208 protein-coding genes and 3 tRNA genes (2 of these 211 cut by a window edge) are annotated in these 227,983 nt (G+C 65.8%); 133 read left to right on the top strand and 78 right to left on the bottom strand.

Annotated elements, in window-relative coordinates; all coding sequences use genetic code 11:
* The 8 genes from BMZ02_RS07095 to BMZ02_RS07060 form a co-directional block, all read right to left on the bottom strand.
* A protein-coding gene (locus BMZ02_RS07095; protein ID WP_091641353.1) for a formamidase crosses the window boundary here: on the bottom strand, positions 1-73 show its 5' end (the start). Its footprint begins 929 nt before the window's first position; only the first 73 of its 1,002 coding nucleotides appear in the window; it begins with the start codon at positions 71-73; the stop codon falls past the left edge of the window.
* Between the two features lie 40 nt (positions 74-113).
* Positions 114-470 (bottom strand): cupin domain-containing protein, encoded by a 357-nt coding sequence (locus tag BMZ02_RS07090; RefSeq protein WP_091641351.1) that lies wholly within the window; start codon positions 468-470, stop codon positions 114-116.
* Positions 460-1,146, bottom strand: coding sequence for a cysteine hydrolase family protein (locus tag BMZ02_RS07085; protein WP_091641348.1), 687 nt, complete (start codon positions 1,144-1,146; stop codon positions 460-462). Before BMZ02_RS07085 ends, BMZ02_RS07090 begins: the two co-directional genes overlap by 11 nt.
* Entirely contained in the window at positions 1,146-2,711 is a 1,566-nt protein-coding gene (locus BMZ02_RS07080) for an ABC transporter ATP-binding protein (protein WP_091641929.1), read from the bottom strand. Before BMZ02_RS07080 ends, BMZ02_RS07085 begins: the two co-directional genes overlap by 1 nt.
* A gap of 75 nt (positions 2,712-2,786) precedes the next feature.
* Entirely contained in the window at positions 2,787-3,467 is a 681-nt protein-coding gene (biuH, locus tag BMZ02_RS07075; RefSeq protein ID WP_091641346.1) for a biuret amidohydrolase, read from the bottom strand.
* Between the two features lie 31 nt (positions 3,468-3,498).
* On the bottom strand, positions 3,499-4,464 hold the full coding sequence (locus tag BMZ02_RS07070; protein WP_091641343.1) for an ABC transporter permease: 966 nt from the start codon (positions 4,462-4,464) through the stop codon (positions 3,499-3,501).
* Complete coding sequence (locus BMZ02_RS07065) at positions 4,464-5,528, bottom strand: ABC transporter permease (protein ID WP_091641340.1); 1,065 nt, start codon at positions 5,526-5,528, stop codon at positions 4,464-4,466. The genes BMZ02_RS07070 and BMZ02_RS07065 overlap by 1 nt, the downstream gene beginning before the upstream one ends.
* Before the next feature lie 23 nt (positions 5,529-5,551).
* Positions 5,552-6,667 (bottom strand): BMP family ABC transporter substrate-binding protein, encoded by a 1,116-nt coding sequence (locus BMZ02_RS07060; RefSeq protein WP_091641337.1) that lies wholly within the window; start codon positions 6,665-6,667, stop codon positions 5,552-5,554.
* A 392-nt stretch (positions 6,668-7,059) separates the two neighbouring features.
* Here BMZ02_RS07060 and BMZ02_RS07055 point away from each other — a divergent pair, with 392 nt between their 5' ends.
* From BMZ02_RS07055 to BMZ02_RS19385, 7 genes are all read left to right on the top strand, one after another.
* On the top strand, positions 7,060-9,228 hold the full coding sequence (locus tag BMZ02_RS07055) for a TonB-dependent siderophore receptor (protein ID WP_091641335.1): 2,169 nt from the start codon (positions 7,060-7,062) through the stop codon (positions 9,226-9,228).
* A gap of 165 nt (positions 9,229-9,393) precedes the next feature.
* Positions 9,394-10,980 carry an ABC transporter substrate-binding protein gene (locus BMZ02_RS07050; RefSeq protein WP_091641332.1) on the top strand — a complete coding sequence of 529 codons (1,587 nt, stop codon included), beginning with the start codon at positions 9,394-9,396 and terminating at the stop codon, positions 10,978-10,980.
* Positions 10,977-11,915: an ABC transporter permease gene (locus BMZ02_RS07045; RefSeq protein ID WP_091641330.1), complete on the top strand. Its 939-nt coding sequence runs from the start codon at positions 10,977-10,979 to the stop codon at positions 11,913-11,915. Before BMZ02_RS07050 ends, BMZ02_RS07045 begins: the two co-directional genes overlap by 4 nt.
* Positions 11,912-12,709, top strand: coding sequence for an ABC transporter permease (locus BMZ02_RS07040; RefSeq protein WP_171909842.1), 798 nt, complete (start codon positions 11,912-11,914; stop codon positions 12,707-12,709). Before BMZ02_RS07045 ends, BMZ02_RS07040 begins: the two co-directional genes overlap by 4 nt.
* The gene (locus BMZ02_RS07035; RefSeq protein WP_091641327.1) at positions 12,709-14,112 is read left to right on the top strand and encodes an ABC transporter ATP-binding protein; all 1,404 of its coding nucleotides are present in this window, start codon (positions 12,709-12,711) and stop codon (positions 14,110-14,112) included. Before BMZ02_RS07040 ends, BMZ02_RS07035 begins: the two co-directional genes overlap by 1 nt.
* An 85-nt stretch (positions 14,113-14,197) precedes the next feature.
* The gene (locus BMZ02_RS19280) at positions 14,198-14,899 is read left to right on the top strand and encodes a methyl-accepting chemotaxis protein (RefSeq protein WP_091641324.1); all 702 of its coding nucleotides are present in this window, start codon (positions 14,198-14,200) and stop codon (positions 14,897-14,899) included.
* Positions 14,900-15,364: 465 nt separating this feature from the next.
* Complete coding sequence (locus BMZ02_RS19385; RefSeq protein ID WP_091641322.1) at positions 15,365-15,622, top strand: helix-turn-helix domain-containing protein; 258 nt, start codon at positions 15,365-15,367, stop codon at positions 15,620-15,622.
* A 189-nt stretch (positions 15,623-15,811) separates the two neighbouring features.
* On the opposite strand, the gene BMZ02_RS18780 is transcribed toward BMZ02_RS19385, so the two are convergent.
* From BMZ02_RS18780 to BMZ02_RS19120, 3 genes are all read right to left on the bottom strand, one after another.
* Positions 15,812-16,684: a GIY-YIG nuclease family protein gene (locus tag BMZ02_RS18780; protein ID WP_139209166.1), complete on the bottom strand. Its 873-nt coding sequence runs from the start codon at positions 16,682-16,684 to the stop codon at positions 15,812-15,814.
* A 309-nt stretch (positions 16,685-16,993) separates the two neighbouring features.
* Positions 16,994-17,539, bottom strand: coding sequence for a tyrosine-type recombinase/integrase (locus BMZ02_RS18775; protein ID WP_281244311.1), 546 nt, complete (start codon positions 17,537-17,539; stop codon positions 16,994-16,996).
* The gene (locus BMZ02_RS19120; protein ID WP_216110734.1) at positions 17,496-17,963 is read right to left on the bottom strand and encodes a site-specific integrase; all 468 of its coding nucleotides are present in this window, start codon (positions 17,961-17,963) and stop codon (positions 17,496-17,498) included. Before BMZ02_RS19120 ends, BMZ02_RS18775 begins: the two co-directional genes overlap by 44 nt.
* Positions 17,964-18,196: 233 nt before the next feature.
* Between BMZ02_RS19120 and BMZ02_RS07010 the strand changes: the two genes are divergently transcribed.
* The 12 genes from BMZ02_RS07010 to BMZ02_RS06970 all read left to right on the top strand — a co-directional run bounded on the left by BMZ02_RS07010 (position 18,197) and on the right by BMZ02_RS06970 (position 27,860).
* Positions 18,197-19,171, top strand: a complete 975-nt coding sequence (locus BMZ02_RS07010) for a DUF2971 domain-containing protein (protein ID WP_091641317.1) — start codon at positions 18,197-18,199, stop codon at positions 19,169-19,171.
* A gap of 132 nt (positions 19,172-19,303) precedes the next feature.
* Positions 19,304-20,527: a hypothetical protein gene (locus tag BMZ02_RS07005; protein ID WP_216110732.1), complete on the top strand. Its 1,224-nt coding sequence runs from the start codon at positions 19,304-19,306 to the stop codon at positions 20,525-20,527.
* Between the two features lie 123 nt (positions 20,528-20,650).
* The gene (locus BMZ02_RS18770; protein ID WP_139209165.1) at positions 20,651-21,472 is read left to right on the top strand and encodes a DUF7946 domain-containing protein; all 822 of its coding nucleotides are present in this window, start codon (positions 20,651-20,653) and stop codon (positions 21,470-21,472) included.
* A gap of 93 nt (positions 21,473-21,565) precedes the next feature.
* Positions 21,566-22,486 (top strand): hypothetical protein, encoded by a 921-nt coding sequence (locus BMZ02_RS06995; protein ID WP_139209164.1) that lies wholly within the window; start codon positions 21,566-21,568, stop codon positions 22,484-22,486.
* Positions 22,487-22,615: 129 nt separating this feature from the next.
* Positions 22,616-23,311, top strand: coding sequence for a hypothetical protein (locus BMZ02_RS18765; RefSeq protein ID WP_139209163.1), 696 nt, complete (start codon positions 22,616-22,618; stop codon positions 23,309-23,311).
* Positions 23,312-23,454: 143 nt separating this feature from the next.
* Positions 23,455-23,856 (top strand): DUF3010 family protein, encoded by a 402-nt coding sequence (locus BMZ02_RS06990; protein ID WP_091641309.1) that lies wholly within the window; start codon positions 23,455-23,457, stop codon positions 23,854-23,856.
* Between the two features lie 5 nt (positions 23,857-23,861).
* Positions 23,862-24,926: a protein kinase domain-containing protein gene (locus BMZ02_RS19380; protein WP_091641307.1), complete on the top strand. Its 1,065-nt coding sequence runs from the start codon at positions 23,862-23,864 to the stop codon at positions 24,924-24,926.
* 109 nt (positions 24,927-25,035) lie between these two features.
* Entirely contained in the window at positions 25,036-25,344 is a 309-nt protein-coding gene (locus tag BMZ02_RS18760) for a hypothetical protein (protein ID WP_139209162.1), read from the top strand.
* Positions 25,345-25,389: 45 nt separating this feature from the next.
* Positions 25,390-25,641: a hypothetical protein gene (locus tag BMZ02_RS06980; RefSeq protein WP_139209161.1), complete on the top strand. Its 252-nt coding sequence runs from the start codon at positions 25,390-25,392 to the stop codon at positions 25,639-25,641.
* Positions 25,642-25,719: 78 nt separating this feature from the next.
* On the top strand, positions 25,720-26,394 hold the full coding sequence (locus BMZ02_RS18755) for a hypothetical protein (protein WP_139209160.1): 675 nt from the start codon (positions 25,720-25,722) through the stop codon (positions 26,392-26,394).
* Positions 26,395-26,613: 219 nt separating this feature from the next.
* Entirely contained in the window at positions 26,614-26,970 is a 357-nt protein-coding gene (locus BMZ02_RS06975) for a hypothetical protein (protein WP_091641302.1), read from the top strand.
* 230 nt (positions 26,971-27,200) lie between these two features.
* Positions 27,201-27,860: an SOS response-associated peptidase gene (locus BMZ02_RS06970; protein ID WP_091641299.1), complete on the top strand. Its 660-nt coding sequence runs from the start codon at positions 27,201-27,203 to the stop codon at positions 27,858-27,860.
* A gap of 153 nt (positions 27,861-28,013) precedes the next feature.
* Here BMZ02_RS06970 and BMZ02_RS06965 read toward each other — a convergent pair whose 3' ends face one another.
* The 4 genes from BMZ02_RS06965 to ispB all read right to left on the bottom strand — a co-directional run bounded on the left by BMZ02_RS06965 (position 28,014) and on the right by ispB (position 31,770).
* Positions 28,014-28,697 carry a hypothetical protein gene (locus tag BMZ02_RS06965; protein ID WP_091641297.1) on the bottom strand — a complete coding sequence of 228 codons (684 nt, stop codon included), beginning with the start codon at positions 28,695-28,697 and terminating at the stop codon, positions 28,014-28,016.
* A gap of 664 nt (positions 28,698-29,361) precedes the next feature.
* Positions 29,362-30,549, bottom strand: a complete 1,188-nt coding sequence (locus tag BMZ02_RS06960; protein ID WP_091641295.1) for a tyrosine-type recombinase/integrase — start codon at positions 30,547-30,549, stop codon at positions 29,362-29,364.
* A gap of 156 nt (positions 30,550-30,705) precedes the next feature.
* Positions 30,706-30,782, bottom strand: a tRNA-Pro gene (locus tag BMZ02_RS06955).
* 19 nt (positions 30,783-30,801) lie between these two features.
* The gene (ispB, locus tag BMZ02_RS06950) at positions 30,802-31,770 is read right to left on the bottom strand and encodes an octaprenyl diphosphate synthase (RefSeq protein WP_091641292.1); all 969 of its coding nucleotides are present in this window, start codon (positions 31,768-31,770) and stop codon (positions 30,802-30,804) included.
* A 214-nt stretch (positions 31,771-31,984) separates the two neighbouring features.
* Between ispB and rplU the strand changes: the two genes are divergently transcribed.
* From rplU to proB, 4 genes are all read left to right on the top strand, one after another.
* Positions 31,985-32,299 (top strand): 50S ribosomal protein L21, encoded by a 315-nt coding sequence (gene rplU, locus BMZ02_RS06945; RefSeq protein WP_091641289.1) that lies wholly within the window; start codon positions 31,985-31,987, stop codon positions 32,297-32,299.
* A gap of 16 nt (positions 32,300-32,315) precedes the next feature.
* Positions 32,316-32,573, top strand: a complete 258-nt coding sequence (gene rpmA / locus BMZ02_RS06940; protein ID WP_091641286.1) for a 50S ribosomal protein L27 — start codon at positions 32,316-32,318, stop codon at positions 32,571-32,573.
* A 119-nt stretch (positions 32,574-32,692) separates the two neighbouring features.
* A complete protein-coding gene (gene cgtA / locus BMZ02_RS06935) occupies positions 32,693-33,730 on the top strand; it encodes an Obg family GTPase CgtA (RefSeq protein ID WP_091641284.1) in 1,038 nt (345 codons plus the stop codon).
* Positions 33,727-34,851, top strand: a complete 1,125-nt coding sequence (proB, locus tag BMZ02_RS06930; protein ID WP_091641281.1) for a glutamate 5-kinase — start codon at positions 33,727-33,729, stop codon at positions 34,849-34,851. The genes cgtA and proB overlap by 4 nt, the downstream gene beginning before the upstream one ends.
* A 69-nt stretch (positions 34,852-34,920) precedes the next feature.
* Here proB and rpsT read toward each other — a convergent pair whose 3' ends face one another.
* Positions 34,921-35,184 carry a 30S ribosomal protein S20 gene (rpsT, locus tag BMZ02_RS06925; protein ID WP_091641279.1) on the bottom strand — a complete coding sequence of 88 codons (264 nt, stop codon included), beginning with the start codon at positions 35,182-35,184 and terminating at the stop codon, positions 34,921-34,923.
* 182 nt (positions 35,185-35,366) lie between these two features.
* On the opposite strand from rpsT, the gene murJ reads away from it, so the two are divergent.
* The 5 genes from murJ to ispH all read left to right on the top strand — a co-directional run bounded on the left by murJ (position 35,367) and on the right by ispH (position 42,515).
* Positions 35,367-36,962, top strand: coding sequence for a murein biosynthesis integral membrane protein MurJ (gene murJ / locus BMZ02_RS06920; RefSeq protein ID WP_091641276.1), 1,596 nt, complete (start codon positions 35,367-35,369; stop codon positions 36,960-36,962).
* 43 nt (positions 36,963-37,005) lie between these two features.
* Positions 37,006-37,962, top strand: coding sequence for a bifunctional riboflavin kinase/FAD synthetase (gene ribF / locus BMZ02_RS06915; RefSeq protein WP_091641273.1), 957 nt, complete (start codon positions 37,006-37,008; stop codon positions 37,960-37,962).
* 74 nt (positions 37,963-38,036) lie between these two features.
* Positions 38,037-40,874 (top strand): isoleucine--tRNA ligase, encoded by a 2,838-nt coding sequence (gene ileS, locus BMZ02_RS06910; protein WP_091641271.1) that lies wholly within the window; start codon positions 38,037-38,039, stop codon positions 40,872-40,874.
* Positions 40,875-40,876: 2 nt separating this feature from the next.
* Positions 40,877-41,359: a signal peptidase II gene (lspA, locus tag BMZ02_RS06905; protein ID WP_171909841.1), complete on the top strand. Its 483-nt coding sequence runs from the start codon at positions 40,877-40,879 to the stop codon at positions 41,357-41,359.
* A gap of 187 nt (positions 41,360-41,546) precedes the next feature.
* Positions 41,547-42,515, top strand: coding sequence for a 4-hydroxy-3-methylbut-2-enyl diphosphate reductase (gene ispH / locus BMZ02_RS06900; RefSeq protein WP_091641268.1), 969 nt, complete (start codon positions 41,547-41,549; stop codon positions 42,513-42,515).
* Positions 42,516-42,655: 140 nt separating this feature from the next.
* Here ispH and BMZ02_RS06895 read toward each other — a convergent pair whose 3' ends face one another.
* The 7 genes from BMZ02_RS06895 to BMZ02_RS06865 all read right to left on the bottom strand — a co-directional run bounded on the left by BMZ02_RS06895 (position 42,656) and on the right by BMZ02_RS06865 (position 49,861).
* Positions 42,656-43,207: a GspH/FimT family pseudopilin gene (locus BMZ02_RS06895; RefSeq protein ID WP_091641919.1), complete on the bottom strand. Its 552-nt coding sequence runs from the start codon at positions 43,205-43,207 to the stop codon at positions 42,656-42,658.
* An 87-nt stretch (positions 43,208-43,294) separates the two neighbouring features.
* Positions 43,295-43,699 carry a type IV pilin protein gene (locus tag BMZ02_RS06890; RefSeq protein ID WP_091641266.1) on the bottom strand — a complete coding sequence of 135 codons (405 nt, stop codon included), beginning with the start codon at positions 43,697-43,699 and terminating at the stop codon, positions 43,295-43,297.
* Between the two features lie 46 nt (positions 43,700-43,745).
* Positions 43,746-47,300 (bottom strand): pilus assembly protein, encoded by a 3,555-nt coding sequence (locus BMZ02_RS06885; protein ID WP_245753968.1) that lies wholly within the window; start codon positions 47,298-47,300, stop codon positions 43,746-43,748.
* Positions 47,301-47,392: 92 nt separating this feature from the next.
* Positions 47,393-47,896, bottom strand: coding sequence for a pilus assembly PilX family protein (locus BMZ02_RS06880; protein WP_245753967.1), 504 nt, complete (start codon positions 47,894-47,896; stop codon positions 47,393-47,395).
* On the bottom strand, positions 47,893-48,927 hold the full coding sequence (locus BMZ02_RS06875; RefSeq protein WP_091641916.1) for a PilW family protein: 1,035 nt from the start codon (positions 48,925-48,927) through the stop codon (positions 47,893-47,895). The genes BMZ02_RS06880 and BMZ02_RS06875 overlap by 4 nt, the downstream gene beginning before the upstream one ends.
* The gene (pilV, locus tag BMZ02_RS06870; RefSeq protein ID WP_245753966.1) at positions 48,924-49,397 is read right to left on the bottom strand and encodes a type IV pilus modification protein PilV; all 474 of its coding nucleotides are present in this window, start codon (positions 49,395-49,397) and stop codon (positions 48,924-48,926) included. The genes BMZ02_RS06875 and pilV overlap by 4 nt, the downstream gene beginning before the upstream one ends.
* Complete coding sequence (locus tag BMZ02_RS06865; protein WP_091641914.1) at positions 49,397-49,861, bottom strand: GspH/FimT family pseudopilin; 465 nt, start codon at positions 49,859-49,861, stop codon at positions 49,397-49,399. The genes pilV and BMZ02_RS06865 overlap by 1 nt, the downstream gene beginning before the upstream one ends.
* A 183-nt stretch (positions 49,862-50,044) precedes the next feature.
* On the opposite strand from BMZ02_RS06865, the gene BMZ02_RS06860 reads away from it, so the two are divergent.
* The 3 genes from BMZ02_RS06860 to nadA all read left to right on the top strand — a co-directional run bounded on the left by BMZ02_RS06860 (position 50,045) and on the right by nadA (position 52,900).
* Positions 50,045-50,983 (top strand): universal stress protein, encoded by a 939-nt coding sequence (locus BMZ02_RS06860; RefSeq protein ID WP_091641258.1) that lies wholly within the window; start codon positions 50,045-50,047, stop codon positions 50,981-50,983.
* A gap of 162 nt (positions 50,984-51,145) precedes the next feature.
* Entirely contained in the window at positions 51,146-51,787 is a 642-nt protein-coding gene (locus tag BMZ02_RS06855) for an NUDIX hydrolase (protein WP_091641256.1), read from the top strand.
* A 30-nt stretch (positions 51,788-51,817) separates the two neighbouring features.
* On the top strand, positions 51,818-52,900 hold the full coding sequence (nadA, locus tag BMZ02_RS06850; protein ID WP_091641254.1) for a quinolinate synthase NadA: 1,083 nt from the start codon (positions 51,818-51,820) through the stop codon (positions 52,898-52,900).
* Positions 52,901-53,073: 173 nt separating this feature from the next.
* Here the strand turns inward: nadA and BMZ02_RS18965 are convergent, their stop codons facing one another.
* Both BMZ02_RS18965 and BMZ02_RS18960 read right to left on the bottom strand, forming a co-directional pair.
* The gene (locus tag BMZ02_RS18965; RefSeq protein ID WP_171909840.1) at positions 53,074-53,328 is read right to left on the bottom strand and encodes a hypothetical protein; all 255 of its coding nucleotides are present in this window, start codon (positions 53,326-53,328) and stop codon (positions 53,074-53,076) included.
* A gap of 90 nt (positions 53,329-53,418) precedes the next feature.
* Positions 53,419-53,670: a hypothetical protein gene (locus BMZ02_RS18960; protein WP_171909839.1), complete on the bottom strand. Its 252-nt coding sequence runs from the start codon at positions 53,668-53,670 to the stop codon at positions 53,419-53,421.
* 306 nt (positions 53,671-53,976) lie between these two features.
* On the opposite strand from BMZ02_RS18960, the gene BMZ02_RS06840 reads away from it, so the two are divergent.
* From BMZ02_RS06840 to BMZ02_RS06830, 3 genes are all read left to right on the top strand, one after another.
* Positions 53,977-55,038 carry an SAM-dependent methyltransferase gene (locus BMZ02_RS06840; protein WP_091641252.1) on the top strand — a complete coding sequence of 354 codons (1,062 nt, stop codon included), beginning with the start codon at positions 53,977-53,979 and terminating at the stop codon, positions 55,036-55,038.
* The gene (locus tag BMZ02_RS06835) at positions 55,035-55,835 is read left to right on the top strand and encodes a DUF1295 domain-containing protein (RefSeq protein WP_091641249.1); all 801 of its coding nucleotides are present in this window, start codon (positions 55,035-55,037) and stop codon (positions 55,833-55,835) included. The genes BMZ02_RS06840 and BMZ02_RS06835 overlap by 4 nt, the downstream gene beginning before the upstream one ends.
* 123 nt (positions 55,836-55,958) lie before the next feature.
* Positions 55,959-56,690, top strand: coding sequence for a phosphoadenylyl-sulfate reductase (locus BMZ02_RS06830; RefSeq protein ID WP_091641246.1), 732 nt, complete (start codon positions 55,959-55,961; stop codon positions 56,688-56,690).
* Positions 56,691-56,699: 9 nt separating this feature from the next.
* On the opposite strand, the gene BMZ02_RS06825 is transcribed toward BMZ02_RS06830, so the two are convergent.
* Complete coding sequence (locus tag BMZ02_RS06825; RefSeq protein WP_091641244.1) at positions 56,700-57,191, bottom strand: LEA/WHy family protein; 492 nt, start codon at positions 57,189-57,191, stop codon at positions 56,700-56,702.
* A gap of 125 nt (positions 57,192-57,316) precedes the next feature.
* On the opposite strand from BMZ02_RS06825, the gene BMZ02_RS06820 reads away from it, so the two are divergent.
* From BMZ02_RS06820 to lnt, 3 genes are all read left to right on the top strand, one after another.
* Positions 57,317-58,270, top strand: coding sequence for an ATP-binding cassette domain-containing protein (locus BMZ02_RS06820; protein ID WP_091641241.1), 954 nt, complete (start codon positions 57,317-57,319; stop codon positions 58,268-58,270).
* Positions 58,271-58,286: 16 nt separating this feature from the next.
* Complete coding sequence (locus tag BMZ02_RS06815) at positions 58,287-59,084, top strand: ABC transporter permease (RefSeq protein ID WP_091641238.1); 798 nt, start codon at positions 58,287-58,289, stop codon at positions 59,082-59,084.
* A gap of 82 nt (positions 59,085-59,166) precedes the next feature.
* Entirely contained in the window at positions 59,167-60,684 is a 1,518-nt protein-coding gene (gene lnt / locus BMZ02_RS06810) for an apolipoprotein N-acyltransferase (RefSeq protein ID WP_091641235.1), read from the top strand.
* A gap of 5 nt (positions 60,685-60,689) precedes the next feature.
* Here lnt and BMZ02_RS06805 read toward each other — a convergent pair whose 3' ends face one another.
* Entirely contained in the window at positions 60,690-61,976 is a 1,287-nt protein-coding gene (locus tag BMZ02_RS06805; RefSeq protein ID WP_091641232.1) for an HlyC/CorC family transporter, read from the bottom strand.
* Between the two features lie 42 nt (positions 61,977-62,018).
* A complete protein-coding gene (locus BMZ02_RS06800) occupies positions 62,019-62,828 on the bottom strand; it encodes a cytochrome C assembly family protein (RefSeq protein ID WP_216110731.1) in 810 nt (269 codons plus the stop codon).
* A gap of 192 nt (positions 62,829-63,020) precedes the next feature.
* On the opposite strand from BMZ02_RS06800, the gene ffh reads away from it, so the two are divergent.
* A complete protein-coding gene (gene ffh / locus BMZ02_RS06795) occupies positions 63,021-64,436 on the top strand; it encodes a signal recognition particle protein (protein ID WP_091641230.1) in 1,416 nt (471 codons plus the stop codon).
* A 176-nt stretch (positions 64,437-64,612) separates the two neighbouring features.
* On the opposite strand, the gene BMZ02_RS06790 is transcribed toward ffh, so the two are convergent.
* The gene (locus BMZ02_RS06790; RefSeq protein WP_091641227.1) at positions 64,613-65,935 is read right to left on the bottom strand and encodes a DUF3422 family protein; all 1,323 of its coding nucleotides are present in this window, start codon (positions 65,933-65,935) and stop codon (positions 64,613-64,615) included.
* Positions 65,936-65,998: 63 nt separating this feature from the next.
* Complete coding sequence (locus BMZ02_RS06785; RefSeq protein ID WP_216110730.1) at positions 65,999-66,787, bottom strand: sulfite exporter TauE/SafE family protein; 789 nt, start codon at positions 66,785-66,787, stop codon at positions 65,999-66,001.
* 106 nt (positions 66,788-66,893) lie between these two features.
* Between BMZ02_RS06785 and BMZ02_RS06780 the strand changes: the two genes are divergently transcribed.
* From BMZ02_RS06780 to BMZ02_RS06750, 7 genes are all read left to right on the top strand, one after another.
* A complete protein-coding gene (locus BMZ02_RS06780; RefSeq protein ID WP_091641225.1) occupies positions 66,894-67,451 on the top strand; it encodes an NUDIX hydrolase in 558 nt (185 codons plus the stop codon).
* A 33-nt stretch (positions 67,452-67,484) separates the two neighbouring features.
* Positions 67,485-68,051 (top strand): RDD family protein, encoded by a 567-nt coding sequence (locus tag BMZ02_RS06775; protein WP_091641222.1) that lies wholly within the window; start codon positions 67,485-67,487, stop codon positions 68,049-68,051.
* A gap of 13 nt (positions 68,052-68,064) precedes the next feature.
* Positions 68,065-68,616 (top strand): PH domain-containing protein, encoded by a 552-nt coding sequence (locus BMZ02_RS06770; protein WP_091641220.1) that lies wholly within the window; start codon positions 68,065-68,067, stop codon positions 68,614-68,616.
* Positions 68,609-70,114 carry a PH domain-containing protein gene (locus tag BMZ02_RS06765; RefSeq protein ID WP_171909838.1) on the top strand — a complete coding sequence of 502 codons (1,506 nt, stop codon included), beginning with the start codon at positions 68,609-68,611 and terminating at the stop codon, positions 70,112-70,114. Before BMZ02_RS06770 ends, BMZ02_RS06765 begins: the two co-directional genes overlap by 8 nt.
* Positions 70,115-70,177: 63 nt before the next feature.
* A complete protein-coding gene (locus BMZ02_RS06760; protein ID WP_091641215.1) occupies positions 70,178-71,611 on the top strand; it encodes a protein adenylyltransferase SelO family protein in 1,434 nt (477 codons plus the stop codon).
* A gap of 14 nt (positions 71,612-71,625) precedes the next feature.
* Complete coding sequence (locus BMZ02_RS06755; RefSeq protein WP_091641210.1) at positions 71,626-72,453, top strand: alpha/beta fold hydrolase; 828 nt, start codon at positions 71,626-71,628, stop codon at positions 72,451-72,453.
* A 38-nt stretch (positions 72,454-72,491) separates the two neighbouring features.
* Positions 72,492-73,592 carry a PAS domain-containing sensor histidine kinase gene (locus BMZ02_RS06750; RefSeq protein WP_091641208.1) on the top strand — a complete coding sequence of 367 codons (1,101 nt, stop codon included), beginning with the start codon at positions 72,492-72,494 and terminating at the stop codon, positions 73,590-73,592.
* Here the strand turns inward: BMZ02_RS06750 and BMZ02_RS06745 are convergent.
* From BMZ02_RS06745 to BMZ02_RS06730, 4 genes are all read right to left on the bottom strand, one after another.
* Positions 73,577-74,746, bottom strand: a complete 1,170-nt coding sequence (locus BMZ02_RS06745) for an MFS transporter (protein ID WP_091641906.1) — start codon at positions 74,744-74,746, stop codon at positions 73,577-73,579. The genes BMZ02_RS06750 and BMZ02_RS06745 overlap by 16 nt on opposite strands.
* A 35-nt stretch (positions 74,747-74,781) precedes the next feature.
* Positions 74,782-76,476 carry a methyl-accepting chemotaxis protein gene (locus BMZ02_RS06740; protein ID WP_091641205.1) on the bottom strand — a complete coding sequence of 565 codons (1,695 nt, stop codon included), beginning with the start codon at positions 76,474-76,476 and terminating at the stop codon, positions 74,782-74,784.
* 115 nt (positions 76,477-76,591) lie between these two features.
* Positions 76,592-77,827: an MFS transporter gene (locus BMZ02_RS06735; RefSeq protein ID WP_091641203.1), complete on the bottom strand. Its 1,236-nt coding sequence runs from the start codon at positions 77,825-77,827 to the stop codon at positions 76,592-76,594.
* A complete protein-coding gene (locus BMZ02_RS06730) occupies positions 77,784-78,905 on the bottom strand; it encodes a PQQ-dependent sugar dehydrogenase (RefSeq protein WP_091641200.1) in 1,122 nt (373 codons plus the stop codon). Before BMZ02_RS06730 ends, BMZ02_RS06735 begins: the two co-directional genes overlap by 44 nt.
* A 74-nt stretch (positions 78,906-78,979) precedes the next feature.
* Here BMZ02_RS06730 and BMZ02_RS06725 point away from each other — a divergent pair, with 74 nt between their 5' ends.
* The 9 genes from BMZ02_RS06725 to rssA all read left to right on the top strand — a co-directional run bounded on the left by BMZ02_RS06725 (position 78,980) and on the right by rssA (position 88,792).
* Positions 78,980-79,420: a hypothetical protein gene (locus BMZ02_RS06725; RefSeq protein ID WP_139209158.1), complete on the top strand. Its 441-nt coding sequence runs from the start codon at positions 78,980-78,982 to the stop codon at positions 79,418-79,420.
* Positions 79,421-79,480: 60 nt separating this feature from the next.
* Positions 79,481-80,212, top strand: a complete 732-nt coding sequence (locus BMZ02_RS06720) for a LytTR family DNA-binding domain-containing protein (RefSeq protein ID WP_091641195.1) — start codon at positions 79,481-79,483, stop codon at positions 80,210-80,212.
* A gap of 174 nt (positions 80,213-80,386) precedes the next feature.
* The gene (locus BMZ02_RS06715; protein ID WP_091641192.1) at positions 80,387-81,256 is read left to right on the top strand and encodes an FAD binding domain-containing protein; all 870 of its coding nucleotides are present in this window, start codon (positions 80,387-80,389) and stop codon (positions 81,254-81,256) included.
* A gap of 2 nt (positions 81,257-81,258) precedes the next feature.
* A complete protein-coding gene (locus BMZ02_RS06710; protein ID WP_091641190.1) occupies positions 81,259-81,753 on the top strand; it encodes a (2Fe-2S)-binding protein in 495 nt (164 codons plus the stop codon).
* Positions 81,754-81,795: 42 nt separating this feature from the next.
* Complete coding sequence (locus BMZ02_RS06705; protein WP_091641188.1) at positions 81,796-84,882, top strand: aerobic carbon-monoxide dehydrogenase large subunit; 3,087 nt, start codon at positions 81,796-81,798, stop codon at positions 84,880-84,882.
* A 10-nt stretch (positions 84,883-84,892) separates the two neighbouring features.
* Positions 84,893-85,771: an AAA family ATPase gene (locus BMZ02_RS06700; protein ID WP_091641185.1), complete on the top strand. Its 879-nt coding sequence runs from the start codon at positions 84,893-84,895 to the stop codon at positions 85,769-85,771.
* The gene (locus BMZ02_RS06695; protein ID WP_091641183.1) at positions 85,768-86,916 is read left to right on the top strand and encodes a vWA domain-containing protein; all 1,149 of its coding nucleotides are present in this window, start codon (positions 85,768-85,770) and stop codon (positions 86,914-86,916) included. Before BMZ02_RS06700 ends, BMZ02_RS06695 begins: the two co-directional genes overlap by 4 nt.
* Positions 86,917-86,925: 9 nt before the next feature.
* Positions 86,926-87,768 (top strand): XdhC family protein, encoded by an 843-nt coding sequence (locus tag BMZ02_RS06690; protein WP_091641180.1) that lies wholly within the window; start codon positions 86,926-86,928, stop codon positions 87,766-87,768.
* Positions 87,769-87,856: 88 nt separating this feature from the next.
* A complete protein-coding gene (rssA, locus tag BMZ02_RS06685) occupies positions 87,857-88,792 on the top strand; it encodes a patatin-like phospholipase RssA (protein WP_245753965.1) in 936 nt (311 codons plus the stop codon).
* A 479-nt stretch (positions 88,793-89,271) separates the two neighbouring features.
* On the opposite strand, the gene BMZ02_RS06680 is transcribed toward rssA, so the two are convergent.
* The 5 genes from BMZ02_RS06680 to BMZ02_RS06660 form a co-directional block, all read right to left on the bottom strand.
* Positions 89,272-90,036 (bottom strand): class II aldolase/adducin family protein, encoded by a 765-nt coding sequence (locus BMZ02_RS06680; protein ID WP_216110728.1) that lies wholly within the window; start codon positions 90,034-90,036, stop codon positions 89,272-89,274.
* A gap of 28 nt (positions 90,037-90,064) precedes the next feature.
* Positions 90,065-91,870, bottom strand: coding sequence for an acyl-CoA dehydrogenase (locus BMZ02_RS06675; RefSeq protein WP_091641175.1), 1,806 nt, complete (start codon positions 91,868-91,870; stop codon positions 90,065-90,067).
* Positions 91,871-92,114: 244 nt separating this feature from the next.
* Positions 92,115-93,266, bottom strand: a complete 1,152-nt coding sequence (locus BMZ02_RS06670) for an acyl-CoA dehydrogenase family protein (RefSeq protein ID WP_091641172.1) — start codon at positions 93,264-93,266, stop codon at positions 92,115-92,117.
* Between the two features lie 30 nt (positions 93,267-93,296).
* On the bottom strand, positions 93,297-94,493 hold the full coding sequence (locus BMZ02_RS06665; RefSeq protein WP_091641169.1) for an acyl-CoA dehydrogenase family protein: 1,197 nt from the start codon (positions 94,491-94,493) through the stop codon (positions 93,297-93,299).
* Between the two features lie 86 nt (positions 94,494-94,579).
* Complete coding sequence (locus BMZ02_RS06660) at positions 94,580-95,761, bottom strand: acetyl-CoA C-acyltransferase (protein ID WP_091641166.1); 1,182 nt, start codon at positions 95,759-95,761, stop codon at positions 94,580-94,582.
* Between the two features lie 227 nt (positions 95,762-95,988).
* On the opposite strand from BMZ02_RS06660, the gene BMZ02_RS06655 reads away from it, so the two are divergent.
* Positions 95,989-96,447 (top strand): MaoC family dehydratase, encoded by a 459-nt coding sequence (locus tag BMZ02_RS06655; protein ID WP_091641163.1) that lies wholly within the window; start codon positions 95,989-95,991, stop codon positions 96,445-96,447.
* A gap of 32 nt (positions 96,448-96,479) precedes the next feature.
* Here BMZ02_RS06655 and surE read toward each other — a convergent pair whose 3' ends face one another.
* A complete protein-coding gene (surE, locus tag BMZ02_RS06650) occupies positions 96,480-97,268 on the bottom strand; it encodes a 5'/3'-nucleotidase SurE (RefSeq protein ID WP_091641160.1) in 789 nt (262 codons plus the stop codon).
* A 145-nt stretch (positions 97,269-97,413) separates the two neighbouring features.
* Between surE and BMZ02_RS06645 the strand changes: the two genes are divergently transcribed.
* From BMZ02_RS06645 to BMZ02_RS06620, 6 genes are all read left to right on the top strand, one after another.
* Positions 97,414-98,172 carry an SDR family NAD(P)-dependent oxidoreductase gene (locus BMZ02_RS06645; RefSeq protein WP_091641158.1) on the top strand — a complete coding sequence of 253 codons (759 nt, stop codon included), beginning with the start codon at positions 97,414-97,416 and terminating at the stop codon, positions 98,170-98,172.
* 55 nt (positions 98,173-98,227) lie between these two features.
* Positions 98,228-99,298 (top strand): phosphotransferase family protein, encoded by a 1,071-nt coding sequence (locus BMZ02_RS06640; protein ID WP_091641155.1) that lies wholly within the window; start codon positions 98,228-98,230, stop codon positions 99,296-99,298.
* Positions 99,299-99,660: 362 nt separating this feature from the next.
* Complete coding sequence (locus BMZ02_RS06635; RefSeq protein ID WP_245753964.1) at positions 99,661-101,148, top strand: zinc-regulated TonB-dependent outer membrane receptor; 1,488 nt, start codon at positions 99,661-99,663, stop codon at positions 101,146-101,148.
* Between the two features lie 16 nt (positions 101,149-101,164).
* On the top strand, positions 101,165-102,064 hold the full coding sequence (locus BMZ02_RS06630; protein WP_091641153.1) for a metal ABC transporter substrate-binding protein: 900 nt from the start codon (positions 101,165-101,167) through the stop codon (positions 102,062-102,064).
* A 53-nt stretch (positions 102,065-102,117) separates the two neighbouring features.
* On the top strand, positions 102,118-102,627 hold the full coding sequence (locus BMZ02_RS06625; protein ID WP_245753963.1) for an ATP-binding cassette domain-containing protein: 510 nt from the start codon (positions 102,118-102,120) through the stop codon (positions 102,625-102,627).
* Entirely contained in the window at positions 102,627-103,418 is a 792-nt protein-coding gene (locus BMZ02_RS06620) for a metal ABC transporter permease (protein ID WP_091641147.1), read from the top strand. The genes BMZ02_RS06625 and BMZ02_RS06620 overlap by 1 nt, the downstream gene beginning before the upstream one ends.
* Before the next feature lie 15 nt (positions 103,419-103,433).
* Here the strand turns inward: BMZ02_RS06620 and BMZ02_RS06615 are convergent, their stop codons facing one another.
* The 5 genes from BMZ02_RS06615 to BMZ02_RS06595 all read right to left on the bottom strand — a co-directional run bounded on the left by BMZ02_RS06615 (position 103,434) and on the right by BMZ02_RS06595 (position 109,506).
* Positions 103,434-106,004, bottom strand: coding sequence for a fused MFS/spermidine synthase (locus BMZ02_RS06615; protein WP_091641144.1), 2,571 nt, complete (start codon positions 106,002-106,004; stop codon positions 103,434-103,436).
* Between the two features lie 98 nt (positions 106,005-106,102).
* Positions 106,103-106,348, bottom strand: coding sequence for a DUF1244 domain-containing protein (locus tag BMZ02_RS06610; protein WP_091641898.1), 246 nt, complete (start codon positions 106,346-106,348; stop codon positions 106,103-106,105).
* A 60-nt stretch (positions 106,349-106,408) separates the two neighbouring features.
* The gene (locus BMZ02_RS06605) at positions 106,409-107,395 is read right to left on the bottom strand and encodes a PA2778 family cysteine peptidase (protein WP_139209157.1); all 987 of its coding nucleotides are present in this window, start codon (positions 107,393-107,395) and stop codon (positions 106,409-106,411) included.
* A gap of 4 nt (positions 107,396-107,399) precedes the next feature.
* Positions 107,400-108,869 (bottom strand): TolC family outer membrane protein, encoded by a 1,470-nt coding sequence (locus tag BMZ02_RS06600; RefSeq protein WP_171909837.1) that lies wholly within the window; start codon positions 108,867-108,869, stop codon positions 107,400-107,402.
* Positions 108,870-108,999: 130 nt separating this feature from the next.
* The gene (locus tag BMZ02_RS06595; protein ID WP_091641137.1) at positions 109,000-109,506 is read right to left on the bottom strand and encodes a Fur family transcriptional regulator; all 507 of its coding nucleotides are present in this window, start codon (positions 109,504-109,506) and stop codon (positions 109,000-109,002) included.
* 378 nt (positions 109,507-109,884) lie between these two features.
* Here BMZ02_RS06595 and BMZ02_RS06590 point away from each other — a divergent pair, with 378 nt between their 5' ends.
* The 7 genes from BMZ02_RS06590 (at position 109,885) to BMZ02_RS06560 (ending at position 118,360) form a co-directional block, all read left to right on the top strand.
* Entirely contained in the window at positions 109,885-110,634 is a 750-nt protein-coding gene (locus BMZ02_RS06590; RefSeq protein ID WP_091641135.1) for an electron transfer flavoprotein subunit beta/FixA family protein, read from the top strand.
* Positions 110,635-111,567, top strand: a complete 933-nt coding sequence (locus BMZ02_RS06585) for an electron transfer flavoprotein subunit alpha/FixB family protein (RefSeq protein ID WP_091641132.1) — start codon at positions 110,635-110,637, stop codon at positions 111,565-111,567.
* 172 nt (positions 111,568-111,739) lie between these two features.
* Positions 111,740-112,960 (top strand): CaiB/BaiF CoA transferase family protein, encoded by a 1,221-nt coding sequence (locus BMZ02_RS06580; RefSeq protein ID WP_091641129.1) that lies wholly within the window; start codon positions 111,740-111,742, stop codon positions 112,958-112,960.
* 86 nt (positions 112,961-113,046) lie between these two features.
* The gene (locus tag BMZ02_RS06575; protein WP_216110726.1) at positions 113,047-113,793 is read left to right on the top strand and encodes an enoyl-CoA hydratase/isomerase family protein; all 747 of its coding nucleotides are present in this window, start codon (positions 113,047-113,049) and stop codon (positions 113,791-113,793) included.
* A gap of 90 nt (positions 113,794-113,883) precedes the next feature.
* Positions 113,884-115,527, top strand: coding sequence for a GMC family oxidoreductase (locus tag BMZ02_RS06570; RefSeq protein WP_091641126.1), 1,644 nt, complete (start codon positions 113,884-113,886; stop codon positions 115,525-115,527).
* 13 nt (positions 115,528-115,540) lie between these two features.
* Positions 115,541-116,998: a coniferyl aldehyde dehydrogenase gene (locus BMZ02_RS06565; protein ID WP_091641123.1), complete on the top strand. Its 1,458-nt coding sequence runs from the start codon at positions 115,541-115,543 to the stop codon at positions 116,996-116,998.
* Positions 116,999-117,172: 174 nt separating this feature from the next.
* Complete coding sequence (locus BMZ02_RS06560; protein ID WP_216110725.1) at positions 117,173-118,360, top strand: amidase; 1,188 nt, start codon at positions 117,173-117,175, stop codon at positions 118,358-118,360.
* On the opposite strand, the gene BMZ02_RS06555 is transcribed toward BMZ02_RS06560, so the two are convergent.
* The 3 genes from BMZ02_RS06555 to BMZ02_RS06545 are packed head-to-tail and all read right to left on the bottom strand — an operon-like array spanning position 118,357 to position 121,243.
* Positions 118,357-119,631 carry a TRAP transporter large permease gene (locus BMZ02_RS06555; RefSeq protein ID WP_091641121.1) on the bottom strand — a complete coding sequence of 425 codons (1,275 nt, stop codon included), beginning with the start codon at positions 119,629-119,631 and terminating at the stop codon, positions 118,357-118,359. The genes BMZ02_RS06560 and BMZ02_RS06555 overlap by 4 nt on opposite strands.
* A gap of 4 nt (positions 119,632-119,635) precedes the next feature.
* A complete protein-coding gene (locus BMZ02_RS06550) occupies positions 119,636-120,229 on the bottom strand; it encodes a TRAP transporter small permease (RefSeq protein WP_091641119.1) in 594 nt (197 codons plus the stop codon).
* A 3-nt stretch (positions 120,230-120,232) separates the two neighbouring features.
* Entirely contained in the window at positions 120,233-121,243 is a 1,011-nt protein-coding gene (locus BMZ02_RS06545; protein WP_216110724.1) for a TRAP transporter substrate-binding protein, read from the bottom strand.
* Between the two features lie 467 nt (positions 121,244-121,710).
* Between BMZ02_RS06545 and purU the strand changes: the two genes are divergently transcribed.
* Genes purU through BMZ02_RS06495 form a run of 10 tightly spaced genes read left to right on the top strand, consistent with a single transcriptional unit; the run spans position 121,711 to position 132,439 of the window.
* Positions 121,711-122,568, top strand: a complete 858-nt coding sequence (gene purU, locus BMZ02_RS06540; protein ID WP_091641118.1) for a formyltetrahydrofolate deformylase — start codon at positions 121,711-121,713, stop codon at positions 122,566-122,568.
* A gap of 9 nt (positions 122,569-122,577) precedes the next feature.
* Positions 122,578-123,819 (top strand): FAD-dependent oxidoreductase, encoded by a 1,242-nt coding sequence (locus tag BMZ02_RS06535; protein WP_091641115.1) that lies wholly within the window; start codon positions 122,578-122,580, stop codon positions 123,817-123,819.
* 2 nt (positions 123,820-123,821) lie between these two features.
* Complete coding sequence (locus BMZ02_RS06530) at positions 123,822-124,094, top strand: sarcosine oxidase subunit delta (protein ID WP_091641113.1); 273 nt, start codon at positions 123,822-123,824, stop codon at positions 124,092-124,094.
* Positions 124,075-126,978, top strand: coding sequence for a 2Fe-2S iron-sulfur cluster-binding protein (locus BMZ02_RS06525; RefSeq protein ID WP_091641111.1), 2,904 nt, complete (start codon positions 124,075-124,077; stop codon positions 126,976-126,978). The genes BMZ02_RS06530 and BMZ02_RS06525 overlap by 20 nt, the downstream gene beginning before the upstream one ends.
* Positions 126,975-127,457 (top strand): hypothetical protein, encoded by a 483-nt coding sequence (locus BMZ02_RS06520; protein WP_091641109.1) that lies wholly within the window; start codon positions 126,975-126,977, stop codon positions 127,455-127,457. Before BMZ02_RS06525 ends, BMZ02_RS06520 begins: the two co-directional genes overlap by 4 nt.
* A 25-nt stretch (positions 127,458-127,482) precedes the next feature.
* On the top strand, positions 127,483-128,817 hold the full coding sequence (gene glnT / locus BMZ02_RS06515; protein WP_091641105.1) for a type III glutamate--ammonia ligase: 1,335 nt from the start codon (positions 127,483-127,485) through the stop codon (positions 128,815-128,817).
* A 33-nt stretch (positions 128,818-128,850) separates the two neighbouring features.
* Entirely contained in the window at positions 128,851-129,777 is a 927-nt protein-coding gene (locus BMZ02_RS06510; RefSeq protein ID WP_091641102.1) for a class II glutamine amidotransferase, read from the top strand.
* A complete protein-coding gene (locus BMZ02_RS06505) occupies positions 129,774-130,457 on the top strand; it encodes a GltB/FmdC/FwdC-like GXGXG domain-containing protein (protein WP_091641100.1) in 684 nt (227 codons plus the stop codon). Before BMZ02_RS06510 ends, BMZ02_RS06505 begins: the two co-directional genes overlap by 4 nt.
* Before the next feature lie 10 nt (positions 130,458-130,467).
* Entirely contained in the window at positions 130,468-131,796 is a 1,329-nt protein-coding gene (locus BMZ02_RS06500) for an FMN-binding glutamate synthase family protein (protein ID WP_091641097.1), read from the top strand.
* A gap of 4 nt (positions 131,797-131,800) precedes the next feature.
* Positions 131,801-132,439, top strand: coding sequence for a helix-turn-helix domain-containing protein (locus BMZ02_RS06495; RefSeq protein ID WP_245753962.1), 639 nt, complete (start codon positions 131,801-131,803; stop codon positions 132,437-132,439).
* A gap of 24 nt (positions 132,440-132,463) precedes the next feature.
* On the opposite strand, the gene BMZ02_RS06490 is transcribed toward BMZ02_RS06495, so the two are convergent.
* The gene (locus BMZ02_RS06490; RefSeq protein ID WP_216110723.1) at positions 132,464-133,198 is read right to left on the bottom strand and encodes a UDP-2,3-diacylglucosamine diphosphatase; all 735 of its coding nucleotides are present in this window, start codon (positions 133,196-133,198) and stop codon (positions 132,464-132,466) included.
* A 131-nt stretch (positions 133,199-133,329) separates the two neighbouring features.
* On the opposite strand from BMZ02_RS06490, the gene gltX reads away from it, so the two are divergent.
* The 3 genes from gltX to BMZ02_RS06475 all read left to right on the top strand — a co-directional run bounded on the left by gltX (position 133,330) and on the right by BMZ02_RS06475 (position 137,485).
* Positions 133,330-134,778 carry a glutamate--tRNA ligase gene (gltX, locus tag BMZ02_RS06485; RefSeq protein ID WP_091641094.1) on the top strand — a complete coding sequence of 483 codons (1,449 nt, stop codon included), beginning with the start codon at positions 133,330-133,332 and terminating at the stop codon, positions 134,776-134,778.
* A 20-nt stretch (positions 134,779-134,798) separates the two neighbouring features.
* Positions 134,799-136,196 carry a cysteine--tRNA ligase gene (gene cysS / locus BMZ02_RS06480; protein ID WP_091641091.1) on the top strand — a complete coding sequence of 466 codons (1,398 nt, stop codon included), beginning with the start codon at positions 134,799-134,801 and terminating at the stop codon, positions 136,194-136,196.
* A 74-nt stretch (positions 136,197-136,270) separates the two neighbouring features.
* On the top strand, positions 136,271-137,485 hold the full coding sequence (locus tag BMZ02_RS06475) for a cation:proton antiporter (RefSeq protein WP_091641088.1): 1,215 nt from the start codon (positions 136,271-136,273) through the stop codon (positions 137,483-137,485).
* Here the strand turns inward: BMZ02_RS06475 and BMZ02_RS06470 are convergent.
* From BMZ02_RS06470 to lexA, 7 genes are all read right to left on the bottom strand, one after another.
* The gene (locus BMZ02_RS06470; RefSeq protein WP_091641086.1) at positions 137,482-140,547 is read right to left on the bottom strand and encodes an error-prone DNA polymerase; all 3,066 of its coding nucleotides are present in this window, start codon (positions 140,545-140,547) and stop codon (positions 137,482-137,484) included. The two genes, BMZ02_RS06475 and BMZ02_RS06470, sit on opposite strands and share 4 nt — an antisense overlap.
* Positions 140,548-140,880: 333 nt before the next feature.
* Entirely contained in the window at positions 140,881-141,612 is a 732-nt protein-coding gene (locus BMZ02_RS06465) for an amino acid ABC transporter ATP-binding protein (protein WP_091641083.1), read from the bottom strand.
* On the bottom strand, positions 141,609-142,265 hold the full coding sequence (locus BMZ02_RS06460) for an ABC transporter permease subunit (RefSeq protein ID WP_091641081.1): 657 nt from the start codon (positions 142,263-142,265) through the stop codon (positions 141,609-141,611). The genes BMZ02_RS06465 and BMZ02_RS06460 overlap by 4 nt, the downstream gene beginning before the upstream one ends.
* 72 nt (positions 142,266-142,337) lie before the next feature.
* A complete protein-coding gene (locus BMZ02_RS06455; RefSeq protein ID WP_091641078.1) occupies positions 142,338-143,084 on the bottom strand; it encodes a glutamine ABC transporter substrate-binding protein in 747 nt (248 codons plus the stop codon).
* A 94-nt stretch (positions 143,085-143,178) separates the two neighbouring features.
* The gene (locus tag BMZ02_RS06450) at positions 143,179-144,600 is read right to left on the bottom strand and encodes a Y-family DNA polymerase (protein ID WP_091641075.1); all 1,422 of its coding nucleotides are present in this window, start codon (positions 144,598-144,600) and stop codon (positions 143,179-143,181) included.
* A 63-nt stretch (positions 144,601-144,663) separates the two neighbouring features.
* A complete protein-coding gene (gene imuA, locus BMZ02_RS06445; RefSeq protein WP_139209156.1) occupies positions 144,664-145,464 on the bottom strand; it encodes a translesion DNA synthesis-associated protein ImuA in 801 nt (266 codons plus the stop codon).
* 69 nt (positions 145,465-145,533) lie between these two features.
* Positions 145,534-146,154, bottom strand: coding sequence for a transcriptional repressor LexA (gene lexA / locus BMZ02_RS06440; protein WP_091641073.1), 621 nt, complete (start codon positions 146,152-146,154; stop codon positions 145,534-145,536).
* A 164-nt stretch (positions 146,155-146,318) separates the two neighbouring features.
* Here lexA and relA point away from each other — a divergent pair, with 164 nt between their 5' ends.
* The 4 genes from relA to greA all read left to right on the top strand — a co-directional run bounded on the left by relA (position 146,319) and on the right by greA (position 153,685).
* Complete coding sequence (relA, locus tag BMZ02_RS06435; RefSeq protein WP_091641070.1) at positions 146,319-148,547, top strand: GTP diphosphokinase; 2,229 nt, start codon at positions 146,319-146,321, stop codon at positions 148,545-148,547.
* 225 nt (positions 148,548-148,772) lie between these two features.
* On the top strand, positions 148,773-149,918 hold the full coding sequence (gene carA, locus BMZ02_RS06430; protein WP_091641067.1) for a glutamine-hydrolyzing carbamoyl-phosphate synthase small subunit: 1,146 nt from the start codon (positions 148,773-148,775) through the stop codon (positions 149,916-149,918).
* 66 nt (positions 149,919-149,984) lie between these two features.
* Positions 149,985-153,209, top strand: coding sequence for a carbamoyl-phosphate synthase large subunit (gene carB, locus BMZ02_RS06425; RefSeq protein ID WP_091641065.1), 3,225 nt, complete (start codon positions 149,985-149,987; stop codon positions 153,207-153,209).
* On the top strand, positions 153,206-153,685 hold the full coding sequence (gene greA / locus BMZ02_RS06420; protein WP_091641062.1) for a transcription elongation factor GreA: 480 nt from the start codon (positions 153,206-153,208) through the stop codon (positions 153,683-153,685). Before carB ends, greA begins: the two co-directional genes overlap by 4 nt.
* Positions 153,686-153,861: 176 nt before the next feature.
* Here greA and yhbY read toward each other — a convergent pair whose 3' ends face one another.
* Positions 153,862-154,164, bottom strand: coding sequence for a ribosome assembly RNA-binding protein YhbY (gene yhbY, locus BMZ02_RS06415; protein ID WP_091641060.1), 303 nt, complete (start codon positions 154,162-154,164; stop codon positions 153,862-153,864).
* On the opposite strand from yhbY, the gene BMZ02_RS06410 reads away from it, so the two are divergent.
* The 38 genes from BMZ02_RS06410 to BMZ02_RS06225 all read left to right on the top strand — a co-directional run bounded on the left by BMZ02_RS06410 (position 154,163) and on the right by BMZ02_RS06225 (position 191,053).
* Positions 154,163-154,453 (top strand): hypothetical protein, encoded by a 291-nt coding sequence (locus tag BMZ02_RS06410; protein WP_139209155.1) that lies wholly within the window; start codon positions 154,163-154,165, stop codon positions 154,451-154,453. The two genes, yhbY and BMZ02_RS06410, sit on opposite strands and share 2 nt — an antisense overlap.
* Positions 154,440-155,060: a 23S rRNA (uridine(2552)-2'-O)-methyltransferase RlmE gene (gene rlmE, locus BMZ02_RS06405; RefSeq protein ID WP_091641054.1), complete on the top strand. Its 621-nt coding sequence runs from the start codon at positions 154,440-154,442 to the stop codon at positions 155,058-155,060. Before BMZ02_RS06410 ends, rlmE begins: the two co-directional genes overlap by 14 nt.
* Before the next feature lie 110 nt (positions 155,061-155,170).
* Entirely contained in the window at positions 155,171-157,099 is a 1,929-nt protein-coding gene (ftsH, locus tag BMZ02_RS06400) for an ATP-dependent zinc metalloprotease FtsH (protein ID WP_216110746.1), read from the top strand.
* 19 nt (positions 157,100-157,118) lie between these two features.
* Complete coding sequence (folP, locus tag BMZ02_RS06395; protein ID WP_091641048.1) at positions 157,119-157,979, top strand: dihydropteroate synthase; 861 nt, start codon at positions 157,119-157,121, stop codon at positions 157,977-157,979.
* Between the two features lie 55 nt (positions 157,980-158,034).
* Complete coding sequence (gene glmM, locus BMZ02_RS06390) at positions 158,035-159,372, top strand: phosphoglucosamine mutase (protein ID WP_091641880.1); 1,338 nt, start codon at positions 158,035-158,037, stop codon at positions 159,370-159,372.
* 69 nt (positions 159,373-159,441) lie between these two features.
* Positions 159,442-160,191, top strand: a complete 750-nt coding sequence (gene tpiA / locus BMZ02_RS06385) for a triose-phosphate isomerase (RefSeq protein WP_091641045.1) — start codon at positions 159,442-159,444, stop codon at positions 160,189-160,191.
* Between the two features lie 28 nt (positions 160,192-160,219).
* On the top strand, positions 160,220-160,597 hold the full coding sequence (secG, locus tag BMZ02_RS06380) for a preprotein translocase subunit SecG (protein ID WP_091641043.1): 378 nt from the start codon (positions 160,220-160,222) through the stop codon (positions 160,595-160,597).
* Positions 160,598-160,704: 107 nt separating this feature from the next.
* Positions 160,705-160,789 (top strand) — tRNA-Leu (locus tag BMZ02_RS06375).
* Positions 160,790-160,970: 181 nt separating this feature from the next.
* Entirely contained in the window at positions 160,971-161,327 is a 357-nt protein-coding gene (locus BMZ02_RS06370; RefSeq protein ID WP_091641040.1) for an NADH-quinone oxidoreductase subunit A, read from the top strand.
* Positions 161,318-161,794, top strand: coding sequence for a NuoB/complex I 20 kDa subunit family protein (locus BMZ02_RS06365; protein ID WP_091641038.1), 477 nt, complete (start codon positions 161,318-161,320; stop codon positions 161,792-161,794). Before BMZ02_RS06370 ends, BMZ02_RS06365 begins: the two co-directional genes overlap by 10 nt.
* A gap of 19 nt (positions 161,795-161,813) precedes the next feature.
* A complete protein-coding gene (locus BMZ02_RS06360) occupies positions 161,814-162,545 on the top strand; it encodes an NADH-quinone oxidoreductase subunit C (RefSeq protein ID WP_091641036.1) in 732 nt (243 codons plus the stop codon).
* Complete coding sequence (locus BMZ02_RS06355) at positions 162,538-163,791, top strand: NADH-quinone oxidoreductase subunit D (protein WP_091641034.1); 1,254 nt, start codon at positions 162,538-162,540, stop codon at positions 163,789-163,791. Before BMZ02_RS06360 ends, BMZ02_RS06355 begins: the two co-directional genes overlap by 8 nt.
* Positions 163,788-164,291, top strand: coding sequence for an NADH-quinone oxidoreductase subunit NuoE family protein (locus BMZ02_RS06350; protein WP_091641032.1), 504 nt, complete (start codon positions 163,788-163,790; stop codon positions 164,289-164,291). Before BMZ02_RS06355 ends, BMZ02_RS06350 begins: the two co-directional genes overlap by 4 nt.
* Before the next feature lie 3 nt (positions 164,292-164,294).
* Positions 164,295-165,587 carry an NADH-quinone oxidoreductase subunit NuoF gene (gene nuoF, locus BMZ02_RS06345; protein ID WP_091641030.1) on the top strand — a complete coding sequence of 431 codons (1,293 nt, stop codon included), beginning with the start codon at positions 164,295-164,297 and terminating at the stop codon, positions 165,585-165,587.
* On the top strand, positions 165,584-167,989 hold the full coding sequence (gene nuoG, locus BMZ02_RS06340; protein WP_091641027.1) for an NADH-quinone oxidoreductase subunit NuoG: 2,406 nt from the start codon (positions 165,584-165,586) through the stop codon (positions 167,987-167,989). Before nuoF ends, nuoG begins: the two co-directional genes overlap by 4 nt.
* A gap of 120 nt (positions 167,990-168,109) precedes the next feature.
* Positions 168,110-169,132: an NADH-quinone oxidoreductase subunit NuoH gene (gene nuoH, locus BMZ02_RS06335; protein WP_091641025.1), complete on the top strand. Its 1,023-nt coding sequence runs from the start codon at positions 168,110-168,112 to the stop codon at positions 169,130-169,132.
* Between the two features lie 12 nt (positions 169,133-169,144).
* A complete protein-coding gene (gene nuoI, locus BMZ02_RS06330; RefSeq protein ID WP_091641022.1) occupies positions 169,145-169,633 on the top strand; it encodes an NADH-quinone oxidoreductase subunit NuoI in 489 nt (162 codons plus the stop codon).
* A 55-nt stretch (positions 169,634-169,688) separates the two neighbouring features.
* Complete coding sequence (locus BMZ02_RS06325) at positions 169,689-170,321, top strand: NADH-quinone oxidoreductase subunit J (protein ID WP_091641878.1); 633 nt, start codon at positions 169,689-169,691, stop codon at positions 170,319-170,321.
* A 4-nt stretch (positions 170,322-170,325) separates the two neighbouring features.
* A complete protein-coding gene (nuoK, locus tag BMZ02_RS06320) occupies positions 170,326-170,631 on the top strand; it encodes an NADH-quinone oxidoreductase subunit NuoK (RefSeq protein WP_091641019.1) in 306 nt (101 codons plus the stop codon).
* A gap of 3 nt (positions 170,632-170,634) precedes the next feature.
* Positions 170,635-172,623 (top strand): NADH-quinone oxidoreductase subunit L, encoded by a 1,989-nt coding sequence (gene nuoL, locus BMZ02_RS06315; protein WP_091641018.1) that lies wholly within the window; start codon positions 170,635-170,637, stop codon positions 172,621-172,623.
* 72 nt (positions 172,624-172,695) lie between these two features.
* Entirely contained in the window at positions 172,696-174,210 is a 1,515-nt protein-coding gene (locus tag BMZ02_RS06310; protein WP_245753961.1) for an NADH-quinone oxidoreductase subunit M, read from the top strand.
* A 65-nt stretch (positions 174,211-174,275) separates the two neighbouring features.
* Complete coding sequence (gene nuoN / locus BMZ02_RS06305) at positions 174,276-175,718, top strand: NADH-quinone oxidoreductase subunit NuoN (RefSeq protein ID WP_091641016.1); 1,443 nt, start codon at positions 174,276-174,278, stop codon at positions 175,716-175,718.
* A gap of 6 nt (positions 175,719-175,724) precedes the next feature.
* Positions 175,725-176,045 (top strand): DUF2818 family protein, encoded by a 321-nt coding sequence (locus BMZ02_RS06300; RefSeq protein ID WP_091641014.1) that lies wholly within the window; start codon positions 175,725-175,727, stop codon positions 176,043-176,045.
* 105 nt (positions 176,046-176,150) lie between these two features.
* Positions 176,151-176,227, top strand: a tRNA-Met gene (locus BMZ02_RS06295).
* Positions 176,228-176,450: 223 nt separating this feature from the next.
* Entirely contained in the window at positions 176,451-176,723 is a 273-nt protein-coding gene (locus BMZ02_RS06290) for a DUF2845 domain-containing protein (protein WP_091641011.1), read from the top strand.
* 28 nt (positions 176,724-176,751) lie between these two features.
* Entirely contained in the window at positions 176,752-178,032 is a 1,281-nt protein-coding gene (locus BMZ02_RS06285) for an RNA polymerase sigma factor (RefSeq protein ID WP_091641008.1), read from the top strand.
* 85 nt (positions 178,033-178,117) lie between these two features.
* Positions 178,118-179,083: an aldo/keto reductase gene (locus BMZ02_RS06280; RefSeq protein WP_091641006.1), complete on the top strand. Its 966-nt coding sequence runs from the start codon at positions 178,118-178,120 to the stop codon at positions 179,081-179,083.
* Positions 179,084-179,086: 3 nt separating this feature from the next.
* On the top strand, positions 179,087-179,734 hold the full coding sequence (locus BMZ02_RS06275; protein ID WP_091641003.1) for a DUF6064 family protein: 648 nt from the start codon (positions 179,087-179,089) through the stop codon (positions 179,732-179,734).
* Positions 179,735-179,858: 124 nt separating this feature from the next.
* Positions 179,859-180,530, top strand: a complete 672-nt coding sequence (gene modB / locus BMZ02_RS06270) for a molybdate ABC transporter permease subunit (protein WP_091641000.1) — start codon at positions 179,859-179,861, stop codon at positions 180,528-180,530.
* Positions 180,520-181,647 carry an ABC transporter ATP-binding protein gene (locus BMZ02_RS06265; protein WP_091640997.1) on the top strand — a complete coding sequence of 376 codons (1,128 nt, stop codon included), beginning with the start codon at positions 180,520-180,522 and terminating at the stop codon, positions 181,645-181,647. The genes modB and BMZ02_RS06265 overlap by 11 nt, the downstream gene beginning before the upstream one ends.
* A gap of 278 nt (positions 181,648-181,925) precedes the next feature.
* Positions 181,926-182,381, top strand: coding sequence for a ribosome maturation factor RimP (gene rimP, locus BMZ02_RS06260; protein ID WP_091640994.1), 456 nt, complete (start codon positions 181,926-181,928; stop codon positions 182,379-182,381).
* A 45-nt stretch (positions 182,382-182,426) separates the two neighbouring features.
* On the top strand, positions 182,427-183,929 hold the full coding sequence (gene nusA / locus BMZ02_RS06255; RefSeq protein WP_091640991.1) for a transcription termination factor NusA: 1,503 nt from the start codon (positions 182,427-182,429) through the stop codon (positions 183,927-183,929).
* An 85-nt stretch (positions 183,930-184,014) separates the two neighbouring features.
* A complete protein-coding gene (gene infB / locus BMZ02_RS06250) occupies positions 184,015-186,681 on the top strand; it encodes a translation initiation factor IF-2 (RefSeq protein WP_091640989.1) in 2,667 nt (888 codons plus the stop codon).
* Positions 186,682-186,743: 62 nt separating this feature from the next.
* Positions 186,744-187,121 (top strand): 30S ribosome-binding factor RbfA, encoded by a 378-nt coding sequence (gene rbfA, locus BMZ02_RS06245; protein WP_091640986.1) that lies wholly within the window; start codon positions 186,744-186,746, stop codon positions 187,119-187,121.
* Between the two features lie 8 nt (positions 187,122-187,129).
* Entirely contained in the window at positions 187,130-188,038 is a 909-nt protein-coding gene (gene truB / locus BMZ02_RS06240; protein ID WP_091640985.1) for a tRNA pseudouridine(55) synthase TruB, read from the top strand.
* Positions 188,039-188,137: 99 nt separating this feature from the next.
* Positions 188,138-188,407, top strand: a complete 270-nt coding sequence (gene rpsO, locus BMZ02_RS06235; RefSeq protein WP_091640982.1) for a 30S ribosomal protein S15 — start codon at positions 188,138-188,140, stop codon at positions 188,405-188,407.
* 40 nt (positions 188,408-188,447) lie between these two features.
* Positions 188,448-190,544, top strand: a complete 2,097-nt coding sequence (pnp, locus tag BMZ02_RS06230; protein ID WP_091640979.1) for a polyribonucleotide nucleotidyltransferase — start codon at positions 188,448-188,450, stop codon at positions 190,542-190,544.
* Between the two features lie 296 nt (positions 190,545-190,840).
* Positions 190,841-191,053 (top strand): cold-shock protein, encoded by a 213-nt coding sequence (locus BMZ02_RS06225; RefSeq protein ID WP_091640976.1) that lies wholly within the window; start codon positions 190,841-190,843, stop codon positions 191,051-191,053.
* A 66-nt stretch (positions 191,054-191,119) separates the two neighbouring features.
* Here the strand turns inward: BMZ02_RS06225 and BMZ02_RS06220 are convergent, their stop codons facing one another.
* The 4 genes from BMZ02_RS06220 to BMZ02_RS06205 are packed head-to-tail and all read right to left on the bottom strand — an operon-like array spanning position 191,120 to position 195,505.
* Positions 191,120-192,145, bottom strand: a complete 1,026-nt coding sequence (locus BMZ02_RS06220; RefSeq protein WP_091640974.1) for a hydrolase — start codon at positions 192,143-192,145, stop codon at positions 191,120-191,122.
* Positions 192,146-192,149: 4 nt separating this feature from the next.
* Positions 192,150-194,894, bottom strand: a complete 2,745-nt coding sequence (locus BMZ02_RS06215) for a sensor histidine kinase (RefSeq protein WP_091640971.1) — start codon at positions 194,892-194,894, stop codon at positions 192,150-192,152.
* Between the two features lie 9 nt (positions 194,895-194,903).
* The gene (locus BMZ02_RS06210; RefSeq protein ID WP_091640969.1) at positions 194,904-195,128 is read right to left on the bottom strand and encodes a hypothetical protein; all 225 of its coding nucleotides are present in this window, start codon (positions 195,126-195,128) and stop codon (positions 194,904-194,906) included.
* 2 nt (positions 195,129-195,130) lie between these two features.
* The gene (locus BMZ02_RS06205; RefSeq protein ID WP_091640966.1) at positions 195,131-195,505 is read right to left on the bottom strand and encodes a response regulator transcription factor; all 375 of its coding nucleotides are present in this window, start codon (positions 195,503-195,505) and stop codon (positions 195,131-195,133) included.
* Positions 195,506-195,660: 155 nt separating this feature from the next.
* Here BMZ02_RS06205 and BMZ02_RS18745 point away from each other — a divergent pair, with 155 nt between their 5' ends.
* Positions 195,661-195,837 (top strand): hypothetical protein, encoded by a 177-nt coding sequence (locus BMZ02_RS18745; protein WP_171909809.1) that lies wholly within the window; start codon positions 195,661-195,663, stop codon positions 195,835-195,837.
* A gap of 155 nt (positions 195,838-195,992) precedes the next feature.
* On the opposite strand, the gene BMZ02_RS06200 is transcribed toward BMZ02_RS18745, so the two are convergent.
* From BMZ02_RS06200 to BMZ02_RS06170, 7 genes are all read right to left on the bottom strand, one after another.
* Positions 195,993-197,189: an acyl-CoA dehydrogenase family protein gene (locus tag BMZ02_RS06200; RefSeq protein WP_091640963.1), complete on the bottom strand. Its 1,197-nt coding sequence runs from the start codon at positions 197,187-197,189 to the stop codon at positions 195,993-195,995.
* A gap of 73 nt (positions 197,190-197,262) precedes the next feature.
* Positions 197,263-199,281 carry a TRAP transporter permease gene (locus BMZ02_RS06195; RefSeq protein ID WP_091640961.1) on the bottom strand — a complete coding sequence of 673 codons (2,019 nt, stop codon included), beginning with the start codon at positions 199,279-199,281 and terminating at the stop codon, positions 197,263-197,265.
* A 169-nt stretch (positions 199,282-199,450) separates the two neighbouring features.
* Positions 199,451-200,620 (bottom strand): TAXI family TRAP transporter solute-binding subunit, encoded by a 1,170-nt coding sequence (locus tag BMZ02_RS06190; RefSeq protein ID WP_171909836.1) that lies wholly within the window; start codon positions 200,618-200,620, stop codon positions 199,451-199,453.
* A gap of 276 nt (positions 200,621-200,896) precedes the next feature.
* Positions 200,897-202,075: a TAXI family TRAP transporter solute-binding subunit gene (locus tag BMZ02_RS06185; protein WP_171909835.1), complete on the bottom strand. Its 1,179-nt coding sequence runs from the start codon at positions 202,073-202,075 to the stop codon at positions 200,897-200,899.
* A gap of 105 nt (positions 202,076-202,180) precedes the next feature.
* Positions 202,181-203,854 carry a long-chain fatty acid--CoA ligase gene (locus BMZ02_RS06180; RefSeq protein WP_091640955.1) on the bottom strand — a complete coding sequence of 558 codons (1,674 nt, stop codon included), beginning with the start codon at positions 203,852-203,854 and terminating at the stop codon, positions 202,181-202,183.
* A 26-nt stretch (positions 203,855-203,880) separates the two neighbouring features.
* Positions 203,881-204,675, bottom strand: coding sequence for an SDR family NAD(P)-dependent oxidoreductase (locus BMZ02_RS06175; RefSeq protein ID WP_091641872.1), 795 nt, complete (start codon positions 204,673-204,675; stop codon positions 203,881-203,883).
* 55 nt (positions 204,676-204,730) lie between these two features.
* Positions 204,731-205,435 carry a histidine phosphatase family protein gene (locus BMZ02_RS06170; RefSeq protein WP_091640953.1) on the bottom strand — a complete coding sequence of 235 codons (705 nt, stop codon included), beginning with the start codon at positions 205,433-205,435 and terminating at the stop codon, positions 204,731-204,733.
* A 355-nt stretch (positions 205,436-205,790) separates the two neighbouring features.
* Here BMZ02_RS06170 and BMZ02_RS06165 point away from each other — a divergent pair, with 355 nt between their 5' ends.
* Entirely contained in the window at positions 205,791-206,612 is an 822-nt protein-coding gene (locus BMZ02_RS06165) for an IclR family transcriptional regulator (RefSeq protein WP_091640950.1), read from the top strand.
* Between the two features lie 18 nt (positions 206,613-206,630).
* Here the strand turns inward: BMZ02_RS06165 and ispA are convergent, their stop codons facing one another.
* Together ispA and BMZ02_RS06155 are read right to left on the bottom strand one after the other, a co-directional pair.
* Positions 206,631-207,554, bottom strand: a complete 924-nt coding sequence (gene ispA / locus BMZ02_RS06160; RefSeq protein WP_091640947.1) for a (2E,6E)-farnesyl diphosphate synthase — start codon at positions 207,552-207,554, stop codon at positions 206,631-206,633.
* Positions 207,520-207,765, bottom strand: coding sequence for an exodeoxyribonuclease VII small subunit (locus BMZ02_RS06155; protein WP_091640944.1), 246 nt, complete (start codon positions 207,763-207,765; stop codon positions 207,520-207,522). The genes ispA and BMZ02_RS06155 overlap by 35 nt, the downstream gene beginning before the upstream one ends.
* Before the next feature lie 221 nt (positions 207,766-207,986).
* Between BMZ02_RS06155 and parE the strand changes: the two genes are divergently transcribed.
* From parE to htpX, 3 genes are all read left to right on the top strand, one after another.
* Positions 207,987-209,879 (top strand): DNA topoisomerase IV subunit B, encoded by a 1,893-nt coding sequence (parE, locus tag BMZ02_RS06150; protein ID WP_091640942.1) that lies wholly within the window; start codon positions 207,987-207,989, stop codon positions 209,877-209,879.
* A complete protein-coding gene (gene parC / locus BMZ02_RS06145) occupies positions 209,879-212,137 on the top strand; it encodes a DNA topoisomerase IV subunit A (protein WP_091640940.1) in 2,259 nt (752 codons plus the stop codon). Before parE ends, parC begins: the two co-directional genes overlap by 1 nt.
* A 78-nt stretch (positions 212,138-212,215) precedes the next feature.
* Positions 212,216-213,103, top strand: coding sequence for a protease HtpX (htpX, locus tag BMZ02_RS06140; protein ID WP_091640938.1), 888 nt, complete (start codon positions 212,216-212,218; stop codon positions 213,101-213,103).
* Positions 213,104-213,108: 5 nt separating this feature from the next.
* Here htpX and BMZ02_RS06135 read toward each other — a convergent pair whose 3' ends face one another.
* The gene (locus BMZ02_RS06135) at positions 213,109-215,190 is read right to left on the bottom strand and encodes an EAL domain-containing protein (protein ID WP_091640937.1); all 2,082 of its coding nucleotides are present in this window, start codon (positions 215,188-215,190) and stop codon (positions 213,109-213,111) included.
* Between the two features lie 72 nt (positions 215,191-215,262).
* On the bottom strand, positions 215,263-216,291 hold the full coding sequence (epmB, locus tag BMZ02_RS06130; protein WP_091640936.1) for an EF-P beta-lysylation protein EpmB: 1,029 nt from the start codon (positions 216,289-216,291) through the stop codon (positions 215,263-215,265).
* 180 nt (positions 216,292-216,471) lie between these two features.
* Between epmB and efp the strand changes: the two genes are divergently transcribed.
* Positions 216,472-217,041 carry an elongation factor P gene (efp, locus tag BMZ02_RS06125; protein WP_091640935.1) on the top strand — a complete coding sequence of 190 codons (570 nt, stop codon included), beginning with the start codon at positions 216,472-216,474 and terminating at the stop codon, positions 217,039-217,041.
* Between the two features lie 30 nt (positions 217,042-217,071).
* Positions 217,072-218,037: an EF-P lysine aminoacylase EpmA gene (gene epmA, locus BMZ02_RS06120; protein WP_091640930.1), complete on the top strand. Its 966-nt coding sequence runs from the start codon at positions 217,072-217,074 to the stop codon at positions 218,035-218,037.
* A 134-nt stretch (positions 218,038-218,171) separates the two neighbouring features.
* Here the strand turns inward: epmA and BMZ02_RS06115 are convergent, their stop codons facing one another.
* From BMZ02_RS06115 to BMZ02_RS06105, 3 genes are all read right to left on the bottom strand, one after another.
* On the bottom strand, positions 218,172-219,575 hold the full coding sequence (locus BMZ02_RS06115) for a SpoVR family protein (protein WP_245753979.1): 1,404 nt from the start codon (positions 219,573-219,575) through the stop codon (positions 218,172-218,174).
* Positions 219,576-219,614: 39 nt separating this feature from the next.
* Complete coding sequence (locus BMZ02_RS06110) at positions 219,615-220,796, bottom strand: DUF444 family protein (RefSeq protein ID WP_245753960.1); 1,182 nt, start codon at positions 220,794-220,796, stop codon at positions 219,615-219,617.
* Positions 220,797-220,860: 64 nt separating this feature from the next.
* A complete protein-coding gene (locus tag BMZ02_RS06105) occupies positions 220,861-222,789 on the bottom strand; it encodes a PrkA family serine protein kinase (RefSeq protein ID WP_091640928.1) in 1,929 nt (642 codons plus the stop codon).
* Between the two features lie 315 nt (positions 222,790-223,104).
* On the opposite strand from BMZ02_RS06105, the gene ligA reads away from it, so the two are divergent.
* Positions 223,105-225,405 carry an NAD-dependent DNA ligase LigA gene (ligA, locus tag BMZ02_RS06100; protein WP_091641865.1) on the top strand — a complete coding sequence of 767 codons (2,301 nt, stop codon included), beginning with the start codon at positions 223,105-223,107 and terminating at the stop codon, positions 225,403-225,405.
* 33 nt (positions 225,406-225,438) lie between these two features.
* On the opposite strand, the gene BMZ02_RS06095 is transcribed toward ligA, so the two are convergent.
* From BMZ02_RS06095 to BMZ02_RS06085, 3 genes are read right to left on the bottom strand one after another with little or no spacing between them, the layout of a single operon-like run.
* Complete coding sequence (locus BMZ02_RS06095; protein ID WP_091640926.1) at positions 225,439-226,287, bottom strand: peptidylprolyl isomerase; 849 nt, start codon at positions 226,285-226,287, stop codon at positions 225,439-225,441.
* The gene (locus tag BMZ02_RS06090; RefSeq protein WP_091640924.1) at positions 226,284-226,574 is read right to left on the bottom strand and encodes a BolA family protein; all 291 of its coding nucleotides are present in this window, start codon (positions 226,572-226,574) and stop codon (positions 226,284-226,286) included. Before BMZ02_RS06090 ends, BMZ02_RS06095 begins: the two co-directional genes overlap by 4 nt.
* On the bottom strand, positions 226,571-226,870 hold the full coding sequence (locus tag BMZ02_RS06085) for a YciI family protein (RefSeq protein ID WP_091640921.1): 300 nt from the start codon (positions 226,868-226,870) through the stop codon (positions 226,571-226,573). Before BMZ02_RS06085 ends, BMZ02_RS06090 begins: the two co-directional genes overlap by 4 nt.
* Positions 226,871-227,128: 258 nt before the next feature.
* Here BMZ02_RS06085 and BMZ02_RS06080 point away from each other — a divergent pair, with 258 nt between their 5' ends.
* Both BMZ02_RS06080 and BMZ02_RS06075 read left to right on the top strand, forming a co-directional pair.
* Positions 227,129-227,752, top strand: a complete 624-nt coding sequence (locus BMZ02_RS06080) for an L-threonylcarbamoyladenylate synthase (protein WP_091640918.1) — start codon at positions 227,129-227,131, stop codon at positions 227,750-227,752.
* 60 nt (positions 227,753-227,812) lie between these two features.
* Positions 227,813-227,983, top strand: partial view of a tryptophan--tRNA ligase gene (locus tag BMZ02_RS06075; protein ID WP_091640915.1) — the 5' portion only. Its footprint extends 1,047 nt past the window's final position; the window shows 171 of its 1,218 coding nt (coding positions 1-171); the start codon lies at positions 227,813-227,815; the stop codon falls past the right edge of the window.

Genomic DNA, 227,983 nt, shown 5'->3' with positions numbered 1-227,983 from the left:
TGGGCAGTTGCAGTTGGGCGAGGCCGATCACCACGCCACGATCCGATTTGTTCAAACCACCGAGTCCACTCATTTGTTACTCCCGTTGCGGATACGTTTCCGTGGTGCCTGGATCAGTCCGACTCCAGGAATTCCACCTGCTGCGCCCAGATGATCAGGACCAGGCAGCCTGTACGGCTGAGCACGCTGTGACAGCTCCCGGGCGGGTTGACGATGACGCTTCCCGAGGGGTATCGGCCGTACTCGTCTTCCTGCTCGCCGGCCAGAACGATGATGTGTTCCGCGCCGGGGTGACGGTGGGCGGGTACCCGCGCCCCGGGTTCGTAGCGCAGGTAGGCGGCGGCCGGTCCTCCGTCTGGATCCCGGTATAGCCAGGCTGCCACGACGCCTTCGCGCAGGGGCGTCCATTCAATATCTGCGGGCGGGCCCTGCAGCCCATCGGGCAGGGATAGCTGCGTACTAACCGACATCAGTGACTCCTTCGAACGCCGACTCAAGGCGATCCAGTGGTGTTGCCCAGCCGACGATGCCGCCTTGCGCCACGACCATTTCCACGGTGATGCGTTTGAACTCCGGGATGTAACTGCCGGTGCAGTCTTCCAGTAACAAACAGCAGTAGCCGCGGTCGTTGGCCTCGCGGAGCGTGGTCTGAACGCAGACTTCCGTGGTGACACCGGCGACCAGCAGGTGCGTGATCCCGTGTTGCCGCAACCACGCGTCGAGCCCCGTGCCGTAGAAGGCGCCCTTGCCGGGTTTGCTGATGACGTGTTCGTCCTCTCTGGGCTTGAGCTCCGCCACGAAGTCGTTCCCCGGTTCGCCCTCGATGAGTATGCGCCCCATGGGCCCCCGGTCACCGATGCGCAGGCGGGGGGCGCCGCGATCGCGTTTTGCAGCAGGGCAGTCACTCAGGTCCGGCTTATGGGCCTCACGGGTGTGCACGATGGGCAGGCCGGTCCGGCGGGCTGTCGCCAGCAGGCGAGTCACGGGGGCGATCACGGCCTGCAGGGGCTCGACGTCGTTACCCAGGCTTTCACCGAAGCCTCCGGGTTCGACAAAATCGCGCTGCATGTCGATGATCACAACCGCGGTGCTGTGGAGAGGGAGCCGGAACGGGAAGGGACGGGCCTCAACGGTGAGTTCGTGCATCACCGCTGCCCCGCCATGGCCTGGCCGATCCTGGTCATGTCGGCATGTTCGCTGTCGGTCTCGTGGCCGATGCTGCCTTCGAACATCACCAGGATCCGATCAGCGAGCTGGAGCACCTCATCAAGATCTTCGCTGATGAGGAGCACCGCGGTGCCGCCGGCCCGGGCGTCCCGCAAGCGGTCGTGCACCTCCTCGACAGCCTTGAAATCCAGACCGAAGACCGGGTTCGCCGCGATCAGCAGCCGCACGTCCCCGGTCAACTCCCGCGCCAGGACCGCCCGCTGGACGTTACCGCCGGATAACCGGGCAATGGGAGTGTCCGGGCCGGGTGTGCTCACGCTGAAGCGCTGGATCAGCTCGCGGGCGAAGCTGCGCCTTGGCCTGCTACGGAGCCAGCCGAGAAAGCTCTGGGGTGGTCGGTCAAATGTCCGGAATGCCATGTTGTCCGCGACACTCATGCTACCCACGCAGGAGTTGCGCAGTGGCTCCTCGGGCAGGATTGCGATGCCATGCTGCACCATCTGTGTGCGCCGGGCACTGTAGGAAGCGCCGTTGACGGTCATGCGCCCGCCCTCCGGCTCCCGCTGCCCGGCCAGGACCTCCACCAGCTCCTTCTGCCCGTTGCCGGACACGCCCACGATACCGACGATCTCGCCACTGCGAACGCTCAGGGAGACATCCCGAACCGCGGGGACTCCCTCGTCGTCACGGCAGCGCATGGCGTCAATCTCAAGCACTGTTGCTCCGGGCGCGCGGTCGTCCCGTTGCACGCGGGCCGGTGGCTGGCGCTCGCCCACCATGAGCTCCGCCAGGTCCTCCGTTTCCAGTTCGGCGGTCGCGCCGCCACCCACGTAGGCACCGCCGCGCAGTACGCTGACGGACTCCGTGAATGCCTTCACCTCGCGAAGCTTGTGGGTGATCATCAGCACCGTGACGTCGCCCCGTCTGGTCATCTCACGTAGCAGACCCAGGACCTCGTCGGCTTCCTCCGGCGTGAGCACCGAGGTTGGTTCGTCAAGGATCAGGAAGCGGCGCTCCAGGTAGAGCTGGCGCAGGATCTCCACCTTCTGCTTTTCGCCGGCGGCAAGACTCGCCGCCGGCGAGTCCAACGGAATGCGAAAGGGCATGGTTTCCATGAAGGCGTGGAGTTCCTCGGTGGCCCGGCGCCAATTGATGAACTGGGGCGTATTCATCCGGGACATGACCAGGTTCTCCGCAACGGTCATGTGCGGCACCAGTGTGAAGTGCTGGTAGACCATGCCGACTCCCAGGGCCGAGGCCTCGCGGGGGTTGCGCAGTTGGCGCTCGCGATCGTCCACCAGGATGTTCCCGGCATCGGGTTGCTGGTAGCCGACGATGCACTTGACCAGCGTCGACTTGCCGGCGCCGTTTTCGCCCAGGAGGGCGTGGAAGCTCCCTGCGGGCACGCGCATGGAGACCCCGTCCAGGGCGGTGAAGTCTCCGAAGTGCTTGCTGACCCCTATCACCTCGAGGCTGCTGGCGCGCTGCGCTCCCGGGCCGGCGACAGGCGACTGTGCCGGGGCTGCGGATGCTGGGTTGGTCATGGTCGTTGTCTCCACCACGTCGCGGGCAATCGTTTCACGGCCGTGCATCCCCGCACGGCGTTGGCGGGTGATCGTTCAGCAGCCCGCAACCAGGGCTTCGGAATCGCTGACGCTGCCGAATACGCCGCCTTGCATCTTGATCATCTCGATGGCTGCCAAGTGGTTGCTCCGGTCCGTGGCGCCACAGCAGTCCTCGAGGAGCAGGCATTCGTAGCCCCGGTCGTTGGCCTCGCGCATGGTCGTGTGGACACACACGTCCGTCGTGATGCCGGTGAGGATCAGGTTGCGAATGCCCTGCGTGCGCAGGATCAGGTCCAGGTCGGTGGCATAGAACGACCCTTTCCCCGGCTTGTCGATCACCGGCTCGCCCTCCAGGGGGGTCAGTTCGGGGACGATTTCCCAGCCCTCTTCGCCGCGCACGAGAATGCGCCCGGCAGGCCCCGGATCACCAATGCCGGCGCCGATCTGGCGGGACCGCCAGCGCTTGTTCTCCGGCAGGTCGGAGAGATCCCGGCGGTGCCCCTCGCGCGTGTGGATCACCGTGAAACCGCCCTGGCGCATGTGTTCCAGCGTGCGCTGAATGGGCTTCAGCGGCGCCCGGGTCAGCGACAGGTCGTAGCCCATACGGTCCACATAGCCGCCCTTGCCGCAGAAGTCGGTCTGCATGTCGATAATCATCAAGGCCGTGTTGTCCGGCGTCAGCAGGCCGTCAAACGGCCAGCGGTAGGGTGTGGCGTCGATGTAGCACGAGGCCATTGGTTTTTCCTCCATTGCGGTGCGTCACGCCCTAGCGGGCGACACTTAACTCGCCCGGCGCGCCGCGCAGTGTGCGATGTCGCGAGCAGGCCAGGATCATGATTGCCAGGGTGAGCACGTACGGTGTCGCATTGAACAGGTAGTATCCCCAGCTCACCCCGACGGACTGCAGCGCCGGGCCGATCGAGCCGGCAGCACCGAAGAGTAGGGCGGCGAGCATGCAGTAGACCGGGTGCCAGCGGGCGAAGATGACCAGCGCGACGGCCATCAGGCCCTGGCCGCTGGAGAGCCCTTCGCTCCAGCCGCCGGGGTAGTAAAGGGAGAGGAATGCGCCGCCAATCCCGGCCATGGCGCTCCCCACCATGGTCGCGAGGATGCGCACTTGCACCGGCGAGTATCCCGCCGCCCGCGCCGCCTCCTCGTTATCGCCAACCATCCGCACGACCATGCCCCAGCGCGTGTTGCGGAAGAACAGCAGCATGAGAGGGGCAAGGACAATGCCGATGACGAACAGGGCGTTCACGGACAGCGCCGACTGCACCGCAGCATAATCGCTCCAGAATCCCAGGTTCACGGCGGGGAGCCTGGGGCCGGCTGCCTGGATGAAGGGTTTGCCCAGATAGAACGCCAGGCCCAGGCCGAACAGCATGATCGCGATACCGACGGCAATATCATTGACCCGTTTCAGGCTGCACAGCGCCCCGTGGACGAGCCCGAAGACCGCCCCGATACCGGCGGCGGCCGCCACGCCGATCCACGGGTTGCCGGTAATGAGCCCAAAGGCGAATCCCGCAAGAGCCCCCATCACCAATGACCCCTCGAGGCCGAGGTTGATGCGGCCACTGCGCTCGGTCAGGCATTCGCCCAGGGCGACGAACAGAAACGGCGTACTGGCACGGATGGCCCCGGCCAGGATGGCCAGTGGCACCCCCCACCACCCGAGGGCCTGGGCGAGTTCAATGACCTGTTCCTCGACAACTTCGGTTTGCTCGTCCATCAGCTTGTAGCCTCGCGGGTACGGAAGGGGTGGGGCAGGCGCAGGTTCCCCTGGATTGCCTCGCTCGCCAGCACGCAAAGGAAGGCGATGCCCTGGAAGACCTCCAGGGTCGCGTCGGGAAGGTCCATGCGGCGCTGAACCACACCGGTGCTCGCCTCCAGGGCGCCCAACAGTACGGCCACGAAGATGATGGCCAAGGCGTTCTGTCTTGCAATGAACGCCACCAGAATCCCGGTGAATCCGTAACCCACGGCCAGCGAGCTGTTGGCGGCACCGTGCACGGCCGCCACCTCGATGGCGCCGGCTAGCCCGGCGGCTGCGCCACCGAGGCCGCAGGCGCCCACGAGCACCCAGCCCACGTGGATGCCCGAGAGCTTGGCTGCACGCGCATTACCGCCGATCATTCGCATCGCGAATCCGAAGGTGGTGCGGTTGACCACCAACCAGGCAACGATGCAGGCAATTACCGCAAAGCCCAGCCCCCAGTGAATGCCGGTCGTGGGGATGGAGCCCAGCATGTTGGCGGCATCCAGGCTGTGGGTGGATGGGTTGTTGAGGCTTGCGGGGTCCCGGAGTGGCCCCTCCACCAGGTGGTTGAGGACGGCGATCCCGATGTAGGTGAGCAATAGGGTGCTGATGGTCTCGTTGACGCCGCGGTAATGCCGCAGGGCGCCGGCCATGGCGATCCAGATGCCGCCGGCCAGCGCGCCAGCCAGGAGCAGTCCCGCCTGCACGCCGAGAGGGGGCAGGCTTCCCTGTAGCGCCACACCGGCTACGGCAGCTGCCAGTCCACCAAGAACCAGGGCCCCCTCGCCACCGATGACGATCAGGCCCAGCTTCGCGGTCAATGCCACGCACAGCGCCGTGAGCATGATTGGCGCCGAGCGCTGCAACGTGTTTTCCCAGGAGAAGCGGCTGCCGAAGGCGCCTTGATAGATGTTAACGAACACCTCTGCCGGGGAGATGTTCTGCACCAGGAGAAAGAGGCTGAACAGCACGGACGCCGCCAGAAGGGCAAGGACCGGCGGCAGGGCCGCCGATCCAGCCATGAGCAGGCGTTGCATTGGGGAGCGGATCCACATCGCGGTTAGTTCCTTACACCTTCCACGAGCCAGTCCATCCGCTCCAGCCAGGTGTCGCGCTGTTCGTGGGACTCGCCCTCGGCGATGACGGTATTGCCCTGGTTGTCCTTCAGCGGGCCACGGAAGATGACGAACTCGCCGCCCTCCATCTTCTCCTTGATCTCGTCGGCATTACGCCTGGCGCCATCGGTGACCGCCGGGCCATACGGAGAAAGCCGCACGAAGCCTTCGGCCAGACCGCCGCGCAGGAAATGTTCCGGCGTCTCGCCAGCGAGTACGGCCTCGACCATCCGTCGGTAGGGGACTTCCCAGTTCCACTCCGCGCCCGTGAGGTAGCGCTCAGGTGCAAGATCGGCCTGGCTGGCGTGATAGCCACAGAAATACACCCCGCGGCTCTCACACTGCTCGGCGATGACCATGGGACTGTCTACGTGGCATGTGATGACGTCCACGTTCTGATCGGCCAGCCCGTTGGTGGCCTCGGCCTCGCGCGTTGGCAGGTGCCAGTCCCCGGTGTAAAGCACGCGGGTCTGGATTTCCGGGTCCACCGAGCGCGCGCCCATGGTGAAGGCGTTGATATTGCGCAGCACCTGGGGGATCTCCCGGGCCGCGATGAAGCCAAGGCGTTTGCTCCGGGTCATGTGGCCGGCAATCACGCCGTTCAGGTACTGGCATTCATCGATGTAGCCGAAGTAGCTGCCGGCGTTCTCGGGGTCACTTTCCTCCCAGAGCCCGCCACAGTGCCGGAACACCGTGTCCGGGTAGCGCTCGGCGATGCGGGTGACATGTGGGTCGTAGTAGCCGAAGGAGGTGGCAAAAATGAGGTTGACGTCGTCGAGGTTGATCATGCTTTCCATGGTGCGCTCGACGGCGACGTTCTCCGAGACGTTCTCTTCCTGCAGGACCGTTACGCCAGACATGTCCCGGATTGCGCGTGCGCCGCTGGCATGTGACTGGTTGTATCCATAGTCGTCCCGGGAGCCGACATAGATGAAGCCAACCCGCAGATCGCTGGCGTGGGCGAGATTACCCATCCAGACCCCCGGCATGGCCGCAGCCAGGCCAGCTAAACCGGTACCTTGGATGAACCTGCGGCGGGAGATGCCGTTGCTTTCACTCATTTCTAGAACGCTCCTATGAGGCTTTCGGGGCTGGGCGCCCGTTCCTGGACATGACGCGGACTGATCACGGAGCTGCAAGCGGGGTGCCAACTTGTATTCAAGATGGAATTAAAAGTGTAAAAACAGTTATTTGCGTGTTTGCTTATGCCTTCTTGACGACTCCCCGGCCACGATTGGCGCACCAAATTGGTGGGTGGTTTTCCTGGGTGCGCGAAGGTGGTGCAGGCTGGTTCTTCCGGAGGGGCGGGTGTTCATCGGGTCCAGTGAACGAAGCGAATGACCATGGCGATACCGTCCCCGTCCAGCGACGCTGGCACAGGCGAGTGTTATCTTGTACCATTTTCGCCCTGGTTACTGCTTGAACGCATTCTGCCAAGGAAAGGACTCCTCCGATGCAAGACTCCCCGGTCAGCGACCTGGCTGTTGTGTCCGTGTTGTTTGCCTCCCTCGCCCTTGGCGTGGGTTCCTTCGCCTACGCGGACGACGACGCCGAAGGGTCGGAACCCACCCGGCTCACGCCACTGTTGATCGATGCTGCTCCGGACACCGCCGGTTACCGCAGCATGCAGACCACTGGCGCCCTGGGCATGCCGGCGGATACGCGGGATGTCCCCCAGTCCGTCGGCGTCGTGACCCGAGAGACTATCGAGGACACGGGATCCAACCGCGTCTACGACGCGCTCAACTTCATCCCCGGCACATCGGAGCAGAACGATTTCGGGGGGATCTGGGACAGTGTCGCCATCCGGGGGTTCGAGGGAGACGAGAACCGCGGGCCGGTTTTCCTCCGCGACGGCGTGCGCGCCAACCGCGGGTTCAGCTCCCGCCAGGACAGCGCCAGCGTCGAGCGTCTGGAGGTGCTCAAGGGTCCGGCGTCGGCGTTGTTCGGTCGTGGCGATCCGGGCGGTGCCGTGAACATCATCACCAAGCGCCCGGAATTCGAACCCCGCCGGGAAGTGACGGCGTCGGTCAACTCCGAGATGGCCCGCCGGGGTTCGCTGGATGTGACCGGCCCTTTTACCGATAACGTTGCCTATCGCCTGAACGCGGTGGTGGAGCGCGGCGACACGTTTCGCGACCGGGTCGACGAGGAGCGCTACGTCCTCGCCCCCGCACTGACATGGCGGATCAGCCCGAAGACGCAACTGGACTATGACGGTGAGTTCTCCCGCCAGGACCGCCCGTTCGACCGTGGCATTCCCGCCATCGACGGGAGCTTCGGCACTGTGCCCGTCTCCAACTTCTACGGCGAGCCCGATGATGGCACCACCACCACCGACAACGTCGCCAACCGGCTGCGTCTGAACCACGACCTCAACGCCGACTGGTCGACCCAGTTCACGCTCTCCCATCAGTACAGCTCGCTGGACGGGTTTTCCACGGAGCAGTTCTCGCCGGAAGGTGACCAGCTGCCGAGGCAGCGTCGTTTTCGCGACTTCGAAAGCAATGACCTGGTCGGGGTTGCCGAGCTGCGCGGGTGGCTGACCACCGGGGCGATCCAGCACCAGATTCTGGCCGGTGTGGAAGCGTCCCGGTTCGAGCAGGACTACCTGATGCAGCGCTCCAATGTCGATGACGACCCCAACTACATTGACATCCATAACCCGCAGTACGGTCAGACGCCGCCGGAGTTCGATCCCGGTCAGCGCGATGACCGGGAGACAACCGAGAACACGCAGGCGCTGTATCTCCAGAACCAGATGCATCTCACTCCGGAGTTCCGGCTGCTGCTGGGCGGCCGCCTGGACCACTTCGAGCAACGTGTGCGGTTCGACGAGTCCCACCTCGGCGGCAGCGACAACACCCGGCTCAGCCAGACGCAGACCGCCTTCAGCCCCCGGGCCGGGGTGACATGGGATGTGCATGACACCACCACGGTGTTCGCCAGCGCGGCGCGCTCCTTCGACCCGAACAGCCGCGTCACCGAGGACCCCGACGGCGCGTCCGAGACGCTCGACCCGCAGACCAGCACGGCCTTCGAGGTCGGCACCAAGAGCCTGTTCCTCGATGGCCGTCTGGGGCTGGATCTGTCCGTGTTCCGCATCCGCAAGGAGAACGTGCCGAGCACCGCCCCGGAAGAGAGCGAGGTCACCCACGTCAGTGCCGGGGAGGTCGAGAGCCGTGGCTTCGAGGTGGACGTGAACATGACCATCACGGAGCAGTGGCGTGCCTCCATCAGCTACGCCTACACCGATGCCAGGGACCTCGCGGACGGGGAAGACATCCAGAGCGATGTCCGCGTGCGCAACGTGCCACGCCACAAGGGCAGCCTGCTGACGCGCTACGACTGGACGTTCGCGGATGACCAGAGTCTGAGCCTCGTCGGCGGCCTGGTCTATGTCGGTGCGCGCCCCGGTGCCCGGAACGACGAGGACTTCGAATTACCGTCCTACACCACCACACGACTGAGAGGGACCTACCGGCCCATGCCGAACCTGGACCTGACGCTGAACGTTGAAAACCTCTTCGACGAAGAGTACTACCGCAGCTCGTTCTTCGATGCCTGGGTGACGCCCGGTGCCCCGCGCACGGTGACCGTCCAGGCGTCTTACCGATTCTGACCCGGAGCGGGGCGCCACGTCCGTCGACACGGCAGGTGGCGAGCGCGGCCCCTGGTTCCACGGGGCCGTGCGTCTCCTTCCCGGGGGTCCGGCCCATCGGGTAAACAATCACGTTCGACGCTGGCCCGGTCAGGTTGCCGGGATCACCGTCGTGAGATCAGAACCATGCATCAGAATTTGTGCCGTTTGTATTCGTCAGTGCCTTCCCTCCGGACCGCCGCCAGGGTCGGCAGCTGTCTCGCCGTCGCCCTGTTGCTGTCCCTGACCAGCGCTTGTGCACCGAACCAGGACCCGGATGTGCTCACCCTCGGTGGCCCGTTCGAGTTCACCAGTCAGGACCCGGCCCGTGACGGGTTCGTCTACACGCGCATGCAGGTGGCGGAAAGCCTGCTGGAAGTGGATGCCCGGGGGCAGCTGCAGCCCGGCCTCGCCACCGACTGGCAGGTGAGCGACGACGGCCTGCGCTGGACGTTCGAGCTGCGCGAGGACGTGGATTTCCACGACGGCGCGCACATGGATGCCGAAGCGGTCGTCCATGCCCTGCGGATGGCGCTGCGCAAACCCGGTGCCATCAACACGGCTCCCATCGACGATTTCAGCGTGGACGGCCCGTACCGGGTGAGCGTCCATCTCAGCGAGCCGTTCCGGCCCCTTGGCGCCATCATGGCGCACTTCACAAGCGTGATTCTCTCCCCGGATTCCTACACCGACGAGGCCGCCGTCCCATGGATGTACGGGACGGGGCCCTATCAGGTCGCAAGCTTCGACCCGCCGCACCGTATCGAAGTGAGCCGCTTCGATGATTACTGGGGCGAGAACGCCAATATCGGCAGGGCCATCTACCTGACGGGCCACCGTGCGGAGAGCCGGGCCCTGCAGGTCATGGCCGGCCAGACCGACATCATCTACACCCTGGACCCGGCGAGTCTCGACCTGCTGCAACGCCAGGACGATGTGCATGTGCACTCCGACACCATCCCGCGCACCATCCAGATCAAGCTCAATTCCGGTCACCCGTTCATGGCCGAGCGTGATGCCCGCCGTGCCATGAGCCTGGCCGTGGACCGCACCGGCATTGCCGAGCGGGTGATCCGGGTCCCCGGAACGGAGGCCAACCAGCTGGTGCCGGCGTCACTCACCGACTGGCATGTGGATGAGTTGCCCCCGCTGGATCACGACATCGACCACGCCCGCTCGCTGTTGACCGACCTTGGCTGGGAGCCGGGCCCGGATGGCGTTCTGCGCCGCGACGGTGAACGCTTCGAGCTGCGCATGACCACCTATGCCGACCGCCCCGAGCTGATCGTGGTCGCGACCGCCATCCAGGCCCAGTGGCGCACCATCGGCATCGACCTGGAGGTCACGGTCGTCAACTCCAGCGGCATCCCCCGGGAGCACCACGAGGGCACGCTCGAAACCGCCCTGGTTGCCAGGAACTACGGCAATGTCGCCGACCCCCTGGGGGTCTTTCTGGCGGACTACGGCAATGGCGGCAACGGTGAGTGGGGCGCCATGGGCTGGGAGAGCGATGAAGTCCCCCGCTGGCTGCGGCAGATGGTCGCCACCACCGACGACGACGAATACCGGGAGCTGGCGGAACGCACCGCGCGCCTGCTGGTGGAGGAGATGCCCGTCATCCCGGTGGTGTTCTACACCCAGCAGACGGCGCTGTCGGACCGCGTGGAGAACTTCAGTTTCGACCCCTACGAGCGCAACTACCGCATCTCGGAAATGAGCTTCCCGGAACAATGATTTCACTACTACTGAAAAGACTGGGCCAGGCGGCCTTCGTGGTCTGGAGTGTGGGCACGGTGAGTTTCATCCTCATGCGCCTGATGCCCGGTGACGCCGCCTTCCGCATCGCCGCCGGACGCTATGGCTACGACAACGTCGATCTCGCGGCAGCCGAGGCGGTCACCGCCGAGCTGGGGCTGGATCGCTCCGCCTGGATCCTGTACCTGGAATGGTTCTACGACCTGCTGCGCTTCGATCTCGGTCACTCCATGGTGAGTGGCCTGCCCGTGATGCACGAGATCGGCCATTTGCTGGGGTATACCCTGGTGCTGGCCGCTGTGGCGATTGTCATCGCAGCCCTCCTGGCCCTGCCAATCGGTATTTATGCGGCGATCCGGGCCAACAGCTGGTTCGACCGCCTGTCCCTGTTCGGTTCGTCCTTCCTGCGGGCGCAACCGGTGTTCGTGATCGGCCTGGTCCTGATCCTGCTCTTTGCCCTGGAGATGCAGCTGTTCCCGGTGGCCGGGTTTGATGGTCTCAACTACGTGGTGCTGCCCGCCATCAGCCTCGCCCTGGCGCTGGCGGCGGTGTCCAGCCGGGTGATCCGCCACAGCGCATTCGATGTGGTGCAGTCGGCGTTCTTCCGCTTCTCCCGCATCAAGGGCCTCAGCTACCGCCAGAGCTTTGCCCGCCACGGCCTGCGCAATTTCGCCCTGCCGGTCGTGGCCTTCATGGGGATTCAGTTGGTGAGCCTGATTGAAGGGATTGTCATGATCGAGTCGCTGTTTTCCTGGCCCGGGGTCGGCCATGGCCTGGCCCACGCGATCTTTGCCCGGGACGTCCCCATGATCCAGGGGGCCGCCCTCGCCATGGGACTGATCTTCGTGGGGCTGAATCTGCTGGTGGATATCGCCTGCTACCTCATCGATCCGCGCGCGAGGGGCCAGGCATGAAACAGACCCTCATGAATCTCAATCGCGGTCAGAAAGCCGGTGCCGCCATTATTGGCGGGCTGGTGGTATTCGCCCTGCTGGAAGGCCTGCTGCACGGTGCGGACCCAGCCCTGCAGAACCTCGACAACGCCTTCGCCACACCGGGCGTCGATACCCCTCTCGGCACGGATCAGTTCGGCCGCAGCATGCTGGCGCGCATGGGTGCCGCCGTGCGGCTGTCGATGCTGCTCGGCCTGCTGTGCGTGCTGACCTCGGCCACCGTGGGCGTGGCACTGGGCGTCCTCGCCGGCTGGCGGCAGGGCGTGACCGACAAAGTGGTGTCGTTTTTCGTCAACATGCTGCTGGCACTGCCCGGTCTGGTGTTGATCCTGCTGTTCGCCGCCGTGGCGCCGGGGTCCTTGCTGATGCTGTACATCGGCATCTCTCTGGTGCTCTGGGTGGAGTACTTCCGGGTCGTCCGTGCGGTGACCCGCACCGTGGTGAGCTCACCGCAGATGCAGGCCTCCCGGATGCTTGGCTTCGGCTGGTTCTACTGCTTCCGCCGGCATGTCTGGCCGGCCGTGGTGACGCCGGTCCTCACGCTGGCGGCCTTCGGCGCGGCCAACTCCATCCTGGCCCTCGCCGCAGTGGGGTTCGTGGCCGTCGGGCTGCAACCGCCCACGGCCGAGCTCGGACTGATGATGGTGGAGTTGTTCCCCTATTACAGTGATGCCCCCTGGGTACTGGCCCAGCCGCTGATTGCCGTATTCCTGCTGGTGTTCGGCCTCAACCTGCTGGCAGGGAGGAACCGCTGATGGTCCCCGGCATCGAGATTGAGAACCTGTCCGTTTTCGCCGGCGATGACTGCCTGGTGGAGAACCTGTCGTTAACCCTGAATCGCGGCGAAAGGCTGACCATTCTCGGAGAGACCGGAGCCGGCAAGAGCATCCTCGCACAGGCCGTCATGGGCCTGTTGCCGCCCGGAATGACAACGCAGGGGCGGATCCGGATCGATGGCAGGGACCTGCGGGATCTGGATGAGGACACCCTGCACCAGCTCTGGGGGCGCACCATTACGATGCTGCCGCAGGAGCCCTGGCACTCGCTGGATCCACTGATGCGGAGCCAGCAGCAGGTCGCCGAGGTCTACGAATGTGTCCTGGACCAGAGTCGATCCGTGGCGCAGCAAAGTGCACACAGGGATCTCGACGGCGTGGGGCTGGCGAACGACGGCGCCAAGCTTCCCGGCGAGTTATCGGGTGGTATGGCGCAACGACTGGCGTTCTGTGCGGCCACGGCGGGTGGCGCGCGGATCATTCTTGCGGACGAACCCACCAAGGGGCTGGATGCCAGCAAACGGGACTACGTCGCCACACTCCTGACCCGGCAGGCAGACGACGGCGCCGTTCTGACCATCACCCATGACATCGACGTGGCCCGGCAACTGGGCGGCAGGATCATCGTGATGCGGCACGGCCAGGTCGTGGAGGAGGGTAGTGCCGGGCAGCTGCTGGCCGCGGCCCGGGCCGAGTACACCCGGGAGCTGATGGCGGCTTCTCCCGCCTTGTGGGAGTCGGTGGATAAACATGCGGGGCGTCGTCTGCGGCAGCAGACCCCGGTCATCCAGGCCCGGCAGCTGAGCAAGGTGAGAGGCGGAAAGCGACTGTTCCACGAGCTGGATCTGGATGTCTTTCCCGGGGAGGTGATCGGCGTTACCGGCGACAGTGGCTGTGGCAAGAGCACCCTGGGCGACATTCTGCTGGGGCTGCTCCCCCCCGACACTGGCACGGTACAGCGTGCCGAGGGCATCCCCGGGCACAAGTACCTCAAGCTCTATCAGGATCCGCCCGCAGCCTTTGCCCCCGGGGTGCCCCTGGGGCGGCTGTTCGATGATCTGATCCAGCTGCATGGGCTGGACGCGGACAGACTGCCGCCGTTATTGGAGCAGATGCGCCTCGCTCCCGAACTGCTCGAGCGCCCGGCCGGTGACGTCTCCGGCGGCGAACTCCAGCGCCTCGCCATTGCGCGTACAATGCTCCTGGAGCCGGTGCTCCTGTTTGCGGACGAGCCGGTTTCCAGGCTCGACCCCATCACGTCGCGCGATATAATCCTGATGCTCGGGGAACTCGCCAGAACACGGAACTACGCCGTTCTGCTGGTCAGCCACGACCCGGTACTGGTTGACCGGGTCTGTCACCGGGTACTCCGGCTCGATTAGGGAACCACAGGGACGATCCCGGTGCCCGGTAAGGGCGCCCGCGATACCGGGGCAGTCTTTAATTTGCCGATCAACAGTAGGGGCAATGCCTGTGGAACATGATCCAGAGCGTGGCAGCGATCACGACACCGCGGCCGACACGGGGCTGGCGTCCGCTTACGAGAGTATTGCGAGCAGGATGCAAGGCTTCCTGTACCGGTGTCGGCACGACGAGCATTACACCATGCTTGTCATGAGCGGGCAGACCCGCCTGCTGACAGGCTATGACGCCGAGCAGCTCATCAACAATCGCGTCGCCTCGTACGTGTCTCTCATCAGCCCGAAAGATGCCGAAGCCGTCGATGATGCCATTGACGTGGCCCTGCAGCAGGGGACGCAGTGGAATGTGGATTACCGGATCGTCGCCTCGGACGGCGTCGAGCGCTGGGTGAACGAGCAGGGCGGCGGTGTCCTGGACGCCGAGGGCCGTGTGGTCTACCTGGAGGGTGTCGTTACCGACATCGGCGACCGGAAGGGGGAGGAGCGGCTACGCCAGCAACAGATGGAAGAGATTGGCGATATCAGCGGCAAGATCATCACCGATACCCAGCAGATCCTGCATACGCTCAAGTCACTGCGCATGCTCAGTCTTAACGCCAGTATCGAAGCGGCGCGTGCCGGAGAGGCCGGCCGTGGGTTCGCAGTGGTTGCCGACCAGGTCAAGGAGCTTGCATCAGAGACCGGCAGCTCCGCGGAGTCCATTACCTCGCGCATGCGCGAGCTCGAGGAGGCCCTCAAGAGGGTGTGACCGCACCGATACCGGGCGTGCGCCCCTACGTCGGGCGCGTTGGCGCCCGGTGGTTTGCCTGCGGAAGGAATTCTCGCTGACACCAAACGAAGAAAACCCGCCCCTGGGCTGGCCTGCAAACGGCCTGCAGTTTCGCCAGTAGGGACGGGTTTCCGGTAACGGCTCTGGTCAACCGTTGGTTTGTATGGTCGGGGTGGCAGGATTTGAACCTACGACCCCTGCCTCCCGAAAGCTATCAAACCATACCGAAAAACAAGCGCTTACACAATAAAGTGTCGGCCAATCAGTTGTTTGCAGTTACCCAACGTTACCGCGCATTACCGCGTATGACAAGTTTTTGCCCATGCAGTACTGCATGAGTACTGCATAAACCTTGGCGTCCCATGAAAGCTGGGAGGGCCGAATACCGGTTCCTGTTGCCGCGGATCCCTTAGAGGGGAGTAGACGGCAAAAAGGACCAAACCAATGCACGAACAGTCACTCCTCACGACGCAAGAGCTGGCGGCCTACCTTGGGCTGAACCCTGGAGCGATCCGGACAAGACTCTGCCGGGGTCAGGACCTTCCTCCCTATATCAAGCTGGGGCGCGAATACCGATGGCGGCCGGCGGACGTCGACGCCTGGCTTGAGAACAGGCTGGAGTATCCGGGCACTCAATCAGCGAAACCACCCAGAGAGAGCAGGAGCCGCGGAGGGCGCCCTCGAAACTCCTCGCTTGGGTGAACTCCGCAAGCGAGGAAGGAGTGGGGCAGCTCGCCGCGAAGGTGAGACGCTCTTACCAAGCGGGCCGCGCCCCGACCGACTTAACCGACAGCTGACATTGGGTTGACACCTAACGTTTCGCATCACCGGCAGAAAAAAGAAGAGCCATGAAGGAGCGACGCTTTTTTGCTGGCAGAGTGCATGCGATTTTCAGAACATGCCGTTTTCTTGGTTCTGAAGTAGGTCTTTGAGGACTTGAGACCCGTCGAGCATCGGTATTGGAGATGTTGCAGCCAATGAGCATTGCGGCAATTTCTTGAGTAGAAATTTGCTTTGCGTCGCAAAGTAGGCGAAGAGCTCGTCCTTCGGCCCGTCTTTATTTTCCGAAAGGAGGTGTACTCTGAATTGCATGACGTCCTCAACCTCGGTAACCGAGCAACAGTTGATGGCAGACCGACCGTTGAGGTCCTCAATATTGAAGCGAAAGTAATGGATCAAATTGTCGGGATTTAATCTTGCCGCAGCCTTTTTCGAAAGACGGAATCGAAAATAGACGCAGTCGTCAATAACGTCGTATTGGTATGGAATCCGAGACTGTCTCCGCAGCAAGATTATGATGAGGCGATTGATCCGGTCGAACTGGGCAGCGGTTCGGGTGACGCCCTCGACCATGGCCTTTGACTTGCGAATAGTTTCCGTATGTTTGCTGCGAAGTTGAGGCGGAGTAGTCGCAAGAATTGGGCGCGGTACACCTTTTTTTAATCCTTCAATATTCGGATTTGATGAAGAATATAGGTCGATTTGCTTAAGCGCGACATCAAGGGCATCAATGGAAAATATTTCTGTTCGTCCGTCGCCTTCTTCATAGAGAACGGCATATTGCGACAACAAGAAGTGAAGACACTTCTCCAGTTCGAATATCAGTCTCGCCGGTGCGCTCAGGTAATAGGACGCCTCGTAGTCAGCCTCTCCCCACCAACGTTTTAACGCTTGGGTTCGGTTATGAATGTCATTAGCCTTGCCAATTTTTATGGCTCGACGTTCCGGGAATATCAGGATATAAAGATTTGTTGTCTCTACCATAGCTGCGTGCTCCAACAGAGAGTAGAAGCGTCGTCAAGGCAATTCAATAACCGTGACGCAGTCATAGCACCCCACTGTGAATGCGGAACTGTGCTTTGTGTTATCGATCTACAGAAGATTAGCGTGGTTAAGGCTATAAAAGCCAATCAATCATTTGGTGGCGCGTCGTTACTCCCTTTGGTCGGGAGAGAAGACGCTGGCGGATGCTGGGCCAATGGCAGCTCAGGGCCAGCTTTGCGACGCGGAGCGGACGGTCGCGCTATGTACATCAATGTCTGTTCTCGGCTGGACGATCGTGCAGCACGAGCTTCAGGAAAGGGGACTGCTGACACCTGCAAACGCCTGACCGACGACATGCGTATAGATCTGCGTTGTCTTGACGTCCTTGTGACCGAGCAATTCTTGGACAGTTCGTATATCCGTGCCCCGCTTGAGGAGTTCCGTCGCGAAACTATGCCGGAAAGTATGGCACCCGGCTGGCTTCGAACAGCCAGAGAGCTTCACGGCCTTGCTAACGGCCTTCTGTACGGCGCTGATGTGGATGTGATGACGAACGATGCTGCCCCACTGGTCTTGGCACAGCGCGTCCGACGGAAAAAGCCACTGCCAATGGACCGACCTGCCAGCGTTGGGATACTTTCGCATCAACGCGTCAGGAAGGCTCACGGGCACCGAGTCCCTATCGCCCTCGGAGGCGTGACGCGCACAAATCCCGGAAACACGGGTTCGCAATGGCTCGAGCAAAGTCGCGGGTAATAGCGTCGTGCGGTCCTTGCCGCCCTTGCCATCGCGCACGGTGATCATGCACTGCTCAAAGTCGAGATCCTTCACCCGGAGCCGCGCCGCCTCGCTCACCCGGAGGCCTGCACCCACCGTACATCAGGGACCTCATTAGATCGTAGGGAGCCTGGAGTTGACCAATGACGGCCATGGCTTCGCCGTGGCTCAATACGGTTGGTAACCGGCGCGGGCGCTGAGCGCGGACAACTTCACCGATATCGCTGAGCGGACTCTCCAGAACCTTCCCATACAGGAAAACCAAGGCGTTCAAAGCCTGGTTCTGGGTCGAGGCGGCAACCCCTCGCTCTACAGCAAGCCAGGTCAGGAACGCCTGTACGTCGGCCTTGCCGAGTTCACGGGGGTGGGACATGTTGTGGAACCGAATGAAATACCGGATCCAGTACCAGTAGGTCTTCTCGGTTCTCGGGCTGTAGCGCCGCGTGCGTATGACATCCCTGACGACATCCCGCAGTCGACGCGGCCGCTCCGGCGTGTTCATTGGTTGGGTGGCCTCCATGCCAACTGGCTATTTGTACAGTATGATTACGGCACGAAAACGCGCCGTCAAGTGATTGGTGGCCCCGCATGCCCTTCCCGCGGTAACCTCCCGAAAGAACAAGCAAAAGCCGCGGGGCCGAAGCCCGTAACGGTGGATATGCCGCCGTCACAGTGATCCAATCACCGTGACGGCGGTCCATTCACTGTTATAGTGTCGACATTCTGGGAGTTTAAATGAGAGAAGATTGGGTCCAAGATCTTCGGAGATACTTCTTTAGCTACCGTCAGAAAGATCTCAACGTAGAGGCTGCGATACAACTGAAAAAACAGCATATTCCCAAAAGTCTCTACAAATACAGATCAGTAAACGAGTATGCCTTAAGCAACCTCAAAGAAGACTCTGCCTGGTGTACGCACGCTGCTAACTTCAATGATCCTTATGACTCGTCCTTGTGTTTTGACTTTAGTAGCGACTATATGGACTCCCTCTTACTACAGTCCATAGAAAATCAGACGAGTGGTGAAGGTGATAATTTCTTCACTGAAGACAATATGAATATCTTGTCGACCTCAGATGATCCACTCAAGGCAATGATAGAGCTAGCCGCCAACCATAAAGGTTCATCTGTAACACCGGACATGGTCGATAAGCTATATGAGGTGTGTAAAGGTTTCACTGATAATAACATCATTGAAATGAACAGAAGGTTCAATGCTGCAATTAAGCAGGGTTATAAGATCTGTTCATTCAGCCAGCGTATGGATTCGATGCTTATGTGGTCCCATTACTCTGCCAACCACACTGGTTTCGCGATTGAATATGATTTTTCTGAGCTGCCTGTTACGGATATCAGGTCAAGGTGCTTATGGCCTGTGCTGTATGATGATGAGCTGTTTGATGCATCCGATTTTTTTATGGAGCAAAGCCGGGCAGGCTCTTTCAACAACCTTTTCGGAATAATATCGGCAATTCACAAGGCAAAAGATTGGAGCTATGAGCACGAATGGAGGCTGATCTTGCCAATGAGTCCCAGTGATCCGCCGATGAACTATTCTGTGCCAGTGCCTAAGGGGGTATACCTAGGATCCAAAATATCCAAAGAAGATGAAGAAAAAATAGTGGATATCGCAAGAACTAAAGGCATCGACGTGCACCGAATGCGGTTGTCACATAATAGATTTCAGATGATACCTGAGATCGTAGGCTGAGTTCGGGGCCATAACAATGCCAGGCACAGCGACGGCTTTTCCGTTGCGGCTTTGCCTCCACTACAAAGCCGCGCGTGCTGGCGGCGTTAGCTGGTTCGATTGCTGAAGTTCATGCTCGCTGGAGGTGAATCATTGGACGAAAAAACTGGAGAAGTACCAGATGACTTCGCCAAATTAAGACGAAAGGTTCTGGATGCGTTGGGTGATATCAAGCCAGCGGGTAAACCTCGATCGGATCATGAGCCGAAGGCACTGATGCTGTCATCTACAACAAGAGGCAGTAAGAGACTCCCTCCTTATTATCTCGTGTACTTCATGTTCGTCGATTTCCTTCAGTTTCCTAGGATGGGGGCGTGGGAAAAAAGCGCGTGGACTGTGCCAATCAGGTACCAGGACAGACTCTACGCAATAGAGCACCAAAAGATGGGGCTTCGAATCTGTGCTCCAAATAGAGATCCTGGTGCTCGCATGAGCGGTCGCCCGAATGAGCAACAGGAAGAAGATTCGGATTTGATAGCGAATAAAATACGGAAAGCTGTAAATTTGGCAGGACCGTATTTTGACTGGCGCGCAAAACAAGAGGCCAAGGGCAACAGGCTTAACGTACTCAACCATAGCAAATGGCTCTTCGAGCGTTACCAATTTTTCAAAGATAAATTTACAGAGAAAAAGGCTGAAGCGGAGAGACAGAGTGCGGAGCTAAGGCAAGAAAAGGATTCCTCTGATCTCCAGTCACTGCTAAGAGCGCTCAATTCAGGTGTTTTGGAGCTCGCTTCTGAAACTGATTGGATAGGTCAGGCTGCCGTCGATGCATTTTTTAGCTGGTCTGAGCATGCGTTTATTCATGTTGCGATACTGAGGGGGCGTATAGAGAACGGATATCAAGTCGCCGATATGGCTACGGCTAACTGGAAAGAGAAATTTCGAGCGGCATTAGATTTAGATGATCCTTGCTTTAAGGATCATTACGATAAGCTCCTGCTGCTGCGGGTACAGATGAGAAACTTCATGGCCCATGGTGCTTTTGGTAAACGTGGGGAAGCATTCTCATTTCACTCGGATGCTGGGGCAGTTCCGGTGCTTTTGGCTGAAACCGGAGCGAATCGTTATTCATTCAGTGGGGCGCCTGCTTTTGATGAGGTGGAGGCAATCAGAAATATTGATTCCTTCTTGGATGATTTTTGGTCAAGTTATTTGTCGCCCGTGAGATCGCATCTTTTTAGCACCGTACCAAGCATACTTACTTTTGTTGCTGATTCTACATACTCAAAAGCTATGCGCTCAGATGAGGCTATGTCAGAACTTGTGGAATACCTCGAGAATCAAATGGATGCAGCAGCAAACATGGATTGGTGAATATTGGATGTTCTCTATTTCGCCAAGAATCAGCTAACAATGGCTGTTGTCGGACGTACCTACGCTGCGCTCCGGAACGCCGCAAAGCCAAGCGTTATTCACGATTGAGCTACGGGAGGAGTTTTGGCAAGTCTTCAAATCAAAGTGAGCTATCATCATGGAACTGCTGAGGAAGGTCGGCTCGACCTTTATGATGCAGGTGTTTCGATTCAAGGGTTTGCTAGAGCTCTCGCAATAAGCACCCATGCTTTAATCAATGATGGCGAGATCCGCAAAAGAGCCAACAAGGCTACGGGGGCGGAGATCTATATCAGCCCGTCCCGGCGCGGCAGCTTCCAAGAAATTATCACAGTTGTTCTAAGCTCCGATGCTACTTCAATAATTGGATATAGTGTGGCTGGGGCTGCTCTTTGGGATCTCGTAAAGTGGACATGGTCAAAAGCAGTCGATATTGACTATAAGCCGGAAACTGCAAGGGTACGAAGGCTAGAAAACCGAAAAGAACCATTTATCGGCGAGATCGAGGAGGCGCTAGAAGTGCCTCTCGAAAAATTTCATCGCCCTGTAAAACAAAATCGCGATGTTGTGATCGCTGTAGGCCGAAATCGAACCCACGACCGAATGCTATTCAACTCCGAGACTCTCGATGCCGTTTCCCTGCAATACGACAATGAAATCATTGCTGGGATTGTTGGCAATGTTACTCGGTATAACATCCTCTCGGGTTTCGGAAGAATGTATGTTGACGAACTTGATAAAACAGTTTCTTTCATGCTGACGGACAACGTTCCAGCCAAGCAAAAGGAGCATCTGACTTGGTCCATGGATCAGGCAAATCGTGACTTAGGGGGGAAGATTAGCTTTGACGCCACGAAGGTCCTGTCTGCCAAAGGAGCGATCAAACGTTATGTCATTGAGGAAATTCGGCGCATTGAAAATGACTAACAATCGCAGGCACAGCGACGGCTTTTCCGTTGCGGCTGCGCCTTCACTACAAAGCCGCGCGTGCTGCGGGCGTTAGGCAAGCAAGGATCGGAAATGGTTTCAGATTCAAATAATGACAAGTGTGAAGTTTGCGCAGACCAGTTGGCCCAAACCATTCCATCAGGTGGATTTGATGGGATCCATCAAAATTGTCCAAGATGCGGTGAGTTCAAGATTTCTGGTACTGCATGTTCACTAATACGCCAACCTCATGGAAAAGAGCGCCGCGCTAAACTGTCGGGCTGGGTTAGAACCCAGAACAGAAATGGCACAGTACCAATGATTACTTCTGACACTTTGCAAAGGATTGCGGACTCGCCTCTTCCGTCAGTTGTTGAAAGAGCCTACGGCATATTGCTTGAGGCAGAGTCGGGTATGAAAGGGCTTGGCGAGAGCTTCAATATTCAAGAGCCGCGTTTCTTGGCTGCAACGTATTCGTCTGATAAGAATGACGTACACTTTCTGCTGAGCATGCTAAAAGATCAACGGCTAGCGGAAGCCAAAACCTTAGCAGGCGGTTGTGAGATTCTCCCAGGGGGCTACATGAGGCTTGAAGAGCTAAAGGGCAAGATGTCAAGCTCTATCAAGGGCTTTGTAGCTATGTCATTTCAACCTGATCTGGACGCAATCTATTCAAATGGCTTTCAGCTTGCTCTTGTTAATTCTGGCTATGAGCCAACGAGAATGGACAAGGTTGAACACATTAACCGGATCGACGATGAAATTATCAACCAAATAAATACTTCAAGATTTCTCGTAGCCGATTTTACAGGACATCGGGGCGGTGTTTATTTCGAGGCCGGTTACGCCATGGGGATTGGTCTCCCAATATTCTGGACATGCAGGAAGGATGAGATGTCCGGTCTTCATTTTGATATCCGTCAGTTCAACTGTATTGACTGGGAGACTGCAGAGGAATTAGCGCAAAGGCTTCAGTCTAGGGTTGAGTCCGTAATTGGCAAGGGGCCAAGATAAACTTATGCCTAACAAATTCTTGCAGTCGGACAATAATGCACTGTCATGTACTTTGCTTGCGCAAAGCCCACGCCAGTGCATTATTGCCGCTGAAGAAAGGCGTTAGGCGTGGAGGAAAGGTTCTATTCTATGGACAATCATGATGTGATGGGAAGGCTTACGACGCCAAGAATGAAGAGTCCTGGTGAGCCCCCCAGAGAAATCGAAATGTCGTCTGATGATGAGGAAATAACAGAGGGCTCGCTGGAGCAGTTAGATCAATCCGGGCTGGATACTGAGGACCTCTTTAAGGTTTTCGATGACTGGCAATCCAAAAAAACATTAACTTCAAAGCGAATATTTGTATCGACATCATCCCTTGTGGCAGCCGCTTCTTGGATAGGGATTGACTATACGAAACTCACCCTGTTTGGCCTCGAGGTCGCTGATGGAGCTCCTGCGCGGTTTCTGATTTTTATTGTTACGGCTATCGTTGTAAGTGGAATATTTTACGAAATTTCTCGGAGAATAGACCTTTCTGTGAGAAGGGCAAGAATCGCACATGTCGATCGGGATTTGAAAGAGCTTAATGAATCGTTTAAAGCGCTCCAAGGTGTAATGGAGAGGAATAATGTCGATTCCATCGTTGATCTGTACTTTGATTTCCGGTCGTCTCTTATAGAAAACTCCAAGCACAATGCGATAGATGTGTTTAGAGCCATTGAATTCTATGACAGCCATTTGACTCGTGCCGGGTACGGATTGCGGATTGTAACAATTGGAGAGCAGGCTGTAATTTACTTGATAGCTCTTTATGCGATTATCGCTCTTATACAAAGTTTATAGCGATTTTCGCCTAACAAAAGCTTCAACACGGATCGGCTTTTCCGCTGATGACCTTGCCCGGATGAATTGGACACGTTCATGCGGCCAGTTACCCAGAGCGTTCGGCAGGTGAGTCCAAGCGGAATATGTATTAGGAGAAAGCTATGGTGGTTCTCGGCGTCGAGTTCTCAGCAAGCGACATGAACTATGTGGCCATCCGCTCGGATGGCAACAGCTACGAAATCATGACCTCAAACCGGATGACGCTCGGCGGAACTCGTGATCGTAATGCACTAGTGGCGTTCCAGGATGCAGTTAAGGCCGTGCTTAATGATGTTGATCCGGATATATTGGCAATCAAAGGGAAGCCGGAGTCCGGAAAAATGCAGGCGGGCGCTGCATCACTCAAGATGGAGGCGATTTTGCTCGCGAACACACCTTGTGCCGCCGATTTCGTGTCCGGGCAGCGCATTAATCAGACGGACGACGAGGCCCCGTCGCTGTACGCCTACCTTCAGCCAGCGCTAAGAGCAGCGATCGCAGCTTTCCGGAGGGAAATCGGCTAGAACTTATGTGCGACTATCCTGAGGAGATCAAAGACGGTCTTGCGGCCCTGGAAACAGACTACCGGGATTTTCAAGAGAACAATCGCGGCGCGAACGGCTTCCTATTCTTCGCAGAGAACAGAATCTCTGGTCGATCCGTGGCTATAAAATTCTATTGCGGCGAACCGGGAGAGCGGCAGCATGATGAGCCAAGGCAGTTGGCTGCTATAAGTTCGCCCAATGTACTGCCAATCCTAGACGCACGGATGGTATCGGATGAGTGGGGGTACTTCGCTACGCCTCGTTGCCTCGGTGGGGACTTGGACGATCTCATTGAGGGCTTTCCAAGTGTACATTGCGCGGTTGACGCCGCAATCGGCATTTGCCGAGGTGTCAGCGCGATACACGCAGAACGGATGGTGCACCGAGACCTGAAGCCGGGGAATATTGTCCTAGACAGAGGAGCTCCGCGAATCGCCGATTTCGGCAGTGTCCGCGCTCTAGACGAGGGGGAAGAGACGACACATGCGTCCGGGCATAGTGTTTTGTATCGCCCGCCGGAGTCGTTCGGCACTGACACTTATGGGAGGGGCGGTGACGTATATCAGATCGGATTGATAACGTACCAGCTGCTCGGGGGCGCGTTGTCATACAATCCGGAGGCCTACCTGAATAGGCGAGAATGGAAGGAATATCAGGAAATTGAGGATCAGGTAGATCGTTCGTTGTACGTCGATGGTGTCATCGAACGGCGCGCATGTGCGGGTAGATTGCTAGACCTTTCGACCTTACCCCCATGGGTTTCCGGTGCCGCCAGACGGTGCTTAAATAAGCTAACCGAGCCGGATCCCAGTAAACGCATCTCTACCGTCTCAGAGGCAGCAGCGAAGCTCACGCAGGTAAGAGCATCAATGCAGGACTGGTGGTGGGATGCAGGGAGTGCCTATGTGACACACGGGCAGACCCGAATCGAAGTTAGACCCGTTGGCGATGGGAGCTATGAAGCATTTCAGATAAAGAATGGAACACCCCGGCGCGTTCGGGGAAAGCGAAAGGGAAGTCTCCAGCAGGTGGTGCAGCAGCTTCGTTGAGCGCTTGCCGAACAAGGCGTTCAAGCCGACCGTGTATAGCGCTGCGCACTTTGCACGGCGGCTTAGCTTCGGCGTTCAATCGCTTTGCAGGTCAAGGGGTAATTTAAGCGTGGGAAAGAAGACTCCAAACCCCACTCCAGATGACGCTACCTGGTTTGATCACCAACAGCTTCTTTTCTGGCTTCAGGCTTGTCTAAGGGATGCTGAGGTATATTTATCGTCGAGCCGGGCCTCCAAGACGGCATTTGATAAAATGTTCTCCGGCGGCTTCAAAGCCATGGCGCAGTACAAGGACGAGCATCAAGAGCACTCTGATCAACAAAGGTTGGATGCATATCATTTTATAGTTGTTACTGGGAAATTGCTCCGGCTGCTGAAAAGAGCACAGCATCTCTTTCCCGCTATTCAGCCGCCTTAAAGCAGAGCTAAGCATCTGCTTTCGGAAGGTAAGGAACTGCGTGACATGATAGAACATTCCCACGGAAATGACGGGTATCTCGCAGGTGGTGGGAATCACCCTGATAGGTTTGTGCGCGATGGTGCGCCAAAGCCAGGCATTACTGCTGACGCCACCTCAACGATTTTTGATGAAAATGGTCACTGGCTGGGGGGTCGACTCTGCGGTGAACGTGTGTTTGAGGAAGTTTCGGACATCTATGAAGAAGCAAAGAAAATCCCTCCGCCTGCTGATGATGGCTGTGGAGAAGCAGATTGAAAAAGGCAATTAAATTCGCTCCCTGCGGTCGCCGGACGCTCGTTCCTCGCGCCGTTTAGTGCGAGTGGTGGGTGAATAATGACCTATTTGCATGCAATCAGTCTGGCCGATTTCCTGCCCTGTAATAATTTTGCAATCGCTGGACGGATTTGGTCACCGAACTATCTAGCTTCTATTGAGCCAGGCTTGGGGGCAGTACATAAGCCTGTTGAAAATTTCTCGATCGAAGACCTTCGCCAAAACGGTTACCAAGGTGGGGCTGTTTCCCCCAGAAGTGCAACGATCTTGATCAAAGCGGCCATGTTGCGACGAAGGCTACACATGGTGGATGGCCACGGGAATGAGATCCTCGTATCTGCACAGGAAAAGCAGAGGATTCTGGAATTGTCGGAAGCAGAATTATCGTTGGAGCAATTGAGGAGATCTGATTACTCAGACAAAGTTAGTCGACTGTCATGCCTTTGGTTAGCGGATGCAAACGACGAGGGAGCTAAACACATTAAGAGCATGCTTGGAGACCAGGTTTATATGGTCAGCGTTAAAATCTCTAACCAGCTTGCTCTCTCGAAGGTGAACACACACTGGTTTGATGAGTTTATCAGGACGGGTGATATGGACTGCGCACATCGTTATTGGGCCGGGGATGGAGCTCCACATGGAGGCAGGTGGGAGTATCTACTTGATGGGGAAATTGTGATTTCTGACCCAGAGCAGTTGGAATACATTCGAAGTTATGGGAGTAAACTGCCATAAGTCACCCAACAATCGGCTGCACAGCAACCAGTTTTCCGCCGCTTCGCGGCTCCAAACCGGCGCGTGAGTCGGGGGTTGCTGGGAATCAAAGCGGACGCTCGAGGATTCAGGCGTAGCCGGCCGCTTCGGGTCGGCAGTCGGCCGGTCGCTAGTTGCGAGTGCGTTCCAATATCGGTGGCGTGTCATGACGAGGCATCGACCGTAAGGTAAACTCAAGGAATGAACGTTGACCTCGACACGTTAACGGAGGCTGCGTCAGCCGGTGATATTACGACGCTCTCGGCTGGCCTTAGGACGACGGCCAGCGATCTCGCTGCCGCCATCGGCGCAGAGGAGGCGCAGCTGGTCCAGCCTGGGCGTCCAAGCGATCAAGTCACCCAACGGCTGGAGGCCCTGACGCGCATCCTGACAACGACCCAGCCCTGGGCGGGCTCGTGGGGCGATGCGTGGCACTGGTACCGAAACACGCCGATTAGCGCCCTGGGCGGCGTCAGCGCCGCAACTCTCGTGGCCAGCGGTGAGTCGGACCGGGTTGAGCAGTATCTGGCCCACATCGGTGATGGCGGGTATGCTTAAAACAGCATTCCGGTGACAGACCAAGGGGTTCATTATGGAAATGGCGCCCGTATTGCTTGTAGCCTTCATCGTCGCAACGCTCGTCGTCGTCGAGAAGATCGCCGATAAGCAGGCCAGAGAGAGGAAGCGAGCGAAGGCTCGCGATCGGTGAGGCTGGTCCCTCTGCGGGCGGTATCTTGACTGAGGCTTTCACTCCTTCGCTATAACGTCGGCTTTGCAACGAGGTCGGCATGTGTGGCCGCTATTCGAACTATGCCCCTCACTCCCGGGTAACACGCCAATTGCGCATCGACGTAGATGAGGTCGGTGACCAGGGGGCTCGCTATAACATCCCACCAGGCACACAGCAGCCGGTAGCAATGACGGTCGAGGGAAGGCGGGCGCTCACTCAGCTCCTATGGGGGTTCCGGCCGAGCTGGGCTGATGAAGGCAAGCCTGCTCCGATCAATGCCCGGGCAGAGAGCGTCGCACGCAGTTCGTACTTCCGCTCGGCGTTCGCTAATCGTCGCTGTCTGATTCCGTCGAGCGGCTGGTTCGAGTGGCAGAAGACCGAACACGGGAAAGTGCCGTACTTCATCCACACCGCGGACGATGATCTCCTGTGTTACGCGGGCATCTATGAGCCTGCAACCGAGACCAGACCAGCCTCCTTCGCGATCATTACCCATGGAGCGAAGGGCGAACTGGCCTCGGTTCACGACCGCATGCCGCTGGTGTTGGCTCCGTCATGCTGGGATGACTGGCTCGACCCTTCCCTGACGCGTCGTGAGGACATCAAGGCGGCAACGCGTTCCATCGATATCGGCGAACTTGCGATGCACCCCGTCAGCACGCGGGTCAACACACCGAAGAATGACGACGCCTCGCTCGTCCAGGCGATTGCTTCCTGAGAAGGCCGAACCACCGCCAAACCCGATGAGACCGGGATGCTTCATCAAGGAGCGATGGAACGTTGGAACACCCATGTTTCCATCGGGTGTTCCAACGCATCTGGTGTGTTCCATGCCTGTTGCCATCAGCGCTTCATGCTCGATGCATCATCACTATTCGTGACGCATCCGTCGCACCCATCCGGGATACCGAAGTCTGGCGGGAACCGGCCCACGATGGACACGTTTCCAGTCCTTTCTCGCCAGATCGACAAACTTCTTGGCGTCGTTGCGAATCCCACGAAAGCCAGGAACATGGGCCAACGACCAGGCCAGTTGACGCATGTCCTTACGACGCTGTTCAGGATCAGGCTGTCTGACTGCGTTGTGGATTCGTTCCCGCCAGGCCTGGCGGCGCTCCTGTGTCATACACCAGGTCCAAGCGCCGTCGCGCCGTAGCAGTTCATAGTCGGCCCATTGGTTGGCTTTCAACGGAATCTGTATGCGGCTGTCACGCAAGAGCGCGTCAGCCGGGCTCTCCAGAACAGTCATCGGGTGACCCGGCTCCGCCAGAAGGAGCCACTGTGCGTGGTCGGCATCTTTGGCTGCATGAATCACCAACCATTCCCGAGGCACATCGTGGCGGCGCATTCGTCGCCGCTGCGCCTCATCAGCCGCAGTCCCATAATTGGCCGCGAACTTGGCACGCAGTCGTGGGAGCCGCTCAACTTTGACGGTCCCGCCCACCCACTGGACGTAGCCCCGTGAGACCAAATCCAGCGTGCGCTGCATGAAGCTCGTCTTGTATTCGAGGGGCTGGTCCGGGATCGGGCGTGTTCTTGCGGGCTTTGCTGACATCAAGGATCTCCCTTGTTGTGGGCTTACCCAACAAGGGATCCCCGATAACACCTCCCAGGGATGGTGATGACGACAAATAACAGGATGTTGGCGAGCACGATGCGAGCGAGCCGCATATAAGAGATTCCATGGCGCGCCAAATTCGCGCCTCCACAAGCCCAGGCACAGCGCGTCGAACGACGCGACTGTTGCCGGGGATCCCTTAGAAGGTAGCCGCCCCGGGTTGCCACCCCGGATTCGTTCCGGGGGCGTCCCCCGGAGCTGCTGCCGCGAACAAGTCGCCAACTTGTTTGCGCACCTGCCGTCGCGCAGTGCCCTTAATCGGGCTCGCTGCGTGGCAACGGGCGCTGGAGGGTGAAACTCCCTCCTTCGACCCGATCCAGTGGATCGGAGCCCGTGAGAGCGGGTTGGGCGACGCGGAAACGGGAGCTCGGGCGACCGAGTCAACCCTGCAACTTCGCGAAAGGCGGTATCAGGCCGCCCCGGGGGGTGCACGAGAGTGTATTACCCGTGCCGCACACGTGGGCTTCACGCACGGTCGGAAACGGCCGCGAGTCCCAGAGGAGAAATCTGGATGGGACGGCACTCAGACGGGCAACCGACTGAGGTCGATGCATAGCTCAAGCGTGTAACGGCGTCCGAAGAGGATGCTGTGCGGAGCATGTCACAGCCGTGAGCGTAAGGCTCTGGCCATGGGCGATGACCTGCACTGGGAGTACCACAGCCGCTTTGGAATCTCGGGCGTGGGAAAACCGACCAGGACGGTCGGCGAGGCGCACAGCGTCAGATATCCAGTGGAGTGAGACCAGCGGCGGTGACATGCGCAGTAGCGAGTTGCTAACGCGGGAAGGGCTACGGACTGGCGGGGGTGGCACCCTGCTTGCTCGTGCCTGAGGTCGTGAAACGTCAGATTCGCGAACAGTGCGGGATCGGGCGTCTGGTCTTGGGCCTTGCAGTCGGCATGGTAGGCGTTGCGTGCCCGTATCAGAATGCGGCGCCACGCGTTGCGAATCGCTTCAACGGAGTAGGGGGAGACGTGCTCTCCTGCACTCGCGTCCCTTAGCCGGGCGAGCGTCTCGGATGCCCGCCTGGTGAGTAGAATCTCGCGATCGTGTCCGTTCTTTGTGTCCTTTAGAAGGGCGTAGCCTTCGTCCTCGAACACGTGACGCCATTCCAGACGTGTAATCTCGCTGCGGCGCATCCCCGTCTCGATCGCGAGGATCAGGATAGCCTCCATGGACGTGTTGCGAGCGGGGTGGTTGTGATAGCCCGGTTGCCGTTCAGGGAGAGCGGCTTGCAGGAGGTAGGCTTCTTCAGGGCCGCGGAGTCGGCGATCGCGGGCATCATTGGACTTTGGCTTACGAATCCGCTTGACCGGGTTTTCTCTCAGGTCGTACCCCCAGTCCTGGATGGCCGCTTCGATGACGCGGCTGAAGAGCCCGAGCTCCTTCTTCACCGTGCTGGGTTTAACCACATCCAGGCGGTCGTCGCGCCAGTCCGAGAGCTGGCCCCGATGAAGTTCAGCGAGCGGCACGTTGCGCATCGGGTGACGGCGAATCCACCGCTCCAGTCGGCCCGTATCAGACTCACCTCCCTTAAGGGTGGGGCAGATGTCGGTGATGTAGCGGCGACAGGCATCCGCCAGCGTGAACGCGCCGGCGTCCTGCGGGTTGGCCTTAAGCTGCCGGCGGATCTCGCCTTCATGGTCCCGAAGCCAGACCTTGGCCTCGCGCCGGGTGTCGAAGGTCTGTGTGTGATTGTAACGTTTGCTGTCGTGGGGGTTCTTGACCCGGATCTGGATCTGGTAGACGGCCCGGCCGTCCGGTCCTTTGCGCTTGATGATGGTTCCCATGGAACCCTCCCATATACAGGTGAATACAGAAGGGAAGGGATCCTCGATAACACCAAACGCAAAAAACCCTTCACCTCCCGGTCCTGCAAACGTCCTGCATAGGTCCGCGAAGCGAAGGGTTTTCGGCCAACGACGTCGGGAAGTCGTTGATTTGTATGGTCGGGGTGGCAGGATTTGAACCTACGACCCCTGCCTCCCGAAGGCAGTGCTCTACCAGACTGAGCTACACCCCGATAATGCAATTCCGGCGCGTCAGTAGTCGCGCTCCACGCTGAATTTGGCCAGTGACTCCATCGACGTCCGGTAGGGCGACTCGGGCAGGCACCCAAGACTGGCGATGGCTTTTTCCACTGCCTGTTCAGCGAGGGCGCGAGTATAGGTGATCGCGCCGGTCGTTTCAATCGCTTCGAGAATCGCGTCGATATCGTCGCGGCCGCCCTGCTCGATCGCCTTGCGGATGGTGGCGGCCTGTTCCGGTGAACCCTGGCGCATGGCGTGGATGAGCGGCATGGTCGGCTTGCCTTCCGCCAGGTCGTCACCCACGTTCTTGCCGGTCGCGGCGGCGTCGCCGGTATAGTCCAGGGCGTCGTCCACGAGCTGGAATGCGGTGCCGAGCTGGCGACCGTATTCGGCCAGGCCCTGGCACACCGGCTCGGGCTGATCGGCGAGCACGCCACCCAGTTGTGCGGCCGCTTCGAACAGTGTCGCCGTCTTGCAGTAGATCACCCGGAGGTAGTTCTCTTCCGTGGTGTCGGGCTCGTTGACGTTGAGCAGCTGCATCACCTCGCCCTCGGCGATGGTGTTGGTGGTGCGCGCCATGATCTCCATCACCGGCATGCGGCCGACGCTCACCATCATCTCGAACGCGCGCGAGTAGAGGAAGTCGCCGACCAGCACGCTGGCCTGGTTGCCCCAGAGTTCGTTGGCGGTGGCCTTGCCCCGGCGCCTGGAGGAGGAGTCCACCACATCGTCATGGAGCAGCGTGGCGGTGTGGATGAACTCCACCACCGCCGCCAGCTCTCGGTGGGCCTCACCTTCATAACCGCACGCGCGCGCGGCCAGGAGCACCTGAAGCGGGCGCAGGCGTTTGCCGCCGCTGTTGATGATGTAGGCGCCGAGCTGGTTGATCAGGACCACATCCGACCGCAACCGGTCCTGAATGAGCCGGTCCACCGCCGACATGTCCTCCGCCATCAGCGCGCGGATATCATCTATGGTCATGGGGGTCTGCGGGTGAGCTGCGTGGGCCATCCGGCGAGCCGGTCTCCGAGGGTCGCCCGACAGGCGACGTGTTAGCGGAGCCTTACACTAGGTGCGGCCCCTTGGGGTGTCAAGTGACGGTTCAGTTTGACCTTGGTCGGTACAGGCGCTATTATCTCGCGCCTTCTCACCGCATCTATGTAACGCGAATTCAGCGACGGAGAGTTAACGGACCATGTACGCCGTGATCAAAACCGGAGGCAAGCAGTACCGCGTCTCCGAAGGGGACATCCTGCGCGTCGAAAAGCTTGACGCCGAGCAGGGGGCATCCATCGAGTTCGACCAGGTGCTTCTCGTTTCCGACGGAAATGACGTGAAGATCGGTACCCCGGTTCTGGACGGCAGCAAGGTCAAGGCCGAAGTGACCGACGCCGGCAAGGGTGACAAGGTGCGGATCGTCAAATTCAAGCGCCGCCAGAACTACCGGCGCATGAAAGGGCATCGTCAGCCCTACACCGAAGTCAAGATTACCGGTATTTCCGCAGGCTGATTTCCAGGAGCAGCAAATGGCACATAAAAAGGCAGGCGGTAGCACGCGCAACGGCCGCGATTCCGAGTCGAAGCGCCTTGGCGTGAAGCGGTTTGGTGGCCAGGAAGTCGTGCCGGGTAACATCCTGGTTCGTCAGCGCGGCACCCATTTCCACGCGGGTGAAGGCGTGGGCGTTGGCCGCGATCACACCCTGTTCGCGAAAGCGGGCGGCAAGGTGGTGTTCGAGCGCAAGGGTCCGCGGAACCGCAAGTTCGTGAGCGTTCGCAGCCACTGATTGCGATCACAATGCGACGCTCCGGAAAAACCCCGTCTTCGCACGGGGTTTTTTGTTGTCGGGTATTCCCCGTTTGCGTTCATAATGCGGCAGTTGGTCAAGGCTGAGCGACGTCTCCCATGAAATTCCTCGATGAAGTCACCATCCATGTGGCCGCCGGCAATGGCGGTGATGGCTCTGCCAGTTTCCGGCGGGAGAAATTCGTGCCCTTCGGCGGCCCCGATGGCGGTGATGGTGGCGCGGGCGGCAGCGTGTGGCTGGAGGCCAACGAAGGGCTGAACACCCTGGCCGATTTCCGGCATCAGAAGCGCTTCCGTGCCGAACGCGGCGAGAACGGCATGGGCAGCCAGCGAACCGGGCGCAGTGGTCAGGATGTGACCATCCCGGTGCCCATCGGCACGGTCATCCGCGTGCGCGAGACCGGCGAGCAGCTGGGCGACCTCACCGAGCACGGCCAGCGCCTGCTGGTGGCGAAAGGGGGGCGTGGCGGCCTCGGCAACCTGCATTTCAAGAGCTCCACCAATCGCGCGCCGGAACAGACCACGTCCGGCAAACCCGGCGAGGACCGCCACCTGGAGCTTGAGCTGCAGGTGCTGGCCGATGTTGGCCTGCTGGGGATGCCGAACGCGGGCAAGTCCACGTTCATCCGCGCGGTGTCGGCCGCGAAACCCCGCGTCGCCGATTACCCGTTCACCACCCTGCACCCGAACCTGGGCGTGGTCAGCGTCGGTCCGGACCAGAGCTTCGTTATCGCGGATATCCCCGGGCTGATCCGTGGTGCGTCCGAAGGGGCGGGGCTGGGGGTGCGGTTTCTCAAGCATCTCAGTCGCACCCGGCTGCTCCTGCACCTCGTCGATGCCGCGCCGATGGACCCCCAACAGGACCCCATCGACGATGCTGTCGGCGTGGCGGAGGAGCTGGCGCGGTTCAGCCCGGAGCTGGCGCGCACGGAGCGGTGGCTGGTGCTGAACAAGCTGGATCTGCTGCCCGAGGACGAGCGCGAGGCGTGGAAGCAGGAGCTGGTCGAGGCCATGGGCTGGGACGGGCCGGTGTATGCGATCTCCGGCCTCACGGGAGACGGAACGCGCGCCCTGTGCATGGATGTCATGGCACGCCTGGAGCGGATGCGCGAGGACGCAGATGAGGCCGGCGCATGAGTGAGCGACAGGATGGAGAGGCCACCCGGAAATGGGTGGTGAAGGTCGGTAGCGCACTGGTGACCAACGATGGCCGGGGGCTGGACGGGACCCGGATTGCGGGCTGGGTGGACGAGCTGGTGGCGCTGCAGAAGGCCGGCATCCAGGTCACCCTGGTGTCGTCCGGTGCCGTGGCCGAAGGGATGCAGCGTCTGGGCTGGATGGCTCGGCCGCGGGAGCTCTACAAGCTTCAGGCCGCCGCTGCCGTGGGCCAGATGGGGCTGGTGCACACCTACGAGGCGGAGTTCCAGAAGTACGGTCTGCACACCGCGCAGGTGCTGCTCACCCACGACGACCTCAGCGACCGGCAGCGCTATCTCAACGCACGCACCACCCTCCGTACGCTGCTGGAGCTTGGCGTGGTGCCGGTGGTGAACGAGAACGACACGGTCGCCACGGACGAGTTCCGGTTCAGTGACAACGACACCCTGGCCGCGCTGGTGGCCAACCTGGTTGAAGCCGAGCAGCTCGTCATCCTCACCGACCAGGATGGCCTGTTCGAGAGCGACCCCCGGGAGAACCCCGACGCGCAGCTCATCGCCGAGGGCGACGCCGGCGACCCGGAGCTGGAACGGCTCTGTGGTGGTGGCGCAGGCCAGTACGGCCGTGGTGGCATGCTGAGCAAGGTGCGCGCCGCCGCACGCGCGGCACGCTCCGGTGCAGCGACGGTGATCGCCTCCGGGCGTGAAGCAGGGGTGCTGGCGCGTGTGCGCCAGGGTGAGCCCGTGGGCACGTATCTGCGTCCGGCGCGGGAGCCGCTGGGGGCGCGCAAGCAGTGGCTGGCCAGCCAGATGACGGCCAAGGGGCGCCTGTGGCTGGATTCCGGCGCCGTGCGCGTCCTGCGCGAGTCCGGGAGCAGCCTGCTGCCGGTGGGGGTGACCGCTGTTGACGGGCGGTTCTCACGCGGCGAGATCGTGGCCTGCCTGTCCCCCGAGGGGCGGGAGGTGGCGAGAGGGTTGGTGAACTACGACACCAATGAAGCGCGGCGCATCAAGGGCGCACCGAGCGCGCAGATCGAGGAGCTGCTTGGCTACGTGGATGAACCGGAGCTCATCCATCGCGACAACCTGGTGCTGACGTAGCCGGACTGCACACACAAATACCGCCGAACCCCGAGGGGAACGGCGGCATCTGCAGCGTACGGAACAGGCTCAGCCCAGGGCGCGGATGTGCGCGTTCAGGCGGCTCTTGTGCCGTGCGGCCTTGTTCTTGTGGATGATGCCCTTGTTGGCCATCCGGTCGATCAGCGGCACGGCAGCCTGATAGGCGTCCTGCGCCTTCTGCTTGTCACCGGCCTTGATGGCCTTGATGACACTCTTGATCTTCGTGCGCATCATGGAGCGACGCGACTTGTTATGCAGACGCCGGGCGTCGTTCTGGATGGCACGTTTCCGTGCTTGCGGCGAGTTAGCCAAGGTTTAAGCTCCTGACGATCTTCATCAAGTTCCGGAAAGGGCACGTAATATGCGGATTTCGGGGCGCTCTGTCAACCGGATTTCGCGCGCCTCCATGTCCGCGGGCGGGGCTGCTATGATCGCGGGCTTTCGGCAGGGATCAACCCGGCCGCGGTGAAAGGAGGCATTGGCTTGACGAAGGCATGGATCACCAGTCGGCTCCGCCGGCGGGAGCGCGACGCGGGGAGGGCGTCGTGAGCCTGTTCCGCTCCACTGCCGTGTTCGGTGGCCTGACCATGGTCTCCCGCGTGCTGGGCCTGGCCCGGGACGTGGTGATTGCCAACGTGTTCGGCTCCAGCGCGGCCACCGACGCGTTCTTTGTCGCCTTCAAGATTCCCAACTTCATGCGCCGGCTGTTCGCCGAGGGCGCCTTCTCCCAGGCATTCGTGCCGGTGCTCTCGGAGTACCGCACTCAGCAGGACCAGGCAGCCGTGCGTGCGCTCGTGGGCCGTGCCTCCGGCACGCTGCTGCTGATTCTGCTGGTGCTCACCATCGCCGCGGTGCTCGCTTCGGATTACCTGGTGATGCTGTTCGCGCCCGGGTTCATGGATGATCCGGAGACGTTCGGCATGGCCGCCGACATGCTGCGGATCACGTTCCCCTATCTGTTGTTCATCTCCCTGGTGGCGTGTGCCCAGGGGGTGCTGAACACTTACGGCCGCTTCGGTCCGCCCGCATTCGCGCCGGTGCTGCTGAACCTGGTGCTCATCGCCAGCGCCTGGTGGTGGACGGCGTGGTTCGACGAACCCATCAAGGCGCTGGCCTGGGGCGTGTTCATTGCCGGCATTCTGCAGTTGCTGCTGATGCTGCCGTTCCTCCGTGCCGTGGGCATGCTGACGTTGCCGCGACCGAACTGGCGCGATTCCGGGGTGCGGCGGATCATGCGCCTCATGCTGCCGGCACTGTTCGGCTCCTCGGTGGCGCAGATCAACCTGCTGGTGGACACCATTCTCGCGTCGTTCCTGATTACCGGGAGCGTCAGTTGGCTGTACTACTCGGACCGGCTCATGGAGTTCCCGCTGGGCGTGTTCGGCGTCGCCCTGGGCACGGTCATCCTCCCGCGGCTGTCCAGCGAGCACGCCGCACGCTCGCCGGAGCAGTTCTCCCGGACCCTGGACTGGGCCCTGCGCTGGGGCGTACTCATCGCCACCCCGGCCACGGTAGGGCTGGCGGTGATGGCCGGCCCGATCCTGGCGACGCTGTTCCAGCACGGTGCGTTCACCGCCGCCGATACGCGTGCGGCGACGCTCAGCGTCATGGCCTACGCCATCGGGCTGCACGGGTTCATTCTCGTCAAGGTGCTCTCGCCGGGGTTCTTCGCCCGTCAGGACATGACCACGCCGGTGAAGTACGCCGCCGTCAGCATGGTCTGTAATATGGTGCTCAGCATTACGGCGGTCATGCTGCTCATGGATACCGAAGTGGGGCACGCGGCCCTGGCGCTCGCCACGGGCATCGCCGCCAGCCTCAATGCGGGCATGCTGTTCACGGGGCTGCGCCGGCGCGGGGTGTACCGGCCGGGCGCCGGCTGGGGGCGGCTGCTGCTGCAGGTGGGGCTGGCGTCTGCGATCATGGGCGGCGTGCTCCTGTTCGGCATGGCCGACCTGCAGGCGTGGATCGATGGCACCCTGCTGGAGCGGATCGGCGCACTGTTCGGCTGGTTGCTCCTCGGTATGGCGCTGTATGGTGCGAGCCTGCTGCTGCTGGGGCTGCGGCCGCGGACCCTGCGGGAACCCTGAAAACGAAGAACACCGCCGGCGCGCGTGACGGAACGGGAATGGTATGGAACTGATTCGCGGGCAGTACAATCTCAAGCCGCACCACCGGGGCTGCGTGGCGACCATCGGTAATTTCGACGGCGTGCACCTGGGGCATCAGTGCATTCTCAAGCGGCTGCGCGAAGCCGGAGACCGCCTCGGCCTGCCGACGCTGGCCATGAGTTTCGAGCCCCACCCGCTGGAAGTCTTCCGCCCGGAGGAGGCGCCTGCCCGGATCACGCCCCTGCGCGACAAGGCGTGCGCACTGGAGACCGCCGGGGTGGATCGCTTTCTCTGCCTGCCGTTCCGGCCGTCCCTGTCGGGCATGGCGCCGGAGACGTTCATCGAGGATCTGCTCCTGCGGCGCCTGGGCGTGCAGTTCCTGATCGTGGGTGACGATTTCCGGTTCGGGCATCGCCGTGCCGGCGATTTCGCCACCCTGGAGGCGGCCAGCCACGCGCACGGTTTCGAGCTGGAGCGCACACCGACGTTCGAGATCGACGGTGCCCGTGCCAGCAGCACACGGGTGCGCGAGGCTCTGGAGCGGGGCGATCTGGTGCTGGCCGAGCGGCTGCTTGGTCATCCGTATCAGCTCTCCGGGCGCGTGGTGAACGGGGACCGCATCGGCCGCGAGCTGGGCTTCCCCACGGCCAACATCCGGCTGCGCCGGCGGCCGACCATGGACGCCATCCTGGTGGCGGATATCGACATCGGCGACGGCGCCGGCCCGCGCCCCGGGATCGCCAGCATGGGCACGCGGCCCACGGTGAACGGCACCCGGGCGCTGCTGGAAGTCTACCTGCTGGATTTCAGCGGCGACCTCTACGGCCGGCATCTCACCGTGACCTTCCGCCACTGGTTGCGCGGCCAGGAGCGTTACGATTCCCTGGACGCCCTGCGGGAGCAGATCGCGCGGGATGTGGATGATGCCCGCGCCTGGTATCACGCACACGGTGTACGCCGTTCTGCGACGGATGCCTGAATCGTCCGCGCGCGCGATCTGATAAACTTCCCTGTTTGGCGGAATTTGCTGGATAGAGTGGAGCGAGTGGACCGGTGAGCGACTACAAACACACCCTGAACCTGCCGAAGACCGACTTCCCCATGCGCGGGAATCTGGCCAAGCGTGAGCCGGAGACCCTGCAGCGCTGGGCGGACATGGATCTCTACGGCACCATCCGCCGCGAGCGGGCAGGGCGCGAGACGTTCATCCTGCACGACGGCCCCCCGTACGCGAACGGGGACATCCACATCGGCCACGCCGTCAACAAGATCATCAAGGACATCATCGTCAAGAGCCGCACCATGGACGGCTACGACGCGCCCTACGTGCCGGGCTGGGACTGCCACGGCCTGCCCATCGAGCTCAAGGTGGAGCAGGACGTGGGCAAGGCGGGGCAGGATGTCTCCCTGCGCGAGTTTCGTGACGCCTGCCGCGCCTTTGCCATGCGGCAGGTGGAGGGGCAGCGCCGCGATTTCAAACGCCTCGGCGTGCTCGGCGACTGGGATCGCCCCTACCTGACCATGGCGTATGGCACCGAGGCCAACATCCTGCGGGCGCTGGGCCGCATCATGGGCGAAGGCCACATGGATCGCGGCTTCAAGCCGGTGCACTGGTGTGCCGACTGCGGCTCCGCCCTGGCGGAGGCCGAGGTGGAATATCATGACCACACCTCGCCGGCCATTGACGTGCGCTTCACCGTGGCGGACATCGAGGACTTCGCCGCCCGCGTCGGCATCGACGCCGGGCTGCTGGGCGGCCTGCGGGTGTCCATCCCGATCTGGACCACCACGCCCTGGACGCTGCCCGCCAACCGCGCCGTGGCGCTGCACCCGGAGCTGGACTACCGGCTGGTGCTGGTCGAGCGCGAGGGCGAGCGGGAAGCCCTGCTGCTGGTGGATGGCCTCGACGAGGCCGCCCTGGGCCGCTACGGCATGACCGAGGTGGACGAGCTTGCCCGGTTGCCGGGTGCGCCGCTGGAGCGCGTCACCCTGAATCATCCGTTCCTGGAGCTGCAGGTGCCCGTGGTGCTTGGCGAACACGTCACCACGGATGCCGGCACCGGTGCCGTCCATACCGCCCCCGGTCACGGTCAGGAGGACTACGTGGTCGGCCAGGCCTACGGCCTTGATGTGGTCAATCCGGTGGGTGACGATGGCCGCTTCCTGCCCGACACCCCGCATGTGGCGGGGGAGTTCGCCTTCGACGCCAACAGCAGCCTGGTCAGCCTCCTGCAGGAGCGCGGCGCGCTGCTGGCGCATCAGCGCTACCAGCACAGCTACCCCTGCTGCTGGCGCCACAAGACCCCGATTCTGTTCCGGGCAACGCCCCAGTGGTTCATCAACCTGGAGCAGGCGGGTCTGCGCACCAACGCCCTGGGCGCCATCAGCCAGGTGCGCTGGATGCCGGCATGGGGCCAGAGCCGTATCGACGGCATGGTGCGCAACCGGCCGGACTGGTGCATCTCCCGGCAGCGCAACTGGGGCGTGCCCATCGCCCTGTTCGTGGACAAGCGCACCGGTGAGCCCCATCCGGAGACGCCGCGTCTGCTGGAAGAAGTGGCGACCCGCATGGAAGCCGACGGCATCGACGCCTGGTACGACCTGGATCCCGCCGATCTGCTCGGCGCCGAGGCGGATCAGTACGAAAAGGTCCGCGACATCCTCGACGTCTGGTTCGACTCCGGCGTGACCCATGCCACCGTGCTGGAGTCGGACGAGCGCCTGCGCGTGCCGGCGGATCTGTACCTGGAAGGCTCGGATCAGCACCGGGGCTGGTTCCAGTCGTCCCTGCTCACCTCCGTGGCCATGCGCGGCCATGCGCCCTATCGCAGCGTGCTCACCCACGGCTTCACCGTGGACGCCGACGGCCGCAAGATGTCCAAGTCCCTGGGTAACGTCATTGCTCCCCAGGAGGTGATGAACAAGCTCGGGGCCGACGTGCTGCGGCTGTGGGTCGCCTCGTCCGACTACAGTGGTGAGCTGGCTGTCTCCGACGACATCCTCAAGCGCACGGCCGATGCCTACCGCCGCATCCGCAACACCGCGCGCTTCCTGCTCGGCAATCTGGCCGGGTTCGACCCGGCGACCGACATGGTCAGCCCGGAGCGCATGCTGCCCTTCGACCGCTGGGCCGTGGATCGTGCCCTGCAGGCGCAGGACGACATCGTGCGCTGCTATGACCAGTACGAGTTCCACCGCATCTACCACCGCATCCACAACTTCTGTGCGGTGGACATGGGCAGCCTGTACCTGGACGTGACCAAGGACCGGCAGTACACCACGCCGGCGGACAGCCTGGCACGGCGCTCCTGCCAGACGGCCATGTACCACATCGCCGAGGCGCTGGTGCGCTGGATCACGCCCATTCTCAGCTTCACCGCCGACGAGATCTGGCAGCATCTGCCCGGCGAGCGCGGCGCCACGGTCTTCACCGCCGAGTGGTATCAGGGCCTGTTCGAGCTGAGCGGCGAGGACGGGTTCGACCGCGCATTCTGGAGCGGCGTCACCGAGGTTCGCGAGGCGGTGGCCCGGGAGCTGGAAGCCCTGCGTGCGGATAACCACATCGGCGCCTCCCTGGATGCCGAAGTGGATCTCTACTGCGAGCCGGAGTTGCTGGCACAGCTGCAGCGCCTGGGTGACGAGCTGCGCTTCCTGCTCATCACGTCGGAGGCGCGTCTGCACCCGGCGTCGGACATGCCCGGCAAGGCCGCGCGCGCCGAGCTGGAGCAGGGCGGCACCCTGGGCATCGTCGCGGTGCGCTCGGGCCACGAGAAGTGCACCCGCTGCTGGCACCGCCGGCATGACGTTGGTGCCTACGCCGCCCATCCCGAGCTGTGCGGGCGGTGCGTGGCCAACGTCGATGCCGACGGCGAAACCCGCAACGTGGCCTGACCATGCGCCGGTTCGTGCCCCTGTGGCTCCTGGTGGCAGGCTCGGTGGTGGTGCTCGACCAGGCCACCAAGCTGCTGGCGGACGCCTGGCTGGATTACCTCCAGCCGGTGGCGCTGCTGCCGGTGCTCAATCTCACCCTCAGCTACAACCCCGGGGCGGCGTTCAGCCTCCTCGGTGATGCCGGCGGCTGGCAGCGGTGGCTGTTCACCGGGTTTGCGCTGGTGGTCAGCGTGGCGCTGGTCATCTGGCTGCGCCGGTTACCGCCGTGGGATCGCTGGCAGACCTGGGGGCTGGCACTGATCCTGGGCGGCGCCGTGGGTAACGTGATCGATCGCATCGCCTACGGCCACGTGATCGATTTCATCCACGTCTACTGGCGTGACTGGCACTACCCCATCTTCAACGTGGCGGACTCCGCCATCACCGTCGGTGTGGTCCTGATTCTGATCCACGCCTTCTTCCTGGACGACCGTAAGCAGCCGTAGGGTGGACCTTCAGGTCCACCGTGACCGCACACACGACGATGGTGGACCTGAAGGTCCACCCTACGGGTCCTGCGGGTCCTGCGCATGCGCCAACGGCCGGCCGCTCGCACGCCCCGGAATTCCTTTTGTCCCGATCCGCCGCACCCACTACAATGGCGCCTCGAAGCGCTTTTCTGGAATGACTGCCATGCCCCGTATCCTGCTCGCCAACCCCCGCGGCTTCTGTGCCGGTGTCGACCGCGCCATCATTATCGTGGAGCGGGCGCTGGAGAACTTCGGCGCGCCCATCTACGTGCGTCATGAAGTGGTACACAACAAGCGCGTGGTGGACGGCCTGCGTAGCAAGGGCGCGGTGTTCGTGGACGAGGTCCATGAGATCCCGGATGGTGCCACGGTGATTTTCAGCGCCCATGGTGTCTCCCAGGCCGTGCGGGACGAAGCGGCCGAGCGCGGTCTGCGTGTGTTCGATGCCACGTGCCCGCTGGTGACCAAGGTCCACCTGGAAGTGGAGAAGCACGCGCGGGAGGGCCGCGAAGTGGTGCTCATCGGCCACGACGGCCACCCCGAGGTGGAAGGCACCATGGGGCAGTATGTGGGTGACCGCTCCGACGAGGGCGGCATCTACCTGGTGGAGAAAACGGAGGACGTGGCCACTCTGGAGGTGAAGAACGCCGCCGATCTGGCCTTCGTCAGCCAGACCACGCTGTCCACCGACGATACGGCAGAGATCATCGAAGCGCTGCAGGCGCGATTCCCCGCAATCCAGGGCCCGCGCAAGGACGATATCTGCTACGCCACCCAGAACCGCCAGGACGCCGTGAAGGAGCTCGCGCAGCAATCCGACATGCTCATCGTCGTCGGCGCCCGCAACTCATCCAACTCCACCCGCCTGCGGGAGCTGGGCGAGCGCATGGGCATCCCTGCCTACCAGATTGACTCGGCCGAGGATCTGCGTGAAGAGTGGGTCCGCGGTCACGAGCACATTGGCCTGACAGCAGGGGCGTCGGCGCCGGAAGAGCTGGTGACCGAAGTGCTGGATCGCCTCCAGGAATGGGGCGTGGAAAAGCCCCGGGAACTCGCCGGCCGCGAAGAGCAGGTCGTCTTTTCCCTTCCGCGTGACCTTGTCCGCGCAGGCAAGGAACGCGCCGCCACCTAGCCAGCCCGCACCCCGATGCCCGTAGGGTGGACCTTCAGGTCCACCATCGCAGCCTCCAGACCAAGCCGCCAGCCGTAGGGTGGACCTTCAGGTCCACCAAAGAAGCCCCCAGACCAGACCGACAACCGTCGGGTGCCCCGTCAGCACGCGTTGTTCTCTCCGTCTCGGGCCACCCGCATCCTCCCCGAAAATGCCAGCACCATCCCCCGCAGGACTTCTCCTTCGGCATTGCATGCCGTGAATGTCCCGTTGGATGCACGCGCATCCCCAAGGGGAGAGAAGCGCACCGTGTCACTCACGAACTGGTTGGTGGTGATGTACGCGCCGGTATCAAGCCCAGGACTGATCGACAGAACACGGCCGCCGTGGTCGCACCGACCATCGGTTTCGGCGTTGCAATCCCGCCTATTGGCGGGGTCTTCGAACACGATCCACCCCTCGCTCCACCGCTCACCTGCCAGGCAGGCCGAGCCGTCGGTGCTGCGGCAGGCAGTCACCTGCATCCCGTTTCGTATCGCGTACTCGCGAGCCTGATGCAGCCCGGTGCGAAGGTCGTTCAGACTGGCCTCGCTTCGCTCGTGTTCAATGAGACCGGTGAACGAAGGGATGGCAACACCGAATAGTATTGCCGCGACGGCCAATACGATCAGGAGTTCCACCAAAGTGAAACCCGAGTGAGATTGCCGTTCCATGGCAATTGCGCTCCAGAGGTGATGTCCTCGCGGGCGTACGTTATGTGCGTCAGTCTCGATGTTCTGCAGAGCCCCGGTATTGCGGCCCTACCAGCAATTACTTGTATTCCCGTCCACTGCGCCCCGCTGGCCGGTGTGGGTTAGCGTAAGTGCGCCGCAGTCATCATTGACTTGCGCCCCATCGGGTTGGGCCCGCAGCTCGAACGTATTGGGCCCCTCGTTCTCATCCACGCTTTGCAAGGAGTAGAAGTCGGTACTGTAGTCAGCAGGGTCGATGCAAAGGCCATCCCCATCCATGTAGGACTGCGTCTGCGTGTAGCAGCGTTCCAGGCTTTGCGCAGCCTGCATGAGCGCACTGTGGGCGTCCGCACGTCGCGTGTTCTCCACATGATTCTGGTACGCCGGGTAGCCGATGGTCGCGAGTATGCCAACGATGGCGACCACAACCATCAGTTCAATCAGGCTGAAACCTCTGGTAGGCGTCCGTGTCATTTCTATTCACCGTTTTTTCTAATGGGCTTGCGCGGAATGGGGCACGTCAGCGGATCTGGCGCCACGTTCTCCACGAGTATCCGGACCGCTCTTCATCCGGCATGTCGTCCCAGATTTCTCCGTCAGAGCCGGCTGGAATCTTATACTCCCGACCCTGATCGGGGTCGTCCGGGGCCGGCTCCATCACGCGAGGCTGAGAAGGAATTCCCACCGGCGACCGGATGCCACTCGTTGGCAGGCTCCCTTCGCTGGTGTCCGCGAAGCTTTCTTCGCCGAATCCGTCGCCACTTAGATCCCACGGGGAGCGCTCAAGCCTTTCGCCGGTGAATGCGTTGAATTCCATGATCCATCCGGTACCGCCGCCGGGCTGACAGGGGTCCTCATCGGCAGTGGGTATCAAGGTCGAAAAGACGACCCGGTCACCTCCGCGGACCAAGGCTCCCTCGGTTACGCGCTCTCCTTCAAAGCCTTCGTTCGGGGAGACCAGATCCATTACCCAGCCGCGTTCGCCTTCAAGCGTATTGTCGGTGGTCGCCCGCAGTTCGAAGCCGAAGTCGTCACCTTCCCAGAAAATTTCCTGTTCCAGGAGTTGGTCCCTGGAGGGCAGGGCCGCCTGATCATTATCGCGGATACCGTACAGACTCTGGATATATGACTGGTCGACGTTATCGTCTCCGACCGCAAAGAACTGACCAGTGCCGAAGAAGATGCCGAGTTCGCCGCCGGACCCTCGGGCAAGTGCCGGCCGCGCGGTAATCGGCTGTCGACCCTCTTCGCCAGCGGGCACGTCCGTCTGGAAGAGTGGATCCTCATTGAGAAAGCCTGGTGCATCCCAGCTCCCAGGGTTCTGATCAGTAAGATCCAGGCGCCACAGATTGCCCTGAAGATCACCGGCATAGACCCGGTCTGCCCGGAAGTCGCCGTTCATGTCCGCGGTTACGGGGCTGAACATGCCGTTGTCGTCCGTGTTGCTCTCACCCTCCGGTATCCATGTGTTCAAGAGTTCACCGGAGACCGTGTCCAATATCAGGAAACCAGCCCGGCCGTCCTCGCTACCCGGCCCGTTCGGTATGATCGTGATCCAGTCTCCACTGGGCGCTTTGGCGAGTACGGGATCACCGATTACCGCTCCAAGAAGGTCTGAGTGGCTGTCGTCGATTTCCCAAAGCACCTCCCGGGAGTCGATATCGACGGCCATCACTCCGGAGCCACCGCGACCCTGGGCGACGACAGCGATACGGCGCCACGAGCCCCTGTCGTACACATGGCCCAACTGCGGGGAGCCATCGAGTACGTATTCTCGCGAGTGGTCCGGATCGGTCAGGTTCGTCAGCTTGCTATAGACACTGTTGGGCACGACGCTGAACAGCTCCGTGCCGCCTTGCGACGAGCAGGGGATGCCGTTGGATGCTCCATTGCTGTCGCAGGGCAGGCGACCGTCGAATGCGTGTAGTTTTCCGTCGTTGGCCGCGACCAGGACCTTGGGAGAGGTGTCCTGCCAGGATTGCCGGGCTTCTGCGTACGAGTCGCCGCCGCTGTCGAGTTGTGAATACCCGAAGTTCTCGCTGTGGACGAACAGCGGCTCCGAGTGAACAATATCGCCAAGCAGGTTGATGCGGGAACGCAGATCGTCGGCGCCGACGCCTTCGTTCGAGGAATCTCCGCGCAGCCATGCCACACGGTCCGGACCACGGTCGTCGTTGGCGTCGAGATAGGCTTGCTGCGGTTCGCCAAGGTTGTCGTAATCGAACGTAGTCGTGGTGCCTTGGGTCCAGGGGTCGTCGCCGTCCGCCTCTTCGTCTGGAACCCAGGTCAGAATCTCCCGGGCTGGAGCGGACGGGAGTTGTGACTCCGCATCCCAGGCAGGAGAGTCAGATACAAGGTCGGCGTCCTCGCCCGTTTCTTCCGATTGGGGATTGGAGACTCTGAACGCCTGTAATTCGCCAGACCAGTCGCTGGCGTCGAAGCCGGCCTGAAAGATCGCAGCTCCCGCCTGGAGGCTTGTCGTGTTGGCTGCCACGGCGCCAGCACTGCCCTGAGCTTCTTGGACAACCTGAGAAAAAATCTGGTTCATCGCTGCATCCAGACCTTCTTCACTGGTCGCGTCAAAGGCCGAGCCTGTTCCGCCGGCTTCAGCCAGAATGTCCAGTGGATTCGACTCGTCGGTAACCGCACTCAGACCGGGAGGAAGGGCAAAGCCTACAATGTAGGTGGATACCCCCTCGCCGAATTCCTCCTCCGTGTCTTCGTAGAACGAGCGGATAGCTTCTTCAGCTTCCTCAAGAGCGAGATCGAAATCATCGCCACGTTCCGTTCCGTCGGCGCTTACCGAGGGCAGCCCATCCGTCACCCAGATTGCGGCGTTGACGTCGCAGCTTTCAGGAATATCAGGCGTGCCCTGGGGTAAAGGGTTTCCCTGTGCGCTGCCGAAGTTCTGCCTTTCACCAAGGAAGTAATCGCGCGCCGTGCGCATGGTGCCCTGAAGCGGGGTCAGCCCGGAGGCGATCAGGGGCCATTCTGGATCCACCATGGGGTTGCCGGAGCCATCCCAGTCGTGCCGTTGCGGTTGAAGTTTGGTGCGAATCTGGTCCCAATGATCAGTGTCCACGGAACCATCTGCATTGGTTCCTCCGATGGGGACGTGCAGATAGCCGAGACCTGGGGATGTCGTGGAGCGCCACTCCAACTGATTCATCTGCAGGAATGCTGCGCGTTGACCCCAGGAGTCGATGTTTCTCTGGCGCTGGCTGTCCACCAGAAATACCTGAAACGACCCCGCTTCGTTTCCAAGCCACAGGCTGCTGTCGGTATCAAACTGTCCGTCGCCGGGATTCCATGTCTGCAGCGATTCGTACGCTGTCATGTTGTCGAAGTCGGCCCCACCCGGGTTGTTGCGCCAGTAGAATTCCGTACGGTCAAACTCCGGTACGCCGGCGGCGCCATCAGCGCCCGTGTTCCAGAGGTATCCCGGGACGCCATCGTTGAAAAAGATCCAGAGGTTATCATCGGTCGGATGAGGGACGCGGAACCGTTTGGTATCCGAGTCCCAGGAACCATCGAAGTCTTCGTCCCAATCGCCTCCGAGCTCATCGTCCTGGCTGAAGCGGACGTCGATTGCGCGTTCCACCAAGCGCCATCGGACAGTACCGCCGTCGTTGAAATCGTCGCGGGTGTTGCTAGCCGGTGCCTGCTGGTAGGACAGCAGCCCCAAGTCTATGAGGCCCTGATAGCGGTCGACCAGGTCAAGGCCAACGCGTTTGACGATGCTGGCCTTGCTGCCCGGGTTTCGGGCGCCGGCCGGGCAGTGGTCTGCATCGGGGTCCCGGTCGAAGTCAATGTCGGGTTCCAGGTCGGGGCCTGGCTGGCAGGCCGGGTCATCCCGGTCCATCGCCAGGCGCCCGTCAGGTCCTTCTTGCATGCTCTCCGAGGTGTCTGGAATCAGGAGGATGTTAGGTGGTTTGCCAGGACCGGTCATGAACAGCGGTTTTTGGGCAATCTCTGCGTGCGCCAGCGACGTACTGCCGAGGCTCATCACTGCAGCCGTTGCTGCAAGCCTGCTGAGCTTAAGCGCAGAGTCCGTGCTGCTGAAATCCCTGGACATTTTCGATCCCCTCATCCTGATCTGATGACCACCCGGTCGCGTTTGCATGTGTCGATGGCCTGCGAAGGTGCGACTGAGTCTGCAGGGCCTGGTTATCTGCGGAACTCGGTCTGGAGTACCACAACCGCTTCGGTGGAACCGCCGACCGCGCGCGCCGTCACCCGGTAGCGGCGATCATCCCCGAGTGGCCGGCCTTCCAGATCTGCTTCAGGTGGAAATTCTTCGATGACATATTGGGCAGGCGCCGCTAGTTGGAAATTACCCGATGCTTCCGGAGTGTATTCGAAGCCCTGATCCAGCCGATCCTCCCAGCTGTCGGAGGTTGGGTCCTGAAGAGCCATGCTCCGACTGAATTCCCGCTCCGCTTCACGCAATGCGCCTTCGGCGGCCTGAAACGCCATGTCACGATCCCGCAGGTTGCCGGCCATTCGCTCCTCGAGCGTGGTGCCCCGCATGGCGAATACGCCGATCAGCGTCATCACCGCCAGGAGCACGAGCGATACCACCAGTACGGCGCCTCGTTGGGCATTCCAGCGCGGCTGGGACATGCGCGGAGCCGGGTTCTTGCGAGGCGCTTTCGGTAAACGCGATGTCATGGCAGGCGATTCCTCAGCGAGACGGTCGAAACTGCGAGTTGACGAATCCGTCGATCGTTGAATTGCAGCGTTTCCTGGCCGAGCATGTCGTACGTGGTACCGCGGGCCTCTGAGAGCACTTCTTCGCTGCGTACGAGAACCGCAACGCGAATACTCAGAACGGCCTCCCAGTCATTCACGTCGCCCGCCTCCTCGTAACGATCCACCTGACCGTCATTGGAGGTGTCGATGCCATAGGCGAACGTCATCGCTTCGATGTTTTCAACGATCTCCAAGGCGTCCCCACTGCTGCGTCGCATGTAGAGTGAGGGGGTCCCCTGGCCGTTCGTGCCGATATAGAAAGCCCTCTTCGCGAACCGGGCGACTTGGGATTCTTCGTTGTAGTTGTTGTCGATCTCGTTCCAGTTGTGTGGGTCGTTTTCCTGGGCGTGATTGATGTTGATGGTGCCGCTCGCCTCGCCCGCCGTGGTGTTGATGACCCGAAACACGTCCGCGGTCTCGCAATCCGTCACCATGACGAGGTCCCCCTGGTCGATCTCCGAGGGGTTCCCCGAGATATCGAAGTTACCGCCCTGGAAGCTCTCGTCTGCAGCGTTCGTGGAAACCCCTTCAGCGTGCATCAGCCGGAGTGCAGGCGTGCCTGCTACGAGGTTACCCGGCTCGTCACTGCCCCACAGATCGGCGGCGCTGTCGACCCCGTGAACAGCGCGGGCCAAGTCCAGTGATCCCCCGTTCACGGGGAGCATGCCTGCGTTGGATGCACGCAGGCGCACATCCAGTTCGCTTACCGTTTGCTGGCCGGTACACAGCGAGTGTCCGCCCATGCGTATGTTGCGGGTCAGGACTTCCATTGCGAAGCGGGCGTTCTCCTGCACTCGGGACAGGCCTTCCTGAGCACGGTTGGTTGCGGTGGTACCAAGATAGATCTGCACAACCCCGGCCATCAGGATCAAACCGATCAACATCGCCACCATCAGCTCGATCAGCGACACGCCTTTGGTCCGGGACTTTCTCAGGAAATTGCCCTTCATAGGTGTGTCACCGTGGTAAAGCTCTGTAAACGCTGATCGTCGCCTTCGTCCAGGCGTGTGTTGACCCAGCGTATGGTGATTTCAGCGCGACCGTTCCCGTCGACGTTGACGGATGCTCCGCACGCCTGCTCGCCGCCGTCCTCGCCGCAGCCGGTCTCACGCGTTCCCGGGATAACCGACTCCATTTGACGCAGCCATTCCGCGCGATCAAAGTCCGTCAGTGAATCTCCGCTGAAATCGTCGCTGCTGTTGGAAAAGGCCACCGAGTAGCGATTGTCCAGAGCGTCATCACGGTTGGCCCGCATCCGGTCGAACATGTCGTGAGCCAGGAACGTCGCCTGAGACACTTGAGCGGCGGACTGATTGCTCTGCAGACTCGCGGTTTGCAGGCCGGCCAGCCCCAGCAGGCCGATGGAGAGTACAAGGAGGGCGATAAGCACCTCGAGCAGGCTGTAGCCTTGTTGGCGCATTAGCATGGTCCTCTCTCTGACCGGATGCTGCCGCCGGCAGTGATCGTGATCGTCCTCTGCATGTCCCCGAAACAATCGTCCAGTGGAGTAATGTTGAAGGTGATGCGGTCTGCGTCGAAGCCGCGTGAACCGTCGCCGAGGAAATTCACTTCCTCGGCGTCACCTGTAATGTTGACCGAATCGGAGCCATCAAAAACCCGGAGAGGTTCACCGGAGTCATCTAGCATCACGCGGAAGCCGTTTCCCCACTCTGAACCGACAGGCTCAACGGTAACTTCGGCGTTCTGACGCACGGCCTCGCTCCGCGCCGTTGAAAGGGCAGTCACCAATTCATTGGTCTGGGTTGAGATCTGACTGCTCTGCATCAGGTACTGGAAACCGGGGATGCCCACGGTCAGCAGCACGCCCATGACAGCGATGGCCACCATCAGCTCGATCAGTGTGAATCCCTTCTCCTTATGCATGGCCCTATCTATATCCGGTGGTTGCGCGCGTGCCTACCCGGCCGGCGACGGGCTGCCGTTTACGGCAGACGAGCGGTTACGCGGTGGCTCCCTCGGGAATCAGCACCATACTTAATCTGCATCAATTCGCCGCGGTGAGAGGCTGGTCACACTACGGCGTATTCACTGCGGAGGAGGACGACAATGACTGAATCGATCAAGACCATCCTGGTGCCCGTTGACGGCTCCCGTCACGCAGCGGCAGGCGCCCGGTATGCCGACCGCCTGGCACGCGCCCTCGGCGCCAGTGTCGAGCTGTTGCACGCCTTCCCGGAATCACCCCGCGCGCTCATGGAGCGGCTTGGCAATACGGTGGAGCAGGCAGTGGTCTCGCGCATGACCGAGGACGCCTTCGAGGCCATGCGCGCGGACAGTGCGTCGCGCGCCTTCAGTCGCGCCCGCAGCCTGTTGCCGGATGATGCCGTGGCCATGACCGAGCGGACCCTCGCGGGGGACCCTGCAAATGCCGTGGCCACGCACGCCCGGGCCAGCGATGCCCCGATGATCGTCATGGGACGCCGCGGGCTCGGCCGGGTGCGCGAGTTTCTGCTCGGCAGCGTCAGCGAAGGGGTGCTGTACAACGCCACCTGTCCGGTGACCGTGGTGAGCGACGAGGATGACGTCGCCGGCCGCGTGCTGGTGGTGCCGGTGGACGGGTCCGACCCCTCCATGGCAGCGGTGCGGCATGCAGCCATGCTGGCCGGGAGCACGGGCGCGGCCATCCACCTGCTGCACGTGTTCCCCAGTTCGCCGCGGGAGATTCCCGGAGTGGGCGGGAGCATGGCCGAGATGGCGGGCATTGGCCCATTCTCCGAGCACAGCTTCAGCAAGCTGGCGGATGAATCGGCGGCCAAGGCGTTCGCCCAGGCGCGCGAGCGCATCGGCACCGCCGGCATCGAGGTTGTGGACGTCCGCCGCGGTGGTGACCCGGCCACGGCCATCAACGCCTACAGTCGCGAAGTGGGCGAGGGCGAGGTCATCATTGGCGCCCGCGGCCTCAGCCGGCTGGAGAACTTCCTCATGGGTAGCGTCAGCCGGCGCGTCGTGCACGGTGCGCACTGCCCGGTCACGATCGTTCACTGATCGGTGTAACGGTCTGCGGCGGTTTCCGGACGCCGTCGCAGACCGTATCCCCCGCCTTTACCATCTTCGGCCGCATCATTGCCTGATTGACATAGTGTAGGAAAGACACTAACGTCGTCCGACGGTGTAACACTGGAGTCATCAGCGGTGGCGGACGGGACGATGACAGGCCTGGCGACGGACGTGGTGGTCTTTACCATCCGCGATCAGTGCCTGCGCGTGCTGCTCGTGCGCCGCAGCGGCGAGCCGTTTGCCGGTCGCTGGGCGCTACCGGGTGGCATGGTTCCCGCCGATGAAGCGCTCGATGACTGCGCCAACAGGATGCTCGGTGAGAAGACGGGTGTGCGGGGCGTCTACCTGGAGCAGCTCTACAGCTTTGGTGCGCCCCGTCGGGATCCGCGCGGCAGGGTGGTGTCCGTGTCCTACTACGCGCTGGTCCCCCCGGAGCGGATCGCCCCGTTTGCCGATGGTGACGATCAGCTCGCGTGGATGCCCGCCGGAGCGTTGCCGGAGCTGGCCTTCGACCATCGGGACATCGTCGAGCTGGCCCATCGTCGGCTGGCGGCGAAACTGGATTACTCCAACATTGCCCTGCAGTTCATGGGCGAGCGGTTCACCTTGAGCGAGCTCCAGTCGGTTTACGAGACCATCCTCGGCGAACCCCTGGACAAGCGGAACTTTCGCAAACGGGTCAGGAACCTGCCGTGTATCGAGGATACCGGCGAGTGGTTCCGCGCCGGCAAGCACCGGCCGGCCCGGCTGTTCCGCGTCACCCGGTCGGACCGGGTGGAAATCATCAAGTAGGCAGCGGCCTGCGGGTCGGAGGTTGATGGCATGAGCAAGGTACAGTCGGTCGAGGCGGAGGCAGCACCGGTCCGGTTTTTCCGGGAGCAGCCGTTTACGGCCAGTGAACAGCTGGGCGCAGGCGAGCGCGAGCGGCTGATGGGCCGGATTCGCGAGCAGCTGCGCGCTCAGGACGCCGTGCTGGTGGCGCACTACTACACGGCGCCGGACCTGCAGATCCTGGCGGACGAGACCGGCGGCATCGTCTCCGACTCCCTGGAAATGGCCCGTTTCGGCTATGAGCATCCGGGGCGGACCGTAGTCGTGGCCGGCGTGCGCTTCATGGGCGAGACCGCCAAGATCCTGAGCCCGGAGAAACGGGTGCTGATGCCGGATCTCGAGGCGACGTGTTCGCTGGACCTGGGCTGTCCGCCGGACGAGTTCGCCGCATTCTGTGACCAGCACCCCGACCGCACCGTGGTGGTTTACGCCAACACCAGCGCGGCTGTGAAGGCGCGCGCGGACTGGGTGGTGACCTCCAGCATCGCCGTGGACGTCATCCGGCATCTGCACGAGCGGGGCGAGAAGATCCTGTGGGCGCCGGACAAGCACCTCGGTGGTTACGTGCAACAGCAGACCGGCGCGGACATGGTGTTCTGGGACGGCGCCTGCATCGTCCACGAGGAGTTCAAGGCCATCGAGCTGGACAAAGTGCGTGCGGAGCATCCCGATGCCCGCATCCTCGTCCATCCCGAGTCGCCGGCGGGTGTGGTGGCCCAAGCTGACGTGGTCGGCTCCACCTCCCAGTTGCTCAAGGCCGTTCAGACCATGGATGCGCAGACCTTCGTGGTGGCCACCGACGCGGGGATTTTTCACAAGATGCGGGAGGCAGCACCCGACAAAACGCTGCTGGAGGCGCCCACGGCGGGGCGCAGTGCCACCTGCAGCAGTTGTGCGCACTGTCCGTGGATGGCCATGAATGGCCTGCGCAGCCTGGCCGGCACCCTGGAAACCGGCGCCAACGAGATTCACGTGGACCCGGGCGTGGCGGAACAGGCGCTGGTATCGCTGGGCCGCATGCTCGAGTTCGGACGCAGCCGCCAGCGGACCGTGGAGGGGGCGGGCGACGCCTGATCGGTTGGGCGAGGTGTCCCCCGAAACGGTGGTGGACCTGAAGGTCCACCCTGCATGAACCTCCGCCGTCGGGGCTCGCCGTAGGGTGGACCTTCAGGTCCACCAGTAAACAACCAAAAAAAAACCACCGGCCGGAGCCGGTGGTTCTGTTACTTCACTGGGAGACGGGACGATTACCAGTCGTCGTCGCCGTCATCTTCTTCCCAGTCGTCCCACTCGTCTTCCTCTTCCTCTTCGGTGTCCCAGTCATCGTCCCAGTCGTCTTCGGCGTCGTCATCCTCGAAGTCGATGGTCTCGGACTGGCCCTGGTCCGCATCGTAGTCGGAGTCGGTCTCGAAGTCGCCAGCCTGGGCGAAGCCGCCGAGACCAAGACCCAGTGCGGCCAGAAGAATCAGCATGTAGTTGCGAAGTTTGGCGATAGCAGACATAGGATCCTCCTTCGTCTTGCCTTGGAGCCCCCCGGTGTCCGGGGCGGCGTCAGAAAAATCGATCTCGGGTGGAATGCGCGGCGCGATCAATTACCAGTCGTCACCGTCGTCTTCCCACTCATCATCCCACTCGTCTTCCTCTTCCTCTTCGGTGTCCCAGTCGTCGTCCCAGTCGTCTTCGGCGTCGTCATCCTCGAAGTCGATGGTCTCGGACTGATCCTGGTCCGCGTCATAGTCGGAGTCCGTCTCGAAGTCTCCAGCCTGCGCGAAACCACCAAGGCCAAGGCCCAGGGCGGCCAGCAGGATCAGCATGTAGTTGCGGAGTTTCGTGAGCGCGGTCATTTAAGACCTCCTTTCCGTTTGCGAATGACATGATGTGATGTCTTGCGCCCAGACTCTTGCAGGGTGCGTGCCAGGATTTTAATTAACAGGAAAAACAGCAAGATATAAAAATCTGACCATTTCCTGTACAGCGTGAAGGGTGTGCGCTCATGTCACATGCGCCCGACCCGCACGCTTTTTGTGACGCGCTTCTCACAAGTTCCGGGTGTCCTGTCGGGGAGTGGCGACGGAATTGCGATGTATTGTCGATGTACAAGTGCTGTACACTTCAATCAATCGATAACCGCCGTTGCAGGAAATGACGTCATGGAACAATTGATCGGGCTTGTGGAGCGTGGGGTCGTACCGGATTCGCTCGTGCGCGCGGGGATCCGCCGACTGTTGGCGGAGCGGTTGAAGAGCGAGGAAGAAGGTGGCTGCGAAGACCGCCGCGAGCGCATGCACGCGTTGCTGGAGTCGATGGCCTCCAGTCCGGTGGCTCTGGCGACCGATACCGCGAACGAACAGCACTACGAGCTGCCGGCCGGGTTCTTCCAGGCCGTGCTCGGGCCGCACCTGAAGTACTCCTGCTGTCTCTGGACAGAGCAGACGCAGACCCTGGCGGACGCCGAGGCCGCCATGCTCGCACTGACGTGTGAGCGGGCCGGCCTGGAGGACGGGCACGATGTGCTGGAGCTCGGCTGCGGCTGGGGCGCGCTGTCGCTCTGGATGGCGGAGCATTACCCGCGGAGTACCATCACCGCCGTCTCCAATTCGGCGTCCCAGCGCAAGTTCATTGAGGCGCGACGGGACGAGCGGGGATTGCGCAACCTCACGGTGATCACTGCCGACATGAACGACTTCGACACAGAGCGCGGGCGCTTCGACCGGGTGGTGTCGCTGGAGATGTTCGAGCACATGCGCAACTGGCAGGAGCTGCTGCGCCGTGTGCACGGGTGGCTGCGCCCGGGCGGACGCCTGTTCTTCCACGTGTTCTGCCATCGCGACCTCGCCTATGTCTTCGAGACCAGCGGCCCGAAGGACTGGATGGGGCAGTACTTCTTCACCGACGGTCTGATGCCCTCGGCGCCGATGCCCCTGTACCTGCAGGAGCATCTGCGGCTGCGGCGTCACTGGCAGGTGAGTGGCCGCCACTACGAGGCCACCTGCAACGCCTGGCTGGCGCGCATGGACGACGCCGACGTGAAGGTCCGCGCGGTGTTCGCGGAGACGTACGGCGATGACGCGGTTGACCAGTGGATCAACCGGTGGCGCGTGTTCTTCATGGCGTGTGCGGAACTGTTCGGATACCGCCAGGGGAACGAGTGGTTCGTCTCGCACTACCTGATGGAACGTCCGGCGCAGCCCGGCGAGGAGGCGTCGTCATGAGCACCGGGGCAGCCATATTGCTGGGGCTGGTTGCAGCGCTCGGGCTGATGCTGCTGGTATGGCTCGCCAGCCTCCAGCGCCGGGATGCCAGCCTGGTGGACCGGTTCTGGGGGGCGGGATTCGTTCTGCTGGCGTGGGTGTACTGGTTCTCCGCCGGCCTGCCGGCGGCGGGCCTCGTCATGGTGCTGCCGGTCACGCTGTGGGGGCTGCGCCTGTCCGCGTATCTGAGTTGGCGCAACTGGGGCCATGGCGAGGACTACCGTTACCGCGAGATGCGCGACAAGCACGGCAGCCGCTTCCCGTGGGTCAGCCTGTGGACGGTCTTCATGCTGCAGGGCGTACTGATGTGGCTGATCGCCATGCCGTTGGTCCACGGCGCAAGAGTGCCGGGAGGGGATGCCCTGATTGCGCCCTTGGCCGTGCTGGGGCTCGCGGTGTGGGCGTTCGGATTCGTCTGGGAGAGTCTTGCCGATGCCCAGCTCGCCCGCTTCAAGGCCGAGCCCGAGAACCGGGGCCGGGTCATGGACCGTGGCGTCTGGCGATACAGCCGCCACCCCAACTACTTCGGCGAGATCGTGCTGTGGTGGGGTTTCTTCCTGATCGCCGCGGCAGCCGGCGGTTGGTGGACTGCCGTGAGTGCGGCCTTGATGACGTTCCTCCTGATACGCGTCTCGGGCGTGACGCTGCTGGAGAAAAAGCTCAACGAGACGCGCCCGGAGTACCGGGACTACGTGGCCCGCACCAACGCACTCCTGCCAGGGCCCCCGCGGCGGGCAGGTGAGCCTCCGGCCGCCTGACAGGGCAGGTGGCTTTCATATGCGGTTGTGGCATGTAGATAGGTATTTTCATTCTTTTTCTGCCTGAGTGGCTGGCGGTATCGTGTTCAGCGTTCACCGGGAATTCACCCAACGGGAAGAACCATGAGCAATAGCCAAGCCACAGTTGCACCGCTGCCCGAAGGCCAGGATATCGACCTGGCTGGCGTGAATGCCGAGCTGGAGACAGCCAGCGCGGAGGAGCGCGTGCGGTGGGGGTTGCAGCAGTTCGGGCAGCGCATCGTGCTGTCCTCGAGCTTCGGCGCCCAGGCGGCCGTCTCCCTGCACATGGTCACGCAGCAGCGCCCGGATATTCCGGTGATTCTTGTTGATACCGGGTACCTGTTCCCCGAGACCTACCGCTTCGTCGACGAACTGGTGGAGCGGCTGGATCTCAACCTTCGCGTATACCGTTCCGAGCTCAGCCCGGCCTGGCAGGAGGCCCGCTACGGGCGTCTGTGGGAGCAGGGCATTGACGGTATCGAGCGCTATAACCGTATGAACAAGGTCGAGCCCATGCAGCGGGCCCTGCGGGAGCTGCGGGCGGAAGCCTGGTTCGCCGGGCTGCGTCGGCAGCAGGCCAGCAGCCGCGAGGGGCTGGACGTGGTGACGGAGCAGAACGGCCGCTTCAAGGTCCACCCGATCATCGACTGGACCGATCGCGACGTCTACCGCTACCTCACCGCCAACGACCTGCCGTACCACCCGCTGTGGCACGAAGGGTACGTCTCCATCGGTGACGTGCACACCACGCGTCGCCTGGATGACGGCATGACCGAGGAAGAGACGCGCTTTTTCGGCCTCAAGCGTGAGTGCGGCCTCCACGAGGACGTCTGAGCGCGGCCCTCAGTCCAGCAGCAGGCGGACCGAACCCGTCTGCTCGAAATCCCGGCTTCCCCTGAAGAAACGGCCGTACTCCACCGAGCCGGTGATGGCGTAGTCAAAGTTCCGCTGCCCGCCATGTACCATGCGGATCAGTTCCGGCAGGCTGCTGAGAAGCTGTGAGCGGGCCTCGATCTCCACCATGGTGGTCTCGTTCCCCGCCACCGTGAACGCCTTGTCCGACGACCCGTCCGCGAAATCCAGATCGGCCACCTGCAGGTCATAGCGGATGGCGCGCACGGGCAACGATTGGCTGTTCGGGTTGTCGACTGCAAGGGTGAGCATGAACCGCTGCTGGGTCATTCCCAGCTCCAGCACCTCGATGCGCTCCAGCCGGAACTCCGGGTCTTCCAGTTCCGGCTGGAACAGGCTGCAGCCGGACAGGGTGACCAGGGTTGCCAGCAGCCAGGCCAGCAGTGGCCGTCTGGCAGCTGTCATCCAGCGGGCGTGTAACATTGGCGGATCCTCTGGCGGGCATCATGGGCATGTCAGTCACGCTGACGGATGGCGAAAGCTTACGCCAGTGCGCAGGACTCTGGCGAGCCGTCTCCAAAGGGCAACGAACCTCCGGGAAAGGTGGCATGAACCGGGCGCAGAACACCATCATCGCAGGAACGGAAACCGCGTCGCCGGTCGTGCGGGCGCGGCGGTTGTGCAAGCGCTATGGCGACACCGAGGTCGTTCGTGGCGTGGATCTGGACGTGCGGCCGGGTGAGTGTTTCGGTCTGCTCGGGCCGAATGGCGCGGGCAAGACCACCACGCTGCGCATGATGCTCGGGCAGACCCCACCGACCAGTGGCGAGTTGCATGTGCTGGGGTACCCCGTGCCCGAGCAGGCGCGCACGGCCCGGAACCGCATCGGTGTCGTGCCGCAGATGGATAACCTGGACCCGGATTTCACCGTCCGGGAGAACCTGCTCACCTACGCCAGCTATTTCGGTCTCAACGGGGCCGCCCTCGGCGAGCGCGTGGATCAGTTACTGACGTTCGCCAATCTCGACGGGCGCACCCGCGAGCAGATCCAGGCCCTCTCCGGCGGCATGAAGCGCCGCCTGAGCCTTGCCCGCGCGCTCATCAACGAGCCGGACCTGGTGGTGCTGGACGAGCCCAGCACCGGGTTGGATCCCCAGGCGCGGCAGCATATCTGGCAGCGGCTCAATACGCTGGTGGAACAGGGACGCACGCTCATTCTCACAACGCACTACATGGAAGAGGCGGAGCGCCTGTGCGACCGCCTCGCCATTATCGACCACGGCACCATCATCGCCTGCGATTCGCCCCGCAACCTGGTGGCCGCCCACATCGAGCCCCATGTCATCGAGCTGCGCGGCCACGATATCGGCGACTGGCAGACGCGCGGTAGCGCACTGGCCGCGCGCGCCGAGCGCGTGGGGGACACGCTGCTGCTCTACACCCGCGATCCCGAACCCCTGCTGCAGGCCCTGGGCAGTAACCCCGACCAGCGCTACTGGCACCGGCCGGCCGGGCTGGAGGACGTCTTCCTGAAACTCACCGGCCGCGAGTTGCGGGATTGATGGAGTCCGACCACCCATGAACGATGCCCCGGCCACCGCCTCGTCCGCCGTACCCGCCATCTCCACCCGTTTCCTCGCGGTGTGGCGGCGGAATCTCCGCGTCTGGCGCAAGCTGATGCTGCCGTCCATCTTCGGCAACTTCGGTGAGCCGCTGCTCTACCTGCTGGCGCTGGGCTATGGTTTCGGGCGGCTGGTGGGCGACATCGGCGAGCTGCCCTACATGGTGTTCCTGGCGTCGGGCATCATCTGCTCCAGCGCCATGAACACGGCCAGTTTCGAGGCGCTGTACTCCGCCTACACGCGCATGACCGTGCAGCGCACCTGGGGCGCCATGCTCGATGCGCCCCTGACGGTGGACGACGTCGCCCTGGGCGAGATCAGCTGGGCGGCCACCAAGGCATTGATCAGCTCCAGTGCCATTCTGGTGGTGGCGGCGCTGCTCGGGCTGGTGGGCGGCTGGCAGGCCATTCTGGTGCTGCCTGTCATCCTTCTCACCGGTTTCTGCTTCGGCGCCTGCGCCATGGTGATCACCGCCGTCTCGCGCAGTTACGACTTCTTTCTCTACTACTTCACGCTGGTGATGACCCCCATGCTGCTGTTGAGCGGGGTGTTCTTCCCGCTGGATCAGCTGCCGCCGCTGGTGGCGCAGGGGGCGTTCCTGCTGCCCCTGGCCCACGCCGTGGAGATCGTCCGGCCGCTGATGCTGGGTGGCTGGCCGAGCAGTGTGGTGCTCCACCTTGCCGTGCTGGCCGGCTACGCGCTGGTGGCCTTCTGGGCGGCCACGCTGATTCTGCGCCGGCGGCTGATGAGCTGACCGTCTCCGGGAGACAGCTTGCAAAACGGGTGCATACGAAAGACAGTGTGCGGCGCCGCTACAACAGTTGGAAACGGACCCCATGACTGAAACCGATACCGCTGCGCCGCCCCGGCACCGCTGGCCCGGCCTGACCCTGGCGTTGATCGCGGGGGCGCTCAGCCCGGTCGCCTATGCACCCGTCGGCTGGTGGCCGCTGGCGTTCGTCTCACTCGCCGTGCTGTTCTACCTGGTGTCCGGTCCGGAGCGCGGCTGGGGGCGGATCGCCTATGTTTGGGGGGTGGCGTGGTTCACGGCCGGGGCCTTCTGGATCTACCACAGCATCATGTTCTACGGCGGCGGGTTCTGGGCGGCAGTCATCTTCTGTGCCGTCCTCGGCCTGCTGTTCGGTCTGATCCCGCTGTTCACCGTGTGGCTGTGGCGGCAGGTGCGCCCGGCGAGCGATGCCATCGCGTTGCTGATCGCCATGCCGCTGGTGTGGGTGCTGGTGGAGTGGGTCCGCAGCTGGCTGCTCACCGGCACCACCTGGCTGCAGCTCGGCTACAGTCAGACGGACACCTGGCTGAACGGTTTCGCACCCGTTGCCGGCTCGCTCGGCATCAGCCTGCTGGTGGCCGTGGGTGCCGGGGCGCTGGCGTGGGCCGCCCGTAACCCCGTGCAGCTGCGCACGTTCCCGGTGGCACTGGGGTTCGTGCTCGTCTTCGTGGCCGGGCTGGGGCTGCGGCAGGTGGACTGGACCGATCCGGCGGGGGAGCCGCTCGACGCGGCGCTGCTGCAGGGGAATATCCCCCAGGACGTGAAATGGGACCCGGACTACCGGGATCTCACCATGTCCCGCTACCTGAATCTCACCGCCGATCACTGGGGCAGCGATCTGGTGATCTGGCCGGAGACGGCCGTGCCCATGTATCAGCACCAGGCCAGCCGCGAGTATCTGGCGCCCCTGGCGGACGAGGCCGGTGAGCGCGGCACGGACGTGCTGCTGGGCATTCCCACCTACGACCCCGACTCCGGCCATGTCTACAACAGCGTCATGGCCCTGGGCAGTGACATCGGCTTCTACCACAAGCGCCATCTCGTGCCCTTCGGTGAATACGTGCCGTTCCGCGATCAGCTCGGGCCGCTGCTGGATGTCTTCGGAGCGCCACTGGGCGATTTCAATGCCGGCCGTTCCGCCGCGCCCATCCGTGCCGCCGGCCAGAATGCCGCCATCTCCATCTGTTACGAGATCACGTTCGCGCCCGTGGTGGCGGCCTCACTGCCGGAAGCCACCTATCTTGTGAACGTCAGCAACGACGCCTGGTTCGGCACCACCATCGGCCCGCACCAGCACCTGCAGAAGGCGCGCATGCGCGCCATCGAGTTCCAGCGGCCGCTGCTGCGCAGCACCAACAACGGCATTACGGTGGCGGTGGACGAGCGTGGCCGGATCACCGATCGTGCACCGCAGTTCCAGCCGGCGGCGTTGACCGCCACCTTCCAGCCCCGCGCCGGCAGCACCCCTTACCTGTTGTGGCTTGACTGGCCGCTGGTGGTGCTAAGTGCCGGTGGGTTGGTGCTGTTCGCGGGCTGGCGCTGGCGCAGCGGGCGTCACGCCTGAGGCCGTTACGTCGTCTTGCGTTTCTTCCGGGGGCGCACGGTCTCCGGCTTGATCTCGGCGGTCTTCACCCGGTTCTCCTGGGTCTGGACGATGGTCACGGGAAAGCCGTGGATCAGCATGCTGGTGCCGGGCTCGGGAATGGACTGCAACTGCTCAAGGATCAGGCCGTTCAGCGTTTTCGGGCCGTCGGTGGGGAGGTCCCAGTCCAGGGCGCGATTGAGTTCGCGCACGCTGATGTTGCCCTGGGCCAGGTAGGCCCCGGACTCCAGCGGCCGCAGGTAGCGTGAGTGGGCGGCGGGGTCGGTGGTGAACTCGCCGACGATCTCCTCGAGAATGTCCTCCAGCGCCACCAGCCCCAGGATGTCACCGTACTCGTCCACCACCATGCCGATGCGCCGGCGCTGGCGCTGGAAGTTGACCAGCTGGGTGTGCAGCCGCGTGCCCTCGGGGATGAAGTAGGGCGGTTCCAGCCGCTCCAGCAGCTGTTCCCGGTTCAGGCGCCGCTCCGTGAGATCCGAGACCACCCGGCGCAGGTGCAGAATGCCGTGGACGTCATCGATGCTCTCGTTGAATACCGGCACACGGGTGTGCTGGCTGCTGCTGAGCTGGGCCACGATCTCGTCCCAGTCATCGGTGACGTCGATGCCCACGATCTCGTTGCGCGGGATCATGATGTCCTCGACGGTCGCCTTCTCCAGGTCGAGGATGTTGAGCAGCATCTTCTGGTGCCGGCGCGGAATCATGGCGCCGGCCTCGTTGACCACCGTACGCAGCTCATCCTGGCTGAGATGGTCTTCCTCGGTCTTGCGCGGATCCACGCCCACCAGTCGCAGCAGCCCGTTGGCGACGACATTGACCACCCAGACCAGCGGGTAAAGCACCTTGAGCAGTGCGGTAAGCAGCCATGACGCGGGAAAGGCGACGCGTTCCGGGTGCAGGGCTGCGAGCGTCTTCGGTGCCACTTCGGCGAAGATCAGGATCACCAGGGTGAGCAGCAGCGAGGCGGCACCGATGGCCCCCTCGCCGTAGAGCTGCAGCGCGATGACCGTGGCCAGGGACGCGGCGAGGATGTTGACGAAATTGTTGCCCAGCAGGATGACGCCCAGCACCCGGTCTGGCCGCTCCAGCAGTCGCGAGGCCAGCCGTGCCGAGCGCCGGCCGTGCCGGGCCAGATGGCGCAGCCGGTAGCGGTTCAGGCTCATGAGCGCCGTCTCCGAGCTGGAGAACAGCGCGGAGAGCACGATCAGCAGGGCAAGAATGCCGAACAGCGTGCCCAGGGGGAGGTCACTCACGGATGCCGCCTCGCGGAATGCCGGACCGGTGCCATGACGTCATCACCCGCGGCCGAGAATCAGTTCCAGAACCAGTTTGGTGCCGAAATAGGCGATCAGCAACGCGGCAAAGCCGCTGACGGTCCACCGTATTGCCGTGCGGCCGCGCCAGCCATAGCGCCAGCGTCCGGCGAGCAGCGTGGCAAACAGCAGCCACGCGGCGATGGAGAAGGCGGTCTTGTGCACCAGGTGCTGCGCGAAGATGTCGTCCAGGTACAGGGTGCCGGAGCCCAGGGCGATGCTCAGCAGGATGAACCCGAGCCACAGCATCTGGAACAGCAGCTCCTCCATCTCCCGCAGGGGCGGCAGCGCACGCACCAGCCCGCCGGGGTGGCGATGGCGCAGGCGGTGATCCTGCCAGGCGAGCACCAGTGACTGCACCAGGGCAATGCTGAGCACGCTGAAGGCGAGCACCGAGCTGATCACGTGGACTTCCATGCCGGCCGGGAAGGTGGTCATGGGCGCTCCGCCGTCGCCGACGGCCAGATTCACCAGTTGCAGCAGGGCGGCCACGGGCAGGATGAAGATCATCAGGTTCTCCACCGGACGGCGCAGTGCGCCCAGCAGCACGATCAGCGTCATCATGGCCGCAACCAGTGACGCGGCATTGAACAGCCCGAAATCGAGCGCCGCGCCGTCACCCAGCTGTTGCGACAGGGCGGCGCCGTGGGCGAGCACGCCGATCCAGCCCGCGGCGAGGAACGCCGGGCGCCACGGCGCGCGCTCGGCGCCGGATGCCAGCCGCCAGGCAAAGCCGGCGCCGGCGGCCAGGTAAAGCGCGACGGAAAGCAGGGTTGGCAGCATCTGATCCATTGGCGGTGCTGGAGGTCCGTGGCAGGCAGAAAGGTCGGCAGCGGCCAAAGGCCGACCGGTGGATCATCGCACAGATGGTGGGCGCGGCAAAGGCGCCGGGCGACGCCGCAGCGATTGATCGCCGGCGGGTCAGGCGTTACCTTTGCCTGTTGATTTCCCCACTTCACTTACCGCGGGGCGAGAGGCCACGGCATGTTTCAGAACCTGAGCGAGCGCCTCGATGGCGTGATGAAGCACCTGCGCGGGCAGGGGCGGCTCACCGAGGAGAATATCCAGGACAGCCTGCGCGAAGTGCGCATGGCGCTGCTGGAAGCGGACGTTGCGTTGCCCGTGGTGCGGGAGTTCATCCGCGACGTCAAGGAGCGCGCCCTCGGTGAGGAGGTGAAGAAGAGCCTCACGCCGGGTCAGGCCTTCGTCAAGATCGTCAAGGACGAGCTGGTCCGCGTCATGGGCGAGGCCAACGACGCCCTGGATCTCAACGTCCGGCCGCCGGCCGTGGTGATGGTTGCCGGCCTTCAGGGCGCGGGCAAGACCACCAGCATCGCCAAGCTCGCCCGCTACCTGCGCGAGCGCGAGAAGAAGAAGGTGCTCGTGGTGAGCTGTGACGTCTACCGTCCGGCGGCCATCGACCAGCTGGAGACCCTGGCGGCGGAAGTGGAGGTGGAGTTCTTCCCCTCCAATAGCGGCCAGAAGCCGAAGGACATCGGCAAGGCGGCCCTGGAGCATGCCCGCAAGCAGTTCCACGACGTGGTGCTGGTGGATACCGCCGGTCGCCTCCACGTGGACGAGGCCATGATGGACGAGGTGGGTGAGCTGCACCGGGTGATCGAGCCGGCGGAGACGCTGTTCGTCGTCGACAGCATGACCGGCCAGGACGCGGTGAACACCGCCAAGGCCTTCAGCGACGCGCTGCCGCTCACCGGCGTCATTCTTACCAAGACCGATGGCGACGCCCGCGGCGGCGCGGCGCTGTCCATCCGCCACATCACCGGCAAGCCCATCAAGTTCCTGGGCACGGGCGAGAAGACCAAGGCGCTGGAGCCGTTCCACCCCGACCGCGTGGCCTCCCGCATTCTCGGCATGGGTGACATGCTCAGCCTGGTGGAAGAGGTGGAGCAGGGCGTCGACAAGGCCCAGGCTGACAAGCTTGCGAAGAAGCTCAAGAAGGGCAAGGGCTTTGATCTGGAAGACTTCCGCGACCAGATGTCGCAGCTCGGCAAGATGGGTGGCATCGGCAGCCTGATGGAGAAAATGCCGGGCATGGGCGGCATGGCGGACAAGGTGCAGGGTCAGGTGGGTGACAAGGACGTGAACCGCCTGGTTGCCATCATCAACTCCATGACCCCGGCCGAGCGCCGCCGGCCCGACATCATCAGTGGCTCCCGCAAGCGCCGCATCGCCACCGGCTCCGGCACCCAGGTGCAGGACGTCAACAAGCTGCTGAAGCAATTCAAGCAGATGCAGAAGATGATGAAGCAGGTGAAGAAAAAGGGCGGCATGCAGCGGATGATGAAACAGCTCGGCGGCGGTGGTGGCGGCGGTTTTCCTCCGGGCGGTGGCATGCCCCCCGGAGGCGGCCTCCCCCCGGGCGGCGGATTCCCCCGCTGACCGAAACCGCCGTGCCGTAGTGGCCTGGTGGACCTTCAGGTCCACCAGGCCCCAGGCAGAAACCGGAGCCTCGCCGTAGGGTGGACCTTCAGGTCCACCAGGCCGCAGGCAGAAACCGGATCCTCACCGTAGGGTGGACCTTCAGGTCCACCATCATGGCACCCGGCCCCGGCGCCTCAGTGCTCCCCCTCCGGCCCCAGCACCTTGCGCCGCAGATAGCGGATCCCCAGAAACGCCGAAACCACCACCACCGGCACCGCCGCGCCCACGGCCAGGTTGACGTTGAAGTCCACGCCGGCGCTGTGCAGGCCGTGGAGCATATAGTAGATCAGCCCGGAGCCGTAGTAGCTCATCACCAGCACCGACAGCCCCTCGACCGTCTGCTGCAGGCGCAGTTGCAGGTCGGTGCGCCGGTTCATGGACGCGAGCAGGTCCCGGTTCTGCCCCTCCAGGGCGATGTCCACGCGCGTGCGCAGCAGGTCCGCCGCCCGGGAGATGCGCCGTGCCAGCCCCTCCTGTCGCTCGACCACCGATTCGCAGGTGCGCATGGCGGGGCGGAACCGCCGTACCATGAACTCGCCGATGGTCTGCAGTTCGCGGATGCGCACCTCCCGCAGGTTCTCGATGCGCCGCTGCACCAGCCCGTCGTAGGCGCGCGAGGCGCTGAGACGGAAGCTGTTGCGCGCCGTGGTCCGTTCCAGGTCGGCGGAGAGCGCGGAGATCTCCTTGAGCAGTGACTGCTCGTTATCCAGGCTGGAACTGCGGGTGATGCGCCGGGTAATGGTCTCCAGCTCCTGCTCCAGCCCCGTCAGCAGGGCAGTGGTCTGGCGTGCCGTGGGAAACCCGAGCAGCGCCATCAGCCGGTAGGTCTCGATCTCCAGCAGGCGCTGGATCAGCCGCCCGGCGCGGCGCGGTGCCAGCCCCCGGTCCTGAACCAGAATGCGGCCGTAACCGTCGCCGTGCAGCCGGAAGTCCGTATACACCCGGGCGGCACCGTCCGCCACCTCGCTGCCCGCCACGTTCTCGGTGTGAAAGATCTCGGCCAGTTCGTGAACCGGCCGATCCGGCGAGTCGGGTCCTTCGAAGGTCAGGTGGACGGCGACGATCAGCTCCCCCGGAATGGTCCGCAACCAGTCACCGGGAACCGCCTCCAGGGCAGGGTTGGTGAACGGGTTTGTAGGGTCGTCGGGGACGCCGCTGGTAAAGAAGGTGTAGGTGGAGAACTCCGTATGCCGTTCCCAGCGCAGCCGGAAGGCGCCCAGGTCCACGCTGTGGTGCGTGGAGTCCGGGTCCGGTGGCGTCTGTTCCAGCGCCTCGCACAGGGTCGTCACGCAGGCCAGGTCCGCATTGCCGTCTTCACTGAGCATGGCCAGATGCGTGCCGCGCAGCGGGCCGCTCAGGCTCTCGAACGGGCGTGCGTGAAGTTCGGCCGCGATCTCCCGGCGCTGCGCGTGCTCCTGGAGGCCGCCGGTGGCCGCCACGTCGGTTTCGTTGCTCATTGTTGTTATCCCCGGGGCTTGGCTCGGCCTCATGGTCCGCCAGCAGGGCCTCATCGGCAAGCCCTACCCGGCGAGCAGGGAGTGGGTGCCCGAGAACAGCAGGCGCAGGGCCAGCACCGTGAGAATGACGTTCAGGATGGTGTGGAATCCGCGGTTGCTGAGCCCGCTCAGGGCGACCCGCCCCAGCACCGTCCCCACGAATCCGGCGGCCAGCATGGCCGCGAGAAACGGCAGGTAGGGGGCGAACGCAAAACCCAGCAGGCCGAACACGCCGATCTTCAGCCCGTGCTGGATCACCATGCACGCGGAGAAGGTGCTCACGTGCACGTGGCGGTCCAGTTGCATGGTGCGCAGCATGGCCGCCACGAAGGGGCCCGTGGCGCCGACGAACAGCGTCACCAGACTGGTGATGGCGCCACCGGCCGCGATCCGCGCCCGCGAGCCACGGCGCAGGGTCGGTTTCGGCCCCCAGCAGGCCCACAGGATGAAGGCGCCGAGTGCCAGCTCCATCCATCCCATGGGCAGGCGGATCAGCACCTGTGACCCCGCCAGGGCGCCGATGACGCCGCCTGCGGTGAACGCCAGCACCATCGGCCAGCGGATGTCCCGCAGTCCCAGGGCCATGCGCCCGGCGTTGGAGCCCGCCTGAATCACGCCGTGCAGGGGGATGACCGCGGTCACCGGCAGGTAGACCGTCATGATCCCCAGCAGCAGGACGCCGCCGCCGGCACCGAAGGCCGCGGTGATGAATGACGTCAGCAGGCTGCTGGCGAGCAGCACGGCCATGCTCCAGCCCGACAGGGCCGCGGGGATCAATTGTGCCCAGAGGTCTGCAAAGAGGTCCGCAATCACGTCCGACTCCTGTTTGACCGGCAGGATAACCGAGAACACCGGGGGGAGGCTTTGGGCCTTCGGGGGCGCTTGTCGCGTCAGGCGCGGACGCATAGACTCGCCTGTCATGAGCACGAGCAACCCGTTCGATCCCGCCAACTTCACCCGCCGCATTCCCGAAGGCGATGACCGTGAGCGCCTGGTGTGCGACGACTGCGGTTTCATCCAGTACGAGAATCCCAAGATCGTCGTGGGGTCGGTGGCGTACTGGGGCGACCGGATTCTGCTCTGTCGTCGCGCCATCGAACCGCGCATCGGGTACTGGACACTGCCCGCCGGTTACCTGGAACTCGGCGAAGACGTGCAGGTGGGGGCGCGCCGTGAGGCCTGGGAGGAAGCGCGCGCACAGATGGAGATCGAGCAGTTGCTGGCCGTCTACACCATCCAGCGGATCAGCCAGGTGCAGCTGATCTACCGGGCCCGGCTGACGTCGCCCGAGGTCTCAGCGGGCCCCGAGTCCCGCGAAGTGGCATTGTTCCACCCCGATGAGATCCCCCGGGACGAGATCGCGTTCCCCACGGTGCACTGGGCGCTGGCGCACTTTCAGGAGACCCGTGACCACACGGCATTCGCCCCCCGCCAGAATCCGGAAGGCGGGACCGGCAACCTCACCGGCGGGCTGTGACCCGCCCTCGCGTACTGCAAAAGGAGTTCATTGATGTACTGTCCCCAGTGTGGAGCCTCCAACGCCGATGACGCCCGCTTCTGCGAAAAGTGTGGTGCGCCACTGGATGCGGGGGAGCGGCGCCTGGTGGCCGAGGAAACGGGTTTCTTCGGTGACGGTCCGGCCGCCGGCATTGCCTACGGCGGCTTCTGGCGCCGCGTCGCCGCGGCCCTGTTGGACATGCTGGTGCTCATCCTGCCGCTCACCGTGCTGCAGATGCTGCTGGCGCCGGGCACGCTGGCGGGAGAGCAGCCGGCCGGCGCCGGGGCGCACTGGTGGACCTGGTGGGATACGTTCAACCTGGTGGTCGGCTGGATGTACTGGGCGGGGATGCACAGCTCCAGCTATCAGGCCACGGTGGGCAAGATGCTCATGGGCATGAAGGTCACGGATCTCGAGGGCGGGCGCATCTCCTTTGCCCGGGCGACCGGCCGGTATTTCGCCGAGATCCTCTCCGGCGTGCTGCTGATGATCGGCTACATCATGGTTGCCTTCACCCGGCGCAAACAGGGGTTGCACGACATGATCGCCGGGACGCTGGTTGTCCGGGTGTCATCGTAGCGGAGGCCGCGCCATGACGTTCCGCAACGACCCCGTGGACGTGGACGCCCTGCCGGCCTTCGAGCGGGTTGCGTTGACGCCGGTCTCGACGCGGTTCGCGCCTTACAGGGTCATTGCGACACTGGGCTTCTGGGGGCCGCTGACGCTGATCGTCCTGCTGACCCCGCTCTGGGCCTCGGTGCCCCTGCCGGCGCATGCGGCCCTGCTCGCGGCGGTGCTGGTGGTGGCTGCGAGCGCCGCGGTACTGTCCGCTCTGGAGGCCCGGCGACGCGCCTTCGCCCTGCGCGAGGAGGACCTCATCCATCAGGCCGGGCTGGTGGTGCAGCGGACTACCGTCCTCCCGGTCTGCCGCATCCAGCATGTGGAGACGGCCAGCGGTCCGCTGGAGCGTGTGTTCGGATTGATGCGGCTCACCTGTTTCACCGCCGGCGGCACCAGTGGCGATCTCGTGCTGGCGGGCCTGCGGCCGGAGACGGCAGAATCGCTGCGCCAGCACCTTCTGGAGCGCATCCGTGCCCGGGATGGCCTCACGACCCCGCCGCCCGAGGATGGCCCTCTTGACTGAGGCGGTGGCGGCGGGCTGGCAGCGCCTCTCGCCCTGGTCCGTGGTCTTTCTGTTCGTCCGCGGAGTGCTGCAGTTCGTGCGCGAGAACGTGCCGGTGCTGCTGGGTGCCGGCGCCGGGGTGGCGGTGATCGAGCGGATCGGTGCCACCGAGGTGGTCCTTGCCCTGGCGGCACTTCTGCTGATCGCCGCGTTGTTGAGTCTGGTGTACTACCGCCGCTTCCGCTTCCGGCTGGATGACGACGTGCTGCTGGTGCAGAAGGGGCTGTTCGAGCGCACCGAGCTCAAGCTCTCCGCAGGCCGGATCCAGCACATCAGCCTGGAGCAGCCGGCGTACATGCGTCCGTTCGATATCGTCCGGTTCAGTGCCGCCACCCCTGGCGGCGTGACCACCGAACTGGAGCTGCCCGGGATCCGGCGCCCGCTGGCGGAGTCGTTGCGGCAGGCTCTGAGCAGCGGCGGCCCGGTGCCGGACGGTGATGGTGCCCCGGCCGGCACGCCGTCAACAGAGGTGGTCTTCCGGCTCGGTGCCCGCGGCCTGACCCTGCACGGGCTGGCCAGCAACTCCGTCTATCTGTTCGCGGCCTTTCTCGCGCCGGTGCTGCAGCCCCTGGAACGGCTGGCACGCCAGCATCTGGACACACTGGGTGATTCCGCCGGGGTGCGGATGGTCGTGGAATCCCCGTGGATTGCCGGGAGCACCATTCTGGTCGGCCTGGTCGCGCTGCTCATGCTGGTGTCGGTGGTGGTGGCGTGGTTGCGTTTCCACGGTTTTACCCTGGTGACCGAGGGCGACCGCTACGTGCAGCGCAGCGGGCTGTTCAATCGCCAGGAGCAGGTCCTCTCCGCGCGCAAGCTGCAGTCCGTCGAGTGGGTGCAGACCGCACTCGGGCGCCTCCTGGGGCGCGGGTATCTGGTCTGCCGGCAGTACGGAGGCCTGCCACGCGCCGCGGACCACGCCGGACAGGGGTTTCTGATTCCCGGGCTCGGTGTCGCCGAGGGGCCGGCGCTGGCGCGGGTGTTCTGGCCGCAGCTTGCCCTGGAAGGCGACTATGCCCGGGTCCACCCCCGCTACCGGCGTGCCATGGCCGTGCGTTTCGCGCTGGTGCTGCTGGCGGTTGTCGGGTTCGTGTCCGCCAGCGCCGGCCAACCGTGGTGGCTGCTGGCCGCACTGGCCGTGCCGCCCCTGGCCTGGACGTTGGGGCACCTGCGCTGGCTGGCCGTGGGCTGGCGCGTGCATGACGACCACGCCTTTATTCGCACGGGGCTGCTTGGGCGGCGCACCTCCGCCTTTCCACTGGGCAACGCCCAGGCCATCCGCTTGCAGCAGAGCTGGTTCCAGCGCCGGTGGGGGGTAGCCACGCTGCAGATTACCCTGGCCAGTGGCCCGGAGCGGATTCCCTGGGTCGACCTTGCCGAGGCCACCGCGCTGGCGAACCGCACGCTGTTGCACGTGGAAGCGCCACCGGGCGACCATGCTCTCCAGTCCGGGCGCGACTGAGCAGGCGCACCGGGCGACCCCGGCCCCAAGCCGGCGTCGCGTGTTCACGCAGGGAGTCCGCCCATGCCCGTATCATCCCACTACACCCCCGACAGCCGGCACGAGCAGCTGGGGCCCGCCTTTTACGATGCCGTGGAGGCGGCGCCGTTTCCGGATCTGCGGCTGCGTTTCCGCAACCAGCACTGGGCCGAGCGTATCGGGCTGGGCGCGCTGGACGAGACGGAGTGGCTGGCGCATTTCGGCCGCTTCGAGCCGTTGCCCGACAATCTCGCGACCCCCCTGGCGCTGCGCTATCACGGCCATCAGTTCCAGACTTACAACCCCGAGCTGGGCGACGGGCGTGGTTTTCTGTTTGCCCAGCTCCGGGACGAGCGGAACCGGTTGCTGGATCTTGGCACCAAGGGCTCCGGGCGCACGCCCTGGTCCCGCGGCGCCGACGGCCGCCTGACCCTGAAGGGCGGGGTGCGGGAGGTCCTGGCAACGGAGATGCTGGAGGCGCTCGGGTGTTACACGTCCAAGAGCCTCAGCCTGATCGAGACCGGCGAGGATCTGCTCCGTCACGACGAACCGTCGCCCACCCGCTCCTCGGTGCTCGTGCGGCTGAGTCACAGCCATGTGCGCATCGGCACGTTCCAGCGGCTGGAGCGCCTGGGCCAGCGCGACGAGCTGCGCCGTCTGGTGGACTACTGCATCGAGACCTACTGGCCCGAGGCCGCCGACGAGCCGGATCCGGTGGCCGGTCTGCTGCGTTGTGTCGTTCGCGCCACGGCGGACATGACCGCCGAGTGGTGGGTCGCCGGTTTCGTTCACGGCGTGCTCAACACCGACAACGTGGTCATCACCGGCGAGAGCTTCGATTACGGGCCGTGGCGCTTTCTGCCCCACCTGGACCCCTATTTCACGGCGGCGTATTTCGATCACATGCGGCTGTATGCCTTCGGTCGTCAGCCCGGCGTCATGGTGTGGAACCTGGAGCAGCTTGCCCGCAGCCTGGCGCCGCTCAGCCAGGCCGCCAAGCTGCAGGGCCGGGTGGGGGCGTTCGAGACCCGTTTCGACGAGGCCGTGGTGACGCGCACGCTCACCCGCCTCGGTCTGCAGACGCCCGAGCCCTGGAGCGAGGCCCGCGCGCTGGTGGGACACTTCTACGAGGCCATGGAGGCGAGCCACATCCCGTTCCAGCGGCCGTTCTTCGACCTGGTCGGCGGTGCTGCCCCGGAGCGCCTGGAAGCCAGTCCGGAGGCGTCCACATACCGCTCCGCGCACTGGTCCGGGGTGATCGATGAGCTGCGGGCCTGTGATCCCCTGCCGGGTGTCGCCACCGTGGGCGAGGCGGCCTACTGGCAGTCTCCGGAGCCCATGGCCATGCGCGTGGACGAGGTGGAGGCGATCTGGAAGGCCATCGCCGATGACGATAACTGGGAACCGTTCACGGACGCCATCGACGCCATGCGTATGATGGCACGCGCGCACAGGGATCTCGGGGTGGCCTGGCGCTGACGCGAGGGAGCCCTATGGATACGGATGAAGTGATCGCGCGGAACAACGTGCGAATTGTCGGTGAGGGCGAGCGGACGCTGATGCTGGCCCACGGGTTCGGTTGTGACCAGACCATCTGGCGGCGTCTCCTGCCGTGGTTCGAGGCGGATCATCGCATCGTACTGTTTGACTACGTGGGCTCCGGCGGCTCCGATGCCGGTGCCTACGACCCGCGCCGCTACGGCCGCATCGACGGCTACGCCCAGGATGTGGTTGAAATCTGCCGGGCGCTGGACCTGCGGGAGGCCGTGCTGGTCGGTCACTCCATCAGCGCCATGATCGGCCTGAGAGCGACCATTCGTGCGCCGGAGCATTTCTCCGGCCTGGTGATGATCGGTGCCTCGCCGCGCTACTGCAACGACCCGCCCGGATTCACCGGCGGGTTTGACCGTGAGGACATCCTCAGCCTGCTGGACATGATGGAGCACAACTTCGCCAGCTGGGCCCGCATGCTGGCGCCCACGGTGATGCAGAACCCGGAGCAGCCCGAACTCACCGACGAGCTGGCGCACTCCCTGGCCGCGAATACGCCGGGGATAGCGCGGGAGTTTGCCGAGGTTGCCTTTCTCTCCGACAACCGTGACCTGCTGCCCCGTGCGACAGTGCCCTCGCTGATCATCCACTGCACGGATGATGCGCTGGCGCGGCCGGAGGTGGGAGAGTATCTGCAACAACACACGCCCGGGAGCACCCTGCGCATGATCGAGGCCAGCGGACATTTCCCGCACGTGAGCGCGCCCGAAGCGACCGCATCGATCCTGCGGGACTATCTCCGTGCGCCACCCTCCCGGAACGGGCGCTGATCGGCCGGCGGCCGACCTCCCTGGCCGAGGTTGATGGAATGGGAACCGACGGACGACTGGATAATGTCCCTTGCGGAATCGCGCATCTGGATGCCGGCGACGTGGTGCTGGGGGCCAATGCCACCCTGGCGCGGATGCTGGGGTGTGACGGGCCTGATCGGTTGATGGGCCAGCGCCTCACCGCGTTCATGGACGCGCCCAGCCGCATCTTTCACCAGACGCACATGCGCCCGCTCCTCAAGCTGCAGGGGAGCGTCAGCGAAGTGTATCTGCGGCTGCTGAGCACCACCGGCGAGCCGGTCCCCGTCATCCTCAACGCCCGCCGGCGCGCCGGGGAAGAGGATGTGGTGGATTACGCCATCCTCGCGGCGCCCATGCGCAGCGACTACGAAAGCGAGCTGGTGCAGGCCCGGCGCGAGGCCGAGGAGGCCGCCCGTGCCAAGGAGCGCTTCCTGTCCACCATGTCCCACGAGTTCCGCACGCCGCTGAACGCCATCATCGGTTTCTCCGATCTGCTGCGTGCCGGCCATGCCGGGGAGATCAACGCCGAGCAGAAGGCCCAGCTGGGCTACATTCACGAGGCGGGGCGTTACCTGAACACCCTGGTGAACGACATCCTGGGCTATACCCGCATGGGCACCACGGAGCTGGCGATCAACCTGACGCGGTTGCCGGTGGCCACGGCACTGGAGCGTGTGGAAGCGCTGGTGGGGCAGGAGTTCGACCGTTGCGGGGTGAATTACCGGCGCGAGGATGGCCCCGCCGGTGTGTGTGTGACTGCGGATCCGGACCGGATCCAGCAGATTCTCATCAACGTCCTCGCCAACGCCGCCAAGTTCACGCCACCGGGCGGCGTCGTCACCGTGCGCTGGGAGGAGCGGGGCCGCCAGGTGCTGATCCACGTTGCCGATACCGGGCCGGGGATTCCCGCAGCCGACCGGGGCCGGATCTTCCAGCCGTTCACACAGCTCGACAACGACGACAATGCCGTGCGCCGCCGCGGTGTCGGCCTGGGCCTGGCCATCAGCCGCGAACTGGCCCAGGCCATGGAGGGAGACCTCACGGTCGTCAGCGAGGAGGGCGACGGGTCCACGTTTACCCTCAGCCTGCCCCTGGCCGCCGGTCAGTCGCCGTCCTGACGTGTCCACAGGGGGCGTGCGGCGAGCAGCCCGAGCAACGGACCCGGCAGCAGCGCAATCAGCAGATAGGCGGGCTCGACCCGGAACTGCAGCCACTCCAGGAGCATCAGGCTGCCGATGCTGATGGAGAAACCGATGCAGTTGGTCAGCGTCAGCGCCGAACCGACAATGTCCACCGGCGCATGGCGGGCGTTCAGGGCGGAGAACTGGGGTGAATCCCCGGCGGCGGTGATGCCCCAGACCACCACGAATACGGCGAACAGCCACGGTGGTGCCGCGAGCATCAGCGGCGACAGGAGGCAGCACAGCGCCGAGGTGCCGAGCTGGGCAATGGCCACCCGGCCACCACCGAACCGCTCCACCAGCAGGCCGCCGGCGGCGCAGCCCAGAGCGCCGACACCGATGAAGACAAAGGCCGCCATGGACAGGGCCTGGCCCTCCAGTCCATAGGCCATGAACCACACGGGAATGAATGCCCAGAGCGCGTACAACTCCCACATGTGGCCGAAATAGCCCATGACCGTGGCGCGAAAGCGGGGAACGCGGAAAGCGCGGAACACGCCGGCAAAGCGGACGGCGCCGCTGCGCTTCAGGTTCGGGCCCTCCGGTACGCTGCGGGCGATCACCCCGGCGACCACCGCCAGGGCCGAGGTGCCAAGGATCACGGCCTGCCAGTCCCAGGTGACGCCAACGGCGCTGATCAGGTGGGCCGAGGCGGTTCCCAGCACCAGTGCGCCGACCAGGAAACCCAGGGCCCGACCGAGCCCGCCGCCGTACCAACCGGCCGCCATCTTCATGCCCACCGGATATACGCCGGCGAGCGAGAAGCCGACGATGAAGCGCGCCACGAGGACGGCGCCGAACTGTTCCGGGGCCAGCAGCACGCTGGCGTTCGCGCCGGCGCCCACGAGCGCCGAGAGGAGAAACACGTTGCCCGGGTGAAATCGGTCGGCAATGGCCAGGAGGGCGAAGCAGAGGGTGCCGGTGATGAAGCCGAGCTGGACCGCCGTGGTGACGATGCCTTCGCCGCCATCCGTGCCCCAGGCCTCCTGCAGATCGCCGATAACGGCGTTGGGCGCAAACCACAGGCTGGTGGCGAGCAGCTGGGCAATAACGATGGCGGGCAGCAGCCACCGGGGTGGTGTTGTATCCATGGGCGATCCGCGTTGGCGCCGCCCGTAGAGCGGCATTACTCCTGGTGCTGTCGCATGACCACGTCGGGGCGGAATCCGCAGATCAGCGCCCCCCAGTGCCGGTCCTGCAGCATGATGGGCAGCGAGAGATCGTTCAAGACCTCTCCCGTATCCCGCAGGTAGGTCTGCAGCAGCAGCGGGTCGGTGTTGCGTGCGCGACGGATTTCCGTGTCGTTGTCGGCGAAGATGCGCTGGTGACGGCTGCGCGGCACGTCGTGCTCCGGGTCGCCGGTGGTCGGCTCCGAGACGTTCGAGTGGTGGATGGCCGCGTAACCGGCGCGGTCGATGATCAGCATATAGGCACCGCCCGGGATTGCATCCCGGCCGGCGTCGATCATGTCCTGAAAGCGGCGGGAAAAGGCCTCGGTATAGGCGGTGGTGTATTTCTTCGGGTTGCCGTCGAACACGCACTGGTAGTCCTGGTCGAACAGGTTGACCCCCTCGGCCAGCATCGCCTCCAGCGTGCGCTGGATGTGATCGCGGTAGGTCGTCGCCGTGTCGAGGATGCTCTCCAGGGTCCCCTCGCCCAGCCGATAGCGGGCCAGCAGCGCCATGCTCCGCTCCGATGCCTCGCGGAGCGTGGCGGAGAACGCGGCGGACTCGCGCATGGATTGGTGCACCTGCTGGCCCAGGTCGCGGATGTCCGTGCTGCGGGCATGGATGTCCTGGTTGGTGACCGTCAGCTCCTCGATGGAGGTGCCGATGGCGATCAGCTCGCCGTGGGCGTTCTCCAGCGCGTCCACCATGCCGGCAAAGGTGTCCGTGGCGCCGCCCACGGCGATTCGGGTCTCTTCCGCGTACTGGCGCATCTGCTCGCTGCCGGCCACGGTCTCCTGCACCTGGGTATCCATCTCCGCGACGATGCCGTCGATCTGGCTGGTGGCCTCGTGCACCTTGCTGGCGAGATCGCGGACTTCCTCGGCGACCACCGCGAAACCGCGGCCCGCCTCGCCCGCCCGGGAGGCCTCGATCGCGGCATTCAGGGCGAGCAGGTTGGTCTGGTTGGAGAAGCCCTGCACCAGGTTCATGATCGAGCGGATCTGTCCGGCGCTGTCCGTGAGCCGGCCCACGGTCTCCGCGAACTGCTCGAAGCGCCGGCTCATCTCCGTGATGCGGTCCGAGGCGTGGCCCAGCTCGTCCCGGGAGCTGCGCACCTGTTCCAGGTTTTCGGCGTTGTTGGCGGACATCACGTTGCTGCGCCCGGAGATGTCCTCCAGCGCCCGGGTGGTCTCTTCGCTGGACTGGAAGATGAGCTGGGAGTAGGACTCCTGATCCTCGGCCCGCTGCTCGGCGCTGCCGGTGGTCTTGCGCAGGCGGGCCGCTTCCACGGCGATATCCAGCGCGCGGTAGCGCAGGTCGCCCAGGGTCTCCCGGAGCTGGGCCACCACCTGCTCACTGGCCGAGTCCACGCCGGCGAGATCGGCGCTGTCCTGCGACAGGTCGCCACTGAGGTCGCCGCCGCTGCCGTGGATGCGGTCCAGCCCCGCGCGCAGCTCGTGTACGGCACGGTCCGCGCGGGTGCCCCAGAGGTGGATGGCTGCGGCCGCGATCAGCACGCCGGCGCCGAGCGTGAGCACCGCGATGACGCCGGTGGGCATCAACCCCATGGCGATACCGCCCAGAGCAAGGGCGTGCAGCAACAGGAGTACTGCGGCAAGGGTGATCAGGCGTGTGCTGAAGGGACCATGCACGGTATCCGTCCTCGTCAGGCCGTCGGGTAGCGTGGCGCGCGTCGGCGGGGTTGGTCACGGCCGACTGCGCGTGTCCCCGGACGTGTCGGCCGGCCACCGGAAAACTTGACCCTGACTAGGGTCGGGACTGCAAGCGCTGCAGCCGCCAGACGGCGATGGCGGTCACTGCCACTGCCGGCAGCATCAGCAGATTCAGCCAGGTCCAGCCGACGTTGTGCAACAGCAGCCCCGACAGCAGCGACCCGACCGCCACCAGGGAGAACACCACCAGGTCGTTGGCGCCCTGGGTCTTGCCCCGTTCCGCCGGCGTGTGGGTCTGGGTCAGCAGCGTGCTGCCGCCGACGAACAGGAAATTCCAGCCGATGCCGAGCAGGATCAGTGCCGTGAGAAAGTGCGTGAAGGTGGCGCCGCTGACGGCGACGACCACCGAGGCCACCAGCACGGCGCAGCCGGTGAGCAGCATGTTGCCCAGGCCGAAGCGGGCGATCAGGTGGCCGGTAATGAACGAGGGGGCAAACATGCCGAGCACGTGCCACTGCATGACCATGGCGGCCTCGCGCATGCCGAAGCCCTCGGCCTGCATGGCCAGGGGCGTGGCGGTCATGACCAGGATCATGATGGCATAGCCAACGGCCGCGGTGATGAGTGCGACCCGGAATGCGGGTTGCCCCGCGATGTCGGCGAAGGAGCGGGTCACGGCGTCCGGGGGTGGTTCGCTGGCCGCGGGCACCCGCAGGAACGCGAGCAGCCCGGAGCCCGCCAGTGCCAGTGCGATGATCACGGCGTAGGGGCCGGCGTTGGGGGCGGCGGCGAACAGGGCGGTTGCCTGGCTGGCGTTCCAGGGCCCGAGAAAGGCGGCGATGACGCCGCCGGCCATGACCAGGGAGATGGCACGGCTGCGGAAGGCGTCGGAGGCGACATCCGCGGCGGCAAACCGGTAGTACATGGCGAAACCCTGGTAGAGCCCGAGCAGCAGGTTGCCGAGACAGAACAGCCAGAAGCTGGAGACGACAATGCCGGCCACGGCGATCGCGCCGCCCAGGCCGCCGCCGCAGATGGCGCCGATGAGAAAGCCCGGCCGGCGGCCGTAGCGTTTCATGAACAGCGAAGCGGGCAGGGTGAAGGCCACCGTGCCCACCATCATGGCGGCCACCGGCAGGGTGGCGAGCGCCGGCGTTGCCGCCAGTTGCTGGCCCACCAGCCCGCCCAGGGTCATGACCGTGATCGACGTGATCAGGAACAGCGCCTGGTTGATGGCGAGAATGGCGACATTGCGTTTCTCGCCCGCCGGCGCTGCCGTAGTCAGTTCACTGGTCTCCGTTTGCTGGTGTGATGCGGATGAGTTCGCCATCGGCGTGGTCCGTGAGCAGATAAATCGCGCCATCCGGGCCGACCCGGACATCGCGCATGCGCCGGTCCAGGTCCTCGAACAGCCGGCTGGTGTCGGTGACCGTCGTGCCGTCGAGCTGAACCCGGATGATGCTGCGTGCCACCAGCCCGGCGATGAGCAGGTCGCCATCCAGCTCCGGGAACGCCTCTCCCCGGTACTGGGCCATGCCGGCGGGCGCGATGGCCGGGGTCCAGACGTACACCGGGTCTTCCATGTCCGGGAGCGAGGTGTGCGGCGTGATGCGCGCACCGGAGTAGTCCACGCCGTGGGTGGCCACGGGCCAGCCGTAGTTGCCGCCGGGGGTGAGCACGTTCAGCTCGTCACCGCCGCGGGGGCCGTGTTCGTGGGCCCAGAGGCGGTCGTTGTCGGCATCGCGGATCACGCCCTGGACGTTGCGGTGGCCGTAGCTGAAGATCTCCGGGCGCGCGTCGGGCGCCTCCGCGAACGGGTTGTCCGCCGGCACGTCGCCATCGTCCGTGAGGCGCAGGATGGTGCCGGTGTGGTTGTCCAGCCGCTGCGCGTCTTCGCGGTAGTCGAAGCCGTCACCGTAGGTGACCAGCAGGGTGCCATCGCCCGGGAACAGCAGGCGACCGCCCAGGTGGACCGGCGTGTCGCGGGTGGGCTCGGCGGTGAAGATGGTCTCGATGTCCGTGAGCCGGTGATCGTCCAGGCGCCCGCGGATGACGCGCAGGGTATTGGCGCTGTCGCTGCCGTGGGCGAAGCTCAGGTAGATCCAGCCGTTGTCGTCCCAGTCGGGGTGGGGCTGCACGTCGAACAGGCCCGCCTGGTTGCGCACGTAGATGTCCGGCAGCCCCGCCACCGGATCGTCATGCAGGGTGCCGTCCTCGATCACGCGCAGGCCGCCTTCGCGCTCGGTGACCAGCATGCGGCCATCCGGCAGAAAGGCCAGTGACCAGGGGTGGCGCAGATCGTCGGCGATGGTCTCGCGCTGATGTTCGGGGCTCGCTGCTGCAACGGATGGCATGATGACAGCCAGAGCGGTTGCGAGCGCGGCGGCCAGTACGCGCTTCGGGGGCATTCGTGCGACCCTGTGGCAATCGGGAATTGACACCATAGCAGCATACTGACGACTCTGTTTACACCATGACTGGAATGAAATCAGCAGTGCGGTACGGAGTGGCATGGATCGGTGCGGTGGCCGTGGCCGCTGTGCTCGGCTCTATCGTCCAGAGCCAGTTCAGCATGGCGGCGATTGTCTCACTGGGTGTCGAGGTGACGCCCGCCCAGTGGCTGGGCGTGACCGTGCGTGACCTGTTCGGCTTCGCGCCGGTCTGGGCCCTGGTGGTGGCGGCGGCACTGCTGCTGGCGTTCCCCGTTGCCGGTCTGCTGGCGCGTCGGGCGCCCGATGCGCGCATGGCATTGTATTTTCTCGCCGGTGGTGTCGGCGTGATGTGTGCCCTGGTGATCATGGCCGCCGTACTGCCGGTGACGCCGGTGGCGGCTGCGCGCAGCCCGTTCGGCATGGCGCTCATGGCGTTGGGCGGCGCCGTGGGCGGTGTGGCTTTCGCCCGCTGGACCGCGGCGCGCGGGTAGGTAGTGGCCATGGCGGCGGTTGCCGGCATGGCCCGTGCGTCCTGACCGAGGTTGCCTGACATGTCCACGTTCGAACACCGGCTGCAGCAGTTCGATCCCGGGGTCATCTGGCTCGACGACAACAACCACGTGGTCGGCATGAACGGTGTTGCCAGCCAGATCCTGGGGGTGGCCGTTGGTGAAGTGCTCGGCCGGGAAGTGCTGCAGCTGCACCCGGAGAAAAGCCGCGAGAAGATCGCCTGGCTGCTCGATTCCGCCCGCCGCACCGACGGCTGTCCCGCCCGGTCGCCGCCGCCCATGACCATGATGATCAACATCCCGGACCGCGTCCTCCTGATCAAGCTGTCGCGGATCTTCGGCACCGGCGGGGAGGCGGTGGGGGCCTGCCTGGTCTTCTTCGACGTGACCGACGAAACCTCCCGGGAGGCGCTGCCGGACGAGGATGTGGAGCGGCGGCAGCTGTTCAAGCTCCCGGTCTACAAGCACAACCGGGTGATGCTGCTGGACCTCGCGGACGTGGTCTACCTGAAGGCGGGCGGCCATTACACCGAAGTGGCCATGGGCGGCGAGCACTACCTGTGCAATCTCTCCCTGGCCGACCTGCAGGGGCGGCTGGACCCCGCCCGCTTCCTGCGTGTGCACCGCAGCTACATGGTCAATCTGGCGCACGCCGTTGCCCTGGAGCGCGAGCAGGAGCAGCACCTGCTGGTCATGCAGGATCCCACCGAGTCGCGCATCCCCGTCAGCCGCAGCAATGCGGCACAGGTGAAGGGGCTGTTCGGCCTCGCCTGACATTCACGCACCCAGACTGCCGTTCATGTCGCCAGGGCCGCCATTGGTGCAGGGGCGCTTGCGGCCCGCCCGTCCGTGTCTTGTACTCGGGAGCAGGGCGGCTGCGGCCGCCGGGAGGAGGCGCCGGGCTCAGGCCCGGCGAGGCTCGAGAACGACACCCCAAGAGGTGCGCGCATGATCCCTGGCAACTTCGAGTACCACTCGGCCAGCGGAGTGGACGAGGCCGTGGCGCTGCTGGCCCGGCATGGTGACAGCGGCAAACTGCTCGCGGGTGGCCACAGTCTGCTCCCCATGATGAAACTGCGGTTTGCCGAGCCCGCCCATCTCATCGATCTGAACGGCATCGCCGAGCTGCGCGGTATCAGCGAGGAGGGCGACTTGCTGGTCATCGGCTCCATGACCTCCGAGAACGCCCTGATCGACTCGGCGATCCTGCAGCAGCGCTGCCCCGTGCTTCCCGAGGTGGCACGGCTCATCGCCGATCCCCAGGTGCGCAATCGCGGCACCATCGGTGGGGACGCCCTGCACGGCGATCCCGGCAACGATCACCCCGCGGTGCTCATGGCGCTGGAGGCGGAGTTCGTGATCCGCAGCGCGGCCGGCGAACGCCGGGAGCCGGCCAACGGCTTCTACCTGGGGCCATACCTGACGGCACTGCGCGACGACGACCTGGTCACCGCCATCCGCGTCCCGGTCCCGGCCGCGGATCACGGCTGGGCCTACGCCAAGTTCAAGCGCAAGACCGGGGATTACGCCACGGCCGCGACGTGCTGCCTGCTGGAGATGGAGGGTGACACCTGCCGGCGCGCGCGGATCACGCTGACCAACGTCGGCCCCACGCCCCTGCGCGCCGAAGACGCGGAAGAGGTGCTGGTGGGTCATACGGTGGACGCTGCCGCCATCGAACGTGCGGCGCAGGCCGCCATGAGCATCTGCGAGCCGGCGGCCGACCTGCGCGGCAGCCCCGAGTACAAGACGCACATGGCCGGCGAGATGACCCGTCGCGCCATCACCACCGCGCTGCGGCGCACCAGGGGGGAGTGAGCATGGGCAAGCACGCCGTCACCGTGACCATCAACGGGCAGTCCACGGATGTGGCCGTGGACAGCCGCGAGCTGCTGATCCACACCCTGCGCGACCGTCTGCGCCTGACCGGCGCGCACATCGGCTGCGAGACCTCCCATTGCGGCGCCTGCACCGTGGATCTGGACGGCGCCTCGGTGAAGTCCTGCACGGTGCTCACCGCGCAGTGCCAGGGCGCCGACATCCGCACGGTGGAGGGCCTGGCCGGTGCCGACGGCCTGCATCCGCTGCAGGAGGCGTTCTTCCAGGAACATGGACTGCAGTGCGGTTTCTGCACGCCGGGCATGCTCATGCGCGCCTACCGCTTCCTGCAGGAGAACCCGAGCCCCACGGCCGAGGAGATCCGCCACGGCATGGCCGGTAACCTCTGCCGCTGCACCGGCTACCAGAACATCATCAACGCGGTGCAGGCGGCGAGCGGCAAGATGAATCAGCCCGAGGCCGAGTCCGCCGAATAGGCGTGCCGCCGGTGGCATTGAATCGAGGAGGAGGCGTGTTCCATGGCGATAACCGCTGACGAGCTGGAGCGTAACGAGCGGCTGGGCGGGGTTGGCTGCCGCCGACGGCGTGCCGAGGATGCACGCTTCATTCAGGGCAAGGGCAACTACGTGGACGACATCCAGCTGCCGGGCATGGTCTACGGCGACTTCGTCCGCAGCCCCCACGCCCACGCCCGCATCAAGGCCATTCACAAGGACAAGGCCCTGGCCATGCCCGGCGTCCACGCCGTGCTCACCGCCGAGGACCTGGCCCCCCTCGGACTGCACTGGATGCCCACCCTGGCCGGCGACAAGCAGATGGTGCTCGCCGACGGCAAGGTCTGCTTCCAGAACCAGGAAGTGGCCATGGTCATCGCCGACGACCGCTACATCGCCGCCGATGCCATCGAGATGGTGGAGGTGGAGTACGAGGAGCTGCCGGCGCTGGTGGACCCGCACCGCGCCATGGACGACGATGCCGTGGTGATCCGCGATGATCTGGAGGGCCAGACCGAGGGCGCCCACAGCAAGCGCATCCACCACAACCACGTGTTCACGTGGGACGTGGGCGATGCCGAGGCCACCGACAGGGTGTTCAGCGAGGCGGCGGTCACCGTCAAGCAGGACATGCTCTACCCGCGGGTGCACCCCTGCCCGCTGGAGACCTGTGGCTGTGTCGCGTCCTTCGACAAGGTCAAGGGCGAGCTCACGGTGCACCTCACTTCCCAGGCGCCGCACGTGGTGCGCACCGTCTTCTCCACGCTCTCCGGCATCCCCGAGAGCAAGGTGCACATCAACGCCCCGGACATCGGCGGCGGGTTCGGCAACAAGGTGGGCGTCTATCCCGGTTACGTGGTGGCCACCGTCGCCTCCATCGTTCTGGGCCGGCCGGTGAAGTGGATCGAGGACCGCATCGAGAACCTCTCCACCACCGCCTTCGCCCGTGACTACCACATGACCGGCGAGCTGGCCGCCACCGAGGATGGCCGGATCCTCGGGCTGCGCGCCTACGTGCTTGCCGACCACGGCGCCTTCGATGCCTGCGCCGACCCGAGCAAGTGGCCAGCCGGCTTTTTCAACATCTGCACCGGCAGTTACGACATCAAGACCGCCTACGCGCGGGTGGACGGCGTCTACACCAACAAGACCCCGGGTGGCGTTGCCTACCGCTGCTCGTTCCGGGTGACGGAGGCGTGCTACTTCATCGAGCGCATGATCGACGTGCTCGCCGTGAAGCTCGGCATGGACAAGGCCGAGATCCGCATGAAGAACTTCATCCAGCCGGAGCAGTTCCCCTACCAGTCGGCGCTGGGCTGGGAGTACGACAGCGGCGACTACCCCACGGCGTTGCAGCAGGTCATGGACGCCTGCGATTACCAGGGCCTGCGCCGGGAGCAGCGCGAGAAGCGTGAGCGCGGCGAGATCATGGGTATCGGCCTGTGCACTTTCACCGAGATCGTCGGCGCCGGGCCCACGCGCAACTGCGACATTCTCGGTGTGGGCATGTTCGACAGCGCCGAGATCCGCGTGCACCCCACGGGCAGCGTCATCGCGCGCATGGGCACCAAGACCCAGGGGCAGGGCCACGAGACCACCTACGGCCAGATCATCGCCAGCGAGATCGGCCTGCCCTCCGAGAACATCATCATCGAAGAGGGCAATACCGACACCGCCCCCTACGGCCTCGGCACCTACGGCTCCCGCAGCACGCCCGTGGCCGGTGCCGCCACGGCGCGCGCCGCGCGCAAGATCCGCGACAAGGCGCAGAAGATCGCCGCCCACCTCATGGAGGTGAGCGAGGACGATCTGGAGTGGACCGGCGAGGGCTTCCGGGTGAAGGGCGTGCCGGATCAGGTCACCGACATGCCGAAGATCGCCTGGGCGGCCTACAACAACGTGCCCGAGGGCATGGAGCCGGGGCTGGAGGCGGTGGACTACTACGACCCGCCCAACATGACCTACCCCTTCGGCGCCTACCTGTGCGTGGTGGACATCGACCGCTACACCGGCGAGACGGCCATCCGCCGCTTCTACGCCCTGGACGACTGCGGCACCCGCATCAACCCCATGATCATCGAGGGGCAGGTGCACGGTGGCCTGTGCGAGGCGTTCGCCGTGGCCATGGGGCAGGAGCTGCCCTACGACGGCGCCGGCAACATCCAGGGCGCGTCGCTCATGGACTACTTCCTGCCCACCATGGTGGAGACGCCTTACTGGGAGCTGGATCACACGGTGACCCCGTCGCCGCACCATCCCATCGGCGCCAAGGGGGTGGGGGAGTCCTCCCACGTGGGCGGCATTCCCTGCTTCTCCAACGCCATCAACGACGCCCTGGAGCAGTTCGGCAGCGGTCATGTGAACATGCCGCACAACGCCTACCGCGTGTGGCAGACCCTGCATGCCCTCAAGCTGGACCAGCGGCCGGAGGCGGCCAACGTGGTGCCGTTCGAACCGAAGCGCCGGCCGCCGACGGGCGATGCCGCCGGTGGCTCCGCCGCGGCCATCAGCTCCCCGGACAAGGGTGGCAGCAGCAAGGGCATGGAGGTCACCCTGGATCGCAACTACCCGCTGGACGTGCCGGCGGATGCCGCCTGGGCGCTGCTGCAGGACGTCAATCAGGTGGCCTCGTGCATGCCCGGTGCCGCCATCGTCGAGCAGACCGGCGAGAACACCTACCTGGGCGAGATGAAACTCCGGGTCGGCCCGGTGACCTCCAGCTTCAAGGGCGACATCGAGGTGCTGGGCATCGACCCGGATCGGCACGAACTGCGTATGGCCGGCCGGGGCGGCGATACCAAGGGCAGCTCCAGCGCCACCATGACCCTCACGGCCCGTATCGAGGACAGGGGGCAGGGCCACTGCGAGCTGGTGGGCAGCACGCGCATCGAGCTCAAGGGCAAGCTCGCCTCCTTCGGCGGGCGCATGCTCGAGAGCGTCTCCGACCGCATGCTGCAGGACTTCGTGGACACCTTCCGCAACCGCGTCGCCGCCCAGGGCGAGGGCGCGGCCGCCGAGGAGGCGCGCCGCCGGCTCGATGAGGGCCCGAAGGAGATGAACGCCCTGGCGATGCTGTGGCAGATGATCAAAGGGCTGTTCGGGCGCAAGTGAGGCGCAGGTGATGCTGGATCCCGCAGCGTACAGGCAGCGTCTCGCCGAGGCCGGTTACGTGGCGGAGCCGGCCCTGGCGGCGACGCTCTCCCTGTCCGACCGTCTCGGCCGGCCGCTGCTGCTGGAGGGGGAGGCCGGCGTCGGCAAGACGGAAGTGGCCAAGGCCCTGGCCGCCGTGCACGACTGCCGCATGATCCGGCTGCAGTGCTACGAGGGGCTGGACGCCCAGACCGCCGTCTACGAGTGGGACTACCAGCGCCAGCTGCTGGCCATCCGGCTGCTGGAGGCCGAGGGCCGCAGCGGCCCCGAGGCCGAGGACGCGATCTTCTCCGAGCGCTACCTGCTGCGCCGGCCGCTGCTGGAGGCCATCAGCCAGCCCGAGCCGCCGGTGCTGCTGGTGGACGAGATCGACCGCGCCGACGAGGAGTTCGAGGCGTTTCTGCTGGAGGTGCTGGCGGAGTTCCAGATCACCATTCCGGAGCTGGGCACCATCACCGCCACCAGCCGGCCGCGGGTGTTGCTCACGTCCAATGCCACCCGCGAACTCTCCGACGCCCTGCGGCGGCGGTGCCTGTACCACTATCTGGACTACCCCACGGCGGAGAAGGAGCAGGCGATTCTGCGTGCACGCCTGCCGGAGGTGGACGACGCACTGGCCCGGCAGGTGGTGCGGTTCGTCCAGTCCCTGCGTCAGCAGGGCCTGCGCAAGGCGCCCGGTGTTGCCGAAACCCTGGACTGGGCGGCGGCGCTGAACGGGCTGGGCGTGGAGCGGCTGGACGCGGACCCGGAGACCCTGCTGGAGACGCTCTCCTGCCTGGTCAAGACCCGCCAGGACCGAGACGCGCTTACCCCCGAACAGGTGAGTGCGCTGGCGGCGGGGGCGCGATGAACACGCCGGCGACCCGGATCACGCCGGTCACGCGGGGCCTCATGGGGCTGACCCGGACCCTGCGCGCCCGGGGCTGGCCGGTGGGCATCGAAGAGCAGCACGATGCCCTGCGCATCGCCGAGACCGTCGGTGTGGATCACCGCGAGCAGCTGCGCGACGCGCTGCGCGCCCTGTACTGCGGGACGCCCGATCAGTGGCGGGAGTTCGATACCCTGTTCAGCGACTACTGGTTTCCGAAGCGCGGCACGCGCACTCGGGCCAGCGGCCCCGGCGGCGGGCTGCAACCGGTGCCGGGGCGGTCCGGGGGCGAGCCGCAGTCGCAGCCGGACAGAGCCGGCGACGACGGCAGCGAAGATGCCGAACCCGGTGGTGCCCGGGAAGGGGCGAGCCGGCGCGAGGGGCTGGGGCGCACCGATTTCCGCCACCTGCACGACCCGGCGGAGCGTCGCGCCCTGGATGCACTCACCGACCGCATGGCGCGGCGCTGGAAATACCGCCTGCGGCGGCGCTGGCGGGTCGTGCGCAAGGGGCGGCATCTCAACCTCCGGCGCACGCTGCGCAACAGTATCGGCCGGGGCGGTGTGCCCGTGGATCCGGTCTGGCAGCGCCCGCGGCGGCAGCCGCCGAATCTCGTTCTGCTGGTGGACGCCAGCCGCTCCATGAACCTCTACAGTTACCGGTTCCTGCGCTTCGCCGCCGGGGCGCTGACGGCATTTCCCGGCTCCGAGGCCTTCGTCTTCCACACGCGGCTGATCCGCGTCACCGACGCCCTTGCCGAGCCCGCCGCCGAGCGCATGGGCGAGAAGCTCGCCCTGGTGGCGTCGGGCTGGAACGGCGGCACCCGGATCGGGGACAGCCTGGCCGCATTCAACCGCCAGTACGGCGGGGGCGTCCGGCGCCGCACCGTGGTGGTCGTGCTCAGCGACGGGCTCGACACCGGCGATATCGACGTGCTCACCGGTGCCCTCGCCGAGCTGCGTCGCCGGGCCGGACGCCTGATCTGGCTCAACCCGCTCATGGGGCGCCAGGGCTACGCCCCGGAGGCGCGGGCCATGAAAGCGGCGCTGCCTTACCTGGACCGGCTTGCGCCGGCGCACACCCTGGAGAGCCTGATGGCGCTGGAGCAGGACCTGGTACGCCTATGAGGGACACCGATGATCAGCAGTGACGACGTCTTCAGCCACCTGCAGCGGTTTCGCACTGAGGGCACCCCCTGCGCCCTGGTCACGGTGGTCCGGACCCTGGCGCCAACCTCCGGCAAACCGGGATCCCGAGCGGTGATCACCATGGCCGGTGCCGTGCACGGCTGGATCGGCGGGGGCTGCGCCAGCGGCGCCGTGCTGCGCGCGGTGAAGGACGCCCTGGCCGACGGCGAGCCGCGCCTGATCCGCGTCTCACCCCCGGGGAGCAGCAGCAAGGGAGAGGATGGCGTGATCGATTTCGACATGCGCTGTGCCAGCCAGGGCACCGTGGACCTGTTCATCGAGCCCATGCTGCCGCCGCCGGTGGTGCGCGTCCACGGCAGCGCGCCAGTGGCCCGGCATGTGGTGGAAATGGCGACCCGCGTCGGGCTGAGTGTCCAGGTGCTGGCGCCGGATACGGACGCCGCCAGTTTCCCGGGTGCCAGGCGGCATGCGGCGGGTCACGACGTCCCGGCCGAATGGCCGTCGGCCCGCTGGTCCGTGGTGGCAACCCAGGGGCAGGGCGACCGGGCGGCGCTGGAGGCGTCCATCGGCACGGGCGTCGAGCGGATCGCGCTGATCGCCAGCCGACGCAAGCGGGACGCCCTGCTGCGGGACATGGAGGAGCGCGGCGCGTCCGCCGAGGCCCTGGCCCGTGTGCACGCACCGGCGGGGGTCAACATCGCCGCCCGCACGCCGGAAGAGATCGCCCTGTCCGTGGTGGCGCAACTGGTGGAATGGCGGCGGAGCGGCGTGGAGGGGGCCGGTGTCGGGCGCGATGCCGGCGCGGACAGCTGCTGCGGGCAGGTGTCGTAAGCGGCTGACGTCGAATCCATTCCCGACGCCGGTGTCACGGCGGTATCATGGCGGGCTCATTCACCAGCAATGCCATGGAATCGCGTTCGTGCCCAGTCCCCGTCCTTCCCGGCCCCGCATCGGTCTCGCCCTCGGCGGCGGCTCCGCCCGGGGCTGGTCGCATATCGGCGTCATCAAGGCGCTGGCCGAAATGGATATCGAGCCCGATCTGGTGGCCGGCACCTCGGTCGGCGCCATTGTCGGGTCCATCTACGGGCTGGACGCCCTGGAGGCGTTCGAAGAGTGGGTGATGCGCCTCAGCCGTCGCGACATCATCGGCTACATGGATCTGGGGTTCTCCAGTGGTGGCTTCTTCGAGGGCAAACGGTTGGTCAAGACCTTCCGCGAGCATTTCGGCGAGGCACGTTTCGAGGATCTGCGCCTGCCCCTGGGCGTGGTGGCAACGGAGCTGGAAACGGGGCTCGAGGTCTGGTTGCGGGACGGCGGGCTGCCGGAGGCGGTGCGCGCTTCCATCTCGCTGCCGGGCATTTTCACACCCGTGCAGCACAACGGGCGCTGGCTGGTGGACGGCGGGCTGGTGAATCCGGTGCCGGTCTCCCTGTGCCGGGCCATGGGCGCGGAGCGCGTGATCGCCGTGAGCCTGAATGGTGACCTGGTGGGGCGGCACATCCGCCGCCCCCGTCAGCCGGAAGTGGAAGAGGAGGCGGTGGATCCCAACTGGATGGACCGCCTCTCCGCCGGCATCCGCGAACACGCGCCCTGGCTGAAGGTTCCGCCCATGCCGCAGTTGCGCGGGGGCGATCCGACACCGGGGCTGCTGCAGGTGACGGCGAACTCCATCAACATCATGCAGGACCGCATCACCCGCAGCCGCATGGCCGGCGATCCGCCGGACATGCTCATCTCGCCGCGGCTGTCCCACATCGGCCTGCTGGAGTTCGACCGGGCCGCCGAGGCCATCGCCGAGGGCGAAGCCGCCGTGCGCCGCATGGCCCCGGCGCTGCAGGACCTGTTCGAGGTGTAGAACGAGGTGAGTTCGTGGATGGTGGATCTGAAGATCCACCCTACGCCCGACACCGCCTCCACGCAGGAATCCCGCAGGCATAGGGTGGACCTTCAGGTCCACCATCCCGGGCACATCACCCCAACCGGCACCGCAACTCGTAGGGTGGACCTTCAGGTCCACCATCCCGGGCACATCACCCCAACCGGCACCGCAGCTCGTAGGGTGGACCTTCAGGTCCACCATCCCGGGCACATCACCCCAACCGGCACCGCAACTCGTAGGGTGGACCTTCAGGTCCACCATCCCGGGCATATCCCCCCAAACCGGCATCGCGGCTCGTAGGGTGGACCTTCAGGTCCACCATCCCGGGCACATCACCCCAACCGGCACCGCAGCTCGTAGGGTGGACCTTCAGGTCCACCATCCCGGGCACATCACCCCAACCGGCACCGCAGCCCGTAGGGTGGACCTTCAGGTCCACCACCACGATCTCCGCCTCACTCCCGGAATCCGGGGTACTGCTCGTCGGCGATACGCAGCAGGCCCGGCCAGGCGAGCTTGGCGGCGCCGCCGAGCATCTGGCCCTGCTCCCGGGTGGTATCGATGGCCTGCTGGTCCGGCAGGTGGTGCGGGCCGTTGCCGGCGCGCACCTGGATCTCGCAGGCGCGGGTGAAGAAGTACAGGTAGATGAACGCCTCCGGCACCGTCTTGCCGGCGGTGAGCACGCCGTGGTTCCAGAGCATCATGATGTTCTTGTCGCCCATGTCCCGGATCAGCCGCTCGCGCTCGTCCAGGTTCAGGGCCACACCCTCGTATTCGTGGAACGCCAGATGCGCCTGGCAGAGCATGGCGGTCTGGCTGAGCGGCTTGAGCCCGCCTTCCTGGGCGGAGACGGCCATGCAGTTTGGCTCGTGCAGGTGCATCACCGCGTGGGCGTCGTCCCGCGCCATGTGCACGGCGCTGTGGATGGTGAAGCCGGCCGGGTTGATCTTGCCTTCGCCATCCTTGTCCACGGCGTTGCCATCCTTGTCCACCTTCACCAGCGACGAGGCGGTGATCTCGTGGAACAGGTAGCCGTAGGGGTTGAGCAGGAAGTGGTGCTCCGGCCCCGGCACACGGCAGGAGAGGTGGGTGAAGATGAGGTCGTCCCAGCCGAAGTGGGCCACCAGCCGGTAGGCTGCGGCGAGCTGGACGCGCACGTCCCACTCGGTGAGCGAGTCGAAATCGGTGTTCAGTGCGGGATCACTGGTTTTCATGTCCATGGTGTTCTCCTCGTCGGGGCCCGCCGGTTCATAGCCAGGCGGGTTCGGTCGTCAGCGGGGTGTCCTCCACCTGGCGGAGCAGATCCGCGTGGTAGTGGACCTTGGGCAGCTCCACGTTGAAGAAGTAGCGGCACGCCGCCAGCTTCCCCTGGTAGAACGCCCGGTCGTCATCCGTGGCGGGTGTTGCGTCTGCCGCGGTGATCCCTTGCCGCAGCCACAGCCAGGCCATGACGATGTGCCCGGTCATCTCCAGATAGTAACTCGCGTTGGCCAGGTAGCGCTCCTGATCGCCGGTCTCCGCCACCGTAGCCAGTGCCTGGGTGGTGTCACACAGGGTGTCCAGGGCGCGCCGCAGGGCATCGGCGTGGCCGGCCATGGCTGCCGGGCCGCTCCGGTCCACGTCGTCCGCGGTGCGGCGCATGGCGTCCACCAGGCAGCGGAATGCGGCGCCGTCCTCCTGGCGCACCTTGCGGCCCAGCAGGTCCTGGGCCTGGATGCCGTGGGTGCCCTCGTGGATCGGGTTCAGGCGGTTGTCGCGGAAGTACTGCTCCACCGGGTACTCGCGGGTGTAGCCGTAGCCGCCCAGGATCTGGATGGCCAGATCGTTGGCCCGCAGGCAGTAGTCCGACGGCCAGGACTTGATGATGGGCGTGAGAATGGCCAGCTGCCGCGCCGCGTCGGCCCGTGCGCTGGCGTCCGGGTGGGTGCGTTCATCGTCCACCAGGGTGGCGCAGTACAGCCCCAGGGCCAGGCCGCCCTCCACGTAGCTCTTCTGCGCCAGCAGCATGCGGCGCACGTCGGCGTGCTCCGCCAGCAGCCGCTGCGGCGTGGTGGGGTCCTTCTCGCCGGGCGCGCGTCCCTGGCGGCGCTCCAGCGCGTAGTCGCGGGAGTGGAGGTAGCCGCCGTAGCCGAGCATGACCGCGCCCAGGCCGACACCGATGCGCGCCTCGTTCATCATGTGGAACATGCACTTCAGGCCGTCGCCGGGGCCACCCACCATGTAGCCGACGCAGTCGCCGCTCTCGCCGAAGTTGAGCATGGTGGAGGTGGTGCCGCGGTAACCCATCTTGTGGATGAGCCCGGCGAGTTTCACGTCGTTGCGCCGGCCCAGGCTGCCGTCGTCGTTGACCAGGTACTTGGGCACGATGAACAGGGAAATGCCTTTCACCCCCGGCGGCGCGTCGGGCAGGCGTGCCAGCACCATGTGCACGATGTTCTCGGAGAGTTCGTGGTCGCCGGCGGAGATCCAGATCTTGTTGCCCTGGATGCGGTAGCTGCCGTCGTCCTGCGGCGTGGCGCGGGTGCGCAGGTCGCCCAGGGAGGAGCCCGCCTGGGGCTCGCTCAGGCACATGGTGCCGAAGAAGCGGCCGCTCAGCATGTGCGGCGTGTAGCGCTCGATCTGCTCGTCGCTGCCATGGGCGAGGATCAGGTTCGTGGCCGCCACGGTCAGGCCGATGTAGGCGAAGGTGCCCACGTTGGCGCCCTTGGCGATGGCGGTGCAGGTCTGCGCGATGGTCGCCGGCAGCTGCATGCCGCCGCGGTCGAAATCCTGGGCGGCGGCGATCAGGCCGGTATCGCAGTACACGTCCAGCGCCTGCTTCACCTCCGGAATGGTGGTCACGGTGTCGCCGTCGAACTCCGGCTCCTGGAGGTCGTTCTTGCGGTTGTGCGGGTAGAGGTGATCCACGGCCACGCGGTGCGCCGTCTCGATGGCGGCGTCGAACGTCTCGCGGTTGTGTTCGGCGTAGCGCTCGCGCTCCGTGAGCCGTTCCACGTCCAGCAGTTCGTAGAGGAGGAAATCCAGGTCACGGCGGTTGACGATGGGGCTGTTCATGGTGGTCTCGCGCAGTGGGGTGGAGTAATCCGTCGGAGCCGTGCGACAGCGGCTTCAGCCGCGAGATGATGGCTCGCCTGTATGGCCGCAGCCGGGCTTCGGTCAGGGGGCGCCGGTCGGGCAATCCGGTCACGGACACGCCACAAGTACTTCCCTGTAGGCTCGTCTCCAGCCGTCCATGGCTGGAGACGGTCCGTGACCGGATCACCCGACCGGCGACCGAGGCATTCGCCCGGGTATGCCCTTACGCCGTCTTCGGCACGTCCATCTGCGCCGAGAACCGGTCCAGGTGCGCGTCGGCGTCCCCGAACTGGTTGTCGATCATGGCGATGCGCTTGGCGAAGTGGGAGAGGTTGTACTCTTCCGTCATGCCAATGCCGCCATGCAGCTGGATGGACTGCTCGGAGACGAAGCGGCCGCCCTTGCCCACCTGGTACTTGGCGGTGGAGACGGCACGGCGCCGTTCGACGGCGTCGCCGCCTTCCAGCTTGGCCGCGGCCTTCATGGTGGCGGAGCGGGCCTGTTCCAGCTCCATGCGCATCTCCACCATGCGGTGCTGCACCGACTGGAAGGCGCCGATGGGCATGCCGAACTGCTTGCGCTGCTTGATGTAGTCCAGGGTCAGGTCGCAGGCCACGGTCATGGCACCCACGGCCTCGGCGCACACGGCAAAGGCGCCGCGGTCCTGGGTGAGCTCGATCAGCTCCGCGGCCTTGCCCTCGGAGCCAATCAGGGCGTCCTCGCCCACCTGTACACCCTTGAGCTCCACTTCGGCGGCGTGCAGGCCGTCGATGGTCGGGTAGCCCTGGACGGAGACGCCGTCGGCGCCGGCGTCCACCAGGAACAGGCTGATGCCGTCGGCATCCGTGGCGTTGCCACTGGTGCGTGCGCTCACCACCAGCTTGTCGGCGCTGTCGCCGTGCATGACCACGGACTTCTGTCCGGTCAGGGTGTAGCCACCGCCGCTGCGCTCGGCGCGGGTGCTCACCTGGGTGTTACTGTAGCGGTTGTCCCGCTCGCCGTGGGCGAAGGCGAGAATCAGCTCGCCGCCCACCAGGGGCTCGAGCACGGCCTCCTTCTGGGCGTCACTGCCGGCATCGGCGATGAGCTGGCCGGCGGTGACCACCGAGGCCACGTAGGGCTCGAGCACCAGGCCCTTGCCGAAGGCTTCCATGACCAGCATGGTCTCGACGGCGCCGCCGCCGAAGCCGCCGATCTCCTCGGGGAAGGGCACACCGAGCAGGCCCAGTTCCGCGATCTGGTTCCACATTTCGCGGGTGAAGCCGCCGGGCGCCTGCATGTACTCGCGGCGCTGTTCGAAGCCGTACTGATCCTGCACCAGGCGCTCCACCGTGTCCTGGAGCATGCGCTGTTCGTCAGTCAGAGAAAAATCCATGGTGTTTGCTCCGTAAACCGTGTGTCCCGCTCAGAGGCCCAGAATCATCTTGGAGACGATGTTCTTCTGGATCTCGTTGGAGCCGCCGAAGATGGTCAGCTTGCGGTTGTTGAAGTACGTGGGCGCCGCGGACAGGCAGTAGTCCGGCGCCACGGCGTCATCGGTGCCTTCGTCGCCCAGCGCTTCGGGCTGGAACGGCAGGGCGTACGGCCCGACGGCCTGGCGGATCAGGTGGTAGATCTCCTGGCGGATCTCCGTGCCCTTGATCTTGAGCATGGACGCTTCCGGCCCGGGGGCCTGACCATGCTGCACGGCGGCGATGACGCGCAGGTCGGTCATCTCCAGGGCGTCCAGCTCCATCTCGATCTGCGCCACGCGGGAGCGGAAGGTGGTGTCCTCGATCAGCGGGCGGCCGTTCTTCTGCTCCTTCGCCGCGATCTCCTTGAGGCGGCGCAGCTCCATCTTGCCGCGGCCCACACCGGCAATGCCGCTGCGCTCGTGGCCGAGCAGGAACTTGGCGTAGGTCCAGCCCTTGTTCTCTTCACCGACCAGGTTGTCCGCGGGCACCTCCACGTTGTCGAAGAAGACTTCGTTGACCTCGTGGCCGCCGTCCAGGGTGATGATGGGGCGCACGGTGATGCCGGGGCTGTTCATGTCGATGAGCAGGAACGAAATGCCTTCCTGCTTCTTCGCCTCGGGATCGGTGCGCACCAGGCAGAAAATCCAGTCGGCGTACTGACCCAGGGTGGTCCAGGTCTTCTGGCCGTTGACGATGTACTTGTCCCCCTTGCGCTCGGCGCGGGTCTTCAGCGAGGCCAGGTCGGAACCGGCACCCGGTTCGGAGTAGCCCTGGCACCACCAGTCGTCGCTGGAGAGAATGCCCGGCAGGAAGCGCTCCTTCTGCTCTTCGCTGCCGAAGTTCATGATCACCGGGGCGACCATGGACAGGCCGAAGGGGATGATCGGCGGCGCGCCCGCCAGGGCGGTTTCCTCGTCGAAGATGGCCTTCTGCACCGGGGTCCAGCCCGGGCCGCCGTGCTTCTTCGGCCAGCCGGGGGCGGCCCAGCCCTTCTCGTAGAGGGTTTTCTGCCAGTTGACCAGGTCGTCCTTGGTCAGGTGCTTGTGGTTGAGCACCTTCTGGCGCACGTTCTCGGGCAGTTTCTCCTTCAGGAAGGCGCGCACTTCCTCGCGGAAAGCCTCTTCCTCGGGGGTGAAATTGATGTCCATGACTGATTGACTCCAGGCAGTTGAGACCCGTCTTTAAAGAAGACCCCCGGCGGCACGGTGCCGCCGGGGGTTGTGGTTTCAGGGGATCAGCAGACTTCGAACAGTCCGGCTGCACCCATGCCGCCACCCACGCACATGGTGACGACCACGTATTTGGCGCCGCGGCGCTTGCCCTCGATCAGCGCGTGACCGGTGCAGCGGGCGCCGGTCATGCCGAACGGGTGGCCGATGGAGATGGAACCACCGTTGACGTTCAGCTTCTCGTCCGGAATGCCGAGCTGATCCTTGGAGTAGAGCACCTGGGAGGCGAAGGCTTCGTTCAGCTCCCACAGGTCGATGTCGTCCATCTTCAGGCCGGTGCGCTCCAGCAGACGGGGCACGGCGTAGATGGGGCCGATGCCCATTTCGTCGGGTTCCAGGCCGGCGATGGCAAAGCCGCGGAAGATGCCCAGGGGTTCGATGTTGCGCTGCTCGGCGAGCTTGCCGTCCATGACCACGCACGCCGACGCGCCGTCGGAGAGCTGGCTGGCGTTACCGGCGGTGACGAACTTGTCCGGGCCCATCACCGGCTCCAGCGACTGCAGCCCTTCCAGGGTGGTGTTGGGGCGGTTGCACTCGTCCTTGCTGACAGTGCGGTTCTCCGTCCACGTCTCGCCGGATTCCTTGTCCTTGAAGCCCTGGACAACGTCCATGGGCACGATCTCGTCGTCGAAGTAGCCCTTCTCCTGGGCGGCGGCGGTGCGCTGCTGGCTGCGCAGGGCGTACTCGTCCTGGTACTCGCGGGAGACGCCGTAGCGCTCCGCGACGATGTCCGCCGTCTCGATCATGGAGAGGTAGATGGCCGGCTTGTTCGCCTTCAGCCACTCGTTGTGCAGGTGGGTCTTGTTCATGTTGGCCTGGGCCAGGGTGATGGACTCCACGCCGCCGGCGGCCATCACCGGCACCTTGTCCACCAGCACCCGCTGGGCGGCCATGGCGATGGTCTGCAGGCCGGAGCTGCAGAACCGGTTCACGGTGGTGCCGCCGGTGGTGATGGGCATGCCGGCGCGCAGGGCAATCTGCCGGGCGATGTTATGGCCCGTGGCCCCCTCGGGAATGCCGCAACCCATGATGAGGTCCTCCACCTCGGCCGGCTCCACACCGGCACGCTCCACGGCGTGCTTGAGCGCGTGGGCGCCGATATCGGCGCCATGGGTCATGTTGAAGGCGCCACGGAAGGACTTTGCCAGGGGCGTGCGGGCGGTGGAGACGATAACGGCGTCGGACATGATGTTCTCCTGATTCGGCTTGCCGTTTGAACGGTGACTGACTACGCGTGGCCGAACGCGCCGGAACGACCGTACGGGAAGCGCGCCAAGCCGTTGTTGTGCATGGCAACATAGGTCCTGGGGGCCGCTTCCCATCAGATGGGTTTCAGTATAGGGTGTTCGCTTTCAGAAGCAAAATTTTTAAAACTGGGTTTCGCAAGGCGGAATCAAAGCAGAGGAGAAAGCCCGTGCTGGTAGTCAACGGTCTCGATGAGCTGAGGGCCCAGAGCGGCAAGGACCTGGGCAGGACCGACTGGGTGACCGTGGATCAGGCGCGTATCAACGCGTTTGCCGAAGCCACCGGTGATCACCAGTGGATCCACGTCGACGAGGCGCGCTGCCGCCGGGAGTCCCCCTACGGCCAGACCATTGCCCACGGTTTTCTCACCATCTCGCTGCTGCCCATGCTGGCCCAGCAGCTGCTGGAGATTCAGGGCGTCAGCGCGCGCATCAACTACGGTCTGAACAAGCTGCGGTTTACCGGCCCCGTGCCCGCGGGCGCGCGCGTGCGCCTGCACCAGGTGATCAAGGACGTCAGTGATCGCGACGACGGCAGCGTTCAGCTCACCGCCGACGTCACCATCGAGGTGGAAGGCCAGGACAAGCCGGCGTGCATCGCCGAGTCCGTGAGCCTCTGTCTGCCCTGATGACGGCGCTGCACAGCCGGCGGACGGCGGCGTCAGCCCGGCCGTTCCGCACCCAGGCGCTCTGCCAGCGCCGCCTCCAGGGTTGCGTCGTTGCGCTCCAGTCGCAGCGGCGAGATGGCGATGCGGTTGTGGCGCAGGGCCTCGATGTCCGTGTCCGCGGCGGTCACCCCCGAGTAGTCGTGCTGGAAGGCGAACCAGTAGTACGGCTTCTCGCGGGTGTCCATGCGCGCCTCGATACGCACCCCGGCAATGGACCCGCGGCCCTGCCGGCACACGGCCCGGCCGCTGACGGCGTCCGGGGCGATGGCGGGGAAGTTCACGTTGAAACACAGCTCCGTGCCCCACGGCCCGGCCGCCAGGTCACGGATCAGGGCCGGTGCGTGACGCAGCGCCGTGCCCCATGGCACCGGCTCCGGGCTGTGGAAGGCCTGACTCAGGGCGATGGCCGGCACGTTCATCACCAGCGCCGTCATGGCGGCGCCGAGGGTGCCGGAGTAGGCCACCGAGTCGCTGACGTTGGCGCCCCGGTTGATACCCGACAGCACCACCGCGGGCGGCGCATCGCGCATCAGGTGCTGGGTGGCCATGAGCACGCAGTCGCTGGGTGTGCCGGAGACGGCGTAGTGCCGGTCGCCCAGGCGCCGGCAGCGGACGGGCTCGTGCAGGGAGACGCTGTGGGAGCTGCCGCTCTGATCCCGCTCCGGCGCCACGATCCAGACCTCCTCGGCCACGTCCCGGGCGATGGTGGTCAGGTGGGCGAGGCCGTCGGCGTCGATGCCGTCGTCGTTGGTCAGCAGGACGCGGGGCAGTTTCGCCGTCATGGGCAGCTCCTCGGTTGGGGGTGGTCGGCGGCACAGTATGCGTGGATGGCGCCGTGCGGGCCAGCCGCCGGCAGTGCATCGACAACAGACAGACACGCCGGGCTGGTGTCGGCCCGTGTTGAATCAGCGAAGGGGAGAAGAAGCGATGATCGATCTCAAAGACAAGGTTGCACTGATTACCGGGTCCAGCCGCGGCATCGGCAAGGCGATTGCCGAGGCCTACGCCGCACACGGCGCGAAGGTGGTGATCTCCAGCCGCAAGGCAGAAGCCTGTGAAGCGGTGGCGAAGGAGCTCACCGACAAGGGTCATGAGGCCATCGCCGTGCCCTGCCATATTGGCATCAAGGAGGAGCTGCAGAAGCTCGTGGACGCGACCATGGAGACGTGGGGGCGCATCGACATCCTGGTGGCCAATGCCGCCACCAACCCCGTCTACGGCCCCATGAGCGAGCTCACCGACGAGGCCTTCGACAAGATCATGAACACCAACGTCAAGAGCACCTGGCAGCTTTGCAACATGGTGCTGCCGCAGATGGCGGAGCGAAAGAACGGTTCGGTGATCCTTCTCTCCAGCATCGCCGCCCTGCGCGGCAATACGGTCATCGGCTGCTACGGCATGTCCAAGGCCGCGGAAGCGTCCCTGGCCCGCAACCTGGCGCTGGAGTGGGGGCCGTCCAACATCCGCATCAACTCCATTGCCCCGGGGCTGGTCAAGACTGATTTCGCCAAGGCATTGTGGGAAGATCCGGAGCGGCTCCAGCGCGTGGAGAACCAGACCCCGCTGCGCCGGATCGGCGAGCCGGAGGACATCGCCGGTGTGGCGCTGTTCCTGGGGTCGCGCATGGGCGCTTACGTGACCGGCCAGACCATTGTCGCCGACGGCGGCGAGACGGTCTCCGCCTGAATCACCGCTCAACCCGCCCGCTCGCCGGGCGCCGATGCATGGGGACGACAACGGAATGAGTGAAGAGACACAACAGCTGGTGGACGTCCTCGACGCCCACCGTTTCGACGAGGCCGGCCTGCACGCCTACCTGCGCGAGCAGCTGCCGGAGGAGTTCGGCGGCGAACTGGCCATCAGGCAGTTCCAGGGCGGGCAGAGCAACCCCACGTTTCTGCTGGAGTCCGGCGGCCGCCGCTACGTGCTGCGCAAGAAGCCGCCGGGCAAGCTGCTGCCCTCCGCCCACCAGGTGGAGCGCGAGTACCAGGTGATGCGCGCCCTGCGCGACACCGACGTGCCCGTGCCGGAGATGTTGCTGCTGTGCGAGGACGACGCCATCATCGGTACGCCCTTCTACGTCATGCGCTTCATCGAAGGGCGGGTCTACAGCCATCCGGCCCTGGAAGAGGTGCCGAAGGCCGAGCGGCGGCCCATCTTCGAGGCCAAGGCCGACGCCATGGCGCGGTTGCACAACGTGGACTACGCGGCCGTGGGCCTGGCCGATTTCGGCAAGCCCGGTAACTTCCTGGGCCGCCAGATCGGCCGCTGGAGCAAGCAGTACGAAGCGTCCAAGACCGGTGACAATCCGTCCATGGACAAGCTCATGGCCTGGCTGCCGGAGAACATCCCGGCGGGCAGCGACGAGACCACCATTGCCCACGGCGACTTCCGCCTGGGCAACCTCATGCTCCACCCGGAGCGCCCCGAGGTGGTGGCCGTGCTGGACTGGGAGCTGTGCACCCTGGGCCACCCGCTGTCGGATCTCGCCTATTGCTGCATCCCCTACCACCTGCCGTCCGGGTTGCCCGGTATCCGCGGTCTGGCGGATCTGGATCTGGGTGAGCTGGGTCTGCCCACGGAGCAGGAGTTCGTGGACATGTACTGCCGGAAGGCGGGCCGTGACAACGGTATCCAGGACTGGCCGTTCTACACCGCCTTCGCCCTGTTCCGGCTGGCGGCCATCCTCCAGGGCGTCTACAAGCGCGCCCTGGACGGCAACGCCGCCAACGCCGACGCCCTCAGCGTGGGCGAAGGGGCCACCATCCTGGCCGATGCCGGGTGGAAAGAGGCGCAACGGCTGCAGGGGTAGGGTTGGTATCGGCGGACCTGAAGGTCCGCCCTACGTCGCCGCGCAGGGGCCGTCGCCGTAGGGTGGATCTTCAGATCCACCAGCCGCCGTCGCACCGCAGGATGGTGGACCTGAAGGTCCACCATCCTGCGCTTACGCCCGCTGAAACCGTGGCCGTAATCGTTGGACCGGACCGTAGGGTAGACCTTCAGGTCTACCAAATCCCTAGCTAAACACCCGAGAAACCCGCCTCAATGTTGCGCAAATGCAACGTAATAATGTTGCATCAAAGAAAGAATGTTATATAATTCCATTTTCCGGCCAATCCCGTGGCCCGGAACTGCATTCCTCCACCACCGAACAACGCGAGCATGAGGGCAATCATGAAGCGAGCATATCTAACCCAGGGCGTTGCCGCCGCGGCGGCACTGCTGCTCGGCTCGGGCGTCGCGATCGCGCAACAGGATCAGCCCGCCGAGGGCGCCACCCAGCAGGACGCCATGGACGCCCAGGGGGGCATGGGCGCCGGCATCGGGCCGGGCTCCAGCGAGCGCATTGGCGCCGGCACCGCCTTCAACCCCTCCATCTCCGTCATTCTCGATGGTGTGTACAAGAACACCTTCAGCGGCGACGCCCACGACCCGGGCGGTTTCGATGGCGGTCACAGCCACAGCCACGGGCATGGCCACGACCACGGCATGGAAGACGGTTTCCAGCTCCGCGAAACGGAGTTCGCCTTCGAGGCCTCGGTGGACCCGTACTTCGACGCCTTCGCCATGCTGGTGATCGAGGGCACGGACACGGTGGACTTGGAAGAGGCGTACATCACCACCACCAGCCTGCCCTGGGGGCTGCAGATCAAGGGCGGCCGGTTCCTCTCCGACATCGGCTACATCAACAGCCAGCACCCCCACGAGTGGGACTTCGTCGACCGGCCGCTGGTGAGCGAACACCTGTTCGGCAATCACGGCATCCAGGAGACCGGCGTGCAGCTGAACTGGCTGCTGCCGACGCGGACCTACCTGAAAGGCGGGGTTGAGGTGCTGCAGGGGAGTACCTCAGGGATTGCAAGCTACCAGGGCGAGTCGTCTGCGCGTGTGGCTACTGTCGATTACGACGGCGGGGACTTTGCTCGGCAGAGAACCGACGAACAGCACCTGCCCTTTGACGATGCGTCCGGGCCCCGGTTGTTCACCGGCTTCCTGAAGTGGGGGCCGGACCTGGGCTATGACCACGCGGCGCAGTTCGGGATCTCGGGGGGGTATTCCAGGTCCTTCCAGGACATGGAAGAGCACAGCGAGGGACTGCGGGTTGATACCTGGGATGGTGATGCTTGGTTTGCTGGCCTGGATGCGGTCTACAAGTATGACGCTGCTGGCTACTTGGGACACGGAGATCTGGTTCTTCAAGGCGAGTACTTCTATCGCAACATTGATCTGGATTATGCCTACTTCAACAGCGATAGGGCGAATAGCGCCTATCAAGACTCCGGTGCCTCTGGGGACTGGGCAAGGAACACGGTCTCGGCAGACGGCACATCCGGCCGTTTCCAGCAGGATGGCGCTTACCTTCAGGCGGTCTACGGCATCGCGCCCCGCTGGCGCACGGGTGTTCGGGCGGAAGCGCTTGGTATTGCCAAGAATACGGCCTGGAACGACCGTGACGAGGGCAATGGTTTCGACGATTTCGACACCAGCTATCGGTACTCCCTGAACACCACGTTCTACCCGTCCCACTTCTCGTACTTCCGCGCACAGTTGAACTATGCGGACTATGCGAGCGAGGACCCGGGCGGTGACCGCCACGACGAGTGGAGCGTCATGCTCCAGTACAACATCAGTATCGGCGCGCACGGCGCCCATCCGTTCTAAGCGAGGGAGCAGAGACATGCTGAAACGCGCACTCATCAGCAGCGCACTCGGCGCGGCCCTGGCTGCCGCGCCCGCGGCGGCGGAGGCCCTGAGCATCGCCGCCACCACCTCCAACATGGGCATGCTCGCCAAGCACGTGGGCGGTGACCACGTGGAGGTGACCACCATGGCGCCGCCGGACCGCGACGCCCACTACCTGGAGGCCCGGCCCTCCATGATGTCCGCCATCCGCCGGGCCGACCTGGTGGTCTCCGTGGGCGCGGAGCTGGAAGAGGGCTGGCTGCCCGCCGCCATCCGCGGCGCCAACAACCCGGGCGTCCGGGCCGGCACCAGCGGCTACTTCGAGGCTGCGGCCCAGGTGGATCTGCTCGGCACAGGTGGCGAGGCCGACCGCTCCCGGGGCGACGTCCACCCGGCCGGCAACCCCCATGTGTACCTGGACCCGATCCGCATGGGTGAGATCGCCAAGACGCTGGCCGCGCGCATGGCGGAGATGGATTCCGCCAACGCGGACACGTACCATGCCAACGCGGAAGCATTCGCCGAGCGTGCGGACGAGTACGTGGACGAGTGGCGGGAGCGCGTCGACGGCGCACCGGGTGTGGTGCTCTACCACGATGACGCCACCTACCTGCTGGATCGCCTGGACGTGGCCGATCTGGGCTTTCTTGAGCCGGTCCCCGGCAACCCGCCCACGGGCTCGCACCTGCGCGCACTGGTCAGTGAACTGGAGGGTAAGGACGGGGTCATCATCCGTTATCCGTATCAGCGCGAGGACCACGTGAACTTCGTGGCGGAGCAGCTTGGCTGGCAGGCCTACGAGCTGATGCCGGGCGTTCAGGTCGACGGCACGGCCGACGACTACTTCGAGCTGATCGGCGACTGGGTCGAGGTGATTGCGTCCCCCATTGAGTAATGACGACACGTCTGCTCACTGCTGAAGGCCTTCGGGCCGGTTACGAGGGGCCCGTGATCGGGCCCCTCGATTTTTTCGTGGGCGCCGGCGAGGTGGTCGGGCTGTCGGGCCCGAACGGCTGCGGCAAGTCCACCATCATGCGCGTGCTCACCGGTGAGGCCACGGTCTTCTCCGGCCGCATCACGCGCAGCGATGGCCTGCGCCTGGCCTACCAGCCCCAGACCGGCTTCGACACCGGCGAGACGCCCCTGCGCGTGCGCGAGGTGCTGCGCCTGATGGACGTGGACGCGGCCACGCTGCCGGAGCGGCTGCGGGCGTTGCTGGATGTCCGCGTGGACCGCCTCAGCGGCGGTCAGCGGCAGTTGCTCATGGTCTGGGCGGCGGTCGGTCATCCCGCCGACCTGTTGCTGCTGGACGAACCCACCAACAACCTCGACCCCGACGGCGAGGCGCTGCTGGCGGAGACACTGGGCACGCTGGGGTCGCAGCGGGGCGCCCTGGTGATCTCCCACGAACAGGACTTCCTGCGGCAGGTGGCCCACCGGCTGGTGGAGGTGGCGTGATGGAGTGGGACCTGCTGATCGACCCGCTGTTCCGCCTGCCGTTCTTCACCGGCCTGGTGTTCGCCGCCGTGCTGCCGGTGCTCGGGCTCTACCTGCGCATGCGCGACGAGTGGCTGGCGGCGCTGGGCTTTGCCCATCTGGGCGGCGCCGGGGGCGTGATCGGCAGCCTGCTGGGAGTGCCGCCGCTGATGGCCGCCCTGGGCGTGGCCGGTGGCGGTGTGGCTGCCCGCGGGCTGGTGCGGCGCACCGGCAACGACCTCTACGCGGTGATGATTCTGGCCGGCTGGGCGGCGATGATCCTGGGGGCGCAGTTCAGTCACCACGCCCGTACCCTGGCGCAGACCCTGGTGGACGGCCAGCTCTACTTCACCAGCACCGAACACCTGCTCACCGGTATCGCCTTCGCCCTGGTGTTCGCGGCGCTGATGCCGTGGCTCTCGCCGCGGCTGCTGCGGGCGCGCCTGTTCCCGGGCCACGATCGCGCCAACGGCCGCAGTGTCGCGCTGCTCGGCCTGGGGTTCAGCATCATGGTCGCCGTCGGGGTGGCGCTGGCCTCCATGGCCATGGGCGTCATGGCCGCGTTCGCGCTGATCTTCGTTCCGCCGTGGGTGGCGTTCGCCCTGGCGCCCGGCTGGCGGGCGGCGGTGGTGCTCTCCGCCGTGGTGGGGGTGCTGGCCTACGTGGCGGCCTTTGCCTTCGCCCTGCTGGCAGATCTGCCGTTCGGCCCCGCCTTTGTCGCCATCGTCGTGGTGCTGGCCCTGCTGCGGCTGCTGGTGCGCCGCACGGGCTAGACCGGCCCGGAGCCCTCAGCGGCCTTCTTCCCAGCTTGAGCGCGTGGTGGGCGCTTCCGGGTCGCCCGGCGGCTGGTCGAAGGGCGTCAGGGCCAGGAACTGCCGTAATTGCGCGCCTGCCAGGTCGTGACGCTCGTTCATGCGCAGCACGTTGTAGAAGTAGTAGTGACGCCCTGCGTCCACGTAGCCGTGGGCGTCGTCCTCCAGCGCGGCCAGGTACGGGTCCTCGGCGGGTGGTACCTGCTCGGCCAGGTTCTGGTAGAGAAAACCCAGGCGCGAGCCGGTCATCCACGTCTCCTCGCCGGCCTGCACCAATCTCTGGCTGCGTGGCGCCTGGTATTCCACCACCGGCCGGTCGTGGGTGTTCAGGGGCGCCTCATCGAACAGCCCGCTCAGGGAGACGTTGCCCGCGTAGAAGCGCAGGTTCACGGCCTGCAGCAGGTCCTCCGGCAGTGCCGGGTTGTCGGCCAGGCTGCGGCCGTGTGCCACCAGGGCGTCGGGATCCACGGTGACACCCGCCTCTGTCCCCACCAGAGCGATGATCGAGCCGTCGGCGAACAGGTCGCCCCGCCACATCACCACCTGCGGGAACACGGCGTCCATGGTGCGGGCGATGGTCCCCAGCTCCTTTTCCGTGAGCTGGTACAGGGGCAGCCACTGCACGAACAGGCCGCCCTCGGCGAGGCGGGCGCGCCCGGTTTCGTAGTGTTCGCGGGTATAGAGGTTGCCGGTTCCCGCCTTCCAGGGGGTGAACAGGTCGCTGATGATGAGGTCGTAGTCGGTGTCGGCGTGGCGCAGACAGTGGTGACCGTCTTCCGCGCGGACCGTGGCCCGGTCGTCGTCGAACAGCCCCTGGTTCCAGGGTGCGAAGTAACGCTCCGCCAGCTCCACCACCTCCGGCAGGAGCTCGCAGACGTCCACGCGCTCCACCGGGAACAGCAGTGACGTGCCTGCCGTAATGCCCGTGCCCATGCCCAGATAGAACACGGAGCGGGGCTCCGGGTGGGTCATCATGGGGATCAGGGTCTGGTTGCGCTCCGACTCCAGCGCGCCGGTGCCGCCCAGGGTGTAGAAATTGTTCACGCGGATCAGGCGGTGCTCGCCGCGCTCGATGACGGCGGCGGTGGCGTGGGTGCCCTCGATCACCTCCAGCAGCCGTTCGTCGGCGTTCAGGGTCGTGGCCGCGGGCCCGGCGGTGCGGAAGGCGATCAGCGCGGCCACGGCCGCGACAATAGGCGTTGCGTAGATCACCCTGTGGGGCCACGGGATCGGCTCACGCAGGATCAGCGGGAGCATCAGCGCCGGGTAGAGTGCCGCCAGCACCAGCAGGCTGCCGCTGACCCCCAGCCAGGGCAGCAGCAGAAAACCGGCGGCCAGCGAGCCGATGATGGCGCCGGTGGTGTTGGCCGCCACCAGCCGGCCCAGGATCTCGCCGGGCTCCGGACGGGCCGCCTCCATCAGCCGCAACAGGTAGGGCAGGGTGATGCCCAGCAGAATGCCCGGCAGCACCATCACCAGCAGTGCCACCACCGAGACCGCACCCAGGTACTCCAGCCACGAGGCGCCGGCGCCCACGTAGGCCAGCCCGCCGGTGACGGCGTGGAACGCCCACGGCGATGCGGCGATGACCGCTCCCGACGCGGCCAGGACCAGCAGCAGGAGCTGGCGTGGTGCCGGTGCGCGCAGGCGCGCCAGGGCGTTGGCGGTCAGGGAGCCCAGGGAGAGTGCAAGCAGAAAGGCCACCAGCACCACCGCATAGGTGTACACGGAGTTCTGCAGCACCTGGGCGAACAGCCGCGTCCACAGCACCTCCACCCCCAGGGTTGCAGCGCCGGAGACGAACGCCACCAGCGCCACCAGGCGCGCGGGCAGGCCTGCGGAGGCAGCTGCAGCGGTATTGCTTCGGGCGTTGCGGGGCTGTTCCGCGGCCGCCTCCTGCGGGCGTGTGCCGGTTGGCGCCAGGACCACCCCCATGGCCAGGCCGATGGCAGCGAGGCCCACGAACAGGTCGAGGCCGATGGCGAGCAGGTAGGCACCGCTGAAGCCGAGCAGTGGCGGCAGCACGAACCCGGCGGCCAGGGCGCCCAGGGCCGAGCCGAAGGTGTTCAGGGCGTACACCGCCGTGCCGGTGGTGGCAAGCCGACCGGTGATGCGCACCAGGTGCTGCCCCATCATGGGCAGCGTGCCGCCCATGAGAAACGCCGGCGGAAACAGGACAATGGCGCCGAGACCGGCGCGCAGCGCGGTGGTGGCCCAGGCGGTATCGCCCGCGGCCGCGTTCAGGGCGGGGTAGATGATGTGGTAGAGGTCGATGAGCACGAAGTGGCCCACGGCGGTGGCGGCCACGCCCAGCTCCAGCAGGCCGAAGACCTTCAGCGGCGAGCGCACCCGTGGCGCCAGCCGACCCCAGAACCAGCCGCCCGCCGCCAGGCCGGCAAAGAAGATGGCGATGGCCAGCGCCGCCGCCTGGGCGGTGTTGCCGAACAGCAGCCCCAGTTCCCGGACCCACAGCACCTGGTAGACCAGGGCAGCGAATCCCGAGAGCAGGAACAGGCCGGCGGTGGCGGCGAGAACAAGGCGTGGCATGAGGCTCGAGCAGGCTGCTGTGTGAGCGCGTTATTTTATATCATTGCAGATCTGACCGCATTCCACCGCCTGGCTCGCGGTGCGCCCCGCAGGTGCGGCTACTTCTGGTACTTCTCCTTCCACTCGCTGTAGGGCATGCCGTAGACGATCTCCTTGGCCTCGTCGTAGTCCATGGCGATGCCACGCTCCTCGGCGGCGGCCTTGTACCACTTGGAGAGGCAGTTGCGGCAGAAGCCGGCCAGATCCATGAGGTCGATGTTCTGCACGTCGGTGCGCTCGCGCAGGTGACTCACCAGGGTGCGGAAGGCGGCGGCTTCCAGTTCGGTGCGGGTCTGTTCGTCGATCTCGGCCATGGTGCTCCTCCCGGTTTGTGCGTGCCCGGGGATTGTAACAACCTCCGGGGCTCAGTCGTCGGCGGCGCTGCATTCCCGGCGAATCGTCTCCCGGGTCTCCCGGAAGGCGTCGGCAAAACGGCTGTCGGCATCGACCGATGCCACGGCGTCGGCGGCAAGCGTGCCGGCTTCGTCACACTTCCCGCGTTCCAGCATCAGCATGGCGAGGTTGTTGCGCAGTACGCCGGCGTGGGATTCCGCCTCGTCCAGTCCGCGTCGTGCGGCGTCTTCGGCCGCGTCCGCGTCGTCCTGGCCGTAGTGGAGGTTCATCAGCGCCACGTGAAAGCCGCCGTGCTCCGGCCAGCGGTCCCGGCCACTTTCGTAGGCCGTGGTGGCGGCATCGGTGCGGCCGCTCTCCTGCAGATCCAGGCCGGCGCGTAGCCAGTTCGCCGGCGCGGCGGTGGCCGGCAGGTGGTCGGGCTCCACCACGACGATGGCCCAGTTGTCGCCCCGGTCCCAGGTCCGGCGGAAGCGGTCAAGGCCGGTGAGCTGCCGCTCGTGTTCGCCGGAGCGCAGGATGTACTCGTGATCCTGCGGGTCGTAACCCACCACCACGGCGTAGTGCCAGACCGGTGCCCAGCCGAGCCCCAGGTTCTGGAACACCAGCACCGGATTGCCGGCGTGCAGCTCCGCCAGGATGGCGTCGTGGTTGCCGCGGATGCGGTAGGGGATACGGTCGCGGGCGCGGGTCTGGGCCTTCATCTCCGTCTGCAGCGTGCCTTCGCGCTCGGGGATGAACAGCTCGGGTTTCAGGTCCCCCGGCGTGGTTTCGTAGCCGCTCCAGACCAGGGTTTCGGCCAGCGCCGCCGGGCCGCACTGGAGCGCTTCCTGGGGGAAGTAGGGCACACCGGTGAGCTCCACGCCCTGCGGGGGGTCGCTGAAGGCGTCATCCGGGTCGATGGCGGTAAAGCTGGCGCAGCCGCCGAGCAGCGCGGTTGCGAGGGCGGCGGCCGCCAGCAGGGGGCGGCCGCCGATGGGCAATGGCACCGGAGCGCTCAAGCGCCTACTCCGTCTGATCGCCATCCGGGAAGTCGTCATTCTCCGGCGTCTCGATCTCCTCCATGTCGGCGAGATCATCCACTTCGTCCTCGGCGCGCTGGGCCAGGAAGAAGTTGACGTCGTCGATGGTAGAGCCGTCGATGGCGGAGCCCACGGCCACCTGCAGCTGCAGGTAGTTGAGCAGATAGTTGTAGCGTGCTTCGGCCAGGTCGCGCTGGGTGGAGAAGCGGTCGCGCTGGACATTGAGCACGTCCAGGGTGGTGCGCAGCCCCACTTCCAGCCCGCGCCGGGTGGAGCGCTCCGTACTCAGGACCGACTGCAGGGCCTGTTCGAAGGCGCTGATCTGGCGCAGGTTGGAGACCAGGTTCAGGTAGGCCGACTCCGCTTCCAGGCTGGCCTGGCGACGGGCGTCGATGGACTCCTCGAAGAAGGCGTCCCGCTCCGCCTGCGCCTCGCGGGCCTGGGAGGTGGGGCCGCCGCCGGCGTAGAGCGGCATGGTCAGGCGGATGCCGACGGTGGTCTGCTCGCTATCGAGTTCTTCGCCCGCGAAATCGGGCCCTGGTCCTGCACCCTGCTGACCGAGTTCGCTCTGAAAGTTCCGCGAGTAATTGGCCACCAGGTCGACTCTGGGATACCGCTGCCCCTGCACCCGCTCCACTTCCGTGCGGGAACGCTGGAACTCGCCCTCGGCCAGGCGCACGTTCAGGTTGTTGCGCTCCGCCCGCTCGGTCCACACTTCAGGTGCATCGGGGGAGGGGGGCTGGGCGGAGAAGTCGTCCCGCAGGCCCGCCAGTTCCCGGGGTGGCTGGCCGATGACGCTGCGCAGGTTCTCCCGCGCCACCTGCAGGTCGTTCTGGGCGCGCAGGCGCTGGGCCTCCACCTGGTCGAAGCGGGCGCGGGCCTCGTCCCGGTCGGTGACGGTGCCGCTGCCCACTTCCAGGGCGCGCTCGGCCCGGCGCAGCTCCGACTGCACCGCTTCCAGCTCCGCCTCGGTGAGGCGCAGGTTGTCCTGGGCCAGCAGCATGTCGAAGTAGGCCTCGCTCACGCGCAGGAGGATGTCCTGCTGGCTGGTGGCGTACTCCAGGCTGGCCTGGTCCTGGAGGATCTCCGCCTGATCCGCCAGGGCGAAGCTCTCGCGGCGGAACAGGGGCTGGGTCAGGGTCACGCCGGCGTTCCAGCTGTGGTAGTCGAAACTGTTCCGGCCCTGATCGCCGATCTCGGCGTTTTCCCAGTTCTGGTTGGCGCCCGCCTCCAGGTTGATCTCCGGCAGGAACAGCGCCCGTGCCTGGGGGCCGAGCTCCTCGCTGGCGCGCAGCCGCGCCTGGGCGGCGCGCAGCCTCGGGTCCTGCTCCACCGCCAGCCGATAGGCTTCGCTGAGGTCCATGCGCTCGTTGGCGGCGAGGTTCTGGCTACCGACGAGAAGGGCGCCACCAAGGCCGGCAGCGACACCAAGCCTCCAGATGAGTGCACGCATTGGGTGGTTACTCTCCATGAACGAAAGGGAACGGCTCGGGGCGCCAATCCGTTATCGGCGTCAACCGTCAACGATAAGCCGGATGACGGTCAGGGGCAAGCCGACCGCGCGGTCAGTGCCGGTGCGGGGTTCAGTCCCCGGTGGTGCGGTGGGCGTCACGGCACGCCGGGCAGAAGCCGTTGATTTCGATGGTCTGGGAGTTGACCTGGAAGCCCAGCTCTTCCGCCTTGCTGGTCAGCACCTGGTAGACGTCGCCGTCATTGAGTTCGGCCACGGCGTTACAGCGCTGGCAGATCAGGAACTGCCCCACGTGCGGGCGGTGGGGGTCACCACAGCCCACGTAGGCATTGAGGCTCTCGATGCGGTGGATCAGCCCTTCTTCCAGCAGGAAATCCAGGGCGCGGTAGACCGTGGGCGGTGCTGCACTGCGACGCTCAGCCCGCAGCATGTCCAGCAGGTCATACGCCTTCATGGGCTCATGCCGCCGCCAGATCAGCTCCAGCACGCGGCGCCGGATGGCGGTCAGCCGGACTCCGTTTTCCGTGCACTGCTGTTCCGCGCGCGCCAGTGCGTCGTCCACGCAGTGGTCGTGGTCGTGATCGGCGTGCTTGAACGGTGTGACGATATTGGTGCCCATGCGGCGTTCCTCGCTTACGACTTGCAACACTATAACATGTGTGCGATGAGAGGGCAGACCGGTGGATTCGTGTCGTACTCGGTGCGGGTTGGTGCCGCGCGGGCGACATGGTGCGTACTTTCTGTACAATACACTTGTGTCGTGTCCCGGACGAGGGCACGGCGTCGGTGGGCCGTTATGCCGGTCTTGATTGCCTGCGTCGACGTGGGCAATTTGACACGGATCAGACCCTTATCTATGCTCACCGGGCCTAAACGAAACACGATTTCGCAGAGCGGAATACCGATGCCGCCTGCCGGGACCCGATGACGGACGGTTCGACCCGGCGGCCGCTTACACCCTTTGCTCGCCAAGCGCACAATGCAGAACGGAGATGTTATGAAGATTCTGGTGCCTGTGAAGCGCGTGGTGGACTACAACGTGAAAGTCCGCGTCAAGGCGGACGGCAGCGGCGTAGAAACCGCCAACGTCAAGATGTCCATGAACCCCTTCGACGAGATCGCCGTCGAAGAGGCGGTGCGGCTCAAGGAGAAGGGCGTCGCGGAAGAGGTTGTCGTGGTGTCCATGGGCGTGAGCCAGTGCCAGGAGACCATTCGCACGGCGCTGGCCATGGGCGGTGACCGCGGCATCCTCGTTGAAACCGACGACGAACTGGAGCCGCTGGCGGTTGCCAAGCTGCTCAAGGCCGTGGCCGAGAAGGAAAGCCCGGACATGGTGATCCTTGGCAAGCAGGCCATTGACGACGACGCCAACCAGACCGGCCAGATGTTCGCCGCGCTCATGGGCTGGGGCCAGGGCACGTTTGCCTCCGCAGTGGAGCTGCAGGACGGCAAGGTCCAGGTGACCCGCGAGATCGACGGCGGCGCCGAGACCGTCTCCCTGAAGCTGCCGGCGGTGGTCACCACCGACCTGCGCCTCAACGAGCCGCGTTACGCCAAGCTTCCCAACATCATGAAGGCCAAGAAGAAGCAGCTGGACACGCTGTCGCCCGCCGACCTGGGCGTGGATACCACGCCGCGGCTGAAGACGGTGAAGGTGTCCGAGCCGCCGAAGCGCCAGGGTGGCGTCAAGGTCGCGGATGTGGCCGAGCTGGTGGACAAGCTCAAGAACGAAGCGAAGGTGATCTAAATGACCATTCTCGTCGTAGCAGAACATGACAACGCGCACCTGGCGTCGTCGACGCTGGGCACCGTGAGCGCCGCCAAGGCCATTGGCAGCGACGTGCACGTGCTGGTTGCCGGCAAAGGCTGCGGTGCCGTGGGTGAGGCCGCCGCGAAGGTTGACGGTGTGACCAAGGTCCGTGTTGCGGACGCTGCCCATTACGAGCACGGCCTGGCCGAGGACCTCGCCAGCCTCGTGGCGCACATGGCCGGGGATTACGGCCACGTGCTGGCCCCGGCCACCACCTTCGGCAAGAACTTCATGCCGCGGGTCGCCGCGCTGCTGGATGTGGCCCAGGTCTCCGACATCACCGCGGTGGAGTCGGAAGACACCTTCACCCGGCCCATCTACGCCGGTAACGCCATGGCGACGGTGCAGGCCACCGACGGTACCAAGGTGATCACCGTGCGGCCGACGGCGTTCGAGCCGGCCGCCGCCGAGGGTGGCTCCGCCAGCGTCGAGCAGGTGGACGTGCTGGATCACAGCGCCGTGGCCGACTTCGTCAGCCAGGAGCTGACCAAGTCCGACCGTCCGGAGCTGACCTCCGCCAAGATCGTGGTCTCCGGTGGCCGCGGCATGGGCAGTGGCGAGAACTTCAAGATCCTGGAAGAGGTCGCCGACAAGCTCAACGCCGCCCTGGGCGCCTCCCGCGCCGCGGTGGACGCCGGCTTCGTGCCCAACGACTACCAGGTCGGCCAGACCGGCAAGATCGTGGCCCCGGACCTCTACATCGCCGTGGGCATCTCCGGTGCCATCCAGCACCTGGCCGGCATGGAAGGCTCCAAGGTGATCGTTGCCATCAACAAGGACGAGGAGGCCCCGATCTTCGAGGTGGCGGACTACGGCCTGGTGGCGGATCTGTTCGAGGCCGTGCCGGAGTTCTCCAAGGCACTCGACTGAGCGCCTGCCGGAACCTGCGGTATGCTGACAGCGGGGCGCCCAAGGGTGCCCCGCTTCTGGTTGGGCGTAGGGCGGACCTTCAGGTCCACCAAGCCGGAGTCCGGCCTCGAGGCACCGTAGGGTGGACCTTCAGGTCCACCATGTCTCGCCCCTACTACCTCGGAGCCCCGCCATGCCCGCCGTTCTTGACCACATCCGCGTACTGGACCTCAGCCGCATCCTCGCCGGCCCCTGGGCCGGGCAGCTGTTCGCCGATCTGGGCGCGGAAGTGATCAAGGTCGAGCGCCCGGGGCGGGGTGACGACACCCGGGGCTGGGGGCCGCCCTACCTGAACGACGCCGGGGGCACCCCGGCCGAATCCGCTTACTATCTCTCGGCCAATCGCGGCAAGCAGTCCGTGGCCATCGACATCACCCGTCCGGAAGGCCAGGCGCTGGTGCGGGAGCTGGCGGCGCGCAGTGACATCCTGCTGGAGAACTACAAGGTGGGCGGGCTGGCCCGCTACGGGCTGGATTACGCCAGCCTGCAGGCGGTGAATCCCGGGCTGATCTACTGCTCCATTACCGGCTTCGGCCAGACCGGCCCCTACAGCGAGCGGGCCGGTTACGACTTCCTGCTCCAGGCCATGGGCGGGCTCATGAGCATCACTGGTGCACCGGATGCAGACGGCGGCGAGCCCACCAAGGTGGGCGTTGCGCTGACCGACATCCTCACCGGCATGTACGCCACCGTGGCCAGCCTCGGCGCCCTGGCGCACCGGGAGCGCACCGGCGAGGGGCAGCATATCGACCTGGCCCTGCTGGACGTGCAGGTGGCGACTCTCGCCAACCAGGCCATGAACTACCTGGTGGGTGGCCAGGTGCCCGGGCGCATGGGCAATGCCCACCCCAATATCGTGCCCTACCAGACGTTTCCCACCCGCGATGGCTACCTGGTGCTGACCGTGGGCAACGACGACCAGTTCCGGCGGCTGTGCGAGGCCATGGGCCGGCCCGATCTGCCGGCGGATGCCGCCTACGCGACCAATGCCGCGCGCGTTGCCCATCGCCAGATGCTGATCCCGGAGCTGGCCGCCGTGTTCCGTACCCGGGCCACCGATGACTGGCTGGCCGAACTGGAGGCCGCGGGCGTGCCGTGCGGCCCGGTGAACACCATCGACCGCGTTTTCGCCGACCCGCAGATCCAGGCGCGGGGCATGCAGACGGCCACGGAGCACCCGGAACTGGGCCGCGTGCCGGCGGTGGCCAACCCCATCCGCTATTCCGCGACGCCCCTGGACAGCAGCCGCCCGGCGCCCCGGCTCGGCGAACAGACTGACGCCGTTCTCCGCGACGTGCTGCAATACTCCCGGGAGGCCATTGCGGGACTGCGGGAGAAGGGCGTGATCGGCTGAAGGCCTCCCCCGGTTTCCGGCCGTCGATACACACTTTTTGCCGCGGCCATGCGCGAGCCCGGCCAGCGGGGACTGGAGGTGGTGCCGTGATTGATCTGGATCGTGATGGCCCCGTTGCCATCGTCACCATGAACCGGCCGGCGCAGCGCAATGCGCTGTCCACCGGGCTGACCGTGGCCCTGGACGAGGCGTTCGCCTCCCTGGAGGACGACCCGGAGGTGCGTGCCATCGTGCTTACCGGCGCGCCGCCGGGATTCTGCGCCGGCAGCGATCTCAAGGAAATGGGGCGCTGTGACCCGCAGGAGCTCGCCGAGCACCAGCGTCTGCCCGGGGGCATGACGCGGCGGATCGGGCTCATGGACACGCCGGTGATCGCTGCCGTGGAAGGGCACGCCTTTGGCGGCGGGTTCGTGCTCGCGGTGTGCTGCGACCTGGTGGTGACCGCCGAGGACACCATCTGGAACCTGGCCGAGGTGCCCAACGGATTCCTGCCGCCGTGGGGGCTGTCCACCCTGGCGGCGCGGGTCGGGCCGGTGACCGCCCGGCGTCTCACCTGGGGGTTCGAGCGTTTCCTGGGCGCCGATGCCCTGCGGCTGGGCGTGGCCGACTACCGGGTGCCGTCCGGCGAGACCCTGTCCAACGCCATGGACATCGCCGGCGAGTTGGCCGCACTGCCCGCCGGGCCGGTGGCCGCCACCAAGCGCTTCTTCCAGCCCATGATCCAGGACGGGGCGGAGCCGTTCGACGCTGCCGCGCGCCGTGTCTTCGTGGAACAGAGCCAGCACGAGGAAGCCCGGGCGGTGCTGGACCGTTACGCCGGCAAGGACGAATGACCGCCTGATTCAATCCGCACCCACTGCGCTGGCGTACACTGAAGCGCACGGGCACCGCGAGGCGTGGTGCCGCCAGGAGGACAACGCGACGTGAGCGAGCGGGTGGACTACATCATCGTGGGTGGTGGGTCGGCGGGCTGCGTGCTGGCGAACCGCCTGAGTGCGGATCCCGACGTGCGCGTGTGTCTGCTGGAGGCGGGACCGTCGGACTGGCACCCGCTGATCCGCGTGCCCATGGGTATCACCGGGATGATGCGCAGCCGCCGCTTCAACTGGGCCTACTACACCGAGCCGCAGCCACGCCTGGAGGGCCGCCGCCTGTTCTGGCCCCGGGGCAGGACCCTGGGTGGTAGCAGTGCCATCAACGCCATGTGCTACACCCGGGGGCAGCCGGCGGACTACGACGCCTGGGAGGCGGACGGCGCCGACGGCTGGAACTGGTCGGCCCTGCTGCCCTGGTTCCGGGCCTCCGAGCGTTTCGCCGCCGGCGCGGATCCCTGGCACGGGGCGGACGGACCGCTGTCGGTGGAGCCGCTGTGCTGCGTCAACCCACTGAGTCACGCGTTCATCGAGGCTGCGGTGAACGCCGGCCATGGGGCCAATGCCGATTTCAACGGTGCGGAGCAGGCCGGGTTCGGGCTGTACCACGTAATGCAGGAGAACGGCCGCCGCTGCAGCAACGCCTGGGCCTATCTGCGGCCGGCCCTGGAGCGGCCCAACCTGCAGGTGATCACCGGCGCCCATGTGCAGGCCCTGGCGCTGGACGGGCACCGGGTCACCGGCGTGCGCTACCGGCGCCGCGGCCGGGAGCGCACCCTGCGGACGGATGGCGAGGTGGTGCTGGCCGCCGGTGCCGTGAATACCCCGCAGATCCTGCAGCTCTCCGGCGTCGGCGACCCTGCCGAGCTGGAGCGGGCCGGCGTCGCCGTGCGTCATCGCCTGCCCGGCGTCGGCGCCAATCTGCAGGATCACCTGGATGTGAGCGTCATCTGGCGCAGTCGCGATCGCCGCGGGCTGTCGTTCCATCCCACGTACCTGCCCCGCGGCGCGCGGGCGGTATGGGACTACATCCGCCATCACCGGGGCGAGCTGTGCTCCAACGTCGCCGAGGCGGGCGGATTTCTCGCCAGCCGCCCGGACTGCGCGACACCCGATCTGCAGATGCACTTCATCCCGGCCATCGAGGACAACCACGGGCTCTCCCTGTGGCGGACCATGACCGGCTACGGCTACACCCTGCGCACCTGCCACCTGCGCCCGGCCAGTCGCGGGCGCGTGGGTTTGCACTCGCCCGATCCGGCGGCGCCGCCGCGCATCGACCCCGACTACCTCGCGGATCCGGATGACCTTGAACGGCTGGTAGACGGTCTGGAGCATGCACGGGACATTCTCGCCGCCGCGCCGCTGCGGGGTATCGGCGAGGCGGAACTGGATCCGGGGGCGGGCGTGCAGGGGCGCGCCGCGCTCCGGCGTTACGTGGCCGCCCACGCCGAAACCATCTACCACCCGGTGGGGACGTGCCGCATGGGGCGTGACGACCACAGCGTCGTGGACCCGGAGCTACGCGTGTATGGCCTCGACGGGTTGCGGGTCGTGGACGCCTCGGTATTCCCGCGGCTGGTCAGCGGCAATACCAACGCGCCGGTGACCGCGGTGGCGGAGCGTGCGGCGGAACTGATACGCCATGGCGAGACGTCCGGCGCAGTGGCCCGGCGACTGGCCTCCATTGCCTGAACGGGAGTCCTTCATGACTGCGGCAACCCATCCGACGGCCGACCAGCAGGTGACGCAAGCGCCGCCCGGGGCGTCGGCCATGGCGGCGTGCCTGGAGCGGCAGCGGGCGGCCTTCCAGGCGGCGCCGTACCCGGACGCCGCCACCCGGCGGGATGCACTGCAGCGACTGCGGCGCGCGGTGAAAGCCCACGAGCAGGCGCTGACCGAGGCTGTCTCTGCCGACTTCGGCGGCCGCTCGCCCCACGAGACGGCCACTGCGGATATCGTCCCCACGCTGACCGGTCTGCGCCACGCCATCCGACACGTGCGCCGCTGGATGCGGCCGCAGCGCCGCTGGCCCCATCCGCTGATGCAGCCGGCCCGGGCCCGGGTGGTGCATCAGCCCCTGGGTGTGGTGGGCATCATGGTGCCGTGGAACTACCCGGTCTTTCTCGCCCTGGCGCCCCTGACCGGCGCCCTGGCGGCGGGCAATCGGGCCATGCTCAAACTCTCCGAGTTCACCCCGGCCACCAACGCGGTCCTGCGCGAGTTGCTTGCCGCTGTCTTCAGCGCGGACGAGGTGGCCGTGTTCGAGGGCGACGTGCCGGAGAGCCAGGCCTTTGCCGCGTTGCCGTTCGACCACCTGCTGTTCACCGGGTCCACGGCCGTGGGGCGGCAGATCATGGCGGCGGCGGCCCCCAATCTCACGCCCGTGACCCTGGAGTTGGGTGGCAAGTCGCCGGTGATCGTCGACGATGATGCGGACATCGCGGCAGTGGCCAGCCGGCTGGTCTTCGGCAAGCTAGTCAACGCCGGGCAGACCTGCATCGCGCCGGATTACGTGCTCTGCACCCCCGCCCGGCGTGATGCGCTGCTGGCCGCCATCCGCGCGACAGTGGCCCGCCGTTACCCCCGGCTCGGCGATAACCCGGACTACACCAGCATCGTCAACGCGGGCCAGCATGAGCGCCTGCTGGCGCTGCTGGATGACGCCCGGCAGAAGGGGGCACGCATCGAGGCGATCAATCCGGCCGGGGAGGGCCACCCGGACGGGCGCCGGCTTGCGCCTCACCTGGTGCTGGATGCCCCGGATGGTGCGCGGGTGCTCGAGGAGGAGTTGTTCGGGCCGATCCTGCCCATCGTCACGGTGCCGGATCTGGACGCCGCGCTCGCCTACGTTGCCCGCCGGCCCAGGCCGTTGGCCCTGTACTACTTCGGCAGGGACCGGGGCCGGCAGCAGCGCGTACTGCGGGAGAGTCACTCCGGCGGTGTGTGCCTGAACGACACGCTGCTCCATGTGGCCCAGGACAACCTGCCGTTCGGTGGTGTCGGGGCGTCCGGCATGGGGCGTTATCACGGCCATTACGGGTTTGCCAACTTCTCCCACGAGAAAGCGGTATTCGCGAAAGGCCGCATCAACACCGCTGCGGTCATGTACCCGCCATACGGCGGGGTGCTCCAGCGCCTGGTTCACCGTCTTCTGGCGCGTTGAGGGCTTTCCGTTCTGGTGCACACCCGGTCCCGATGCGTCGGTCTGGTGCACGGGCTGCGTCGGGTGGTGCGGCGCGCCGGGTGTTCGCCCGGTTGTAGCAGCGCCTTGCAGCGGAGTGGTCTGGCACGGGATCTGCTGTGCTTCGCTCTCCACCCAGACGCTGCGGAGGCGGACGTGACCACATCCATCATGGAGCGCGACACGGTCGGGGCATTCATTCTGCCGGTCGACTGCGCGCATGCACCTGCGGGTGTGCTGGCCGGGCGGCGGTTTGCCGTCAAGGATCTGTTCGACGTGGCCGGCCACCCGACCGGCTTCGGCAGCCCTCACTGGCTGGCGACCCACCCGGTGCCCCAGGTGACGGCGTCGTCCATCCAGGCGTTACTGGACGCCGGTGGCGAGCTGGTCGCCAAGGCGCACACCGACGAGCTGGCATACAGTCTTGCCGGCCGCAATGTCCATTACGGCGCGCCGTTGAACGTCAATGCCCCCGGCCGCAATACCGGGGGCTCGTCCTCCGGTTCCGCTGCCGCAATGGCGGCGCGGCTGGTTGACTTCACCGTGGGCAGTGATACCGGAGGGTCGGTGCGGATTCCGGCGAGCCTGTGCGGCGTGCTCGGCATTCGCACCACATGGGGGCGGATACCCATGGATGGTGCGGCGCCACTGGCGCCGTCATTCGACACCTTCGGCTGGTTTGCCCGTGATGCCGGGCTCATGGAGGCCGTCGCCGGCGCCGTGTTTCCGCGAGCCGGGCAACCGCTGGTGCCGGCCCGTGTCTGGCTGCCGGACGACGTCACCGCCCTGTTGGAGACCCGGATCGCCGCGCCGCTGCTGCGGGCGGCCGAAACCATCGCCTCCCGCCTGGGTGCGCGGCTTGACCGGCAGCCCGTCGCGGCTCCGGACGAAGACCTCGCGGACTGGGCGGAGGTGTTTCGCGTCCATCAGGCAGCGGAGGCGTGGCAGTGCCACGGTGAGTGGATTCTCACCCATGCGCCGCCCATGGGCGAGGACGTCGCCCAGCGTTTCGACATCGCCTCGCGCATCTCCGACGCCGAGTACCGGGTGTCGGTGGAGCGGCGGGCCCAGATCCGGGAGCGGTTGTTGACGCGGCTTGATGGCGAGACGCTGTTGCTGTTGCCGGGTGCGCCTGACATCGCGCTGCGGGCCGACGCGTCGCCCGAGACGGTTCAGGCGTTCCGCAGCCGCGCCTTCCGCATCAACTGTATCGCCGGCCTTGGCGGTCTGCCCCAGGTGGTCATGCCCTGGATGCAGGTGGATGGCTGTCCGGTCGGTATCGGCATCGCCGGATTGCCGGACCGGGACGAGGCGCTGCTCGAGGTTGCCCGGGAACTCCTCTAGCCGTAGACCGTGCTCGGCAGCCACAGGCTGATTGCCGGGATGAACGTCACCAGCAGCAGCGCGACCAGCGCGATGAGAATCAGCGGTAGCACGCCGATGATGGCGTCGGCGTAGCTCACGTTGCCAACGCTGCTGGCAACGAACAGGTTCAGCCCCAGAGGGGGCGTGAACATGCCCACGGCGGCGTTCACCGCGAGGATGGCGCCCAGGTGCACCGGGTCGACACCCACCTGCGTCGCGACGGCGTAGACGATGGGCGCCAGGATCACGACGATGGACGTGGGGTCGAGCAGCATGCCGGCGATCAGCACGATGAGGTTGATCAGCAGCAGGACGGCCACGGGATTGTCGGTGATGGCAAGCACTGAAACCGCCAGCGTCCGCGTCACGCCACTGGTCGAGATGAACCATGCGAATGCGGCGGCCGCGGTGAGAATGATCATCACCTGGGCGGTCAGGGTGGCGGAATCCAGCAGCACGCGGAAGAGTTCGCGCAGGCTGAGCTCCCGGTAGATCACCATGGTGACGAACGTGGCGTAGACCACCGCCACGGCCGACGCTTCCGTGGGCGTGAACACGCCACCATAGATGCCGCCGAGAATGATGAACGGGATGGCCAGCCCCCAGGCGGCGCCCTTGAACGCCGACCAGACCTCCCGTAGCGGCGTGCGCTCCTGCACGGGGAGCCCGGTCCAGCGGGCGTGCACGTAACAGAAAACGAGAAAGCACACCCCGTAGACCAGCCCGGCACCGACACCAGCGAGAAAGAGGGCGCCGATGGACGTGCCCGTCACGGCTCCGTAGACGATCATGAAGATGCTCGGCGGAATGACGATACCAAGCGAGCCGGCACTCATGAGCAAGCCGATGGTGGAGCGCGGGGTGTAGCCGGCGCGGACCATCGCGGGGAACATGAGCTTGCCCACGGCCACCACCGTTGCCGGGCTGGAGCCGGAGATGGCCGAGAAGAACATGCTGCCGGAGACGGTGGTCATGCCGAAGCCGCCGGGGAAGGCGCCCACCACGGCCTGTGCGAGGCGCACGATCCGCCGGGACAGGCCGCCGGAGGCCATCATCGTTCCCGCCAGGATGAAAAAGGGGATGGCCATGAGCGGAAAGCTGTCCACCCCCGAGAACATGCGCTGGATCACCACGTTGAGGTTGGGCGCGCTGTCCATCGCCATGAACAGTAGCACCGCCATCAACAGGGCGATGAAGATGGGAAAGCCCAGGGCCAGCAGGGAGAACAGAAAGACAAAGAAGCCGGTCATGGGATCAGCCCGCCATGTCCGTGGGGCCGCCCGGGCGTTCCTGTTTCCGGGACAGCAGAAGGCTCAGCCCGCGCTCGGTGAACCGCAGGGTCATGAGGCCGCAACCGATGGGGATGGCCATGATCACCCACCACAGCGGGATGCGCATGGATGACGTGCGCTGGCCGAAGCGCGCGCTCTGCTCGACGAAATCCAGTGCCAGCCACGTGAGATAGGCGCAGAAACCGGCGCTTGCCAGCATGACCATGCCCACCAGCCAGACGCTGATGCGGGTGGGCAGTACCGATGCCAGGGCATCAATACTGATGTGAATGCCGCGTCGCGCCGCGACGCTGCCACCCAGGAAGACCATCCAGATGATGCTGTAGCGGACGAATTCCGGCCCCCAGCTCAGGGAGTTGCTGAACAGGAAACGGGAGCTCACATCGTAGAACACCACCAGTGCGGCCACGGCCAGCAGCAGCGCGATCACGCCTTCCTCGACCAGCCGCAGTGCCCGGTCCGCGTACGCGAGCGCCGTGCGTGCGCCCGCCACCACCGGGTGGTGGCGGGCGGGCGTCTGCCCGCTGACACGGCGGGTGGCCGAGGCGCGGGTCACGGTCTAGCGCTCCGCCTCGGCCTGTTCGATGAGCTCATAGGCAAGGTCCATGAGGTCGCCGCCGATCTCGTCGCGGAAGGCCTCGTGGACGGGCCTCAACGCCTCCTCGAATGCGGCGCGCTGGTCGTCATCGAATTCGTGGATCTGGATGTTGCCGTAGTCCTCGATCTCCGCCAGGTAGGTGTCGAACTCCGCGTTGGACACCTCACGCTGGTATGCGCCGGCCTCCAGGGCGACCTCCTCGAAGATGGCCTGGTCCTCGGGAGGCAGCTGCTCGAACCAGACGAGGCTGTACAGGAACGCCGTGCCAAGATAGCCGTGGTCACTCAGCATCATGTGGTCCTGCACCTCGTGGAAGCGCATCTTGGCGATGGAGACCACGGGGTTCTCCTGGCAGTCCGCCACGCCCTGCTCCAGTGCGGAGTAGGTCTCGGAGAAGGCGATCGGAATGGGGTTTGCGCCCAGTTGCTCGTATTGCTTGACCAGCAGGGCACTCTCCATGACGCGCACGTCCTTGCCGGCCAGATCTTCCGGGCCGTCGATGCGGGTGTTGCAGGTGAGCTGCTTGAAGCCGCTCTCCCAGAAGCCGACGCCGTGGAAGCCGCGTTCGACCATGCGCTCCATCAGGGCGTCCCCCAGTTCGCCGTCGAGGACCTCATAGGTGATCTCGGCGTCCGGGAACAGGAAAGGCAGGTCGGCAAGCTGCATGGCCGGCTCCACGCCGCTGAGCTTGGCGGTGGGAATGGGCGCGGCGTGCACGGCACCGCTCTGCATCTGCTGGATGACCTCCGTGTCGTCGCCCAGCTCGTTGTTCGGATAGATCTCCACCTCGTAGCGCCCCTCGGTGCGCTCTTCCAGGAGCTCCTTGAAGTATTCCGCCGCCTGGTGCTGGGCACTGTCGTCGGGAAGGTCGTGGTGGAACAGCACGGTGGTCTGGGCAGCGGCAACACCGATGCCGGAGAGCATCAGCGCCGTCCCGCCGAGAATGCGTCGGGTCAGTGGGGTCCGGGACATCGTTCAACCTCCTGGCGCGGAGCGTGAGCGCTCCGTTGGCCGGAATGCGGAGTGAGTGCGCCGGACGGGTCGCTTACCCGTGCAGACACCGACGGCGCGTGGCGCTGCAGACGGTGCAGCCCCTGTGCCAGACACGCCTGGAAGTCTGCAAGTGATTGTTTCAAGTTCGTATTTGGCGGCTTCTTACCGGTCTGCGCTGCACGGGGGCTGCGCACTGCATTCGGGCAACGCGGGGGTGCCGTACGCCGACGAACGGCGTGTAAAGCTGGCGGGCGCAGCGGTTTGTCCTGAGTGCCGCGCATGTTCGGGTTCGTTTGTAAGGCCGATCGGTGCTGCCGGGTGTCGCTTGGCAATAATGCCCTGATATCGGGCAGTTGCACCACATCGGAGCAGCGGCGGGCGGTTGTTGACGCGGTGCCTGTCGCTGCACTACTGTCGTGAAATATTGTTGACTCGGGAGAAACTCATTGGCCGATCACTGCTACCGTCTGACCCTGTCCTGTCCGGATCAGGTCGGCATCATCGCCGCGGTCACCGACGCACTGGCAGAGCACGGTGGCTGGATCACCGAAGCGCACCAGTACGCGGATGCCGAGAGTGGCTGGTTTTTCATGCGCTACGAGGTGCGCGCCAGCAGCCTGCCTTTCGACCTGGACGGGCTGCGCGCGCTGATCGCGCCGCTGGCGGAGCGCTTCGGCATGGACTGGCGACTCACGGACAGCCAGGTGCCCAAGCGCGTGCTGCTCATGGTCAGCCGTCAGAGCCACTGTCTGGCTGACCTGCTGTATCGCTGGCGCAGTGGCGAGCTGCCCTTCGAGATCCCGTGCGTGGTCTCCAACCACGAGGACCTGCGCGGTTTCGTCGAATGGCACGGCATCCCGTACCACCACGTGCCGGTGCAGCCCGACAATCGCGAGGGCGCTTTTGCCACGCTGGATGAGCTGATCCGTGATACCGCCGCCGACACCGTCGTACTGGCGCGTTACATGCAAATCATCCCGGAGCGCCTGTGCGAGCGCTACCCCGGGCGCATCATCAATATCCACCACAGCTTCCTGCCGTCCTTCGCCGGGGCCCGTCCGTATCACCAGGCGGCGCAGCGGGGCGTAAAGCTGATCGGCGCCACCTGCCACTACGCCACCGCGGAGCTGGATGCCGGGCCGATCATCGAGCAGGACGTGGTACGGGTGAATCACCACAACACCACCGAGGACATGGTCCGCCTGGGCCGGGACGTGGAGAAGATGGTGCTGGCCCGCGGCCTGCGCTTCCACCTGGAGGACCGGGTGCTCATTCACGGTAACAAGACCATCGTCTTCGGGTAGGAGCCGCCGATGCCGCTGCGACTGCTGAAACAGGGCCTGCTGGGGAGCGAGCGCGAGCCGCGCTTCTTCCCCGAACAGGGCGAACTGCGCGACCGTTACGATGTGGTCATCATCGGCGGTGGCGGCCACGGCCTGGCCTGCGCCCACTACCTGGCGAAGGAGCACGGCATCACCAACGTGGCGGTGCTGGAGCAGGGCTATCTCGGTGGCGGCAACACCGGCCGCAACACCACCATCATCCGCTCCAACTACCTCACTCCCGAGGGCGTGCGCTTCTACGACGCCAGCCTGCAGCTGTTCCAGGGGCTGTCGGAGGAGCTGGACATCAACCTGTTCTACTCCACCCGTGGCCACTACACCCTGGCCCACTCCGATGAGGCCCTGCGCACCATGCGCTGGCGGGCCGAGGTGAACCGTCACCACGGGATCGACAGCCGCGTGGTGGGGCCGGACGCCGTGGCGGCGGACATCCCCGGGATCGACCTGGAGTGCGGCGGCAATCATCCGGTGATGGGGGCGCTGTACCACGCCCCCGGCGCGGTGGCGCGCCATGACGCCGTGGCCTGGGGCTACGGCCGGGCGGCTGCCAACCGCGGGGTGGAGATCCATCAGCAGACCCGTGTTACCGGGATCCGCACGGCCGGAGGGCGGGTCACCGGCGTGGACACCGACCGCGGCGCCGTCGACTGCGGTGCGGTGGTCTCCATGGTGGCCGGCTCCACGCCGCGGATCACGGCCATGGTGGACCTGCCCACGCCCATCGAGATCTACCCGCTGCAGGCCTGCGTCACCGAGCCGGTGAAGCCGTTTCTCGACACCATCGTCGTCTCCGGCAGCCTGCATGTCTACCTGAGCCAGTCCTCCCGCGGGGAGCTGGTCATGGGCGCGGCGGTGGACCCGTACTCCCTGCACAGCACGCGCTCGTCATTCGAGTTCGTGGAAGGGCTGGCGGACCGGCTCATCGATCTGCTGCCGTTCACCGCCCGCCTGCGGGTCAACCGCCAGTGGGCGGGCATGAGCGATCTCACCCCGGATTTCGCGCCGATCATGGGCACGACGCCACTGGATGGCTTCTACCTGGATGCGGGCTGGGGGACCTGGGGCTTCAAGGCCACGCCCATCAGCGGCCAGACCATGGCCGCCACCGTGGCCGCCGGCCGTAACCATGAACTCATCGAACCGTTCCGCTTCGACCGCTTCACCGACTTCCAGCTGGTGGGCGAGAAGGGCGCGGCATCCGTGGGGCACTGACCATGAAAGTGATTGATTGTCCTGTCATCGGCCCGCGGCCCCTGAGCGAGTTCGTCTACGGGGGCGAAGTGCGTCGGCCACCCATGGGCGATGTGGCGCTTGCCGCCGTGGCCGACCACGCCTTCAACCGTAGCGGTGCACCGACGCTGTTGCGGGAGTGGTGGTTTCATCGGCCCACGTCGCGCTGGTTCGTGCTGGAGCGCGACACCGTGAGTGACCGGGTTGAACGCGTGGTCCCGCCGGAGGAGGTGGCCTATGCCATTCCGATGCTCTGAGCCGGGGCCGCGGGAGTGGATCGACCGCTTGCGGACCCTGTCCTTCACGTTCGAGGGGCGGTCCTACAGCGCGCATCCCGGCGACACGATCACCTCGGCGCTGCTGGCCAACGGAGTGACGCTGCTGGGCCGCAGCTTCAAGTATCACCGCCCGCGCGGGGCTGTGTCCCTGGCCAACCACGACGTCAACGCGCTGTTTGCTACTGCCGAGGACACCAACGTCCGCGGCGATGTCACCCCGGTGACCGACGGCATGGTGGTGAATCCGGTGAACGTGCGCGGCAGCCTGGCGAAGGATGCCGACCGGCATATGGACCGGTTCGGCCGCTTCCTGCCCGTGGGGTTCTACTACAAGGCGTTTCACCGCCCGCGTGCGCTGTTCCCGTTCTGGGAGCGCATCATCCGCCGGCGCGCCGGCCTGGGCCGGGTGGATACCGCCTGGACGCCGCGGCGCCGCCCCAAGCGCTACGGCTATTGCGACGTCCTGGTGATCGGCGCCGGGCCCGCCGGGCTGCGGGCCGCCCTCAACGCCGCGGATGCCGGCTTCGAGGTGCTGCTGGCGGATGAGAATCCGTGCATGGGTGGCAGCCTGGATTACCAGTGGCTGGGTGACGCCATCGCCGACACGCAGCGGGATGACCTGATTGCCCGGGTGCTCGGGCACCCGGGGGTCACCGTCCATACCGGTACCGTGGCCCTGGGCTGCTATACCGACCAGTGGATTCCGCTGGCCACGCCGGATGGGATCATCAAGGTGCGGGCCCGCGGCGTGGTGCTCGCCACCGGCGCTCTGGAACAGCCGGCGGTGTTCCACAACAACGACCTGCCCGGCGTCATGCTCGCCTCGGGTGCGCAGCGGCTGCTGCACCGCTTCGGCGTGGTGCCCTGTGAACGCGCCGTGGTGCAGGCTGCCAACCGCGAGGGACTGGTCGCGGCGGAGCAGATGGCCGCGGCGGGTGTGACGGTTGCCGCGGTGGTGACCCACGGCCCCGGCGTGACCGAGGCCGACGCGAGCCGCCTCACTGATGCCGGCATCCCGGTGTACCGGGGCTGGACCGTCTACGCCGCCCAGGGAGCCGACGCGGTTACCGCCGCGACCATCGCACCGCTGGATGACGCCGGCAATTGCCAGGCCGACGCCGGCGAGACCCTCCCCTGCGACGGGGTGCTCATGAGCGTGGGCTGGGCGCCGGCCGGGCACCTGCTTTATCAGTCGGGCGGCACGTTCCGCTACGACGACACTCTGACCATGCCGGTGCCCGCTGACTGGCCGGCGACGGTGGTGCCGGCGGGGCGCGTCAACGGGGCGTTCACGCTCGGGCAGCAGCTCGCCGACGCCGAGGACGCGGTGCGACGGCTCACGGCGGCGCTGCGTGGGGAGCCGGTGCCGCCAGTGGTGCCGCAGCGGGACAGCGAAGCCCACGGCTCGCAGTGGCCCATCGTGCCCCACCCGAAGGGCCGCAATTTCGTCGACTTCGATGAAGACCTGCAGCTCAAGGACCTGGAGCAGGCCGCCCGGGAGGGGTTCGACAACATCGAGCTGCTCAAGCGCTTCTCCACCGTGGGCATGGGGCCAAGCCAGGGCAAGCACGCCAACCTCAACGCCATTCGCATTCTCGCGCGCTTCCGCGGACAGGGGATCGACGCCACCGGCACCACCACGGCGCGGCCCATGTACCATCCGGTGCGTCTGGAAGACCTGGCCGGCCGGCGCATGCGTCCCGAGCGCGAGACCCCGGTACAGGACTGGCACCGGGACCGGGGCGCGACCTTCATGGAGGCGGGTGAATGGCGCCGGCCTGCTTACTACGGCGCGGACGCCGCCTCGGCCATCGCGGACGAGGTCACCATGGTGCGCCACGGCGTCGGCCTGATCGACGTCTCCACCCTGGGCAAGCTCGAGGTCTTCGGGCCGGATGCCGCCACGTTGCTGGACGGCGCCTACACCATGCGCAAGGGCAACATCCGTGTCGGCCTGACCCGCTACGCGCTCATGGTCGACGACGCCGGCATCATCGTCGACGACGGGGTTGCCGGGCGTCTCGCCGACGACCATTTCTATGTCTCCGCCACCTCCGGTCACGCCGAGGCGACCTACCAGACGCTCACCCGCAAGGCGCTGGAGTGGGGGCTGGACGTGCACGTGGTCAACCGGACCGGGCAGCTGGGGGCACTGAACGTGGTCGGCCCCATGAGTCGCCGGGTGCTGGAGCCGCTGACCGACATGGATCTGGGCGAGGCCTCGCTGCCCCGGCTCGGCATCTGCGACACGCGCGTCTGCGGCCACTGGGCGCGGCTGGTGCGCGTCGGCTTCGTCGGCGAGCTGGGCTACGAGATCCACGCCACCCCCGCGGCGCTGGCCACCATCTGGCACGCGCTGCTGGATGCGGGGGCGGCCCACGGCATTCGCCCGTTCGGTGTCGAGGCCCAGCGCGTGCTGCGCCTGGAGAAGGGCCACATCATCGTCGGCCAGGATACCGACGGGCTCACCAACCCCTTCGAGGCGGCCATGCCCTGGGCGGTGCACCTGAAAAAGCCCTTTTTCGTCGGTCGCCCGGCGCTGGCCCATCTCAAGGGCCAGGAGCAGCGGCGCCTGGTACGCTTCGTGCTCCCGCCGGATCACGACGGCCCGCTGCCCCGGGAATGCCACCTGGTCATCCGCGACGGTGATATTGCCGGGCGTGTGACCAGCATCGCCCGCAGCCCGACGCGGGGTCAGCCCATTGGCCTGGCCATGGTGGACCGGGCCCTGGCGGACAGCGACGAGCCGTTGATCATTCGTGCCGATGACGGCGTCCTGGTGCGCGGCGCGATGATCGCAGAGACCTTCTACGACCCGGACGGCGTCCGCCAGGACGCCGACAACCCGGAGGCAAGCCCATGAACCACCTCACGCTGGATACCGATCTGCGGTTCGCGGTCTGCGAGCTGGTGGGCAGCGGCGCCGCGGATGCGCTGCGGGACGCCGGCCTGCCGGTGCCGGAGACCGAACAGACGGCACTGCCATACGGTGCCGGTCTCGTCGCCTTCACCGGCCGCAATGACTATCTGGTGGTGACGACGGATCCGTGGACGCCGCCGGACGGGACACCGCCCTGGTGTCTGACGCGCAGCGATCGCGTGTTGCGCCTCGCTGGAGGGGACTGGGACCAGGCCATGCGCCAGCTCTGTCCGCACGATCTACGCCAGCTTCCGGAAGGGGGGTGGCTGGCCGCGGCCGTGGCCGGTATCACGGCCTGGCTGTACCGCCATCCGGACCATCCGGACGGCATCCTGCTGGGCTGTGATCCCAGTTACGGTGCCTACCTGGACGCAATGCTGACGGCCGTGGTCCGGGACCATGACCGCCTGGCAGAAGATTAACGATACCTGAACGGGGAGGCCCGCCATGCTGCAAAGTGATGCCGAGAAGCTGCTTGCCGACAACGATGTCCGCTTCGTACTCGCCCAGTTCGTGGATATCCACGGAGTGGCCAAGACCAAATCCGTGCCCGCGCACTGCCTGTCCAACGTGCTCGAGGATGGCGCCGGCTTTGCCGGGTTCGCCGTCTCCGGGCTGGGGATGGAGCCGCACGAATCCGATTTCATGGCCCGCGGCGACCTCAACAGCCTGACCCTGGTGCCGTGGCAGCCGGGCTATGCGCGCATTGCCTGCACCGGCTTCGTGGATGACAAACCCTATCCGCTGGACTCCCGTCATGTGCTGGAGCGCCAGCTGGAGCGGCTCCGCGAGCGCGGCTGGACGTTCAACACCGGCCTGGAGCCGGAGTTTTGCCTGTTCCAGCGCAACGGCAATGGCGAACTGCACCCGGTGGATGACAGCGACACGCTGGACAAGCCCTGTTACGACTACAAGGGGCTGTCCCGCTCCCGGGCCTTCCTGGAGGAGCTGGTCGGGAGTCTCCAGCAGGTCGGTTTCGACGTCTACCAGATCGACCACGAAGACGCCAACGCGCAGTTCGAGATCAACTACACCCACAGTGATGCGCTCACGTCGGCGGACCGCTTCGTGTTCCTGCGCATGGCGGCCGGCGAAATCGCGCACCAGATGGACATGATCTGTTCGTTCATGCCCAAGCCCATCTCCAGCCGCACCGGCAACGGCATGCACTACCACATGTCGGTGGTGGACGAGGCCGGCACCAACCTGTTCCACGACGACAGCGACAAGCGCGGCCTGGGGCTGTCGGAGCTGGGTTACCACTTCCTGGGCGGGCTGCTGCACCACGCCCACGCCCTGTGCGCCCTGGCGGCGCCCACGGTGAACTCCTACAAGCGGCTGGTGGTGGGTGGCTCCGCCTCCGGCGCCACCTGGGCGCCGGTGTACGTCACCTACGGCGACAACAACCGCTCGGCCATGGTGCGCATTCCCTACGGCCGGCTGGAGTACCGCCTGCCGGATGCGGGCTGCAACCCGTACCTGGTTACCGCGGGGCTGATCGCCGCCGGGCTGGACGGCATCGACCGCAAGCTGGAGCCTGGCGAGCCCCAGAACGTCAACCTGTACAACTACACCGCCGCCGACTGCCAGGAGCAGGGCATCGGCATTCTGCCGCAGACGCTCAATCAGGCGCTGAACGAGCTGGAGGCCGACACCCTGTTCAGAGAGACCCTGGGCGAGGGGATCACCAACGAATTCATCCGGCTCAAGCGCAACGAGTGGATCGAGTACAACCGCCACGTCTCCGCCTGGGAGGTGGAGCGTTACGCGGAGTTCTTCTGACACGCGGCGGCCGAACCAGAGAGGAGTGCTGTCATGTGCGGCATTGTTGGACTGTATCTGAAGAACGAGGCGCTGCAGCCGCGACTGGGCGAGCTGTTCCAGCCCATGCTGCTGTCCATGGGTGACCGCGGCCCGGACAGCGCCGGCTTCGCCATCTATGGTGACGACGTCGGCCAGGAGCGCCTGAAGTACACCCTGCAGGCGGAAGATCCGGCTACGGACTGGGCAGGGATTGCCGAGGGGCTGCAGGCGCACCTGGGTGCGCCGGTGGAGTGGTTCCGCAACGCCACCGCGGCGGTGTTCAAGACCGGCACCGATGCCGACGCCGTGCGCGACTGGCTGCGTGACAACGCCCCCGGCGTGCACCTGATGAGCGTCGGGCACAGCATCGAGATTCTCAAGGGCGTGGGGCATCCGCGCCTGGTGGCCGAGCGCTTCGGCCTGCAGGGTATGCAGGGCACCCACATCATCGGCCACACGCGCATGGCCACCGAAAGCGCGGTGAACATGGAGGGCAGCCACCCCTTTTCCACCGGGCACGACCTCTGCCTGGTGCACAACGGCTCCCTGTCCAATCACAACCGCCTGCGCACCCGGCTCCAGCGTGCCGGCCTGCGGTTCGAGACGGACAACGACACCGAGGTGGCGGCGGCCTATCTGACCTGGCGCATGGCCGAGGGTGACAGCCTCACCGGGGCCCTGGAGCGTGCCGTGGACGATCTCGACGGCTTCTACACCTTCACCGTGGGCACCCGCAACGGCTTTGCCGTGCTGCGTGACCCCATCGCCTGCAAGCCGGCGGTGATGGCCGAGACGGCCGACTACGTGGCCATGGCCTCGGAGTACCGGGCGCTGACCACGCTGCCCGGCATCCAGAACGCGCGGGTCTGGGAACCCGCGCCCAAGCGCGTCTACGTCTGGGAAGGCGGACCGCTGACCAGCCAGGAGACCGGTACATGAAGACCATCAGCCTTGCGGAACACAGCGTGCGGGAGGTGAACCAGCAGCTCCACGACCAGGCGCGCGAACTCACCGAGCCGCACTGGCGGATCACCGACCCCGACGGCCGCCACGCCCTGGCCTGTGGCCTGGACCAGGCGCTTACCGTCGACATTGACGGCCATGCCGGTTACTACTGTGCCGGCATGAACCAGCAGGCCACGGTCAACGTGCATGGCACCGTCGGCGTGGGCGTGGCCGAGAACATGATGTCCGGGCGTGTGCACGTGCACGGCAACGCCTCCCAGTCCGCCGGCGCCACCGCTCATGGCGGCCTGCTGGTGATCGACGGCGACGCCGCCGCCCGCTGCGGCATCTCCATGAAGGGCGTGGACATCGTCGTTGGCGGCAGCGTCGGCCACATGAGTGCCTTCATGGGCCAGGCCGGCCGGCTGGTGGTCTGTGGTGACGCCGGTGAAGCCCTGGGTGATTCGCTCTACGAGGCGCGCCTCTACGTGCGCGGCGCGGTGGAGTCCCTGGGCGCCGACTGCATCGAGAAGGAGATGCGCGACGAACACCTGGCCGAGCTGCGCGAGCTGCTGGCCCGGGCGGGGATCGAGGCCGATCCGGCGGACTTCCGCCGGTACGGCTCCGCGCGCAAGCTCTACAACTTCCACGTGGACAACGCCGACGCAGGCTGAGGAGGGTCCGATGGACGACCACACCGATAACTGGGGGCTGCGCGAGTCGGCGACTTTCGACCGCAATGCCATCCGCGAGATCCAGCGCGCGGCCGACACCGGCATCTACGACATTCGCGGCTTCGGCGCCAAGCGGAAGGTGCCGCATTTCGACGACTTGGTGTTCCTGGGTGCCAGCATGTCCCGCTATCCGCTGGAGGGCTACCGGGAGCGTTGCGGCACGGACGTGGTCCTGGGGGATCGCTTCGCAAGCAAGCCGCTGCACCTGGACATTCCCGTCACCATTGCCGGCATGAGCTTCGGCTCGCTGTCCGCCAACGCCAAGGAGGCGCTGGGGCGCGGCGCCTCGGCCGTGGGCACCAGCACCACCACCGGCGACGGCGGCATGACGGACGAAGAGCGCGGCCAGTCGCGTACGCTGGTCTACCAGTACCTGCCGTCGCGCTACGGCATGAACCCCAAGCACCTGCGCATGGCGGACGCCATCGAGGTGGTGCTGGGTCAGGGCGCCAAGCCCGGTGGCGGCGGTATGCTCATGGGCCAGAAGATCAGCGACCGCGTCGCCGAGATGCGAACCCTGCCCAAGGGCGTGGACCAGCGCAGCGCCTGCCGCCACCCGGACTGGACCGGCCCGGACGACCTGGCCATCAAGATCGAGGAGCTGCGCGAGATCACCGACTGGGAGAAGCCGGTGTTCATCAAGATCGGTGCCAGCCGCACCTATTTCGACGTCAAGCTGGCGGTGAAGGCGGGCGCCGACGTGGTGGTGCTGGACGGCATGCAGGGCGGTACCGCCGCCACCCAGGAAGTGTTCATCGAGCACGTGGGTATTCCCACGCTGGCAGCGATTCCCCAGGCGGTGCAGGCGCTGCAGGAGATGGACATGCACCGCAAGGTGCAGCTGATCGTCTCCGGCGGCATCCGCAACGGCGCCGATGTGGCCAAGGCCATTGCCCTGGGCGCGGACGCGGTGAGCATCGGCACCGCCGCGCTCATCGCGCTGGGGTGCAACCACCCGCGCTGGGAAGAGGAGTACCAGCGCATCGGCTCCGCCGCCGGCTTCTACGACGACTACCACGCCGGCCAGGACCCGGCGGGCATCTCCACCCAGGACCCGGAGCTTGCCGCGCGGCTGGACCCGGAGCTGGCGGGCCGGCGGCTGGCCAATTACCTGCGGGTGATCACCCTGGAAGCGCAGACCATTGCCCGGGCCTGCGGCAAGTCGCACGTCCACAACCTGGAGCCCGAGGATCTGGTGGCCCTGGACATGGAGGCCGCTGCCATGGCCCGGGTGCCCCTGGCGGGCACCGGCTGGATTCCCGGACAGGGCGGGGTGTGATCCGGTGAGTGAGGACAGGGACGCCTTCGTACCCAAGACCCTGGCCACCCGCCAGGCGGACAGCGAGCGCCGCATGGGGCTGGAGCAGTACATCGGCGCGGTGCTGCGTCAGCGCCGGGTGGCCCAGGATCTCACCCTGGCCAACGTGGCCGAGCTGGCGGGCCTGAGTCGCGGCATGGTGAGCAAGATCGAGAACGGTCAGGTGGCGACCAGCCTGGAGTCCCTGGAGCGGCTCACCACCGCGCTGGGGCTCACGCTCTCGCAGCTTTTCCGGGACTACGACTCTCCGGAGGGTGGCGCGCAGCTGGTCAAGGCGGGGGAGGGCATGGAGGTGGTGCGCCGGGGCACGCGCCGCGGCCACACCTACCACCTGCTCGCCTACCACCGCGGCCAGCAGCGCAACTTCGAACCCTTTCTCATCTCCATGGACGACGAGAGCGAGGCGTTCCCCACCTTCCAGCATGACGGCATGCAGTTTCTCTACATGCTGGAGGGGCGCATCGAGTACCGTCACGGCAAGCAGGTCTATACCCTGGAGGCCGGCGATGCGTTCACCTTCGACGCCCAGGTGCCCCATGGCCCCGAGCGGCTGGTGGAGGTGCCCATCCGTTTTCTCGCCGTGACCGTGTTCCAGGACGACTGAGTCCGGGGTCAGCCCGGGGTCAGGTCAGCCCAGGGGCAGGCGCTTGAGGTCGTAATCGCCGCCCTCGTAACGCAGCACGCTGCCCTGCTCGAACCAGTCCCCGAGGACGATGCGCTCCGCCGGGCGGCCGTCCAGCTGGAACCGGTGCCGGTCGGGCCGGTGGGTATGGCCGTGGATGAGGCGGTGGACGCCGTGCTCCCGCATGGTGGCCGTCACCGTGTCGCCATTGACGTCCATGATGGAATCGGAGGTGTCGGCGAGCATGCTGTTGCGTGACGCGCTCTCGTCCCGGGCCTCCTTCGCCAGGGCGATGCGCTCGTCCACCGACCGGGCCAGGAACTGCGCCTGCCACGCCGGGTCGTTCACCATGGCGCGGAACTGCTGGTACTCGTGGTCATCCGTGCACAGCAGGTCGCCGTGCATGAGCAGCACCGGCTCGTCGCCCAGACGGATGATGGTGGGGTCGTCCAGCAGGGTGGCGCCCGTGGCTTCGGCGAAGCGATCGCCCAGCAGGAAATCCCGGTTGCCCCGCATCACGTACAGCGGCGTGCCCGTGGCCGAAAAGGCCGCCAGCGCCCGGATCACCGGGTGGTCGGCGGGCACGGCGTCGTCGCCGATCCACGCCTCGAACAGGTCGCCGAGGATGTAGAGCGCATCGGTGCGGCCCGCCGTCTGCTGCAGGAACTGCATGAACAACTGCACGATCTGCGGTCGGCGCTCGTCCAGGTGCAGGTCGGCGATGAAAACCGTGGGCAGCATGATGGGTATCCTCGACTGGCTTCAGGGCGAGCGAAGAGGATAACGGTGCCCGCCCGCACCCTCAAATGGTTGATGCGGTTGGGCCCGGCCGGCGACTCGGCTATGATGTCGCGCCCGGGAGAGGGCAGGAGATGGAGACGGTGACAGAGCACCAGCATGACGCCAGCCAGAAGCCGCGGACGCGTTTTGCGCCCAGTCCGACCGGGCTGCTGCACCTCGGCAATCTGCGCACGGCGCTGTTCAACGCGCTGCTGGCGCGGCGCGACGGCGGCGATTTCGTCCTGCGCATCGAGGATACCGACGTGGAGCGCTCCCGGGCCGAGTATGTCCAGGCGCTGTGCGAGGACCTGCGCTGGCTCGGGCTGGACTGGCAGGAGGGCCCGGAGGTGGAGGGCATCCACCGCCCCTACGCCCAGTCCGCACGGCAGCCGGTGTACGACGCCTACTACGAGCAGCTGGAAGCGGCGGATCTGGCCTATCCCTGCTTCTGCACCGAGCGGGAGCTGGAACTCTCCCGCCGTTCCCAGCGCGCCGCCGGCAAGGCACCGCGCTACGCGGGTACCTGTGCCCACCTGAGCGCGGAGGAACGACAGGCGCGGCGCGACCGTGGCCTGGAGCCCACCCTGCGGTTCCGGGTCCCGCGCGGGCGTACCGTCACATTCACGGATCACGTGCGCGGCCCCCAGCGCTTCGACACCGACGACATCGGCGATTTCATCATCCGCCGTGCCGACGGCACGCCGGCGTTTTTCTTCAGCAACGCCGTGGACGATGCCCTCATGGGCATCACCCACGTGCTGCGCGGCGAGGACCATCTCACCAATACCCCGCGGCAGTTGCTGCTGCTGGAAGCGCTTGGCCTGGAGGCGCCCTCCTACGCCCACATCAGCATGATCACCGGCGACGACGGCGCGCCCCTGTCCAAGCGCAATGGCAGCCGCGCGGTGAGCGAACTGCGCGAGGCCGGCTTTCTGCCGGAGGCGGTGGTCAACCACCTGGCGCGTCTGGGGCATACCTACGAAGACAACGCCCTGCTGAGTCTGGACGGGCTTGCCGCCGGCTTCGATCTGGGGCGCCTGGGTCGGGCGCCGGCGCGCTTTGATGAGAGTCAGCTCCGGCACTGGCAGCGGGAAGCGCTGCACGCCCTGCCGGACGAGCGCATGCGCCAGTGGATGCGCGATGCCGCCGGCGAGCTGTTGCCGGCGGACCGGGAGGCGGCGTTCATGGCTACCGTGCGGGACAACGTGCAGTTCCCCGAAGACGTGTCCCGGTGGTGTCGCATCCTGTTCGGTGAGGTCCCCGAGCCGGACGCGGACGTTCGGGCCTGGCTGGAGCAGGCCGGCCCGGCCTTCTTCCAGGCCGCCGCCGACGCCGGGGGCGACTGGCAGGCGGTCACCGGGGCGGTCAAGGAGGCCACCGGGGCCAGGGGCAAACAGCTGTTCATGCCGTTGCGACTGGCGCTCACCGGGCTGAACCACGGCCCGGAGCTGCCGGATATCCACGGCCTGCTGGGCGAGGATGAAGCCCGCCGGCGCTTTCTGCAGGCGGCCCGCCGGGCCGCCGCGGAGCCGGCGCAATAACCCACGACGGAGACGGATACATGCTCGAGATCTACAACAGCCTCACGCGGTCCAAGGAGACCTTCCACCCGATCCGGGAAGGCGAGGTCCGCATGTACGTCTGTGGCATGACCGTCTACGACTACTGCCACCTGGGCCATGCGCGGGCGCTGGTGGTGTTCGACGTGGTGGCGCGCTATCTCCGCCATCTTGGTTACCGGCTGACCTACGTGCGCAACATCACCGACATCGACGACAAGATCATCAACCGCGCCAGCGAGACCGGCATTGCCCCGGACCAGCTCACCGAGCGCTTCATCGAGGCGATGCACGAGGACGAGCGTGCCCTGGGTGTGCTGCCGCCGGACCATGAGCCCCGGGCGACCCAGTCGGTGGACGCCATGCAGGCCCTGATCCAGCGTCTCATGGACAAGGAGCTGGCCTACCAGGGTGACAACGGCGACGTCTACTACAACGTGGCGGGGTTTCCGGATTACGGCAAGCTCTCGGGCAAGCGGCTGGAGGACCTGCGCGCCGGGGCCCGTGTGGACGTGGAAGCGGACAAGCGCCATCCGGGCGATTTCGTGCTGTGGAAACGCGCCAAACCGGGCGAGCCCAGCTGGCCCTCCCCCTGGGGCGATGGCCGGCCCGGCTGGCACATCGAGTGCTCGGCCATGTCCGCGCGCTATCTGGGCGAGCATTTCGACATCCACGGCGGCGGCCTGGACCTGCAGTTCCCCCACCACGAGAACGAGATCGCCCAGAGCGAGGGTGCCCACGATCACCCGTTCGTGAACTACTGGATGCACAACGGCCACGTGCGCGTGGACGACGAGAAGATGGCCAAGTCCCTGGGCAACTTCTTCACCGTCCGGGACATCCTGGCGCAGTACCGGCCCGAGGAGGTGCGGCACTTCCTGCTCTCCAGCCACTACCGCAGCCCCCTGAACTACACGGCAGAGGCCCTGGAGAATGCCCGGGGGGCTGCCGAGCGGCTGTATCTGGCCCTGCGCGGTGTCGAGCCGACTGCCCCCGGCGATGCCGGCCAGCCCTTCCGTGAGCGTTTCCACGCCGCCATGGATGACGACTTCAACACCCCCGAGGCGTTGGCCGTGCTCTTCGAGCTGGCCCGCGAGGTCAATCGCGCCCGCGACGCCGACGCGGCCGAGGCGGCCCGTCTTGCCGGGCTGCTCCGGGATCTCGGCGGCGTGCTCGGGCTGCTGCAGACCGAGCCGGACGCCTACCTCCAGGGCGGCGATGACGAAGTGGTGGTCCCCGGCCTGACCGGTGCCGATATCGACGATCTGCTGGCCCAGCGCCAGGCCGCGCGCAAGGCGAAGGACTTCGCCACCGCCGACCGCATCCGCGACGATCTCCAGGCCCGCGGCATCGTCATCGAGGACAGTGCCGCCGGCAGCACCTGGCGCCGGGGCGGCTGAAGGGGGCGCGGGCCTTCAGCGGTCGCCGGTGATAGGATCAGGGGGTTCGGGGCACCAGGGGGATACCCCTTTCGATGGAATTCCTGCTGACCATCGGGCTCATGATGGCGCTCGGCGGCATTGGTGGCGTGGTCGCCACGCGCCTCCGCCTGCCGCGCATCACGGGCTACATCGCCGTGGGCATCCTGCTCAGTCCGTCGGTGCTGCCGCTGCTGGACTGGTCCTTCGTGGACGACCTGAGCGTCATCGCGCTGGCCGCTCTGGGGGTGATCGGTTACGCCATCGGAACCAGCATTCGTGTGGACACCCTGCGTGGCCTGGGCCGAAGCATCCTGTGGATCACGCTCATGCAGGGCCTGGGGGCGTGGCTGCTCACCGTCGCGCTGCTGGTGCCCCTGGGGCCGTGGCTCTTCCCCGGTGTCGAGGGCGGTGGTTACCTGAGCTTCTATCTCCCCGTTGCATTCCTGATCGGCGCCATCGCCTGGCCCACGGCCCCGGCCGTTACCATCGCCCTGGTAAGGGAAGTGAATGCAAAGGGCGTCATGACCACCGCAGCGCTGACCGTCGTCGCTTTGAGCGATGCGGCTGCCGTGATTGCGTTCGGCCTGTCCCTGGAAGTCACCCGCGCGTTCATCGAGACAGGCACGTTCTCGTGGCTGGAAGGCGTGGCGTTGCCCGCGGCAACGCTGGCGGGTTCCGTGGTGCTGGGCATCGGTGCCGGTGTGCTGGTCAACGGCGCGGTGCGACTGCTCCCCGACCGGCGCCCGGTGGTACTGGTGCTCACCCTGGGTGGCATCGCCCTGTGCATGGTACTGGCGCGGACACTGGGCCTGTCGATGATCCTGGCGGCACTGGTCATGGGGTTCGTGGCCGCGAACCTGCGTGGTGGTGAGCGTCTTGCCCAGGCGCTGCACCCGGTTGAAGGGTTGGTATTCGTGCTGTTCTTCGTGATCTCCGGCGTCTATTTCGACGTGCTGGCGCTGGAGACGGCGTGGTTGCTGGCGGTGATGATCACCGTTGCCCGCTGCCTCGGCAAGTATGGCGGTGCCCGCCTGGGTGCCGTCATGGCGGGTGCCCCGACGGCGCTGCGCGACTACCTGGGGTTGCTGCTGCTGCCCAAGGCGGGGTTGACGCTGGGGCTCGCCTTTCTCGCCCGGGAGACCCTGAGCGAGCCGCTGGGGACGCTGCTGTTCAACGGGCTGCTGGTCTCAACCATTCTCAACATGCTGCTCACGCCGCCCCTCGCAAAATGGGCATTGATGAAGTCCGGCGAGGCGCGGCAGGGCTAGTGAAAGTCCCGCGATCTGGTCTGCAGCCCGCCCAGCAGCGCGGAGTGGTCCTCCAGCCGCCCGGCTATGAGATGGCAGACGCCGTTTCTGCGCTCCCACTGGCCCACCACGCCCAGCAGGCGTGCGCCCAGTAGCACCCGGCGCTGGGCTTCCGCCAGCCGGCGCCAGACCACCACGTTGATGGTGCCGGTCTCGTCTTCCAGGGTGACGAAGGTGACGCCACCCGCCGAGCCGGGGCGCTGGCGGTTGGTGACAATGCCGGCGGCCCGGGCAACCGGGGCGTTGTCCAGGGTGTTCAGATCGGCGGCGCTGCGGAAACGCCGCCGTTGCAGTTGCTCCCGCAGCAGTGCCACCGGGTGGGGGCCGAGGGTCAGCCCGGTGCTGCCGTAGTCCGCGATCAGGTCTTCGCCGGTGCTCGGGCGCTCCAGGGGCGGGGTGTCGTCGCCGTGGCCGGCCCGGGCCACCAGCGGATGCTCACGGTCCACCCCCAGCACCTGCCACCAGGCGTTGCGGCGATGGCCGGAGAGGGGCTCCAGCGCGCCGGCGTTCGCCAGGGCCGAGAGATCCCGCTGTCCCAGCTCGGCCCGGTGGGCCAGGTCCTCCACGGTACGCAGCGCAGCCGTGTCCCGGGCGGCGATCAGGCGGTCGGCGCCGTCCCTGGAGAGGCCTTTGACCATGCGCAGACCCAGCCGCAGGGCTTGGTCGCCGGCAGTGGGCTCCAGGGTGCAGTCCCACTGGCTGGTGGTGACATCCACCGGACGAACGGCCACGCCGTGCTCGCGGGCATCGCGCACCAGCTGGGCCGGTGCGTAGAAGCCCATGGGCTGGCTGTTCAGCAGCGCGCAGGTGAACACCGCCGGGTAATGGCATTTCAGCCAGGCGGAGACGCATACCAGCAGCGCGAAGCTGGCGGCGTGGGATTCCGGGAAGCCGTACTCGCCGAACCCCTGGATCTGTCGGAAGATGCGGGCGGCAAAGGCATCGCTGTAGCCGTTGGCACGCATGCCGTCGTGGAGGCGCTGTTCGAAGTGCCCCAGACCGCCGCGTTTGCGCCACGCGGCCATGGAGCGGCGCAGCTGGTCGGCCTCGTCCGGCGTGAAGCCGGCGGCCACTTCGGCGAGCTTCATCACCTGCTCCTGGAAGATGGGCACGCCCAGGGTGCGCTTCAGGACGTCCTCCACCTCCGGGCTGGGGTAGTTCGCCTGCTCCGGTGCGTCCCGGCGCTGGAGGTAGGGGTGGACCATGTCGCCCTGGATGGGGCCGGGGCGCACGATGGCGACTTCGATGACCAGGTCGTAGAAGCATTCCGGTTTCAGGCGCGGCAGCATGGCCATCTGCGCCCGGGACTCCACCTGGAAGACGCCCATGGAATCGCCCCGCTGGAGCATGGCGAAGTACGGGTCGTCGTTGCGGGGAATGTCGGCCATGGTCCTGGTGATGCCGTAGTGGTGTTCGAGCAGGTGGAACGCCCGCCGGATGGCGGACAGCATGCCCAGGGCCAGCACGTCCACCTTGAGCAGGCCCAGGGATTCCAGGTCGTCCTTGTCCCACTGGATGACCGAACGCCCCTCCATGGCGGCGTTTTCCGTGGGAACCAGCTCCGCCAGCGGCCCCCGGGAGATGACGAACCCGCCCACGTGCTGGGACAGGTGACGCGGGAACCCCAGCAATTCCCGGGTCAGGGTGAGTACCCGGTGGATGACCGGGTTGTCCGGGTCGAACCCGGCTTCGCGGATGCGGTCGGGAGCGATGTCGCTGCCGTCCCACCACTGCACGGCGCCGGCCAGCCGCTCGGTCTGGTCCGGCTCCAGCCCTAGGGCGCGGCCCACATCGCGCAGGGCGCTGCGGGGGCGGTAGCTGATCACCGTGGCCGCCAGGGCGGCGCGGTGGCGCCCGTACTTGCGGTAGATGTACTGGATCACCTCCTCGCGGCGCTCGTGCTCGAAGTCCACGTCGATGTCCGGTGGCTCGCCCCGGTCCCGGGAGATGAACCGCTCGAACAGCAGCTGGCTGTCGGCCGGGTCCACTTCGGTGACGCCCAGCGCGAAGCACACGGCCGAGTTGGCCGCGGAGCCGCGGCCCTGGCAGAGAATGCCGCGGCTGCGGGCGAAGGCCACCACGTCGTGCACGGTGAGAAAATAGGCCTCGTAGCGAAGCTCCGCGATCAGGGCCAGTTCCCGCTCCAGCAAAGCGTCGACGTGAGCGGGGGTGCCGCCCGGCCAGCGGCGTCGTGCGCCGTCGGTGACCAGTGCGCGCAGGTGGGCAGCGGGTGTGCTTCCGGGAGGGACCAGCTCCTCGGGGTATTCGTAGCGCAGTTCGTCCAGGCTGAAGGTGCACTGTGCGGCGATGTGGTGCGTCTCGGCCAGCAGGGCGTCGGGGTAGAGCCGTTGCAGGCGCCGGAGTGGACGCAGGTGGCGCTCACCGTTGGACATGAGTGCGTAGCCCAGCTCCTGGACCGGGCGGTTGTGGCGGATGGCGGTGAGCGTGTCCTGCAGGGCGCGACGGCCGCGGCGGTGCATGTGGACCCCGCCGGCGGCCACTAGGGGCAGACCGGAGCAGGTGGCCAGGTGGTTCAGTTCGGCCAGTCGGGCGGCGTCGTCGGGGCCGTTGTGCAGGTGCACGGCGATCCAGCCCCGGCCGCGAAAATGGGCGCCGAACCAGGCGGCGTGCTCCGGGGTCGCGGGTGTTTCGGGGATCAGTAGTGCGAGGCAGTCGGGGACGCTCTGCTCCAGGTCGCTGCGGTGGAGCCGGTAGCTGCCCTTGGGGGCGCTGGTGCGGCCGAGGCTGATCAGTGCGGAGAGCTGCGAGTAGGCCTGTCTGTGCGGTGCGATCAAAACCACGACGGGGCCGTCGGCCAGACGGATCTCGCTGCCGATGATGAGCTGCAGCCCGTGCCCGCGCGCGGCGCCGTGGGCCCGGACGGCGCCGGCGACGGAGCATTCGTCGGTAATGGCCAGGCCGTCATAGCCGAGCTCTGCCGCCCGCGCCACCAGCTCCTCCGGGTGGGAGGCGCCGCGCAGGAAGGTGAAATTGGTAATGCAGTGGAGTTCCGTATAAGCCATCCTGTAACTGTACAAATATACAGTCACCAGGAAAACCCGCGACCCCCCTGAATCCCCCGTAGGAGCGGCGCAAGCCGCGACCGGGACAGAGCGTTTTGCCTGTCACGCTGGCCATTCCCGGCTTGCCGATAAGCACAGGCGCTGGTCGGGTGATCCGGTCACGGACTGTCACTGGCCATGGATGGCCAGTGCAAGCGTACAGGGATGTATTCACAGCGTGTCCGTGACCGGATAACCCGAGCGGCGCCCCCGGATCGAAGCCACCCGGTCGGGGCTGGTACAACGCTCTGTCCCGGTCGCGGCTTGCGCCGCTCCTACGGGGCGGTGGCATGGTCAGGATTTGACGTGTCCCAGGAACTCCCGGAAGCGCTCCGAGGGCGGGTCGGCGAACATGGGGCCGGGGCGGCCGTCGTGGACCACCCGGCCCTGGTCCATGAAGATCAGGCGGTTCGCTGCGGCTTCGGCGAAGCGCATTTCGTGGGTGACGATGAGCATGGTCATGCCCTCGGCGGCCAGGTCCTGCATGGCCTGCAGCACCTCCCCCCGCAGCTCCGGGTCCAGGGCCGAGGTGGGCTCGTCGAACAGCATCACCTTCGGGTTCACCGCCAGGGCGCGGGCGATGGCCACGCGCTGCTGCTGGCCGCCGGACAGCTGGCCGGGGAGCTGGTCCGCCCACTGCAGCAGGCCGACCCGTTCCAGCAGCCGGTCCGCGGTGGCGCGGGCCTCGGTGCGGGACTGGCCGCGCACCTTGCGCGGCCCGAGCATGACGTTTTCCCGGGCGGTCATGTGCGGAAACAGGTTGAACTGCTGGAACACCATCCCGGTCTCCCGGCGGATGGCGCGGGCGCTGGTGCCCCGCTCGCCGAGGCGTTTGCCGTCGATCTCCAGCGTGCCCCCGGTCAGGGGCTCCAGCACGTTGATGCATCGCAGGAGGGTGGATTTGCCGGAGCCGGACGGGCCGACGATGACCACCACCTCGCCGGCCTCCACGGTCAGATCGATATCCTGCAGGACCGGCGTGTCACCGAAATGCTTGCTCAGCTTCTGACAGGTAATGAGGCTCACAGGATGGTCATCCTCCGTTCGATCATGCGCATGATCATGGCGAGGGTGAAGGTCATGATCAGGTAGAACACCGCCACCGCCGTCCAGATCTCCAGCGCCCGCCCGGTCTGGGCCGTGAGCTGCTCGCCGCGCTGGGCCAGCTCGGCGACGCCGATGACGAGGAACAGCGCCGAGTCCTTGAGGCTGATGATGAACTGGTTACCCAGCGGCGGGATGGTCCGCCGGAAAGCGAGCGGGCCCACCACGGTCATCAGCACCTGCGGATACGACATGCCCAGGGCCAGGCCGGCGTCCGTGAGCCCCTTGTCGATGGAGATGACCGCTCCGCGGACGATTTCGGTGATGTAGGCGCCGGCGTTCATGGCCAGGCACAGCGATGCCGCGGCGAAACCGGACAGGGTGATGTCCAGGGTCATGGGCAGGGCGAAGTAGATGAACATCGCCTGGACCACGATGGGTGTGCCGCGGATCACGGAGATATAGGCGAACACCAGCCAGTGGATCACGGGGATGCGGAACGCCATGACCAGGCCGCAGAGCGTGCCGATGATGAGTCCGCCGCCAATGCCGAGGAGGGTGATCTGGGCGGTGAGCTGTGCGCCCTGGATCATTTGCGGCATGGCTGTCCAGACCACGTCCCAGCGAAACTCCATGGAGCGGTCCTCCCTGGAAAAGAGCGTGCGGGGTAACCCGCCGCCGGCGTGCCGGCGACGGGCGTGGGTGCGTCAGCGGGGGCTGGGTTCCTCGCCGAACCAGCGTTCGTAGAGTTCGGCGTAGCGCCCGTCCTCCATCATGGCGAGCAGCGTGATGTTGAAAGCGTTGCGCAGTTCGCTGTCCCGGGGGAAGGCCATGGCGTAGGACTGGGCCTCCAGGTTCTCGCCCGCGGCCTTGACCTCGCCGTCGCCGGCGGTGTCGATGTAGTAGAGCACGTTGGGCGTATCGTGCAGGGCCGCGTCCACACGGCCGGAGCGCAGTTCCAGATAGGCCTGTTCGGCGCGGGAGAAACGGGTGATCTCGGTATCCGGCAGATTGGCTTCAGCGTAGTCGTCGCTGGTGGTGCCGGTGGTCACGGCCAGGGTCTTGCCGTCCAGGTCATCGATACCGTCGATGCTGTCCTCATCCGCGCGCACCATGAGCATCAGGCCGCTATCGTAGTAGGCGTGGGAGAAATCCATGGTCTCCTCGCGCTCGGACGTAATGGTGATGGCGGCGATGGCTCCGTCCACGCGCCCGGTCTGCAGGGCGGTGATGATGCCGGAGAAGTTCATGGTGTCGTATTCGTACTCCCAGTCGTTCTCCTCGGCGATGGCCTCCCAGAGCTCGATCTCGAACCCGGTCCATTCGTCGTCTTCCTCGAACATGAACGGGACGAAACCGGACGGAATGGCGATGGTGAGGCGCTCGGCCTGGGCGGTGGCCGCGAATACGAGCAGGGCGATACCGGTACACAGAGTCAGGGCTGTCTTTCGCATGGCGGGAGCTCCTTCTGTGGGGATCCTTACTCCCTACTGACCGTAGGGCGGGGGGGTGAGCGTGTCAAACTGGCACATTCCGCCGATGCCGGAATCAGCCGAAAAAACCGTGCAGAAACCAGTGGTTTCCGCTCCGCCGGTCCTGATAGACCCACAGCCGGCTGCCCTGGGAAGCGCGGGCGTGGTAGTAATCGCGGCAGACATCGCCGCCATCCCACCAGCCGGTTTCGATGCGCTCCGGCCCGTGTTCCAGGGTGAGCGGGCCGTGCCAGCAGGGTTGCCCCTGCTGCTGGCGTAGCGGGGTGGGTTGCGGGAGCAGCCAGAGCGGGCGCTCGCCCGCGGGGTGTTCCCCGGTGGTGTCGGAGGGCTGCGTCTGCCAGGCCCGTTCCGGGCGGTGATCGGCCACAAGACCCAGGCCCTGTACGGCCTCGTCACCGAGGCGTGCCCCGAGGCGTTCCCACAGGTGTTGGTGCTGTTGTGCATGGTCACGGGCGGGGTCGGGCAGGAGCGCCTGGGTCTCCGGGGCAAGAGGCTGGATGCGGTCGACCCGCAGGCGCAGGCCGATGACCGGAGCGGCCAGGGCTTCGCGATCCAGTCGGTGCTGGCAGACATCCAGCAGGTGGTCGGGGTCACGGCTGGGCTGCAGCAGACCGATGTGCAGTTGCGTTGCGGTCACGCGTGCATGCAGCAGTTCCAGTTGCAGTGACTGGGTGCCGCCGTCGAGCCCGCGCAGCAGGCCGGTGAGTTCGCGCAGCATCCGCTGCAGGGCGAAGGCGATGGAGCGGGTGTCGTGCGCTTCCGCGGGCAGATCCAGTTGACGGTGGAAGCGCCGCGGCGGCTGATGCGCCCGGCGCGGCTCCGGGCGTTCGCCCAGGGCGTGTTCCAGCTGCAGCAGCAGCTCACGGCCGAAGCGGCGGGCGAGATCCCGGCGAGGTAACCGCAGACAGTCTCCGAGGGTGTGCAGGCCGAGGCCATGCAATGCCTGTTGCTGTGCCGGGGAGAGTTCAAGGACGGCGCAGGGAAGGGGTGCGAGTTGATCCGCCAGGTCGGCGTGTTCGGTGACCGGGTGCCGCCCCCCGCCGGATGCCAGCATCCAGGCGGCCGTGGGGGTGGGCGCAATACCGTAACGGTATGCATGGCCGAGGGTTTCCAGCTCTTCGGTGATTCTCCGGCAGAGCGGGGAGAGGCCGCCGAACAGGCGCAGACTGGCGCCGATTTCCAGTAACAGACCATCCGGAGTGCGCGGGCTGACCTGGCCGCTGAACTGATAGGCCCAGTCCGCGAGATGGCGGAGGTTGCGGGCTTCTGTCTCTCTCTGCCTGGGCAGCAGAACAATGGCATCGCTCATCGCCCGCGCTTCCCCGGGGGTCATGTGCGGGCGAACACCGGCCTCGCTGGCAGCCCGGTTGAGCAGCACGATCTGCTGCTGCTCGACAACGCCGACGGCCGCGGAGGTGGTGCCGTAGCCCAGCGATTCCATGGGAAACAGCGGCAGCTGAAGCGCAAACCACAGCATGCGGCGGCCTCCGTCAAACGCGGTGGTGCGGCCCCGGCGTCACCGGCCGGAGCCGCAGCCGGTTCAGGGGTGAACCAGCTGCGGGCGCCGGGGACGGGGCTGGCCCAGGGGGAGGTCCAGCTGTGGGCGATCCTGGGTTGGTCGCGGTGCGTGCCGGAAGACCGGGGCGCGCTGGGTGCTGCCGCCGGCAGCGGCCTCGGCCATGGCTGACCTGGTCGGGTGCGTGGGCAGGGCGCGCGTGCGCGGATTGTTGAGATCCAGCATGAGCCCGGAGCGGGGCTGGGCGCCGCGGACCTTGAGCAGGTCCACCCGGGTGTCCTCCTGGCTTTGTCCCTGTATGACCAGGCGCAGCGCGGCCGGAGAGCGTTCACTGGCCGCCCGCTCCGGGCGGAACAGGAGGCCCCAGCAGCGACCGGCTTCGGCGGCGAGCTGTAGCCGCCGAAGCTGCTGGTACTCCGCCTGCCGCGGCCATGCCAGGACCGCGGCGCAGCTGCCGGAGCGCATGGCCTGCTCCAGGGCCCACAGGGTGTCGCCACCGGCTCGCGGGTGAACCAGCAGGATGCGCGAGAGGTCTACGCCCTGGGCGGCCAGCGCCGGTGCGTAAGGGATGTGCGGTGGCGCGACCAGGGCGATCCAGCGGCCCGCCCGGCTCAGGCGCGCCAGGGCCGGCATGACCAGCCGCAGCTCCCCGATGCCCGGATCGCCGTGCAGTACCTCTGTAAGGGCGCCGGTGGGCCAGCCGCCTTCCGGGAGGACGGCGTCCAGCTCGGCAAAGCCGCTGGGGAGGCCGGTCTGGCTGGTCTGGTTGTTGCCGGCGCGCCAGATGCGGGGCTCGCGCAGAAGGTTGTCGAGTGCGTTATCCATGTCGACCCTCGTATGCCGTTGGGCGGATGCGTGTGCGGCTGCCGTGACCGGTGTACCGGTCGGTGCCCGTCAGAGCGCTTCGCCGTTGCGAATGAGGCCGACCCCGAGTCCTTCGATGATGAGCGGATCCGTCCGCAGATCGACATTGATCGGGCTGTAGTCCGGGTTTTCCGGTAACAGCTGAACGTGGTGGCCATCGCGCTGGAAGCGCTTGACCGTGACTTCGTCGTGCAGCCGGGCAACGACAATCTGGCCGTTGCGGGCTTCGGTGGTGCGGTGGACGGCCAGCAGGTCGTCTTCCAGAATGCCGGCGTCGCGCATGCTCATGCCCTGAACGGCAAGGAGGTAGTCCGCCCGCGGGCGGAACATGGCCGGGTCGACCCGGCAGTGTTCGCGCACGTGTTCCTGGGCGAGTACCGGGCTGCCGGCGGCCACCTGGCCGATCACGGGCAGGCCGGGATCCGCCTCCTCGCCGTTTTCATCCAGCAGGCGGATGCCGCGGGAAGAGCCGGCCCGCAGGCTGATGGCGCCTTTTTTCTCCAGGGCGCGCAGGTGGCTTTCCGCTGCGTTGGGGGAGCGGAATCCCAGCGCCCGGGTGATGTCCGCCCGCGTCGGGGGGAAGCCGGAGTCCGCGATGAACTGGCGGATGAACTGCAGGATCTCTTCCTGCCGGGCCGTGAGCTTGAGCATGTGCGCCTCCCTCTCTGTTACTGTTAATTTATACAGTAAAAGTGCTGGTTGCAACAACGGGACGGTGGTGGCGGAATTCGCCGGTCATTCAGTGCCAGGATGGCGTACAATGCGCGCCGTTCTGGAAAAGGCGGGGCATCGCCCGCACTTGTGGTGGTAGAGCGATGGTTAGCGTAACCGACGACATCAGCGACCTGTTTGCCCATGGCACACCATCTCCGGATGCATGGCTTGACCGCGTGCTGCCCGAGGCGGGGGAGGAGGAGCGCGAGCTCCTGCGCACGGCGTGGGATGTGGCCGTGGAGACCTACAATGGCGAGGTGCGCCACTCCGGCGAGTCGTACCTGGAGCATTCCCTGGCGGTGGCGAGCATTCTGGCGGGCCTGAAGCTGGACTCCCAGAGCATCGCCGCCGGTCTGCTTCACGACGGGCCCGCGGTCTGCAGTGGCAAGCAGTGGTCCGCCTGTTGTGCCCGGGTCGGCGACGACGTGGCGGCCCTGGTGGACGGCGTGGGCCGCATGGATGTCATCAGCGAGCTGCATGACGACGCCCGCGACGAAGCGGCGGACGATGACGACACCACCAGCCGGACCGATGCGCTGCGCCGGATGCTGCTGGCCATGGCGCAGGACATCCGTGTCGTCTTCATCAAGCTGGCGGAGCGCCTGCACGATCTGCGCACCCTGCGCGGGCACCCGGATGCGGTGCAGCAGCGCGTGGCGCGTGAGACGCGGGATATCTACGCGCCGCTCGCCCACCGCCTGGGGATCTGGCAGGTCAAGTGGGAGATGGAGGACCTCTGCTTCCGCTACCTGGAGCCGGAGACCTACAAGCGCGTTGCGCGCCTGCTGCGGGAGAAGCGCCAGGATCGCGAACGCTATATCCGTGAAGTGACCGACCAGCTCAATGCCGCACTCGAGCGGGCCGGCATCGAGGCTGACGTCTATGGCCGGCCCAAGCACATCTACAGCATCTGGAAGAAGATGCAGCGCAAGGGGCTCGGTTTCCACGAGCTGTTCGATATCCGCGCGATGCGGGTCATGGTGCGGGACGTGGCCTCCTGTTACGCCACCCTTGGCGTGGTGCACAGCCTCTGGCGCCATATCCCCAAGGAGTTCGACGACTACATCACCACGCCCAAGGAGAACGACTACCAGTCGCTGCACACGGCCGTGGTCGGGCCCGAGGGCAAGACCCTGGAAGTGCAGATCCGGACCTGGGAGATGCACGAGCAGGCGGAGCTGGGCGTGGCTGCCCACTGGCGCTACAAGGAAGGCGGTCAGAGCCGGGACGCCCGCTTCGAGCAGAAGCTGGCGTGGCTGCGGCAGCTGCTGGAGTGGGGGCGCGAGGACGGCGCCGGCGACGACTTCATCGACCGTTTCAAGGCCGAGATCTTCGAGGACCGCGTCTACGTCATCAGCCCCAAGGGCGACGTGCTGGACCTGCCCAAGGGGGCCACGCCCCTGGATTTCGCCTATTACATCCACAGCGACGTGGGGCACCGGTGCCGGGGCGGCAAGGTCAACGGGCGCATGGTGCCGCTGACCTATGAGCTGCGCAACGGCGATCAGGTGGAGATACTCACCTCCCGCCGCGGCACGCCCAGTCGTGACTGGCTGAATGCCTCCCGCGGCTATCTGCGCACCAGCCGTGCGCGCTCGCGGGTGCGCGCCTGGTTCCGTCAGCAGGATCACGACAAGAACGTGGCCGCCGGCCGCCAGATCCTGGATCGTGAGCTCCACCGCCTGGGTGTGCAGGACATGAACCTGGAGAAGCTGGCCGACAAGAGCCGCTACACCGGCATGGACGACTTCCTCGCCGCCATCGGCCGCGGCGATATCAGCAGCGGCTATCTGGCAGGGCTGGTGGGAGACCACGTCCTGCCGCGGCGTGATCCGGCCGACGGGCTGCCCCAGGGGCCCGCCCCCGCTGGTGGCGAGCACACCGATGAAGTCTCCATTTACGGCGTCGGCAATCTGCTGACACGGCAGGCCGGGTGCTGCAAGCCGGCGCCGGGCGATCCCGTGGTGGGTTTCATCACCCGGGGCGAGGGCGTCACCATCCACCGGCGTGACTGCAAGAACGTCCGCCGTCTGATGGAAACGGCGCCGGAGCGGATCATCGACGTGAGCTGGAGCCGTCACTCGGAGCAGAAGTATCCGGTGGACATCCAGGTGGATGCCTACGACCGGCAGGGGCTGCTGCGTGACATCACCGCCATTCTCACCAACGAGAAGGTCAACGTCACCGGCGTGAATACGGCTACCGGCAGTCAGGACCACCAGGCGCGCATGACGCTGACGGTGGAGATCGGGGACGTTACCCAGATGAGTCGTCTCATGGACCGCATTGCCACCCTGCGCAACGTCCGCGACGTGCGGCGCAAGACCTGACCGGCCTCGGGGGCGGGCCGGACGTAAGTTGTTCCCGCGCATGGACACTTCATGCCTGATTGCAGTAAAATATGCGCCACTTCGCGGGGGCCGGCGACTTGGTGTGTCGAAGCGGGAGGAGTCATTCGATGATTCCTCCCGTTTTTGCGAGTGCCTGCCTGATCCGGGCGGCAAGCCAACGGCCTGCGGCCCCCCACGATCAACACGATGTAAGGAGAGGGGCAGTTGAGTAAGCCGGCTATTCTTGCGCTGGAAGACGGAACCCTGTTCCGGGGGGAGTCCATTGGTGCCGACGGACTCAGTGCCGGTGAGGTGGTGTTCAACACCGCCATGACCGGCTACCAGGAGATCTGCACGGACCCGTCCTACAGCCGGCAGCTGGTGACACTCACCTATCCGCACGTGGGCAATACCGGCACCAACCCGGTGGACGAGGAGGCGGATGGCCCGCAGCTCGCCGGCCTGATCATTCGCGACCTGCCCCTGCGCTCCAGCAGCTGGCGCAACGCCGAGGATCTGGGCGAGTACCTGGCCAGTCGCGGTGTCGTCGCCATCGCCGGCATCGATACCCGGCGCCTGACCCGCCTGCTGCGGGAGAAGGGGGCGCAGGACGGCTGCATCATGGCCGGCGACACGGTCGACCCGGATGCCGCCATCCAGGCGGCGAAGGACTTCCCCGGCCTCAAGGGCATGGATCTGGCGCAGAGCGCCTCCACCGACACCATCTACGAATGGCGCAAGGGCTCATGGAACCTTGACCTGGGCCGCGCCGATGCCGGTGAACGGGCCGATGCCGACCTGCCCTGGCACGTGGTGGCCTACGACTACGGCATCAAGCAGAACATCCTGCGCATGCTGGTGGACCACGGCTGCCGGGTGACGGTCGTGCCGGCGAAGACCCCGGCGGCCGAGGTGCAGGCCATGGACCCGGACGGCGTCTTCTTCTCCAACGGCCCCGGCGATCCGGAGCCCTGTGATTACGCCATCGAGGCGATCCGCACCCTGGTGGATGCCGGTGTGCCGAGCTTTGGCATCTGCCTGGGGCATCAGCTCCTGGGGCTGGCCAGCGGTGCGCGTTCGGTGAAGATGAAATTCGGCCACCACGGGGCCAACCATCCGGTGCAGGATCTCGACTCCGGCCGGGTGATGATCTCCAGCCAGAACCACGGGTTCGCCGTGGACGAGGCCTCCCTGCCGGCCAACGTGCGCCCGACCCAGCGGTCGCTGTTCGACGGCTCGCTGCAGGGGATTCACCGTACCGACCGGCCGGCATTCAGTTTTCAGGGCCACCCCGAAGCCAGCCCCGGCCCCCACGACGTGCGCCCGCTGTTCGCGCACTTTGTCGAACTGATCCGGGACTACCGCGCCTGAACCGCATCGCCGGCCCCGTGCCGGCTGCGCCACCCAACGCGCACCGCGAGAGACGAGCAGGAAATCATGCCCAAGCGTACCGACATCCAGAGCATTCTGATCATTGGCGCCGGTCCGATCGTGATCGGCCAGGCGTGCGAGTTCGACTACTCCGGCGTTCAGGCCTGCAAGGCCCTGCGCGAAGAGGGCTACCGCGTCATCCTGGTGAACTCCAACCCGGCCACCATCATGACCGACCCGGAAACGGCCGATGCCATCTACATCGAGCCGATCCAGTGGAGCGTGGTCTCGCGCATCATCGAGCAGGAAAAACCGGATGCCGTGCTGCCCACCATGGGCGGCCAGACGGCGCTGAACTGTGCCCTCGACCTGGACCGTCACGGGGTGCTGGAGCGCTTCGGTGTGGAGATGATCGGTGCCACCAAGGACGCCATCGACATGGCCGAGGACCGCGACCGGTTCCGGGAGGCCATGGCGCGCATCAATCTGGCCACACCACGCGCCGAGGTAGCGCACTCCATGGAAGAGGCCATGGACATCCAGTCGCGCATCGGCTTTCCCACCATCATCCGGCCGTCGTTCACTCTCGGCGGCTCCGGTGGCGGCATCGCCTACAACCGCGAGGAGTTCGTGACCATCTGCGAGGGCGGGCTCGATCTGTCGCCCACCAACGAGCTGCTGATCGAGGAGTCCATCCTCGGCTGGAAGGAGTTCGAGATGGAGGTGGTCCGCGACAAGGCGGACAACTGCATCATCGTGTGCTCCATCGAGAACCTGGATCCCATGGGCGTGCACACCGGCGACTCCATCACCGTGGCGCCGTCGCAGACGCTCACGGACAAGGAATACCAGATCATGCGCAACGCGTCCCTGGACGTGCTGCGCGAGATCGGCGTGGAGACCGGCGGCTCCAACGTCCAGTTCGCCATCAACCCCGATGATGGCCGGCTGGTGGTCATCGAGATGAACCCGCGCGTGTCCCGCTCCTCGGCACTGGCCTCCAAGGCCACCGGCTTCCCCATCGCCAAGGTGGCTGCCAAGCTGGCCGTGGGTTACACCCTGGACGAGCTGCGCAACGAAATCACCGGCGGTGCCACCCCGGCCTCGTTCGAGCCGAGCATCGACTACGTGGTCACCAAGGCGCCGCGGTTCACCTTCGAGAAGTTCCCCCAGGCGGAGCCGAGCCTGACCACGCAGATGAAATCCGTGGGCGAGGCCATGTCCATCGGCCGGACGTTCCAGGAGTCGTTCCAGAAGGCGCTGCGCAGTCTCGAGACCGGTGTCGACGGGCTGTCGCCCCTGGTCATCGAGCCGGACGGCGAGGACGTGGCCACGCGGCTGCGCCACGAGCTCAAGAAGCCGCGTCCCGAGCGGATCTTCTACGTGGGCGATGCCTTCCGGGCCGGGTTCACGGTGCAGGAGGTCTACGAGCTCACGTCCATCGACCCGTGGTTCCTGGCGCAGATGGAAGACATCATCCACGGCGAGACCGTCGCCCGGGCGGCGGGCTTCGAAGCGCTGGATTTCGACACCCTGTTCGCGCTGAAGCGGCGCGGCTTCTCCGACAGCCGCATCGCCGAGCTGGTGGGGGTGAGCGAGGCGGACATCCGCAACCGGCGGTATGAACTCAACGTGCGGCCTGCCTACAAGCGCGTGGACTCCTGCGCCGCCGAGTTCGCCACCGCCACGGCGTACATGTACTCCTGTTACGAGGAGGAGTGCGAGTCCGAGCCGTCGGACCGCAAGAAGATCATGGTGCTCGGTGGCGGCCCCAACCGCATCGGCCAGGGGATCGAGTTCGACTACTGCTGTGTCCACGCCGCCTTCGCCATGCGCGACGACGGCTACGAGACCATCATGGTCAACTGCAACCCGGAGACGGTCTCCACCGACTACGACACCTCCGACCGGCTCTACTTCGAGCCGCTCACGCTGGAAGACGTGCTGGAGGTGATCAACACCGAGAAGCCCGAGGGCGTGATCATCCAGTACGGCGGCCAGACGCCGCTGAAGCTGGCGCGTGACCTGGAGGCGGCCGGCGCGCCCATCATCGGCACGGCGCCGGACTCCATCGATCTGGCAGAGGATCGCGAGCGCTTCCAGCAGCTGATCCAGAAGCTTGGCATCCAGCAGCCGCCGAACCGCCTGGCGCGCACGCCGCAGGAGGCGTTCGATCTCGCCGCCGAGATCGGCTACCCGCTGGTGGTGCGGCCCTCCTACGTGCTCGGTGGCCGCGCCATGGAGATCGTGTACGGCCCGGAGGAGCTGGAGCAGTACATGACCGCGGCGGTGAAGGTCTCCCACAACTCGCCGGTGCTGCTGGACCGCTTCCTGGACGACGCCGTGGAAGTGGATATCGATGCGGTTTCCGACGGCGAGAACGTGCTGATCGGCGGCATCATGGAACACATCGAGCAGGCCGGCGTGCACTCCGGCGACTCCGCCTGCTCACTGCCGCCCTACACGCTCTCCCAGGCCACCCAGGATCGCCTGCGGGATCAGGTCCGTCAGCTGGCACGCGGGCTCAACGTGGTGGGGCTGATGAACGCGCAGTTCGCCATCAAGGGCGACGCCATCTATATTCTGGAGGTAAACCCCAGGGCCGCGCGGACGGCACCGTTCGTCTCCAAGGCCACCGGCATCCCGCTGGCCAAGGTGGCGGCGCGCTGCATGGTGGGGGTCACCCTGGAACAGCAGGGCCTCACCCGCGAGGTGGTGCCGACGTTCTACTCCGTGAAGGAATCGGTGTTCCCGTTCATCAAGTTCCCGGGCGTCGATCCGATTCTCGGCCCGGAGATGAAGTCCACCGGCGAAGTCATGGGGATCGGCCACAACTTCGGTGCGGCCTATGCCAAGTCGCAGCTGGCCGCCGGTGTGAACCTGCCCCGGGCGGGCAGGGTCTTCATCAGTGTGCGGGACGCGGACAAGGCCATTGCCCTGGACGTGGGCCGCGGCCTGCGCGACCTGGGTTTCACCCTGGTGGGGACCAGCGGTACCGCGGCATGGCTCAATGAGGCGGGTGTTGCCTGCGAGACGGTCAACAAGGTGCGCGAGGGTCGGCCGCACATCGTCGACGCGATCAAGAACGACGAGATCGACCTGATCATCAACACCACGGAAGGGCGGCAGGCCATCGCGGATTCCTACTCGATCCGGCGCGAGGCCCTGCAACACAAAGTGAGTTACACGACCACCATTGCCGGCGCCCGTGCCACGGTGCTGGCCATGGAACAGCTGGACCTGGAAGACGTCAACCGGCTGCAGACGCTCCACAAGGAGGCCACTGTATGAGCAAGGTACCCCTGACTGCCCGTGGTGCCGAGAAGCTGCGCGAGGAACTGAATCACCTCAAGTACGAGGAGCGTCCGCGCATCATCGAAGCCATCGCCGAGGCGCGCGAACACGGTGATCTGAAGGAGAACGCCGAGTACCACGCCGCGCGCGAGCAGCAGAGCTTTGTCGAGGGGCGCATCAAGGACATCGAGGGCAAGCTCTCCAACGCCCAGATCATCGACGTGACCACCATGCCCAACAACGGGCGGGTGATCTTCGGCGCCACCGTGGAGCTGGTGGACGTGGATACCGAGGACCAGCTGACCTATCGGATCGTCGGCGAGGACGAGGCCGATATCAAACAGGGGCTGCTGTCGGTGCAGTCGCCCTTCGCCCGGGCGCTGATCGGCAAGGACGAGGGCGATATCGCCGCCGTGGAGGCGCCGGGCGGCACCCGGGAGCTGGAAATCGTGAAGGTGCGCTACGAGGGCTGAGCCGCTCCTGCGCCGCGCTCCCGGCGACCCGTAGGGTGGACCTTCAGGTCCACCGTTTCTGCCGCGGGTTGGCCACCAGGCCGGCCTGTCCGGTTACGGCGGACCTGAAGGTCCGCCCTACGAATAATGCGGTCGCGTGAAGGTTCCTCTGCGACAATGCGGCAATGGGCGGGTTGCTACGGTAATGCGATGCGCTGCTTCTTCTCGATGCGTGAGCGCCGGAACAGCAGCGCGACGTTGCCCATGGCCTGGACGAGTTCGGCGTCCATGTCGCTGCAGATGGTGTCGATGAACTGTTTGCGGCCGGCGCGATCGTCGGCCGCGATCTTGACCTTGATCAGTTCGTGGGCGTCCAGCGCCTGATCGATCTCGTGCAGCACGTTGGGGGTCAGGCCGGCCCCGCCCATACGCACCACCGGCTTGAGCTGGTGGCCCAGCCGCCGCAGGTGGCGTTTCTGTTGTTCGTTCAGCTGTGTCATGCCTGATCAGTCCAAGGAAGCCGAAAATCGGGACGGGAGTCTAGCACGGGGCGAGCAGCCGGCTCACCGTATTCTCCTTCCCGGCGTGAAGATGGACCTGGCCGTGGTTCTGCTGCTGCTGGCGTGCCTGTGGTTCGTCGTGGCCGTGGCGGAGCTGTCCCGGTCGGGAGAGGTCATCGTATTGCTGTCAGGTTCGCTGCTGGCCTGCGGCTGGCTGGTCTGGCGCACGCAGCGGGCGGTGCGACGCATCCGCCGGGAGGCCCGGGAGGCGGTCGATGAGTCGGAGTAAGAGCAGCAGCCGCTGGCTGCAGGAGCACTTTGGCGACAACTGGGTCAAGGCGGCGCAGAAGCAGGGGTATCGCTCGCGGGCGGCATTCAAGTTGCTGGAAATCCAGGAAAAGGACCGCATCATCCGCCCCGGTATGCGCGTGGTCGACCTGGGCGCGGCACCAGGCGGCTGGTCACAGGTGGCCGGCGAGATCCTGGACGGCAATGGCAAGGCCGTGGCGCTGGACATTCTGCCCATGGACGCCCTGCGCGATGTCATCGTGTTGCAGGCGGACTTCACCACCGACGAGGGGCTGGCCGTGCTGCAGGAGGCCGTCGGCGATGGTCCGGTGGACCTTGTAATGTCCGACATGGCCCCCAATCTTAGTGGTATGAACGCAGTGGATCAGCCGCGGGCCATGCATCTGGCGGAGCTGGCCCTGGAGTTTGCCAGGGGGCATTTGAAACCTGGCGGCGATTTTCTGGTCAAGACATTTCAGGGAGAAGGTTTCGATGCCTACCTGAAAGAGCTGCGCGGCGGCTTTGGCCGTGTCATGACGCGCAAACCCAGCGCCTCGCGCGACCGGAGCCGGGAAGTGTACTTGTTGGCCCGGGAATCGCGCCTGTAGTACTGTTCCAGCGACAGCTTCCGAGCAGCATCCGTTTACCCCAAGGCTCCTGCCCGAACACCGCATGCGCGGGGGGAGCGCAACAGCCGAGGTGCCACGCCTTGAACGACATGGCCAAGAACCTGATTCTCTGGGTCATCATCGCGGTCGTGTTGATGTCCGTGTTCAGTAATTTCCAGGAACGGACCACGACCACGAACAAAGTCACGTACTCCGACTTCCTCGCCCAGGTCGAGCGGGATGGCGTGCGCGATGTGACCATCCGGGGTCAGGAGATCACCGGGACCACCACGGGCGGTGATCAGTTCAGGACCTACAGTCCCGAAAGCGATAATCGCGCGCTGATCGGCACACTGCTGGATCACGGTGTGGAAATCGACGGTGAGGAGGCGGAAGGACGCAGCATGCTGCTGCAGATCCTCATCTCGTGGACGCCGTTCCTGCTGCTCATCGCCGTGTGGATCTACTTCATGCGACAGATGCAGGGTGGCGGCGGCGGCCGTGGCGCCATGTCCTTCGGCAAGAGCAAGGCGAAGCTCATGACCGAGGAGCAGGTCAAGGTCACCTTCAACGACGTCGCCGGTGTGGAAGAGGCGAAGGAGGAGGTCGGCGAGCTGGTCGACTTCCTGCGTGACCCGTCCAAGTTTCAGCGTCTAGGCGGCAAGATCCCCCGCGGCGTGCTGATGGTCGGCTCGCCGGGGACCGGCAAGACGTTGCTGGCACGTGCGATTGCCGGTGAGGCGAAGGTGCCGTTCTTCAGCATCTCCGGGTCCGACTTCGTCGAGATGTTCGTGGGCGTGGGGGCATCCCGTGTGCGCGACATGTTCTCCCAGGCGAAGAAGCACGCACCGTGCATCATCTTCATCGACGAGATCGACGCCGTGGGCCGCCAGCGTGGCGCCGGCATGGGCGGTGGTCACGACGAGCGTGAACAGACCCTGAACCAGCTGCTGGTGGAGATGGACGGGTTCGAGGGCAGCGAGGGCGTGATCGTCATCGCCGCCACCAACCGTCCGGACGTGCTGGATCCGGCCCTGCTGCGGCCGGGCCGCTTCGACCGCCAGGTCACCGTGCCGCTGCCGGACGTGCGCGGGCGCGAGCAGATCCTCAAGGTGCACATGAGCAAGTTGCCGCTCACCCGCGACGTGGATCCGTTCATCCTGGCCCGCGGTACACCCGGCTTCTCCGGCGCGGACCTCGCCAACCTGGCCAACGAGGCCGCCCTGTTCGCTGCGCGCGGCAACAAGCGCGAAGTGGACATGGAGGACTTCGAGAGGGCCAAGGACAAGATCATGATGGGCGCCGAGCGCCGCTCAATGGTCATGAGCGAGGACGACAAGAAGCTCACCGCCTACCACGAGGCGGGACATGCCATCGTCGGGCTGGTGACCCCGGAGCACGATCCGGTGCACAAGGTCACCATCATTCCCCGTGGCCGTGCCCTGGGCGTGACCATGTTCCTGCCGGAGGAGGACCGCACCAGCTACTCCAAGCAGCGGCTGAACAGCATGATCACCTCGCTGTTCGGCGGTCGTATTGCCGAGGATCTGATCTTCGGCTCCGAGCGTGTTACCACCGGCGCCTCCAACGACATCGAGCGGGCCACGCAGATCGCCCGCAACATGGTCACCAAGTGGGGGCTGTCGGAGCGCATGGGGCCGCTTGCTTACAACGAGGACGACGGCGAGGTCTTCATCGGGCAGGCCATGCAGAAACAGAAGCAGGTCTCCGACGAGACAGCCCACGCCATCGATGAAGAGATCCGCTCCATCATCGACTCCAACTACAACAAGGCGAAACAGATCCTGCTGGATCACATGGACAAGCTGCACACCATGTCCGACGCCCTGATGAAGTACGAGACCATCGACAAGGCGCAGATCGACGACATCATGAACGGACGCCCCGTCGGCCCGCCGCGCGGGTGGAGTGATGACCAGCAGGGTGGCTCGTCGTCCGGCGGCCCGGACGCGGAGCCCGCCTCCGGGCGTGACGATTCGGACGACGGCCGGATCGGCTCGCCGGCGGGTGAGCACTGAGCCCGCCGGAGGCAGGGGTATGGCGAGTGCCGAGGCGCCTGTCCTGGACTGCGGCGGCCGGTCGCTGGTGCTGGACCGGCCGCGGGTCATGGGCGTGGTCAACATCACGCCGGACTCCTTCTCCGATGGCGGCCGGTACCTGACCCCGGAAGACGCCCTGACCCAGGCGCGCCGCCTGGTGGCCGAAGGGGCCGACATCATCGACATCGGTGGCGAGTCAACGCGGCCCGGGTCCGAGGGGGTTTCCCTGGAGGAAGAGCTTCACCGGGTTCTGCCGGTGCTGCAGGTGCTCGGCGAGGAACTCGACGTCCCCGTGTCCGTGGACACGTCCAAGCCCGAGGTCATGGCAGCCGCCGCTGAAGCGGGGGCGGGTATGATCAACGACGTCTTCGGGCTGCGTGGGGAGGGGGCGCTCGAGGCGGCCGCTGCGACCGGCCTGCCCGTGTGCATCATGCACATGCAGGGTGAGCCCCGGACCATGCAGCAGAATCCCGTCTACGACAACGTCGTCGAGGAGGTCTACCGCTTCCTTGACCAGCGCCTCACGGCCTGCGCCGCTGCCGGCATACCCGGAGAGCGTCTGGTGGTGGACCCGGGGTTCGGTTTCGGCAAGACCCTGGCGCAGAATTACCGGTTGCTCGGCGAACTGGCCCGTTTCCGCGATCTCGGCGCGCCCGTGCTGGTGGGCATGTCCCGGAAATCCATGCTCGGAAAACTGCTCGACCGCCCCGTGAATCAGCGGCTCCACGCCGGTACCGCGGCAGCCACGCTGGCCGCGTGGCATGGTGCCGCCCTGATCCGGGTGCACGACGTGGCCGCGACCGTGGACGCCATGGCCGTGGTCGCGGCAGCCCGGAACCCCGACGCTCTGCTATCCTGAGTCAATCCACGTGGTGGCCGGGCCCCGCCGGGCCGCCCTGCAGGACGAGACGGACATGACACGTAAATACTTCGGCACCGACGGCATCCGTGGCCGGGTTGGTGAGCACCCCATTACCCCGGATTTCGTTCTGAAACTGGGCTGGTCGCTGGGGCGGGTCCTGTCGCGGCGCGACCGCCGCCTGGTGCTGATCGGCAAGGACACCCGTATCTCCGGGTACATGTTCGAATCCGCCCTGGAAGCGGGGCTCTCCGCCGCCGGGGCCGACATCCGGTTGCTCGGCCCCATGCCGACGCCGGCGATCGCCTATCTCACCAATACCCTGCGTGCCGGTGCCGGCATTGTCATCAGCGCGTCCCACAATCCTCATGAAGACAATGGCATCAAGTTCTTCTCCCACGACGGCGAAAAGCTCGACGACGCGGCGGAGGCCGCCATCGAGGCGGAGATGGACGCCACGCTGACAACCGTCGCCTCCTCGGAGCTGGGCAAGGTGACCCGTCTCGCGGACGCGCCGGGGCGCTACATCGAATTCTGCAAGAGTACCGTGGGGCGCGACGTCCGCCTGAGCGGGCTCAAGCTGGTGGTGGACTGTGCCAACGGGGCCACCTACCACGTGGGCCCGGAGGTGTTCCGGGAGCTCGGGGCGGAGGTGGTCACCCTGGGGGACCGCCCGGATGGCCTCAACATCAACGTGGAGTGTGGCTCCACCAGCCCTGCCGGTCTCCAGCAGGCCGTGCGGGAGCACCGCGCCGACGCCGGCATCGCCTTCGACGGTGACGGTGACCGTCTGATCATGGTGGATGCGGCCGGCAACATCGTGGACGGTGACGAGATTCTCTACATCATCGCCAGTGCGCGCCGCGCCACGGGCAAGCTCCACGGACCGGTGGTCGGGACGCTCATGAGCAATCTCGGGCTGGAGCATGCGCTGGCGGATGCCGGGATCGGTTTCCGTCGTGCCAGGGTGGGCGATCGGTACGTGCTGGAGTTGCTGCGCCAGGAGGGTGGCATGCTCGGGGGGGAGTCCTCGGGCCACGTGGTCTGTCTGGATCGCACCACCACCGGCGACGGCATTGTCTCCGCCCTGCAGGTGCTCGAGTACATGGTGCGCACGGAGACCTCGCTCGACGCGCTGCGTGGCGGCATGACCAAGTACCCCCAGCACATGATCAATGTCCCGGTGGCCCGCCGGGCCAGGGCGGACGATCTGACCGTGCTGGAAAACGACGTCGCCGCCGTCGAGCGTGAGCTGGACGGGCAGGGACGGGTCCTGTTGAGGCCCTCCGGAACCGAACCCGTGATCCGCGTCATGGTGGAGGGGCAGGATCGGCAACTGGTGGAGCGCTACAGCCGGCAGCTCGCCGAGGCGGTTGAGCGCGCGCTGGCGTGAAATCGTGACAAGCACCCCGTCATTCGGCTATGATTCGCGGCTGTTTTTCAGTCGCTTGGAGGCGACCCCATGAGGCGACCACTCGTTGCCGGCAACTGGAAGATGCATGGAACCCGGGCAACCGTCCGTGCGTTGATGACGGCCGTCCGGGATGGGTTGGGCGACAACCGGGGCGCCGACGTGCTGGTGCTGCCGCCGGCCGTCTACATCCCTGACGCGGTGCGTCTGGCCGAGGGGACGGGCATCGGGGTGGGGGCGCAGAACGTCGCGGACCAGGATCAGGGTGCCTATACCGGCGAGATCGCTGCTGATATGCTCACCGACCTTGGCTGCGCCCACGCCCTGGTGGGGCATTCCGAGCGGCGTCTCCATTACGGCGAGTCGGACGCGCTGGTCGCGGCGCGCTTTGCTGCCGCCATCCGTCACGGGGTGACGCCCCTGCTGTGCGTCGGCGAGACGCTCGAGCAGCGGGAGAGCGGTGATACGGAAGCGGTGCTGGCGGCGCAGATCGACGCCGTGGCCGAGCACGTTGACGGCGAGGCGCTGACCCGCGGCGTCGTGGCCTATGAACCGGTCTGGGCCATTGGCACCGGGCGGACGGCAACGCCGGAGCAGGCCCAGTCTGCCCATGCGTTCATCCGGGCCCGCCTGGCGGTCCACGGCGCCGCCGCGACGCAGGTGCGCATTCTCTACGGGGGCAGCGTGAAACCGGAGACCGCCGCGGAGCTGTTCGCCATGGCCGATATTGACGGTGCCCTGGTGGGTGGAGCGTCGCTCAAGGCGGATGATTTCATCAATATTATCGCGCGCGCTGTCTGAGTCGCGCGGTACGTAGCAAGAGGCCTGCATGGCACAGATTGTACTGATCTTCCACGTCGTCATTGCCATCGCGCTGGTGGTGCTGGTGTTGTTGCAGCATGGCAAGGGTGCCGACGCCGGTGCCGCGTTCGGCAGTGGCGCGTCCAGCACGGTCTTCGGTGCGCGGGGCTCGGCGACGTTCCTGTCGCGGATCACCGCAATGCTGGCGGCCGGGTTCTTCATCACCAGCCTGACGCTGGCCATGTTTGCTTCCCGGGATGCCGGGCCGGGCAGCGTGCTTGATCGGGCGGGGGAGGAGCCGACTGCTCCGGTGGAGGAGCCGGTTGAGGAGGACGAAGGCCCGGAGGCTGACGACGAGGGGCCAGAGGCGCCGGACGACGGCCCGGCCGTACCGCCGGAAGAGTGATGCCTGGCGTGCTCACGGGGAGTGTGCGCACGTTCACAATGCCGTCGCGTTGCGACGCAACAGGCTTGGTCCCGACGAAGGAGTCTGATAGGATTCCGTTCCTGCTTGCGGATGTGGTGGAACTGGTAGACACGCTGTCTTGAGGGGGCAGTGGCGCAAGCCGTGCCGGTTCGAGTCCGGCCATCCGCACCATCTACCGATCGGCTCGGCTTTGCCGGGCCTGTTCTCGTTTTTCCTTTATAATCAATAAGTTGGGATTTGACAGTCTTGGGAGGCTGCTCTACACTGCGCGCGGAATCCGAATCCGCGGTGGTTTGCGCACGGTTGCGCGCACTCCTCTGACCAATATCCGGGCGTGCGAGGGATCCGGCTGATGCTTGCAGAATATCTACCGATTCTTCTGTTCATTATCGTAGGGCTGGGTCTCGGCGCAGTACTGATCGTGGCCGGCTTCGTGCTCGGGCCCCGGCGTCCGAACGACGAAAAGCTCTCTCCTTACGAATGTGGCTTCGAGGCATTCGAGGATACGCGCATGAAATTCGATGTGCGGTACTACCTCGTGGCCATTCTGTTCATCATTTTTGACCTGGAAATCGCGTTCCTGTTTCCGTGGGCCATTGTCCTTGAAGACATCGGGCTGTTCGGTTTCGCGGCGATGGGGCTTTTCCTGTTCATTCTCCTGATCGGTTTTCTCTACGAGTGGAAGAAGGGGGCGCTGGAATGGGAGTAGAAGGCGTTCTCGAGAAAGGGTTCGTCACCACGTCGGCGGACAAGCTCATCAACTGGGCGCGCACCGGCTCCATGTGGCCGATGACGTTCGGTCTGGCCTGTTGTGCCGTGGAGATGATGCACTGCGGTGCGGCCCGGTATGACATGGACCGCCTCGGCATCATCTTCCGGCCGAGCCCCCGGCAGTCCGACGTCATGATCGTGGCCGGTACGCTGTGCAACAAGATGGCGCCGGCGCTGCGGAAGGTGTACGACCAGATGTCCGATCCCAAGTGGGTCATCTCCATGGGCTCCTGCGCCAACGGCGGCGGCTACTACCATTACTCGTATTCGGTGGTGCGCGGCTGCGACCGTATCGTCCCGGTGGACATCTACGTGCCAGGCTGTCCGCCCACGGCGGAAGCGCTGCTCTATGGTGTGGTGCAGCTCCAGAACAAGATTCGCCGCACCAACACGATCGCCCGTTAGCTAGCAGGGAACACAGGCCATGGCCGACGCGCACAAAGCATTGGCAGACAGCCTCCGGGAATCGTTCCCCGAGGCACAGGTTGACTACCGTGAACGGCTCGGCGAGACCGTCCTGGAAGTGCATCAGGATGCGCTGTTCGCCACCATGAAGACGCTGCGTGACACGTTCCGGTTCGAGCAGCTCACCGACCTCTGTGGCGTCGACTACGCCGCATGGGGGCAGGACGAGTGGATCACCGAGCAGGCGTCCGGGGCGGGCTTCTCCCGGGGCGTGCGCGGGAATACGTTCGCGCGTCTGGGGCTGACGGGCATCTATGGCCTGGATCCGGTGACCAGCAACACCGGACGCCGCTTCGCCGTGGTCTATCACCTGCTGTCCGTCAGCCGCAACCTGCGGCTGCGCGTGCGCATCTATTGCACTGATGACGATTTCCCGATGGTCGACTCCGTCGTGGGTATCTGGGCCGGCGCCAACTGGTTCGAGCGCGAGGCCTTCGACCTCTACGGCATCGTATTCGACGGCCACCCCGACCTGCGCCGTATCCTGACCGACTACGGGTTCGTCGGTCACCCCTTCCGCAAGGATTTCCCGCTCATCGGCAACGTGGAAGTGCGTTACAACGAGGAGAAGGGCCGTGTCGTCTACCAGCCGGTCACGATCGAGCCGCGCGTGCTGGTCCCCCGGGTGATCCGCGACGACAACCGCTACGCCGACCCCGACGCCGCGGAGGAGAGCGCTTCCAATGGCTGATATCCGGTCCTACACGATGAACTTCGGTCCCCAGCACCCGGCCGCGCACGGGGTGCTGCGCATGGTGCTGGAGATGGAGGGCGAGGTGATCCGGCGGGCGGACCCGCATATCGGCCTGTTGCATCGCGCCACCGAGAAACTCGCCGAGAGCAAGCCGTACAACCAGAGCATCGGCTACATGGACCGCCTCGACTACGTGTCCATGATGTGCAATGAACACGGCTACGTCATGTCCATCGAGAAGCTTCTCGGTGTGACACCGCCGCGGCGGGCCCAGTACATCCGTGTGATGTTCGACGAGATCACCCGCATCCTGAACCACCTCATGTGGCTCGGCGCGCACGGTCTGGACGTCGGCGCCATGACCGTCTTCCTGTACTGCTTCCGCGAGCGCGAGTTCCTGATGGATCTCTACGAGGCGGTCTCCGGCACGCGCATGCACGCCACCTACTACCGGCCCGGCGGTGTCTACCGCGATCTGCCCGAGCGCATGCCGCAGTACGAACCGTCCCGCTTCCGCAGCGAGAAGGACCTGGAGTGGCTCAACAAGGACCGTCAGGGGTCCATGCTCGACTTCATCGAGCAGTTTTGCGAGCGCTTCCCGACCGCCATCGACGAATACGAGACGCTGCTCACCGACAACCGGATCTGGAAGCAGCGCCTGGTGGGAATCGGCCAGGTGTCCGCGGAGCGGGCGCTGGAGCTCGGCTTCACCGGGCCCATGCTGCGCGGCTCGGGTGTGGAGTGGGACCTGCGCAAGACCCAGCCCTACGAAGTCTACGACGAGCTGGACTTCGACGTGCCCATCGGCACCAACGGCGACTGCTACGATCGCTACCTGGTGCGGGTCGAGGAGATGCGACAGTCGGTGCGGATCATCAAGCAGTGCGTGAGCTGGCTGCGGCAGAACCCGGGGCCGGTGATGCTCGACGATCACAAGATCGTGCCGCCGACCCGTGAGGAAATGAAGGACGACATGGAGTCCCTGATCCACCACTTCAAGTTGTTCACGGAAGGCTACTGCGTGCCCGCCGGGGAGGCGTATGCCGCGGTGGAGGCGCCCAAGGGCGAATTCGGCGTGTACATGGTCTCCGACGGCGCCAACAAGCCGTACCGTGTGAAAGTGCGTGCGCCCGGGTTTGCCCACCTCGCGGCCATGGACGAAATGGCCAGGGGGCACATGCTGGCGGACGTGGTGACCCTGATCGGGACGCAGGATATCGTTTTCGGGGAGATCGACCGGTGAGCGAGCAACGCCTTAGCGAACGGGTACTCACGCCCGAGCAGCGCGAACAGATTGACCACTGGCTGAGCAAGTTTCCCGAGGAGGGAAAACGCTCGGCCGTGATTCCGGCGCTTCACGTCGCCCAGGACGGCAACGGTGGTTACCTCACCCCCGAGTTGATGGACGCCGTCGCCGAGCACATCGGCATGCCGCCGGTTGCCGTCTACGAGGTGGCCACGTTCTACAGCATGTTCGACACCGAGCCCGTGGGCCGGCACAAGGTCAACGTGTGCACCAACATCGCCTGCATGCTCATGGGCTCCGACGAGATCGTCGCCCACTGCGAGAAGCGCCTGGGCGTGAAGATGGGCGAGACCACCCCGGACAACCGCATCACCCTCAAGGTCGAGGAGGAGTGCCTGGCGGGGTGCAGCGCCGGTCCGATGATGGTGGTGGACGGCCACTACCACACGCACCTGACGCCCGAGAAAGTGGACGAAATCCTCGATAATCTGGAGTGACCCATGGTCAACGAGGTCTGCTATCAGACGCTGTCCTACGACGAGCCCTGGAGTCTTGAGACGTACCGCAAGATCGGGGGCTACCAGGCGTGGGAGAAGATCCTGCGGGAGAAGACCCCGCAGGAAGACATCATCGAGACCGTGAAGCAGTCGTCACTCCGCGGCCGCGGCGGCGCCGGCTTCCCGCCCGGCATCAAGTGGGGCTTCATGCCGCGCAACGCGCCCGTGCAGAAGTACCTGCTGTGCAACTCGGACGAATCCGAGCCGGGGACCTGCAAGGACCGGGACATCCTGCGCTACAACCCGCACGCGCTTGTGGAAGGCATGGCCATTGCCGCCTACGCCATGGGTGCGACCGTCGGGTACAACTACCTGCGCGGCGAGTTTCACCACGAGCCGTTCGAGCGCATGGAGCATGCCCTCAAGGAAGCGTACGAGGCGGGCTATCTCGGCAAGAACATCCAGGGGACGGGCATCGACTTCGACCTCTACAACTTCTTCGGCGCCGGCGCCTACATCTGCGGCGAAGAGAGCGCCCTGATGGAGTCGCTGGAGGGCAAGAAGGGGCAGCCGCGCTACAAGCCGCCGTTCCCGGCGCAGTTCGGTCTCTACGGCAAGCCGACCACCATCAACAACACCGAGACGCTCGCCTCCGTGCCGGCGGTGATGCGCAACGGCGCCGAGTGGTTCCTGAACCTCGGCAAGCCGAACAACGGCGGTACCAAGATCTTCTGCGTCTCGGGCCACGTGGAGAAGCCGGGCAACTTCGAGATCCCGCTGGGCACGCCGTTCAAGGACCTGCTGGAGATGGCGGGTGGTGTACGCGGTGGTCGCAAGCTCAAGGCCGTAATCCCGGGTGGCTCGTCCATGCCGGTGGTGCCGGGCGAGACCATGCTGGGGCTGGACATGGACTACGACAGCCTGGCCCAGGCCGGGTCCGCGCTGGGTTCGGGCGGTGTCATGGTGATGGACGAGACCACTGACATGGTCAAGGCCATCTGCCGCATCTCGCGGTTCTACTACGCCGAGTCCTGCGGTCAGTGCACGCCGTGTCGCGAGGGGACGGGCTGGATGTACCGCGTCCTGCGCCGGATCGTGAACGGGGAAGGGCGCTGGGAAGACCTGGATCTCCTGGAGGCCGCCGCCGGTCAGATCGCCGGCCACACCATCTGCGCGTTCGGTGAGGCCGCCGCCTGGCCGGTGCAGAGTTTCCTCAAGCATTTCCGGCCGGAGTTCGAGTACTACATCGAACATAAGCGCTCCATGGTCGACGACGCTGCAGGAGCTGCCGCATGACGGACAAGGCTGAAGCACCCAACCCGGACATGGTCACCATCGAGGTGGACGGTGTCGAAATGGAGGCCCCCAAGGGCTCCATGCTGATCGAGGCAACAGACAAGGCGGACATTCACGTCCCGCGTTTCTGCTACCACAGCAAGCTGTCCGTGGCCGCGAACTGCCGCATGTGCCTGGTGGACGTGGAGAAGGCGCCCAAGCCCCTGCCGGCGTGCGCCACCCCCGTTGCCGACGGCATGAAGGTCAGCACCCGCTCCGAGCGCGCCCTCAAGGCGCAGAAAGGGGTGATGGAGTTTCTGCTCATCAACCACCCGCTGGACTGCCCGATCTGCGACCAGGGCGGCGAGTGCGAACTGCAGGACCTGGCCCTGGGCTACGGCCGGGGTGTGTCCCGCTTCACCGAGCGCAAGCGCGCGGTCAAGGACGAGAATCTCGGCCCGCTCATCTCCACGGAGATGACCCGCTGCATCCACTGCACCCGCTGCGTGCGTTTCCTCGACGAAGTCGCGGGGTTCCGGGAGCTGGGCGGCATGGGCCGCGGCGAGCACACGGAGATCTCCACCTTCGTGGAAGCCGGTGTGCACTCCGAGCTCTCCGGCAACATCATCGACCTCTGCCCGGTGGGTGCGTTGACGTCCAAGCCGTACCGCTTCAGTGCCCGCGCCTGGGAGATGCTCAGCCACCCCTCGGTGTCGCCGCACGACTGCATCGGCTCGAACGTGCAGATCCATCACGTGCGCGGCCGCATCAAGCGCGTCGTCCCCCGCGAGAATGAATCGATCAACGAGTGCTGGATCGCCGACCGCGACCGCTTCGCCTACGAGGGGGTCTACAGCACCGACCGGCTGGAAGTCCCCATGGTGCGGGACCGGGACGGCAACTGGCAGGAAACCGACTGGGAAACGGCACTTGAGGCCGCAGGCGAGCACCTCAAGGGTGTTGCCACCCGCGACGGGGGCGAGGCGCTGGGCACCCTGGTGTCTCCCAACGCAACGCTGGAAGAGATGTACCTGGCTGCGCGACTCACCCGTGGCCTGGGGTCGGCGAACATCGATGCACGCCTGCGGGAGGTGGACTCCTCCGACCAGGACCGCCGTCCGGTTTTCCCGGCACTCGGGATCGAGCTGGATGCCGTCGAGGGCCTGAACGCCGCGCTGATCATCGGCGGCGAGCCGCGCTGGGATCAGCCCATGCTCAATCACCGCCTGCGCAAGGTGGCACTGCGCGGTGATGCGGTCATGTCGCTCGGGTTCCGGGCGCAGGTCCTCAACTACGACCTCGCCCAGGAACATGTGGTCGCCCCCGACGCGATTGTGCCGGAGCTGGCGGCGGTGGCCAGGGCTCTGCTCGATGCCACCGGTGGCACGGCGCCCGAGGGCCTCGACACGTTGCTGGCCGGCCGTAGCGTTGACGACACCCACCGCGGGATCGCGGACCGTCTCCGGGACGGCGATCGCAGCGCAGTGTTCGTCGGCAATGCGGCCCAGGCACATCCGCGGGCGGCCGCGCTGCGTATGCTCGGCAGCCTGATTGCCGAGATCACCGGCAGCCGCTTCGGGGTGTTGACCGACGGTGCCAACCAGGCGGGTGCGTGGCTCGCTGGCGCGGTCCCGCATCGGGACAGCGGTGGCACCGCGGCGACGGCCACGGGCCTGGACGTGACGGCGATGATGGCTGCCCCACGCCGCGGTTACCTCCTCGTGGGGGTTGAGCCGGAGCTGGACTGCTGGGACGGTGCGGCGGCCCGGGCGGCTCTGGAACAGGCCGGTAGCGTGGTCTGCCTGACGCCGTTCGTGTCCGAGGCCATGCTGGCCTACGCGGATGTGCTGCTGCCCGTGGGCACCTTCGGGGAGACTGCCGGGACCTATGTCAACGCCGAGGGTCGCTGGCAGCGCTTCCCGGGTGTGGCACAGCCTGTCGCGGAGGCGCGGCCGGCATGGAAGGTCCTGCGTGTGCTGGGCAACGTGCTGGAGCTGGACGGCTTCGATTATGACGCCCCCGATGCGGTGACCGATGCGCTGGAGCAGATCTGCGGTTCGCCCGCGGTGGAGACGCTGGTGCCCTGGAGCGCGCCGGTGGAGCCGGAGTCGGTCGGGCAGGGGCTCTCACGTGTTGGCGCCGTGCCGATCTACGCCGGTGATCCCCTGGTGCGCCGGGCGGAATCCCTGCAACAGACCCGTCATGCCACGGAGCAGCCCGTGCGCCTCAATCGTGCGGCGGCCGAGCGGGCCGGCGTGCTCGATGCGGAGCGTGTCCGGGTCAGACAGGGCGATGCCGCTGCCGAACTCGCCGTGGTTATCGACGAGGGAATCCCGGACGGCACTGTCTGGGTGCCCGCGGGGCTGGCAGCAACCGGCGGACTGGGGCCGATGTTCGGGACAGTGACCATCGAGGCACTCTGAAGCACCGCAGGTAAACAGAACGAGCAAGGCGAGTCAGCGGCTCCGGTTCGGGGCGCGGCTGAATTGACTTGGCGCCGGCCGGGAGCTGGCGCCCGGCTATGTACGGGGACCGAATAGCCCATGGCAGAACTGATGGAAGTCTTCTGGATCCTGTTCAAGATCGGCCTGATCGTCGGGCCGCTGATCTTGGCGGTGGCGTATCTCACCTATGCCGAGCGCAAGGTGATCGGCTACATTCAGCTGCGCAATGGTCCCAACCGCGTTGGCCCCTACGGCCTGCTGCAGCCGTTTGCGGACGTGTTCAAGCTGCTGTTCAAGGAAGTGCTGCTGCCCACCAACGCCAACCGGTTCCTGTTCCTGGTGGCGCCGCTGCTGTCCATCATGCCGGCGCTTGCCGCCTGGGCCGTGATTCCCTTCGGCGAGGGCATGGTGCTGGCGGATATCAACGCGGGCCTGCTCTACATTCTCGCCATGACCTCGCTGGGGGTGTACGGCGTGATCATCGCCGGCTGGGCGTCCAACTCCAAGTACGCCATGCTCGGCGCCATGCGCTCTGCTGCGCAGATCGTCTCCTACGAGATCGCCATGGGCTTTGCCCTGGTGGGCGTGCTCATGGCGGCGGGTACCCTGAACATGAGCGGCATCGTGCAGGCGCAGCAGGGCCCGGTCTGGGCCTGGTTCTGGCTGCCGCTGCTGCCGCTGTTCATCGTCTACTGGATCTCGGGCGTGGCGGAGACCAACCGTGCGCCCTTCGACGTGGCCGAGGGCGAGTCGGAGATCGTGGCCGGTTTCCACGTGGAGTACTCCGGCGTCGCCTTCGCCGTGTTCTTCCTGGCCGAGTACGCCAACATGATCCTGATCTCCGGCCTGGCCGTGATCCTGTTCATGGGTGGCTGGTATTCGCCGTTCGAGGGCATTCCCCTGCTGGGGCCAATGTTCGACTGGGTGCCGGGACTGGTCTGGTTCGTTCTGAAGATCGCCCTGTTCCTGTATCTGTATCTCGCGTTCCGGGCGACCTTCCCCCGCTACCGTTATGACCAGATCATGCGGCTGGGCTGGAAGGTGCTGATCCCCGTCACGGTGGTGTGGCTGTTCGTCCTGGCCGCCATGGTGCTCACCGGCTTCGGCCCCTGGTTCGACTGATTGGGTGTAGCAATGACTGCAGTCCGCGATTTCTTCCGCACATTCTTGCTCTGGGAACTGCTCCTGGGGCTGAAGCTCACCGGGCGTAACCTGTTCGCGCGCAAGGTGACCATTCAGTACCCGGACGAGCGTGCGCCCCAGTCGCCGCGCTTCCGTGGCCTTCATGCGCTGCGCCGGTACCCCAACGGCGAGGAGCGCTGCATCGCGTGCAAACTCTGCGAGGCGGTCTGCCCGGCGCTGGCGATCACCATCGACTCCGAGCAGCGCGAGGATGGCACACGCCGGACCACGCGCTACGACATCGACCTGTTCAAGTGCATCTACTGTGGTTTCTGCGAGGAATCCTGTCCGGTGGACTCCATCGTCGAGACGCGCATTTTCGAGTACCACATGGAAGAGCGTGGCGAGAACATCATCACCAAGGACCAGCTCCTGGCCATCGGTGACAAGTATGAAGAGCAGCTCGCCCGTGACCGTGCCATGGACGCGCCGTTCCGGTGATTGCACCAGCGGCGGGCCCGGTCGGAACCAAGACTCCTGGGAGCGATAACGCGTGATCGAAAAGCTACTGTTCTACGTTTTCGCCGCGGTGCTGATCTTCGCGGCGACCATGGTGATTACCGCGCGCAACCCGGTGCATGCCGCGCTGTTCCTGGTGCTGGCGTTCTTCAACAGCGCCGTGCTGTGGATCATCGCCGGTGCCGAGTTCCTGGGGATCGTGCTGGTCCTGGTCTACGTGGGCGCGGTGATGGTGCTGTTCCTGTTCGTGGTGATGATGCTGGACATCAATCTGGCGCGGCTGCGCGAAGGGTTCATCCGGCATCTGTACATCGGGCTGCCCATTGCCGCCATCATCGTCGTGCAGATGATCCTGGTGGTGAACACCGGCGCCATGAGCCCGGGCGAGATGCCGGAGCCGGCCATGCCGATTCCGGAGGATACCGGCAATACCTCCATGCTCGGGGGCGTGCTCTACACCGTCTATGTCTACCCGTTCGAGCTGGCCGCGGTGGTCCTGCTGGTGGCCATCATCGCGTCGATCATGCTGACGCTGCGGCGGCGGGACGGCGTGAAGCATCAGGACGTGGCCGAGCAGGTCCGCGTGCGCAAGGAAGACCGGCTGCGCAAGGCGCAGTTCCCGCGTGCCGCTGACGACGGGCGCAACGATAACGAACACCCGGACAGGTGAAGCAATGATTGAATTGTCGGACTTTCTGATTCTGGGGGCCATTCTGTTCGCGCTGGGCATGGCCGGGATCTTCCTCAACCGGAAGAATGCCATCGTGCTGCTCATGTCCATCGAGCTGATCCTGCTGGCGGTGAATTTCAACTTCATTGCCTTCTCCACCTTCATGGGTGACCTGGCAGGGCAGGTGTTCGTGTTCTTCATTCTTACGGTGGCCGCCGCGGAATCCGCGATCGGGCTGGCCATCCTGGTGACCCTGTTCCGGAGCAGGGAATCCATCAATGTGGCCGATCTGGACACCATGAAGGGCTGATCCATGGAGACTCTTTACCTAGCCATCGTTCTCGCCCCGCTGCTGGGCGCCATCGCCGCCGGGCTGTTCGGGCGTCAGCTCGGGCGCGTGGGCGCGCATCGCGTCACCATCGCCCTGGTGGGGCTGTCCACGCTGCTGTCGCTGTACGTCCTCTGGGGGTTCATCAACGGCACGCGGCCGGTGTTCGATGACACCATCTACACCTGGATGGTGGCCGGCGGGCTGCATTTCGAGATCGGTTTCATGGTGGATCAGCTCACCGCCATGATGATGGCCGTGGTGACGTTCGTCTCCCTGATGGTGCACATCTACACCATCGGCTACATGGCGGACGAGGACCACAACTGGCCGTCCGACAGCAAGCTGGGCCCCAACGCCTACCAGCGGTTCTTCTCGTACATCAGCCTGTTCACCTTCGCCATGCTGATGCTGGTGATGGCGAACAACTTCCTGCAACTGTTCTTCGCCTGGGAGGCCGTGGGGCTGGTCTCCTATCTGCTGATCGGTTTCTGGATGAACCGGCCCACGGCCGTGTTCGCCAACATGAAGGCGTTCCTGGTCAACCGTGTGGGCGACTTCGGCTTCCTCCTGGGTATCGCGGCCGTGGTGCTCTACTTCGGCAGCCTGAATTACTCGGAAGTGTTCGGCGCCGTGGCGGCGAACCCGGATCAGACCATGAGCATCATCGGTGGCGCCGAATGGTCGGTGGTCACGGTTGCGGCGATCCTGCTGTTCATCGGTGCCATGGGCAAGTCGGCGCAGGTGCCGCTGCACGTCTGGCTGCCCGACTCCATGGAGGGCCCGACGCCCATCTCCGCGCTCATCCACGCGGCCACCATGGTGACCGCGGGCATCTTCCTGGTGGCGCGGATGTCGCCGCTGTTCGAGTTCTCGGAAGCGGCGCTGTCGTTCATCCTCGTGATCGGTGCCGTGACGGCGCTGTTCATGGGCCTGATCGGCCTGGTCCAGCGTGACATCAAGCGGGTGGTGGCGTACTCCACGCTGTCCCAGCTCGGTTACATGGTGGTGGCGCTGGGTGTGTCGGCGTATGCGGCCGGTGTCTTCCATCTGATGACCCACGCCTTCTTCAAGGCGCTGCTGTTCCTGGGCGCGGGGTCGGTCATCATCGCCATGCACCACAAGCAGGACATGTTCGAGATGGGCGGGCTGAAGAAGTACATGCCCGTGACCTACTGGACCATGCTCATCGGCACGCTGGCGCTGATCGGCTTCCCGGGCCTGTCCGGGTTCTTCTCCAAGGATGCCATCATCGAGGCGGTGGCCCACTCGGATCGTGCCGGCGCCACCTTTGCGTACTGGGCCGTGCTGCTGGGCGTGTTCGTCACGGCACTCTACAGCTTCCGGCTGCTGTTCCTGGTCTTCCACGGGCAGGAGCGCATGGACGAGCACACCCGCAGCCATCTGCACGAGAGCCCCTGGGTGGTGACCGTGCCGCTGGTGCTGCTTGCCATTCCGTCGGTGCTGATCGGCCTGTTCACGGTGGGGCCGATGGTGTTCGGCGGCTGGTTCGGTGACGGTATTACCGTACTGCCGGAGAACGACGTGCTTGCGGCCGTTGGTTTCGAGAGCGTCATGGGCTTCATCCTGCACGCCTTCGAGACACCGCCGATCTACCTGGCGCTGGCCGGCTTCCTGACGGCCTGGTTCCTGTACGTGAAGCGGCCCGACCTGCCGGGCGAGCTGCAGCGCCGTTTCCCGCTGCCGTACCGTGTGCTGGAGCGCAAGTACGGCTTCGACGAGATGTACCTCAACGGGTTTGCTGCTGCGGGTCGCGGTCTGGGGACGCTGTTCTGGAAGCTCGGCGACGTGCGGCTGATCGACGGCCTGCTGGTGAATGGCACGGCGCGGACCATCGGGCGCGTGGCTGCGGCCATGCGCCATGCCCAGACCGGGTATCTGTATCACTACGCGTTCGTGATGATTATCGGCCTGATGGTGCTGTTGACCTGGTTTGTCTTCACCCTTCGCTAGGCCCGTGCTGGACCATGGTGGCGGCCGGGAAGCCGGCGCCCAAACCTGACTGAACTGGTAAGGAAGTAACGGATGTTGGAATCCTCCTGGCCCTTGTTGAGCGTGCTCATCTGGTTGCCCATTATCGGGGGCGCTCTGATCTTCCTGCTCGGGGACGACAAGGCAGACCGTGCACGGCTGTTCGCCCTGGTCGTGAGTGGTGTGACCTTCGTGCTCAGCCTTGGCCTGATCGTCGGGTTCGAGCACGGCACCGCCGCCATGCAGTTCGTGGAGAAGACGCCCTGGGTCGAGGCCCTGGGCGTGAACTACTACCTGGGCGTGGACGGGATTTCCATGCCGCTGGTGGTGCTGAGCACGTTCTCGACCCTGCTGGTGATCATCGCCGCGGGCTCGAAGATCCAGTACCGGCCGTCACTCTATCTGTCCTGCTTCCTGATCATGGAAGGCATCATGGTGGGCGTGTTCAGCGCCCTGGATGCCATTCTCTTCTACGTGTTCTGGGAAGCCATCCTGGTGCCGATGTTCCTGCTGATCGGCATCTGGGGTGGGGCCGAGCGCATCTACGCCACCATCAAGTTCTTCCTCTACACCTTCGTGGGCTCCGTGCTGATGCTCGTGGCCCTGATCTACCTGCAGTTCCAGGCCGGGAGCTTCGACATCCTCGACATGTACGGCCTCGGCCTGCCGCTGGGCACGCAGATCTGGCTGTTCGTGGCCTTCCTGCTGGCTTTTGCCATCAAGGTGCCCATGTGGCCGGTGCACACCTGGCTGCCGGACGCCCACGTGCAGGCGCCCACCGGCGGCTCGGTGATTCTGGCGGCCATCATGCTCAAGATCGGTGGCTACGGTTTTGTGCGCTTCGCACTGCCCATCGTGCCCGAAGCGAGCATGGAGCTGGACTGGCTGATGATCGCCCTGTCCCTGGTGGCGGTGGTCTACATCGGACTCGTGGCGATGATGCAGCAGGACATGAAGAAGCTGATCGCCTATTCGTCCATTGCCCACATGGGCTTCGTGACGCTCGGCTTCTTCATCGTCTTCGAGATCGTGGTCCGCACCGGTGGCGCGGAAGGTGCGCTGCTGGCGCTGGAGGGCGCCATGGTGCAGATGGTCTCCCACGGCTTCATCTCCGCAGCCATGTTCCTGTGCGTCGGTGTGCTGTATGACCGCATGCACACCCGCATGATCGGGGACTACGGCGGCGTCGCCCACCGCATGCCGGTGTTCGCCGGCCTGTTCGTTCTGTTCGCCATGGCGAACGCCGGTCTGCCGGGCACCTCCGGGTTCGTGGGGGAGTTCATGGTGATTCTGGCGGCCTTCCAGGCGAACTTCTGGTACGCCTTCCTGGCCGGCCTGACGCTGATTCTCGGCGCCGCCTATACCCTCTGGATGGTCAAGCGGGTGGCCTACGGCGAGGTTGTCAACGACAAGGTGGACAAACTCGAGGACGTGGATGGCCGCGAGAAACTGGTTCTTGGCGTGCTGGCCGTGGCCGTGCTGTGGCTGGGCATCTGGCCGGCACCGCTGATCGATATCATGGAGCCGTCCCTGGCACACCTGCTCGAGGTGGTGACGGACGGGCTTTGAACCGCTAACGGATACGGGTGGCGCCAACTGTGGGCACCGCCGGGCTTTGAGCTCTGAGGAAATCTATGACAACGGACACCTTCGAGACACCGAACCTGATGCTGGCCCTGCCCGAGATCTGGATGCTGGGCATGGCGTGTCTGGTGCTGGTGGTGGACCTGTTCAGCTCCGACCGGGATCACACCCCCGCTTACTGGCTGTCGCAGGTGGCACTGCTCGGCGGTATCGTGATCACGGTGCAGACCCAGTGGGGCGTTGACGCCACCACGTTCACGGGCAACTACATCGCGGATTCGGCAGCGGCGGTGCTGAAAGTGGCCATTCTGCTGCTGACGTTCCTGGCGTTCGCCTACTCCCGTGACTACCTCCGCGACCGGGGCATGCTCCAGGGGGAGTTCTATCTGCTGACCCTGTTTGCGGCCCTCGGCATGATGGTGACCGTCTCCGCCCATAGCCTGCTGGTGCTGTATCTGGGTGTGGAACTGATGTCGCTGTCGCTGTATGCGCTGGTGGCCATGCGTCGGGATTCGCCGGCCGCGTCCGAGGCTGCGATGAAGTACTTCGTCCTCGGGGCACTGGCCTCCGGCATGCTGCTCTACGGCATGTCCATGCTCTACGGTGCCACCGGCTCGCTGGAGATCTCCGCCATTGCCGATGCCGCCGCGGACGACGGCGGATTGCTGCTGGTCTTCGGCCTGATCTTCACGATCGTTGGTGTCGCCTTCAAGTTCGGGGCGGTGCCGTTCCATATGTGGGTGCCGGATGTCTACCAGGGCGCGCCCACGGCGGTGACCCTGTTCATCGCCACGGCGTCCAAGGTGGCCGCGGTGGGGCTGTTCATCCGCCTGATCGGCGAGGCGCTCGGGCCGCTGCAGGGTGACTGGCAGCACATGGTGCTGCTGCTGGCGGTGGCCTCGCTGCTGGTGGGTAATACCGTTGCCCTGGTGCAGACGAACTTCAAGCGCATGCTGGCGTACTCCACCTTCAACCACATCGGGTTCATTTTCCTCGGCTTTCTCGCCGGAACGCCGGAAGGCTATGGCGCGGCGATGTTCTACGCGGTGACCTACGCGTTCACTGTGGCGGCGGCGTTCGGCGTTGTCATGCTGCTCAGCCGCCAGGGGTTCGAGGCCGAGAACCTGGATGACTTCAAGGGGCTGAACGAGCGCAGCCCGCTGTTTGCGCTGGTGATGCTGATTCTCATGGTGTCGCTCACCGGCATTCCCGGGACCGTGGGTTTCTACGCCAAGTGGCTGGTGCTCAAGTCCACCGTGGAGGCAGGGTTCATCTGGCTGGCGGTGCTGGCCGTGATCGGCGCGGTGGTCGGCGCGTTCTACTACCTGCGCATCGTCCGGCTGTGCTACTTCGACAAGCCGGAGGGTGATGGCCCTCAACCGGTGGGTTCCGGAGGCTTCAAGGGCCTGCTGGCGGCCAACGGGCTTGCCGTGCTGTTGCTCGGGCTGTTCCCGGGGACGCTGGTGGCGATCTGCATGGCCGCGTTCGGGTAATTTGCCATGGGGACTACGGCAGGTGTCATCGTTCTACTGCTGGTCGCCCTGGTGGCGGCCAATCTCCCGTGGCTGAGCGAGCGGGTGCTGTTCATTCTCCGGCCGCCACCCCAGGGCAAGCGGGAGTGGGTGCGACTGGTTGAATGGTTGCTCATGTTCGGTGTCACCGGCCTGATCGCGGCCGGTCTGGAGCAGGGCGTCACCGGGGAGATCTATGCCCAGGACTGGGAGTTCTGGGTGATCAATCTGTGCCTGTTCGCCATTCTCGCCCTGCCCGGGTTCATCTACTACCATGATCTGCGCCGCTACTTGCGCAAGCGGCGTTGAAGGGGGCGAACCGCCCCGGCCGGCCCGGTGATTCGCCGGCTTTAAGAAAGATGGTGAAGCGCCTTGCATTTCCCGAATCCGGGCGCTACCATGCGCAGCGTCAATTGCGGGGTGGAGCAGTCTGGTAGCTCGTCGGGCTCATAACCCGAAGGTCGCAGGTTCAAATCCTGCCCCCGCTACCAATCAATTCAGCCGCCGAGTCCTTCGGCGGCTTTCCGGCAACACGCAAGACCCCCGATCATCAGCTCAGCGCGACAGCCCGGTTCTGTGGTGACTGCGTTGATCCGGGGGCGCCAGCTGCGGCACTCATGCCGATCATCGGGGCTTTTCTTGCCCCTGTTGCCTCCCTTGCGCCCCTGCCTCAGCCACGGCATGCTTCCGTCATGGTTCGGCAGGAGAGTCATCATGATACGGATCATCGTCGCGACGCTGGCATTGATAGCGGTGGCCCCCGCTGCAGCCGACTTCATGCGGTGCGGCAACGATCTGGTCCAGCGCGGCGACCATATCGCCGAAGTCCACCGCAAGTGCGGTGAGCCGGTCCGGACGAGTGTTCTGGAGAACGAGTACGGCGCCGCCGTCGGCAAGCGCGAGGTCTACGACAGCGCGCACGGAAGTCGCGATCACCTGGTGACCTACCACGGCGAACGGGTCGTGAGGATCGAGCGCCTGCGGTAGACCGACCCACCGGCGTGGGGGACGCACCATGGATCATTCCGGACTTCATGACCAGGACGCCTCGACCGCGCGGCGCACGGTCGAGGCGTTGTATCGGGATGAGTCCCGCCGCGTCCTCGCGACGCTGATCCGTCTGCTGGGAGACTTCGAGCTGGCCGAGGAGGCGCTGCATGAGGCGTTCCGCGCAGCGCTTGAGCAGTGGCCCCGTGACGGCCTCCCGGACAACCCCCGTGCATGGCTTGTGTCGACGGGGCGGTTCAAGGCGATCGACGGCCTGCGTCGGCGTCGCCGGTTTTCCCCGCTTGGTGATCCGGGGGCGGTCGCCGATGGCGGCAGTGCGGACCCCGGGGCGATAGAGGACGAGGGCATCACCGACGACCGCCTCCGCCTCATTTTCACGTGCTGCCATCCGGCGCTGTCCGCGGATGCCCGTGTGGCCCTGACCCTCCGGGAAGTCTGCGATCTCACCACGGAGGAGATCGCCCGCGCGTTTCTGACGCCGGTTGCCACCGTGGCCCAGCGTATCGTGCGGGCGAAGGCCAAGATCCGGCGCGCCGGTATTCCCTACGAGGTCCCCGGGGCGGCAGAGCTGCCCCAGCGGCTTGACGGGGTCCTGCGGGTGATCTACCTGGTCTACAACGAGGGGTACACGGCGTCCTCCGGGGCGTCGCTGGTCAGGGCGGATCTGTCCGCCGAAGCCATCCGCCTCGGGCGATTGCTGCTGGATCTGCTACCGGAGCCTGAATCCGAGGCGGAGGGCTTGCTGGCGTTGATGCTGTTGCAGGAGTCCCGCCGTGAAGCCCGGGCGACCGACGATGGCGATATCGTGCTGCTGGATGACCAGGACAGAACGCTCTGGGACGCCAGCCTGATCGCCGAAGGTGTCAGGCGCGTGGAACAGGCGCTTCGCCGTGGCCATGCCGGCCCCTACGCATTGCAGGCCGCAATCGCTGCCGTGCACGCCGAAGCGGCCACCCCTGACCAGACCGACTGGCCGCAGATCATTGCCCTGTACGACCTGCTGCTACGACTGGATCCGTCGCCGGTGGTGGCGCTGAACCGCGGGATCGCGGTGGCCATGCGCGATGGTGCCGAGGCGGGGCTTGCGGCGGTGGACGCCGTCATTGCCGACGGGCGGCTCGATCACTATCACCTTGCCCACGCCGCGCGGGCGGACCTGCTGCGGCGGTTGGGTCGTGGTGACGAGGCGGCCGAAGCCTACCGGCGTGCCCTGGCATTGGTTCAGCAGGAGCCCGAGGCGCGGTTTCTGCAACGCCGCCTTGCCGCGCTGACACGGGCGCTGGCCTAGACTCGCGGCCACGGCAGGAACCCGGGGCGCCGCGCGACGGTCCCTGTGTCCAGTGTCACCCGTGATGCAGAACAGGCGCCACGCCATGAGACCGTTCGATACCAGACGACGACAGTTCCTGCAGCGCATGGCGGACGGTGCCGTTGCCGCGGCAGCCTGGCGCCTGCGCGGGCTGGGTGTGGCCGGTGCGCTGGCCGCGCCGGTGGCGGCTCACGGCAGTGACGACGTGCACCGCAAGACCATCCCCGGCACCGACGAGACCCTCAACGCCATCGGCATGGGGACATACATCACCTTCAACGTCGGCCCCGACGACGGCGCGCGGGAGAGCCTGACCGACGTGTTGCGCACGTTCTTCGCCATGGGTGGCGGCATGATCGACTCGTCGCCCATGTACGGCACCGCGGAGGACGTGCTGGGGGATCTGCTCGGGGAGATGGACGACGCCGGCCCGGTGTTCTCCGCAACCAAGGTCTGGACACGCAGCACCGGCGAGGGTAGGGAGCAGATCGATGCGTCACTGGATCTGTGGGGCGTGGACCGGTTCGATCTCATGCAGATCCACAACCTGGTGAACTGGGAGGCCCACCTGGAGACCCTCCGTGAGCGCCGGGCCGACGGTGATATCCGCTACATCGGCGTGACCACGTCCCACGGTCGTCGCCATGACGCGCTGGAGCGGATCATGCGCGATGAGGCCATCGATTTCGTGCAGCTGACCTACAACATCGTTGACCGGGAGGCGGAGGAGCGCCTGCTGCCACTGGCGCGGGAGCGGGATATCGCCGTCATCGCCAACCGGCCGTTCCAGCGCGGCAACCTGTTCGACCGCGTGAACGGGAAACCCCTCCCGGGCTGGGCCGCTGATTACGGCATCGAGAACTGGGCGCAGTACTTCCTGAAGTTCATCACCTCGCACGACGCCATCACCTGCGCCATTCCGGCCACGTCCCGGGAGGAGCACATGCGCGAGAACATGGGCGCACTACGGGGGCCGGTGCCGGACGCGAGCGTGCGGGAGCGCATGCTCGAAGAACTCCAGAGGCTGTAGCCCATGCTGCCTTACTCCCTCGATGCCCTGTTCAGCATCGTTGCCGATCTGAACACCAGTCACTGGTATGCCGTCATGGCCTGCCTCGCCGCCGGTGGCGTGATTCTGGCCGCGACGGTCCTGCCCGTGATCCGGCCACTGGACCGCGTCTCGGGCCAGTTGCTGGCTGTGGGCTGGATCGCCGTCGGTGGGCTGTTCTACGGGGTCCATCTGGCGCCCTTCTTCTTTGCCGCGCCCTGGTTCCAGTGGGTGTTCATCGCCCAGGGTGTCTTGCTTGGCGCGTTCGCCTTCAGTGGCGCGGCGGCGTTGCGGCGCGACGTCGGCCCCACCACCTGGCTGGGCCGCGCGCTGATGCTCTACGGCCTGCTTGGCCTGCCAGTGCTGGATCTGCTGCTCGGCAGCGGCTGGCCCGCCTTCCGTGTCGTGGGCCTGAGCCCGGAGCCCACCGTGGTGTTTACCTGCGGCTGGTTACTCACACGTCGTCCGGGCACGCTCGTCCCCGCACTGGCGTTCGTTCCCTTGCTGGCTGGCGGTGCAGCCGGCTATGCCGCCATGGCGCTGGCGTGGTGGCCGGACTGGGGTGTTGCCGTCGCGGCGGCTGCAGGGTTCGCAGGCAGTCTGGTGGCCGTCGTCAGGTACGTGCCCCGGTAGCGGGCGACCTTTCTACCCCCGGTCCGGGTTTTGTGTTTCCATTGTCGGCGTCGCCCACAGGACGCCCATGGCCGCCGCGTCCGTCCTGCTGGCCCGCTGAACCCGCTGATTCACCAAGGTGACTATGGACTGGACGGCCTTCCGGCTATCCCTGGAACTGGCGACCTGGACCACGCTGATTCTGCTGCCGGTGGGGGTGCTGGTTGGCCGCTGGCTCGCCTATCACCGCTTTCGCGGGCGCGGCTTCATCGAGGCGGCCGTGGCACTGCCGCTGGTGCTGCCTCCCACCGTGCTCGGCTACTACCTGCTGGTGAGTTTCAGTCCCGACATGCCCATTGGCGGGCTCTGGTTCGCGGCCACCGGCGAGGGGCTCAACTTCACGTTCGCCGGCATCGTGCTGGCGTCCATCATCTTCAACCTGCCGTTCGCCATCCAGCCCGTGCAGCGGGCGTTCGAGACCGTTCCCATGCACCTGCGCGAGGCGGCCTGGTGCTCGGGGCTGTCCGGCTGGCGGACCTTTCTCAAGGTGGAGCTGCCGTTGGTGTGGCCCGGGATGATCTCGGCGTTCGTGCTCACCTTCGTCCATACCATCGGCGAGTTCGGTGTGGTGCTCATGGTCGGCGGTGCCATCGATGGTGAAACGAAGACGGTGGCCATCGCCATCTACGATCGCGTGCAGGCCTTCGACGACGAGGCGGCAGGCGCCATGTCGTTGCTGTTGCTGGTGACCTCGTTCGTTGCCATCGGCCTGGTGTACGGGCTCGCGGGCAAGGGGAGGGCGGTCGGTGTGCGGTAGTGGCCTGGACGTCGCGCTGCGTTCGCGGCGGGGGATTCCACTGGATGCGAGGTTTACGGTCGGGCCGGGCGAGCTGCTGGCCCTGGTCGGGCCCTCCGGGAGTGGCAAGACCACCGTGCTGCGGACCATTGCCGGTCTGCATCGGCCACAGGACGGCGTGATCCGGTGCGACGGCGAAACGTGGCTGCAGACCGCATCGCGCGTCGACCTTCGCCCGCAGCAGCGCCGCGTGGGCCTGGTCTTCCAGGACTACGCCCTGTTTCCCCATCTCACGGCGGAAGAGAACCTGACCCTGGCAATGGATGAGGGCAGTCGCGCCCAGCGGCTCCGGCGGGCCCGGGATCTTCTGGTCCGTGTTCGCCTCGACGGACTGGGGGGGCGTCTGCCCCGGGATCTGTCCGGTGGGCAGCAGCAGCGCGTCGCGGTCGCCCGCGCGCTGGCCCGTGATCCCAGGGTGCTGCTCCTGGATGAGCCCTTTTCCGCCGTGGACATGATGACCCGCGAACGCCTGCAGCGGGAGCTGGCCGTTCTGCGGCAGACCATCGACATCCCCGTGGTGCTGGTGACCCATGACCTCCAGGAGGCTGCAGCCCTGGCTGACCGGATCTGCGTCCTGCACGAGGGTGCGAGTCTGCAGGCGGGAACGCCCGAGGCGCTGTTCCGGCGACCGGCGTCGCCGCGGGTGGCAAGGCTGCTGGGGCGGCAGAACGTGTTCTCGGGCGTCGTGGTGGCCGGCGGCGACCCCGGCACATTGCAGTGGGGCGAGCTGACGCTGGAAGTCACCGGCCCGGTGCCTCTGGCTTCAGGGACGCGCGTGCAGTGGTACATCCCCGATTCGGACATCGTTCTCCATCGCCGTGGCCGCCCGTCGCTGGGGGAACGGGAGAACCCGGTGACCGGCCGGGTGGAAGAAGCGGTGGTCATGGGTGCGCAGACGTCCGTGACCCTGCGCTGCCATCACTCCGGGGACAGTCTGCGCCTGTCCGTTTCAACCCACGCCGCGCGGCGCAACCAGCTGGAACCGGGGGCGGAGGCATCGGTCTCCCTGTTGAGCAAGGGAATCCACCTCATGCCCGTGCCCGAGGGCGCTTCGGGGCCGCTCTCCGGGGACGCCTAAACGCCGGTTTTGCTTGACCACACGGCCACTTGAGGTGTATCTTCCCGGCCTCGAAACGTCGCGGATCGACGGGGCATTTGCCCTTCCGCGGCTCGAGCGGCGTTTCTTCGGCAACTTCAGACTGAGGCCGCATGCGGCCTTTTTTTGTACGCCGAAGCCGCCCGCCGGATGCCGGCGGCAGGAGCACGCAACCGAGCGGGAGCTTGCCCAAGGCATAGGGCGCGCCGCTGAGCATCGGATGGGCCTCGGGGCCCATTTTTTATTTGTATGGATTGAACATGGACGGGATTCAGCAACAGCTGACCACACTCATCGAGCCTGCCGTGGTGGCCATGGGCTACGAGGTTGTGGGGGTGGAGTACCGCCCCAACCGCGGCGAAGGGCTGCTGCGCGTCTACATCGACGCGCCCGCGGGCATCGCGCTGGATGACTGCGAAGCGGTGAGCCACCAGGTCAGTGGTCTGCTGGATGTGGAGGATCCCATTCCCGGCGCCTACCGCCTTGAGATCTCGTCCCCGGGGGTGGATCGCCCGCTGTTCAAGGCCGCGGATTTCGAGCGCTTTGCCGGGGCCGAGGCCCGGCTGCGGCTCACGGGGCTTTGGGAAGGGCGGCGCAAGTTTCGGGGCGTGCTGCACGGCGTGCGGGACGCCTGCGTGGTGATTGAGGACGAGGGCACCGAGTACGCGGTGCCCCTGGACAGGATCGACAAGGCCAATCTGGTACCGGATATCTGACAACCCTGCGGGCGCCGTGGCGCAGGCGGGTCTGGAGTCGCAAGCATGAGCAAAGAGGTTCTGCTGGTCGTAGAGGCCATTTCCAACGAAAAGGGCGTTGACCGCGAAGTCATCGTCGAGGCGATCGAGGCGGCGCTGGCGTCGGCCAGCAAGAAGCGCCACCCGGGCGATATCGACGTCCGCGTCAGCGTGGACCGTCGCACCGGGGAGTACAGCACCTTCCGCCGCTGGGAAGTGGTGGAGGATGACGCGGAAGTGGAGTCCCCCGAGCAGGTCCTGCATCTGTCCGAGGCGCAGGCGCGCAAGCCCGATGCCCAGGTCGGCGACTTCATCGAAGAGCCCATGGAGTCCGTTGCGTTCGGGCGCATCGCCGCACAGACCGCGAAGCAGGTCATTGTGCAGAAAGTCCGCGAGGCGGAGCGGGCCAAGGTCGTGGATGCCTACGAGGACCGGGTGGGCGAGCTGCTCACCGGCGTGGTCAAGAAGGCGGAGCGGGGCAACGTAGTCATGGATCTCGGCGGTAATGCCGAAGCGCTGATTCCCCGCGAGGAGATGATTCCGCGGGAAGCGTTCCGGGCCGGCGACCGCGTCCGTGGCTATCTCAAGGAAGTCCGTCCGGAAGCGCGCGGGCCGCAGCTGTTCGTCTCACGCACCGCGCCGCAGTTCCTCATCGAGCTGTTCAAGCTGGAGGTGCCGGAAGTCGGACAGGAGCTTATCGATATTCTCGGCGCCGCGCGCGATCCGGGCCTGCGCGCCAAGATCGCGGTGCGCTCCAACGACCCGCGCATCGACCCGGTCGGTGCCTGCGTGGGCATGCGGGGTTCCCGTGTCCAGGCGGTGTCCAACGAGCTCTCCGGGGAGCGCATCGACATCATCCTGTGGAACGAGAATCCGGCCCAGTTCGTCATCAATGCCATGGCGCCGGCGGAGGTCGAGTCCATCGTTGTTGATGAGGACTCCGGCAGCATGGATGTCGCCGTTGGCGAGGACCAGCTCTCCCAGGCCATCGGTCGTGGCGGCCAGAACGTCCGGCTGGCCAGCGAGCTGACCGGCTGGGAACTGAACGTCATGACCAGCGAGGACGCCCAGGCGAAGAGCCAGGAAGAGGCCCAGAAGATCCTGGATGCGTTCATGGACACCCTCGGGGTTGACGAGGAAGTAGCCGGCATCCTGGTGCAGGAAGGTTTCTCCAGCATCGAAGAGGTGGCGTACGTGCCCACCTCCGAGATGCTCGACATCGAGGAGTTCGACGAGGACATCGTCGAGGAGCTGCGCGCCCGCGCCCGTGACGCCCTGCTGACGCAGATGATTGCCGGTGGTGGCGAGAGTGGTAGCGAGCCCGGGGAAGACCTCCTCGGCATGGAAGGCATGGACGAAGACCTGGCGCGCAAGCTGGCCGCCCAGGGCGTTGCGACCATGGAAGATCTGGCCGAGCAGGCGGTGGACGACGTGGTCGAGGCCACCGGCGTCGATGCCGAGCGCGCCGCAGCGCTGATCATGAAGGCTCGCGAACCGTGGTTCGCCGAGCAGGAGCAGAAGGAATCCTGATCCGTCGTGCAGCGGGTTGCGGACCCGCAGGGTGGAGTGCGCCAGGGGGTGCACCGGTAATTGGACAGGATTCGGGGAGAAATGCATGTCGGAAGTGACAGTCAAGCAGTTTGCAGAAGCGGTAGGTACGCCGGTCGAGCGGCTGCTGACGCAGCTCAGCGAGGCGGGAATCGAAGTCAGCGGCGCGGAGTCCGTGCTGTCGGATGACGACAAGGCGACGCTGCTGACCTATCTGCAGAAGTCGCGGGGCGGAAGTGACGAGGAGTCCGGGCCGCGCAAGGTGACCCTGCGCCGCAAGAGCACCAGCCAGATCAAGCTTTCGACAGGCAGTGGCGGCGCCCGGGGCGCGCGGGGTGCCGGCAGCACCCGTACCGTCAATGTCGAGGTTCGCAAGAAGCGCACCTACGTCAAGCGCGAGGACATGGAGGCGCAGCGCAAGCAGCTGGAAGCGGAGCAGCAGGAGCGCGAAGCCGAGGAGGCTGCGCGCCTCGCCGCTGAAGAAGAGGCGGCGCGCGCCGAGGAAGCGCAGGATCAGTCCGGGGTAGAGGCGCCCGATGCGGTGTCGGAGGCCGAGGCGCCCGACAGCGCACAGGCTGAGCCCGCCGCCGGCACGGAGCAGACACCCGGGGAGGCGTCCGAACCGCAGGTGGCAGCGGACGACGCGCCGGAAGACGCGTCTGTCGCGGATGAAGCCGCGGCCACCGAGGCGGCCGAGGAAGACACCAGCGAAGCCGGCGAGCCGCCGGTGGCAGATCCGGCGACGCTGGAAGCGGAGTCGACGGCGACCGGCAAGCGCAAGAAGACCAAGGCGAAGGACAAGGGCAAGCAGGACGACGACGAAGAGAGCCGTCGCAAGGGCAAGGGCCGGAAGGGTCGCGAAAGCCGCGACGAGCTGCACGTCTCCTCGCGTCCGGGGAAACGCGGCAAGCGCAAGGAGCGTGGTGCCGGCGCCGGCAAGGCGCTGCAGCACGGCTTTGAGAAGCCCACTGCGCCGGTGGTGCGGGAAGTGGAAATCCCGGAGTCCATCACCGTCGGTGACCTGGCTCAGCGCATGAGCGTCAAGGCGCCGGTGCTCATCAAGGAGATGATGAAGCAGGGTGTCATGGCGACCATCAACCAGCCCGTGGACCAGGAAACCGCCATCCTTCTGGTGGAAGAGCTGGGCCACAAGCCGAAGATCGTCAACGAGAACGCGCTGGAGGAAGAGGTCATCAGCGAGGCTGCCGAGCCGGAAGGCGAGAAGCAGGCCCGTCCGCCGGTGGTGACCATCATGGGTCACGTCGACCACGGCAAGACCTCCGTGCTGGACTTCATCCGTCGCGCCAAGGTGGTCGACTCCGAGGCCGGTGGCATTACGCAGCATATCGGCGCCTACCATGCCGCCACGGATCGTGGCGTGGTGACCTTCCTGGATACGCCGGGTCACCAGGCCTTTACGGCCATGCGTGCGCGCGGCGCGCAGCTCACCGACGTGGTGGTGCTGGTCGTGGCGGCGGACGATGGCGTCATGCCGCAGACCGAAGAGGCGATCAAGCACGCCCGTGAAGCGGGTGTGCCCATCGTTGTCGCGGTGAACAAGATCGACAAGCCCGAGGCCGATCCGGACCGGGTCAAGCAGGAGCTCAGTCAGCACGAGGTCATCCCCGAAGAGTGGGGCGGCGACACGCAGTTCGTCCACGTCTCCGCGAAGACCGGCGAAGGCCTCGAGGCGCTGCTGGAAGCGATCATCCTGCAGGCCGAGCTGCTGGAGCTGCAGGCGGTCGCTGACTGCCCGGCCACCGGCATCGTCGTGGAGTCGAGCCTGGACAAGGGCCGTGGCCCGGTGGCGACGATCCTCGTCCAGAACGGCCAGCTGCGTAAGGGCGACGTCATTCTCTCCGGCGTGGAGTACGGCCGCGTGCGCGCCATGCTCGACGAGAACGGGCGCCAGGTGGAGAGTGCCGGCCCGTCGATCCCGGTGGTGGTGCTGGGCCTCTCCGGGTTGCCCAGCTCCGGTGACGACGTCATGGTCCTCAAGGACGAGCGCAAGGCGCGCGAAGTGGCGGAACTGCGCAAGGAGCGCCAGCGTGACAAGCGGCTGCAGCAGCAGAAGGCCGCGCGCATGGACGAGCTGTTCAGCCAGATGAAGTCCGACGAGCTGAACCAAGTCAACATCCTGCTGAAGGCCGACGTGCAGGGCAGCGCCGAAGCGCTGAGCCAGTCCCTGGCGGACCTGTCCAACGACGAGGTCAAGGTGCACGTCATCCAGACCGGTGTCGGCGGCATCAACGAGTCCGACGTCAATCTGGCCATTGCCTCCAATGCCATCCTGATCGGTTTCAACGTGCGCGCCGATGCGGCCGCCCGCAAACTGATCCAGGAGCACGAAGTGGACGTGCACTACTACAGCGTCATCTACGAGGCGATCGACGAGGTCAAGAACGCCATCAGCGGCATGCTCGAGCCCGAGGTCAAGGAAGAGATCATCGGCCTGGCCAACGTGCGGGACGTGTTCAAATCGTCGAAGCTCGGCGCCATTGCCGGCTGCCTCGTGGAAGAGGGCGTGGTGCGGCGCCGCTGCCCGATTCGCGTGCTGCGCGACAACGTCGTCATCTACGAGGGCGAGCTGGAGTCCCTGCGCCGCTTCAAGGATGACGTCAGTGAAGTGCGTTCCGGCACCGAATGCGGCATCGGCGTGAAAAACTACAATGACGTCAAGGTCGGTGACCAGATCGAGTGCTTCGAGCGCATCGAGGTGGCCCGTAGCCTGTAACAGTGAATGGCGGCCGCCGGGGGCGGTCGCCACGTTCATCCCGCCCTGCCGAGAGGTATTCCATGGCCAAGCAGACACCCCGGACCCGGCGTGTGGCGGAGCAGCTGCAGCGGGAGCTGGCTGAAACGATCCGCGATACCGTGCGCGACCCCCGGGTCGGGTCGGTGACCGTCTCCGGCGTGGATGTCACCCGCGATCTCGCCCACGCAAAGGTTTACATGACCGTGCTGGGAGAGGACGCCGAGACCAGTCAGGCGGCCGCAGAAATTCTCAACGGCGCCGCCGGTTTTCTGCGTCGCGAGCTTGGCCGCCGTGTGCGGCTGCGCACGGTTCCGGCGCTGAAGTTCATTCATGATCCATCCTTTGATCGTGGCGCGCGGCTGTCCTCGCTGATCGACAGCGCCATCGACGAGGATCAGGAACGCAGCTCTGACAACTGAACCCGCACGTGGCAGCGAAACGGCACCGTCGTAACGTCAACGGCATCCTGTTATTGGACAAGCCCGGGGGCGGCACCTCCAACAAGGTGCTGCAACGGGTGAAGTACGTCTATCAGGCGCGCAAGGCCGGCCACACCGGCAGCCTCGACCCCCTGGCCACGGGGCTACTGCCCCTGTGCTTCGGTGAGGCCACCAAGGTGTCCGGCTTTCTCCTGGATGCGGACAAGCGCTACCGGGTGACCTGCCTGCTGGGCGCCACGACCACGACAGCCGATGCCGAGGGCGAGGTGGTCGAGGAACGCCCGGTGCCGGATCTGGGCACCGTGGACTGGCCCGCGCTGCTGCAGGGACTGACCGGCGAGCAGGACCAGGTGCCGCCCATGTACTCGGCGGTGAAACACCAGGGTGAACGCCTGTATCGCCTTGCCCGGCGCGGCGAGGAAGTGGAGCGCAAGGCGCGGCGGATCACCATCCACGCGCTGGACTTCGTGGAGCGCAGCGGCGCCAGCGTGACCCTGGATGTCCATTGCTCCAAGGGAACCTACGTACGCACCCTGGCGGAATCGTTGGGCGAGGCACTGGGAACCGGTGCCCATGTGACGGCGTTGCGCCGCACCGCGCTGGGGCCCTTCGACGGCCACCCCATGGTCACCATGGACGACGTGGAGGCGGCCGCGGAACAGGGAGTGGACGCCCTGGATGCCTTGCTGCTACCGCCGGAAACGGGCCTGCGGGACTGGCCGGCGGTGACGCTGGATGCGGACAGTGCCCACTTTCTGCGCCAGGGCCAGGCGGTGTTCGTGCCCCGGGCACCGGGGAGTGGCTGGGTTCAGGTCTTCGGACCGGACCGGTTCCTCGGGATGGGCGTGGTTCTGGATGACGGACGCATCGCGCCCCGGCGTCTCATGGCCACATGAAAAACTTCCGGCGATAAGCGTGCTTAGCTTGTCGCCGTTCGGGTGCGCCGCTACAATAGCGGGCCTTCAAAAAGTCGACGGAATACCAGGAGTCATTTGATGTCGCTGACTGCCGAACAGAAAGCCGAGATTGTCAACGAGCACAAGCGCTCGGACGGGGATACGGGCTCCCCGGAAGTGCAGATCGCGCTGCTCACGAGCCGCATCGCACACCTCACGCAGCATTTCGCGGACCACAAGCAGGACCACCACTCCCGGCGTGGTCTGCTGAAGCTGGTCAACCAGCGCCGCAAACTGCTCGACTACCTCAACCGCAAGGACCGCGAGCGCTACCAGGCGATCGTGGCGAAGCTGGGTCTGCGCAAATAACGCGCCGGCAATATTTCCCGCAGGCAGAGGATCAGTCGCTGTGGAATCGGTAAAGAAGTCTTTCCAGTACGGTGAACACACCGTTACGCTTGAAACAGGGGCCATTGCGCGTCAGGCCACCGGTGCCGTCATGGTCAACATGTCGGATACCGTGGTGCTTGTCACGGTGGTCAGCAAGAACGAGTCCGGTGCGCAGCGGGATTTCCTGCCGCTGACCGTCAATTATCAGGAGCGGACCTACGCGGCTGGCAGAATCCCCGGCGGGTTCTTCAAGCGCGAGGGTCGGCCGTCCGAGAAAGAAACGCTGACCTGTCGCCTGATTGACCGGCCGATTCGCCCCCTGTTTCCGGAAGGTTTCTACAACGAGGTTCAGGTGATCGCCACGGTGATTTCCATGAACCCCGACGTCGACCCCGATATTCCGGCCCTGATCGGCACCTCTGCCGCACTCGCCATCTCCGGTATTCCGTTTGAAGGGCCCATCGGCGCCGCGCGGGTGGGCTACAAGGATGGCGAGTACCTGCTCAACCCGGGCTTCGCGGCCCTGGAGACGTCGGACCTCGATCTCGTGGTTGCCGGCACCAGCGATGCGGTGCTGATGGTGGAGTCGGAAGCGAACGAGCTGCCCGAGTCCGTCATGCTGGACGCGGTGCTGTTCGGTCACGAGCAGATGCAGAAGGCGATCGGTGCCATCAACGAGCTGGCTGCCGAGGCCGGCAAGCCGCGCTGGGACTGGGAGCCTGCGCCGAAGGACGAAAGTCTCGCGGACCAGGTCAAGGGGCAGTTCGAGGCGGCGCTGCGCGAGGCGTACAGCATTGCCGAGAAGACCGAGCGGAACGACCGCGTCAACGCCCTGCGGGATCAGGCGGTCGAGATGTTCGCCAGTGAAGAGGAAGGCGCCACGCCGACCAGGCAGGACGTTGTCGGTGCATTCAAGGGCGTCGAGAAGGCCATCGTGCGGGGGCGCATCATCGAAGGCCAGCCGCGTATCGACGGCCGCGACCCCGAGACCGTCCGGCCCATCGATATCGAGGTGGGGACACTGCCGCGGACGCACGGTTCCGCCATCTTCACCCGGGGCGAGACCCAGGCCGTGGTGGTCACTACGCTGGGTACCGGCCGCGACGCGCAGATCATTGATGCCATTGAAGGGGAGCGCAAGGAACCCTTCATGCTGCATTACAACTTCCCGCCCTATTCCGTGGGCGAGACCGGTTTCATGGGCAGCCCGAAACGGCGCGAGATCGGTCACGGCAAGCTGGCCAAGCGCGGCGTGGAAGCGGTCATGCCGTCGCCGGAAGACTGCCCCTACGTGCTGCGCGTGGTCTCCGAGATCACGGAGTCCAACGGGTCCAGCTCCATGGCTACGGTCTGCGGCACCAGCCTCTCGCTGATGGATGCCGGTGTGCCGATCAAGGCGCCGGTGGCGGGCATCGCCATGGGCCTGATCAAGGAAGGCGACGATTTCGCCGTCCTGTCGGACATTCTGGGTGACGAAGACCACCTGGGCGACATGGACTTCAAGGTGGCAGGCACCGAGAAGGGCGTCACCGCGCTGCAGATGGACATCAAGATCAACGGGATTACCCGCGAGATCATGCAGAAGGCGCTGGAGCAGGCCAACGGTGGCCGCCTGCATATCCTCGGCGAGATGAACAAGGTCATCGGCAAGCCGCGGGAAGACATGTCCGAGTACGCGCCGCGCCTGCTGACCATGCGCATCGACCCCGAGCGTATCCGCGACGTCATCGGCAAGGGTGGCTCCACCATTCGTCAGCTGACCGAGGAAACCGGGGCGAGCATCGACATCTCCGACGAGGGTGTGGTGACCATCGCTTCCGTGGACAAGGCGGCCGGCGAGGAAGCGCGGCGCCGCGTGGAAGAGCTCACCTCCGACATCGAAGTGGGCAAGATCTACGAAGGTCGCGTGGTCAAGCTCATGGACTTCGGCGCCTTCGTCAGTATCCTCCCCGGCAAGGACGGGCTGGTGCATATCTCCCAGATCTCCAACGAGCGCGTTACCAACGTGGCGGACAAGCTCAAGGAGGGGGATGTGGTCAAGGTGAAAGTGCTGGAGGTCGATCGCCAGGGGCGTGTGCGCCTCAGCATGAAGGCCGTGGACGAAGCCAGCGCCTGACGCCCGGCGGTCCCGAGACCGAACGAAAACCCCGCCCTGGTGCGGGGTTTTTTTCGTTCAGGCCAGTGGTGGCGCGGGTTATTGCGTATGCCGCGGACGCAGCGTAGTATCAAAAACTGCTTCGGTAATCCTGCCCCGGGCTTCCGTGCTTCCGGGCGTCGCAATGCGTCCCGCCCTATCGGTTTTGCCTGTCGGCTGGTGTTCGGGTTGGTGACTCAATCGCAGTCACCGGCCCGTCGAAGTGAGTTTGCGGCGATGATGCCGTGCGTAATGATTTGTGATTAGAGGTTCTAGTAATGGCAGAGCGAGAGACTGGTACGGTCAAGTGGTTTGACGCGGCTAAAGGGTATGGTTTTATCGCCCGTGAGGCCGGGGATGACGTGTTCGTGCACTTCCGTGCCATCCGGGGTACCGGGTACCGGACGTTGGAAGACGGCCAGCAAGTCGAGTTCGGTGTGGTAGAGGGCCAGAAAGGTCTGCAGGCTGACGACGTGGTCGCCGTGGGCTGAGGACTCACCCACAGGAGCGTTGGCAGAAGGCCCCCTTATGGGGGCCTTCTGCGTTGTGGGAAGCGCTCAGGCGACGGAGCAGGCCGGGATCGGCGAGGCCTCGGTTGCCAGCGTGTCCCGGAGCATTGCGGGTAGCGTTTCGTCCAGCCAGTAGCGGGGGCGTCCGGGGTGCTGCCCGGTAATGAACCCGACGTGGCCGCCTTCCGCGCTCCACTCCAGGCTCACCGACGGTGGCAGCTGCCCCGGTGAGGGCAGTGTGCTGGCCGGAATGAACGGGTCGTCCAGGGCGTGCAGGATGCGGGTGGGCACCCGTATCGCCGACAGGCGCTGATAGGGCGAGCACCGCTGGTAGTAATCGTCGGCGCCGGCGAAGCCGTGAACCGGGCCGGTGACGTACTCGTCGAACTGGCGCAGCGAGCGCGCCCGCTTCAGCGCACCCAGCGGCAGGGGCAGTGGTTGTTGCGCCTGTTTGCGATGCACCAGTTGTCGCAGGCCGCGAACCAGGTGCCGGTCGTAGACGCGCCGGAATCCGGAGGCAAGGTAGTCGGCGCACGGGCCGAGTTGCAGCGGTGTGGATACCGTGATGGCTGCATCCGCTGCCGCCGACCGGCCGTAGTGACCGAGCCAGTTCAGGGCGATGATCCCGCCCATGGAGAAGCCCACCACGCCCAGGCGGCGGCCGGGAAGGGCAGAGCGGACGTGGTGGACCGTGGCCTCCAGGTCGCCGATCTCCCCGGCGTGAAAGAAGCGTGGGTGGCGGTTCAGGTGCGCTCCCGCGCCCCGGAACTGCATCACTACGCCCTGCATGCCGTAGCGGCCAAGCTCGTGGAGCAGGCCCAGCACATAGGGGGAGCGGGCACAGCCCCCGAGCCCGTGCAGGATGATCACGACCGGGCCCGCTGCCGGAGGCCCCCAGGCCAGGTGCAGGGTGTCGCCGTCCGGGAGTTCAAGCACCTCGGCGGCCAGCCGCACGTCGGGGCCGGAGCGTAACAGCCCGGCCCAGAGGGTCTGCGCGTGGCCGCCGCGCAGCCACCACGGGGCGTGGAACCGGTTGTGGCGAACGGGGGAGGCGTCGGCGTCCGATGTGGTCATGGGCCTAGTTTACATCACAGTGATCACCGCCCGCTTCCGGCAGCTGCACGATGAATGTCGCCCCCGCGCTGTCGCTGTTCTCGGCATGGATCGCGCCCCAGTGGAGATCGGTGATGCGTTTGCAGATGGCCAGTCCCAGGCCACTTCCCTTGGGTTTGCCGGCCTGCTGGTCATTGATCTGGTGGAACTTGTCGAAAATCCGCTCCAGTTCGTGGTCAGGGATGCCCGGCCCGGAGTCGGTGACCCGCAGCTCCTGCCAGGAGCCTGCCGTGCGCAGCTGCACGGTCACCGGCCCCTGCCCGGGCTCGGTGAACTTCACCGCGTTGGACAGCAGGTTGATCACCAGTTGAATCAGCCGGTCCCCGTCGCCCTTGACCGGGCAGGGGCTGTCGGGCAGTTGCAGGTCCAGCGCCACCTCCCGTTCGCTGAACAGCTGTGAGGTCGCGGCGGCGGCCTCGTCCACCACTGCAGCAAGGTCCAGCGTTCGCAGCTGCCACTCACCCCAGCCGCTTTCAATCTTGGACAGGTCAAGCACCTGGTTGATGAGGCGGGTCAGGCGTTCACTCTCCCGCACGACGACCTCCAGGAACTCCCGCCGCTGCACCTCTTCCATGTCCGGGTTGTTCAACAGGATCTCGCCGAACGCGCGAATGGAGGTCAGGGGCGTTCGCAACTCGTGGCTGACCATGGAGACGAATTCATCCTTCAGCTGGTCCAGCTCCTTCAGGCGTTCGTTGGCTGCCCGCAGCTCCGATGTGGCCTGTTCAAGCTGCTGGGATTTCTGTTCCAGCTGCTGGCTGTACTCGATGGCCCGTGAGGTGGCGTCGAGGATCTCCATGACACCCTCGAAGGTGAGCGCCTCACCCTTGACGATGGACGAGATCATCACGCGCGCGGATGCCGAGCCGATGGTGCCGGAGAGCAACCGCTCGGCATGGTTCACCAGCTCCGGGGGCGCCTGACGGCTGGACGCCTCGGGGGCTTCGTCACCGGCGGGGACGTAGGCGGCCAGGGCCTCGGCAGCCCGCTCTTCACCGACAAAGCGCGCCAGCAGGGCTTCCACGTCACCAATGGTGGCGTTGCCCTGCCAGAACCGGGTGTCCTGTTCCGAGCGCAGGAAGACGTCGACGAACAGCGTTGCCTGGATGCGCTCCATGTCGCTCTGGCGCGTGAGCAGGGAGACCAGTACCACACCTCCAACGTTGACCAGCATGCTCCAGAACAGGGCGTGGGTGATGGGGTCCATGTCGTCCAGACCGAACAGCGCATAGGGCGTCAGGAATCCGATACCGAACGGGCCGTCTTCCAGGGGCGCCATGGGCAGCCAGCCCGGGTCCGCCAGGGACGGCAGCATCAGCGTATACAGCCAGACCACGAAACCGAGCACGAGGCCGGTCAGGGCGCCGGGCCGGCTGGCGCCCTTCCAGTACATGCCGAGCAGAATCGCCGGAGCGAACTGCGCCACCGCGACGAACGAGATCAGCCCGATGCTGACCAGCGCGTAGGTCTCGGCGATCAGCCGGAAGTAGGCGTAGCCCAGCATGACAATGGCGACGATGATGATGCGGCGCAGGTAGATGATCAGCCGCCGCAGCCCGACGCGCTCGATCACCGGAAGGTGGCGCATGCGCAGCAGCGCCGGCATGACCAGGTCGTTACTCACCATGATGGCCAGGGCGATAGTGGCCACGATGACCATGCCGGTGGCGGCGGAGAAGCCGCCCAGGTAGACGAACATGGCCAGCAGTTCGTTGCCCTCGGCCAGGGGCAGGGCGAGCACGAAGTTGTCCGGATCCACCGTGCCGTCGCCGAAGTAGAGCATGCCGGCCAGCGCGATGGGCAGAACGAACAGGTTGATCAGCAGCAGGTAGAGCGGGAACAGCCACGCGGCCGTTCGCAGGTGGTCCTCGTTGACGTTCTCCACCACCGTCACCTGGAACTGACGCGGCAGAAACATGATGGCCGCCATGGACACCAGCGTCAGTGCCAGCCAGCTGCCATAGCCGGCGGCCGTGTCGCGGAACGCCAGCAGCTCCCGCAGATCCTCCTGTGCCTGGATGCGCCCGACGATGTCGCCGGGGCCCTCGAACAACAGGAAGGTAACGAAGATGCCGACGGCGAGAAAGGCGAGCAGCTTGACGATGGACTCGAACGCCACTGCCACGACCATGCCCTCCAGGCGCTCCGTGGCGTCGATGTTGCGGGTACCGAACAGGATGGTGAACACGGCCAGCAGGCAGGCGACCCAGAACGCCTTGTCGGCGATCAGGCCGGTCATGCCAGCGGCTGACTCCACGCCGTCGGGGAATGTCAGCAGGACCTCAAAGCTGGCCGAGACCGCCTTGAGCTGCAGCGCGATGTAGGGCGTGATGCCCACCACGGCGATGAACGTAGCCAGCCCGCCGAGCAGCATGCTCTTGCCGTACCGGGAGGCGATCAGGTCCGCGATGGACGTGATCCGGTGCTGCTTGGCGATGCGGATCATCTTGCGCAGCACCAGCCACCAGAGAATGGCCATGAGGGTCGGGCCGAGATAGATGGTGAGAAAGCTGACACCATCCTCGGCCGCCCGTCCGACACTGCCGTAGAACGTCCACGCGGTGCAGTAGACCGCGATGGAGAGGGTGTAGACGTACGGGTTGTTGACCAGGGAGCGGCCGCTGTCCGCGCGCTTGTCAGCCGCGTAGGCGATGGCGAACAGTAGCCCGAGGTAGAGAAAGGGCGTAATGATGATCAGCCATTCCGGCATGAACCACCCTTAATGGCGACGACGCAGAATCCAGCCCGTGAGGCCAATGACCACCCCCCAGGCAACGAAAAGGTACACATAGAGCAGCGGCAGACCGAACACCAGCCGGTCGCCGGCGAACAGGGACAGGATCGGGTAGTTGAACAGCAGCACGGCCAGGACGAACAGCGCGACCAGACGCTCGTTGCGCCGCGTCGTATTGCCGATCCCGGATTTCCCGGCGCGCGTGCCCATGGCTACGACCGGTCGCCCAGCAGCTCGCCGACCTTGTCCACCACGTCCTGGGTGGAGAACGGTTTCGTGATGTAGTCGTCGGCGCCGAGCGAGAGGCCTTTCTCCCGCTCCACATCCCGCCCCTTGGCCGTGAGCATGACAATGCGCATGTCGGCGTAATCGGCGTTCTCGCGCAGAATCTGGCACACCTGGTAGCCGTCCTTGCGCGGCATCATCACGTCGAGCAGCACCAGGTCTGGCCGGTGCCGGTCAACCGCCGTCAGCGCCTGCTCCCCGTCCGTCGCCGTCTCCACGTCGTAGCCGTTCTTCTTCATGAGGAATTCGAGGGACAGGACGATGTTCGGCTCGTCGTCAACGATCAGGATGCGTTTCGGCATCGTTTCTCCTCGCCATCGTTGTTGTCGGGCCCGGCGTCCCCGGCCGGGACCCGCTCCACTTTGCGACTATTATGGCTGTTGAAAACGACGCCGTCGCGCCCCTGCGAAGCCCCGGTTTTCAGGTGTTACCTGGCGACACAGCGGCGTTACCAAGCGTGACAGTCAGTGCCCCACCGCGGGTAGCCCAGGTGAAGCGGTTCGCCCTGCTTACCAAGGAGCTGGATCACGACGATGATGAAGTCACCGCGACCATGAAGATCCGGCGCGGGACGATCTACGAGAAGTACAGCGATCTCATCGAGTCGCTGTACAGGGATGCCGGGGCCGCGTGACGGATTGAAGAGGAGGTGGATCTGAAGATCCACCCTACGGCCGGGAAAACCTCGGCGCCAAGGGGCCTGGGCAGACGTAGGGTGGACCTTCAGGTCCACCACAGCAAAAAGCCCGCCGTTTGGCGGGCTTTTTCATGGGGGGCGGCAGTGACCGATCAGTCCTTGCCGATCTCCAGCTTGGCGATGCTCTCCATGTGCACTTCGTCCGGGCCGTCGGCCAGGCGCAGGGTGCGCAGGTTGGCGTAGGCCGAGGCGAGGAAGGTGTCCTGGCACACGCCCATGGCGCCGAACGCCTGAATGGCGCGATCCACCACGTTGCAGGCCATGTTCGGTGCCACCACCTTGATCATGGCGATCTCCCGCCGTGCCACCTTGTTGCCGACGGTGTCCATCATGTGGGCGGCGTTCAGGGTGAGCAGGCGTGCCTGTTCGATCTCCATGCGCGACCGGGCGATCTCCTGACGCAGGCCACCCATGTCGGCCAGGCGCTGACCGAAGGCGTTGCGGGACTTGGCGCGTGCCACCATTGCTTCCAGCGCCCGCTCGGCGACGCCGATGGAGCGCATGCAGTGGTGGATGCGCCCCGGCCCGAGACGGCCCTGGGCGATCTCGAAGCCGCGGCCTTCACCGAGCAGCATGTTGCTTGCCGGCACGCGGACGTTGTCGTAGTGCACTTCGGCGTGGCCGTGGGGGGCGTGATCGTAGCCGAATACGTGCAGGGCGCGCTCGATCTTCACCCCGGGGGTGTCCAGCGGCACCAGGATCATGGACTGCTGCTTGTGCTTGGGCGCGGACGGGTCGTTCTTGCCCATGACAATCGCGATCTTGCAGTGCTTGTCCAGCGCACCGGAGGACCACCACTTGCGGCCATTGATGACGTACTCGTCGCCTTCCCGGCGGATTTCGGTCTCGATGTTGGTGGCGTCGCTGGAGGCCACTGCGGGTTCGGTCATGGAGAAGCAGGAGCGGATCTTCCCCTCCAGCAGCGGCTCAAGCCACTGCTTCTTGTGCTCGTCCGTGCCATAACGGGCCAGCACCTCCATGTTGCCGGTGTCCGGCGCGGAGCAGTTGAACACCTCCGGCGCCATGGGCGAGCGGCCCATGATTTCGCACAGGGGCGCGTATTCGAAGTTGGTCAGGCCGGCGCCATAGTCGCTCTCGGGCAGGAACAGGTTCCACAGCCCTTCGGCCTTCGCTTTCGCCTTGAGCTCGTCGAGAATCGGGGGCGAGCTCCAGTGGTCGCCCTCGGCGTGCTGCTTCTTGAACTCGGCCTCGTTGGGGTAGATGTGCTCATCCATGAAGGCGAGGAGTTTGTCCTGCAGCTCTTTGGATCGGTCGCTGAACTCGAACATGGTGTTGCTCACCTCTGTGTGTCGTAAAAGAAAGGCCACTGGCGTGTTGCGCAGTGGCCTGATAGTGATCGCTCTAGAGGCGGAACCGGAGAGGCTCTCCCATCATCCGCCGGTGCAACAGAATGGTTGTTGCACCCACCAGCAGCAGGCTGGCGGAGATCAGCAGCAGTGTACCGTGGGCGATGCCCAGCATGCCGCCCCCGGGCGCCGCCAGCGTCAGGCCGGCGCAGATCAGCGCCACCCGGGCGAACCAGCCCACCGGCCCGGTGGGCACGCGGCCGGCACCGAGGAGGTAGCCCTGGAGCCCGGCGGCCAGGAGAACAACGCCGATCAGCGCCGTCATGACCACGGTAATCACTTCCGTTGCCGTGCCGAACATTAGCAGCGCCGGGTTGAACACGAAGAAGAACGGAATGAAGTAGATGATCGTGCCCAGGCGCATGGCCTCGAACCCGGCGCGCATGGGATTCACCTTGGCCACCGACGCGGCCACGAAGGCGGCGATCGCCACCGGCGGCGTGATGAAGCTCAGCATGCCCCAGTACATGATGAACATGTGCGACGCTACCGGATCCAGTCCGGCCCGGATCAAGGCCGGGGCGAGGATGACCGCGAGGAAGATGTAGGCGGCGGTCACCGTCATGCCGATGCCGAGCACGAAGGCCGTGAGCGCGCCCATGATGAGCAGCATGAGCACATTGTCGCCAGCGAGGTAGACCAGGTCGTTGGTCAGTGTCCCGGCCATGCCGGTGACCTGCAGGGAGCCGATGATCAGGCCGATGGCTGCGAGAATGCCGCCGAGTTCCGCGAGGATCTGCCCGGCCGCCGACAGCAGTTTGAGAAGCCCCTTGGTGCTCAGACGGTGCCTGGTGAACTGGTTGATGGCCAGCAGCAGGGCCGTGGCGTAGAAGGGTGCGGTCGCCTCGCGCTGCAGGAACACCAGCATCCAGATCAGCAGGGCGAATACGGCGATGAAGTACCAGCCCTCCTTGAGCACGTTCCAGACGTCGGGCAGCTCATCCTGGGGCAGCCCCTTCAGATCGTGGCGTGCCGAGTAGGCGTCGATCTGCATGAACAGGCCGAAGAAATAGAGCAGCGACGGGATGATGGCGGCGATGACGATGGTCACGTAGGAGACGCCAAGGAAGTTCGCCATCACGAATGCCGTGGCCCCCATGATCGGCGGCATCAGCACGCCGCCGGTGGAGGCGCAGGCCTCGACGCCGGCCGCATAGCCACGGGAGAACCCGATCCGACGCATGGTCGGGATGGACAGCGGGCCGGTCGTGAGCACGTTGGTGACCGGGCCGCCGCTCATGGAGCCCATGAGCCCGCTGGAGAAGATCGCGACCTTTGCCGGCCCGCCACGGAAGCGCCCGAGCAGTGCGAAGGCGATGTTGATGAAGAACTTGCCCGCGCCGGTGTGCTGCAGCGAAACGCCGAACAGCAGGAAGCCGAACAGCAGCAGCGCGGCAACCTGCGTGGGAATGCCGAACAGGCTCTCCTCACTCATGATGTGGAAAGCCGCCGCATCCTCCAGGCCCATGCTGACACCGGCAATGACGTCCGGCACGCGATCGGCGTAGAGCGGATACAGGGACAGGGTGAGCACCACCACGAAGATCGGCCACCCCCCGGTCCGGCGCCCGGCTTCCAGGACCAGCGCCCAGGTGGCCAGTGCCAGGTAGATGCCGAACTGCGGTGCCGCGTACTCCCAGGCCTCGAGGACGATGCGTTCGGCGTAGTAGGCGAAATAGCCGAACATGCACGCGGTGGCGACGGCCAGGAGGATGTCGTACCACGCCACCGTGGTGCGTGAGGCCGACGCCGTGGCCGGGAAGGAGATGAAGACCATGACCAGGATGGCGCCCACGTAGATATAGAGGTAGCGGGCGTCCTGCATCACTTCGCCAATGAAGAAGCCGAAGTTGAAGATCTGGTTGATGGCCAGCAGCGTAATGCCGACGGTCATGACCATCAGCAACGTCTGCCAGGGGAATGAGAGAATGCGGTAGCGCGTCGCGTAAAGCTCCTCCGCGCGACGCTCCGCTTCTTCCCGTGAGTTCGCCGTGGCGTTCAGTTCATCCGTCATGGTCTATAAGCCTGCATTGGTAAGCGCTTTGGTCTCGAAGTTGTTCCCGTTCCGGCGTGGCGGAGCGCGCTCCGCGTCCATGGCGAACTCACCTGTCCCGGTGATTGGCGCCCTGACCGGCAGGCTGTGCGGACCAGGGAGGGCCGCACAGCCTGTATGCGCCGCCCTGTTACCAGGAGTCGGCGATCGTGACGAGGTCGTGCTCGCGCAGCGCGTCATAGCGGGCACTCATCCAGCCTTCCTGGAAGGCCTCCGGGTCCGTGGGGGCATCTTCCACGTACCGGTCCCAGGCTTCCTGCAGCACGTCCTGTCGCTTGAGGTTCCGGTCCTGGTTCTCCTGGGCGGCATCAGTCCACAGGCCCATCTCCTCGAAGTAGCGTATGGCGCCGTCGTGATAGGGCACGAAGGCGTTTTCAAGGTCCTGGCGGTCCATGGCCCATCCGATCGCTCCGGGCGCGCTGTCCTTGTAGTTGTCGTAATGCTCATGCATGGCCCTGGTGGTGTTATAGACCACGTCGTCATCCTGGTCCGCCATGGTGGCAAGCATCGGATAGGGCGAGGTGAAAACCTCGATCCCTTCGTCCGGGTCGATGGTCGGCCCGTCGGTCGCGACATGAGGCACGTACCACGGCAGGTGCGCGCGGACCCGTTCGATGGCTTCCTCGTCATCGTGCGGGAAGGTGACGAACTGGAGCCCGCGGGGCGAGGACTCGATGCGCATGAACGGGGCGGAATTGCAGGAGCCGCCGACCGCATCGGCGCGATTATCGATGACGGCCTCAATGGAGCCGGAGTAGCCGCCCACTTCGACTTTCTCCACGTCATCCCAGCTGAGGTTGGCGTAGTCGAGCAGCGCACGGGTGGCATTGTTCAGAGAGGGGGCGCCCTGCACCCAGGTCACGCGCTTGCCTTCCAGGTCAGCGGCGGTTTCGATGCCGGCGTCGGCGCCCGTTGCCATGGTGAAGGAGCAGCCGTCAGAGATGTTCCACAGCGCGATGCGCAGGGGCTGCGGGCCCCAGTCGACACTGCCGAAGTTGAGCATGCCTTCCTGGGCGTAAACCGCTTCCGAACCGCCGGCGGAGAAATTCACGCGGCCGGCCCGTAGCGGCGCGAGCCTGGAGACGTCATTGCGCCCCGGGATCACGCGCAGGTTCACGTTGTACTCGTTCTGCAGCACGTTGCCGATGGCCACAGCCTGACTGTAACCGGACGTTCCGGTGGGGTAGGCGGACCACACCATCGTGCCGGGCAGCTGCACGTCGTCCGCTGCCGCCGTGCCGAGCATACCGAGGGAGGCGGCACCGAGAATGCTGCCGAGAAATACGTGTTTGGTGATCATCGTTCTATTGTCTCCTGCGCGGGATGCGCTCATCAGAGCATTGTTGTGTCGTGACGGGCATTCGATTCGGCAGGCGCCGCGCCACGTGTCGCATCGGACTGGGAATACCCGGCAGAAACATGGCATGAAGCGGAATGCAGGTCAACAATTTTGGAACGGTATTCCGCATAGCAAAATGGTGTGCGCTGCCTTGGGAGCGCTCCGTGCACCGTCAGAGGCAATTGCGCAGAGAGCCGGGTGCCGCCCAATGCGGCACCCGGGGAGCGGATCAGTCCCTTACCAGAACGAACGCAGTGTCGGCAGGCCAGCCTCTTCCAGGGCGTCGTGCCGGGTCTGCATCCAGGCTTCCTGGAACGCGTCACGATCCGTGGGGGCATCTTCAAGATGGCGCTCCCACGCCTCGGCCAGGACGTCCTGACGCTTGAGCGCTTCCTCGTGGTTCTCCTGCGCTTCGTCGGACCAGACGCCGATCTCCTCCAGGTAGCGGATGGCGCCTTCGTGGAACGGCATCGGCATGCTGGTCAGGTCCATACGCTCCACGTCCCAGCCTTCGGCGCCGGGGGCACTGTCCTTGTACTCTTCGTAGTGCTTGTGCATGGCCTTGGTCATGTTGTAGACCACGTCCTCGTCGGCGTCGTGCATGGAGATGAGCATCGGGTAGGGGCCGGTGACCACCTCGATTTCCTGGTCCGAATCCATGCCGACGTTACTGGTGCTCCGGTGCGGGACAAGCCAGCTGGCGTACTGGGAAATGCGCTCAAGGCCGGCTTCATTGTCATGCGGGAACTCCGGGAAGTTCAGGCCGCGGGCAGAGGCATTGATTCGCTGGAACGGCGCCGAGTCGCAGGAGCCGCCCATGGCATCGACACGATTCTCGATGATGCCCTCGACGGCGCCCATGTAACCGCCCACCTCGACGCGCTCCACGTCGTCCCAGGTCAGGTCAGCGTAGGACAGCAGGTATTCCATGCCGTAGTTGAGCGTGGGGGCACCCTGAACCCAGGCGACCCGCTTGCCTTCCATGTCGGAGACTTCGTCGATGCCGGCGTCACCGGCGGCGGCGATGGTGAAGGAGCAGGCATCCGAGATGGACCACATCAGGACACGTGTGCGCTGCGGACCCCAGGCCCTTTCGGCAAAGTTGAACTGGGCTTCCTGGGCGGCAACGGCTTCGGTGCCACCGGCGGAGAAGTCCGCACGGCCGCGGCGCAGGGGCTCCAGCCGGGAGACGTCGTTACGGCCGGGAATGACGCGCAGGTTGACGTCGTACTCGTTCTGCAGCACCTGGCCGATACCCACGGACTGGGCGTAGCCGGTGGTGCCGGTGGGGTATGCGGACCAGATCAGCGTGCCGGGCAGCTCGATGTCGGCGCTGGCGATGCCAGAACCCACGGCAAGGGCGAGGCCGGTGGCAGCCACGCCGGACGTGTGAAGCAGTGATTTCGTTTTATGCATGGGTGGTCTCCTCCAGTAGAACGCAGATCGTTCCGTTGCATTGATGCCCGGTATTGCCCGGGGCATCCGTTTGCGGACGTCGTGGTGACGTCGGGCCGAGTGGCGTCAGCCTGCTCGGCCGTGCTCTGCCTCCTGCAGCTCACGCCACAGGAGCTTGCCGGTCCCGGAGCGGGGCAGCCGCTCCACGAACTCGACGTAACGGGGGGCCTTGTACGCGGCCATCTGGCTCCGTGCCCAGTCGATGATGTCCTGCTCGCTGGTGCTGTCCGCGGCATCGGGCCGAAGTACGGCAACAGCCTTGACGGTCTCGCCGCGCTTCGGGTCCGGTGTCGCTATCACGCAGATTTCCTGAATGGCGGGGTGTCCGTAAAGCATGGACTCCACTTCCGACGGCCAGACCTTGTAGCCCGAGGCATTGATCATCCGCTTGAGGCGGTCGACCATGAAGAAGTAGCCGTCTTCGTCGTAGTAGCCCAGATCGCCGCTGCGCAGGAAGCGTTTGCCATCCAGCTCCATGAACGTCTCGGCGGTGGCGTCCGGGTTGTTCCAGTACTCACGCATCACCTGCGGGCCGTGCATGATGATTTCGCCCACGGCGCCGGGTGGTTGTTCGGCGAGCGTCTCCGGGTCGATGACGCGGCTGTCGACATTGAACACCGGAATCCCCAGGCACTGCGCCTTGGGGGCATTGGGTGGATTGACGTGTGTCTGCGCAATGGTCTCGGACATGCCGTAGCCCTCGATGTACGACAGCCCCGTCATGGTATGGAGCTTCTCCGCGACCGCCGACGGCATGGCGGCGCCGCCGCCACCAATGCCCTGGAGCGTGGACAGGTCGTACCGGCCGAGCTCCGGGTTGTTGAGGAAGTCCACGGCCATGGTGGTGATGTTGCGCCAGTGGGTGACACCGTAATGCTGGATGAGCTCCGCGGCGGTGGTGCGGTCCCAGCGCGTCATGACCACCGTGGTGGCGCCGGTGGAAAGCGGCCCGTTCATGGAGCTCTGCATGCCCGTGACGTGGAAAAAGGGCAGGGTGGCGAGGTTCACGTGGTTGACCTGCATCGGGTTCCACAGCACCCCGCCCTGGGCCGTTGCCATCACTGAATGGTGGGTGTGCACGCAGCCCTTGGGTCGCCCCGTGCTGCCGGAGGTGTAGGGGATAACGGCCATGTCGTCCGGCCCCACATCCACCGGCTCCAGGGGCAGCGCATACCCCGCGTCCAGGGCAGCCGACCAGCTCACCGCGCCGTCGTCCTGCGGTGCACGCTCCGGTTCACGGACCACGTCCGGCAGGGTCAGGCCGAGATCCCCGGTGACATAGCTGCCATAGGCGGCCACCGCTGCATGGTTCAGGTCGCCGTCCGTCAGCAGCGGGCGCAGGTAAGGGTAGAGCTCCTGGCCGCACAGGGCCACGCGGGCACCACTGTCCTCGACGTAATGGGTCAGCTCGCCGGTAAGGTTCATGGGATTGGCCGGGACGACCACGGCACCGGCCGTGAGGATGCCGTAGTAGCCGATGATGTACTGGGGGCTGTTCTGCATGTAGAGAACCACCCGGTCGCCCCGCGCCACGCCGCAGTGCTGCTGGAGCCAGGCGGCGATCGCGTCCGCCTCGGTCTTCAGCTGTCGGAAGCTGATGTCCGAACCGTAGTACGCGACCCCGGTCTTGTCCGGATAGCGCGCCGCGCTTACCTCCAGGTTGTACTGCAGGCTGGTGGCGGCGATGGTGAGGCGTTTCGGCAGCCCTTCCGGCCAGACGCTGAAGTGACGGTCGAACATGGCTGTCTTCTCCTGCGGGCGTGGGCTCATACCTTCATCCCCGGCATGTTGAGTGACGCCGTGTTGCCCCCGTCCACCGCCAGCGCCTGGCCGGTGATGAAACTGGCCTCGTCGCTGGCGAGAAAGAGAATGGCCGCGGCCAGCTCTTCCGGGCGCCCGTAGCGCCGCAGTTCGCAGCGGGCACCGAGCTTGTCTTCCTTGCCGCGGTCGCGCGCGTAATCGAACACCGGTTTGGTCATGCCGGTTTCCGTGAGCCCCGGGCAGACCGCATTCACGCGCACGCCGTACTGGCCAAGGTCGCAGGCGCTGGTCTGGGTCATGTTGATCACCGCTGCCTTGGAGGCGCTGTAGGCATTGCCGCCGGCGCCGGCGCGAATGCCGGCAACCGAAGCGGTGTTGACGATGGCGCCCCGTTGCTGCTCAGCCATGATGCGGCCCGCGTACTTGCTGCCGAACATGGCTCCGAGCAGGTTGACGTCCAGAACCCGGCGCCAGGTATCGGCGTCGTCGTCGGTGATCGGGCCGTATGTCCCGCCGGTGATGCCGGCGTTGTTACAGAGGATGTCGACGCTGCCGTACTGCTCGGCGGTGGCGGCGACCATGTCGGCCACCGCCTGTTCGTCGGCGACGTTGACGCAGCGCGAGATCACCGTGCCGCCAGCTGTTTCCACCTGCCGTACCGTCTCGGCCAGAGCCTCCTCGTTGACGTCGGCGATCATCAGTCGGGCGCCTTCGGTGGCGAACCGCAGCGCCGTGGCGCGGCCGATGCCACTGCCGGCGCCGGTGATGATGGCGGCGCGATCACGTATTCCTGCTGCCATGTCGGTACTGTCCCCTCGCTGTTGCATCGGATTGTGCTGGTTGCTCCGGCCGGTCTCAGCGGAAGCTCAGAAACCGGTCGCCGCCCTTCAGGCGCAGATGATCCATGGCGTTGAACCCCATGAGGTTGAGTCCGGTGCGGCGGCCGAATCGCAGCCGCGTGACCGAGGCGTTGTAGACACGCCAGTTCAGGGCCACCGTACGCTCCGCATCCAGGCCGAGTGCATGACCGACGAGTACCGCGATCACGCCACCGGAGGTGTACAGGGTGATGGTCTCGCCCGGGGAAGTGGCGCGGATCAGGGCATCGGCCCCGGCAACCACCCGGTCGCGGAACTGCGCCCAGCTCTCCACGTCGCGCTGCTCCGGCTGCGGGTCGTGCAGCCACTGGGTCATGACGCCTTCGAAGGCGCGCTGGAACACACGGCGATCCGTGTGCAGCGCGTCGCGCTGGGCGGCAACCTGGGCATCCTTCGCCGCCACCGTGTCGAGAAAGGCGTCGAAGATCCCGCCGGCGTCGTATTCATTGAATTCGGGAAGGACCTGCGGAGGGTGGGTGATGCCCTGGGCCCTGTTGGCAATGGCCGCGGTGTCGCGCTGTCGGACCATGTCCCCACTCGCCGTGCGCGTCGGCGCACTGCCGATCTCACGCAGGTGCTCACCGGTGGCGGCGGCCTGCTCGGCGCCGAGGGCGCTGAGCTGGTCGTAGTTATCGGTTCCGAAACCGGCCTGGCCGTGCCGTACAAGTAATAGTTCTGTCATGGTCCCGCCGCTGTCATCATGGCGCCGGGGGCGCCATGATTCTCCTCCGTTATCGCCTGCACGGGCTGCAGCGATCACTTTTCGTCAAACGTTACACCTTCGTTTTGATTTCGACAACCGAACGGTGATTCCGCTTAGCGAAACAGAAGGGGGTCAATGATGCGCACGGGGCGGGTTGTCAGGCCTCCTGGCGGAACGTGGTTCCGCATTGTGGACGGCATGGCCCTACGTGGTGCTACTATGGTCGTTACATCAAGGTGTAACGCCTGTCCATCACGTCAGGTTGCACCAGGCCCCGGCGAGGGCGCCGGGGACAATCTTCGGTGAGCGGCCGGTTTGGAATGGACGAGGCAGCATGCGACAGAAACCAGTAGCACTTGTCGACTTCAGTGCCCAGGAGCAGGACGGCAAGAAGGACCGCAATTTCGTGATGGCGCTGGCCCGGGGGCTGGAGATTCTGCGCGCTTTCCGGCCCTCGGACGGTCTGTTGAGCAATCAGGAGATCGCCGCACGCACGGGCATCCCGAAGCCCACCGTCTCGCGGCTGACCTACACGCTCACGAAGCTGGGTTACCTGAGCTACTCCGAACGACTGGAACGCTACCAGCTCGGTACGGGCGTGCTGGCGTTGGGGTATTCCAGCCTGGCGAGCATGGGTATTCGTCAGGTGTCGCGGCCGCTCATGCAGGAAGTGGCCGACGAAACGGGCGCATCGGTCTCGCTGGGCAGCCGCGACCGGCTCAGCATGGTCTACCTCGAGAACTGCCACGGCCAGGGTGCGCTGACGCTGCGGCTGCAGGTGGGCTCCCGGGTGCCGGTGGCGACCACTGCCATGGGGCGTGCGTTTCTCGCCGCACTGCCGGATGGCGAGCGCAGCTACCTGCTGGACCATATCCGGCGCAAGGACGAGCAGGCCTGGCCGCGGGTGAAGCAGGGGATCGAGCAGGCGGTGATCGATTACCAGGAGAAGGGCTATTGCATCTCCGCCGGCGACTGGGAGCGGGACGTCAACGCCGTCGGTGTGCCGCTGGTGCTGGATGACGGCTCCGACGTGGTGGCGTTCAACGCCGGCGGGCCCTCGTTCCGTCTCCCCCGGGAGGAGCTGGATGCCCATCTGGGCCCGCGCATGGTCAATCTTGTGCGCACCGTGGAGAGCCGCCTCTCCAGCCACCAGTGAGTCGCCGGTGGCGCGCGGCTACTTGCCGCGCTCCATGATGAAGTGTGCCAGCCCGCGCAGGCAGTCTGCCCGGGCATCGAACGGCTCCAGGCTGGCCAGGGCCCGGTCGATCAGCTCGCGCCCGTGCGCGCGTGCCTCCTTGAGCCCGAGCAGGGCGGGATAGGTGGCCTTGTGCATGCGTGCATCGGCGCCGCTGGACTTGCCCAGCGCGTCGGTGGTGCCTTCCACGTCGAGAATGTCATCCTGGATCTGGAACGCAAGGCCAATGCTCTTGGCGTAGCGATCCAGGCGTTCCAGGCCTTCCTGATCGTGGTCCGGGTCCGCCAGCGCCCCCAGCATGACGCTGGAGCGGATCAGGGCGCCGGTCTTGTGGATGTGCAGATCTTCGAGCTGTGCCAGGTCCAGGGTCTGGCCGGTGGCTGCGAGATCCAGGGCCTGGCCGCCCACCATGCCACGGGATCCCGCGGCCATGGACAGGCTTGCGACCATCTTCAGGCGCGCCTCAGTGCCGATCGTCCCCGACGACTCCTCGGCCAGTGCGCGGAACGCAAGAGCCTGCAGCGCGTCCCCCACCAGCACGGCGGTCGCCTCGTCGTAGGCCTTGTGGCAAGTGGGCCGGCCGCGGCGCAGGTCGTCGTCGTCCATGCAGGGCAGATCGTCGTGCACCAGGGAGTAGGCGTGGATCAGCTCCACCGCGCATGCCGGCCCGTCCAGGGACTCGGGCTCCAGGCCCAACGCTTCACCGGTTGCGTAGACCAGCGTCGGCCGAAGTCGTTTACCCGAGCCCATGACGGCGTAGCGCATGGCCTCGTGCAGACGCATGGGCAGGGTGTCGGCGGTGGGCAGCAACCGGTCCAGGGCGGCTTCGACCCGGCTTTGACAGGCCGGCAGTCGCGCTTCGAGGACCTTACTCGGGTTGCTGCGGTTCGAAGGGTTCGACACGGTCTTCACTTCCCTCGCGGGTGAGAATCTCCACCTTCTGTTCGGCGGCCTTGAGGGCGGTCTGGCAGTGCCGGGTCAGCGCGATGCCGCGCTCGAACGCCTGCAGGGATTCCTCCAGCGCCAGTTCGCCCTTTTCCATGCGCTCCACCAGCGCCTCAAGCTCCTTGAGCGCTTCCTCGAAATTGACGTGCTCGGTTGATTCCTCGGCCATGATTCCGGCGCCCCCGGCGTGTGTTCGGGGGAACGGTAGCGCAGGCGCGTCGGGGGGTCAATTTGGCCCGGGGGCGGTGTCCGGAATCCGGCGCCGGCAACGGACTTCCCGGGGTGTGCGCTGGTACTCGCCGCGGCGCGTTGCCACCTGTAGACTGCTGCAGCCGGCTGCTTTCCAGTGCGGCCGTCCCCATACAGGCAATCGGTTCCGAAGACGACTCCATGGCAGAACACTACGATTCCGCGTCCATTGAAGTACTTACCGGTCTCGATCCGGTGCGCAAACGGCCGGGCATGTATACCGACACCGCGCGGCCCAACCACCTTGCCCAGGAAGTGGTCGACAACAGTGTCGACGAAGCCATCGGCGGGCACGCGCGCCGTATTACCGTGACGCTGCACACCGACCAGTCCCTGTCCGTGCAGGACGACGGCCGCGGCATGCCCGTGGACGTGCACCCGGAAGAGGGCGCCCCCGGCGTCGAGGTGATTCTCAGCAGGCTGCACGCCGGCGGCAAGTTCTCCAACAAGAACTACCAGTTCTCCGGCGGGCTGCACGGTGTCGGGGTTTCCGTGGTCAACGCGTTGTCGCGGCGGCTGGACGTTACCGTGCGCCGTGACGGTCGCGAGTACCACATCGGGTTTGCCAACGGCGAGAAGGTCTCCGATCTCAAGGAGATTGGCACCGTCGGCAAGCGCAACACGGGCACGACCCTGCACTTCTGGCCCGACGCCCGCTATTTCGACAGCCCGAAGTTCTCGGTGCCGAAGCTGCGCCATATCCTGCGCGCCAAGGCCGTGCTCTGCCCGGGGCTGGAGGTGGTATTCCGGGACGAGCCCGGCGAGGACGAGACCACCTGGTATTACGAGGATGGCTTGCGGGATTACCTGGCCTCGGCGCTGGTAGACCTCCCGCGGTTGCCGGAAGAGCCGTTCACCGGCCGCATGACCGGCACCACCGAGGCGGCGGAGTGGGCGCTGACGTGGCTTCCCGAAGGCGGCGAGGGCGTTGCCGAGTCGTACGTCAACCTCATCCCCACCCCGCTTGGCGGGACGCACGTCAACGGCCTGCGCACCGGCCTGACCGACGCCATCCGCGAGTTCTGCGAGTTTCGCAACCTGTTGCCGCGGGGGGTGAAGATCACGCCGGAGGATGTCTGGGAGAATCTCTCCTACGTGCTCTCCGTGAAGCTGGAGGATCCGCAGTTCTCCGGTCAGACCAAGGAGAGGCTGTCGTCGCGGGAGTGCGCCACGTTCGTCTCCGGCGTGGTCAAGGACGCCTTCAGCCTCTGGTTGAACCAGCACGTGGACGCCGCCGAGGCGATCGTCCAGCAGGTGCTCGCCAACGCCAACCGGCGTATGCGCTCCTCCCGCAAGGTGGCGCGCAAGCGCGTGAGCAGCGGCCCCGCGTTGCCGGGCAAACTGGCCGACTGCACGGCCCAGGACCCGAACCGGACCGAGCTGTTCCTGGTGGAGGGGGACTCCGCCGGCGGTTCCGCCAAACAGGCGCGGGACCGGGAGTTCCAGGCCGTGATGCCGCTGCGTGGCAAGATTCTCAACACCTGGGAGGTGGATCCGAGCGAGGTCATGGCGTCCCAGGAGGTCCACGATATCGCCGTGGCGCTGGGCATCGAGCCCGGCTCGGATGATCTGTCGAAGCTGCGCTACGGCAAGGTCTGCGTTCTGGCGGACGCCGACCCGGACGGCGCCCACATCGCCACGCTGTTGTGTGCGCTGTTCCTGAAACATTTCCCGTCGGTGGTGCGGGCCGGGCACGTGTTCGTGGCCATGCCGCCGCTCTACCGCATCGACGTGGGCAAGCAGACCTTCTACGCCCTCGACGAGCACGAGCGGGCCGGCGTGCTGGACCGCATCCAGGCCGAGAAGCTCAAGGGCAAGGTGTCCACCACCCGTTTCAAGGGCCTGGGCGAGATGAATCCGGTGCAGCTGCGCGAGACCACCATGCGGCCGGATACACGGCGCCTGGTGCAGCTCACGGTTGATGCCCCCGAGGAGACCACGCGGCTCATGAACATGCTGCTGGGCAAGGGTGCCGCCGGTCAGCGCCGCAGCTGGCTGGAGAGCAAGGGCAACATGGCGGAGGTGCTGGTTTAATGAGTGATACGGATACCACGGGCAACAACCCCGACTTCGAATCCCGCCCGCTGCACGAGTTCACCGAGAAGGCGTACCTGGACTACTCCATGTACGTCATCCTCGACCGGGCGCTGCCGAATATCGGCGATGGCCTCAAGCCGGTACAGCGGCGCATCGTCTATGCCATGTCCGAGCTCGGCCTGTCGGCGCTGGCGAAGTACAAGAAATCCGCCCGTACCGTGGGCGACGTGCTCGGCAAGTACCACCCCCACGGGGATTCCGCCTGTTACGAGGCCATGGTGCTCATGGCGCAGCCCTTCTCCTACCGCTACCCGCTGGTGGACGGACAGGGGAACTGGGGGTCGCCGGACGATCCGAAGTCCTTCGCCGCCATGCGGTACACCGAGTCGCGGCTGGCGAAGTATTCCGAGGTGCTGCTCGCGGAACTGGGCCAGGGCACGGTGGAGTGGGTGCCGAACTTCGACGGCACCATGGACGAACCGGCCCTGATGCCTGCGCGTATGCCCAACGTGCTGCTCAATGGCGGCACCGGCATCGCCGTGGGCATGGCGACCGACATCCCGCCGCACAACCTGCGTGAGGTCGCCAGTGCCTGCATCCGGCTGCTGGACGAACCCGACGCCACCGTGGAGCAGCTCTGCGAGCATATCCAGGGGCCGGATTTCCCCACCGATGCCGAGATCATCACGCCGCGCGAAGAGATCCTGAAAGTCTACGAGAAGGGTAACGGCAGCGTGCGCATGCGCGCCCGCTACCAGGTGGAGGATGGCGACATCATCATCACCGCGCTGCCGTTCCAGGTCTCGGGCAGCAAGGTGCTGGAGCAGATCGCGGCGCAGATGCAGGCGAAGAAGCTGCCCATGGTGGAGGATCTCCGCGACGAGTCGGATCACGAGAACCCCACCCGTCTGGTGGTGGTGCCGCGCTCCAATCGCGTGGACACCGCCGAGGTGATGAAGCACCTGTTCGCCACCACCGACCTGGAGAAGAACTACCGGGTCAACCTGAACGTGATCGGCCTGGATGGCCGGCCACAGGTGAAAAGCCTCAACAGCCTGCTGAGCGAGTGGCTGCAGTTCCGCACCGAGACCGTGCGCCGGCGCCTGCAGTGGCGCCTGGACAAGGTGGAGGCGCGGCTGCACATCCTCGAGGGGTTGCTCACCGCCTACCTCAATATCGACGAGGTCATCCGGATCATCCGCGAAGAGGACGAGCCCAAGGCGGAGCTCATGGCCCGGTTCGGCCTCAGTGACCGCCAGGCCGAGGCCATTCTGGAGCTGCGCCTGCGCCACCTGGCGAAGCTCGAGGAAATGAAGATCCGGGGTGAGCAGGACGAGCTGCAGCAGGAGCGCGAGCAGTTGCAGTCGATCCTCGGCTCCGACGACCGCCTGCGCGAGCAGGTGAGCAGCGAACTCGCCGCCGATGCGGAGACCTACGGCGATGATCGCCGCTCCCCGCTGGTGGAGCGCAGCGCCGCCAGGGCCCTGGATGAATCGGCCCTGGTGCCCAGCGAACCGGTCACCGTGGTGCTCTCCGAGAAGGGCTGGGCGCGGGCGGCCAAGGGGCACGACATCGACCCGGAGACGCTGAACTACAAGGGCGGAGACGGCTACCGCGCCCACGCCCGGGGGCGCAGCAACCGGCCGGCGATCTTCCTGGACTCCACCGGCCGCGCCTATTCCCTGCCGGCACACTCGCTGCCGTCGGCACGGAGCCAGGGCGAGCCGCTGACCGGCCGTCTGACGCTGCCGAGCGGGGCGAAGTTCGAGCAGGTCGTGGCCGGGGACGACAGCGAGCGGTTGATTCTCGCCTCCGATGCGGGCTTCGGGTTCGTCACCACCATCGGTGACCTGCAGGCCAAGAACCGGGCGGGCAAGACCGTGCTCACCGTGCCCGCCGGTGCACGCCTGCTACCGCCGAGTGCGGTGCATGACCCCGACAGTGACCGCATTGCGGCGGTATCCTCCGCCGGCCGGCTGCTGGTGTTCCCGGTCAGCGAGCTGCCGCAGATGAGCAAGGGCAAGGGCAACAAGATCATGGGCATCCCCCCGGACAAGGTGAAAAGCCGCGAAGAGGTGCTGCTGGGTGTCGTTGCGGTGCCGGCCGGTGGCAGCCTGTCCCTGGCCGCCGGCAAGCGCACCCTGACCCTCAAGCCGGCCGATCTGGATGGTTACGAGGCGGCCCGTGGGCGGCGGGGCGGAGCGTTGCCCCGGGGGTTCCAGCGCGTCAGCGCCATGGAGGCCGTGACGCCGTGACGGGCTTGAACCCGCGCCGCTTGCCCCTATCTAAGTAACAGTACAGAACCGTCTGGCGACTGAGAGAATCGATCAACCATGAAGCGCGTTTCGCTGTTTCTGCTGACCAACCTGGGCATCGTGGTGCTGCTGGGCATCATGCTGAATCTCTTCATCGAGCCGTGGATGGCCCGGGAAGGGATGCACATGAACACCACGGGCATTCTGATTCTGGCCACTATTTTCGGCATGGGTGGTGCGTTCATCTCCCTGGCCCTGTCCAAGACCATGGCCAAGCGCATGACCGGGGCGCGGGTGATCGACAAACCGGCCAATCCCACCGAGCAGTGGCTGGTGGATACGGTCCGCCGGCACGCTCAGCAGGCCGGTATCGGCATGCCGGAAGTCGCCATCTACGACGCGCCGGAGATCAACGCGTTTGCCACCGGCATGAAGCGGGATGATGCGCTGGTGGCGGTCAGTGCCGGGCTGCTGCGGCAGATGAACGCGGATGAGGCCGAGGCGGTCATCGGCCACGAGGTGGCCCATATCCAGAACGGCGACATGGTCACGTTGGCCCTGATCCAGGGCGTGCTGAACACCTTCGTGATCGTGCTGTCGCGGGTGGTGGGCATGTTCGTGGACAAGGTGATCTTCAAGAACGAACGCGGCTACGGCCCCGGCTTCTGGATCACCGTGATCTTCGCCCAGATCGTGCTCGGCATCATTGCCAGCATGATCGTGCAGTGGTTCTCGCGACAGCGGGAATACCGCGCCGATCTGGGTGGTGCCCGATTTGCCGGTCGCGAGAAGATGATCGCGGCGCTGGAGAAGCTCAAGCGCAACAGCGAGCCGTCGACGCTGCCGGAGCAGGTCGAGGCGTTCGGTATCTCCGGTCGGATGGGGCAAGGGCTCAAGAGCCTCATGATGAGCCATCCGCCCCTGGATGACCGCATCGCCGCGCTACGGGAGCGGCGCTACGGCTGAACCGCTCACATCACGGTGCCGGTGAAGTCGTAGTCCATCTCCGGGGAGGGTGCGTGCAGGAAATGGCCCTGCACGAAATCGACCTGGTAGCGCCAGTAGGTCGCCATGGTCATGGCATCCTCCACGTAACCGGCGATGACGTGCTTCTTCATGGCGTGGGCGTTTTCGATGATGGACCGGACCCGCTCCTGGGTCTTCTCGTTACTGGCGAGATCCCGGCCCAGCGAGCGATCCAGTTTCAGGTGATCCGCCGGCAGGTGCTTGAGCAGCTGGAACGGGTTCAGGCTGCTGCCGAAGTGGTCGAGGGTGAACCCGCAGCCCAGCTCCTTGATGCCCCGGAACGCCTCCCGGGCATCGTTGAGCTGGGTCACGGCCACCGGCTCGTTCACCTCGAAGCTGAGTGCGGCCCCACGCACCCCGTGCGCCTTCAGGCGCGCCCCGAGAAAGGTCGTGAACTCCCGGTCGGCCAGTGTCTGACCGGAGAGCTTGACCATGAGCGTGGTGGCTCCGTCGGTGGCCGCCTGCCGCTTGAGGGCCTGCAGCACGTGTTCCACCACCCAGCGGTCCAGCTGGTTCATCATGCCGGCGTCCTCCGCCTGGGGGACGAAATCCCCGGGCATCAGGTCGACGCCGTCTTCGTTGCGCAGGCGCAGCCGTACCTCGTAGCGGGGTGAGCCGTCGCCGCTCAGGGATGCGACGGGCATGTAGACCAGGTGGAACCGGTTCTGCTGCAGGGCATCCTCGATGGTCTCGCGCCACCGCTGCGCCGCCCCGGCGCTGCCGTTGCGGTCTTCTGTCGCATGGAGGTGAACCTGGTTGCCGCCGGCGTTGCGGGCGACCTCGCACGCCTGATGCACGCGGGAGATGGCTTCGTCGGCGTCCGGGGAAGTCTCGCCGACCATGAGTGCGCCGATGGCGCAGGTGGTCGTGACCGTGTGCTGTCCGGCCTGAACGATGTGGTCATGCACCTGCTGACGGATGGCCTCCGCCAGCGCCACGGCCTCGTGTACGCTGCGGTGTGGCAGCAGCACCGTGAGGACATCGTCTGCGAAGCGGCCGGCGACATAGTCCGGCTCCAGCTCGGCGCTGATGAGGTCCGCAACGTCGGTGACCGTCTTGTCACTCGCCGCGATCCCCAGGGTCTGGCGGATGCCGTCGAGGTTTTCCACCTGGATGTACAGCAGGCCGTGGCTGCTGTCGTCGTCGGCAGCAGCCTCGGCAATGACCGACCGCAGTTCGTCGAGGAAATGGGTGCGGTTGGCGAGCCCCGTGAGCAGGTCCTTTCTGCTCAGTGAATCCAGTTCCGCCTCCAGTTCGCTGTCGCTGGATTGCTCCCGGATCAGAATCTGGGTGCACGCTTCGCCGTCCACGGTGGCCGCGGACAGGCTGACGTGAACCGGGAGCAGTCGTTCGCCGGTGGTCATGCTGACGCTTGCGTGGGGCTCGCTGTGATCGCCCTGACTGAATCGCCTGAGCACCTCCTTGAAGGCTTTCTGATCGTCGGGGTCGACCATGTCCAGGATCGGCATCCCCTCGATCTCCGCGAATGCATCCACGCCGAACGTCTCCAGGTAGGCCGGGTTGGCGTAGATGTGCATGCCTTCGTGTACGTAGGCGATGGCATCCCGGGAGCTGTCCAGCAGGGCACTCGCCCGGCGCTCGGATTCGCGCAGCGCCTTCTCGATGCGGCGCAGGCGGCGGCGCTCGCCGAGGTGCCTGAGTTCGCGCCGGACCACCAGCTTGAGGTGGTCCAGGTCGCTCTTGCAGACCATGTCCTGGGCGCCCGCCTGCAGGGCCTCCCGGCGCCGATTCTGGTCGTCTTCGCCGGCGACGGCCAGCATCGGCAGATCACGACCACTCTCCTGGATGATGTGCGCCGCGTCGGCGAATCCGAGGCTGTCCAGCTCCGTGGAGCACAGGAACAGATCGAAGGCATGCTCGGAGAGGGTGTCGCGAAGATCCTCGTCGTCCTCGATCCGTGTGGCCCTTACCGCATGCCCCGCGTTCCGCAGCACGCTGATGAACATCTCGGCGTCGTTCAGCGACGCGTCTGCCACCAGTAGCCGGACCACCTCGTCCTGATTCATTCGCTCGATCCCTGTAGTCGTGATTGATTCAATGGATGGTGCCGCAGCGGGGCGGCGACGCCAAGCGTTGCGTTACCCGTGCCTGGGGGTGGCCAGCGGCGTCTTGGCCGGGGCGCTGGCATCCTCGCGGGTGAGCTGCGGGACCAGGTAACCCGGCAGCCGCTCGGCCAGGGCGGCCGCCAGCGCCCGGGCCCGGTCTTCGGCAACCAGGAAATGGGTGGCACCCGCCACCCGATCCAGCTGGTGCAGGTAGTAGGGGAGAACGCCGATGGCGAACAGGCGCTCGCTGAGCGCCTCCTGACTGGCGACATCGTCGTTGATGCCACGCAGCAGGACTGCCTGGTTGAGCAGGGTGACGCCCGCACGGCGCATGCGGTCGCAGGCGGCGGCGACGCTGTCATCCAGCTCGCTGGCGTGGTTGGCGTGCAGCACCATCACCGGTTGCAGCCGGCCACCGGTAAACCACTGCAGAAACGCGTCGTCCACCCGCTCCGGCAACACGATGGGGAGGCGCGAATGGATGCGCAGCCGTCGCAGGTGGGGGGTTGCGTCAAGCTCGGCAGCCAGCGTGCCCAGGCGGTGGTCCGGCAGGGTGAGGGGGTCGCCGCCGCTCAGGATGATCTCGGTCAGTTCCGGGCGCCCGCGCAGGTAGGCCAGGGCCGGGCCCCACTGGTGCCGGGCGGCATGGGCGTCGCCATAGGGAAAGTGGCGGCGGAAGCAGTAACGGCAGTTGATGGCACAGGCACCGGTGGTCACCAGTAGCGCGCGTCCGTGGTACTTGTGCAGCACGCCGGGCGTGCTCATGGCGGAGAGGTCGCCCACCGGGTCCTGGACGAAGCCCGGGTCGTCGTCCTGTTCGGCCGCTACCGGCAACACCTGGCGCAGCAATGGATCGTCCGGGTCGCCGTGGCGCATCCGTGCCACGAACCCCCTCGGCACACGCACCGGGAAGGCGGCGTGGCCTGCCCGGGCCGCCGGCAGGTGGCTGCAATCGAGCCCCAGCGCGGCCAGGAGTTCGTCCGGGCGGCGATAGCCGCGGGCGAGCTCACTCTGCCAGGCGGAGGGCCGTGGAGGTCTGCTGGGGGCAACGCCTGCTGACATGGACTTCTGCCAAGAAGGTTAGTAACGATGCGGAATTTTCGTTAGCATTCAGGGCCGTCGGCCAGGACGCGCAGCGCGTGAGCGCGCGGCCGCGGCCCGAACGAAACGGAGCCATCACACTAGCACATCAGTCGCCGGGCAGGCTCCCGCCCGGCGCCCATCGCAGGTAACGGGGTCCCAATGGCGACATACAGCACCAACCAGTTCAAGGGCGGACTCAAGCTCATGCTTGACGGCGAGCCGTACAGCATCGTCGAGAACGAGTTCGTGAAACCCGGCAAGGGTCAGGCGTTCAACCGGGTCAAACTGCGCAACCTCAAGACCGGCAAGGTGCTGGATCGTACCTTCAAGTCCGGCGAGTCCGTGGAAGCAGCCGACGTGCTGGAGACCGAGCTCCAGTACCTCTACAGCGACGGCGAATTCTGGTACTTCATGGACATGGAGACCTTCGATCAGATCGCCGCCAACAAGGCCGCCATGGGCGACGCCGACAAGTGGTTGAAGGAGCAGGATATCTGCAACGTGACCCTGTGGAACGGCGAGCCGCTGCAGGTGGACGCGCCGGCGTTCGTCGAGCTCAAGGTCACGGAGACGGATCCGGGCCTCCGGGGCGACACCAGCAGCGGCGGCAGCAAGCCGGCCACGGTGGAGACCGGCGCGGTCGTGCGCGTGCCGCTGTTCATCGAAGAGGGTGAAGTGCTGCGCATCGATACCCGCACCGCCGAGTACGTGAGCCGCGTCAAGGAGTGATGCCGGCCGGTCCGGTGCCGGAGTGACGACGTGAGCGATGCAACCTGGCGGCCCGCCGCCTCCCTGGAAACCCTGCATGCGCGGTCCCGACTGCTGGACGCGGTGCGGGGTTTCTTTCGTGAACGCGGGGTCCTGGAGGTGGAGACGCCCATGCTCTCCGCCGCCGCGGTGACCGACCCCAACCTCGAGTCGCTTGCCACGGCGTATGACGGCCCGGGGGCGCCGGCGGACGGGCGATTGTACCTGCACACCTCGCCGGAATTCCCCATGAAGCGGCTTCTGGCTGCGGGCTCCGGCGCGATCTGGCAGATCACCCGGGTCTTCCGCGGCGGTGAGCGTGGCGCGCGGCACAACCCCGAGTTCACCATGCTCGAGTGGTACCGTCCCGGCTGGGATCACCACGCGCTCATGGACGAGGTGGCGGCGCTCGTCCAGCACGTGATCGGGCCGCGACCGGTCCGTTTTCACACCTATGCAGGGCTATTCGCCCCCCTGGGCATTGATGCCCATGGCGATGCCATCGCGCGCCTCGAGGCCGCGGCGAACCGGTTGTCGGTGGCGCCGCCGCAGGGCCTGGACCGGGAGGCGCTGCTGGATCTGATCCTGTCCCACTGCATTGCGCCGGATCTGGGCCGTGACGCCCTGGACTTCGTGCACGACTTCCCCGCGGCCCAGGCCGCACTGGCCCGCATCCGGCCCGGTGACCCGCCGGTGGCCGAGCGCTTCGAGTGCTACCTGCAGGGCATGGAGATCGCCAACGGATTCCACGAGCTGAGTGATGCCGACGAGCAGCGGCGGCGCTTCGCCGCGGATCAGGACACGCGCCACCGCCGCGGTCAGCCGGTGCCACCGATGGACGAGAATCTGCTGGCCGCCCTCGGGGCGGGGCTGCCGGATTGTGCCGGGGTGGCCCTGGGGCTGGATCGGCTGTTCATGGTAGCGCTGGGGGCTGCGCACATCGACGAGGTGCTCGCGTTTCCCCTGGAGAGGGCATGACAGGCGGTTGGCGTGGCAGTGCACGAGTCGGGATGGTGGACGTAAACGTCCACCCTACGCCCAGACCCCGAGGCACCGCTCCGTAGCCCCGTAGGGTGGACCTTCAGGTCCACCAGCCGATCACACCGACGTGCTCAATCGTCCCCGTCGTCCGGCGTGAGGACCTTCGCATCCCCTGCGTGGTCCACGGTCTCCAGGCGCACCGGCCGTCGCCATACCCGCTGGATGTAATTGAGCACCTTGCGGGAGCGGTTCAGGTCCAGACCGCGGCCGTCGTTCTCGACGTCGTGCCCCAGCTCCAGGTGGCCATCGGCGCCCATGGCCTTCACGTAGATGCGCGGCCCGCCGTAGTTGAACTTCGGCGCCAGGATGTTCTCCCGCAGGGTGTCGATCTCCCGGTCGCGCACGATGAACCGCTCTTCGCCGCCGGCGCCGGGGCGGCGGGTGAAGTTGAACAGCTGCAGCTCCTTGGCCAGATCCTCGTGGAGGTAGTTGCGGATGAAGCTGAAGTCGTCCTCGTCCCGCCGGATCGCCAGGGCCTCGTCCAGGCTGCAGTCCTTCAGAATGCGCTCCCACATGGAGAACCCCAGGTGGTAGGGGTTTACCCGCAACGAGACCGCATCGTCGCCTGCGTAGGGCCGGACCACGTCGGAGTGGGTCTTGATGGCGTCCAGGTAGACCCGGTCGGGGAGAAAATCCGCTTCCCGCAGCAGGCGGGCGTGCCAGTAGCTGGCCCAGCCCTCGTTCATGATCTGGCAGGCGAATACCGGGTAGAAATAGAACGACTCCTCCCGGACCGCGAGGAAGATATCCCGCTCCCAGCCCTCCAGCTCCGGGGCGTAGCGGGCGATGAACCAGAGCAGGTCGTACTCGGGGGCGGGCGGGATCGGCGCACGCTCCCGCGCCGGCAACGGTTCCGCGGTGTCTTCCCCGGGCAGTTGGTCGTAATGGCGCTGGAATCCCTGGGCCGGCGGCTTGTCACGGGGCTCGCGCATCACCGGGTAATCGGGGCGGTTGAGCCCCTGGTTGGTGTCCACGTTGGCTTCCAGGGCGAGGGCGGCATCCAGCACCGCTTCCACCCGGCTCTGCCCGTGGTCCTCGATGGCGGCCTGGATCCGGTTGGCACGCTCGGCGGCCTGCTCGACGATGTGGTAACCCACCTCGCGCTGCATGCGCTCGAACAGCTGATTGTTGCGGGAGAAGTCCGCGTGACCGAGCACGTGGGCGGTGACCAGCGTGTTCTCGGCCAGGGCGTTGTCGTCCACCAGGTAGGCGCGGTTCGGATTGCCGGGGAAGACCACCTCGAAGATCTTCGAGTGGCCCATGCGGTGCTGGACGTACTGGTAGATGTAGCGCACCCCGAACGACCAGTGGGGCATGCGCACCGGCAGCCCGTAGACCGCCACCTCCATCATGAAGGCGTTGGGAACCAGCTCGAAGTCCACCGGGTAGAAGCTCAGGCCCCGCTCTTTCGCCAGGGCCTCGATCCGCGGTGCGTAATCGGCAAGCTGCTCGTTGCTCATCTCCGGGCCGTGCATGTGGTCCACGGTCACCTCCTGGCTCGTGATGCGTCGGTGCTAGTCGCTGTCTGCGGCGCTGACCTGTCGCCGGAAGAACGCGCGAATGGCGTCCCAGATGTCCTCGTCGGCGTGCACGGTATAGCTGCTGACCGGGTAGTTGCGCGCCTCCAGGGACTTGAACAGCCGTCCGGTCTCCGAGCGTGCCGCCTCGAAGCGGTTCTGGGGCGTCTCCACCAGCCCCATGAAGTTCACCTCCGACGCCAGCTCCAGGGCGACCGCCTCGGCGGCGTCGCGGTCATCGGCGAAGTTGTCGCCGTCCGAGGCGTAGAAGACGTACTGGTTGTACTGGGCGGCGGGGTAGCGCTCGGCGAAGATGTCACGCACGCTGCGCATGCCGCTGGAGGCCACGGTGCCGCCCGTGGCGCTGATCTGGAAGAACTCTTCTTCGCTGAACTCCCACGCCTCGTTGGTGTGGGCCACGAATACCGTCTCGATATTGCCGTACTGCCGGCGCAACCCCTGGGTGGCCCAGAAGAAGAATGCCTTTGCGAGCTTGCGCCGGTTGCCGTCCATGCTCGCCGAGACGTCCAGGATGAAGGCCACCACGGCATTCATGGCGGGGCGGCGACGCCGGGAGAGCTGCCGGTAGCGCAGGTCGTCGTCGGTGAACGGCACGGGATCGGTCTGCACGGCGCGCCGCTTCACCGCTTCCTTGACCGTGCGGCGGCGGTCCAGCCGCGCCCGCGGCCCGCGGCGGTCCCAGCCCTCGGGCGTGAGCTCATCGTCCTGCAGGGCGTCGGCGGTCTTGGGCTTGAGGTCCGGCAGCTCCAGTTCCTGCCAGATCCAGTCCACGATGTCGTCCACCTTGAACTCCAGCACGAACTGGAATTCCCCTTCGCCACTGCCGCCTTCACCGCTGCCCTTGCCGCGCTTCGGCTGGCCGCCGGTGCGGAATACGTCCCCCGGTTCGCCCTTGCCCTGGCCGACGCCGTCGTCCTCGTGGGGGTCGCGCAGGCGGAAGCGGTAGTGTTCCATGAACCGCACCGGCACCTGCACGGTGCGGTCGCCGGGGCGGCTGAGGATGTCGGAGCCGGTGACCATGTCAGGCAGGTGGTCGCGAACCGCGTCCCGGACCTTCTGGTTGTGCCGGAGCCAGTCCCGGGCACCGCGGGAGAACAGGTCGTACCAGCGGTTGTGCACCGCCATGCGGGAGATGGGCTGGCTGTCGTCGTCGCGCATAGAGCCTCCAGGAAAGCTATCCCCCGCCCGGGCGACATCCGTGCCGCCCGGGCCGCCGCGGCGCCTACTCCTGGGAGAGCAGGGTGGTGACGTAGTTCAGGGCCTCGCGGGCGCTGTGGGCGTCATACCCGTAATCACTCACCAGGCGGTCCTCGACCGCAGAGACCTTCCGTTGCGTCTCGTCATCGGGCCGTGCGCTGGAGGTCACCAGCCGCAGGACATCGCGCCGCTCCTGGAAGAGGTACTGTTCCACCGCCTCGCGCAGCCGTTCGTGACTGCCCAGGGTGAACTTCTCCCCCCGTTTGTAGGAGCCCATGGCCTTGCGGACCACCTCCTGGCGGAACGAGTGCTTGCCGGCGTCGGAGATGGAGATCTTCTCCTCCACGCCGCGCAGGAAGCGCTCGTCCGCGTCCCGCTCCTCGCTGGTGATGGGGTCTTCCACCTTGCGGTTGTCCAGTACCGCTTCCACTTCGTCCAGGTACTTCTCCAGCAGCTCCTGGGCCTCCTGTTCGAAGGAGACGAACAGGGCCTTGTGCACGTCCTCTTTCACCCACCGGTTGTAGAAGTCCTTGCGGGTGGTGACCAGCAGGTCGACCCACATCTTCTTCTCCTTGGCATCCATGCGCGCATCGGACTCGATGGCGTCCTTGAGGGCGATCAGCACGTCCAGCGCCGTGAGGCTCTTGTTCTCGCTGCGGCTGATGGCTCCGGCCAGGGTGTTGACCACGAACCGCGGGCTGACACCGTCCATGCCCTCGTCGGGGTTCTCGTTGCGGACCTTCTCCACTTCGGAGCGTGAAATGCCTTCGACATCTTCCCCGGCGTGCAGGCGGACCTTCTTGGTGAGGTCCAGATCCGCCCGCTCCGACGGCTTCAGCCGGGTCAGCACCGCGAACACCGCCGCCAGCTTGAGCGCATGCGGGTCCAGGTGCACCTCCTGGAAGGTGGGCGTCGCCGACGTGAGCTTCTCGTAGATGCGCGCCTCATCCTGGTAGCGCAGGGTGTAGGGCACCTGGATGATGACCATGCGGTCCAGCAGCGCCTCGTTCTCCTTCTCCTGCAGGAACTTGCGGAATTCCGCCAGGTTGGTGTGCGCGACGATGGTCTGATCCATGTGGATCAGCGGGAAACGCGAGACCTTGATGTTCTTCTCCTGGGTGAGCGTGAGCAGCAGGTAGAGGAACTCCCGCTTGACCTTGAGAATCTCGATCATCTCCAGCATGCCGCGGTTGGCGGCATAGACCGCCCCGGACCACGACCACGCCCGCGGATTGCCCTCGTCGCCGTACTGGGCAACCTTGGAGAGGTCCACCGAGCCCACCAGGTCCGCGATATCCGCGGTGGTGGGGTCGTGGGGTGCATAGGTGCCCACGCCCACGCGCCCCGCTTCGCTGATGAACACCCGCTCCACCGGCACCTGGGTGAAGTCGCCCTCGTACTCCTCTTCGAGCATGGTGCGGGTGTAGGGCGAGAGCTCGCCTTCGATGTTGACGCCGTAGGTATCGCGGAATTCCGCCCGCTTGCTCTGGGGAATGAGCAGCAGCGGGTTCTCGTGGATGGGCGAGCCCTTGATGGCATACATGGCGCCGTCGTCCGTGAGGCTGTACTCCTCCAGGCCGCGCTTGAGCAGCGTGACCAGGCTGGATTTGCCGCCGGAGGGCGGGCCCAGCAGGAGCAGCAGGCGGCGCCCCACTTCGGAGCCCTCGCTGGCCGCCTTGAAGTAGTTGGCCACGCGCTCCAGGGATTCATCCATGCCGTAGAGATCGTTGGCAAACAGGTCGTATCGGGTGACGTGCTCTCCCTCGTCGGACCGCTGGCTGCCATGCCAGCGGATCATGTCCCATAGGTACTGGTGACTGGTACGTGCCAGGGCGGTCGGCGCCGTGGGCAGTACCTCGCGCAGGAACGCGCCAAACGTCCCTTCCCAGTGCTTCGCCTTATGCTGCTGGGTGTAGCTGATCAGGGAATCGACAAACTGATCTTTATCCACCATAACCGGCCCTCTGCGGAGTGCTGACAACGCAAGACATCCAGGGTGACCGGCCGTTGCTCCCGACCTGTTGCACGTGCCCGGGGCCGGTCACCGCGGTCCACGCTCATACGGTTGGATCGGGTGTTGCGCCGTTTAGTTCCGATGGCGTGAACCCTCACTCACAGTATGGTTCCGGCTGTGGCGGTTTGCTGCCTGCGATTGGCACTGAATTGCGCGTTTGTTGACGCCGTTCACGCTCTCCCTGCAAGCCGGTAGACTACCCGTCGTCCCGGGGGCGCCGGGGCGGCGGACCTGCCACGAACCGAGAGTATGGACATGAGCGCATCATCGCTGGAGCAGGCGCGGGGCCGTGTGGCCGAACTGCGCACGCAGATCGACGAGCACAATCACCGGTACCACGTGCTGGATGCGCCCGTGCTGGCGGATGCGGAGTACGATGCGCTGCTGCGGGAGCTCCAGGGTCTTGAAGCCCAGTACCCGCAGCTGGTCACCCCCGACTCGCCCACCCAGCGTGTGGGCGCGGCGCCCTCCGAAGGCTTCGGCGAGGTAGTGCACGGCCTGCCCATGCTCTCCCTGGATAATGCCTTCGACGCCGACGAGTTACGGGAATTCGACCGCCGGGTGCGTGAACGTGGCAGCGTTGCCGCCGTGACCTATATCGGCGAGCCGAAGCTCGACGGGCTGTCCCTCAGTGTCCGTTACGAAGACGGCCTGCTGGTGCAGGCGGGCACCCGCGGTGATGGTCGCGTGGGTGAGGACATCACCAATAACGTGCGCACCGTGGGCAGTGTGCCCCTGCGACTCCGGGGGGATAATCCCCCGGCGCGGCTGGAAGTCCGCGGCGAGGTGGTGATCCGCCGTCAGGATTTCGAGACGCTCAATGCCTCGCGCCTGGACAATGGCGAACGGCCGTTCGCCAATCCGCGCAACGCCGCCGCCGGCAGTCTGCGCCAGCTCGACCCGCGGATTGCCGCCCAGCGGCCACTGACCCTGTTCGCCTTCGGGGTGGGGGAGTGTAGCGCCTCGCTGGGAGACACCCACTGGCAGGTGCTGGAGCAGCTGCGCGCCTGGGGGTTCCGGGTTAATCGGGAGGTGCGGCGGCTGGAGGGCGTCGACGGTTGTCTGGGCTTCTACGAGGAGCTGCTGGAGCGCCGGGACAGCCTGGATTACGAGATCGACGGTGTGGTGTTCAAGGTGGACGACCTGCGCCTGCGGGAGACCCTGGGTTTCACCGCCCGCGCACCGCGCTGGGCCATCGCCTCGAAGCTGCCCGCGCGGGAGGCCACCACCCGGGTGCGGCGCATTCTGCCGTCTGTCGGCCGCACCGGCGCCATCACGCCGGTGGCGGAGCTCGAGCCCGTGGAGGTGGGCGGCGTCACCGTCGGCCGCGCGACGCTGCATAACCTGGACGAGCTGCGTCGCAAGGATGTGCGCGAGGGCGATACGGTGATGGTCCGCCGTGCCGGGGACGTCATCCCCGAGATCGTCAGCGTGGTTCAGGAAGCCCGGCCCGAGGGCGCCGAACCCTGGGAGATGCCGACGGCCTGTCCGGTCTGCGGCTCCGAGGTCATCCGGCCGGAAGGGGAGGTGGACTACCGCTGCATCGGCAGCATGCAGTGCCCGGCGCAGCTCAAGGAGTCCATCCGTCATTTCGCCTCACGCCGCGCGCTCGACATCGAAGGGCTTGGCGACAAGGTCGCCGAGCAGCTGGTGGATACCGGGCTGGTCGGGGAGCTGGCGGACGTGTTCACCCTGAAGAAGGCGAAGGTGCTGGCGCTGGATGGCTTCGCCGACGTCTCCGCGGGCAATCTGATCGCCGCGGTGGAGGCGCGCCGCCGCATTCCGCTGGACCGGCTGCTCTACGCCATCGGTATCCCGGGGGTGGGCGACGATACCGCGCGCCTGCTGGCCACCCAGGTGGGGGATCTGGATTTCATACGGCGGGCGCATCCGGTGCTGCTGGCGCTGATTCCCGGCATTGGCCGCACCATGGGCGAGGAGATCCGCGCCTTCTTCGCCGACGAGCGCAATGCCGGTGGCCTGGACCGCCTGCTGGGGCTGGTGAAAATCACCGGGGAGGACGGCTTCGCCGCGGCGTACGCGGATGCCATCAGCGCCGCGGCGATCATCACCGAGCTCGGGCTGCCCAGGGTCGGCCCCAAACGTGCGGCAGAACTGGCCGGCAAGGCCGACCACCTTGAGGAACTGGCGGCGCTGCCGGTCCAGCGCCTGCCCGTCTCCGGTGCCGATGCCGAGCGGGTGCGTCAGGCATTGCAGGACCTGCAGCCCGTACTGGCCGAAGTGGATGCGCTGCTGCTGGAGAAATACCTGCACTGGACCAGTGACCGCAGCAGCGCCCGCATCCAGGGGGGTGCTGCTGCAGCCAGCCCGCTCGCGGGCAAGACCTTCGTGCTCACGGGCACCCTCGAAGGCATGAGTCGGGACCAAGCCAAGGCAAGGATCGAGGCGCAGGGCGGCAAGGTGACCGGCATTGTGTCCGGAAAGACCGACTACGTGGTCGCGGGCGAGGCGGCTGGGTCGAAGCGGGCCAAGGCGGAGGAGCTGGGTGTGGCCATTCTTGATGAAGCCGGCCTGGAGCGACTTCTCGACGGGTAGAAGCTGGCGGGCGCGCCATGGCATCAGGCCCGATCAGTCGTCGTCCCGTGGCCGGTACAGCTCCACCTTGCCCTCCTGGCGCAGATTGTTGACGTAGCCTTCGATACGCTCCTGGGTCAGCGTATGCCGCAGCTGCTCGGAGACATCCTCGAAATGCGGGGGCTCCCGGTCACGCTGACCTTCCAGCTTGATGACGTGGTAGCCGTAACGCGTACGCACGGGCTCCCGGGTGTACTCACCGACTTCCAGCTCCATGACCGCTTCACCGAACGGCCGCACCATGTCGCCAGGCACGAACCAGCCCAGATCACCGCCGCGCACCGCCGTGGGGCCGCGGGAGAGGCGCTCGGCGAGTGCGCCGAACGCTTCGCCGTCGTCCAGCTCCTCGATGACGGCCTCCGCTTCCGACTCGTCCGCCAGCAGAATATGCCGCGCGTGGTACTCCTGGCGCTGGCTTTCCTGGTCCATGAGCTGGTCGAAGCGCGCCAGCATTTCGTCATTGGGCACGGGCTCGCGCTTGAGTTCCTCGAGCATGGCCTGGGCGAGCACCGCGTACTGGAGGTTGCGCATCTGCGCGCGGACGGTCTCGTTGTCCGTCAGCCCGCGCTCGCGTGCGTCCTGGGCAATCAGGGTCATCTCCACCAGCTCCAGCAGCAGGGTCTCGCGCTGCTCCTCGTCGACGCGGTCCGGGTTCTCCCCGGTGCGCCGCAGGATATGCAGCTGCAGCATGGTTTCGCTGATGGGTTCGTCGTTGACCTTGGCGACGATCCGGACCGTCTGTTCGCCGGAGTCCTGCTCGTCCGCCCCGTCGTCGCTGCAGCCGGCAGCAAGCAGCGCGAGCGGCAGGACCAGCCCGTACAGCGCGCGGACGGCTGCGTTCATGCCGACTGGTCCTCGTGTTCCGCCGGGGTCAGGGCGCGAATGCTCAGGGCGTGGATGGTGTCCCTGCGCATGGCGTCACCCATGGCGTCGTAGACCAGGCGGTGACGCCTGATCGGGGGCTGCCCGTCAAATGCGTCGCTGACCACCAGCACGCGGAAATGGCCACCGCCATCCTTCGCTCCGGCGTGCCCTGCATGCAGGTGGCTTTCGTCCTCGATGTCGATGTGCCGAACCGGCAGCGCTGCCTCGAGCCGCTGCCGGATCATCGCCACCCGTTCCTGCGTCATGGCAGTACCTTCTTGAACGGCTTCACGGTGACTGACTGGTAGACGCCCGCGGCCACGTACGGGTCCGCGTTGGCCCACGTCTTGGCATCCTCGAGGGACGCAAACTCCGCGATGACCATGCTCCCGGAGAAACCCTCCGGGCCCGGGTCCTCGGCATCGATGGCCGGGTTCGGGCCGGCGACCAGCAGGCGGCCCTCGGCCTTCAGCGCCTCCAGGCGCTCCAGGTGTGCGGGGCGCGCCTCCTTCCGCAGGGGCAGGCTGTTCTCCACGTCCTCGCTGATGATGGCGTAGTACATTGATTGTTTTTCCTGATTGTAGGTGTCTGGCAACAGTCCGCGAGGTTATCACAGCCCATCGGCGCTCGGCAGGCACCGTCATCCAGGCCGCAGGGAGAGCGCGGCCGCCACTGTGCTACATTACGCCGGACATGACGCCGGTCGGCCGGAATGCCTGCTGTCGGGCCGAACCGGGCCCGCTTCCGCAGACATGCCGACATCACTTCCATTGACAGCCGTCGGCGGCATCCGTTCGGCGCAGGACGCAACGAGGGCGCGATGAGCCAGTATTTCGAGATCCACCCCGAGACGCCGCAGCCACGACTGATCCGTCAGGCCGTCAACATCCTCGAAGCGGGCGGCGTCATCGTCTACCCCACGGATTCCACCTATGCGCTGGCCTGCGCCATGGGGGCGAAAGAGGCCGTGGACCGCATTCGCCAGATCCGCCAGCTCCCCGAGCGGCACAACTTCACCCTGACCTGCCGTGATCTGTCCGACATCGGCACCTATGCGAAGGTGGAGAATACCGCTTACCGTCTGTTGAAGGCCTTTACGCCCGGGCCCTATACGTTCGTGCTGCGGGCGACCGGTGAGGTGCCGCGGCGGTTGCAGCATCCCAAGCGCAAGTCCATCGGTATCCGTGTCCCTGACCACCCCATCGCCCGGGCGCTCACGGAGGGGCTGGGCGAGCCGATGATGACTACCAGCCTGCTGCTGCCTGGCGATGATCTGCCCATGACCGAAGCCGAGGACATTCGCGAACGCATCGGCAAGCTGGTGGACCTGGTCATCGATGGCGGCCCGTGCGGCATGGAGCCCTCCACCGTGGTGGATCTCTACGATGGCAAGCCGGTGGTGCTGCGCCGGGGTGCGGGTGATGCCAGCGTGTTCGAGGAGTGATGCCAGGGGCGCGACCGGGTATCATGGCGCGCTCATTGTGAACAGCTACAGGAGTCCGCGTTGAGTTCCCTTCCTGCACGGCACAGTCGCGTTCTGTCAGGTATGCGCCCCACCGGGCGGCTGCACCTCGGCCACTACCACGGCGTGCTCAAGAACTGGCTCAAGCTCCAGCAGGAGCACGAGTGCTTCTTTTTTGTCGCCGACTGGCATGCGCTGACCACCCATTACGAC

The sequence above is a fragment of the Aquisalimonas asiatica genome, from assembly GCF_900110585.1.
GTDB lineage: Bacteria > Pseudomonadota > Gammaproteobacteria > Nitrococcales > Aquisalimonadaceae > Aquisalimonas > Aquisalimonas asiatica.
The sequence above is the reverse complement of the archived record's forward strand: the minus strand, read 5'-3'. Positions and strand labels throughout refer to the sequence as shown.

Coding starts and splice junctions, on each gene's coding strand:
- BMZ02_RS07090 (WP_091641351.1), bottom strand. CDS start 470: ATGTCGGTTAGTACGCAGCTATCCCTGCCCGATGGGCTGCAGGGCCCG.
- BMZ02_RS07085 (WP_091641348.1), bottom strand. CDS start 1,146: ATGCACGAACTCACCGTTGAGGCCCGTCCCTTCCCGTTCCGGCTCCCT.
- BMZ02_RS07080 (WP_091641929.1), bottom strand. CDS start 2,711: ATGACCAACCCAGCATCCGCAGCCCCGGCACAGTCGCCTGTCGCCGGC.
- biuH (WP_091641346.1), bottom strand. CDS start 3,467: ATGGCCTCGTGCTACATCGACGCCACACCCTACCGCTGGCCGTTTGAC.
- BMZ02_RS07070 (WP_091641343.1), bottom strand. CDS start 4,464: ATGGACGAGCAAACCGAAGTTGTCGAGGAACAGGTCATTGAACTCGCC.
- BMZ02_RS07065 (WP_091641340.1), bottom strand. CDS start 5,528: ATGCAACGCCTGCTCATGGCTGGATCGGCGGCCCTGCCGCCGGTCCTT.
- BMZ02_RS07060 (WP_091641337.1), bottom strand. CDS start 6,667: ATGAGTGAAAGCAACGGCATCTCCCGCCGCAGGTTCATCCAAGGTACC.
- BMZ02_RS07055 (WP_091641335.1), top strand. CDS start 7,060: ATGCAAGACTCCCCGGTCAGCGACCTGGCTGTTGTGTCCGTGTTGTTT.
- BMZ02_RS07050 (WP_091641332.1), top strand. CDS start 9,394: ATGCATCAGAATTTGTGCCGTTTGTATTCGTCAGTGCCTTCCCTCCGG.
- BMZ02_RS07045 (WP_091641330.1), top strand. CDS start 10,977: ATGATTTCACTACTACTGAAAAGACTGGGCCAGGCGGCCTTCGTGGTC.
- BMZ02_RS07040 (WP_171909842.1), top strand. CDS start 11,912: ATGAAACAGACCCTCATGAATCTCAATCGCGGTCAGAAAGCCGGTGCC.
- BMZ02_RS07035 (WP_091641327.1), top strand. CDS start 12,709: ATGGTCCCCGGCATCGAGATTGAGAACCTGTCCGTTTTCGCCGGCGAT.
- BMZ02_RS19280 (WP_091641324.1), top strand. CDS start 14,198: ATGCCTGTGGAACATGATCCAGAGCGTGGCAGCGATCACGACACCGCG.
- BMZ02_RS19385 (WP_091641322.1), top strand. CDS start 15,365: ATGCACGAACAGTCACTCCTCACGACGCAAGAGCTGGCGGCCTACCTT.
- BMZ02_RS18780 (WP_139209166.1), bottom strand. CDS start 16,684: ATGGTAGAGACAACAAATCTTTATATCCTGATATTCCCGGAACGTCGA.
- BMZ02_RS19120 (WP_216110734.1), bottom strand. CDS start 17,963: ATGAACACGCCGGAGCGGCCGCGTCGACTGCGGGATGTCGTCAGGGAT.
- BMZ02_RS07010 (WP_091641317.1), top strand. CDS start 18,197: ATGAGAGAAGATTGGGTCCAAGATCTTCGGAGATACTTCTTTAGCTAC.
- BMZ02_RS06995 (WP_139209164.1), top strand. CDS start 21,566: ATGGTTTCAGATTCAAATAATGACAAGTGTGAAGTTTGCGCAGACCAG.
- BMZ02_RS18765 (WP_139209163.1), top strand. CDS start 22,616: ATGGACAATCATGATGTGATGGGAAGGCTTACGACGCCAAGAATGAAG.
- BMZ02_RS06990 (WP_091641309.1), top strand. CDS start 23,455: ATGGTGGTTCTCGGCGTCGAGTTCTCAGCAAGCGACATGAACTATGTG.
- BMZ02_RS19380 (WP_091641307.1), top strand. CDS start 23,862: ATGTGCGACTATCCTGAGGAGATCAAAGACGGTCTTGCGGCCCTGGAA.
- BMZ02_RS06980 (WP_139209161.1), top strand. CDS start 25,390: ATGATAGAACATTCCCACGGAAATGACGGGTATCTCGCAGGTGGTGGG.
- BMZ02_RS18755 (WP_139209160.1), top strand. CDS start 25,720: ATGACCTATTTGCATGCAATCAGTCTGGCCGATTTCCTGCCCTGTAAT.
- BMZ02_RS06975 (WP_091641302.1), top strand. CDS start 26,614: ATGAACGTTGACCTCGACACGTTAACGGAGGCTGCGTCAGCCGGTGAT.
- BMZ02_RS06970 (WP_091641299.1), top strand. CDS start 27,201: ATGTGTGGCCGCTATTCGAACTATGCCCCTCACTCCCGGGTAACACGC.
- BMZ02_RS06965 (WP_091641297.1), bottom strand. CDS start 28,697: ATGTCAGCAAAGCCCGCAAGAACACGCCCGATCCCGGACCAGCCCCTC.
- BMZ02_RS06960 (WP_091641295.1), bottom strand. CDS start 30,549: ATGGGAACCATCATCAAGCGCAAAGGACCGGACGGCCGGGCCGTCTAC.
- ispB (WP_091641292.1), bottom strand. CDS start 31,770: ATGACCATAGATGATATCCGCGCGCTGATGGCGGAGGACATGTCGGCG.
- rplU (WP_091641289.1), top strand. CDS start 31,985: ATGTACGCCGTGATCAAAACCGGAGGCAAGCAGTACCGCGTCTCCGAA.
- rpmA (WP_091641286.1), top strand. CDS start 32,316: ATGGCACATAAAAAGGCAGGCGGTAGCACGCGCAACGGCCGCGATTCC.
- cgtA (WP_091641284.1), top strand. CDS start 32,693: ATGAAATTCCTCGATGAAGTCACCATCCATGTGGCCGCCGGCAATGGC.
- proB (WP_091641281.1), top strand. CDS start 33,727: ATGAGTGAGCGACAGGATGGAGAGGCCACCCGGAAATGGGTGGTGAAG.
- murJ (WP_091641276.1), top strand. CDS start 35,367: ATGGATCACCAGTCGGCTCCGCCGGCGGGAGCGCGACGCGGGGAGGGC.
- ribF (WP_091641273.1), top strand. CDS start 37,006: ATGGAACTGATTCGCGGGCAGTACAATCTCAAGCCGCACCACCGGGGC.
- lspA (WP_171909841.1), top strand. CDS start 40,877: ATGCGCCGGTTCGTGCCCCTGTGGCTCCTGGTGGCAGGCTCGGTGGTG.
- ispH (WP_091641268.1), top strand. CDS start 41,547: ATGCCCCGTATCCTGCTCGCCAACCCCCGCGGCTTCTGTGCCGGTGTC.
- BMZ02_RS06895 (WP_091641919.1), bottom strand. CDS start 43,207: ATGGAACGGCAATCTCACTCGGGTTTCACTTTGGTGGAACTCCTGATC.
- BMZ02_RS06890 (WP_091641266.1), bottom strand. CDS start 43,699: ATGACACGGACGCCTACCAGAGGTTTCAGCCTGATTGAACTGATGGTT.
- BMZ02_RS06885 (WP_245753968.1), bottom strand. CDS start 47,300: ATGTCCAGGGATTTCAGCAGCACGGACTCTGCGCTTAAGCTCAGCAGG.
- BMZ02_RS06880 (WP_245753967.1), bottom strand. CDS start 47,896: ATGACATCGCGTTTACCGAAAGCGCCTCGCAAGAACCCGGCTCCGCGC.
- BMZ02_RS06875 (WP_091641916.1), bottom strand. CDS start 48,927: ATGAAGGGCAATTTCCTGAGAAAGTCCCGGACCAAAGGCGTGTCGCTG.
- pilV (WP_245753966.1), bottom strand. CDS start 49,397: ATGCGCCAACAAGGCTACAGCCTGCTCGAGGTGCTTATCGCCCTCCTT.
- BMZ02_RS06865 (WP_091641914.1), bottom strand. CDS start 49,861: ATGCATAAGGAGAAGGGATTCACACTGATCGAGCTGATGGTGGCCATC.
- BMZ02_RS06860 (WP_091641258.1), top strand. CDS start 50,045: ATGACTGAATCGATCAAGACCATCCTGGTGCCCGTTGACGGCTCCCGT.
- BMZ02_RS06855 (WP_091641256.1), top strand. CDS start 51,146: ATGACAGGCCTGGCGACGGACGTGGTGGTCTTTACCATCCGCGATCAG.
- nadA (WP_091641254.1), top strand. CDS start 51,818: ATGAGCAAGGTACAGTCGGTCGAGGCGGAGGCAGCACCGGTCCGGTTT.
- BMZ02_RS18965 (WP_171909840.1), bottom strand. CDS start 53,328: ATGTCTGCTATCGCCAAACTTCGCAACTACATGCTGATTCTTCTGGCC.
- BMZ02_RS18960 (WP_171909839.1), bottom strand. CDS start 53,670: ATGACCGCGCTCACGAAACTCCGCAACTACATGCTGATCCTGCTGGCC.
- BMZ02_RS06840 (WP_091641252.1), top strand. CDS start 53,977: ATGGAACAATTGATCGGGCTTGTGGAGCGTGGGGTCGTACCGGATTCG.
- BMZ02_RS06835 (WP_091641249.1), top strand. CDS start 55,035: ATGAGCACCGGGGCAGCCATATTGCTGGGGCTGGTTGCAGCGCTCGGG.
- BMZ02_RS06830 (WP_091641246.1), top strand. CDS start 55,959: ATGAGCAATAGCCAAGCCACAGTTGCACCGCTGCCCGAAGGCCAGGAT.
- BMZ02_RS06825 (WP_091641244.1), bottom strand. CDS start 57,191: ATGTTACACGCCCGCTGGATGACAGCTGCCAGACGGCCACTGCTGGCC.
- BMZ02_RS06820 (WP_091641241.1), top strand. CDS start 57,317: ATGAACCGGGCGCAGAACACCATCATCGCAGGAACGGAAACCGCGTCG.
- BMZ02_RS06815 (WP_091641238.1), top strand. CDS start 58,287: ATGAACGATGCCCCGGCCACCGCCTCGTCCGCCGTACCCGCCATCTCC.
- lnt (WP_091641235.1), top strand. CDS start 59,167: ATGACTGAAACCGATACCGCTGCGCCGCCCCGGCACCGCTGGCCCGGC.
- BMZ02_RS06800 (WP_216110731.1), bottom strand. CDS start 62,828: ATGGATCAGATGCTGCCAACCCTGCTTTCCGTCGCGCTTTACCTGGCC.
- ffh (WP_091641230.1), top strand. CDS start 63,021: ATGTTTCAGAACCTGAGCGAGCGCCTCGATGGCGTGATGAAGCACCTG.
- BMZ02_RS06790 (WP_091641227.1), bottom strand. CDS start 65,935: ATGAGCAACGAAACCGACGTGGCGGCCACCGGCGGCCTCCAGGAGCAC.
- BMZ02_RS06780 (WP_091641225.1), top strand. CDS start 66,894: ATGAGCACGAGCAACCCGTTCGATCCCGCCAACTTCACCCGCCGCATT.
- BMZ02_RS06775 (WP_091641222.1), top strand. CDS start 67,485: ATGTACTGTCCCCAGTGTGGAGCCTCCAACGCCGATGACGCCCGCTTC.
- BMZ02_RS06770 (WP_091641220.1), top strand. CDS start 68,065: ATGACGTTCCGCAACGACCCCGTGGACGTGGACGCCCTGCCGGCCTTC.
- BMZ02_RS06760 (WP_091641215.1), top strand. CDS start 70,178: ATGCCCGTATCATCCCACTACACCCCCGACAGCCGGCACGAGCAGCTG.
- BMZ02_RS06755 (WP_091641210.1), top strand. CDS start 71,626: ATGGATACGGATGAAGTGATCGCGCGGAACAACGTGCGAATTGTCGGT.
- BMZ02_RS06750 (WP_091641208.1), top strand. CDS start 72,492: ATGGGAACCGACGGACGACTGGATAATGTCCCTTGCGGAATCGCGCAT.
- BMZ02_RS06745 (WP_091641906.1), bottom strand. CDS start 74,746: ATGGATACAACACCACCCCGGTGGCTGCTGCCCGCCATCGTTATTGCC.
- BMZ02_RS06735 (WP_091641203.1), bottom strand. CDS start 77,827: ATGGCGAACTCATCCGCATCACACCAGCAAACGGAGACCAGTGAACTG.
- BMZ02_RS06730 (WP_091641200.1), bottom strand. CDS start 78,905: ATGCCCCCGAAGCGCGTACTGGCCGCCGCGCTCGCAACCGCTCTGGCT.
- BMZ02_RS06725 (WP_139209158.1), top strand. CDS start 78,980: ATGAAATCAGCAGTGCGGTACGGAGTGGCATGGATCGGTGCGGTGGCC.
- BMZ02_RS06720 (WP_091641195.1), top strand. CDS start 79,481: ATGTCCACGTTCGAACACCGGCTGCAGCAGTTCGATCCCGGGGTCATC.
- BMZ02_RS06715 (WP_091641192.1), top strand. CDS start 80,387: ATGATCCCTGGCAACTTCGAGTACCACTCGGCCAGCGGAGTGGACGAG.
- BMZ02_RS06710 (WP_091641190.1), top strand. CDS start 81,259: ATGGGCAAGCACGCCGTCACCGTGACCATCAACGGGCAGTCCACGGAT.
- BMZ02_RS06705 (WP_091641188.1), top strand. CDS start 81,796: ATGGCGATAACCGCTGACGAGCTGGAGCGTAACGAGCGGCTGGGCGGG.
- BMZ02_RS06700 (WP_091641185.1), top strand. CDS start 84,893: ATGCTGGATCCCGCAGCGTACAGGCAGCGTCTCGCCGAGGCCGGTTAC.
- BMZ02_RS06695 (WP_091641183.1), top strand. CDS start 85,768: ATGAACACGCCGGCGACCCGGATCACGCCGGTCACGCGGGGCCTCATG.
- BMZ02_RS06690 (WP_091641180.1), top strand. CDS start 86,926: ATGATCAGCAGTGACGACGTCTTCAGCCACCTGCAGCGGTTTCGCACT.
- BMZ02_RS06680 (WP_216110728.1), bottom strand. CDS start 90,036: ATGGACATGAAAACCAGTGATCCCGCACTGAACACCGATTTCGACTCG.
- BMZ02_RS06675 (WP_091641175.1), bottom strand. CDS start 91,870: ATGAACAGCCCCATCGTCAACCGCCGTGACCTGGATTTCCTCCTCTAC.
- BMZ02_RS06670 (WP_091641172.1), bottom strand. CDS start 93,266: ATGGATTTTTCTCTGACTGACGAACAGCGCATGCTCCAGGACACGGTG.
- BMZ02_RS06665 (WP_091641169.1), bottom strand. CDS start 94,493: ATGGACATCAATTTCACCCCCGAGGAAGAGGCTTTCCGCGAGGAAGTG.
- BMZ02_RS06660 (WP_091641166.1), bottom strand. CDS start 95,761: ATGTCCGACGCCGTTATCGTCTCCACCGCCCGCACGCCCCTGGCAAAG.
- surE (WP_091641160.1), bottom strand. CDS start 97,268: ATGACGGCGAAACTGCCCCGCGTCCTGCTGACCAACGACGACGGCATC.
- BMZ02_RS06645 (WP_091641158.1), top strand. CDS start 97,414: ATGATCGATCTCAAAGACAAGGTTGCACTGATTACCGGGTCCAGCCGC.
- BMZ02_RS06640 (WP_091641155.1), top strand. CDS start 98,228: ATGAGTGAAGAGACACAACAGCTGGTGGACGTCCTCGACGCCCACCGT.
- BMZ02_RS06635 (WP_245753964.1), top strand. CDS start 99,661: ATGAAGCGAGCATATCTAACCCAGGGCGTTGCCGCCGCGGCGGCACTG.
- BMZ02_RS06630 (WP_091641153.1), top strand. CDS start 101,165: ATGCTGAAACGCGCACTCATCAGCAGCGCACTCGGCGCGGCCCTGGCT.
- BMZ02_RS06620 (WP_091641147.1), top strand. CDS start 102,627: ATGGAGTGGGACCTGCTGATCGACCCGCTGTTCCGCCTGCCGTTCTTC.
- BMZ02_RS06615 (WP_091641144.1), bottom strand. CDS start 106,004: ATGCCACGCCTTGTTCTCGCCGCCACCGCCGGCCTGTTCCTGCTCTCG.
- BMZ02_RS06600 (WP_171909837.1), bottom strand. CDS start 108,869: ATGCGTGCACTCATCTGGAGGCTTGGTGTCGCTGCCGGCCTTGGTGGC.
- BMZ02_RS06595 (WP_091641137.1), bottom strand. CDS start 109,506: ATGGGCACCAATATCGTCACACCGTTCAAGCACGCCGATCACGACCAC.
- BMZ02_RS06590 (WP_091641135.1), top strand. CDS start 109,885: ATGAAGATTCTGGTGCCTGTGAAGCGCGTGGTGGACTACAACGTGAAA.
- BMZ02_RS06585 (WP_091641132.1), top strand. CDS start 110,635: ATGACCATTCTCGTCGTAGCAGAACATGACAACGCGCACCTGGCGTCG.
- BMZ02_RS06580 (WP_091641129.1), top strand. CDS start 111,740: ATGCCCGCCGTTCTTGACCACATCCGCGTACTGGACCTCAGCCGCATC.
- BMZ02_RS06565 (WP_091641123.1), top strand. CDS start 115,541: ATGACTGCGGCAACCCATCCGACGGCCGACCAGCAGGTGACGCAAGCG.
- BMZ02_RS06555 (WP_091641121.1), bottom strand. CDS start 119,631: ATGACCGGCTTCTTTGTCTTTCTGTTCTCCCTGCTGGCCCTGGGCTTT.
- BMZ02_RS06545 (WP_216110724.1), bottom strand. CDS start 121,243: ATGTCCCGGACCCCACTGACCCGACGCATTCTCGGCGGGACGGCGCTG.
- BMZ02_RS06535 (WP_091641115.1), top strand. CDS start 122,578: ATGCCGCTGCGACTGCTGAAACAGGGCCTGCTGGGGAGCGAGCGCGAG.
- BMZ02_RS06530 (WP_091641113.1), top strand. CDS start 123,822: ATGAAAGTGATTGATTGTCCTGTCATCGGCCCGCGGCCCCTGAGCGAG.
- BMZ02_RS06525 (WP_091641111.1), top strand. CDS start 124,075: ATGCCATTCCGATGCTCTGAGCCGGGGCCGCGGGAGTGGATCGACCGC.
- BMZ02_RS06520 (WP_091641109.1), top strand. CDS start 126,975: ATGAACCACCTCACGCTGGATACCGATCTGCGGTTCGCGGTCTGCGAG.
- glnT (WP_091641105.1), top strand. CDS start 127,483: ATGCTGCAAAGTGATGCCGAGAAGCTGCTTGCCGACAACGATGTCCGC.
- BMZ02_RS06510 (WP_091641102.1), top strand. CDS start 128,851: ATGTGCGGCATTGTTGGACTGTATCTGAAGAACGAGGCGCTGCAGCCG.
- BMZ02_RS06505 (WP_091641100.1), top strand. CDS start 129,774: ATGAAGACCATCAGCCTTGCGGAACACAGCGTGCGGGAGGTGAACCAG.
- BMZ02_RS06500 (WP_091641097.1), top strand. CDS start 130,468: ATGGACGACCACACCGATAACTGGGGGCTGCGCGAGTCGGCGACTTTC.
- BMZ02_RS06490 (WP_216110723.1), bottom strand. CDS start 133,198: ATGCTGCCCACGGTTTTCATCGCCGACCTGCACCTGGACGAGCGCCGA.
- gltX (WP_091641094.1), top strand. CDS start 133,330: ATGGAGACGGTGACAGAGCACCAGCATGACGCCAGCCAGAAGCCGCGG.
- cysS (WP_091641091.1), top strand. CDS start 134,799: ATGCTCGAGATCTACAACAGCCTCACGCGGTCCAAGGAGACCTTCCAC.
- BMZ02_RS06475 (WP_091641088.1), top strand. CDS start 136,271: ATGGAATTCCTGCTGACCATCGGGCTCATGATGGCGCTCGGCGGCATT.
- BMZ02_RS06470 (WP_091641086.1), bottom strand. CDS start 140,547: ATGGCTTATACGGAACTCCACTGCATTACCAATTTCACCTTCCTGCGC.
- BMZ02_RS06460 (WP_091641081.1), bottom strand. CDS start 142,265: ATGGAGTTTCGCTGGGACGTGGTCTGGACAGCCATGCCGCAAATGATC.
- BMZ02_RS06455 (WP_091641078.1), bottom strand. CDS start 143,084: ATGCGAAAGACAGCCCTGACTCTGTGTACCGGTATCGCCCTGCTCGTA.
- BMZ02_RS06450 (WP_091641075.1), bottom strand. CDS start 144,600: ATGCTGTGGTTTGCGCTTCAGCTGCCGCTGTTTCCCATGGAATCGCTG.
- imuA (WP_139209156.1), bottom strand. CDS start 145,464: ATGGATAACGCACTCGACAACCTTCTGCGCGAGCCCCGCATCTGGCGC.
- lexA (WP_091641073.1), bottom strand. CDS start 146,154: ATGCTCAAGCTCACGGCCCGGCAGGAAGAGATCCTGCAGTTCATCCGC.
- relA (WP_091641070.1), top strand. CDS start 146,319: ATGGTTAGCGTAACCGACGACATCAGCGACCTGTTTGCCCATGGCACA.
- carB (WP_091641065.1), top strand. CDS start 149,985: ATGCCCAAGCGTACCGACATCCAGAGCATTCTGATCATTGGCGCCGGT.
- greA (WP_091641062.1), top strand. CDS start 153,206: ATGAGCAAGGTACCCCTGACTGCCCGTGGTGCCGAGAAGCTGCGCGAG.
- BMZ02_RS06410 (WP_139209155.1), top strand. CDS start 154,163: ATGCCTGATCAGTCCAAGGAAGCCGAAAATCGGGACGGGAGTCTAGCA.
- yhbY (WP_091641060.1), bottom strand. CDS start 154,164: ATGACACAGCTGAACGAACAACAGAAACGCCACCTGCGGCGGCTGGGC.
- rlmE (WP_091641054.1), top strand. CDS start 154,440: ATGAGTCGGAGTAAGAGCAGCAGCCGCTGGCTGCAGGAGCACTTTGGC.
- ftsH (WP_216110746.1), top strand. CDS start 155,171: ATGGCCAAGAACCTGATTCTCTGGGTCATCATCGCGGTCGTGTTGATG.
- folP (WP_091641048.1), top strand. CDS start 157,119: ATGGCGAGTGCCGAGGCGCCTGTCCTGGACTGCGGCGGCCGGTCGCTG.
- glmM (WP_091641880.1), top strand. CDS start 158,035: ATGACACGTAAATACTTCGGCACCGACGGCATCCGTGGCCGGGTTGGT.
- tpiA (WP_091641045.1), top strand. CDS start 159,442: ATGAGGCGACCACTCGTTGCCGGCAACTGGAAGATGCATGGAACCCGG.
- secG (WP_091641043.1), top strand. CDS start 160,220: ATGGCACAGATTGTACTGATCTTCCACGTCGTCATTGCCATCGCGCTG.
- BMZ02_RS06370 (WP_091641040.1), top strand. CDS start 160,971: ATGCTTGCAGAATATCTACCGATTCTTCTGTTCATTATCGTAGGGCTG.
- BMZ02_RS06365 (WP_091641038.1), top strand. CDS start 161,318: ATGGGAGTAGAAGGCGTTCTCGAGAAAGGGTTCGTCACCACGTCGGCG.
- BMZ02_RS06360 (WP_091641036.1), top strand. CDS start 161,814: ATGGCCGACGCGCACAAAGCATTGGCAGACAGCCTCCGGGAATCGTTC.
- BMZ02_RS06355 (WP_091641034.1), top strand. CDS start 162,538: ATGGCTGATATCCGGTCCTACACGATGAACTTCGGTCCCCAGCACCCG.
- nuoF (WP_091641030.1), top strand. CDS start 164,295: ATGGTCAACGAGGTCTGCTATCAGACGCTGTCCTACGACGAGCCCTGG.
- nuoG (WP_091641027.1), top strand. CDS start 165,584: ATGACGGACAAGGCTGAAGCACCCAACCCGGACATGGTCACCATCGAG.
- nuoH (WP_091641025.1), top strand. CDS start 168,110: ATGGCAGAACTGATGGAAGTCTTCTGGATCCTGTTCAAGATCGGCCTG.
- nuoI (WP_091641022.1), top strand. CDS start 169,145: ATGACTGCAGTCCGCGATTTCTTCCGCACATTCTTGCTCTGGGAACTG.
- nuoK (WP_091641019.1), top strand. CDS start 170,326: ATGATTGAATTGTCGGACTTTCTGATTCTGGGGGCCATTCTGTTCGCG.
- nuoL (WP_091641018.1), top strand. CDS start 170,635: ATGGAGACTCTTTACCTAGCCATCGTTCTCGCCCCGCTGCTGGGCGCC.
- BMZ02_RS06310 (WP_245753961.1), top strand. CDS start 172,696: ATGTTGGAATCCTCCTGGCCCTTGTTGAGCGTGCTCATCTGGTTGCCC.
- nuoN (WP_091641016.1), top strand. CDS start 174,276: ATGACAACGGACACCTTCGAGACACCGAACCTGATGCTGGCCCTGCCC.
- BMZ02_RS06300 (WP_091641014.1), top strand. CDS start 175,725: ATGGGGACTACGGCAGGTGTCATCGTTCTACTGCTGGTCGCCCTGGTG.
- BMZ02_RS06290 (WP_091641011.1), top strand. CDS start 176,451: ATGATACGGATCATCGTCGCGACGCTGGCATTGATAGCGGTGGCCCCC.
- BMZ02_RS06285 (WP_091641008.1), top strand. CDS start 176,752: ATGGATCATTCCGGACTTCATGACCAGGACGCCTCGACCGCGCGGCGC.
- BMZ02_RS06280 (WP_091641006.1), top strand. CDS start 178,118: ATGAGACCGTTCGATACCAGACGACGACAGTTCCTGCAGCGCATGGCG.
- BMZ02_RS06275 (WP_091641003.1), top strand. CDS start 179,087: ATGCTGCCTTACTCCCTCGATGCCCTGTTCAGCATCGTTGCCGATCTG.
- modB (WP_091641000.1), top strand. CDS start 179,859: ATGGACTGGACGGCCTTCCGGCTATCCCTGGAACTGGCGACCTGGACC.
- rimP (WP_091640994.1), top strand. CDS start 181,926: ATGGACGGGATTCAGCAACAGCTGACCACACTCATCGAGCCTGCCGTG.
- nusA (WP_091640991.1), top strand. CDS start 182,427: ATGAGCAAAGAGGTTCTGCTGGTCGTAGAGGCCATTTCCAACGAAAAG.
- infB (WP_091640989.1), top strand. CDS start 184,015: ATGTCGGAAGTGACAGTCAAGCAGTTTGCAGAAGCGGTAGGTACGCCG.
- rbfA (WP_091640986.1), top strand. CDS start 186,744: ATGGCCAAGCAGACACCCCGGACCCGGCGTGTGGCGGAGCAGCTGCAG.
- rpsO (WP_091640982.1), top strand. CDS start 188,138: ATGTCGCTGACTGCCGAACAGAAAGCCGAGATTGTCAACGAGCACAAG.
- BMZ02_RS06225 (WP_091640976.1), top strand. CDS start 190,841: ATGGCAGAGCGAGAGACTGGTACGGTCAAGTGGTTTGACGCGGCTAAA.
- BMZ02_RS06220 (WP_091640974.1), bottom strand. CDS start 192,145: ATGACCACATCGGACGCCGACGCCTCCCCCGTTCGCCACAACCGGTTC.
- BMZ02_RS06215 (WP_091640971.1), bottom strand. CDS start 194,894: ATGCCGGAATGGCTGATCATCATTACGCCCTTTCTCTACCTCGGGCTA.
- BMZ02_RS06210 (WP_091640969.1), bottom strand. CDS start 195,128: ATGGGCACGCGCGCCGGGAAATCCGGGATCGGCAATACGACGCGGCGC.
- BMZ02_RS06205 (WP_091640966.1), bottom strand. CDS start 195,505: ATGCCGAAACGCATCCTGATCGTTGACGACGAGCCGAACATCGTCCTG.
- BMZ02_RS06200 (WP_091640963.1), bottom strand. CDS start 197,189: ATGTTCGAGTTCAGCGACCGATCCAAAGAGCTGCAGGACAAACTCCTC.
- BMZ02_RS06195 (WP_091640961.1), bottom strand. CDS start 199,281: ATGACGGATGAACTGAACGCCACGGCGAACTCACGGGAAGAAGCGGAG.
- BMZ02_RS06190 (WP_171909836.1), bottom strand. CDS start 200,620: ATGATCACCAAACACGTATTTCTCGGCAGCATTCTCGGTGCCGCCTCC.
- BMZ02_RS06185 (WP_171909835.1), bottom strand. CDS start 202,075: ATGCATAAAACGAAATCACTGCTTCACACGTCCGGCGTGGCTGCCACC.
- BMZ02_RS06180 (WP_091640955.1), bottom strand. CDS start 203,854: ATGTTCGACCGTCACTTCAGCGTCTGGCCGGAAGGGCTGCCGAAACGC.
- BMZ02_RS06175 (WP_091641872.1), bottom strand. CDS start 204,675: ATGGCAGCAGGAATACGTGATCGCGCCGCCATCATCACCGGCGCCGGC.
- BMZ02_RS06170 (WP_091640953.1), bottom strand. CDS start 205,435: ATGACAGAACTATTACTTGTACGGCACGGCCAGGCCGGTTTCGGAACC.
- BMZ02_RS06165 (WP_091640950.1), top strand. CDS start 205,791: ATGCGACAGAAACCAGTAGCACTTGTCGACTTCAGTGCCCAGGAGCAG.
- BMZ02_RS06155 (WP_091640944.1), bottom strand. CDS start 207,765: ATGGCCGAGGAATCAACCGAGCACGTCAATTTCGAGGAAGCGCTCAAG.
- parE (WP_091640942.1), top strand. CDS start 207,987: ATGGCAGAACACTACGATTCCGCGTCCATTGAAGTACTTACCGGTCTC.
- parC (WP_091640940.1), top strand. CDS start 209,879: ATGAGTGATACGGATACCACGGGCAACAACCCCGACTTCGAATCCCGC.
- htpX (WP_091640938.1), top strand. CDS start 212,216: ATGAAGCGCGTTTCGCTGTTTCTGCTGACCAACCTGGGCATCGTGGTG.
- BMZ02_RS06135 (WP_091640937.1), bottom strand. CDS start 215,190: ATGAATCAGGACGAGGTGGTCCGGCTACTGGTGGCAGACGCGTCGCTG.
- epmB (WP_091640936.1), bottom strand. CDS start 216,291: ATGTCAGCAGGCGTTGCCCCCAGCAGACCTCCACGGCCCTCCGCCTGG.
- efp (WP_091640935.1), top strand. CDS start 216,472: ATGGCGACATACAGCACCAACCAGTTCAAGGGCGGACTCAAGCTCATG.
- BMZ02_RS06115 (WP_245753979.1), bottom strand. CDS start 219,575: ATGCACGGCCCGGAGATGAGCAACGAGCAGCTTGCCGATTACGCACCG.
- BMZ02_RS06110 (WP_245753960.1), bottom strand. CDS start 220,796: ATGCGCGACGACGACAGCCAGCCCATCTCCCGCATGGCGGTGCACAAC.
- BMZ02_RS06105 (WP_091640928.1), bottom strand. CDS start 222,789: ATGGTGGATAAAGATCAGTTTGTCGATTCCCTGATCAGCTACACCCAG.
- ligA (WP_091641865.1), top strand. CDS start 223,105: ATGAGCGCATCATCGCTGGAGCAGGCGCGGGGCCGTGTGGCCGAACTG.
- BMZ02_RS06095 (WP_091640926.1), bottom strand. CDS start 226,287: ATGAACGCAGCCGTCCGCGCGCTGTACGGGCTGGTCCTGCCGCTCGCG.
- BMZ02_RS06090 (WP_091640924.1), bottom strand. CDS start 226,574: ATGACGCAGGAACGGGTGGCGATGATCCGGCAGCGGCTCGAGGCAGCG.
- BMZ02_RS06085 (WP_091640921.1), bottom strand. CDS start 226,870: ATGTACTACGCCATCATCAGCGAGGACGTGGAGAACAGCCTGCCCCTG.
- BMZ02_RS06080 (WP_091640918.1), top strand. CDS start 227,129: ATGAGCCAGTATTTCGAGATCCACCCCGAGACGCCGCAGCCACGACTG.